The sequence below is a fragment of the Streptomyces sp. NPDC003011 genome (assembly GCF_053591515.1).
In genome coordinates, this window is sequence record NZ_JBSFTY010000006.1 from 1 (window position 1) to 173,249 (window position 173,249).

The 173,249-nt window shown below is 71.4% G+C and carries 155 protein-coding genes, 3 tRNA genes, 2 pseudogenes and 1 riboswitch; of the genes and pseudogenes, 63 read left to right on the top strand and 97 right to left on the bottom strand.

The window, feature by feature from the left end:
• Both ACWD0J_RS04475 and ACWD0J_RS04480 read right to left on the bottom strand, forming a co-directional pair.
• Positions 1-1,054: histidine kinase dimerization/phospho-acceptor domain-containing protein (locus ACWD0J_RS04475; protein WP_451494244.1), on the bottom strand; the 1,054-nt coding region annotated here is incomplete at its 3' end.
• A gap of 160 nt (positions 1,055-1,214) precedes the next feature.
• Positions 1,215-1,892: a response regulator transcription factor gene (locus ACWD0J_RS04480; protein WP_451494245.1), complete on the bottom strand. Its 678-nt coding sequence runs from the start codon at positions 1,890-1,892 to the stop codon at positions 1,215-1,217.
• 322 nt (positions 1,893-2,214) lie between these two features.
• On the opposite strand from ACWD0J_RS04480, the gene ACWD0J_RS04485 reads away from it, so the two are divergent.
• Positions 2,215-3,753 carry a peptide MFS transporter gene (locus ACWD0J_RS04485; RefSeq protein WP_451494246.1) on the top strand — a complete coding sequence of 513 codons (1,539 nt, stop codon included), beginning with the start codon at positions 2,215-2,217 and terminating at the stop codon, positions 3,751-3,753.
• 819 nt (positions 3,754-4,572) lie between these two features.
• Here ACWD0J_RS04485 and ACWD0J_RS04490 read toward each other — a convergent pair.
• The 5 genes from ACWD0J_RS04490 to ACWD0J_RS04510 all read right to left on the bottom strand — a co-directional run bounded on the left by ACWD0J_RS04490 (position 4,573) and on the right by ACWD0J_RS04510 (position 8,031).
• Positions 4,573-4,794, bottom strand: coding sequence for a hypothetical protein (locus ACWD0J_RS04490; protein WP_451494247.1), 222 nt, complete (start codon positions 4,792-4,794; stop codon positions 4,573-4,575).
• Positions 4,791-5,900 carry a hypothetical protein gene (locus ACWD0J_RS04495; protein ID WP_451494248.1) on the bottom strand — a complete coding sequence of 370 codons (1,110 nt, stop codon included), beginning with the start codon at positions 5,898-5,900 and terminating at the stop codon, positions 4,791-4,793. Before ACWD0J_RS04495 ends, ACWD0J_RS04490 begins: the two co-directional genes overlap by 4 nt.
• Before the next feature lie 70 nt (positions 5,901-5,970).
• On the bottom strand, positions 5,971-6,699 hold the full coding sequence (locus ACWD0J_RS04500; RefSeq protein ID WP_451494249.1) for an LPXTG cell wall anchor domain-containing protein: 729 nt from the start codon (positions 6,697-6,699) through the stop codon (positions 5,971-5,973).
• Positions 6,700-6,899: 200 nt separating this feature from the next.
• Complete coding sequence (locus ACWD0J_RS04505; protein WP_451494250.1) at positions 6,900-7,436, bottom strand: ATP-binding protein; 537 nt, start codon at positions 7,434-7,436, stop codon at positions 6,900-6,902.
• Between the two features lie 208 nt (positions 7,437-7,644).
• A complete protein-coding gene (locus ACWD0J_RS04510) occupies positions 7,645-8,031 on the bottom strand; it encodes an STAS domain-containing protein (RefSeq protein WP_451494251.1) in 387 nt (128 codons plus the stop codon).
• Positions 8,032-8,271: 240 nt separating this feature from the next.
• On the opposite strand from ACWD0J_RS04510, the gene ACWD0J_RS04515 reads away from it, so the two are divergent.
• Entirely contained in the window at positions 8,272-9,177 is a 906-nt protein-coding gene (locus ACWD0J_RS04515) for an RNA polymerase sigma factor SigF (protein WP_451494252.1), read from the top strand.
• 243 nt (positions 9,178-9,420) lie between these two features.
• On the opposite strand, the gene hutI is transcribed toward ACWD0J_RS04515, so the two are convergent.
• From hutI to hutU, 4 genes are read right to left on the bottom strand one after another with little or no spacing between them, the layout of a single operon-like run.
• Positions 9,421-10,593 (bottom strand): imidazolonepropionase, encoded by a 1,173-nt coding sequence (hutI, locus tag ACWD0J_RS04520; RefSeq protein ID WP_451494253.1) that lies wholly within the window; start codon positions 10,591-10,593, stop codon positions 9,421-9,423.
• A 35-nt stretch (positions 10,594-10,628) separates the two neighbouring features.
• Positions 10,629-11,975, bottom strand: coding sequence for a formimidoylglutamate deiminase (locus ACWD0J_RS04525; protein ID WP_451494254.1), 1,347 nt, complete (start codon positions 11,973-11,975; stop codon positions 10,629-10,631).
• Positions 11,972-13,189, bottom strand: coding sequence for an allantoate amidohydrolase (locus ACWD0J_RS04530; RefSeq protein WP_451494255.1), 1,218 nt, complete (start codon positions 13,187-13,189; stop codon positions 11,972-11,974). The genes ACWD0J_RS04525 and ACWD0J_RS04530 overlap by 4 nt, the downstream gene beginning before the upstream one ends.
• A complete protein-coding gene (hutU, locus tag ACWD0J_RS04535) occupies positions 13,186-14,850 on the bottom strand; it encodes a urocanate hydratase (RefSeq protein ID WP_451494256.1) in 1,665 nt (554 codons plus the stop codon). The genes ACWD0J_RS04530 and hutU overlap by 4 nt, the downstream gene beginning before the upstream one ends.
• Positions 14,851-14,983: 133 nt before the next feature.
• Here hutU and ACWD0J_RS04540 point away from each other — a divergent pair, with 133 nt between their 5' ends.
• The 5 genes from ACWD0J_RS04540 (at position 14,984) to ACWD0J_RS04560 (ending at position 18,912) form a co-directional block, all read left to right on the top strand.
• The gene (locus ACWD0J_RS04540; protein ID WP_451494390.1) at positions 14,984-16,384 is read left to right on the top strand and encodes a diaminopimelate decarboxylase; all 1,401 of its coding nucleotides are present in this window, start codon (positions 14,984-14,986) and stop codon (positions 16,382-16,384) included.
• Positions 16,385-16,553: 169 nt separating this feature from the next.
• Positions 16,554-16,976, top strand: a complete 423-nt coding sequence (locus tag ACWD0J_RS04545) for a hypothetical protein (protein WP_451494257.1) — start codon at positions 16,554-16,556, stop codon at positions 16,974-16,976.
• Positions 16,973-17,929, top strand: a complete 957-nt coding sequence (locus ACWD0J_RS04550; protein WP_451494258.1) for a hypothetical protein — start codon at positions 16,973-16,975, stop codon at positions 17,927-17,929. Before ACWD0J_RS04545 ends, ACWD0J_RS04550 begins: the two co-directional genes overlap by 4 nt.
• Positions 17,930-17,963: 34 nt before the next feature.
• On the top strand, positions 17,964-18,518 hold the full coding sequence (locus ACWD0J_RS04555; protein WP_451494259.1) for a roadblock/LC7 domain-containing protein: 555 nt from the start codon (positions 17,964-17,966) through the stop codon (positions 18,516-18,518).
• Positions 18,519-18,537: 19 nt separating this feature from the next.
• Positions 18,538-18,912: a hypothetical protein gene (locus tag ACWD0J_RS04560; RefSeq protein WP_451494260.1), complete on the top strand. Its 375-nt coding sequence runs from the start codon at positions 18,538-18,540 to the stop codon at positions 18,910-18,912.
• Here ACWD0J_RS04560 and ACWD0J_RS04565 read toward each other — a convergent pair whose 3' ends face one another.
• Together ACWD0J_RS04565 and ACWD0J_RS04570 are read right to left on the bottom strand one after the other, a co-directional pair.
• A complete protein-coding gene (locus ACWD0J_RS04565; protein WP_451494261.1) occupies positions 18,913-19,506 on the bottom strand; it encodes a hypothetical protein in 594 nt (197 codons plus the stop codon).
• Between the two features lie 129 nt (positions 19,507-19,635).
• A complete protein-coding gene (locus ACWD0J_RS04570) occupies positions 19,636-20,535 on the bottom strand; it encodes a MurR/RpiR family transcriptional regulator (RefSeq protein ID WP_451494262.1) in 900 nt (299 codons plus the stop codon).
• Positions 20,536-20,826: 291 nt separating this feature from the next.
• On the opposite strand from ACWD0J_RS04570, the gene ACWD0J_RS04575 reads away from it, so the two are divergent.
• Entirely contained in the window at positions 20,827-21,258 is a 432-nt protein-coding gene (locus ACWD0J_RS04575; RefSeq protein WP_451494391.1) for a hypothetical protein, read from the top strand.
• Positions 21,259-21,672: 414 nt separating this feature from the next.
• Here ACWD0J_RS04575 and ACWD0J_RS04580 read toward each other — a convergent pair whose 3' ends face one another.
• Entirely contained in the window at positions 21,673-23,061 is a 1,389-nt protein-coding gene (locus tag ACWD0J_RS04580; RefSeq protein ID WP_451494263.1) for a cystathionine beta-synthase, read from the bottom strand.
• 160 nt (positions 23,062-23,221) lie between these two features.
• On the opposite strand from ACWD0J_RS04580, the gene ACWD0J_RS04585 reads away from it, so the two are divergent.
• The 3 genes from ACWD0J_RS04585 (at position 23,222) to ACWD0J_RS04595 (ending at position 26,803) form a co-directional block, all read left to right on the top strand.
• A complete protein-coding gene (locus ACWD0J_RS04585; protein ID WP_451494264.1) occupies positions 23,222-24,253 on the top strand; it encodes an SGNH/GDSL hydrolase family protein in 1,032 nt (343 codons plus the stop codon).
• 265 nt (positions 24,254-24,518) lie between these two features.
• Positions 24,519-25,739: an acetyl-CoA C-acetyltransferase gene (locus ACWD0J_RS04590; RefSeq protein ID WP_451494265.1), complete on the top strand. Its 1,221-nt coding sequence runs from the start codon at positions 24,519-24,521 to the stop codon at positions 25,737-25,739.
• Positions 25,740-26,026: 287 nt separating this feature from the next.
• Positions 26,027-26,803 carry a hypothetical protein gene (locus tag ACWD0J_RS04595; protein ID WP_451494266.1) on the top strand — a complete coding sequence of 259 codons (777 nt, stop codon included), beginning with the start codon at positions 26,027-26,029 and terminating at the stop codon, positions 26,801-26,803.
• A gap of 78 nt (positions 26,804-26,881) precedes the next feature.
• On the opposite strand, the gene ACWD0J_RS04600 is transcribed toward ACWD0J_RS04595, so the two are convergent.
• Positions 26,882-27,193, bottom strand: a complete 312-nt coding sequence (locus ACWD0J_RS04600; RefSeq protein ID WP_451494267.1) for a hypothetical protein — start codon at positions 27,191-27,193, stop codon at positions 26,882-26,884.
• Between the two features lie 104 nt (positions 27,194-27,297).
• Here ACWD0J_RS04600 and ACWD0J_RS04605 point away from each other — a divergent pair, with 104 nt between their 5' ends.
• Complete coding sequence (locus tag ACWD0J_RS04605) at positions 27,298-27,528, top strand: DUF4287 domain-containing protein (protein WP_451494268.1); 231 nt, start codon at positions 27,298-27,300, stop codon at positions 27,526-27,528.
• Between the two features lie 62 nt (positions 27,529-27,590).
• On the opposite strand, the gene ACWD0J_RS04610 is transcribed toward ACWD0J_RS04605, so the two are convergent.
• From ACWD0J_RS04610 to ACWD0J_RS04620, 3 genes are all read right to left on the bottom strand, one after another.
• Entirely contained in the window at positions 27,591-28,487 is an 897-nt protein-coding gene (locus ACWD0J_RS04610; RefSeq protein WP_451494269.1) for a Bax inhibitor-1/YccA family protein, read from the bottom strand.
• 205 nt (positions 28,488-28,692) lie between these two features.
• Positions 28,693-29,868, bottom strand: a complete 1,176-nt coding sequence (locus ACWD0J_RS04615) for a 4-hydroxybenzoate 3-monooxygenase (protein WP_451494270.1) — start codon at positions 29,866-29,868, stop codon at positions 28,693-28,695.
• 158 nt (positions 29,869-30,026) lie between these two features.
• Positions 30,027-30,110 (bottom strand) — tRNA-Leu (locus tag ACWD0J_RS04620).
• Between the two features lie 386 nt (positions 30,111-30,496).
• Here ACWD0J_RS04620 and ACWD0J_RS04625 point away from each other — a divergent pair.
• Both ACWD0J_RS04625 and ACWD0J_RS04630 read left to right on the top strand, forming a co-directional pair.
• Positions 30,497-31,267, top strand: a complete 771-nt coding sequence (locus tag ACWD0J_RS04625) for an ABC transporter ATP-binding protein (protein ID WP_451494271.1) — start codon at positions 30,497-30,499, stop codon at positions 31,265-31,267.
• Positions 31,267-33,795 carry an ABC transporter permease gene (locus tag ACWD0J_RS04630; RefSeq protein WP_451494272.1) on the top strand — a complete coding sequence of 843 codons (2,529 nt, stop codon included), beginning with the start codon at positions 31,267-31,269 and terminating at the stop codon, positions 33,793-33,795. Before ACWD0J_RS04625 ends, ACWD0J_RS04630 begins: the two co-directional genes overlap by 1 nt.
• A gap of 65 nt (positions 33,796-33,860) precedes the next feature.
• Here the strand turns inward: ACWD0J_RS04630 and ACWD0J_RS04635 are convergent, their stop codons facing one another.
• The 23 genes from ACWD0J_RS04635 to ACWD0J_RS04745 form a co-directional block, all read right to left on the bottom strand.
• Positions 33,861-35,162 carry a class I SAM-dependent methyltransferase gene (locus ACWD0J_RS04635; RefSeq protein ID WP_451494273.1) on the bottom strand — a complete coding sequence of 434 codons (1,302 nt, stop codon included), beginning with the start codon at positions 35,160-35,162 and terminating at the stop codon, positions 33,861-33,863.
• Positions 35,163-35,601: 439 nt separating this feature from the next.
• Positions 35,602-36,951 carry a type VII secretion-associated serine protease mycosin gene (gene mycP, locus ACWD0J_RS04640; protein ID WP_451494274.1) on the bottom strand — a complete coding sequence of 450 codons (1,350 nt, stop codon included), beginning with the start codon at positions 36,949-36,951 and terminating at the stop codon, positions 35,602-35,604.
• Positions 36,952-38,579: 1,628 nt separating this feature from the next.
• Positions 38,580-39,008 (bottom strand): hypothetical protein, encoded by a 429-nt coding sequence (locus tag ACWD0J_RS04645; RefSeq protein ID WP_451494275.1) that lies wholly within the window; start codon positions 39,006-39,008, stop codon positions 38,580-38,582.
• 367 nt (positions 39,009-39,375) lie between these two features.
• Positions 39,376-40,776, bottom strand: a complete 1,401-nt coding sequence (locus tag ACWD0J_RS04650) for an NAD(P)/FAD-dependent oxidoreductase (protein ID WP_451494276.1) — start codon at positions 40,774-40,776, stop codon at positions 39,376-39,378.
• Between the two features lie 440 nt (positions 40,777-41,216).
• The gene (locus tag ACWD0J_RS04655) at positions 41,217-42,158 is read right to left on the bottom strand and encodes a Ppx/GppA phosphatase family protein (RefSeq protein ID WP_451494277.1); all 942 of its coding nucleotides are present in this window, start codon (positions 42,156-42,158) and stop codon (positions 41,217-41,219) included.
• The gene (locus ACWD0J_RS04660) at positions 42,155-42,760 is read right to left on the bottom strand and encodes a DUF501 domain-containing protein (RefSeq protein ID WP_451494278.1); all 606 of its coding nucleotides are present in this window, start codon (positions 42,758-42,760) and stop codon (positions 42,155-42,157) included. The genes ACWD0J_RS04655 and ACWD0J_RS04660 overlap by 4 nt, the downstream gene beginning before the upstream one ends.
• Before the next feature lie 22 nt (positions 42,761-42,782).
• Complete coding sequence (locus tag ACWD0J_RS04665; RefSeq protein WP_451494279.1) at positions 42,783-43,259, bottom strand: FtsB family cell division protein; 477 nt, start codon at positions 43,257-43,259, stop codon at positions 42,783-42,785.
• Positions 43,260-43,360: 101 nt separating this feature from the next.
• Positions 43,361-44,647, bottom strand: a complete 1,287-nt coding sequence (gene eno / locus ACWD0J_RS04670; RefSeq protein ID WP_451494280.1) for a phosphopyruvate hydratase — start codon at positions 44,645-44,647, stop codon at positions 43,361-43,363.
• Positions 44,648-44,981: 334 nt separating this feature from the next.
• Entirely contained in the window at positions 44,982-45,704 is a 723-nt protein-coding gene (locus tag ACWD0J_RS04675) for a transglycosylase family protein (RefSeq protein WP_451494281.1), read from the bottom strand.
• Between the two features lie 3 nt (positions 45,705-45,707).
• Positions 45,708-45,876, bottom strand: a riboswitch (cyclic di-AMP (ydaO/yuaA leader).
• A 194-nt stretch (positions 45,877-46,070) separates the two neighbouring features.
• Complete coding sequence (locus tag ACWD0J_RS04680; RefSeq protein ID WP_451494282.1) at positions 46,071-47,102, bottom strand: transglycosylase family protein; 1,032 nt, start codon at positions 47,100-47,102, stop codon at positions 46,071-46,073.
• Positions 47,103-47,252: 150 nt separating this feature from the next.
• Complete coding sequence (locus tag ACWD0J_RS04685) at positions 47,253-48,542, bottom strand: cytochrome P450 family protein (protein ID WP_451494283.1); 1,290 nt, start codon at positions 48,540-48,542, stop codon at positions 47,253-47,255.
• Complete coding sequence (locus ACWD0J_RS04690) at positions 48,539-50,722, bottom strand: hypothetical protein (RefSeq protein ID WP_451494284.1); 2,184 nt, start codon at positions 50,720-50,722, stop codon at positions 48,539-48,541. The genes ACWD0J_RS04685 and ACWD0J_RS04690 overlap by 4 nt, the downstream gene beginning before the upstream one ends.
• A gap of 45 nt (positions 50,723-50,767) precedes the next feature.
• Positions 50,768-51,796, bottom strand: coding sequence for a nucleoside triphosphate pyrophosphohydrolase (locus tag ACWD0J_RS04695; protein ID WP_451494285.1), 1,029 nt, complete (start codon positions 51,794-51,796; stop codon positions 50,768-50,770).
• Between the two features lie 194 nt (positions 51,797-51,990).
• Positions 51,991-52,635, bottom strand: coding sequence for a SurA N-terminal domain-containing protein (locus ACWD0J_RS04700; protein WP_451494286.1), 645 nt, complete (start codon positions 52,633-52,635; stop codon positions 51,991-51,993).
• Positions 52,636-52,874: 239 nt separating this feature from the next.
• Positions 52,875-54,371 carry a protein kinase domain-containing protein gene (locus ACWD0J_RS04705; protein ID WP_451494392.1) on the bottom strand — a complete coding sequence of 499 codons (1,497 nt, stop codon included), beginning with the start codon at positions 54,369-54,371 and terminating at the stop codon, positions 52,875-52,877.
• 38 nt (positions 54,372-54,409) lie between these two features.
• Positions 54,410-55,069, bottom strand: a complete 660-nt coding sequence (locus ACWD0J_RS04710; protein ID WP_451494287.1) for a hypothetical protein — start codon at positions 55,067-55,069, stop codon at positions 54,410-54,412.
• A gap of 306 nt (positions 55,070-55,375) precedes the next feature.
• Positions 55,376-56,404, bottom strand: a complete 1,029-nt coding sequence (gene yjfF / locus ACWD0J_RS04715) for a galactofuranose ABC transporter, permease protein YjfF (RefSeq protein WP_451494288.1) — start codon at positions 56,402-56,404, stop codon at positions 55,376-55,378.
• Positions 56,401-57,492, bottom strand: a complete 1,092-nt coding sequence (locus ACWD0J_RS04720; RefSeq protein ID WP_451494289.1) for an ABC transporter permease — start codon at positions 57,490-57,492, stop codon at positions 56,401-56,403. Before ACWD0J_RS04720 ends, yjfF begins: the two co-directional genes overlap by 4 nt.
• Positions 57,489-59,027 carry a sugar ABC transporter ATP-binding protein gene (locus ACWD0J_RS04725; RefSeq protein ID WP_451494290.1) on the bottom strand — a complete coding sequence of 513 codons (1,539 nt, stop codon included), beginning with the start codon at positions 59,025-59,027 and terminating at the stop codon, positions 57,489-57,491. Before ACWD0J_RS04725 ends, ACWD0J_RS04720 begins: the two co-directional genes overlap by 4 nt.
• Before the next feature lie 129 nt (positions 59,028-59,156).
• Positions 59,157-60,161 carry an ABC transporter substrate-binding protein gene (locus ACWD0J_RS04730; RefSeq protein WP_451494291.1) on the bottom strand — a complete coding sequence of 335 codons (1,005 nt, stop codon included), beginning with the start codon at positions 60,159-60,161 and terminating at the stop codon, positions 59,157-59,159.
• A 133-nt stretch (positions 60,162-60,294) separates the two neighbouring features.
• Positions 60,295-61,368: a LacI family DNA-binding transcriptional regulator gene (locus tag ACWD0J_RS04735; RefSeq protein ID WP_451494292.1), complete on the bottom strand. Its 1,074-nt coding sequence runs from the start codon at positions 61,366-61,368 to the stop codon at positions 60,295-60,297.
• A 700-nt stretch (positions 61,369-62,068) separates the two neighbouring features.
• The gene (locus ACWD0J_RS04740; protein WP_451494293.1) at positions 62,069-65,095 is read right to left on the bottom strand and encodes an MGH1-like glycoside hydrolase domain-containing protein; all 3,027 of its coding nucleotides are present in this window, start codon (positions 65,093-65,095) and stop codon (positions 62,069-62,071) included.
• A gap of 354 nt (positions 65,096-65,449) precedes the next feature.
• A complete protein-coding gene (locus ACWD0J_RS04745) occupies positions 65,450-66,229 on the bottom strand; it encodes an HNH endonuclease family protein (RefSeq protein ID WP_451494294.1) in 780 nt (259 codons plus the stop codon).
• Positions 66,230-66,391: 162 nt separating this feature from the next.
• On the opposite strand from ACWD0J_RS04745, the gene ACWD0J_RS04750 reads away from it, so the two are divergent.
• On the top strand, positions 66,392-66,574 hold the full coding sequence (locus tag ACWD0J_RS04750) for an Rv0909 family putative TA system antitoxin (RefSeq protein ID WP_451494295.1): 183 nt from the start codon (positions 66,392-66,394) through the stop codon (positions 66,572-66,574).
• A gap of 161 nt (positions 66,575-66,735) precedes the next feature.
• Here ACWD0J_RS04750 and ACWD0J_RS04755 read toward each other — a convergent pair whose 3' ends face one another.
• On the bottom strand, positions 66,736-67,677 hold the full coding sequence (locus ACWD0J_RS04755) for an SCO6745 family protein (protein ID WP_451494296.1): 942 nt from the start codon (positions 67,675-67,677) through the stop codon (positions 66,736-66,738).
• Between the two features lie 107 nt (positions 67,678-67,784).
• On the opposite strand from ACWD0J_RS04755, the gene ACWD0J_RS04760 reads away from it, so the two are divergent.
• Entirely contained in the window at positions 67,785-68,369 is a 585-nt protein-coding gene (locus tag ACWD0J_RS04760; RefSeq protein WP_451494297.1) for a TetR/AcrR family transcriptional regulator, read from the top strand.
• A gap of 356 nt (positions 68,370-68,725) precedes the next feature.
• Here the strand turns inward: ACWD0J_RS04760 and mfd are convergent, their stop codons facing one another.
• The 3 genes from mfd to ACWD0J_RS04775 all read right to left on the bottom strand — a co-directional run bounded on the left by mfd (position 68,726) and on the right by ACWD0J_RS04775 (position 76,241).
• Positions 68,726-72,256 (bottom strand): transcription-repair coupling factor, encoded by a 3,531-nt coding sequence (gene mfd / locus ACWD0J_RS04765; RefSeq protein WP_451494298.1) that lies wholly within the window; start codon positions 72,254-72,256, stop codon positions 68,726-68,728.
• A 635-nt stretch (positions 72,257-72,891) separates the two neighbouring features.
• On the bottom strand, positions 72,892-75,456 hold the full coding sequence (locus tag ACWD0J_RS04770) for an ABC transporter permease (protein ID WP_451494299.1): 2,565 nt from the start codon (positions 75,454-75,456) through the stop codon (positions 72,892-72,894).
• The gene (locus ACWD0J_RS04775) at positions 75,453-76,241 is read right to left on the bottom strand and encodes an ABC transporter ATP-binding protein (RefSeq protein ID WP_451494300.1); all 789 of its coding nucleotides are present in this window, start codon (positions 76,239-76,241) and stop codon (positions 75,453-75,455) included. Before ACWD0J_RS04775 ends, ACWD0J_RS04770 begins: the two co-directional genes overlap by 4 nt.
• A 495-nt stretch (positions 76,242-76,736) precedes the next feature.
• On the opposite strand from ACWD0J_RS04775, the gene ACWD0J_RS04780 reads away from it, so the two are divergent.
• Positions 76,737-78,236 (top strand): MFS transporter, encoded by a 1,500-nt coding sequence (locus tag ACWD0J_RS04780; protein ID WP_451494301.1) that lies wholly within the window; start codon positions 76,737-76,739, stop codon positions 78,234-78,236.
• 13 nt (positions 78,237-78,249) lie between these two features.
• Here ACWD0J_RS04780 and ACWD0J_RS04785 read toward each other — a convergent pair whose 3' ends face one another.
• Positions 78,250-78,387: a hypothetical protein gene (locus ACWD0J_RS04785; protein ID WP_451494302.1), complete on the bottom strand. Its 138-nt coding sequence runs from the start codon at positions 78,385-78,387 to the stop codon at positions 78,250-78,252.
• A 154-nt stretch (positions 78,388-78,541) separates the two neighbouring features.
• On the opposite strand from ACWD0J_RS04785, the gene ACWD0J_RS04790 reads away from it, so the two are divergent.
• Complete coding sequence (locus ACWD0J_RS04790) at positions 78,542-79,030, top strand: GNAT family N-acetyltransferase (RefSeq protein ID WP_451494303.1); 489 nt, start codon at positions 78,542-78,544, stop codon at positions 79,028-79,030.
• 56 nt (positions 79,031-79,086) lie between these two features.
• Here the strand turns inward: ACWD0J_RS04790 and ACWD0J_RS04795 are convergent, their stop codons facing one another.
• The 4 genes from ACWD0J_RS04795 to ACWD0J_RS04810 all read right to left on the bottom strand — a co-directional run bounded on the left by ACWD0J_RS04795 (position 79,087) and on the right by ACWD0J_RS04810 (position 85,155).
• Positions 79,087-79,782, bottom strand: a complete 696-nt coding sequence (locus ACWD0J_RS04795) for an NAD(P)-dependent oxidoreductase (RefSeq protein ID WP_451494304.1) — start codon at positions 79,780-79,782, stop codon at positions 79,087-79,089.
• A 164-nt stretch (positions 79,783-79,946) separates the two neighbouring features.
• Positions 79,947-80,834, bottom strand: a complete 888-nt coding sequence (locus tag ACWD0J_RS04800; RefSeq protein ID WP_451494305.1) for a cellulose-binding protein — start codon at positions 80,832-80,834, stop codon at positions 79,947-79,949.
• Positions 80,835-81,028: 194 nt separating this feature from the next.
• Complete coding sequence (locus ACWD0J_RS04805; protein ID WP_451494306.1) at positions 81,029-84,127, bottom strand: SUKH-4 family immunity protein; 3,099 nt, start codon at positions 84,125-84,127, stop codon at positions 81,029-81,031.
• Between the two features lie 8 nt (positions 84,128-84,135).
• Positions 84,136-85,155 carry an SMI1/KNR4 family protein gene (locus ACWD0J_RS04810; protein WP_451494307.1) on the bottom strand — a complete coding sequence of 340 codons (1,020 nt, stop codon included), beginning with the start codon at positions 85,153-85,155 and terminating at the stop codon, positions 84,136-84,138.
• Positions 85,156-85,518: 363 nt separating this feature from the next.
• On the opposite strand from ACWD0J_RS04810, the gene ACWD0J_RS04815 reads away from it, so the two are divergent.
• The gene (locus ACWD0J_RS04815) at positions 85,519-86,106 is read left to right on the top strand and encodes a YwqJ-related putative deaminase (RefSeq protein WP_451494308.1); all 588 of its coding nucleotides are present in this window, start codon (positions 85,519-85,521) and stop codon (positions 86,104-86,106) included.
• Between the two features lie 101 nt (positions 86,107-86,207).
• Positions 86,208-86,702, top strand: coding sequence for an SUKH-3 domain-containing protein (locus tag ACWD0J_RS04820; protein ID WP_451494309.1), 495 nt, complete (start codon positions 86,208-86,210; stop codon positions 86,700-86,702).
• Positions 86,703-86,803: 101 nt separating this feature from the next.
• Here the strand turns inward: ACWD0J_RS04820 and ACWD0J_RS04825 are convergent, their stop codons facing one another.
• On the bottom strand, positions 86,804-88,114 hold the full coding sequence (locus tag ACWD0J_RS04825; RefSeq protein ID WP_451494310.1) for a sensor histidine kinase: 1,311 nt from the start codon (positions 88,112-88,114) through the stop codon (positions 86,804-86,806).
• A gap of 351 nt (positions 88,115-88,465) precedes the next feature.
• Between ACWD0J_RS04825 and ACWD0J_RS04830 the strand changes: the two genes are divergently transcribed.
• From ACWD0J_RS04830 to ACWD0J_RS04860, 7 genes are all read left to right on the top strand, one after another.
• Positions 88,466-88,537 (top strand) — tRNA-Gln (locus tag ACWD0J_RS04830).
• A 123-nt stretch (positions 88,538-88,660) separates the two neighbouring features.
• Complete coding sequence (gene glmU / locus ACWD0J_RS04835; RefSeq protein WP_451494311.1) at positions 88,661-90,109, top strand: bifunctional UDP-N-acetylglucosamine diphosphorylase/glucosamine-1-phosphate N-acetyltransferase GlmU; 1,449 nt, start codon at positions 88,661-88,663, stop codon at positions 90,107-90,109.
• A gap of 133 nt (positions 90,110-90,242) precedes the next feature.
• Positions 90,243-91,223, top strand: coding sequence for a ribose-phosphate diphosphokinase (locus ACWD0J_RS04840; RefSeq protein ID WP_451494312.1), 981 nt, complete (start codon positions 90,243-90,245; stop codon positions 91,221-91,223).
• 198 nt (positions 91,224-91,421) lie between these two features.
• On the top strand, positions 91,422-92,009 hold the full coding sequence (locus tag ACWD0J_RS04845; protein WP_451494313.1) for a 50S ribosomal protein L25/general stress protein Ctc: 588 nt from the start codon (positions 91,422-91,424) through the stop codon (positions 92,007-92,009).
• Positions 92,010-92,084: 75 nt separating this feature from the next.
• Complete coding sequence (pth, locus tag ACWD0J_RS04850; RefSeq protein ID WP_451494314.1) at positions 92,085-92,681, top strand: aminoacyl-tRNA hydrolase; 597 nt, start codon at positions 92,085-92,087, stop codon at positions 92,679-92,681.
• A gap of 52 nt (positions 92,682-92,733) precedes the next feature.
• Positions 92,734-93,234 carry a hypothetical protein gene (locus ACWD0J_RS04855; protein WP_451494315.1) on the top strand — a complete coding sequence of 167 codons (501 nt, stop codon included), beginning with the start codon at positions 92,734-92,736 and terminating at the stop codon, positions 93,232-93,234.
• A 133-nt stretch (positions 93,235-93,367) separates the two neighbouring features.
• Positions 93,368-94,087 carry an LPXTG cell wall anchor domain-containing protein gene (locus ACWD0J_RS04860; RefSeq protein WP_451494316.1) on the top strand — a complete coding sequence of 240 codons (720 nt, stop codon included), beginning with the start codon at positions 93,368-93,370 and terminating at the stop codon, positions 94,085-94,087.
• A gap of 67 nt (positions 94,088-94,154) precedes the next feature.
• Here the strand turns inward: ACWD0J_RS04860 and ppc are convergent, their stop codons facing one another.
• Positions 94,155-96,896 carry a phosphoenolpyruvate carboxylase gene (gene ppc, locus ACWD0J_RS04865; RefSeq protein ID WP_451494317.1) on the bottom strand — a complete coding sequence of 914 codons (2,742 nt, stop codon included), beginning with the start codon at positions 96,894-96,896 and terminating at the stop codon, positions 94,155-94,157.
• A gap of 289 nt (positions 96,897-97,185) precedes the next feature.
• Between ppc and ACWD0J_RS04870 the strand changes: the two genes are divergently transcribed.
• Positions 97,186-98,196, top strand: coding sequence for an acyl-CoA desaturase (locus ACWD0J_RS04870; RefSeq protein WP_451494318.1), 1,011 nt, complete (start codon positions 97,186-97,188; stop codon positions 98,194-98,196).
• Positions 98,193-98,870, top strand: a complete 678-nt coding sequence (locus ACWD0J_RS04875; RefSeq protein ID WP_451494319.1) for a TetR family transcriptional regulator — start codon at positions 98,193-98,195, stop codon at positions 98,868-98,870. The genes ACWD0J_RS04870 and ACWD0J_RS04875 overlap by 4 nt, the downstream gene beginning before the upstream one ends.
• 61 nt (positions 98,871-98,931) lie before the next feature.
• Here ACWD0J_RS04875 and ACWD0J_RS04880 read toward each other — a convergent pair whose 3' ends face one another.
• The gene (locus ACWD0J_RS04880; protein ID WP_451494320.1) at positions 98,932-99,756 is read right to left on the bottom strand and encodes a trans-aconitate 2-methyltransferase; all 825 of its coding nucleotides are present in this window, start codon (positions 99,754-99,756) and stop codon (positions 98,932-98,934) included.
• A gap of 118 nt (positions 99,757-99,874) precedes the next feature.
• Between ACWD0J_RS04880 and tamR the strand changes: the two genes are divergently transcribed.
• A complete protein-coding gene (gene tamR / locus ACWD0J_RS04885) occupies positions 99,875-100,372 on the top strand; it encodes a MarR family transcriptional regulator TamR (protein ID WP_451494321.1) in 498 nt (165 codons plus the stop codon).
• Positions 100,373-100,384: 12 nt separating this feature from the next.
• Here the strand turns inward: tamR and ACWD0J_RS04890 are convergent, their stop codons facing one another.
• On the bottom strand, positions 100,385-101,158 hold the full coding sequence (locus tag ACWD0J_RS04890; RefSeq protein ID WP_451494322.1) for a LuxR C-terminal-related transcriptional regulator: 774 nt from the start codon (positions 101,156-101,158) through the stop codon (positions 100,385-100,387).
• A 252-nt stretch (positions 101,159-101,410) separates the two neighbouring features.
• Here ACWD0J_RS04890 and ACWD0J_RS04895 point away from each other — a divergent pair, with 252 nt between their 5' ends.
• Positions 101,411-101,866: a GNAT family N-acetyltransferase gene (locus ACWD0J_RS04895; RefSeq protein WP_451494393.1), complete on the top strand. Its 456-nt coding sequence runs from the start codon at positions 101,411-101,413 to the stop codon at positions 101,864-101,866.
• 1 nt (position 101,867) lies between these two features.
• On the opposite strand, the gene ACWD0J_RS04900 is transcribed toward ACWD0J_RS04895, so the two are convergent.
• From ACWD0J_RS04900 to galT, 10 genes are all read right to left on the bottom strand, one after another.
• Positions 101,868-102,647, bottom strand: coding sequence for an enoyl-CoA hydratase/isomerase family protein (locus ACWD0J_RS04900; protein WP_451494323.1), 780 nt, complete (start codon positions 102,645-102,647; stop codon positions 101,868-101,870).
• Positions 102,547-103,911 (bottom strand): cytochrome P450, encoded by a 1,365-nt coding sequence (locus ACWD0J_RS04905; RefSeq protein ID WP_451494324.1) that lies wholly within the window; start codon positions 103,909-103,911, stop codon positions 102,547-102,549. The genes ACWD0J_RS04900 and ACWD0J_RS04905 overlap by 101 nt, the downstream gene beginning before the upstream one ends.
• 141 nt (positions 103,912-104,052) lie before the next feature.
• Positions 104,053-105,357 (bottom strand): cytochrome P450, encoded by a 1,305-nt coding sequence (locus ACWD0J_RS04910; RefSeq protein ID WP_451494394.1) that lies wholly within the window; start codon positions 105,355-105,357, stop codon positions 104,053-104,055.
• Between the two features lie 100 nt (positions 105,358-105,457).
• Positions 105,458-106,063 (bottom strand): GTP-binding protein, encoded by a 606-nt coding sequence (locus ACWD0J_RS04915; RefSeq protein ID WP_451494325.1) that lies wholly within the window; start codon positions 106,061-106,063, stop codon positions 105,458-105,460.
• Positions 106,038-106,412 (bottom strand): DUF742 domain-containing protein, encoded by a 375-nt coding sequence (locus ACWD0J_RS04920; protein ID WP_451494326.1) that lies wholly within the window; start codon positions 106,410-106,412, stop codon positions 106,038-106,040. Before ACWD0J_RS04920 ends, ACWD0J_RS04915 begins: the two co-directional genes overlap by 26 nt.
• Positions 106,409-106,810: a roadblock/LC7 domain-containing protein gene (locus ACWD0J_RS04925; RefSeq protein ID WP_451494327.1), complete on the bottom strand. Its 402-nt coding sequence runs from the start codon at positions 106,808-106,810 to the stop codon at positions 106,409-106,411. Before ACWD0J_RS04925 ends, ACWD0J_RS04920 begins: the two co-directional genes overlap by 4 nt.
• Positions 106,807-108,021, bottom strand: a complete 1,215-nt coding sequence (locus ACWD0J_RS04930; protein WP_451494328.1) for an ATP-binding protein — start codon at positions 108,019-108,021, stop codon at positions 106,807-106,809. The genes ACWD0J_RS04925 and ACWD0J_RS04930 overlap by 4 nt, the downstream gene beginning before the upstream one ends.
• A 297-nt stretch (positions 108,022-108,318) precedes the next feature.
• Positions 108,319-109,482, bottom strand: a complete 1,164-nt coding sequence (gene galK, locus ACWD0J_RS04935) for a galactokinase (RefSeq protein WP_451494329.1) — start codon at positions 109,480-109,482, stop codon at positions 108,319-108,321.
• A 37-nt stretch (positions 109,483-109,519) separates the two neighbouring features.
• On the bottom strand, positions 109,520-110,482 hold the full coding sequence (gene galE, locus ACWD0J_RS04940; protein ID WP_451494330.1) for a UDP-glucose 4-epimerase GalE: 963 nt from the start codon (positions 110,480-110,482) through the stop codon (positions 109,520-109,522).
• Positions 110,479-111,564, bottom strand: a complete 1,086-nt coding sequence (gene galT, locus ACWD0J_RS04945; RefSeq protein ID WP_451494331.1) for a galactose-1-phosphate uridylyltransferase — start codon at positions 111,562-111,564, stop codon at positions 110,479-110,481. The genes galE and galT overlap by 4 nt, the downstream gene beginning before the upstream one ends.
• Before the next feature lie 177 nt (positions 111,565-111,741).
• Between galT and ACWD0J_RS04950 the strand changes: the two genes are divergently transcribed.
• Both ACWD0J_RS04950 and ACWD0J_RS04955 read left to right on the top strand, forming a co-directional pair.
• Entirely contained in the window at positions 111,742-113,421 is a 1,680-nt protein-coding gene (locus ACWD0J_RS04950; RefSeq protein WP_451494332.1) for a sodium:solute symporter family protein, read from the top strand.
• A gap of 21 nt (positions 113,422-113,442) precedes the next feature.
• A complete protein-coding gene (locus ACWD0J_RS04955; RefSeq protein ID WP_451494333.1) occupies positions 113,443-113,754 on the top strand; it encodes a hypothetical protein in 312 nt (103 codons plus the stop codon).
• A gap of 151 nt (positions 113,755-113,905) precedes the next feature.
• Here ACWD0J_RS04955 and ACWD0J_RS04960 read toward each other — a convergent pair whose 3' ends face one another.
• From ACWD0J_RS04960 to rsmI, 10 genes are all read right to left on the bottom strand, one after another.
• Positions 113,906-114,601 carry a helix-turn-helix transcriptional regulator gene (locus ACWD0J_RS04960; RefSeq protein ID WP_451494334.1) on the bottom strand — a complete coding sequence of 232 codons (696 nt, stop codon included), beginning with the start codon at positions 114,599-114,601 and terminating at the stop codon, positions 113,906-113,908.
• 353 nt (positions 114,602-114,954) lie between these two features.
• Positions 114,955-116,862 carry an outer membrane protein assembly factor BamB family protein gene (locus tag ACWD0J_RS04965; protein ID WP_451494335.1) on the bottom strand — a complete coding sequence of 636 codons (1,908 nt, stop codon included), beginning with the start codon at positions 116,860-116,862 and terminating at the stop codon, positions 114,955-114,957.
• A gap of 67 nt (positions 116,863-116,929) precedes the next feature.
• Entirely contained in the window at positions 116,930-118,753 is a 1,824-nt protein-coding gene (locus ACWD0J_RS04970; protein ID WP_451494395.1) for an outer membrane protein assembly factor BamB family protein, read from the bottom strand.
• A gap of 193 nt (positions 118,754-118,946) precedes the next feature.
• Positions 118,947-120,755 carry an ABC-F family ATP-binding cassette domain-containing protein gene (locus tag ACWD0J_RS04975; protein ID WP_451494336.1) on the bottom strand — a complete coding sequence of 603 codons (1,809 nt, stop codon included), beginning with the start codon at positions 120,753-120,755 and terminating at the stop codon, positions 118,947-118,949.
• Between the two features lie 206 nt (positions 120,756-120,961).
• Positions 120,962-121,870: a 4-(cytidine 5'-diphospho)-2-C-methyl-D-erythritol kinase gene (locus tag ACWD0J_RS04980; RefSeq protein WP_451494337.1), complete on the bottom strand. Its 909-nt coding sequence runs from the start codon at positions 121,868-121,870 to the stop codon at positions 120,962-120,964.
• Positions 121,867-122,784, bottom strand: a complete 918-nt coding sequence (gene rsmA, locus ACWD0J_RS04985; RefSeq protein WP_451494338.1) for a 16S rRNA (adenine(1518)-N(6)/adenine(1519)-N(6))-dimethyltransferase RsmA — start codon at positions 122,782-122,784, stop codon at positions 121,867-121,869. Before rsmA ends, ACWD0J_RS04980 begins: the two co-directional genes overlap by 4 nt.
• Before the next feature lie 144 nt (positions 122,785-122,928).
• The gene (locus ACWD0J_RS04990) at positions 122,929-124,326 is read right to left on the bottom strand and encodes a ubiquitin-like domain-containing protein (protein ID WP_451494339.1); all 1,398 of its coding nucleotides are present in this window, start codon (positions 124,324-124,326) and stop codon (positions 122,929-122,931) included.
• 141 nt (positions 124,327-124,467) lie between these two features.
• The gene (locus ACWD0J_RS04995; RefSeq protein WP_451494340.1) at positions 124,468-125,349 is read right to left on the bottom strand and encodes a TatD family hydrolase; all 882 of its coding nucleotides are present in this window, start codon (positions 125,347-125,349) and stop codon (positions 124,468-124,470) included.
• 47 nt (positions 125,350-125,396) lie between these two features.
• On the bottom strand, positions 125,397-125,783 hold the full coding sequence (locus tag ACWD0J_RS05000) for a hypothetical protein (RefSeq protein WP_451494341.1): 387 nt from the start codon (positions 125,781-125,783) through the stop codon (positions 125,397-125,399).
• A 209-nt stretch (positions 125,784-125,992) separates the two neighbouring features.
• A complete protein-coding gene (gene rsmI / locus ACWD0J_RS05005) occupies positions 125,993-126,850 on the bottom strand; it encodes a 16S rRNA (cytidine(1402)-2'-O)-methyltransferase (RefSeq protein ID WP_451494342.1) in 858 nt (285 codons plus the stop codon).
• Positions 126,851-127,001: 151 nt separating this feature from the next.
• Between rsmI and ACWD0J_RS05010 the strand changes: the two genes are divergently transcribed.
• The 3 genes from ACWD0J_RS05010 (at position 127,002) to ACWD0J_RS05020 (ending at position 132,256) form a co-directional block, all read left to right on the top strand.
• Positions 127,002-128,744 (top strand): dolichyl-phosphate-mannose--protein mannosyltransferase, encoded by a 1,743-nt coding sequence (locus ACWD0J_RS05010; protein ID WP_451494343.1) that lies wholly within the window; start codon positions 127,002-127,004, stop codon positions 128,742-128,744.
• Between the two features lie 83 nt (positions 128,745-128,827).
• Positions 128,828-130,459, top strand: coding sequence for a penicillin-binding transpeptidase domain-containing protein (locus ACWD0J_RS05015; RefSeq protein ID WP_451494344.1), 1,632 nt, complete (start codon positions 128,828-128,830; stop codon positions 130,457-130,459).
• A 96-nt stretch (positions 130,460-130,555) separates the two neighbouring features.
• On the top strand, positions 130,556-132,256 hold the full coding sequence (locus tag ACWD0J_RS05020; protein ID WP_451494345.1) for a penicillin-binding transpeptidase domain-containing protein: 1,701 nt from the start codon (positions 130,556-130,558) through the stop codon (positions 132,254-132,256).
• A gap of 43 nt (positions 132,257-132,299) precedes the next feature.
• On the opposite strand, the gene ACWD0J_RS05025 is transcribed toward ACWD0J_RS05020, so the two are convergent.
• On the bottom strand, positions 132,300-132,650 hold the full coding sequence (locus ACWD0J_RS05025; protein ID WP_451494346.1) for an SsgA family sporulation/cell division regulator: 351 nt from the start codon (positions 132,648-132,650) through the stop codon (positions 132,300-132,302).
• Positions 132,651-132,864: 214 nt separating this feature from the next.
• On the opposite strand from ACWD0J_RS05025, the gene ACWD0J_RS05030 reads away from it, so the two are divergent.
• The 4 genes from ACWD0J_RS05030 (at position 132,865) to ACWD0J_RS05045 (ending at position 136,706) form a co-directional block, all read left to right on the top strand.
• Positions 132,865-133,908 carry an energy-coupling factor ABC transporter permease gene (locus tag ACWD0J_RS05030; RefSeq protein WP_451494347.1) on the top strand — a complete coding sequence of 348 codons (1,044 nt, stop codon included), beginning with the start codon at positions 132,865-132,867 and terminating at the stop codon, positions 133,906-133,908.
• Between the two features lies 1 nt (position 133,909).
• Entirely contained in the window at positions 133,910-134,671 is a 762-nt protein-coding gene (gene cbiQ / locus ACWD0J_RS05035) for a cobalt ECF transporter T component CbiQ (protein WP_451494348.1), read from the top strand.
• Entirely contained in the window at positions 134,659-135,417 is a 759-nt protein-coding gene (locus ACWD0J_RS05040) for an energy-coupling factor ABC transporter ATP-binding protein (RefSeq protein ID WP_451494349.1), read from the top strand. The genes cbiQ and ACWD0J_RS05040 overlap by 13 nt, the downstream gene beginning before the upstream one ends.
• Positions 135,418-135,515: 98 nt before the next feature.
• On the top strand, positions 135,516-136,706 hold the full coding sequence (locus ACWD0J_RS05045) for a serine hydrolase domain-containing protein (protein WP_451494350.1): 1,191 nt from the start codon (positions 135,516-135,518) through the stop codon (positions 136,704-136,706).
• Here the strand turns inward: ACWD0J_RS05045 and ACWD0J_RS05050 are convergent.
• The 3 genes and pseudogenes from ACWD0J_RS05050 to ACWD0J_RS05060 all read right to left on the bottom strand — a co-directional run.
• Complete coding sequence (locus ACWD0J_RS05050) at positions 136,696-136,971, bottom strand: DUF1876 domain-containing protein (protein ID WP_451494351.1); 276 nt, start codon at positions 136,969-136,971, stop codon at positions 136,696-136,698. The genes ACWD0J_RS05045 and ACWD0J_RS05050 overlap by 11 nt on opposite strands.
• Positions 136,972-137,134: 163 nt before the next feature.
• On the bottom strand, positions 137,135-137,980 hold the full coding sequence (locus ACWD0J_RS05055) for an EamA family transporter (protein ID WP_451494352.1): 846 nt from the start codon (positions 137,978-137,980) through the stop codon (positions 137,135-137,137).
• Positions 137,977-138,087, bottom strand: a pseudogene (locus ACWD0J_RS05060) (YbaK/EbsC family protein); the annotation flags it as partial. The pseudogene ACWD0J_RS05060 and the gene ACWD0J_RS05055, both read right to left, overlap by 4 nt.
• Positions 138,088-138,337: 250 nt before the next feature.
• Here ACWD0J_RS05060 and ACWD0J_RS05065 point away from each other — a divergent pair.
• Both ACWD0J_RS05065 and ACWD0J_RS05070 read left to right on the top strand, forming a co-directional pair.
• A complete protein-coding gene (locus ACWD0J_RS05065; RefSeq protein ID WP_451494353.1) occupies positions 138,338-139,006 on the top strand; it encodes a GNAT family N-acetyltransferase in 669 nt (222 codons plus the stop codon).
• Positions 139,007-139,038: 32 nt separating this feature from the next.
• Positions 139,039-139,521, top strand: coding sequence for a MarR family winged helix-turn-helix transcriptional regulator (locus ACWD0J_RS05070; RefSeq protein ID WP_451494354.1), 483 nt, complete (start codon positions 139,039-139,041; stop codon positions 139,519-139,521).
• 77 nt (positions 139,522-139,598) lie between these two features.
• On the opposite strand, the gene ACWD0J_RS05075 is transcribed toward ACWD0J_RS05070, so the two are convergent.
• Together ACWD0J_RS05075 and ACWD0J_RS05080 are read right to left on the bottom strand one after the other, a co-directional pair.
• The gene (locus tag ACWD0J_RS05075) at positions 139,599-141,854 is read right to left on the bottom strand and encodes an MMPL family transporter (protein ID WP_451494355.1); all 2,256 of its coding nucleotides are present in this window, start codon (positions 141,852-141,854) and stop codon (positions 139,599-139,601) included.
• Positions 141,855-141,955: 101 nt separating this feature from the next.
• Positions 141,956-142,555, bottom strand: a complete 600-nt coding sequence (locus ACWD0J_RS05080; protein ID WP_451494356.1) for a TetR/AcrR family transcriptional regulator — start codon at positions 142,553-142,555, stop codon at positions 141,956-141,958.
• 155 nt (positions 142,556-142,710) lie between these two features.
• On the opposite strand from ACWD0J_RS05080, the gene ACWD0J_RS05085 reads away from it, so the two are divergent.
• Positions 142,711-145,953 carry a S41 family peptidase gene (locus ACWD0J_RS05085; RefSeq protein WP_451494357.1) on the top strand — a complete coding sequence of 1,081 codons (3,243 nt, stop codon included), beginning with the start codon at positions 142,711-142,713 and terminating at the stop codon, positions 145,951-145,953.
• 532 nt (positions 145,954-146,485) lie between these two features.
• Here ACWD0J_RS05085 and ACWD0J_RS05090 read toward each other — a convergent pair.
• From ACWD0J_RS05090 to ACWD0J_RS05105, 4 genes are all read right to left on the bottom strand, one after another.
• Positions 146,486-146,704, bottom strand: coding sequence for a hypothetical protein (locus ACWD0J_RS05090; RefSeq protein ID WP_451494358.1), 219 nt, complete (start codon positions 146,702-146,704; stop codon positions 146,486-146,488).
• Positions 146,705-146,791: 87 nt separating this feature from the next.
• Entirely contained in the window at positions 146,792-147,679 is an 888-nt protein-coding gene (locus tag ACWD0J_RS05095; RefSeq protein WP_451494359.1) for an SDR family oxidoreductase, read from the bottom strand.
• Complete coding sequence (locus ACWD0J_RS05100) at positions 147,676-148,611, bottom strand: alpha/beta fold hydrolase (RefSeq protein ID WP_451494360.1); 936 nt, start codon at positions 148,609-148,611, stop codon at positions 147,676-147,678. Before ACWD0J_RS05100 ends, ACWD0J_RS05095 begins: the two co-directional genes overlap by 4 nt.
• Positions 148,608-150,209, bottom strand: coding sequence for a flavin-containing monooxygenase (locus tag ACWD0J_RS05105; RefSeq protein WP_451494361.1), 1,602 nt, complete (start codon positions 150,207-150,209; stop codon positions 148,608-148,610). The genes ACWD0J_RS05100 and ACWD0J_RS05105 overlap by 4 nt, the downstream gene beginning before the upstream one ends.
• Before the next feature lie 154 nt (positions 150,210-150,363).
• Between ACWD0J_RS05105 and ACWD0J_RS05110 the strand changes: the two genes are divergently transcribed.
• A complete protein-coding gene (locus ACWD0J_RS05110; protein ID WP_451494396.1) occupies positions 150,364-150,990 on the top strand; it encodes a MerR family transcriptional regulator in 627 nt (208 codons plus the stop codon).
• A 59-nt stretch (positions 150,991-151,049) separates the two neighbouring features.
• Here ACWD0J_RS05110 and ACWD0J_RS05115 read toward each other — a convergent pair whose 3' ends face one another.
• Positions 151,050-151,853: an exodeoxyribonuclease III gene (locus tag ACWD0J_RS05115; RefSeq protein ID WP_451494362.1), complete on the bottom strand. Its 804-nt coding sequence runs from the start codon at positions 151,851-151,853 to the stop codon at positions 151,050-151,052.
• Between the two features lie 65 nt (positions 151,854-151,918).
• On the opposite strand from ACWD0J_RS05115, the pseudogene ACWD0J_RS05120 reads away from it, so the two are divergent.
• Positions 151,919-152,392: pseudogene (locus tag ACWD0J_RS05120) on the top strand (GNAT family N-acetyltransferase); the annotation flags it as partial.
• Between the two features lie 176 nt (positions 152,393-152,568).
• On the opposite strand, the gene ACWD0J_RS05125 reads toward ACWD0J_RS05120, so the two are convergent.
• The gene (locus tag ACWD0J_RS05125; protein ID WP_451494363.1) at positions 152,569-153,243 is read right to left on the bottom strand and encodes a response regulator; all 675 of its coding nucleotides are present in this window, start codon (positions 153,241-153,243) and stop codon (positions 152,569-152,571) included.
• Complete coding sequence (locus ACWD0J_RS05130; RefSeq protein ID WP_451494364.1) at positions 153,201-154,481, bottom strand: sensor histidine kinase; 1,281 nt, start codon at positions 154,479-154,481, stop codon at positions 153,201-153,203. Before ACWD0J_RS05130 ends, ACWD0J_RS05125 begins: the two co-directional genes overlap by 43 nt.
• Before the next feature lie 350 nt (positions 154,482-154,831).
• Between ACWD0J_RS05130 and ACWD0J_RS05135 the strand changes: the two genes are divergently transcribed.
• Both ACWD0J_RS05135 and ACWD0J_RS05140 read left to right on the top strand, forming a co-directional pair.
• Complete coding sequence (locus tag ACWD0J_RS05135) at positions 154,832-155,068, top strand: hypothetical protein (RefSeq protein WP_451494398.1); 237 nt, start codon at positions 154,832-154,834, stop codon at positions 155,066-155,068.
• On the top strand, positions 155,014-155,283 hold the full coding sequence (locus ACWD0J_RS05140) for a hypothetical protein (RefSeq protein WP_451494397.1): 270 nt from the start codon (positions 155,014-155,016) through the stop codon (positions 155,281-155,283). The genes ACWD0J_RS05135 and ACWD0J_RS05140 overlap by 55 nt, the downstream gene beginning before the upstream one ends.
• A gap of 1,610 nt (positions 155,284-156,893) precedes the next feature.
• Here ACWD0J_RS05140 and ACWD0J_RS05145 read toward each other — a convergent pair.
• The 3 genes from ACWD0J_RS05145 to ACWD0J_RS05155 all read right to left on the bottom strand — a co-directional run bounded on the left by ACWD0J_RS05145 (position 156,894) and on the right by ACWD0J_RS05155 (position 158,895).
• Positions 156,894-157,307, bottom strand: a complete 414-nt coding sequence (locus ACWD0J_RS05145; protein WP_451494365.1) for a hypothetical protein — start codon at positions 157,305-157,307, stop codon at positions 156,894-156,896.
• Between the two features lie 257 nt (positions 157,308-157,564).
• Positions 157,565-158,098 carry a GNAT family N-acetyltransferase gene (locus ACWD0J_RS05150; RefSeq protein ID WP_451494366.1) on the bottom strand — a complete coding sequence of 178 codons (534 nt, stop codon included), beginning with the start codon at positions 158,096-158,098 and terminating at the stop codon, positions 157,565-157,567.
• 20 nt (positions 158,099-158,118) lie between these two features.
• The gene (locus ACWD0J_RS05155; protein ID WP_451494367.1) at positions 158,119-158,895 is read right to left on the bottom strand and encodes a GntR family transcriptional regulator; all 777 of its coding nucleotides are present in this window, start codon (positions 158,893-158,895) and stop codon (positions 158,119-158,121) included.
• A 164-nt stretch (positions 158,896-159,059) separates the two neighbouring features.
• Here ACWD0J_RS05155 and ACWD0J_RS05160 point away from each other — a divergent pair, with 164 nt between their 5' ends.
• From ACWD0J_RS05160 to ACWD0J_RS05230, 15 genes are all read left to right on the top strand, one after another.
• Positions 159,060-159,407, top strand: coding sequence for an SCO3933 family regulatory protein (locus ACWD0J_RS05160; protein WP_451494368.1), 348 nt, complete (start codon positions 159,060-159,062; stop codon positions 159,405-159,407).
• A 5-nt stretch (positions 159,408-159,412) separates the two neighbouring features.
• The gene (locus ACWD0J_RS05165) at positions 159,413-160,756 is read left to right on the top strand and encodes an FtsK/SpoIIIE domain-containing protein (protein WP_451494369.1); all 1,344 of its coding nucleotides are present in this window, start codon (positions 159,413-159,415) and stop codon (positions 160,754-160,756) included.
• A gap of 84 nt (positions 160,757-160,840) precedes the next feature.
• Positions 160,841-161,047, top strand: coding sequence for a hypothetical protein (locus tag ACWD0J_RS05170; RefSeq protein ID WP_451494370.1), 207 nt, complete (start codon positions 160,841-160,843; stop codon positions 161,045-161,047).
• A gap of 2 nt (positions 161,048-161,049) precedes the next feature.
• Positions 161,050-161,244, top strand: a complete 195-nt coding sequence (locus tag ACWD0J_RS05175) for a hypothetical protein (protein ID WP_451494371.1) — start codon at positions 161,050-161,052, stop codon at positions 161,242-161,244.
• 19 nt (positions 161,245-161,263) lie between these two features.
• Positions 161,264-161,632 (top strand): hypothetical protein, encoded by a 369-nt coding sequence (locus tag ACWD0J_RS05180; protein WP_451494372.1) that lies wholly within the window; start codon positions 161,264-161,266, stop codon positions 161,630-161,632.
• A 73-nt stretch (positions 161,633-161,705) separates the two neighbouring features.
• Positions 161,706-162,368: a DUF2637 domain-containing protein gene (locus ACWD0J_RS05185; protein WP_451494373.1), complete on the top strand. Its 663-nt coding sequence runs from the start codon at positions 161,706-161,708 to the stop codon at positions 162,366-162,368.
• 19 nt (positions 162,369-162,387) lie between these two features.
• A complete protein-coding gene (locus ACWD0J_RS05190) occupies positions 162,388-162,582 on the top strand; it encodes a mobile element transfer protein (protein ID WP_451494374.1) in 195 nt (64 codons plus the stop codon).
• A 24-nt stretch (positions 162,583-162,606) separates the two neighbouring features.
• Complete coding sequence (locus ACWD0J_RS05195; protein ID WP_451494375.1) at positions 162,607-162,762, top strand: hypothetical protein; 156 nt, start codon at positions 162,607-162,609, stop codon at positions 162,760-162,762.
• Positions 162,763-162,775: 13 nt separating this feature from the next.
• Positions 162,776-163,090, top strand: coding sequence for a SpdD-like protein (locus tag ACWD0J_RS05200; RefSeq protein ID WP_451494376.1), 315 nt, complete (start codon positions 162,776-162,778; stop codon positions 163,088-163,090).
• A gap of 94 nt (positions 163,091-163,184) precedes the next feature.
• Positions 163,185-163,367: a hypothetical protein gene (locus ACWD0J_RS05205; protein ID WP_451494377.1), complete on the top strand. Its 183-nt coding sequence runs from the start codon at positions 163,185-163,187 to the stop codon at positions 163,365-163,367.
• Between the two features lie 5 nt (positions 163,368-163,372).
• The gene (locus ACWD0J_RS05210; protein WP_451494378.1) at positions 163,373-163,582 is read left to right on the top strand and encodes a hypothetical protein; all 210 of its coding nucleotides are present in this window, start codon (positions 163,373-163,375) and stop codon (positions 163,580-163,582) included.
• A complete protein-coding gene (locus tag ACWD0J_RS05215) occupies positions 163,579-163,992 on the top strand; it encodes an ASCH domain-containing protein (RefSeq protein WP_451494379.1) in 414 nt (137 codons plus the stop codon). Before ACWD0J_RS05210 ends, ACWD0J_RS05215 begins: the two co-directional genes overlap by 4 nt.
• Positions 163,985-165,376 (top strand): replication initiator protein RepSA, encoded by a 1,392-nt coding sequence (gene repSA / locus ACWD0J_RS05220; protein ID WP_451494380.1) that lies wholly within the window; start codon positions 163,985-163,987, stop codon positions 165,374-165,376. Before ACWD0J_RS05215 ends, repSA begins: the two co-directional genes overlap by 8 nt.
• The gene (locus ACWD0J_RS05225) at positions 165,361-165,570 is read left to right on the top strand and encodes a helix-turn-helix domain-containing protein (protein WP_451494381.1); all 210 of its coding nucleotides are present in this window, start codon (positions 165,361-165,363) and stop codon (positions 165,568-165,570) included. The genes repSA and ACWD0J_RS05225 overlap by 16 nt, the downstream gene beginning before the upstream one ends.
• Complete coding sequence (locus ACWD0J_RS05230; protein WP_451494382.1) at positions 165,558-166,790, top strand: site-specific integrase; 1,233 nt, start codon at positions 165,558-165,560, stop codon at positions 166,788-166,790. The genes ACWD0J_RS05225 and ACWD0J_RS05230 overlap by 13 nt, the downstream gene beginning before the upstream one ends.
• A 73-nt stretch (positions 166,791-166,863) precedes the next feature.
• On the opposite strand, the gene ACWD0J_RS05235 is transcribed toward ACWD0J_RS05230, so the two are convergent.
• The 7 genes from ACWD0J_RS05235 to galU all read right to left on the bottom strand — a co-directional run bounded on the left by ACWD0J_RS05235 (position 166,864) and on the right by galU (position 172,517).
• A tRNA-Ala gene (locus ACWD0J_RS05235) sits at positions 166,864-166,937 on the bottom strand.
• Between the two features lie 75 nt (positions 166,938-167,012).
• Positions 167,013-168,386 (bottom strand): divisome protein SepX/GlpR, encoded by a 1,374-nt coding sequence (gene sepX / locus ACWD0J_RS05240; protein ID WP_451494383.1) that lies wholly within the window; start codon positions 168,384-168,386, stop codon positions 167,013-167,015.
• Between the two features lie 197 nt (positions 168,387-168,583).
• Positions 168,584-169,159, bottom strand: a complete 576-nt coding sequence (locus ACWD0J_RS05245) for a GNAT family N-acetyltransferase (RefSeq protein ID WP_451494384.1) — start codon at positions 169,157-169,159, stop codon at positions 168,584-168,586.
• 59 nt (positions 169,160-169,218) lie between these two features.
• A complete protein-coding gene (locus ACWD0J_RS05250) occupies positions 169,219-169,725 on the bottom strand; it encodes a MogA/MoaB family molybdenum cofactor biosynthesis protein (RefSeq protein ID WP_451494385.1) in 507 nt (168 codons plus the stop codon).
• Entirely contained in the window at positions 169,722-170,201 is a 480-nt protein-coding gene (moaC, locus tag ACWD0J_RS05255) for a cyclic pyranopterin monophosphate synthase MoaC (RefSeq protein ID WP_451494386.1), read from the bottom strand. The genes ACWD0J_RS05250 and moaC overlap by 4 nt, the downstream gene beginning before the upstream one ends.
• An 85-nt stretch (positions 170,202-170,286) precedes the next feature.
• The gene (gene glp, locus ACWD0J_RS05260; protein ID WP_451494387.1) at positions 170,287-171,609 is read right to left on the bottom strand and encodes a molybdotransferase-like divisome protein Glp; all 1,323 of its coding nucleotides are present in this window, start codon (positions 171,607-171,609) and stop codon (positions 170,287-170,289) included.
• 5 nt (positions 171,610-171,614) lie between these two features.
• Positions 171,615-172,517, bottom strand: a complete 903-nt coding sequence (galU, locus tag ACWD0J_RS05265) for a UTP--glucose-1-phosphate uridylyltransferase GalU (protein WP_451494388.1) — start codon at positions 172,515-172,517, stop codon at positions 171,615-171,617.
• A 132-nt stretch (positions 172,518-172,649) separates the two neighbouring features.
• On the opposite strand from galU, the gene ACWD0J_RS05270 reads away from it, so the two are divergent.
• A partial coding sequence (locus ACWD0J_RS05270; protein ID WP_451494389.1) for a 5-formyltetrahydrofolate cyclo-ligase occupies positions 172,650-173,249 on the top strand: 600 nt, incomplete at its 3' end.

Sequence of the window (173,249 nt, forward strand, 5' to 3'; positions counted from 1 at the left end):
CCTCGTCCGTGACCTCGATGACCGCCTGGTTCCCGGTGACCCGGGTGCGCAGCGCGACGGTGCCGCCGCCGTGCATGAGGGAGTTCTCGATCAGCGCGGCCAGCACCTGCGCGACCGCCCCCGGCGTGCCCACCGCCGTCAGGTGCCGCTTGCCGGAGCTGACGATCGCCCGGCCCGCGCTGCGGTAGGCGGGCCGCCACTCGGCGAGCTGCTGCTGGATGACCTCGTCGAGGTCGAAGGTGACGGCGGAGCCGGTGCGCGGATCGCGGGAGTTGGTGAGCAGCCGCTCCACCACGTCCGTGAGGCGCTCCACCTGGGTGAGGGCGACGTTCGCCTCCTCCTTCACCGTGTCCGGGTCGTCGGTCAGGGTGATCTCCTCCAGCCGCATCGACAGCGCGGTCAGCGGCGTACGGAGCTGGTGGGAGGCGTCGGCGGCGAGCCGGCGTTCCGCGGTGAGCATGCGGGCGATGCGCTCGGCGGAGGCGTCGAGGACGTCGGCGACCCGGTCCAGCTCGGGGACGCCGTACCGCTTGTGCCGGGGGCGGGGGTCGCCCGAGCCGAGGCGTTCGGCGGTCTCCGCGAGGTCGGTGAGCGGGGAGGCCAGCCGGTTGGCCTGACGGATCGCGAGGACCACCGCGGCGATCACCGCGAGCAGCGCCACCAGCCCGATGATCAGCAGGGTGCGGCCGACCTCCCGGGTCACCGAGGAACGCGGCTCCTCGACGACGACGGTCTCGCCCTCCTCGCCCTGGGCCCTGCCCTGGATCACGTCACCGGTCGGCCGGGTGCCGACCTCGATGTCGCGGTCCCCCGGGATCTGGATCACGGCGTACCGTTCCGGCGCCACCTGGTCGCGCAGCACCTTCGCGTCGACGGTGTGCGAGATGAGCAGCCGGCTGTCCACGATGCTGGCCAGCCGCTGCGCCTCGGAGTTCACCCGCTCCTGGGCGCTGGTGCTGATGGTCCGGGTCTCGACGATGACGAGGGAGACACCGAAGACGGCGATGACGACGAGCACCACGGCGAGCGTGGACTGGATGAGACGGCGACGCACAGGGCCCTCCGGGCGGTGACTTCACGAGAACGGCGCGGGCCACCCCGCACGGGGCGCGCGGGAACCGCGCGACCGGCCCCGCACACGGCCCGGCGGCCGCGGGACCGCCCACGCCGGGACGGCGCGCCGCGCGCGGCCGGCCCGCTCCCTTCGAAGTCGGCTAACTCTTCTCGAAGCGGAACCCGACGCCCCGCACCGTGGCGATGTACCGGGGATTGGCCGCGTCGTCACCGAGCTTCTTCCGCAGCCATGAGATGTGCATGTCGAGCGTCTTGGTCGAGGACCACCACGTGGTGTCCCACACCTCGCGCATCAGCTGGTCGCGGGTGACGACCCGGCCCGCGTCGCGCACCAGCACCCGCAGCAGGTCGAACTCCTTGGCGGTGAGCTGGAGCTCCTCCTCGCCCATCCACGCCCGGTGCGACTCGACGTCGATCCGCACCCCGTGCGTCGCCGGCGGCTGCTGCGGCTCGGCGGCGCCGCGCCGCAGCAGGGCGCGGACCCGGGCGAGCAGTTCGGCGAGCCGGAAGGGCTTGGTGACGTAGTCGTCGGCGCCCGCGTCGAGACCGACGACGGTGTCCACCTCGTCGGCGCGCGCGGTCAGGATGAGGATCGGGACGGTGAGGCCCTCGGCCCGCAGCCGGCGGGCCACCTCCAGGCCGTCCATACCGGGCAGCCCCAGGTCGAGCACGACCAGGTCGATGCCGCCCTGCGTTCCGGCGTCGAGCGCGGTGGGGCCGTCCTCACGCACCTCGACCTCGTACCCTTCCCGTCGCAGTGCGCGGGCCAGCGGCTCCGAGATGGACGCATCGTCCTCGGCGAGCAGTACACGGGTCATGAGGTGATGGTAGTCCGCGCAGGCCAGGCGCCGGGGTGTGATCGGCAGTCGGCTGTTCTTACCTTGGGGTGTATGGGTACGAACCTGCGTCTGCGAGGTGTGAACCTGGCAGAGACCTTGGATTGGGTGCGTATGGTTCCCTCTGCACCTGTGATTCGCGTCTCAAGTCCTTCCATTTCCCGCATTGTCCTGCCGTATGGTGAATGAACGCCTGTAGCACCGACGGGGACCTTTGGCGAGGATGTGCCGCTGAAGGTCTTTTTTGTGTGCGGGCCGGTCACCCACCGGCCTCGAAAGGAAAGCACCCCAGCAAGGATCGACCATGGCGTCCAGCCTGACGAAGGACTCGGTCACCCCGGGCACCCCCGGCTCCGAGAGGACCTTCTTCGGCCACCCCCGCGGACTGGCCACTCTCTTCATGACCGAGATGTGGGAGCGATTCTCCTACTACGGCATGAAAGCGCTCCTCACCGTCTACCTGCTCTCCGGCGGACCCGATGCCGGCAAGGGCAGCATGGGCGGCGGCCTGGCCATGGACGTGGCCACCACCACGGTGATCGTCGCCGTCTACTCGGCGATGGTGTACCTGCTCGCCATGCCGGGCGGCTGGCTCGGTGACCGCGTCTGGGGCCCGCGCAGGACGGTGGCCATCGCGGCGGTCACGATCATGTGCGGCCACCTCGTGCTGGCGCTGCCCGGCGGCCAGGCCCCGTTCTTCGCGGGTCTGGCGCTGGTGGCGGCCGGTTCCGGTCTGCTCAAGGCCAACATCTCCACGATGGTGGGCCACCTGTACGACGGCCCGGAGGACCCGCGCCGCGACGGCGGCTTCACGATCTTCTACATGGGCATCAACGCGGGCGCCTTCTTCGCCCCGCTGGCCATCGGGACCGTCGGCCAGGAGGTCAGCTGGCACCTCGGCTTCGGCATGGCCGCGGTCGGCATGGCGATCGGTCTCGCCGCGTTCCTGCTCGGCACCCGCGACCTGAGCCCGCTCAGCAGCGTCGTCCCCAAGCCGCTGGCGGCCGAGGAGCGCGCGTCCTGGCTGCGCAAGGGCCTGCTCTGGGTGATCGCCGCGACCGTCTTCTACGGCGTCGTCGGCCTCACCGGCCACTTCACGATCAACTGGGCGATGATCCCGCTCACCGTCATCGGTCTGCTCGTCCCGGCGGGTGTGCTGGTGCGCATCAAGCGGGACAAGGACCTCTCGGCCGCCGAGCAGTCGAAGATGACCGGCTACATCTGGTTCTTCGTCGCGGCCGCCGTGTTCTGGATGATCTACGACCAGGGCGCGTCCACCGTCCAGGCGTTCGGCGAGGGCAAGGCGGCGGGCTCGCTGCTCGGCTTCGACTTCCCGTCCTCCTGGTACCAGTCGCTGAACCCGCTGTTCATCATGGCGCTGGCCCCGGTCTTCGCCTGGGTGTGGCTGTGGCTGAACCGGAGCGGCCGGGAGCCGAGCACCATCGTGAAGTTCGCGATGGCGCTGGTCCTGATCGGTGTGTCGTTCTTCTTCTTCCTGATCCCGCTGGGCATGGCGGCCGGCGGGACCGCGGTCAGCCCGATGTGGCTGGTGGGCATCTACTTCATCCAGACGGTCGGTGAGCTGTGCCTCTCCCCGGTCGGCCTGTCGGTGACCACGAAGATGGCCCCGGCCAAGTACGCCAGCCAGATGATGGGCGTGTGGTTCCTCGCGGTCACCGCGGGCGACTCGGTCACCAGCCTCCTGTCCAACCCGGCCATAGCCGGCGTCGACCTCGGCGGCACCCCCGCGGTGTGCGTCGAGGCCGCGCTGGCCGCGCTGGCCGGCTTCGCGGTGTGGATGTACCGGCGCAAGGTGAAGTCCCTGATGGGCGGCGTCCGCTAGCCTGCCGGCCTGGCTCGCCAAGGGCCGCCGCATCCACGTGGTGCGGCGGCCTTTGGCGCGTTCGGGGGCGGGGCGCGTCGGCGCCGTACGGATGCGCGGGCCCTGGCGCCGTACCGGCGAGCGGACCGGAGCCGATGCTCTGCGCCCGGTGCGGCGAGAGTGCGTGCGCGCAGGGCGTCGCCAGGCAGCCGGGAACGGTGGGACAGGCCCGAGGGCCGGCCAGCCCGCCCCGCGTCCCAGCAGGAACGTGAACAACCGCGCCGCCCAGCAGGACCGCCGCCCCGGCCACCAGGCCCAGACCCTTCAGCGCCCCGTCGTCCGCCACGCCGGTCTCCGGCCAGACCACCGGTGGCCGGGAAGCCCTCCTCGGTCAGACCCAGAGCCTTCGCGCGCCGTCGTCCGCCGCGCCGGCCTCAGCCAGACCGCCGGTGGCCAGGGAGCCCCCGCTCGGTCAGGCCCAGAGCCTTCGCGCGCCGTCGTCCGCCGCGCCGGCCTCGGACCGCGGTGGCCAGGGAGCCCCCCTCCGCGGTCAGACCCAGAGCCTTCAGCGCCCCGCCGTCCGCCGCCCCGGCCTCAACCAGACCACCGGTGGCCGGGAAGCCACCCTCCGCGGTCAGACCCAGAGCCTTCAGCGCCCCGCCGTCCGCCGCCCCGGCCTCAACCAGACCACCGGTGGCCGGGAGCCCTCCGCGGAGTCGGACGTGCCCGGCGTGGCGGAGCCTTCCGACGCGCCGCTCGCGTGTTCCCCGGTGTCCAGGGTGAGGGAGACTGCCGTCCTCGTCGGTGTGCACGTCGTGGTCGGGCCGAGGGCCTCGACCGTCAGCGCGCCCGGGGAGAGGGCCGACGCGCGCTCGCGCCCGGCTTGCAGGTGCCGGTCAGGTCCGGGATCCCGATCGGGTCGCCGGCCGCGATGTCCGCCGCGTTCACCGGGCCCTCCACCCGCACCGTGCCCGCGCCGACCCCGCCGAGCACCAGCGCGAGGGCCGCCGCGCCCGTTCTCCCCCGGCCGCCGGCCGGTGTGCCTCGCCCCCGGTCGTTCACGTGAGTCCCTTCCTGGGGGGAGTCGTCGGGCTCGTCGGGCTCGTCGGGCTGTCGTCGTGCGGTGCGGGGGGCCGACCGGCCGTGCCCGGGTCGGCGTCCGGGGTGAACCACGGCAGGGCGGGGGCGGAGGCGGGCGCCCTGCCGGACCCCTGCGGTGCGGGAGCACCGGAGGCCCGCCCGCCCCGCGGGCGCGGGGCGCGTTCGGGCAGCCGCAGGCCCCGGTGCCGGATCCCGCCTCCCGCGCGGCGCGGCCGGACCCGGTCCACCACCGCCATCCCGGTGCGGAACACCGCCGCCGGCACGACCAGGAGGACCAGGACCCAGAACAGGGTCACGCCCCAGGGCCGGCCCACGTCCCAGGGCTGCTCGGCGAGCACCTTCCCGGCGTACTTCAGCGAGACCGTGTAGTCGCCGTGCGCTCCGCCCGCCAGCTCGACGGGCAGCTCGACGCGCGCCGTCCCGCCGGGCTGGACCGTGCCGCGCCACGGCTGCTCCTGCCACTGGGGCGCGTACACGCCGTGGGAGGTGCCGACGTGGAAGACGGGGTTCTCGACGGCGGACGTGCCGGCGTTGCCGACGGTGAGGACGAGGGTGCGGACGGGCGGTGCGCCGAACCAGGTCAGCAGCCCGCTGGAGCCGTCGAGCCGGGTGTCCGTGAGGACCGACAGCCGGCCGCCGGCCGGTTCGGCGGGCAGCGGCTCGACGGCGTGCCCGGCGACCCGGAAGACCGCGTCGGCCTCGGCCCTCGCCCCGGTCGCCGTCGCCACGTGCACCACGCACGGGCACGGCACCGGCGGCTCGGTCACCGGCAGCTCGCGGCGGAACCGCCCTCCGGTGTCGGTCGTCACGGCCCGGCCGTCCGCGTTGGCGCAGGAATCGGTGCCGCCGGACACCCCCCGCGACGGCACGGCCTGGCCGCAGATCAGGATCGTCAGCAGGGCGCGGGCCCGCCAGCCGTCCCCGGTGACGGTGACCGAACCCCCGGTCCCCGCCTGCGACGCGGACAGCCGCACGCGCGGCTCGTCGGCCGCCGTCGCGCTCCCCGCCAGGGGCAGCAGCAGCGCGAGCACCGTCGCCAGCGCCGCAATCCGCACGTTCCCGCTCACGTCGTCGCTCCCGTCGGCTCGGCTTGCGCACACGGCGGTTTCGGCCACCCGCCGCCGTCGTCCGCACGGCTCAGCGGGGTCCGCGGGCCGCCTGGTTCCTGCGGGTCAGCCACAGCGTGCCCGCCGCCCCCGCGAGCAGCACCGTGCCGCCGAGCGTGCCGAGGGCGAGCGCGGAGCCCTCGGGGCCGGTCTGCGGGAGTCCGGCGCCGAAGTCGCCGTCGCCGTCGCCGTTCTGCGTGCCGCCCGAGGCGCTGCCCCCGCCCGAGGAGCTGCCCCCGCCCGCCGCCGTCACGTCCAGGGTCAGCGACGGGCCCGGACTGTTGGTCGGCGTGCACGTGGTGGTGGTACCGAGCGCCTTGATGGTGAGCACGCCCGCCGTGAAGGTGACCTTGCCGGTCCTCTTCGGCGTGTAGGTGCCCGACAGGTCGTTGATCTTGATGGGGGTGTTGGCGGGGAGCGCCTGCTGGTTGGCGGGGCCGGTGACGGTCATGGTCCCGCTGTCGGCGCCGCCGAGTCTGACGGTGGCGCTCGGGTTCATCGCGCCCCTGCCCAGTTCGACGGGGCTGGAGGAGACGCCCTTCTGCCACGACATGCTGAGCCTGTAGCCGTCGCCGCTCCTGACGCCCTTGATGTCGATGGGCGAGACGGCGCTCTTGTCGCCGATCGGCGTCTTGCACTGGTAGTTGACGTCGACGACCTCGGCGTGGGCCGCGGGGGCGGCCAGCAGCACCGCCGAGCCGGCCAGGGCCGCGGCGGACGCGAGCACGGCGGTCCGTTTCTGGTACGTCCGGTTCGACACGGTCCCCTCATTCCCGAAGGCGTTCCCGCACGCGTTCGTGAGCGCGTTGCCGGACGCGTTCCTGACGGCACATCAGATCGGCCGTCAAGGTACGCCCGGGGTGCAGAGGAAGGAAGACACAGGGAGCGCCGGATCCGTCATGACCCGGCACACGCGGAGTGACGTACGGAGAAAGGTCCGCACCGTGGGTGGTCCCTGGACTAGGCCGGTGCTCCCAGTTCGGCCCAGACGGTCTTGCCCGCGGCTCCCGGGGCGCGCACGACACCCCAGTCCAGACACAGCCGCTGCACGATGAACATGCCGTGGCCGCCGGGGCGGCCGGCGCGGTGCGGGGTGCGCGGGGCCGGCTGGCCGGTGCCCTTGTCGGAGACCTCGACGCGGATCACCTTGTTGTCGCAGGCGATCCACAGCTCGTCCGGCCCCTCGGCGTGCAGGCAGGCGTTGGTGACCAGCTCGGAGACGACCAGCAGCACGTCCTCGGCCGCGGCCCGCTGGTCGGCGGTGGCGGCGGGCAGCCAGTCCCACGCGTACAGCGCCTGGCGGGCGAAGTCGCGGGCGAGCGGCACGACACCGCTCTGGCCCTCGAAGCTCAGTCTGCGGACCTGACGCCCCCCCGACGACCCGGCCGCGCCCCCCTCGGACGCCCCGGTCGTCGGCACGCCCTCCTCGGACACCCCGGAAGCGCCGCTGGGCTCCGGGCCGCGGTCGCCCGGCGGGTAAGGCCGGGTGGTGCTCATCAGCGCTTCACCTCACCGATTCACCAGTCACGATTCACAAGCTCACTACTCAGTCAGTACGACCGGTCGGTCCCGCACAGTCGGTACGGGTGTCTCCTGCCCTACCGGGCCGGGCGAACACCCCCGTATTTCGACACGAAAGGCGTGACGCCCGGAAAGCGCCGATCCCAGGGGGCGAGCGGGGCGACGCCCCGGCCCGCCCGTGGCCTCAGCCGGACTCGCCCGGTTCGCCGGCCAATGCCGCTTGCAGGGTGTCATGGACAGTGAAGACCGCATCCGCCCCCGTGATCTCGAAGACACGCGCGACCACGGGCAGCATCCCTGCCAGATGCACCCCACCCCCGGCCGCCTCCGCCTTCAGTCGCGCGCCCAACAGCACATTGAGCCCGGTGGAGTCGCAGAACTCCAGGCGTGAGCAGTCGACCACCAGTCGACTGAATCCTTTGGCAAGGCACTCGTCGAGGGGCTCGCGCAACAAATCGGCGGTGTGGTGATCCAACTCACCCGCCGGAGTCACGACGGCACTAGAACCCTCTTCTCGCACCTCCACCAGAAGCCGGCCCGACTGTGCGCTGCCGACTGTCCCGCGGTCCATGCCGTCTCTCTCTCCCGACGTCGTGGCTGCTGACTGACGCCCTCGAACACTACGCCTTCTCCACAGCCTCCGACACCCGAACAATCGCACGCAAACGGACATATGCAAACAGAACACACTTGCGGTGAGCTCGGGAAAGCGGGTAGGGCTAGTAGGTACACGCACCCGACACGGCCGGCTTTGGAGGCGCCGCACACCGCAGTGCACGGAACTGGCTTCGGCAGCCATATGCCGAGAACGATGGAGGACATCATGTCACCCCGGCTCGACGCATCGCATACCCATCAGGCGACGTCGACATCCCCCCCGGAACATCTGGATCCCATCGAGCAGGACGACGTACTCGCCTCGCTCCCCGACATCCCCCCGTACGACCAGGTGGGGGCGGTGGACGCACGGGCCCTGTCCAAGACCCTCTTCGCGCGCCTCGAATCGCTGGAAGAGGGCACCCACCAGTACGCGTACGTCCGTAACACGCTCGTCGAACTCAACCTCGCCCTGGTCAAGTTCGCCGCCTCCCGCTTCCGCTCCCGCAGCGAGCCGATGGAGGACATCATCCAGGTCGGCACGATCGGCCTGATCAAGGCGATCGACCGCTTCGAACTCAGCCGGGGTGTGGAGTTCCCCACCTTCGCGATGCCAACCATCGTCGGTGAGATCAAGCGCTTCTTCCGCGACACCTCGTGGTCCGTCCGCGTTCCGCGGCGGCTCCAGGAACTCCGGCTCGACCTGGCCAGGGCCGGTGACGAGCTGGCCCAGAAGCTCGACCGCTCCCCCACGGTGGCGGAGCTCGCCGAGCGCCTGGGCATCTCCAACGACGAGGTCGTCGAGGGCATGGCCGCGTCGAACGCGTACACCGCCTCCTCGCTGGACGCCCAGCCGGAGGACGACGACACCGAGGGTGCCCTCACGGACCGCATCGGCTACGAGGACCACGGGCTCGAAGGCATCGAGTACGTCGAGTCGCTGAAGCCGCTGATCGCCGGCCTCCCCTCCCGGGACCGGACGATCCTCTCCCTGCGCTTCGTCGCGGGCATGACCCAGTCGGAGATCGGCGAGGAACTCGGCATCTCGCAGATGCACGTGTCCCGGCTGCTGTCGCGGACCCTGGTGAAGCTGCGCAAGGCGCTGACGGTCGTGGAGTGAGGGGGCCCGTCCCCGCGGCGGCCGAGTGACCCGGCCCTGGCGCCGGGCCGGGCCGCCGCCGCTCGCGCGGTCGCGGCCGAAGGCCCGCCGTCGCCCGCGGGAGAACCCGCCGCCTCATTGAGGAGGAGAAGTCCGTATGGCCGGACAGCCCGCGGGAGAGCCCCGGCCCGCGGGACCCCCCGGCCGCGCGCGGCGCCGACGTAAGCGCTGCTGCCGGGTTCCGGCGGGGCCCCGGGCCCGGTGTCAGACCTCGCGGACGCCCGCCCGCCACACGCCGGCGACCAGGGGCACGCCCGGGCGGTAGGCGAGGTGGACGTGGCTCGGGGCGTCCAGGAGGGTCAGGTCGGCGCGGGCGCCCGGGGTGAGGCGGCCGATGTCGGTGCGGCGCAGGGCCGCCGCACCGCCCGCCGTGGCCGACCACACCGCCTCGTCCGGGGTCATCCCCATGTCCCGGACGGCGAGCGCGACGCAGAACGGGACGGAGGACGTGAAGGACGAGCCCGGGTTGCAGTCGGTGGACAGCGCGACGGTGACGCCGGCGTCCAGGAGGCGGCGGGCGTCCGGCCACGGGGCGCGGGTGGAGAACTCGGCGCCGGGCAGCAGGGTCGCCACCGTGTCGCCGTCGGCCAGCGCGTCGACGTCCGCGTCGGTCAGGTGCGTGCAGTGGTCGGCGCTGGCCGCGTCCAGTTCGACCGCCAGCCGCACGCCGGGGCCGTAGGAGAGCTGGTTGGCGTGGATGCGGGGGTGCAGGCCCTTCGCCTTGCCGGCCGTGAGGATCGCGCGGGCCTGGTCGCCGTCGAAGGCGCCCTGCTCGCAGAAGACGTCGATCCAGCGGGCGTGCGGGGCGCAGGCGTCGAGCATCTCGCTGGTGACGAGGGCGACGTAGGCGGCGGGGTCGTCGGCGTGTTCGGGGGAGACGATGTGGGCGCCGAGGTAGGTGACCTCGTCGGTGTGGCGGGCGGCCAGGCGCAGGGCGCGGGACTCGTCCTCGACGGTCAGGCCGTAGCCGGACTTGGTCTCCAGGGTGGTGGTGCCCTGCCGGAGGGCCTCGGCGAGGTAGCGGGTGAGGGTGGCCTCCAGCTCGGCGTCGGTCGCGGCGCGGGTGGCGGCGACGGTCGTGCGGATGCCGCCCGCGCTGTAGGCCCGGCCGGACATCCGGGCGTTGAACTCCTCGGTGCGGTCGCCCGCGAAGACCAGGTGGGAGTGGGAGTCGACGAAGCCGGGCAGGACCGCCCGGCCGCTGGCGTCGACCCGGTTGTCAGTGGCGGGTGCTTTGCTTGATTCACCGGTCCACGCGACGCGGTCGCCGTCGATGACGACGGCCGCGTCCTGGATCAGACCGAGGGGAGAACTGTCACCGAGGGAGGGGTCGTTGGTGACCAGCGTGGCGATGTTGGTGATGACGGTGCTGCTCATCGTGTCCTCGTGGGCGTGGGAAGCGTCGGTGGGTGTCAGGCGCGCAGGGCGTCGACGGCCCGGGCCAGTGCCTGCGGCACATCGGGGACGAGCGTGTGCGCCCCGTCGCGTACGACGTGCCGTCCGCCCACGACGGTGTGCCGTACGTCCGCTGCCGTCGCCGCGAATACGGCCGTCTCGGCGCCGAGTCTGGGCACCGGCCCCGCTGTCCTGACCGAGTCGAGCGCGACCGTCGTGAGGTCGGCGAGCGCGCCGGGCTCGATGGTGCCCGCCCCGTCCCAGCCGAGGGCCGCGTGACCGTCGGCGGAGGCGGCCCGCAGCAGGGCGGCGGCGGTCCAGTGGCCGCGGGTGCGGCTGCGCAGGCGCTCGTTCAGCTCCATCGCGCGTGCCTCTTCGAGCAGGTCGATGACGGCGTGGCTGTCGGAGCCGAGGGAGAGCGGGGAGCCTGCCTTCTGCAGGGCGACGGCGGGTCCGATGCCGTCGGCCAGGTCCCGTTCGGTCGTCGGGCACATGCAGGTGCCGGTGCCGGTGCCGCCGATCAGGGCGATGTCCTGGTCGGTGAGGTGGGTGTTGTGGACGCCGGTGGTCCGCCGCCCCAGCACGCCGTGCTCGGCGAGCAGCTGGGTGGGCGTGCGCCCGTGGGCCTCGCGGCAGGCGTCGTTCTCGGCGGTCTGCTCGGACAGGTGGACATGGAGCGGGGCCCCCCGCTCCTCGGCCCACCGCGCCACGGTCGCCAACTGGCCGGCCGGCACGGCCCGTACGGAGTGGATGGCCGCTCCGATCCGCGCGTGATCCCGTTCCTTGAGAACTGAACAGCGTTCGGCCCACGCCTCGGCGTTTCCGTCGGAGAAGCGGAGCTGGTGGGCGTCGGGCGGCCGGCCGAAGCCGGAGGAGAGGTAGGCGGTGTCGAGGAGGGTGATGCGGATGCCGGCGTCGGCGGCGGCCTCGACGAGCGCCTCGCCCATCGCGTTGGGGTCGGCGTAGGGGGTGCCGCCCGGGGCGTGGTGCACGTAGTGGAACTCCCCGACGGCGGTGACGCCGGCCAGTGCCATCTCGGCGTACACGGCCCGGGCGAGGACGCGGTAGGTGTCCGGGGTCAGCCGGTCGGCGACGGAGTACATGACCTCGCGCCAGGTCCAGAACGTGCCGGAGCCGACCTGAACGGTGCCGCGCAAGGCGCGGTGGAAGGCGTGCGAGTGGGCGTTCGCGAGGCCCGGCAGCGTCAGCCCGCGGAGCACCTCGGCCCCGGGAGGCGGGGCGGGGGTGCCGGTGCGGACGGCGGTGACGCGGCCGTCCGCCGTGTCCACGGCCACGCCCGGCTCGACGTGGGTGCCGAGCCAGGCGTGCTCCAGCCAGTACGTCCGTGCGTGGGGGTGGGTCACCTGCAGGCCAGCCCTTCCAGTACGTCAGCGAGTGCGAGGACCCCGGCCACGCAGTCGTCCTCGGCGGCGGACTCGGCCGGGGAGTGCGAGACACCGGTGGGGTTGCGCACGAACAGCATGGCGGTCGGGATGCTCGCGGAGAGGATCCCGGCGTCGTGTCCCGCGCCGGTGCCGAGGACCGGGACCGTCAGGCCGGTGTCCTTGCCGAGGATGCGGGCGAGTTCGTCGCGCAGGGCGTGGTCGAACTCGACGACGGGCGTGCAGGACTCGCGGACCACGTCGAGGTCGACGCCCTGTGCGGCGGCGTATTCGCGGGCGGCCTTCTCGATCCCGTCGACCACGAGGTCCAGGCTCGTCTGGTCGGCGGCACGGGAGTCGAGCCAGCCGCGCACCAGCGAGGGCACGGCGTTGACGCCGTTGGGCTCGACGGCGATCTTGCCGAAGGTGGCGACGGCACCGGCGAGTCGTGCCTGCCTGCGGGCCGCGAGAACCGTCTCGGCGTAGGGCAGCATGGGGTCGCGCCGGTCCACCAGCCGGGTGGTGCCGGCGTGGTTGGCCTCGCCCCGGAAGTCGAACCGCCACCGCCCGTGCGGCCAGATGGCGCTCGCGATGCCGACCCGGTCGCCGCTGAGGTCCAGCGCCCGGCCCTGCTCGACGTGCAGCTCCACGAAGGCACCGATCCGGGAGAGCCGCTCCGGGTCCGGCCCGATGGCGTCCGGGTCGTATCCGGCGGACTCCATCGCCCGCGGCAGCGTGACCCCGTCGCCGTCGGTCAGCCGGTGCGCCTGCTCCACGCCGAGCTGCCCGGCGGCCAGCCGGGACCCGACACAGGCGAGCCCGAACCGGGCGCCCTCCTCGTCCCCGAAGTTGACGATGGCCAGCGGCTTGGCGAACGTGACGTCCCGCGCGCGCAGTTCGTCGAGCGCGGCGAAGGAGGACACCACCCCGAGGGGTCCGTCGAAGGCACCTCCCTCGGGCACGGAGTCGAGATGCGACCCGGTGACGACGGCGTCCCCTGCGGCGGGATCACCCAGCCAGGCCCACTGGTTCCCGTTCCGGTCGAGTTCGTACGTCAGTCCCCGCGCCTCGGCCTGGGCCCTGAACCAGGCCCGGCATTCGGCGTCGGCACCGGTCCAGGCGAAGCGGCGGTAGCCGCCGGAGTCGGTGCTGCGGCCGATCGGCAGCAGCTCCGTCCACATGCTGTGGAAGGTCACGCGCCGTCACCCTCGCGCATCGGGACCCGCACACCCCGCTCGTCGGCGACCGACTCCGCGATGTCGTACCCGGCGTCGACGTGCCGGATGACACCCATGCCGGGGTCGTTGGTCAGGACCCGGCGGATCTTCTCGCCGGCCAGCTTCGTACCGTCGGCCACCGTCACCTGCCCCGCGTGCAGAGACCGGCCCATGCCGACGCCTCCGCCGTGGTGGACGGACACCCACGAGGCACCCGACGCCACGTTCACCATGGCGTTCAGCAGCGGCCAGTCGGCGATCGCGTCGGAGCCGTCGAGCATGGCCTCGGTCTCCCGGTAGGGAGACGCCACCGACCCGCAGTCGAGGTGGTCGCGGCCGATCGCCAGCGGCGCCGCCAGCTCACCGCTCGCGACCATGTCGTTGAACCGCTCGCCGGCCTTGTCCCGCTCGCCGTAGCCGAGCCAGCAGATCCGGGCGGGCAGACCCTGGAAGCGGACCCGCTCGCCGGCCAGCTTGATCCAGCGGGCGAGGGACTCGTTCTCGGGGAACAGGCCGAGGATCGCCTTGTCGGTCTTGGCGATGTCGGCCGGGTCGCCCGACAGGGCCGCCCAGCGGAAGGGACCCCTGCCCTCGCAGAACAGCGGCCGGATGTAGGCGGGGACGAACCCCGGGAAGGCGAACGCCCGGTCGTACCCGGCGAGTCGCGCCTCGCCCCGGATCGAGTTGCCGTAGTCGAAGACCTCCGCGCCGGCGTCCATGAAGCCGACCATCGCCTCGACGTGCCGGGCCATCGACTCACGGGCGCGGGTGGTGAAGCCCGCCGGATCCTTGGCGGCGGCCGAGACCATGTCGTCGAAGTCGACGCCGACCGGCAGGTAGGCCAGCGGGTCGTGCGCCGAGGTCTGGTCGGTGACGATGTCGACGGGGGCGCCCTCGGCGAGCATGCGCGGGAGCAGGTCGGCGGCGTTGCCGAGCAGGCCGATGGAGAGCGGGCGGCGGGCGTCGCGGGCCTCCACCGCGAGCTGGAGGGCGTGTTCCAACGAGTCGGCCCGCATATCGAGGTAGCGGTGCTCGATGCGGCGCTCGATGGCACGCGGGTCGCAGTCGACGCAGATCGCGACGCCGTCGTTCATGGTCACCGCGAGCGGCTGGGCGCCGCCCATGCCGCCGAGGCCGGCGGTCAGGGTGATCGTCCCGGCGAGGGTGCCGCCGAACTTCTTCGCGGCGACGGCGGCGAAGGTCTCGTAGGTGCCCTGGAGGATGCCCTGGGTGCCGATGTAGATCCAGGAGCCGGCGGTCATCTGCCCGTACATGGTCAGCCCCAGCTGCTCCAGGCGCCGGAACTCCTCCCAGTTCGCCCAGTCGCCGACCAGGTTGGAGTTGGCGATCAGCACGCGCGGCGCCCACTCGTGGGTCTGCATGACACCGACGGGGCGGCCGGACTGGACGAGCATCGTCTCGTCCTGCTTCAGGGTCCGCAGCGTGCGGACCATCGCGTCGAAGGAGCGCCAGTCCCGGGCGGCCTTGCCGGTGCCGCCGTAGACGACGAGCTTGTCGGGGTGTTCGGCGACCTCCGGGTCGAGGTTGTTCTGCAGCATCCGCAGGGCGGCTTCCTGCTGCCATCCCAGGGCGCTCAGTTCCGTACCGCGCGGCGCTCGTACGGGGCGGGGTCCTGACATGGTCTGCCTCCCAGCGGATGAGTACTGTCGTTATTCACATCCTTGCTTCCTGAATAGAGCTAGTCAATAGCGGGGGTCGTCGGCAGGTCCGCCCGAGGGATGTTTGGCTGGACGCATGAGAGCGGGCACCGGCATGACGGGGGACGTGGTGAGCGAGGCCGACGAGCGTCACGCGAGCGAGAGCGCCGGGGAGCGGGCCGCCCGCCGGGACGAGGCGGTCCGCGCGGCCGTGGAGCAGGGGCTGCTGGGTCCCGGCTCCCCCCTCGTCGGCCTGCTCGACGTCACCGGGATCCGGGGGTCGGCGGCACGGCTGCGGGCGGCCTTCGACGCGGTCACCGCGCCCGGGACGCCCGTGCTGCACGCCTTCGCGGTGAAGGCGGCCCCGCTGGTGCCGGTGCTGCGGCTGCTGCGGGAGGAGGGGCTCGGGGCGGAGGTGGCGAGCCCGGGCGAGCTGGCGCTGGCGCGGGCGGCGGGAGTGCCGCCGGCCCGGACGGTCCTCGACTCGCCCGCCAAGACACCGGCCGAGCTGCGGGAGGCGCTGGCGCTCGGGATCGCGGTCAACGCCGACAATCGGCAGGAGCTGGACCGCATCGACGCCCTGATACGGTCGGCGCCCAGCCGCTCCCCCCTCGGGATCCGGGTGAACCCGCAGGTCGGCGGCGGATCCATCGAGGCCCTGTCCACCGCCACGGCGACCTCGAAGTTCGGGGTGGCACTGCGGGACGAGGGGGCGCGCGCGTGGCTGGTGCGGGCGTACGCCGAGCGCCCCTGGCTGTCCCGGCTGCACGCGCACACCGGGTCGCAGGGCATCCCCCTGACGCTGATGGCCGAGGGCGTGGCGGAGACGTACCGGCTCGCGGAGGAGATCAACGGGCGGATCGGGCGGCCGCAGATCGACACGATCGACATCGGCGGCGGGCTGCCGGTGAACTTCACGTCGGACCGGACGACACCGACGTACGCGGACTACGCGCGACTGCTGAAGCAGACGGTGCCGGGGCTGTTCGACGGGCGGTACGGGCTGGTGACCGAGTTCGGGCGGTCGCTGCTGGCCGAGCACGGGACGGTGGTGGCCCGGGTCGAGTACGCGAAGAGCGCGGGCGGGCACCCGGTGGCGGTGACGCACGCGGGGGTGCAGGTGGCGACGCGGACGGTGTACGCGCCGGGGTCGTGGCCGCTGCGGATCGCCGCGTACGACGGCAAGGGGCGGCCGAAGGAGGGGCCCGAGGTGGTGCAGGACATCGCCGGGCCGGCGTGCTTCGCGGGAGACCTGCTCGCCCGGGGACACCCGCTGCCGCTGCTGGCGCAGGGCGACTACGCGGCGGCGCTGGACACGGGCGCGTATTACTTCGCCCACCACTACGCGTACAACTCCCTGGCCCGGCCCGGGATCTACGGCTTCGTGCGGGACGGGGCCGGGGGCATCGCCTTCGCGACCGTGCGCGAGGCGCAGACCGTCCAGGAGATCGTGGCCGAATCGGGAGGGGCGCACACGGACGCGCTCACCACCCTCGGCGCACCTCGGAGCCATTGACGCACGCCGGGGGTGCTGCTGATCAACTGGTCTGACAACCAGGCCAGTTGACCTACCTTAGTCAGTCGCCGCATGTTCCACCGGAAAATGCCAGAACCTCCACTCCTCTCCCACACGTTGCGTAGTTTCGGCGTCACTCAGCCGAACCCCAGGCGGGAGGGGAGCCACGGTGCCCGGAATCGACGAGTGCCTGCTGGAAGCCATGCGACTGCCCGGTGCCCGGGGCGCCGCACTGGTCGACTGGACGAGCGGACTGGCCCTGGGCACCGTCGGGGAGTCCCCGGGCGGCGACCAGGAGGCGGCCGCGGTGGAGGCCGCCGAACTGGCCCGGCTGGCCGCCGAGCAGCGCGCCTTCGCACCAGGCCCCGGCGAACACGGCGACGGAGACGGCGCGGGTGACGGCGAGGGTGACGGGCCGCCGGTCGAGGACCTCATCATCAGCAACCGGGACAGCTACCACGTGCTGCGGTTCGTGCCGACGTCGTTCGACAGCAGCGTGTGCCTGCACCTGTGGCTGGCCCGCGCGGACGGCAATCTGGCGCTGGCCCGCATCCGGCTGGGCGAGCTGGCCGGACGGCTGGTGCTGGGATGACCGCCGTGCGCACCACACCACCGCCCCGGCTGCCCGTGCGGGACAAGGTGACGGCCCGGCACCGGGGCTGGGGCGGCGTCTCCCCGATGCTGTCCCGGCTCGCCGCCGAGCGGGCCACCGGCGTCCTGGTCCGCGAGCGGGGCACGCTGCAACTCGCGGAGGGCCGGGTGGTGCACGCCGAGAGCCCGTCCGCCCCCGGCCTCGGCGTCCTGCTCACCGCCCGCGGCACTCTCGACGCCGACACCTGGCGGCAGGCGCTGACCGAGACCGGCGACCGGCACCGCGCCGGCCATCTCCTGGTCGACGGCGGGCACCTCACCCGGGGCGCGCTGGACGTGTGCCGGATCGTGGCGCTGTACGACGCGGCGTACTTCGCGCTCGCGCCCAGCAGCACCCCGGGCCACTTCCGCTACGCCACCGGTGGCGGGCCGGGCTGCCCGTGCCCGGTGCCGGTGGCCGCCCTGGAGCGCGAGACACTGCGCCGCCGCGACGTACTGCACCGCATCTGGCCCGACCCGGCCACCGACGAGGCGCCCCTCGTCCGCGCGCGGCGCCCCGCTCCCCCGCCCCCCAGCACCCGCCAGCACGCGGTCCTGGCCCGCCTGGACGAGGTCCGTACGGCGGCGGACATCGCGCGGGAGCTGGGCCGTCCCGGGTTCCACACGCTGGTGGACCTGCGGCGGCTGGCCGCGGCCGGTGCGGTCTCCCCCCGGCCGGAGCCCTCCGCGGAACCCCCGCCTGAGCTCACCGATCCGCACCCCGCCGGCCCTCACCTCACCGACCCTCACCTCACCGATCCGCATCTCGCCGACCCCCGCCTCAGCGATCCCCACCTCGGCGATCCCCGTGTCTCCGATCCCCGTGCCGCCGATTCCTCCTTCTCGGACCCCCGTCTCGCCGACCCCCACATCACGTTGCTGAAGAGGCTCAGGGATGCGCTGGAAGCCCTTTGAGCGGCAGCGGACCCGCGCCGAGAGGAGAGACCTGATGGCAGCGGAGGCCGACATCCTGGAGGAACTGCGCCGGCTCAGAGCCCGCGTGCCCCAGCTCACCGGCGCCCTGGCGGCCGGATCCGACGGTCTCGTCCTGGCCCAGGACACCCCCGGCGTCGACCCGCGCGCGGTGGCCGCGCTCACCACCACCGCCCTCGACCTCGCCACGCAGCTGACCGACGCGACCGGCCAGGGCGAGGTCCGCGAACTGCTCGTCCGCGGGGTGTACGGCTACGTGGCCACCTACGCGGCGGGCCGTACCGCGCTGCTGACCCTGCTCGCCCAGGACCGCGTCCACGTCGGCCGCCTGCACCTGGAGGGCCGCCGGGCCGGGGCCCGCATCGCGGAGCTGGTCGACACCGCTGCGACGCCCCCGGCCGAGCCGCCCGCGAAGACCCCGGCCAAGCCCGCCGCGCCCCGCGCCAGAGCCGCCCGCGCCTCCCGGGCGAAGCCCGCCGAGGCCCAGGCCCAGGCCCCGGCCGCCGAGCCCCGTACTCCGGCCCCCGAGACGCCCGCCGCACCGACGGCGGCGCGCACCACCGAAAGTTGAGAGGAACCGAGGAACCGTCATGGCCAACACCGAAACCGCGCTGAAAGAGGCACTCGCCTCCATCGAGGGCGCCACCGGCGTCGCGCTCGTCGACTACACCAGCGGCATGGCGCTGGGCACGCTGGGCGGCAGCAAGACCTTCGACCTGAACGTCGCCGCCGCCGGCAACACCGACGTCGTCCGCTCCAAGCTGCGCACCATGGAGCACCTCGGGCTCAAGGGCCAGATCGAGGACATCCTGATCACCCTGTCCGACCAGTACCACCTGATCCGCCTGATGAGCGGCCGGGGCGGCAACGGGCTCTTCCTCTACCTGGTGCTCGACGCCAAGCGTTCCAACCTGGCGATGGCCCGCCACCAGCTGCGCAGGATCGAGGAGGATCTGGAGGTCTGACTAGACGAGTGCCGCGGTGCGGCGGCGGGCCCCGCCCGGGGCCGCGTCGCCGGCCGCGATGCCCGTACTGCGGTAGGCCTTGACCGTCTTCCCGGCGGGACGCCCGCCGTTGGGCGAGAGCCAGTCCACCCGCACCCACAGCAGCGCGTCCCCGGCCTGCTCGCGCCGTCCGAGCCAGGCGGCCTTCCACCGCAGTCCGGCGCCGCACCCGGCGAGCAGCATGCCCCCGGCGGCGGGCACGGCGAACGCGCTGCCCAGCGCGGCGAGGAAGGCGAGCAGCAGCCACCAGCGGTGCCCGCGACGCCAGGCGCGGGCGCTCACCGCACGGTCCTGGAGCACGTCGTGCTTGCTCGCGCGGGCGGCCTGGCGCGCCAGTTCGACGTACCGCTTACGGCGGGCGTACGCCACGACGGCCGCGGCGACGATGAACAGCGCGGCCCCGGCCATCACCCCGATCCGCCGTCCGGTGACGCCCTCCACCGACAGGCCGATCCCCGCCGCGCACACCCCGAGCCACCCCATCGGCGCGGCTCCGGCCCGTACGACGACGGCCACCCGGGCCAGACCCTGCGCTCTGCGATCCCCGCGTGCCACGTTCCGCCTCCTCGTCGCTCCGGCACTCCTGTCCGACAGCATTTTCCGCGTCATTTTCCGCGCCGGACAGACTGTCGGGAAGATTATCGACAGAACGTGAGACGAGTCTGAGAGACGCCGCGGGCGCCGTCACTCCACGAACAGCCCCCGCGCCGCCGCCTTCGTGTCGAACTCCTCCAGCCGGGCCTGCGCGTCCGGCAGGTCGTCGCACATGGCCTCCAGCAGGACCCGGCCGAGCAGCATCGGCGCGCAGGCCGTGTCGAAGGCGAGTCCGGTCCCGACGGCGGCCGGCAGCAGCAGGTCGGACACCTTGGCGACCGGCGCGAAGGCGGAGTCGGCGACGGTGACCACGGTCAGCCCCGCCTGTCCCGCGTAGGTGAGCGTGTCCACGACCTCGCGCGGATGCCGGGGCAGCGCGAAGCACAGCAGGGTGGTGGCACCCGCCCGTACGGCGGCGTCGATCCGGTCGTGGATCATCGTGCCGCCCTCGTCGAGCAGCCGTACGTCCGGGTGGACCTTGGCGGCGAAGTAGGCGAAGCCGTACGCCTGCGAGGCCGCCGCCCGCAGCCCGAGGACGGGCAGCGGGCGGGAGGCCGCGAGCAGCCGCCCCGCCTTCCGCACGGGCCGCGGGTCGGCCAGCGCCTGAGCGAGGTGCCGCAGGTTCTCGATCTCGGCCTCGACGGCCTGCTGGTACTCGTTGAACGACGCCGGGGCCGCCGTCTGTTCGGTGGGCGCGACCTCGCGCAGGTGCCTGCGCAGGGCGGGGTAGCCGTCGAAGCCGAGGGCGACCGCGAAGCGGGTGACGGACGGCTGGCTGACCCCGGCCAGCTCGGCCAGTTCCACGCTGGACAGGAACGGCACGTCGGCGGCGCGCCGCACCATGCTGTGCGCGATGCGCCGCTGGGTCGGCGTCAGCCGGTGCCCCTCGAACAGGGCCTGCAGCCGGGCGGCGGGACTGTCCGGCACACCCGCACCCACACCCGCACCCGTCTCCGTGTCCACCACACCCGTCCCTGTGTCCGCGCTCATGCCTCGCTCCCCCTCCAGATGTCCGTGCACCGGCCGAGCAGTGCGGCCGCCGCCGTCACGAGTTCGGCCGAGGCATGGACAGCCTATTCACCTGCCGAGAACTCTGCATGACGCTATGCAGCCGGGCAAGAGCGAGAAGGACCCGCAGGACGCGGCGGACGCGGCGGACGCGGACGTGAAGCAGCACGGCCTCATGACGTGAGCGGGGTGGGGGCCGTCGGCGCCGGAGAAGGGGGGATATCCCCAGTGCGGTCGGACCGGCCGCTGCCTACCGTGGACCGCATGACCGGAATGGACGCGCGGGACACCGAATTCAAGAAGGAACTCGACGCCACCCTGCAGGCCCGCAGGGAACTGGGCGACGAGTACGAGTCCGCGCTGGTCGACTCGTTCCTGGAGAAGGTCGACCAGCGCATCGACGGCGCCGTGGAGCGCCGGGTGCGCCGGCAGATGGCCGAGCAGCAGATGGTGGTGGCCCGGGGTTCCCGGTCGCCGCAGCCCACGGACTCCTGGGGTGAGCGCTTCGGCTTCGGAATCGTCTCGCTGGTCCTGGCGATCCCGCTGTCCGCGATCGGCGGCGGTGTCGCCCACCTTCCCGGCCTGCTCGTCGCCTGGGCCGGCATCGTGGGAGTCAACGCCTTCCAGGCCGCCCGCACCCACCCGGAACTCTTCCGCGGCCGGCGCCACCGCACGTCCTCGCAGGCCGACACCTGGGAGGACTGACCTCCCAATCCCCGGACAGCGGACGCCGGGTGCTGCCGGGGAGCGGGGCGACGGGCCGCGCGGGCCGGCGACCACCCCGGAAAGGGCTGTGCGCGGGGACCGCCGCACCCCCGTTACCGGGGGGCGGGACGACGGCGGTCCCCGCGAAGGACGCGGGCCGGGTCAGGACCGGGCTTACGCGTCCCAGGCGTCTGTGGAGGTCCGGGAGCCGCTCCGGAGGTCCGTGACGCCGTTTGGGCGCCGGCCGGGGCGGGGAGCCGCTCCCGCCCTGCCGACATCCACCAACGTGCCGGACGCGTGTTAAGCGGGTGCTGCGCGGACGTGACGCGCTCGTACCACTTCTGCGAAGTCCACCGATCGGGCGGAAGGCCGCAAGTTCGCCGTGTCCAGGCGCCGTTCACCGGATGTTTGCCGCTACTTCGCGCCCTTGGCGAGGAAGGCCAGCAGGTCCTGCCGGCTGATCACACCGGTCGGCTTGCCCTCGACGAGGACGATCGCCGCGTCCGCCGTGCCGAGCACGGACATCAGGTCCGCGACCGGCTCGCCGGAGCCGACCTGCGGCAGCGGCGGCGACATGTGCTTCTCCAGCGGGTCCTCCAGCGAGGCCCGCTGGGCGAACAGCGCGTTGAGCAGCTCCCGTTCCACGACCGACCCGACGACCTCCGCCGCCATGACGTCCGGGTGACCGGCGCCCGGCTTGACGATCGGCATCTGCGAGACGCCGTACTCGCGCAGCACCTCGATGGCCTGGCCGACGGTCTCGTCGGGGTGCATGTGGACGAGGGACGGAATGGCCCCGTGCTCCTTGTCGTTCAGCACGTCACCGACGCGGGCGCTGGGCCCCTCGCCCTCCAGGAAGCCGTAGTCGGCCATCCACTCGTCGTTGAAGATCTTGCTGAGGTAGCCGCGGCCGCTGTCGGGGAGCAGGACGACCACGACATCGTCCTCGCCGAGCCGTTCGGCGACCCGGAGCGCGGCCACGACGGCCATCCCGCAGGAGCCGCCCACCAGCAGGCCCTCCTCCTTGGCGAGCCGGCGGGTCATCTGGAAGGAGTCCTTGTCGGACACGGCCACGATCTCGTCGGCGACGGTCCGGTCGTAGGCGGTGGGCCAGAAGTCCTCACCGACGCCCTCGACGAGGTACGGCCGCCCGGAGCCGCCCGAGTACACGGAGCCCTCGGGGTCCGCGCCGACGACCTGCACCTTGCCGTCGCTGGCCTCCTTCAGGTACCGCCCGGTCCCGGAGATGGTGCCTCCGGTGCCCACGCCGGTCACGAAGTGGGTGATCCGCCCCTCGGTCTGCTCCCACAGCTCGGGGCCGGTCGAGTGGTAGTGGGAGAGCGGGTTGTGGGGGTTGGAGTACTGGTCGGGCTTCCACGCGCCGGGCGTCTCCCGGACCAGCCGGTCGGAGACGTTGTAGTAGGAGTCGGGGTGCTCCGGGTCCACGGCGGTCGGGCACACGACCACCTCCGCCCCGTACGCCCGCAGCACGTTGATCTTGTCGGTGCTCACCTTGTCGGGGCACACGAAGATGCACTTGTACCCCTTCTGCTGCGCCACGATGGCGAGCCCGACGCCGGTGTTGCCGCTGGTCGGCTCCACGATCGTGCCGCCGGGCCTGAGCGCGCCGCTCTCCTCGGCCGCCTCGATCATGCGCAGGGCGATGCGGTCCTTCACGGATCCGCCGGGGTTGAAGTACTCCACCTTGGCCAGGACGGTCGCCCGAATGCCCTTGGTCACGTTGTTGAGCCTCACCAGCGGGGTGTTGCCGACGAGGCTGATCATCGAGTCGTGGAATTGCACCGTTGTCTCCGGACGCTTGCAAAAGAAATGGTCGTGGCTGTTCAGCCAGCCTAGGGGTTCCCCGCCGCCCGTGACGGTCGTTCACTCCCCGTTGAGATTGGGCCACGGTCCGTACGGGGCAAGGACTGGTTGTAGGGCTACGAGGAGGTGGCGGCGACGCATGACAAGCATGTCGAGGGCGAGGGTGGCCCGGCGGATCGCGGCCGGTGCCGCGTACGGCGGTGGCGGGATCGGTCTGGCCGGCGCGGCGGCCGTGGGCCTGCTGCTGGCGGAGGTACGGCTGGCGAAGCGACAGGTGGGCAACGGCACGGCGCCGCACGTCCCCCATTCGGAGGGACGGTACGGCCATGCCTACACCGTCCCCGACGAACCGCCCCTGCGTCTGGTGATGCTGGGCGACTCCACGGCCGCGGGCCAGGGCGTCCACCGGGCCGGCCAGACTCCGGGCGCGCTGCTGGCGTCGGGCCTGGCGGCGGTGGCGGAACGCCCGGTGGAGCTGCGTAACGTCGCACTGCCCGGGGCCACCTCCGACGACCTCGACCGCCAGGTGGCCCTGACGCTGTCCGACCCGGTCCGGGTGCCCGACATCTGCGTGATCATGATCGGCGCGAACGACGTGACGCACCGGATGCCGGCGACCCGCTCGGTCCGCCATCTGTCGACGGCGGTACGCCGGCTGCGCACGGCCGGCGCGGAGGTGGTGGTCGGCACCTGTCCCGACCTGGGCACGATCGAGCCGGTGCAGCAGCCGTTGCGCTGGCTGGCCCGCCGGGCGTCCCGCCAGCTGGCGGCCGCCCAGACGATCGGGGCCGTGGAGCAGGGCGGCCGCACGGTGTCGCTGGGCGACCTGCTGGGCCCGGAGTTCGAGGAGAACCCGAGGGAGCTGTTCGGCCCCGACAACTACCACCCCTCCGCGGAGGGCTACGCCACGGCGGCGATGGCGGTGCTGCCGACGGTCTGCGCGGCCCTGGGCCTGTGGCCGGCCGAGGAGGACCGCCCGGACGCCTCCCGTCGCGAGGGCTTCCTGCCGGTGGCCCGCGCCGCGGCGGAGGCGGCGTCGGAGGCCGGTACGGAGGTCGCGGCCGCGATGCCGAGCGGACCGAAGGGACCGTGGGCACTGCTCAAGCGGCGGCGGCGCCGGCGGGTGGCGGTGACCGAGCCGGCCCCGGCCCCGGTCACCCCGTCACCCTGAAGCGCCGCACCCGGGGGCTCCGGCCCCCGGCCGGCTCGGGTCGGGTCGGCTCGGGTCGGGTCGGCTCGGCTCGGGCGGCTCGGCCCGGGCGGCTCGGCCCGGGTGGGCGGGGTGGCTGCGGTGGGCTGGGATGCGGGGGACGATCAGAAAAGCAAGCGCTTAGTAAATTGCGGTCAGCGTCACACCCCGATACCCGTGACCGAGTCCATACGTACGGGTAACTTCCCACACAGCCCCGCCCGATCCCTTGCCCATGGAGCCGTTGATGCCCGAAGCCGTGATCGTCTCGACCGCCCGCTCCCCCATCGGCCGCGCCTTCAAGGGCTCCCTCAAGGATCTGCGCCCTGACGACCTCACCGCCACGATCATCCAGGCCGCCCTCGCCAAGGTCCCCGAGCTGGACCCGAAGGACATCGACGACCTGATGCTCGGCTGCGGCCTGCCCGGCGGCGAGCAGGGCAACAACCTCGGCCGCATCGTCGCCGTGCAGATGGGCATGGACCACCTCCCCGGCTGCACGATCACCCGGTACTGCTCCTCCTCGCTCCAGACCAGCCGCATGGCCCTGCACGCCATCAAGGCCGGCGAGGGCGACGTCTTCCTCTCGGCCGGTGTCGAGATGGTCTCCCGCTTCGTGAAGGGCAACTCCGACAGCCTGCCGGACACGCGCAACCCCTTCTTCGCGGAGGCCGAGGCCCGCACCGCCGCCGTCGCGGAGCAGGAGGGCACCACCTGGCACGACCCGCGTGAGGACGGCCTCGTGCCGGACGCCTACATCGCGATGGGCCAGACCGCCGAGAACCTGGCCCGCCTCAAGGGCGTCACCCGCCAGGAGATGGACGAGTTCGGCGTCCGCTCGCAGAACCTCGCCGAGGAAGCCCTCAAGAACGGCTTCTGGGAGCGCGAGATCACCCCGGTCACCACCCCCGACGGCACGGTCGTCGCCAAGGACGACGGCCCCCGCGCCGGCGTCACCCTGGAGGGCGTCCAGGGCCTCAAGCCGGCCTTCCGCCCCGACGGCATGGTCACCGCCGCCAACTGCTGTCCGCTGAACGACGGCGCCGCCGCGCTCGTGATCATGAGCGACACCAAGGCCCGCGAGCTCGGCCTGACCCCGCTCGCCCGCATCGTGTCGACCGGCGTCTCCGGCCTGTCCCCCGAGATCATGGGCCTCGGCCCGGTGGACGCGTCCCAGCAGGCCCTGCGCCGCGCCGGCCTGACCATCGGCGACATCGACCTGGTCGAGATCAACGAGGCCTTCGCCGCCCAGGTGATCCCCTCCTACCGCGAGCTCGGCATCGACCTCGACAAGCTGAACGTCAACGGCGGCGCCATCGCGGTCGGCCACCCCTTCGGCATGACCGGCGCCCGGATCACCGGCACGCTCATCAACTCCCTCCAGTTCCACGACAAGCAGTTCGGCCTGGAGACGATGTGCGTCGGCGGCGGCCAGGGCATGGCGATGGTCATCGAGCGCCTGAGCTGACCACCCCCGCCACCTCAACTCACCGTAGCCATACGGGAACTCAGCGTCACCGTTCGGCCCGGAACCCGGGAATCACCAAGGTTCCGGGCCGATTTGTGATCCAATCTCCCCCAGGATGTGACCTATCTCCCCCGGGAAGGGATTTACGCAGGTCACCCCCACTTCAGCCAGGTACCCCGGCCTCAAAGTCATGTCCGATTCGTGACGTTACGCACTGACAGCGGGTTAGTCCGCCCTTCAAGCTGATGTAGGAAGTCGGGGGTCGACTTTGAACCGGGAGTACGTCAGTGAGCGTCATGCCGATCGCCTTGCTGGTCACCACGGCCGCCACCGGCGCCGTGGGCGTCGCCGTGCTGCGCACCCTCATGGTGCTGCGACGCCAGGTCGCCGCCCTGCACACCGAGATCGCCAAGGGCAACGCCACGGCGGCGCGAGGCTTCGTGCCCGCCGCCCGCCCCGCCGGCGACGAGATACGGGCCGCCGTGGCCGAGGCGCTCGCCGAGGAGCGTGAGCGCGAGCTCGCCGAGGCGCGGGCGTTCTGGGCCGCCCAGGAGGTTCGTGACGCCTCCGACGCGCCCACGCTGCTGGGACTGCCGGACAGCGAGCTGTTCCTGCCCCGGCAGGCCGATTTCGTGGGCCTGGAGCCGGTCAGCGAGCCCGGCGCGGACGCCGACGAGTTCGCCGGGGACTCCCCGGAACTGGCCGCCGCCCGCCGCCGCCACCCCTCGCACCCGGACTTCGTCCCGGTCGCCTCGCCGGTCGTGGGCGACCACGAGCGCACCGTGGCCACCCTGGAGGAGCTGGCCGCCTCCGGCACCGAACTCGCCGACGTCCGCCCGGGCCCCCTGGGCACCCTCGACGTCTACGTCTTCGCCGACGGCACCACCCTCTGCATGACCCCGGGCCACCGCGAGACGGCGGAACGCCTGGCGGCGGCGCTGCGCGCGGGGCAGACCCCGATACTGCTGGGCGGCTCCGGCATCTCCGGCGCGTACACGCTCACGTTCGCCTGCGGCGAGGAGAACGTCTACATCCTGGCGGACCGGGTCATAGCGAGCCTGTGAGGCGCCGCGGGCTCCGGCTCACCCCCACGGGCGGGTGACCGGGGCCCCGCCCCGGTCGTCCGGCGATCGCGCGGGGCCTCAGACGCCCGCCTTCTTCTGCGCGTCCGCCACCAGGGCCAGCGCGTCCTCGACCTCGGCGTCGGTCGAGATCACCAGCGCCAGATCGTGCACGGCCACGGTGATCTGGTCGGCCGCGGCGAACATCCCCGCGTCCGGCATCTCCCGGGGCTCCGCCTCGGGCGCCTCCACCACCTGCGCCCACCGGGCGAACTCCCTGGCCAGTCCCAGGGCCTCCGCGGCGGCCCCTCGCTGCAGCCGACTCTGCGGAGCGGCCCGCAGACGGTCGGCAAAGTGATCCACCGCTCGGGTCAGACGCGTCGTATCCACCACGCCGTGAGCGTACGCGTCCCACCGCGACTGTTGCCAACGGGCGAACGCTCAGGCACGGTGACCTGAAGGACCGGCTTACATCCCCTTTGCGTCCGGAGGCGCCGATGTCCCACGTCCTCTCCGAGGAGACCCACCGCAACATGCTCGCCCGCATCCCCCACTGCACCGGTCGTGAAGTGTCCGACTGGCTGCGCACCGTCGACGAAGGCCCGGCTCTCTTCCGCTTCGAGGAAAAGGTCAGCTGGCTCCGCCACGAACACAACCTCGCGTACGGCCACGCGAAAGCTCTCATCCACGAGTACGACCTGAGGAGGGCCGCGCGCAAATTCGCCTAGGCGCGCCGACGACGAAGGGCCCCGGGTCAAAACCCGGGGCCCGTTCACGCACGCGGGGCGCGCTAGTCGTTGCTGTTGAGGATCGCGATGATCCTCAGGAACTCCATGTAGATCCACACCAGCGTCAGCGTCAGGCCGAAGGCCGCCAGCCACGCCTCCTCGCGCGGCGCGCCGTACGCGATGCCGTCCTCGACCTGCTTGAAGTCCAGGGCGAGGAAGCAGGCGCCGAGCAGGATGCCGATGACACCGAAGACGATGCCGAGCGGGCCGCTGCGGAAGCCGAGGCCGTCACCGCCGCCGAAGACCGCGAACAGCAGGTTCACCATCATCAGCAGGACGAAGCCGAGCGCGGCCGCCATCACGAAGCCGTAGAACCGGCGGTTGACGCGGATCCAGCCCGCCTTGTACGCGATCAGCACACCGGCGAACACCGCCAGGGTGCCGATCACCGCCTGCATGGCCGCGCCGCTGGCGATGCGGTTGTCGACGACGCTGGAGACGACTCCGAGGAACACGCCCTCGAAGGCGGCGTACGTCAGGATCAGCGCGGGCGAGGCCTTGCGCTTGAAGGACTGGACCAGGGCCAGGACCATGCCGATCAGCGCGGCACCGATGGCGATGCCGTACGACCGGCTGATGTTCGCGTCGTCGACGGGCAGCAGCGCCCAGGCGAGCGCGGCCGTGACGACCAGGACGCCGAGGGTGGTGCCGGTGCGCAGGACGACGTCGTCGATCGTCATCCGGCCGGTGGCGGCCGGGGCCTGCGGCGGTGCGCCGTGCTGAAGGTCCTGCTGGGCGTACGGGTTCTGCGCGTACGGGTTGCCGGCCTGCGGCTGCGCGTACGGGCTGCCCTGCGTGCCTGCAGCTGCGCCCCCGGCCTGCGGCGCGGTGTTGAAGCCCGCGTAGCCGTTGTCGCGGCTGAACCCCCGTCGCGAGAAGACCGGGTTGCTGCTCCTCATTTCACTCCTCCATGGCCACTGTGTGTGGGGCCTTGGGCTCAAGAGTAATAGGTAGGCAAAGGAATGACCCTAGTGCTTGGGGAGGATCTTTCCCTCTTCGTGCTGGGCAACACGCTACGCGCGCCCTTGATTCCCGGCCACGGAGGGGCTCTTTCATGACCAACCCGCGACACGGCCGGGACCGGCCGGAGACCGTCCGCCGCGCTCAGCCGAACGGGAACCCGGTGTACGCCTCCGCCAGGTCGGTCTCGGCGGCGCGGGAGGAGGCGATCCGCTCCAGGCGGGCCAGCTGGAGGCGGTCCTCGAAGGGAGTGGCGTCGGGGGCGCGGTGCAGGAGGCTCGTCATGTCGTAACTGAACCGTTCGGCCTGCCAGACGCGGCGCAGGCAGGTCGCCGCGTACGCGTCGAGCAGCTCCGCCGAGCCCTTCTCCCGCTCGTACACCAGGGCCCGCGCGAAGGTCACGACGTCCCCGACGGCCAGGTTGAGCCCCTTGGCTCCGGTGGGCGGCACGATGTGGGCGGCGTCGCCGGCGAGGAAGAGGCGGCCGTACCGCATGGGCTCGTGGACGTAGGAGCGCATGGGGGTGACCGACTTCTGGGTGATCGGGCCCCGCTCCAGGTGCCAGTCGTCGGCGGTCTCGAAGCGGCGCTCCAGCTCCGCCCAGATGGCGTCGTCGCTCCAGGACCCGGCGTCCGTGCCCTCCGGGACCTGGAGGTAGAGGCGGGAGACGGACGGGGAGCGCATGGACAGCAGGGCGAAGCCGCGGTCGTGGCGGGCGTAGACCAGCTCGTCGTGCGAGGGCGGGACGTCGGCCAGGATGCCGAGCCAGCCGAATGGGTACGTCCGTTCGAAGGTCCGGGACAGGGAGGCCGGGACCGCCTTGCGTGCCACACCCCAGAAGCCGTCGCAGCCGACGACGTAGTCGCACTCCAGGACGTCCTCGCGGCCCTCGTGCCGGAAGCGGACGCGCGGCCGGCCGGTGTCGGCGTCCTCGACGGCGAGCGCCTCCGCCTCGAACAGCAGGGGGCCGCCGTCGGCGAGCTGGAGGGCGATGAGGTCCTTGCAGACCTCGGTCTGGGCGTAGACCATCACGGAGCGGCCGCCGGTGAGGGCGGGGAAGTCGACGCGGTGACGCTGCTTTGCGAACCTCAGTTCGATTCCGTCGTGACGCAGACCCTCCCGGTCCATACGCTCCCCCGCGCCGGCCTCGCGCAGCACGTCGACCGTGCCCTGCTCCAGGATCCCGGCCCGCTGCCGGTGCTCGACATAGGCGCGGTCGCGGCTCTCCAGGACGACCGAGTCGATGCCCGCGTTGTGGAGCAGCCGAGCCAGGAGCAGACCGGCCGGGCCGGCTCCGATGATGCCGACGGTGGTGCGCATCGACCAGCCTCTCTGTTGACCGTGGAACGGGTGCGCAGTGCGCGGTTCGCGTGGTGAAATTCTGTTCACCATCTTCCGGGCATGAGTCTGCGACCGCGTCCGCCCGCTGTCAACGGTCGTGCGGTGAACTCTTCAATGGAGGGTGCATGTGTCGGAAGTGCCCGGAGCCGGACTTGAACCGGCACGCCCGCGAAGGGGCAGCGAGGTTTAAGCTCGCCGTGTCTGCATTCCACCATCCGGGCAGGCCATGGGCTCCGCATCGAGGTTCCGAGCCTATCGGGATACCTCTGGCCACCACCGGCGGGGCGGACCCATGTTGTCTTATTTTATTGGCGCCTGAGGGAGCATCAGCACCTGGAACAGGCCGTCCGCACTTGCCAACAGCCTTGCGCGCACACCCCGGCCGCGCATGCGGAATGACGGAATTTCACCGTCTGAACAAGGGGGCTCCACCTGTTCTTGAAGCGGCCCTCTCGGGGCTGCCCGTCATCCCCAGGTATGACACGGCGGCCCCTGATGCGACCCGAGACTGCCTTCGGAACCGGAACAGCGGCTGACTCCACGGGCGGGAACGGCGACCACGATGGAACACGACCGACAACCGTCGTCCCGTCAGGAGCTCCCACCCGTGACCACCACTCCCATCGCCGGCCGCACCACCGCCGTGGCCGCGCGCGCCACGGATCTGTCGAAGATCTACGGACAGGGCGAGACCCAGGTGGTCGCCCTCGACCGGGTCTCCGTCGGGTTCGGGCAGGCAGAGTTCACCGCGATCATGGGCCCCTCCGGATCCGGCAAGTCCACGCTGATGCACTGTGTGGCCGGTCTGGACACCTTCTCGTCCGGTTCGGTGCGCATCGGCGACACGGAGCTCGGGTCGCTGAAGGACAAACAGCTGACGAAGCTGCGCCGGGACAAGATCGGTTTCATCTTCCAGGCCTTCAACCTGCTCCCGACGCTGACCGCGCTGGAGAACATGACGCTCCCGATGGACATCGCGGGCCGCAAGCCCGACAAGGAGTGGCTGAACTCCGTGATCCGGATGGTGGGTCTGAGCGACCGGCTCAGCCACCGTCCCTCCCAGCTCTCCGGCGGCCAGCAGCAGCGCGTCGCCGTGGCCCGCGCGCTGGCCTCCCGGCCCGAGATCATCTTCGGTGACGAGCCGACCGGGAACCTCGACTCGCGCGCCGGCGCCGAGGTCCTCGGCTTCCTGCGCAACTCCGTGCGGGAGCTCGGGCAGACGGTGGTGATGGTGACCCACGACCCGGTGGCCGCCGCGTACGCGGACCGGGTGGTGTTCCTGGCGGACGGCCGGGTCGTCGACGAGGTGTACGACCCCACGGCGGAGTCCGTCCTCGACTTCATGAAGCGGTTCGACACGAAGGGCCGCACCAGCTGATGTTCCGCACCGCCCTGCGCAACGTACTCGCGCACAAGGCCAGACTGCTCATGACCGTGCTCGCCGTGATGCTCGGCGTGGCCTTCGTGTCGGGCACCCTGGTCTTCACCAACACCATCTCCGAGGCGTTCCAGAAGAGTTCGGCCAAGGGCTTCGGCCAGGTCGACGTGGCCGTGGCGGCCAAGCACCAGGAGAGCGAGGGCGACACCGTAGGCACGACGCCCGAGCTGACCCAGGCGTTGCTCGACCGGAGCACCCGGGTGCCGGGGGCCGCGTCCGCCATCGGCGTGGTCAAGGGATTCACCGCGATCGCCGACAAGGACGGCAAGCTGATCGGCGGCGGTTTCCAGTCGGAGGGCGGGAACTACTGGGACGCCGAGGACCCCCGGTACCCGCTCGTCGACGGTCACGCACCGCGCGGAGCGGACGAGGTCCTCGTCGACTCCGAGACCGCCGAGCGCGCCGGGTACGAGGTCGGTGACACCGTACGAGTCTCGGTCGACGGACCGGTGCTGACCCCGAAGATCACCGGCATCTTCACCACCGACGACGGCAATGTCGCCGCCGGCGGCAGCCTGGCCCTCTTCGACACGGCCACGGCCCAGCGGCTGTTCGGCAAGACGGGCACGTACGACGAGATCGACGTCAAGGCGAAGGCGGGCGTCAGCCAGACGGCGCTGAAGGGCGAGCTGGACCGGGCACTGCCGGAGAACCTGGTCGAGACGACGACGGGCGAGCAACTGGCCGCCGACCAGGCGGAGCTGATCTCCTCCTCGATGTCCGGGCTGAAGCAGGGCCTGCTGGTCTTCGCGGGCATCGCGCTCTTCGTCGGCACGTTCATCATCGCCAACACCTTCACCATGCTGGTCGCCCAGCGCACCAAGGAACTGGCGCTGCTGCGCGCGGTCGGCGCCTCGCGCCGGCAGGTCACGCGGTCGGTGCTGGTGGAGGCGTTCGTGGTCGGCGCGGTCGCCGCGGTGACCGGCCTGGTCGCCGGGATCGGCATCGGGGCCGGGCTGCGGTCGCTGATGGGCTCGCTCGGTGCGACCGTCCCGGACGGACCGCTGATCATCACGCCCGGCACGGTCGGCGCGGCCCTCGCCGTCGGCATCCTCATCACCATGCTGGCCGCCTGGCTGCCGGGCCGCCGGGCCGCGAAGATCCCGCCGGTGGCGGCGATGAGCAGCCTGCACGCGGCGGCGACCACCAAGTCGCTGGTGCTGCGCAACACCCTGGGCGCGCTGTTCTCTGCGGCGGGCATCGCGATCGTCCTCGCGGCGACGACGATGTCCGGCTCGGACGGCCAGGCCCCCATGGGCATCGGCGCGGTCCTGCTGATCATCGGCGTCTTCATCCTGACCCCGCTGCTGTCCCGCCCGCTGATCGCGGCCGCCTCCCCGGCCCTGCGCGTGTTCGGCGTCTCGGGCAAGCTGGCCCGCCAGAACTCGGTGCGCAACCCGCGCCGCACGGCCGCCACCGCCTCCGCGCTCATGATCGGCCTCACCCTCATCACCGGCATGACGGTGATGGCGGGCAGCCTGCAGAAGTCCATCGACAAGATGGCGGCGGCGGCGATCCGCGCGGACTACGTGGTCTCCATGGCCAACGGCAACGGACTCTCCCCGGACGTCGAGAAGAAGCTGAAGCAGCTCGACGACGTCACCGCCACCAGCCCGCTGCGCAACGCGCCCTCCCGCATCGACGGCGAGACCGAGTACCTCACCGGCGTCGACGGCGCCACCATCCGCGAGCTGACCGACCTCACGATCGACAGCGGTTCCTTCACGGTCGGCGGCACGCGGGTCGTCGTGGACGACGACACCGCCACGTCGCACGACTGGACGACCGGTTCACGCTTCACCGTCTCCTACGAGGACGGCAAGAAGCAGGAGCTGAGCGTCGCCGGGATCTACGAGGGCAACCAGATGATCCAGGGCATCATGCTGGACAACGCCACGCTCTCGCCGCACCAGACGGACCCGGCCGACATGCAGGTGATGGTGAAGACGTCCGACGGCTCGTCGGGTGCGACGAAGGACGCACTGGAGAAGGCACTCGGCGCCAACCCGGCCATCAAGGTCCAGGACAAGAAGGACCTCTCCGAGGACATCGCGCAGATGTTCACGCTGATCCTGAACATGGTCTACGGGCTGCTGGCGATGGCGGTGATCGTCGCGGTCCTCGGTGTCATCAACACCCTGGCCATGTCGGTCTTCGAACGCTCCCAGGAGATCGGCATGCTCCGCGCGATCGGCCTGGACCGCAAGGGCATCAAGCGGATGGTCCGCCTGGAGTCCCTGGTCATCTCGCTGTTCGGCGGGGTGCTGGGCATCGGGCTGGGTGTGTTCTTCGGCTGGGCGGCCGGTGAACTCCTCGGCGCGAGCCTGCCGACGTACGAACTCGTCCTGCCCTGGGCGCGGATGGCCGTCTTCCTCCTCCTCGCGGCGGCGGTGGGTGTCCTGGCGGCGCTGTGGCCGGCCCGGCGGGCGGCCCGGCTGAACATGCTGTCGGCGATCAAGTCGGAGTAGCGGCAGGCGTACGGCAGCGGGGCCCCGTTCCTTCGACAGGGACGGGGCCCCGCTGCCGCTCGTGCTCAGTTCCAGGTACGGGACCGCAGGGGCATCCCCGAGTCGCCGGACTCGGGCGTCCTGACGGCGAGGACCTGGTTGACGCCGATGCGGTGGTGCTCGAAGGCGAGCGCGGAGGCGGCCATGTAGAGCCGCCAGACTCGGGCCCGCCCGGGGCTGGTCAGCTCCACGGCCCGGTCCCAGTCGGCCTCCAGGTTGGTGACCCAGCGGCGCAGGGTGAGGGCGTAGTGCTCGCGGATCGACTCGACGTCCCGCACCTCGAAGCCTGCGCGTTCGAGCTGGGTGACGGTGGCGCCGACGGGGGCGAGTTCACCGTCCGGGAAGACGTAGGCGTCGATGAACGCGTCGACGTCGTAGGCGGTTTCGTCGCGATGGGGCCGGCGGGCGATCTGGTGGTTGAGCAGCCGCCCGCCCGGCCTGAGGAGCCCGAAGAGATGCCCGGCGTACTCCAGGTACCGTTCGGCGCCGACGTGTTCGGCCATGCCGATGGACGAGATGGCGTCGTAGGGGCCGTCGGTGACGTCCCGGTAGTCCTGTACGCGGATCTCGACCCGGTCGGTCAGCCCCTCGTCGGCGACGCGCTTACGGGCGTACGCCGCCTGCTCGTGGGAGAGGGTGATGCCGACGACGCTCACGCCGTGCTCGCGGGCGGCGTGGACGGCCATGGAACCCCAGCCGCAGCCGACGTCCAGCAGCCGTTGGCCCGGCCGCAGGGCAAGCTTGCGGGAGACGAGTTCGAGCTTGTCGCGCTGGGCGGTCTCCAGGGTGGCGCCGTCGGCCTCGGGGGCGGGCCAGTAAGCGCAGGAGTACACCATGGACGGCCCGAGGACGATCTCGTAGAAGTCGTTGCCGACGTCGTAGTGGTGGCTGATCGCGCGCCGGTCACTGTGCTTGGTGTGCAGGCGACGGCGGGGTCTGCGGGCCTCCTCGCGGGGCGGGGCCGGAGGCAGCGGCGGCCCGGAGAGGGCGAAGAGTCCGCGGACGGCGGCCCGCACCTCGGGGTCGCGCAGGGCCTGGGCGAGGCTGCGGGCGTCCTCCCCGCGCTGCCACACGAACCCCGACACCAGGTCGAGGGCGGTGTAGAGATCCCCCTCGACGTCCAGGTCACCGGCGACCCAGGCCCGGGCGAGGCCCAGCTCGCCCGGCTTCCACAGGAGACGGCGTACGGCGCGGCGATTGCGGACGACCAGGGTCGGCGCGCCCGGCGGCCCCGCCTGCGAACCGTCCCAGGCGCGGACACGCACCGGCAAAGGGGCTCCCAGCAACTGTTCGACGAGGCTTTTCAGCCGCAGGGCGGCGTCTGGCATGGCGTACACCTCCGTGACGGGGGAACCCGGAATGTCAACACCCACGTAAACACCTGCGGGGCCGGGGCACAGTCCCCCATCCGCGTTACGGCTGAGCAAAAAGATGTAGACGCCACGCGTCGCGGCTGGGCCTGCCAGAGCGCGTCGAGCACGACCGAGGTGACCTCGATGCCGATGCCGTCGGGGGCGTCGGCCTTGGCCGGGTGTCGGTGCGGGTGACGTCACGCCTCTTCGGTGGCAGTTCCGGAGGTGACTCGCTCCCGATCAGGACTGGTCTCGGAGCTTCTCGCCCGAGCCTCAACGTACCAACGGCGGCGAATACCCGAGCGTCGGACGTCACCGCGCATCAGTACTTCACACGTGCCCCGTCTGCATGGCCTCGTTCTCGCACAGCAGCCGGGGGCACGCGTTCCGCACCGCTGATCCCTGGCGTCGGGAACTATGGGCGGGTGCCCGGGTCTTGCTGGGGATACGGGGGCGTCGGACAAGGCGGCTGAACCACCTGGCCCGCGTAGGGATACGGGCCTGCCTGGTGGGGTGGCTGCTGAGTGAGGATCGCCCGCCTCGCCGCGTCCGAACGCTTGCGCATGACGACGAACACGGCCACTGCTCCCGCGACGGCGACGGCGCCGACTGCGCCCAGTACCGCCCAGAGCGCGGTGTCGCTGTCCTCGTCTTCCTCCTTGGCCGAGTCCGCGGCCGAAACGTCCTCCGGCCCTGAAACGGAAGCGGCAGAGGAGGGCGCAGCCGATGCCGCGGCCGCCAGATCCGGGAGCGGGTACTCGTCCGCCGGGCCCGGATCGCCCGGGCTCTGCAGTGCGATGCGGGGGCGGACGATGCCGTAGCCGATGGAGTCGTTGCGCTCGGCGCCGTCCGTGGGGGCGCCGATGGTGTTGAGCATGACCCTGAGGACCTGGTTGTTGGTCCAGGTCGGGTGCTTGGACCAGATCAGGGCGGCGCTGGCGGAGGCGAGGGCGGTGGCGTCGCTGGTGCCGTGGCTTACGCACAGTCCGGTTTCGTCTCCGCACGCGTGGACCATGTCATCACCCGGCGCGGCCATGTCCACCTGCGGGCCGTACTCGGACTCCGCGGTTCTGCGCAGATCCTTCCCTACTGCGGCTACGCCGACCACACCCGGCGTGGCCGCGGGGTACTCGATCCGGTTGGTCTTGTCACCGCTGTTCCCGACGGCCGCGAAGATCAACGAACCTTTCTCCAGGGCGTATCTCACCGCTGCTGACACTGTCGGTGAGCCTTGGGTCTGACCTAGTGAGATATTGATGACCTGCGCGTCTGCGTCCGCTGCGTACCGGATCGCCTTCGGGATCGCCTCGTTGAACTGCCTGATTGCCGCAGCCTCGTTGGGCGCCTTTTCGGCATCGGGCATCCGGATCGGCAGGATCGTGGCGCCAGGAGCGAGACCGAAGGCACCCTTGCCGCCACCGTATGCGCCAGTTCCGGCGATCAGCCCAGCCATGCCCGTGCCATGTCCGTCGTAATCAGTGTGCTCGTCTCCCGACTGGTCCGTCGCGAAGTCCTTGCCGGGCAGAACGCGGCCCTTTAGATCAGGGTTGTTCTGGTTCACCCCGGAGTCGATCACAGCAACTGTGACGCCATCGCCCGTGCTTGTCTGCCACATCTGCTCGGCCTTCATGGCGTCGAGGAACCATTGCTGCTCACGGGTCGACTCCGCATGCGCCGGAGCAGCCGTGGAACCGACCAGCAGCAGGCCGAGCACCGTCGAGGCTGCGCCGTTGCGGCGCCCACGCCGTCTACTGCTGATGAACATGCGATCCCTCTCGCCTTTCCTCTGGCATCAATCGGTGGTGGGGTCCGCGGTACGGCCGCGATCCGGCCGGTCCCCGGTCTCACGGCCAGACCGGGTGCCGGTGCCACCCGAGCCTGACGAGCGTCCCGAGGGTGTCGTACGAGCAGCGGGCCTGTCTCGGCCCGTCCCCGCGCCTCCGGCATGCGGAGTACCGCCCGAGACGCCGTTTCGTACAGCCGCCCCCGGCGTGGAAGGCCCACTGGACCTGTCAGGAACCGGCGGGCGCGGAGCGGCTCGGCCAGTCTGTGGCGAGGCGCCGCCCACGACTCCTCCGCTGGGAGATGCGGCACGTCCGCCGGGAATCTGCCCTCGGCTGCCGGATGAACTTGAGGCAGCGCCACTGCCCGCAGTGGGACTCAGCGGGCCACGAGCGCTCGTCCCCTCCGCGCCCACCACGGTGCCGCGAGGAATCGCCCCTGTAGACCGGCCCGCAGGTGGCGTGGCCGGACGACCGCCCACAATGCCGCCGGTGCTGCCGCCTGGTGGTCGGCCGGGCTGCGACGTCGAGGTTCCTTGGCCAGGCATGAAAGGGGACCGCCCGGCGCCAACCGGCCGCGCATGACCTGTCTGACCGGCTGGCGTTCCCCCCTGTCCGACTGGACCGGTCACCGCTCTGCCCGACACTGGGGCCGGCATCGGCCTGCCTGGCCCTGTCGAGCCCAGGGGGGTTCTCGCCCCACCGAACGCCGGAAGCGCGACTTCAGGTGGCGTTGCCGCCATACCGGGCGCCCGACCGGTAGTGAGCGGTCCCTCGCTCGTACCCAGCAGCGCTGTGTGCGGCTGTCGGGGCAATGCGCGTACCGAGTCAACGTCCATGCGAACCGGCGAGTGCTCAGAAACCTGCGCCGCATGAGCGGGCAGCGTTGGTTGTTGCACATGCTCAGAGGCCAGGAGGCGGGCAGGCTCTTGAGCCAGAGCACCGGGAGCCGGGCCAGCCGACGCGGAAGTCTGGGCCACGCCGTGACCACCAGGACGTGCAATCCCGCGCTCGTCGCCACGCCCACGAGCATCCGGCGGCACGAGAGCCTCCGGCGGCGGCGGAAACCTGGGCCGTTCCAGCGCGTTCATCTGCGTGGCCGACCACGAGTACGACTGCGCCAGCTTCCGCATCTGCGCGGCAGCCTGCTGCCGTACCTCTTCCTTGTGCGCCGCCAGTGCCGCGAGCTCGCTCGCTGACTTGGCCCCGACGGATGCCGCGTCCGGGTCGTTGCGCGCCGACTGAGCCGCGTCAAGATTCGCCTGCGCGCTCCCGGCGTCCCGCGGGATCGACACCTGCGCCTCGGTGATCGCGTCCGACGTCCGGGCCAGCCACTTCGCCGTGTCCTCGCTGAAGTCACCCAGCCGCAGGGTGGAGTTGGCCAGATCCGCACTCCAGGTGCGGAAGGCTTGTGCGCCCTCGCCCTTCCATTCCACCCACTGCGGGCGGACCTTCAGCTCTTCGGCGATCTTGCGGATCTCCTTCGCCGCGGTGACCAGCCGGTCGGCGGCGGCCTGAACCGTGCCCGCGTTCGCCTGGTCCAGCCAGGCCAGCATCTGCTCGTGGCTCATGTCCTCGAAAGAGGTACTGCCACCGGGGCCTTTGGCCGGCATCAGATCGTGCCTCCCACGTCGCCGCCCTCGGGCTTCTGGCCGCCGGTCCCGGCGCTTCTTTGCGGAGCCCCAGGGCCGTAACCGCCCCCGTAGCGCTCCGTCGTCTCCGCGCTGATCGCCGTCATCCGGTCACGGATGTCCAGGTCGATGTTCTCGTAGCCCTTGTGTGACGCCAGGACCGCGATGCCCATGCCCTCCATGGAGTCCGACAGGAGCTTCGACAGGGTCTCCAGCTCGGCGATCACCGTGTGGTACGCCGTGAACAGCCCGGACGCCTCCGCGAAGGATCCCTCCCCGCCGCCGAACCGGTGGCGTGCGAGTGGCTCCTCGCCGACCTTGTCGGGGCCCGCCTCCGAGCTCTTCAGGTCACGGATCAGTTCGTCGACGCGCCTGCGGAACTCCGTGAACGACGACAGTTCGGCGGCCACATCGGCGGTGGCAGCGGCGGCTGCGGCGGCAGTGCCAACCAGGCCGGAGACCCACGACGCGCCCCACGCCGGTCCATCCGGCCCCGACGACACAAGCACCCTCCCCGTACGACATATGACGTGTGACGTATGGCCACGTATGACTACGTACGACCACCGTGGCGAGCCTTGTTCTCCAGCCGCACCGACCACTCTAACTACCAGCAGTGACAGCGCACATCCGTCGTGTCCTGAACACGCTCCCATCCAACACCCGGATGAGGCAGGGCACATGAGCCCCCGTACTCAGGTGAGCCGGGCAAGCCGAAGGGGCCGCCCGCACCACGGATGGCGGGCGGCCCCTTCGAAGGGGTTCGGTGACCGGGCGTCAGGACGCCTTGGCCTTCTCCTCGGTCTTCGGCTTCTCCTCCGCCTTGCCGGCGGCGGCGACCGGCGCGGGCTTCGCGGCCTCGTAGAACTCCTCGCGCGGAGTCTCCAGAGCGCCCAGGGACACGACCTCGCGCTTGAGGAACATGGCGAGCGTCCAGTCGGCGAAGACGCGGATCTTGCGGTTCCACGTCGGCATCGCCAGACCGTGGTAGCCGCGGTGCATGTACCACGCCAGCCGGCCCTTGAGCTTGATCTTCATCTTGCCCATGACGATCATCGCGACGCCCTTGTGGAGGCCGAGGCCCGCCACAGCGCCCTTGTTGGCGTGGCTGTAGTCCTTCTGCGGGAAGCCCCGCATACCGGAGATCACGTTGTCGCCGAGGACCCGCGCCTGCCGCAGCGCGTGCTGCGCGTTCGGCGGGCACCAGGCGTTCTCGTTGCCCGCCTTGCGGCCGACGAGGTCCGGAACCTGGGCGTTGTCACCGGCGGCCCAGATGTAGTCCGTGCCCTTGACCTGGAGCGTCGCCTCGCAGTCGACGTGACCACGGGGGCCCAGGGGAAGGCCGTAGCGGGACAGAGCCGGGTTCGGCTTGACGCCCGCCGTCCACACGATGGTGCTGGAGTCGACCTCAAGGCCGTTCTTCAGCACCACGTGGCCGTCGACGCACGAGTCCATGGAGGTGGAGAGGTAGACCTCGACCCCGCGGGCCTCCAGGTGCTCCTTGCCGTACTGGCCGAGCTTGGGGCCGACCTCGGGGAGGATCCTGTCGGCGGCGTCGACGAGGATGAACCGCATGTCCTCGCGGGAGACGTTGTTGTAGTACTTCGCCGCGTCGCGGGCCATGTCCTCGACCTCGCCGATGGTCTCCGCACCCGCGAAGCCACCGCCGACGAAGACGAAGGTGAGCGCCTTGCGGCGGATCTCCTCGTCGTTCGTGGAGTCGGCCTTGTCCAGCTGTTCGAGGACGTGGTTGCGCAGGCCGATGGCCTCCTCGATGCCCTTCATGCCGATGCCCTGCTCGGCGAGGCCGGGGATCGGGAAGGTGCGGGAGACCGCGCCGAGCGCGACGACCAGGTAGTCGAAGGGCAGCTCGTACGCCTCGCCGACCAGCGGCGAGATCGTGGCGACCTTGCGGTCCTGATCGATGGTGGTGACCCGACCGGTGAGCACCTCCGCCTTGGGCAGCACGCGTCGCAGCGGGACGACGACGTGGCGCGGGGAGATGCTGCCGGCGGCGGTTTCGGGAAGGAAGGGCTGGTAGGTCATGTACGACCGGGGGTCGACGACCGTGACGGTCGCCTCGCCGTAGCGCATCTTCTTGAGAATGCGCCGAGCTGCGTACAGGCCTACGTACCCACCGCCTACTACGAGGATCCTGGGACGCTCCGTGGTGCTCATGCCATCGAGTATCCACCTGCCACTGGAGCGTCGCTCGTGCGCCCCTTCACAAGCTTGTGCCAGGTGTGTGTTATCCTCCGCCGCTCACGTGATCCAGGTCATGGCGCGCACCGGCGACATGTGCACTGGGGATCCCTTGTCAATGCCGCGTGAGCTGCCTCTCCGGGCCGACGGACCCTCTGTGAGCCCCTCGGCGAGGCCCCTCCGGACCCCTTCCCGCCAGCCCTCGCCCACCCCTTCTGAACGCGTTCAAGGGGGCGTCGAACCCCCGGAAGGGTCAACCGGACGCCTTTCCTGCTCCGGTAGGACCAAATTCCTTGTGAAGAACTTCACGAACTTTTCCGACGGCGCGTCATCGAGGGGCCCGGAAGGGTCCCCCGAACGCGCTCATACGTTCTCCGACCTGCTCAGCAGAGGCCGTACGCCTCCCCGGCGGGGGCCTATGCCACCGACCACGCGATGCCGTCGAGGATGTCGTGCTCGCTCACCACGACCTCCTCCGCGCCGATCCGCTCCATGACCGCGAGCAGTACGAGGGCGCCCGCGCCGATCACGTCGACGCGGCCCGGGTGCATGGAGGGGATTGCCGCACGCTCGGCGTGGGTGGAGTGCAGGAGCCTCCCGGTGATCTCGCGGACCCGGTCGTGCGGGACGCGGGAGTGGTGGATGGCCGTCGAGTCGTAGGCCGGCAGGTCCTGCGCGATCGAGGAGACCGTCGTCACCGAGCCGGCCAGGCCCACCAGCGTGCGCGCCTCGCGCAGCGGGACCGTCCGTTCGGCGAGGTCGAGGGCCGCCTCGATGTCGGCCCGCATGGCCGCGATCTGCTCCTCGGACGGCGGGTCGGACACGACGCCGTCCCGGACGAGGTGGCGCTCCGTCATGCGCACACAGCCGATGTCCACCGAGCGGGCCGCGCGCACGTGTTCCCCGCCGACGACGAACTCGGTCGAGCCGCCGCCGATGTCCACGACCAGGAACGGACGGTCCAGGTCGTCGCGGCCCGTCAGTTCCTTCGTGGCACCGGTGAAGGAGAACTCGGCCTCCTGGTCCCCGGTGATGACCTCGGGTTCGACGCCGAGGATGTCCAGCACCCCGCGGACGAACTCGTCCCGGTTCTCGGCGTCCCGGGAAGCGGACGTGGCCACGAAGCGCAGGCGCTCGGCGCCGTGCTTGTCGATGACCTCCGCGTACTCGCGGCAGGCGGCGAACGTCCGCTCCAGCGCCTCGGGGGCGAGCCGGCCGGTCCGGTCGACGCCCTGGCCGAGCCGGACGATGGTCATCCGGCGGTCCAGGTCGACCAGTTCGCCGGTCGCCGGGTCCGCGTCCGCGACGAGGAGCCGGATCGAGTTCGTACCGCAGTCGACGGCGGCGACACGGGTCACCGGGCGTCTCCCTCGACCGGCCCGAAAGCGAAGTGGCCCGTCCCGTCGTCGGACGTCTCCACCTGCCGTCCCCCCTCCGACGGCGGCCCGGAAGGCGTCACGCACGCCCCCTTGCGCCACCACTCCGGCAGCATGGCGAGGGCCTCGTCGCCGAGCGGGTTCACCCCCGGGCCGGCCGCCAGGGAGTGGGCGACCAGGACGTGCAGGCACTTGACCCGGTCGGGCATGCCGCCCGCGCTCGGGAAGCCCTTCAGCTCCTCGATCTCGTCCCGGCGCCGGATGTAGTCCTCGTGCGCGGCACGGTAGGCGGCGGCAAGCTCCGGGTCGTTCTCCAGCCGGGCCGTCATCTCCTTCATCACGCCGTTCGCCTCCAGCGTGCCGATCGCGGAGGACGCCTTCGGGCAGGTCAGGTAGTAGAGCGTCGGGAAGGGCGTGCCGTCGGGGAGCCGGGGGGCCGTCTCGACCACGTCCGGCTGTCCGCACGGGCAGCGGTGCGCGATGGCGCGCAGGCCGCGCGGCGGGCGCCCGAGCTGCTGCTGGAAGGCCTCGACGTCCGCGTCGGTGGGGTCGGTGCGCGGCGTAGGGGGCGGGGGCGTCTGCATGCCTGTCTTTCTATCGGTCAGTTCACTGGTCGGAGGCGTCGGACTTGTCGACGCCGTCCCAGACGTTGGCGTACCAGGGGCGGCCGGCGGCGCCCTGGTCGGCGCGCGAGCGCGTGGCCGCGTCCGGGCCGATGACGATGAAGCCCGTCTCGCCCGGCATGACGTAGTGCAGCCGCTGCCGGATCTGCTGCTCCGCGTACGCGTCGTCCTGCCAGCGTGCCTTGAGGTCGCGCAGCTGCTCGACCCGCTGCCGGGCCTGCTCCTGCCTGCGTTGCAGGTCGGCGATCTCGGCGCGCTGGGAGACGTACTGCCTTATGGGGTAGGCGAGCGCCACCACCAGCGTGCACAGCACGAGGGCGAGCAGCGCGGCGCGGCCGGTCAGCCGGGAGCGGCGGGCCTGCCGTTTGGTCTGGGAACGGTAGACGCGGGCCGCCGTCTGCTCGCCGAGCAACCGGATCCTGGTCGTGGTGGAGAACCGGTCCCGGTCCTTCACGGCCATGTCCCCGCCTCCCGTCTCACACGTGCGTACGTCCCCGCACACGGTACGGGACCGGGTACGGGGACGTACGTACGACTGGCTCAGGCGTGGCCAGGTACGGCTCAGCCCTTGAAGCGGGGGAAGGCCGAGCGGCCGGCGTACACCGCGGCGTCGTCGAGGATCTCCTCGATGCGCAGCAGCTGGTTGTACTTGGCGACGCGCTCCGAGCGGGCCGGGGCACCGGTCTTGATCTGGCCGCAGTTGGTGGCGACGGCCAGGTCGGCGATGGTGACGTCCTCGGTCTCGCCGGAGCGGTGGGACATCATGCACTTGAAGCCGCTGCGCTGGGCCAGCTCGACGGCGTCCAGGGTCTCGGTCAGCGAGCCGATCTGGTTGACCTTGACGAGCAGGGCGTTGGCCGCGCCCTCGTCGATGCCGCGGGCCAGACGCTCCGGGTTGGTGACGAACAGGTCGTCGCCGACGATCTGGACCTTGTCGCCCAGCTTGTCGGTGAGGACCTTCCAGCCGGCCCAGTCGTCCTCGAACAGCGGGTCCTCGACGGAGACGAGCGGGTAGGCCGCGACGAGCTCCTCGTAGTACTCCGTCATCTCGGCGGCGGAGCGGTCCTTGCCCTCGAAGGAGTAGACGCCGTCCTTGTAGAACTCGGAGGCGGCGACGTCGAGGGCGAGGGCGATCTGCTCGCCGGGGGTGTAGCCGGCCTCGTTGATGGCTTCGAGGATGAGGTCGAGGGCCTCGCGGTTGGAGCCGAGGTTCGGGGCGAAGCCGCCCTCGTCGCCGAGGCCGGTGGACAGGCCCTTCCTCTTCAGCACCTTCTTGAGGGTGTGGTAGACCTCGGTGCCCCAGCGCAGGGCCTCGGAGAAGGACTCCGCGCCGATCGGGGCGATCATGAACTCCTGGATGTCCACGTTGGAGTCGGCGTGCGAGCCGCCGTTCAGGATGTTCATCATCGGCACCGGCAGCAGGTGCGCGTTCGGGCCGCCCAGGTAGCGGAAGAGCGGGAGGTCGCTGGCCTCGGAGGCGGCGTGGGCCACGGCGAGGGAGACGCCGAGGATGGCGTTGGCGCCGAGGGAGCCCTTGTTGTCGGTGGCGTCCAGGTCGAACATCGCCTGGTCGATCAGCCGCTGCTCGGTGGCGTCGTAGCCGACCAGCTCCGGGCCGATCTGCTCGATGACGGCCAGGACGGCCTTCTCGACACCCTTGCCCTGGTAGCGGTTCGGGTCGCCGTCGCGGAGCTCGATGGCCTCGAATGCGCCCGTGGAGGCGCCGGACGGGACGGCGGCACGACCGGTGCTGCCGTCGTCGAGGCCGACCTCGACCTCGACCGTGGGGTTGCCTCGGGAGTCCAGGATTTCCCGGGCTACGACGACGTCGATGGACGGCACGAGCATCTCCTTCTTGGATGTGACGTGGGCAGCAGGACCACGGTGGGTCCTGCGAGACCGAGCCTAACCGGCCCGGGGGGATCGGCCAGCCGGTCGCCCACCCCTTGGGCAGAACCGAGAGTAAATTGTTTCCGAACGGAACAAAGAGCGGAGCGGAGAGCGGAACACACAGGGGGCGCAAAGAGGGGCACGAAGAGGGGCACAAAAAAGCCCCGCTCCGGTGCGTACGGGGGAACACGCACCGGAGCGGGGAGCCCGTGGGGACGGGGGGACCCTCACGAGGCCTTCATCATGAAGGACCCGGATGTGGGGTCGCTGTGGTTCAGCTGGGCGCCGCGTACTACTTCAGGTGCAGCTGCTGACCCGGGTAGATGAGGTTGGCGTCCTCGACGATGTCCTTGTTCAGCTCGAACAGCTTCGCCCAGCCGCCCTTGACGCCCTGCTTGTCGGCGATGGAGCTGAGGGTGTCGCCGGAGACGACCTTGTACTCGCCGTCGCCCTTCTTGACCTTCTTGCCGGTCGGGGTGGTGACGGTCTTCTTGGTGGCCGGACGCTCGGCGGAGCGGGAGGCCGGCTGCTCGCTGGTCGAGCGGCTGCTGGTGTCGGTGCTCTGGCCCTGGCTCTGGCTCTGGCTCTGCGAGGAGCTGCTGGAGCCGCTCGACGAGGACTCGGCACCGGCTCCGTTGTAGGCGGCACCGGACAGGCTCACGCCGCAGACCGGCCAGGCACCCTTGCCCTGGCCCGCCAGGACCTTCTCGGCGACGGCGATCTGCTGCGCCTTGGAGGCCTGGTTGGCCTGCGCGGCGTACTGCGTGCCGCCGTACGCGGCCCAGGTGGAGGCCGAGAACTGCAGGCCGCCGTAGTAGCCGTTGCCGGTGTTGATGGACCAGTTGCCGCCGGACTCGCACTGGGCGACGGTGTCCCACTCGGAGGCGGTGGCGGCGGAGGCGCTGCCGGCCGCCATCAGCGGGGCGGCGACGGCGGCACCGGTGACACCGGCGATGGCGATGGCACGGGTGGCCTTGGACGGGCGACGGTGCTTGCCCTTGGCGGAAAACAGCATGGTGGATCCCCTCACCGACGCCTGCGAGGTGAGCTGTCGGGTTCGGGCCGGTTGAGTTGCCCGGCCGCGCCTCTCACGAGGTGCGGCTTCACCCCAAGCCGGTTCCAGCCTCAAGTGCTGGCCCCGGCGCTTACCTTGGGTCCCCCGCTCCTGCCTACGGCGCTTGACGCGACGACTGTTCCCGGACGGCCGCTGGCAGGATTCGGCGTTGCGGCAGCCGGGGCTCGTGTTGGCGAGCGGTCCCGACGGTAGACACGCGATCCACGGAATTTCAAAGACGATCAGGGCTTCTGAGACTCATCCCACACTTTCGCCAAACCGGACATTCAGTGCGAAGCGTGACGTGAACTCCCGTTGGTTTTCGCCCTATTCGACACCAAGTCCAAGGGTCTGACCGGGCACGATACGGCTCGGGTCACCACCGATCGCCTGCTTGTTCTCCTCGTAGAGCGCACGCCATCCGCCGTCGAGCCCAAGGGAGTCGGCGATGGACGCGAGCGTGTCTCCGGGAAGGACGGTGTAGGAGTCGCCCCGGGCGGCGTGACGGCCGCCGGAGGTGGCCGTGTCGGCGGCGGCGAGGGTCGCGTTCTCATCGGCGCTGCCGCCGCGGTGCTTGCCGCCGCTGAGGGCGCCGGTGTCGACGAGGCTCGAAGAACCGCCCACTTGCCAGGAGTTGTCCGAGTCGTCCTGATTCTCCGTGCCGGTGGAGGAGTCGCCGGAATCCTGGGAGTCACGGGAACCCGCGCCGGGATCAACGGATGTGTCGGAGTTGGCCAGGTTGTCCCCGGTGCCCGAAGAGCCCGAAGAGCCCGAAGAGCCCGATGAATCCGGCGAATCCGGCGAATCCGTGGGCGACGAGGCCGACGCGGACGGCGACGCCGTGTCCGACTCCGCGTCCGCGGAGGAACCCGTCGACGGATCCGCGGGGTCGGACAGGCCGGAGGAGGCCGAGCCGCCCGTCCCGCTCGACGTGTCCGGCGTCGCGTCGCCCGCCACACCCGTGTCGACGTCGGCCGCCCGGGAGTCCTTGCTGAGCCCGTTGAGCAGCCCGCAGGTGGACCAGTAGCCGACGCCCTGGTCGGCGAGGATCTTCTCCGCCACGGCGATCTGCTGGGAGCGGCTGGCCTGGTCGGCGCGCGAGGCGTAGTCGAGGCCGCCGTACTGCTCCCAGTCCTCCTGGGCGATGTGCAGTCCGCCGTAGTGCCCGTCGCCGCTGTCCGCGCTCCAGGAACCGTCGGTCTCGCAGTTGGCGACCTGGTCCCAGGTGGTGCCGGTCGCCGCGCTGGCGCCGGTGGCACCGAGCAGCGGGATCGCGATGGCGGAGCCGGTCACTCCGGCCGCGACGAGAAGAGCCGGAGCCTGGCGGGGGCGACGATGACGGCCGTTCCCGGAGAGCATGCGGAGACCTTTCACAAGACAACGGTGACCGGCGCGGCGCGTGGTGCTCGGCGCCGCGCTGATCCGTGAACGTATAGGCACACGATCACTTGTCACAAGTTAATGCCGCGCAGATCACGTGAAGATCACAGAGTTGAGGGCGTGTCACCTTTACCTGCGTGAAGGCGTCCGGCCACGGGGCGTGAACTCGACGGGCAGCGTGCGCAGTCCGCGCATGATGAGCCCCCCGCGCCACCTCAGGTCCGTTGGGTCCACCGCGAGTCGCAGGTCCGGGAGCCGGGTGAGGAGCGTGCCGAGGGCGGTCTGGCCCTCCAGGCGGGCGAGGGGCGCGCCGAGGCAGTAGTGGATGCCGTGGCCGTATCCGAGATGCTGGTTGTCCCGCCGGGAGAGATCGAGCACGTCCGGATCGGCGAACCGCTCCGGATCCCGGTCCGCGGCGGCGAGGACGACGAGCACGGGATCGCCGGCCGCGATGTCCTGCCCGCCGATGCTGAGCGGCCGGGTGGCGAACCGCCAGGTGGCGAGCTCGACGGGGCCGTCGTAGCGCAGGAGTTCCTCGACGCCCGTCTCCAGGAGCCCGCGTTCGCCGGCGGCGAGGGACCGCTGGAGCCGGTCGCGCTGCCCGGGGTGGGTGAGGAGGGCGTAGGTGCCGTTGCCGATGAGGTTGACGGTCGTCTCGAAGCCGGCGAAGAGGAGGATGAAGGCCATCGCGGCGGCCTCGTTCTCGGTGAGGTGCTCGCCATGGTCGGAGGCGCGGATGAGCCCGGAGATGAGGTCCTCGCCGGGGGTGCTCTCGGCGGGGAGCGCCTCGCGCTTGCGGTGGATGAGCTCGGCGAGATAGCCGCGCATCTTCTTCACCGACCGGGCGACACCGCCGCGCGGCCCGCCGCCGTGCCGGATCATCATGCCCGCCCAGTCGCGGAAGTCGTCCTGGTCCTCGCGGGGGACGCCGAGCAGGTCGCAGATCGCGTAGATGGGGAGCGGGAAGGCGAAGTCGTGGATGAGGTCGGCGCTGCCCCGCTCGGCGAACCGGTCGATGAGGTCGTCGGCCAACTCCTGTACCCGGGGCGCGAACTCGGCGACCCGTCGCGGGGTGAACGCCTTGCTGACGAGCTTCCGCAGCCGGGTGTGGTCCGGCGGGTCGATGTTGAGCAGGTGCGTCATCAGCTCGGCCTTGCGCTCACCGGGGATTCCGGTCTTGCCCTTGGCGTGCGCGGGCTCGTCGTGATGCGCCGGGTTCTTCGAGAGCCGCGGGTCGGCGAGGGCCTGCTTGGCATCGGCGTAACGGGTGACCAGCCAGGCCTGCACGCCGCTGGGGAGTTCGGTCCGGTGGACGGGGGCGTGCTCGCGCAGCCAGGCGTACGCGGGATAGGGGTCGGTGGCGAACTCCCAGGTGAAGAGTTCCGGGGCGGGGTCGGCGGGAGGGGGCTGGTGGGTCACGCCCCGACGGTATCGGGCGGCTCGGGAGCCTCGCTCATGGCCTGCTGAGCGCCGGGGTGGCCCATGTCGGCGGCCTTGCGGTACCAGTCGCGTGCCTCGTCGGGCCGGTCCTGCCGGTCGAGCAGGGCGCCCAGACGGTAGGCGGCGTAGGCGTCGCCGGTCGCGTGGCCCTCTTCGTACAGCTTCCGGGCCTCGTCCGCCTGTCCCTGCTCCTCGGCCAGGGTGCCGTGGTGGGCGTAGTCCAGCGGGAAGGCGGAGCTCGGAGCGAAATAGTCCTGCAGGTCATTCACCTCCGGTCCCAGCGCGCTCAGGAGTTCCCCGGCGCTCTCATCGCCTGCCTTCGCCGCACGTGTCAGCCATATCTTCGCCTTCCTCGGCTCGCTCATCAGCAGGTGGTACATGCCCGAGCTGCGGGCGACCGCCGTGTGTCCCGCCTTCTCCGCTTCCAGGTACGAGTCGTGCGCCGCCCCGTAATCGCCCCGCAGGAGCAGCAGGTCCCCGAGCAGGTGCGCCGCCTCGGCGTCCCTCGCCGCCGTCAGCCACTTCTCCGCCAGGCCGAGGTGCAGCCGTCCCGCCTCGCGGGCCGCGCTCGTGCTTCCGCTCTCCGCCGCGGCCTCCAGGTACCGCAGGGCACCCGTCTCGTCCCCCGCGTGCAGCAGACGCGCCGCCCACTCCTCGGCCGCCCGCGGGTGTCCGGCGTCGGCCGCGCGGCGGAGCAGTTCCTCGCGTTCGTCGCCCCCCACGCGATCGGCGAAGGCGTACATCAGGTCCGCGTCGCCCGCTTCGATACGCGCGTGCAGCGCGACCCGTGCCGCGTCGAGCACGGGCCCGCGGTCGACCGGGGCCCCTCCCTCCGCCGCGTCCAGCAGCGTCCACCACACCTCGTCCGGCACCGGCTCCAGATCGGCGCCCGATCTCAACGCCTCCGCGACCAGCGCCCCGTACGCCCGCCAGGTGTCCGCCTCGTCGCCCTGTACCAGCAGCCCAGACACCCCGAACAAGGGTGTCGTCGCCCAGGCGAGCGCGTCCTCGAACGACTCGCGCTCCTCCCTCCCGTACCGCTCCTGCACCGAGGCGAGCAGGCCGACCGGTACCGCTCCCCGTACTCCGCACCGGGCGAGGTCCACCGCCGCCCGGACCAGCAGCTGGCCTCGTGGGTGCTCCAGGTGCGTCCCGACCCGCCGCCACTCGTCGAACAGCAGGTGCCCGATCGCGAAGTAGGAGGCCGCGCCCTCCCGTCCGCTCCACATGTACGCCGGGTAGGCGCGCGGGTCGTCGTGCGCCGCCAGCCGTTCCAGCTCGGCCTCGCTCCACTCGCGGGCCAGCTCCACAGTGCGGGCCGCGGCGACGACCCGGTCACCGGGGGCGGTGCCGGCACGGCGCCGGTAGTACTCGTCGGGGCTCATCGCGCCGAGCACGACCACGCCGAGCGCGCTGAGCCGTCCCAGCAGCCGGGGGTCCAGGCTGCCGGCGCCGACGCCCAGGTGGTCGGTCAGCTCGTCCAGCCAGAGGACGTAGCCGCCGGGCATCCCGCGCAGTGCGGTGAGCAGGGCCCGCAGGTCCTCACCGGGGTCCGGGACGTACAGCCGGTGGTTCTCCAGCGTCCGCACGCCCTGCCACGCCGTGTACGACGTGCCCGCGTACGGCTCCCCCAGGATCAGCACCAGGCTGCTGTGCCCGAGCTTGGCGCGCAGGTCCTCGTCACAGTCGCGCGGCACGTACGGCGGCACGTCGGGCTGTCCGGGCACGTGGCGGGTGGGGCGGACGCCGAACTCCAGGGGCCCCACCTGCTGGACCGGCCGCCAGTCCGCCGGGGCGGGGACGGTGCCGTAGTGGTGGTGCTGGACCCCGATCACCTGGTCGTGGAAGGTGCCGTCGCGGAAGTCGACGTGGTCGGCGGCCGTGTGCACGGCGGGAGCGGCCGCCCTGGGCGGTGCGGCGTGCTCCGCCACGATCGCCTTGAGGTCGGAGAAGGACTGGGCGCGGTCGACGCGCAGGGTCTCCAGCAGGCGCCGCTGGTCCTCGGCCACGAGCATCCCGGGACGGGGGACGAACCACGTCTCGCGCGCCCCGGGGACGCCGGACCGCTGCAGCACCTCCGCGATCCGCTGCGCCGTGACCGGCGAGCTGCGGGCCGCACGCAGTAACGTCTTCCTCAGATACTCCAGTTCCGATGCCACTGTGCCGTCCCCCACGCCTCGCACCCGCCCGTGGACGCCACGGTACTAACCACCGAGCCCTTCAGCAGCCCGTACGGCGTCCCGGTACGCCCGTGCCGCCGCCCGCAGGGCCGCTTCCGGGTCCACACCCTCCGCCTCGGCCCGTGCGGCCAGGGCCAGGAGTTCGTAGCCGACGCCCTCGGCGGTGGGCAGCGGGACCTCCAGGCCCGCCGTGCGGACGCGCGACGTCAGTTTCGCCGCGAGGGCGAGGCCCGGCTGGCCCAGCGGGACGCCGTCCGTCACCGAGGCGCGCTGCTTCTCCGCCGCCTTCGTGCGCAGCCAGTGCTCCTTGACCTCCTCGGGGGTCGTCGCCGTCTCGTCGCCGAAGACGTGGGGGTGGCGGTGGATGAGTTTCGTGACGATGCCGCCGGCCACGTCGTCGATGGAGAAAGGGGTGTCCGGGTCCTCCTGCGCTATCCGGGCGTGGAAGACGACCTGGAGGAGGACGTCGCCGAGTTCCTCGCGGAGTTCGTCGCGGTCGCCCTCCTCGATCGCCTCGACGAGTTCGTACGCCTCCTCGATGCCGTACTTCGCCAGGCCCTTGTGGGTCTGCCGGGACGACCAGGGGCATTCCGCGCGGATGCGGTCCATGACCTGGACGAGGTCGAGGAGGCGGGCGCCCGGCAGGTCGTAGGAGGCGGGGAGCAGCTCCAGCTCCGGCATCGAGACGCGGCCGGAGCCGGCGAGGCGGGCGAGGCCGTCCGTGAGGGCGGGCTCGCCCTCTCCGGTGGCCACCACGACCACCGTTCTGCCTCCGGCGCACGCGTCGACCAGTTCCCCGGCGGTCGGCGCGGCCTCGTCGACCGCCGTACCGGCCTCGCGCAGATAGGGCAGCTGTGGGTGCGCGCCGTCCGCGCACAGCACCCGGTCGGCGGCGCGCAGCGCCTGCCAGGCGGGCCAGGACAGCAGGCCGGGTGCGACGCGGTGACTGGTGGTGAGCAGGATGATGCGGCCGGGGGCGGGCGGCGCGTCCGCCGTGTGGCCGGGGTCCGGGGTCCGGGGGTCCGGGGCGGCTTCGGAGCTGGTTGCGTTCACGATTCGAAGCTAACGCACGCCGGTGACAGGACCGCGAGTTGTCCACAGGGTCGGGAGTCCGCGAGCACGGTTGTCCACAGGGTCGGATGCCGGGTCGGGCGGGGCGTCGTCGTCGGGCGGGGGGGTCGCGTGAGGTGCCGCCGGTTGGTCGGCCACGGGCCGTCGGCCGGCGGGGGCCGCCGTACCGTCGTGCCTCACGCCGTCTGCGGGGTTCCCGCCGTCGTGACCTCCCGGACCCACGGCGTCTTCGCGTCGGCGCGGCTGCTCTTCTGGACGTCCCAGGTGCCGTAGCGCGGGTTGAGGTCCACGTCGAGCTGTCTGGAGGCCTTGGAGAGGGCGTTCCAGAAGGCGGGATCGCCCGTGTCGGTGCCGAGCTCGGCCGCGAGCTTCTGGGCCTCCAGCTGGAGGCGGAGGTTGTCGTCGAGACGCTCGGGGGCGATGCCGTACTCCTGGAGCCAGGCCGTCTCCAGTGCCTTCGCGCCGCCGGTCTGCTGCTCCAGGCCGGCGCGCATCTGCTGGATCTCCTTGCGGCTGACGGTCACGCCCGCGTCCTGGGCGGCGCGCCGCAGCACCCGGTCCAGGACCATGGTGTGCAGGGTGTCCCGGCTCAGGGTGCCCGTCTTGGCGATGACCTGCTGGTACTGCGCCTCGTCCGGCACCGCGGCCCGCTGCGCCCGGCGTACCTCGCTCACCCGGTTCTCCAGCTGGGCGACGGTGATCCGCTGGCCGCCGACGACGGCCGCCGCACCGGGATGCGCCTCGTTCCCGCAGGCGGTGAGGAGGGGAGCCGCGGCGATCACGGCGGAGAGGAGGAGCGCGGTGCGACGGCGGCGGTGCAAGGAGACCTCCCGAGGAGATTGTGCGACGGTGCACAAGGTCTTGCGGTGATCGATGGTAGGCAGTGCGCAAGCTCTGGCCAACCCATTCGACCAACGATTCACCAGGACTTCGGGCACCGCCGCGCCCGAGAGGGGGTGGTCTCGGCCCGTGACGGCCACCGGGGCGTCCGTCGGCGGGCTCGGTCGTGGTGGCCCGGGGTGCCCGTGCGCCGGGCTGCGGCGAGCCGTGGGCGATCGGCCTAGCCGCGTACCTGTCCCAGCCACTGCAGTGTCCGGCGGATCTCCGCCGCGAGCGGGTGGCCGGGGCCGTGGAGCCGTTCGCTGTCGTGCAGGAGGCGGGCCAGGGTGTCGTGGGCGGCGGCGCGGTCGCCCAGGGCGAGCAGCAGGTGGCCGATGCGGCGGCGGACGTCGTGGGCGAGCTCCGGGTCGCCGGACACGTACTGGTTCTCGTAGTACGGCAGCAGCGCGCGGTACTCGGCCAGCGCCGCCGCCGGTTCGCCGAGCTGCTCCAGGCACTGGGCGGTCTCGTAGCGGAAGCGGAGGGACTGCGGGTCGGACGGGCCGGCCTCGGCGGCGCGTTCGTCGGTGAGGCGGCGCAGTTCGGGCAGCGCGCGCCGGTACTGGCCGTCGTCCAGGAGTGTGGCCGCGTACTGCTTGCGCAGGGTGCGCACGACCGGGGAGTGCTCGCCGTGCTGTTCGGCGGCGGCGGGCAGGATCGCGCCCAGGATGTCGACGGCCTGCGTGATGCGGCCCTCGCCGAGGAGGCGCTTGACCTCGTCGACGGCGCGCGCGACGTCGGGCTTCTCGGCCTGTTCGGCGGCGACGGGGGTGGCCGGGGCGGGCTGGGGCGCGGGCGTGCGGGCGCGGTCCGGCCAGGGGGCGTGCGGGCGCACGAAGGGGCGGGTGGGGTCGAGCGGCCCTCCGGTGGGCATGCCGCGCGCGGGCAGCAGCAGCGCCAGGTGCTCGTACACCTCCTGCGCGGAGGCGGGACGGTGCTGCGGGTCCTTGGCGAGCAGGCGCAGCACGAGCGCTTCGAGTGTCTCGGGGACCTCGGGGCGGACCCGGCGCACGGGGAGCGGCGGCTCGTACAGGTGCCGGTGCAGCACACCGAGCGCCGTCGACCCCGCGAACGGCACGTCACCGCTGAGCAGTTCGTGCAGGAGTACGCCGAGTGCGTACAGGTCGGTGTACGGGCCGACCGCGCCGCCCATCGCCTGCTCCGGGGCCATGTAGGCGGGCGAGCCGATGGGGGTGCCGGTGTGCGTGAGGCGGGTGGTGTCCGCGTCCATCACGGAGGCGACGCCGAGGTCGAGGACGGTGACCGTGCCGTCCTGCTTCACCATCACGTTGCGCGGCTTGAGGTCGCGGTGGACGATCGGCACGGCGTGCACGGCGCTCAGCACGGCGCACAGTTGCGCGGCGACCGCCACGGCCCACTGCCACGGGTACGGGTCCTGTTCGGCGAGGTGGTCGGAGAGGTCGGCGCCGTCGACGTACTGCATGACGAGGAACAGCTCCTCGCCCTCGCTGCCCGCGTCGTGCACCGTGACCAGCCCGGGGTGGTCGACCTGCGCGGTCACCCGGCACTCGCGCACGAACCGGCGGCGCAGCTCGTCCGCCTCCTGCCCCGCCACCTTGTCGGGGCGCAGCAGCTTCACCGCCACGCGCCGGTCCAGCCGCTGGTCGTACGCCGTCCAGACCTGGCCCATGCCGCCCTGCCCGATGAGCGTGGACAGTTCATAGCGGCCGGCGACGACACGTCCCGTCGTCACGGTCACCTTCCGCCCTCGTGGGTGCCGTCGGGGCGGCTGCCGTGCTGCCCGTCGTGGTGGCGCAGGTAGTCACTGAGCTCGTCGAGTTCGGCGCGCACCTGGTCGATGCGGGCGGGCGCGGGGCGCTGCGGCGGCGAGCTGGGCGGGGGCGGGGTGTGCGGGATCGGCGTGTGCGGGACCGGGGGCGGCTGGAGGGTGTGCGGCGTCCGCGCTGTCTGCGGCACGGTCGCCGCGGTGTACGGCGACGGGGCCGGTGCCGTGGGCTGCGGGTAGCCGTACGCCGGTGCCGGAGCGGGCCGCGGTGCGTGGGCGCCGTAGCGGAGCTGGTGGAAGTGGCGTACGTCGGCCGAGAGGTAGTACGCGGTAACGGCCACGAGCGTGCCCAGGAGCAGGCCCATCCCCGTCCAGCCGCCCACGGTGTGGACGTCGTCGCCGGACTCCGTGCCGAGCAGCACGAGCGCGAGCAGGTCGGCCACGCAGGCGGCCGCGAACAGGCCCCAGTCGAGCCCCTTGCGCGTGACGATCGCGAGGCGCAGCAGCATCGTCCAGGCCAGGATGCCGATGGTGAGGACGGAGATCGCCACGAACAGCACGCGCAGGAGGACCAGCCATGCCGTCGGGGGCGGCTGCTTCACCGGCTGCGTGTAGCCGTGGCCATGCATGACAGCTCCTGGTGCCTGAGGTGGACGTACGAGCGCGGCCGGCGTCGGGCAACGCCGGTCGCGTGATGGTCGCTTCGAGCGTATAGGCCGACACGGACAACCGGTCCCGGGTTGTACCGAACCGTTGTCATGCTGCTCACATCCCCCGGCCGCGTGTCTCGGCGGAGCGCGTCTTCGGCGCGTCCGTAGGGCGAGGGCGCCTCGGCCGGGCGCTTTCGCCGCGCCGCACCACATGCGCCGGCCACGTGTCCCGCCTCCGCACACGCGGAAGCGGGGCACGTGGCCGGAGCGCCCGGAAGGGGCGGGTCAGGTCTTCTTGCGGGCCGTCATGGCGCGCTGGATCAGGATGAAGGCGCACAGCAGCACACCCGTGGCGATCTTCGTCCACCAGGAGCTGAGGGTGCCCTCGAACTGGATGATGCTCTTGATCAGGCCCAGCACCAGGACGCCGAACAGGGTGCCCAGGACATAGCCGGAGCCGCCCGTCAGCAGCGTGCCGCCGATGACGACCGCGGCGATCGCGTCGAGCTCCATGCCGGTGGCGTGCAGCGGGTCACCGGACTGGATGTACAGGGTGAACAGCAGCCCGGCCAGGGCCGAGCAGAAGCCGCTCACGGTGTACACGGCGATCTTCGTGCCGCCCTGCGGAAGGCCCATCAGCAGGGCCGACTGCTCGTTGCCGCCGATGGCGTACACCCGGCGCCCGAAGCGCGTGTAGTGCAGCACGTAGAACGCCACGGCCAGCACGACCAGCGCGATGATGGCGCCGATCGACAGGAAGGCCCCGCCCAGGGACACCTGCGCCTGGGCCATGCTGCTCACCGAGGAGTCGCCGATGGAGATCGACTCCTTGCTGATGACCAGGCACAGGCCGCGGAAGAGGAAGAGGCCGGCGAGAGTGACGATGAAGGGCTGGATCTCGAAGTTGTGGATCACGTAGCCCATGACGAAACCGCCGAGCGCGCCCACCGCCAGCGCCATGGGGATCACGACCGTGATCGGCAGCCCCTGACGCTCCACCAGCCAGGCCGTGAACATGGTGGTGAAGCCGATCACCGAGCCCACGGACAGGTCGATCCCGCCGGACAGGATGACGAACGTGGCTCCGACGGCGGCGACCAGCAGGTAGCCGTTGTCGATGAACAGGTTCAGGAAGACCTGCGGTTCGCCGAAGCCGTAGTTGGCGTAGCGGCTCAGCCCGCCGGCGTACATCGCCAGGAAGAGCGCGGCCGTCACCAGGACGGGCAGACGCCGGTCGCCGATCAGACGCGCGGCCCTGGACACCGTACGGCTTTCCGGTGCCGGTGCCGGACGGGTCTTGGTGGTCGCGCTCATCGCGACACCTCCATGGTGGGAACGGCCTCGGGCGTCGCGGCGGTGTCCGTCGGAGCCGCGGGCCGGCGGCCCTTGAGGCCCTTCGCGCCGAAGACCTTGGCGCGGAACTTGGGGGACTGCAGCAGGCAGACGACGATGACGACGACGGCCTTGAAGACCAGGTTGGTCTGGGTCGGCACGCCGATGGTGTAGATCGTGGTGGTCAGGGTCTGGATGACGAGGGCCCCGATCACCGTGCCGCCGATGGAGAACCGGCCGCCCAGCAGCGAGGTGCCGCCGATCACCACGGCGAGGATCGCGTCCAGCTCGATCCACAGGCCGGCGTTGTTGCCGTCCGCGGCCGAGGTGTTGGAGCTGATCATGAGGCCCGCGATGCCCGCGCACAGCGCGCAGAACACGTACACCATGATCTTGATGCGCAGGGACCTGATGCCCACCAGGCGGCTGGCCTCGGCGTTGCCGCCGACCGACTCGACCAGCAGGCCGAGGGCCGTGCGGCGGGTCAGGGCGACGGTGACGGCGACGACCGCGGCCACCACGAAGATGGAGAAGGGCAGGGTCAGCCAGTAGCCGCCGCCGATCAGCTTGTACGGCTCGCTGTTGATCGTGATGATCTGGCCGTCGGTGATCAGCTGGGCGACACCGCGCCCGGCGACCATGATGATCAGCGTGGCGATGATCGGCTGGATGCCCATCCGGGCGACCAGGAAGCCGTTCCACAGGCCGCAGACGACCGCGGCCACCAGGCCCAGGCCCATCGCGAGCAGGACCTGGGACAGGGCGCTCTGGTCGGCCTGGTCGCTGATGTACGAGCAGGTCAGTGCCCCGGTGATGGCGACCACGGCGCCGACCGAGAGGTCGATGCCGCCGGTGGCGATGACCAGGGTCATGCCGACCGCCACCAGGATGAGGGGCGATCCGAACAGCACGATCGAGACGAGGCTGCCGTAGAGGTGGCCGTCCGTCATCTTGATCGCGAAGAAGTCGGGGGTGAAGGGAACGTTGACGAGCAGCAGGACGACCAGCACGGCGACCGGCCAGAAAAGGTGATGCTGCGTCAGTGCTCGCCATCGGGGGGTGGTGGTCACTGGTGCTCTCCGCTCGCGATGGTCTCCAGGATCCGGGTGGGGGTGATCTCGGGCCCGTTGGCGATCTGGGCGACCAGCTTGCGGTCGCGCAGCACGCCGATGGTGTGGCTGAGCCGGAGCACCTCCTCCAGCTCGGCCGCGATGTACAGCACGGACATGCCTTCCTCGGAGAGCGAGACCACGAGCTTCTGGATCTCCGCCTTCGCGCCGACGTCGATGCCGCGCGTCGGCTCGTCCAGGATCAGCAGCTTCGGCTGGGTGATGAGCCAGCGGGCGAGCAGCACCTTCTGCTGGTTGCCGCCGCTGAGCTGGCCGACGCGTGCTTCCGGGTTGGCGGGCCGGATGTCCAGCGCCTTGATGTACTTGGCGACGAGTTCGTCGCGCTGGGCGGCCGGGATGGGCCGGGTCCAGCCGCGCGAGGCCTGCAGGGCGAGGATGATGTTCTCCCGCACCGTCAGGTCGGGCACCAGGCCCTCGGCCTTGCGGTTCTCCGAGCAGAACGCGACGCCCGCGCCGATCGCGTCGTTCGGGGCGCTCATCGAGACCTGCTTGCCGCCGATGCTGACCTTGCCGCTGTCGGGCTGGTCGGCGCCGAAGAGCAGCCGGGCGAGTTCGGTGCGGCCGGAGCCGAGCAGGCCGGCCAGTCCGAGGACCTCGCCCTTCTTGATCTCCAGGTCGAAGGGGGCGATCGCGCCGGTCCTGCCGAGGCCGTCCGCCTGGACCAGCGGTTCGCCGACGTCGGCGCGCAGCTGGTGGTCGTGGAGCTCCTCCAGCTGGTCCAGCGCCTTGCCGATCATCAGCTGGACGAGGCCGACCTGGTCGAGGTCGCGGACCATGTGCTCGCCGACGAGGGTGCCGTTGCGCAGGACGGTCATCCGGTCGCAGATCTCGTAGATCTGGTCGAGGAAGTGCGAGACGAACAGGATCGCGACGCCCTCGTCCCTGAGCTGCCGCATCAGGCGGAACAGTTCGAGGACCTCGTCGCGGTCGAGGCTGGACGTCGGCTCGTCCAGGACCAGCACCTTGGTGCCGGCGCCCGCGCCGTCGCTGTCGCCGGTGCCCACCGACCGCACGATCGCGACCAGTTGCTGCACGGCCAGCGGGTACGAGGACAGGGGCGCGGTCACGTCGATGTCGAGGCCGAGCCGGTCGACCAGCTCCGCCGCGTCCTTGCGCATCTTCTTCCACTGGATGCGGCCCGCGCGGGTGGGTTCACGTCCGATGAAGATGTTCTCCGCCACCGACAGGTTGGGGCAGAGGTTCACCTCCTGGTAGACGGTGCTGATCCCGGCCTGCTGCGCCTGCAGCGGGCTGTCGATCCGCACGGGCGCCCCGTCGAGGGTGACCGTGCCGCCGTCCAGCGGGTAGACGCCGGTCAGCACCTTGATGAGGGTGGACTTCCCGGCGCCGTTCTCGCCCATCAGGGCGTGGATCTCGCCGGGGAAGAGCCGGAAGTCGACACCCGACAGAGCCCGTACCCCCGGAAACTCCTTGACTATGCCCGTCATCTCCAGGACGGGATGCGGCTCTGCCATAACTCTCCTAGCGAGGGACCACCGGCTGTGTCCGGTGGGGGAATTCACTTACCTGGTCTGTGTTGTCCACAGGGCCCGGCCGACCGGGATCTCGGTCGGCCGGAGGTTCCTGCCGGTGGGTGCGGTCGGTCAGTACTTGCGAGTGGGGAGCGCGGCCTTGGCCTGGTCCTGCATGAAGTCGCTCTCCTTGGTCTTGATCCAGCGCTCGACCTTCTCGCCGTTCTTGACCTTCTGGACGACCTCCATCAGCTGGGGGCCGAGCAGCGGGTTGCACTCGACGATGGCGTTGATCTTGCCTTCGGACATGGCCACGAAGCCGTCCTTCACGCCGTCGATCGTGACGATCAGGATGTCCTTGCCGGGCTTCTTGCCGGCCGCCTCGATGGCCTGGATGGCGCCGATGCCCATGTCGTCGTTGTGCGCGAAGAGCACGTTGATGTCCGGGTTGGACTGGAGGAAGGCGGCCATGACCTGCTTGCCGCCGGCGCGGGTGAAGTCACCGGTCTGGCTGACGACGATCTTCCAGTCGTCGGCGTGGTCGGCGTCCATGACCTCCTTGAAGCCCTTGGCACGCTCGATCGCGGGGGCGGCACCGGTGGTGCCCTCCAGCTGTGCGATCTTGACGGCGCCCTTGTGGCCGGCCTTCTCGAGGACCTTCTCCAGGATCTTGGCCGCGCGCCGGCCCTCGTCCGTGAAGTCCGAGCCGACGAGCGTGACGTACAGGGACTCGTCGGAGGTCTCGACGGAGCGGTCGGTGAGGACCACGGGGATCTTCTTGGCCTTGGCTTCCTTCAGCACGGCGTCCCAGCCGGTGACGACCACCGGTGAGAAGGCGATGACGTCCACGCCCTGGGTGATGTAGCTGCGGATCGCGGAGATCTGGTTCTCCTGCTTCTGCTGCGCGTCGGAGAACTTGAGCGTGTAGCCCGCGTCCTTGGCGGCCGACTTCACCGAGTCGGTGTTGGCGCTGCGCCAGCCGCTTTCCGAGCCGACCTGGGAGAAGCCCAGGGTGATCGTCTTGCTGCCGCCGGCGGAGGAGGAGCTGGAGGAGTCGTCCTCCTTGGCGCACGCGGCGAGGCCGCCCGCAGCCGCCACGCCGACCGCCGCAGTGAGGAAGTTCCGTCTGTTGAGCATGTTCTTCTCCTTTGAAGAGCCGGTCCGGCTGGACCGTCTGGGACTCGAGGGGACCGGCCGCACTGCGTCCAGCCAGTCGATCATTGTTCGAGATATCGACCACACCGAAGGGTGGGAAACGGTCGACGCAGGGTCAGTGGGGAGCAGCCTCCGGTTGGGGAGCGGCGCTCCGAGCGGTGTGCTGAGCGGGGTGGGGAAAGGTACTGGCGCGGACGACGAGTTGGGGTTCGATGGCGATCCGGGGCGCCGCGGCGTGCGCCCGGCCCTCGATGAGATCCAGGAGCAGGGCGATGCTGCGCCTGCCCACGGCCGCGAAGTCCTGCCGGACCGTGGTGAGCGGCGGCGAGAAGAACTCCGCCTCCGGGATGTCGTCGAAGCCGACCACGGCGACGTCCTCGGGTGTTCGCACACCCGCTTCCCGCAAGGCCCGCAGCACTCCCAGTGCCATCTGGTCGTTGGCGACGAAGACCGCGGTCAGCCCTCGCCCCACCCAGCCCGCCAGTTCCTGGCCGGCACGGTACCCCGACAGCGGGCTCCAGTCTCCGCGCAGCAGCAACGGCGGCTCGATACCGCCCGCTTCGAGGGTCGCCCGCCAGCCGGCCGCCCGGTCGGCGGCCTCCTGCCAGTCGTCGGGCCCGGCGAGGTGCCAGACCTTGCGGTGACCGGCCGCCAGCAGATGACCGGTGGCCAGCCGTGCGCCCAGGTCCTGGTCCACGGTGACGCAGGGGAAGCCCGTGCCGGACCCGCTCCCCACGATCACCACCGGGAACGGATGGCGCAGCCCGGCCAGGGCCTCGACCGCCGATCGCTGGGGGGCGATGGCGACGACTCCCTCCACCCCGCCGTCGCCGAGGTGGTCCAGGGCTTCGGAGAGGGTGTCGACGGTCAGTTTGCGCACGGTGACCGTGGAGACGAGGTACCCCTCGGCCCGTGCCGCCTCCTCGAGCGCGAACAGGGTGCTGGCCGGTCCGAAGAGGGTGGTGTCGGAGGCGACCACGCCCAGGGTACGGGTGCGGCGGGTGGCCAGGGCTCGTGCCGAGGAGTTGCGGCGGTAGCCCATCTCCTCGATCGCGCGCAGCACCTTCGCCCTTGTCTCGTCCCGGACGTTGGGGTGGTCGGCCAGCACCCGGGACACGGTCTGGTGGGACACGCCCGCCGTCCGCGCGACGTCGGCCATGGTGGGCGGCCGAAGCTGCGGTTGAGTCACGGCCGTACCTCCCTGGCGGTCGTCTGGCGGTAAGTCCTGCGATCGGCGCGGATGCTCCCTCGGGGACGGGTTCACGGCGGCTCCTGTGGCAGCCGTGCCGACCGGTGGGCCGGCCGCCGTCCGTGTGGTCGGCCCCTTCCCAGGAGGGCGGGCCGAAGCCTTGCGGTCATGTCGGTCGCACCTCCTTGGTGGTCGCTCGACCGGCCGATGAATGTGGAGGTCATTGTGAGCGCTAACAATTCCTGGCGGTCAAGAGGGTTGCAGCGGGAAGTCGTCACGGTTAAATAACGCGCCATCACGGCGGGGCTCGCAGCGATCACCGGCATCGGCGGAACCGGCCCTCCGCGGCAAACGCCCCGGCCAAAAGGGGTTGACGTGCCCGCGGAGCGACCCTATCTTCAGCAACGAAACTTCGAACCACGTACGAAATATCGAATGTGGGCGGTGTTCATGGGTACCACCGGAGGAACATCCCCGACGCCGCCGGGCCATCGCCGGGCCATCGCCGTTCGCTCCCACACCCCGCGGTCCAGGCCGGCGCCGGCCCGCGCCCCGGCACGCGCGCCGGTGCCCTGACAGGGCGTCAGCCGTACGGGGTGAACCGAACTGATCCGCGCCCTCACAGCTTTCCGGCACCCTGAGCCGGCACCCTGAGCCGGGCCCCGGGAATCCCGGGACCCGGCTCGGTGCTGTGCGTCGGCTAGGAGTTGAACGGTGTGGCGCCGTCGTCGGTGACGAGCCGCCACAGATGGTCGGCGGTGCCGGTGTCGTCCCATTGCAGGACCGCGGCCCCGGACGATGTGGACATCCCGTCGACGCCCAGGACCAGGCCGCTGTTCTTGTTGACGAGCTTGCAGTAGCCACCACCGGCGTCCACCACGGACCACAGATGGTCGGCGGTGAGGGTGTCGCCCCACTGCAGCGCGGTGGCACCGGCCGTCTTGGAGGCGTCCTTGATGCCGAGGACCTGGCCGCTGTTGGTGTTGAAGATCTTGTAGTAGCCGTTCTCCGCGGGGACGACCGTCCATCGGTGGTTGGCCGTGGTGTTGGCCGTCTGCTGCTGGACAGCGCCTCCGGCGGCGATCGAGGAGCCTGCGATGCCGAGTTCCAGGTTGCTGTTCTTGTTGACGATCCGCACCGGCGGTGTCTGCGGGTACCAGGACTCCAGCTCGGTGACGCCCACGAACTTGCCCGCCTGCGGGGTGAAGACGACGCGGAACTGGGAGGTCGTGATCGTCGGGAAGGTCACCTCGTTCGCGTTGTTCGCTCTCGGTGTGGCCGGGCTCTTGACCTGGCTGGGGACGGACGTCCACACGCCGTCCTTGAGGTACTGGACGGTGTAGCTCGCCGGCACGCGGATGTTCGCGCCGTCGTCGTAGGTGTAGAACGTGACCTCGTTGATCTTCCGTGGCGCGCCGAAGTCGACGCCGAGGTGGTCGGTGCCGTTCGGGGAGCCCGAGTTGGTCCACCGGTTGTCGGGGATCTTGTCGTAGCGGATCCAGCCGTCGGTGGCCCGCAGCGGGGCGTCGAAGGTGGTGGGCTTGCAGATCTGGCCGCTGTGGCAGTGCGGCCCGTTGGAGACGGTGTTGGTGTAGGAGGCGAACGCCTTCGGGAAGGGCTGCGTGACCGTGCGGCCGAGCCAGTCCTGCTCGGCGGTCAGCGGGTTGGCCGCCACGTTCATCATCCGCGCGGGCTGCGCCGGGGTGACGGGTGCGGCCACGTTCACCGTGGTGTTGCCTGCCGTCGCGGACTGGTGGATGCGTACGCCGTCCTGGAAGACCTGCAGGCCGGTGCCCTTGCCGTAGTGCGTGCCGTCCCGGTCCCAGCGGATCGAGAGGGTGTGCCCGTGGTAGGGCACGTTCTCCGCCGCGAAGTAGTCCCAGCCGGACGGGATCAGCGGCTTCAGGACCAGCGTGTTGCCCGCCTGGGGCTTGATGCCCAGCAGACCGGAGAGCACCAGGTCGTTGAAGCTGGAGTGGTTGTAGTGCTCGCTGAAGTTGAAGCCGTCGTAGATCCAGTCGCCGGTGTCACCGTTGGCGGCCTCGGCGATGTAGGGCTTGCCGTCCTTGTGCTGGAGCTTGGCGAACTGGCTCAGCATGGACTGGTAGTCCTGCTTGGTGACGTTGTTCTGCGCCGGGTAGTCCTGGAGCAGGTTCGCCATGCCGGTCAGGATCTGGCTCGTCTGGAACGGCCAGCTCGGGCCGTTCCAGTGGCAGCAGTTGGCGTCGTCGCGCTTCTGCTCGGCGGGGATCGCCTGGTAGTTGAAGTAGGGGTTCGTCGCGATCCGGTCCAGCTCGGCGAAGCCCGTGCCCTTGGTGAACTTCAGCGTGTTGGCCCCGGCCTTCATCGGGACCTGCACGGTGACGGACTTCGACTCCGAGAACTGGCCCCAGCTGCCGGTGGGGGCGTAGCTGACGGTGACCGGGTTGGCGGTGTCGCCGTTCACGACGACGTTGTGGGTCGACGTGCCGGCGGTGCCGTTGGCGTAGTGGACCGTGACCGGGTACGTACCGGCGCCGGGCGCGTCCACGGTGAAGGTGACCGCGCTGTCGGCGAAGTCGATCTGCCCGACGTACTTGCCGTTGGAGGCCGTCGACGCGTCGTGGGTGTTCGCGTGGGTGACGGCGGCCTGCTCGGCCTCGAAGTCGTGCACCCGCTCCAGCGTCGTGGGCCCGAACGCCGCCCCGAACCGCTTCGGGTCCGTCAGGTACTTCCACGCCGTGGAGTACTGCGCGTCGGGCAGGTTGAACGCCCAGGGGGCGAAGCCCATCGCCTCACGCCAGGTCGTCCTGGTCTGCTTGAGGGTGCCGTTGGTGTTGTTCGTGTTGTAGACCTGCATGAAGAACTGGCGCTGCGGGTCCCAGAGCGAGTTCTGCACCCCGGCCTTGAGCGACGCGGCCTTGTCGGTGTACTCGGTCGCGGTCGCGGTGTCCCCGGTCATGGTGGCGATCTTGCTGATCGCCTGGGCGGCACCGAACATGTACGCGTTGATCGTGGGCCGGTAACCGGGGCCGCCGCTGAACCAGTTGCTGCTGTGCATCGACGTCTCGGTGTACTCCGTGGCGTCGGACAGCGGGGTCTGGTGGTACAGGTCGCTGGTGGAGGGCGTGCCGTTCACCGTGATGTCGCTGGTGTAGTTGGAGTCCCACCTCTTGTACAGCGCGATGAGCTGCGGGAGTTCGGCCTTGATCTCGGCCGCGTCACCGGTGACCAGGAAGCGCTGGTACGCGGCGCTGGTGATCCACTCGCTGAAGTTCCGCGCGCCCGAGTTGCCCGCCCCGCGCAGCCAGAAGTCCAGGTAGTCACCGGCGTAGTCGCGGTTGTGCAGCCAGCGCCCGTCCAGCAGGTGGTAGCCGGTGGCGTCCGGGAGCGCGGTGTACGGGTTCCCGGCGTAGCCGATCGGCACGTCGTACTCGGTCGACACGTACCCGGTGCCCGGCACGGTGTAGCGCAGCGCGCGCTTGTAGGTGCTCCAGCGGTAGTAGTAGACCTCGTCGATGGTGTTGTCGGGGGTGTCCAGGAACGGGATGTTGTCCTTGTACCACTGCGGCTCGTCGAGCTGCTGGGCCGCGAGGATCGCGTCCTTGTCGAGGGCGACCGCGTTGGGGTCGTCGGCCGCCTGAGCGGTACCCGCCCCGGGCCCTCCGGCCAGCAGGGCCGTCGCCAGGATCGAGCTGGACAGGGCAGCCGCCAAGGGTCTGCCGCGTCTGGGGGATCGGTCGTGCATGGGGGTGTCCTCCGTCGCACACGCCATATTCGATTCGTCCGACATATCGAACGATGTTCGAAATTCTGCGCGACGGTAGTGACACGCCCGGATTGAAGTCAAGGGGACAGACAGAACCAGTTCGCACACCTTCACCCGAAACCGGGCCGGGCGGGCCGGGCGGGCCTGACCGGGGCCGGGCGGAGCCGGAAGGGGCAGGGCGGGGCCAGCGGGGTGAGGAGGGAAGGGGGCCGGCAGGGCCGGCACGGGTCAGCAGTGGATGACAGGGGACGGCGAGGGGATGGGCCGCCGGAGCCGGGGCTCGGCGGCAGCCCACTCACCCCGTCTCGCCGCCCCGGCCCTGTCGCCCTCTCCTCATCCCCCGCACTGCTCCAGCATCATCCGCTGGTCCGGCGCGGTCACCGGCAGTTCGTACTTGGCGGCGACCTGGGCGAAGCGGACCACGTAGGCGCACCGGATCTGCTTGTTCGGCGGGAGCCAGGACGCGGGGCCGGAGTCGCCCTTGGACGAGTTGGCGCGGCCCTCGGCCGGGATGAGGTTCAGGGGGTCGTTGGCCAGTTGCTCGCGCTTGTCCTCCGACCAGCGCGAGGAGCCCATCTGCCAGCTGTAGGAGAGCGGCACCACGTGGTCGATCTGCACCTCGGAGGCATCCTGCTTGCGCCACTGGATGGTCGTACCGGTGTACGGATCGCGCAGCGTCAGGGCGACGACCACGCAGTCGGAGCCGGAGCGGAAGCGCAGGCTCTGGCCGTCGCGCTGGAGGAGGTCGTTGCGGGTGTCGCAGCCGTTGCGTGCCAGCGGGACGTCGTCGGCCGTGTCCATCCAGGCGTAGCCGAACTCGTCCCGGTCGTAGCCCGTCCTGGGCCCGCGACCCTTGGTCCGCAGGCTCTCGATGAGCCCCCGGGCCGTGGCCTCGTCGGTCTCGCTCGTGACGGGCGCGAGGCCCGGCTTCGTGCCGTCCGGATTGTGCAGTGGACTGACGGACCGTCCGTCCGACGCCGGTGCCGCCGCGCCGCTCTCCGGTGCGGAGCCGTTCGCGTCGAGGCCCTCGCAGCCGGCGACCAGCGTCATGGCGGCACATGCGGCCAGCCCGGCCATGACGGCGGAACTCGTCCCGCCCCTCAGACGCATCATGATGCGCCCCTCCCCTCGCCTGCCCTGTTCCGCCTCGGCACGGGCGGTTCTCACTGGACTCACGGTAACCGCCGAGAGGTCCAGACCATACCCGACCTAAACAGGCATTCGTCACCTGTCCGGCGTATTGTCGATGCGAGTCACCTCCGGAAGGAGATCTGGATGGGCATCTTCGACAAGCTCAAGAACCAGGTGAAGGGCAGCAAGGGCAAGGACATGTCCGACACCGCGGAGCGGAAGGCCAACGACCGGACGGGCGGCAGGTACGAGAACCAGGTCGACGACACGCAGCAGCGGACCGAAGGCTCGCTGGGCATGGATCGCGACAGGCCCGACCAGCCGTAAGGCCCCGACCAGCCGTAAGGCCGGAGACTCACTGAGGTCACGGGGTACCTGCCCGGGCCACGCGCCCGGCCGGGCACCCGCCGACCCCTGAAACAGAAGCCGTCCGCGGAGAGCCACCTCCGGCGGGCGGCTTCACCTTCCTCGCGCCGGCTTCACCCTTCTCACGCCTTCCCGATCCCCAGCGTCGTCTCCGACGGCAGCAGCCCCGAGGACAGCACCGCGATCCAGAACTCGCCGAGCAGGTCGGCCAGACGCGCCACCGCTTCCTGGCCGAGGGTTCGCCAGGGTGCGGACGCGAGGCGGTCGGTGTCCAGTTCGACCTGGCGGCGCAGGTCGCGACCCGCCTCCGTGGCCGTACCGTTCTCGTCGATCAGGCCCCGGGCGGACAGGCGCTCCCGGGCGGCCGTCCACTGCGCGGCGCTCCAGCCGCGGCTCTCGAAGCGCTCGACGCTCGCGGCGCCTGTCGCGGCGAAGGACACCAGCGACTCGACCGGATCGAGACCGGCCACGAGCAGGGCCGCGAGGTGGCCGTCGCCTCGGTGCTCGCGCAGGATCGTCGCCGCGTGCCACAGCTGGAGATGAGGAGCCTCGGGCCACTCCAGCTCCGCGTTGGCCGCGGCGAGAGGACGGCCCGCCGTGTTCGCCGCCTCGGCCGCGCGCCGGGCCAGGGCGGCGGCCTCGGCCAGTTCGGGACTGTGGGCGCGGTCGCCGAATATCGCGCGGTACGCCCGGTCGATGCCGCGCGTCCTCGCCGCGAGCACCGCCTCGGGGCTCGCCACCTTCCACGCCGGTTCGACATGCTCGGCGACCATGCGGGGACTGAAGCTGTAGAAGGCGGAGGTCACCCGCTCGGCGCCCACCGCGCCCAACGGCGCGGCCCGGTACGGGAAGTACGCGGGCCAGCGCTCCTCGGTGTCGTACCCGAGGGCCGCGGCTTCCTCGAAGGCCTCCGGCGCGTAGTACAGCACCGCGTGCAGCGGCTCCAGCAGGTGCCAGAGCTGTCGCACACGGGACAGCTCCACGCCGCCGCCGTCCCGGGCGGTGACCCCGCCGGCCTGCCCGCCGCGTTCCCCATGCTCCCCGCGCTCCCCGTATTCCCCCATGACGCACTCCCGTCCGGCAACGATCCGCCCCGCGCAACTTGACACTGACAAGATTGCCCGAGCCGTCCGAACTTGTCAATGCCTAGATCCGGCGTACGCTGCTGACCATGGCCCCCACGGAAACGAAGCACGGCGACCGCGCCTACCACCATGGCGATCTGCGCCGCACCATCCTCACCGCCGCACTCGACGTCATCGCCGCCGACGGTCCCTCCGCGCTGAGCCTGCGCGACCTCGCCCGTCGCGCCGGCGTCTCCCACGCGGCGCCGGCCCACCACTTCAAGGACCGCACCGGACTGCTCACGGCGATCGCGGCCGAGGGCTTCGGGCTGCTCGCCGGCACGGTGCGGGAGGCGGCGGACCTGAAGGACGCGGGCGTGCGCTACGTACGCTTCGCCCGCGATCACCCGGCACACTTCGCGGTGATGTTCGCACCCGGGCTGCTGCGCCCCGACGACCTCGAACTCACCACGGCCCGCGCCCTCGCCACCGACGCCCTGCGCGACGCGGTCTCCGCCGTACGCTCCGCGGATTTCGGTATCGACGCCCGCCTCGCCGGAGTGGCCGCCTGGTCCCTGGCCCACGGCTTCGCCACGCTGCTCCTCGGCCACAACCTGGACGGCGCGGTGGGCGGCCAGGACCCCGAGGAGGTGTTCCGCGGCCTGGCGAACACGCTGTTCCGCACGAGCTGAGCGCCCGCGCACCCGCGCGCACCGCCCCGCCCGCCCGCGCGCACTGTCCACGCGTGCTGTCCTCGCGCTCAGTTCTCGCCCTCAGGCCTCAGGCGGCAGGCGGCAGGCGGCAGGCGGCAGGCCTAAGGTGGCAGCCCGCACGCCGCAGCCCGCAGGCGCGTGACGACGGGCTCCTGACGACGGCCGACCGCCCGCCAGGACGACCCCGGCAGCCCCCAATGCCCCGGTGGCACCGGTGCCGCCCATCCCACCGGTGCTCGCCGGTGCCGCCGGTGCCGCCCCGTCAGGGCCGCCCGTCGCCGGGCGGTCCCTACGACCCCAGGATCGACGTCACCACGACCCCAGGATCGACGTCCCTACGACCCCAGGATCGACGTCAGGAACTCCCCCACCCACCCGAGCAGTGCCCGCCCGACCAGCGGCTTGCCGCCGACCTTCGCGGTCTTCGGGCGCGGGACCAGCACTTGGTGGGCGGACGGCTTGATGACGGTCCCCGGGTACAGCCGCTTGAGCCGCAGCTCCTGCGACTCCCGCAGCTCCACCGGCGCGAAGCGGATGTTGGTGCCCTGCAGGACGATCTCGCCGACGCCGCACGCGCGGGCGAGCATCCGCAGGCCCGCCACCAGGAGCAGGTTCTCCACCGGCTCGGGCAGCTTGCCGTAGCGGTCGACGAGTTCCTCGCGTACGGCCTTGACGTCCTCCTCGGAGTTGACCGAGGCGATCGACCGGTACGCCTGCAGGCGCAGCCGCTCGCCGGGGGCGTAGTCGTGCGGGACGTGCGCGTCGACCGGCAGCTCGATCCTGACCTCCAGCGGCGGCTCCTCCACCACACCGCCTTCCAGGGAGGCGCGGTAGTCCGCGACCGCCTCGCCGACCATGCGCACGTACAGGTCGAAGCCGACGCCCGCGATGTGACCGGACTGCTCGCCGCCGAGGAGGTTTCCGGCGCCGCGGATCTCCAGGTCCTTCATCGCCACGTACATGCCCGCGCCCATCTCCGTGTGCTGGGCGATGGTCGCCAGGCGCTCGTGGGCCGTTTCCGTCAGCGGCTTCTCCGGCGGGTAGAGGAAGTACGCGTAGCCCCGCTCGCGGCCTCGGCCGACCCGGCCGCGCAGCTGGTGCAGCTGGGACAGGCCGAAGTTGTCGCCGCGCTCCACGATCAGGGTGTTCGCGTTGGCGATGTCGATGCCGGACTCGACGATCGTCGTGGAGACCAGGACGTCGAACTTCTTCTCCCAGAAGTCGACGACCACCTGTTCCAGGGCCTGTTCCGACATCTGGCCGTGGGCGATGGCGATCCGCGCCTCGGGGACGATCTCCCGCAGCCGCGCCGCCGCGCGGTCGATGGACTCCACCCGGTTGTGGATGTAGAAGACCTGGCCCTCGCGCAGCAGTTCACGGCGGATGGCCGCACCGATCTGCTTCTCCTCGTACGGCCCGACGAAGGTCAGCACCGGGTGCCGCTCCTCCGGGGGTGTGGTGATCGTGGACATCTCGCGGATGCCGGTGACCGCCATCTCCAGGGTCCTCGGGATCGGGGTCGCGGACATGGTCAGCACGTCCACGTTCGCGCGGAGCTTCTTCAGCTGCTCCTTGTGCTCGACGCCGAAGCGCTGCTCCTCGTCGACGACGACCAGGCCCAGGTCCTTGAACTTGGTCTCCGCGGAGAACAGGCGGTGGGTGCCGATGACGATGTCCACCGAGCCGTCCCGCAGGCCCTCCAGGACCGCCTTCGCCTCCGTCTCCGTCTGGAAGCGCGACAGCGCCCGCACGTTGACCGGGAACTGCGAGTAGCGCTCGGAGAACGTGCCGAAGTGCTGCTGCACCAGCAGGGTGGTGGGCACCAGCACCGCCACCTGCTTGCCGTCCTGGACGGCCTTGAAGGCGGCCCGCACCGCGATCTCCGTCTTGCCGTAGCCGACGTCGCCGCAGACCAGGCGGTCCATCGGGACCGTCTTCTCCATGTCCTCCTTGACCTCGGCGATGGTGGTCAGCTGGTCGGGCGTCTCCACGTACGGGAAGGCGTCCTCCAGCTCGCGCTGCCACGGCGTGTCGGCGCCGAAGGCGTGCCCCGGGGCCGCCATGCGCGCGCTGTACAGCTTGATCAGGTCGGCCGCGATCTCCTTGACGGCCTTCTTCGCGCGGGCCTTCGTCTTCGTCCAGTCGGCGCCGCCCAGGCGGTGCAGCGTGGGCGCCTCGCCGCCGACGTACTTGGTGATCTGCTCCAGCTGGTCGGTGGGGATGTAGAGACGGTCGCCGGGCTGGCCGCGCTTGGCGGGGGCGTACTCCACGACGAGGTACTCGCGGGTCGCGCCCTGCACGGTCCGCTGCACCATCTCGATGTAGCGGCCCACGCCGTGCTGCTCGTGGACGATGAAGTCGCCCGCCTCCAGGGTCAGCGGGTCGATCGTCTTGCGGCGGCGGGCGGGCATGCGGGCGCCGTCCTTGCCGGCCGCCTTCTGCCCGGAGAGGTCGGTCTCCGTCAGGACGGCCAGCCTCAGCGCCGGGTCCACGAAGCCGTAGTCGATCGAGCCGCACGCCACGTGCACGACGGAGGGGGAGATGTCCCCGAGGTCCGCGTCCAGGCGGGCCGCGATGCCCTCGCCGCCGAGCACCTCGACCGTGCGGGCCGCCGGGCCGTGGCCCTCGGTGACGAACACCGTGCGCCAGCCGTCGGCCAGCCAGCCCTTGGTGTCGGCGAGCGCCTTGGCGGTGTCGCCGCGGTAGCTCTCCGGCGCGTGCATGCCCAGTTTGAGCGTGTCCGCGTCCAGTTCGAGGTCCGCCGCGAACGGCGACACCGACCACCACATCATGCCCAGCTCGCGCGCCCGGTCCCGGACGTCCGCGATGGACCACAGGGAGGCCGCGCCGACGTCGATCGGTGCCTCGCCGCCGCCCGCGGTGGCCGCCCAGGACGCCTGCAGGAACTCCTGCGAGGTCGTCACGAGGTCCGCCGCCCGGGTGCGCACCCGCTCCGGATCGCAGACGACGGCCATCGAGCCCTTGGGCAGGACGTCCAGCAGCAGCTCCATGTCGTCGACCAGGACCGGAGCCAGGGACTCCATGCCTTCCACCGCGATGCCCTCGGCGATCTTGCCGAGCAGTTCGCCGAGCTCCGGGTGCTCCTCGGCCAGGGCACGCGCGCGTGCGCGGACGTCCTCGGTCAGCAGGAGTTCGCGGCAGGGCGGGGCCCACAGGCCGTGTGCGGCGACCTCCAGGGAGCGCTGGTCGGCGACCTTGAAGTAGCGGATCTCCTCGACGTCGTCGCCCCAGAACTCGACGCGCAGGGGGTGTTCCTCGGTGGGCGGGAAGACGTCGAGGATGCCTCCGCGGACGGCGAACTCGCCGCGCTTCTCCACGAGCTCCACGCGCGCGTAGGCGGCGGCCGCGAGGGCCTGCACGATCTCGTCCAGGTCGGCGGTCTGTCCGGTGCGCAGTGCCACCGGTTCCAGCTCGCCGAGGCCCTTGACCTGCGGCTGGAGCACCGAGCGGACGGGGGCCACGACGACGGAGACCGGGCCGGTCTCGGGGTCGTCGGGCCGGGGGTGGGCCAGCCGGCGCAGCACGGCGAGGCGGCGGCCGACGGTGTCGCTGCGGGGGCTGAGCCGCTCGTGCGGAAGGGTCTCCCAGGACGGGTACTCCACGACGCCCTCCGAGGGGAGGAGCGAGCGCAGGGCCGCGGCCAGGTCCTCGGCCTCACGGCCCGTCGCCGTCACCGCCAGGACCGGGCGGCCGGACTCGCGGGCCAGGGCGGCGACCGCGAAGGGACGGGCCGCGGGCGGGCCGACCAGGTCGACGTGCAGGCGGTTGCCGTCTGCGGCAGCCTTGATCGCTTCCGCGAGGGCGGTGTCCTTGACGACGGCGTCGAGCAGACCGTGCAGGCTCATTCGGGGGCGGCTTTCGTCGGGGGGTGGGCAACGCGAATCGCCCGACGCGAGGTACGGGCCGGGGGGTCTCCAGCGTACGACGACGCTGTCGCGAACGCCGGGGCCTGTGGACAACGTGCGTACTCCTGTGACCGGCGCGGGCGCGGGGACGCCGATGCCGACGGCGCGCAGGGCGGCGGCGAGCCCGGCCGGGAGGGCGACCCGGGCGCCGATCGGCGCCACCCGGCACCACCCGGCGGCGGGTGCCGCCGGAGTCGCCAGTACCGCCGGTATCGCCGGAGCCGCCAGAGCCGCCGGAGCCGCCGAGCCGCCGAGCCGGGAAGACCACAGCCGCCCGGTACTCGACACCGCGGAAACCGCGGAAGCGGCGGAACCCGCGGAACCCTCAGACCGCGGTGACCGGCCCACGCGAAGGGTGCCGCGTGATGTGGACCATGTCCGCTCCCCAGCCCCCGGCGCCACTCTGAGCCTGAGCATGGCGCCAGGCCGCCAGGCCCGCCTCAGAGCTGGCGCCGGGCCCGCCTCAGAGCACGGCGCCGGGCCCGGTGCCGAAGGCATCAGCCTTCGGCACCGGGCCCGGCATCCCCGTTCCCCCGTTCCCCGTTCCCCCTTCCCCCGTCCCCCGTCCGGGGTGGCTATTCGGTCGCGATCGCGTTCAGTACGTTCATCCGGCCCGCCCGGAACGCCGGGATCAGCGCGGCGAACAGGCCCACGAAGGCCGACCCGATGAAGACGCCGATGATCGTCGGCCAGGGGATGTCGAGGACGTTCAGGCCCTCCAGGGCGAGCAACTTCTGGGCTGTCGCGCCCCACCCCATGCCCAGGCCGAGGCCCAGCAGTGCGCCGAAGAGGGCGATCACCACCGACTCCAGGCGGATCATGCGGCGCAGCTGACGGCGGGAGAGGCCGATCGCCCGCATCAGGCCGATCTCCCTGGTCCGCTCGACCACCGACAGCGCCAGGGTGTTCACCACGCCCAGGACCGCCACGATGATCGCGAGGGCGAGCAGGCCGTAGACCATGTTCAGGAGCTGGCCGATCTGGTCCTTCAGTTCCTGCTTGTAGTCGGTCTGGTCGCGGACCTGGTACGTCGGGTACTTGTCCAGCGCCTTCTTCAGCGCCGCGTACGCCTGCTCCGTCTGGCCTTCCTTCGCCTTGGCGAACATGATCGAGTTCGGCGGGATCTGGTCGGCCGGGACGTACGTCTCCATCGTCTCGGTACTGATGTAGCGCGCACCCTGGTCGAGGGCGCTGTCGTCGTCCGTGATGGCAGCGACCTTCAGCTTCGCCGTCCGGCCGCCCGTGAAGGTGACGCTGATGGTGTCGCCGACGCGCACGCCGTGTGCCTTGGCGTAGTCCGAGCCGACCGACATGGCGTCCTTGCCGTACGCGGCCTTCAGCGTGCCCGCCGTGGTCGCGCGGCGCAGGTCCTCGGCGTACGTGGGATCGGCGGCGGTGACTCCGGAGCTGTCCGTCTTGCCGTCGGGCGAGGTCAGCGTGGCGTCGAGTTCCCGGTAGCTGGTGACGTGGGCGAGCCCGGGGCTCTGCTCCATCGCCTTCTGGGCCTGCGGGACGATCCGCTGGTTGCCCTGGACGATGAAGTCCGCGCCGACCGACTTGTCCAGCTCGCTGGTGGCGGAGGCGACCATCGAGGAGCCGACGACCGACAGACAGGCCACCAGGGCCAGGCCGATCATCAGGGCGGCGCCCGTGGCACCGGTGCGGCGCGGGTTGCGCAGGGCGTTGCGCTCGGCCAGGCGGCCCACCGAGCCGAAGGGCCGCAGCAGCACCGCGCTGAGCGCCCGGACCAGGCCCCCGGTGAGCAACGGACCGATGATGACGAAGCCGATCAGGGACAGCACCACGCCCGCGCCCAGCATCAGCGAACCGTCGCTCGCCTTGTCGGCGCCCGCCGCCGCGAACAGGGCGACCACGCCCGCGCCCGTCAGCACCAGGCCGATCACGCCGCGCACCAGTCCCGCGCGGCCGTCGGCCGGTGTACCGGCGTCGCGCAGTGCGGCCATCGGGGAGACCTTGCCGGCGCGGCGGGCCGGCAGATAGGCGGCGAGGACGGTGACCACGACACCCAGGACCACACCCGCTATCGGGGTGGTCGCCTTCACGGTCAGGTCGTCGGTGGAGAGGTTCATGCCGGCCGACGACATCAGCTTCATCAGGCCGATCGCGATGCCGACGCCGGCGCCCACGCCGAGGATCGAGCCGACGACACCGAGCAGCAGCGCCTCTATCAGCACCGAGCGGTTGACCTGCTTGCGGGAGGAGCCGATCGCCCGCATCAGGCCGATCTCCCGGGTGCGCTGGGCGACCAGCATGGAGAAGGTGTTGATGATCAGGAAGATGCCGACCAGGAACGCGATGCCGGCGAAGCCGAGCATGGCGTACTTGATGACGTTCATGAACTCGCCGACGCTCTTGCGGTTCTCGTCGGCGTTCTCCTTGGCCGTCTGGAGCTTGTAGGTGCCGTCCAGGGCCTGGGAGACGTTCTGCTTGAGCCGCGTGTCGTCCACGCCGGGCGCGGCGTTGACGTAGATCTGGGTGAACCGGCCGGTGGCGCCGAGAAGTTCACGCTGGGCGGTCTCGGTGTCGAAGAAGACGATCGCGGCACCGGGGTTGGTCACCTTGAAGGTGGCGATGCCGACGATCTTCGCCTTGAAGTCACCGGCGACGGAGATCGTGCGCAGTTCCTCGCCGAGCTTCAGGCCGTGCTTGTCGGCGGTGTCGGCGTCGACCATCAGCTCGGTCGGCCCGCGCGGGGCGTGCCCGGTGGTGATCTCCATCGAACGGGCGTCGTTCTTCGTCCAGTTGCCCGCGAACGTCGGGGCGCCGCTGCTGGAGCCCATGTTCTCGTTGTCGCGGTCGACGACGGTCACGGCCGACGAACCGACCGCGCCCTCGGCGGACTTGACGCCCTCGGCCTTCTCCACCTGCGCCAGCGTGGACGCCGGCAGCGACGCGGGCTTGCCGTTCTGCGGGGTGTCGTCGCTCTTGGCCTCCTTCGGGGAGACCGTGACGTCGGACGCGGTCGTCGCGAAGAGCTTGTCGAACGTCGTGTTCATCGTGTCGGTGAAGACGAGTGTCCCGCACACGAAGGCGACCGACAGCAGGACCGCGACCGCCGACAGGGCCATCCGCCCCTTGTGCGCGAAGAAGTTGCGCATCGAGGTCTTCAGGACGGTCATGACGTACGCCCCCGGGCGTCGAAGTCCTTCATGCGGTCCAGGACGGCCTCGGCGGTCGGCTCGTACATCTCGTCGACGATCCGGCCGTCGGCGAGGTACAGCACCCGGTCCGCGTACGAGGCGGCCACCGGGTCGTGGGTGACCATGACGATGGTCTGGCCGAGCTCGTCCACGGACCGGCGCAGGAAGCCCAGCACCTCAGCACCCGCACGGGAGTCGAGGTTCCCGGTCGGCTCGTCGCCGAAGATGATCTGGGGCCGGGCGGCCAGGGCGCGGGCCACGGCGACGCGCTGCTGCTGGCCGCCGGAGAGCTGGGTGGGCCGGTGCTTGAGCCGGTCGGAGAGGCCGACGGTGTCGACGACCCGCCCCAGCCACGCCTTGTCGAGCTTGCGGCCCGCGATGTCCATGGGCAGGGTGATGTTCTCGAGCGCGTTCAGCGTCGGCAGCAGGTTGTACGCCTGGAAGATGAACCCGATGCGGTCCCTGCGCAGTTGGGTGAGCTTCTTGTCCTTCAGGCCGGTGATCTCGGTGTCGTCCAGGTAGATCTGCCCGGAGGTGACGGTGTCGAGACCGGCGAGGCAGTGCATCAGCGTGGACTTGCCGGACCCCGAGGGACCCATGATCGCGGTGAACTGACCGCTGGCGATGTCCACGTCGACGTGGTCGAGGGCGACGACCCGGGTCTCACCGGACCCGTACGCCTTCACGACCTGCCGCGCTCGCGCGGCAACGGCCGTACGCCCTCCAGTGCCCCCGTGCCTGGGAATGGTCACAGCCGATGTCACGGTGTATCTCCTATGTAGGTCAACTGTTGAAGCGAGAGGACGAGGTGGTCTCGTCGCCGTGGTGACGTCGCCGTGGCTACGCGTCGCCGTGGTCATGTCGCGGTGGCTACGCGTCCAGTGGCTACGTCGATGAGTCTGGTGCCCGGGAGGGGTCCGGCGCGCTGGTGCTCAGCGCAGTCTTCTCCTGGGGTAAACCCCACCCCCACCGGTGCGGTGAACCTCCCCGACCACCACACCCCAGCGGCATAAAGCCAGGTTAAGGACGCTCCCGGCCGCTCTCGTCCTCCGTCGGTACGAACCCTCCCCGACCCCTAGTACGGAGGTACCCCTAGGGGATCTCCACCGCTGGGTGGAGTGTTTCTCGGGGTCGGCTCCACCCTCAGGCCCACCCAGGCTCCACCCTTCCGTGACGTGAGGGTCAAGTCCTCCCGCGGGACACGGGTGGAGTGGGAAGCTGTCGTGCGGCGGATAGGTGCAGGGGGAAAGGAACCAGGGGTGGGCGACACGAGACCCGCGATACGCGCAGCAGCGGAGCACACCCCGCCCGACCGGCGCGGTGCCGTGGTCGCCGCCCTGATGCTCGCGATGGCGCTGGCCGCCCTGGACTCCACCATCGTCGCCACGGCCGTACCGCAGATCGTCGGCGACCTCGGCGGCTTCTCGGTGTTCTCCTGGCTGTTCTCCGGGTATCTGCTCGCCGTGACGGTGACCCTGCCGGTGTACGGCAAGCTCTCCGACACCTTCGGCCGCAAGCCCGTACTGGTCGCCGGCGCGGCCCTCTTCCTGCTCGGCTCCCTGCTGTGCGCGCTGGCCTGGAACATGGGCGCGCTGATCGCGTTCCGGGTCGTGCAGGGCCTGGGCGGCGGCGCTCTCCAGGGCACCGTGCAGACCCTGGCCGCGGACCTGTACCCCCTGAAGGACCGCCCGAAGATCCAGTCCAAGCTGTCCACGGTGTGGGCGGTTTCGGCGGTCGCGGGACCGGGCGTGGGCGGGGTGCTGGCCACGTACACGGACTGGCGCTGGATCTTCCTGGTCAACCTGCCGGTCGGGGCCGTCGCGCTGTGGCTGATCGTCCGGTACCTGCACGAACCCGGGCGCGAGCGGCCGGCCGGCCCGCGCGCGCGGGTCGACTGGGCGGGCGCGCTGGCGGTGTTCGCGTGCGGGGGTGTGCTGCTGACGGCCCTGGTGCAGGGCGGGGTGGCCTGGCCGTGGCTGTCGGTGCCCTCGGCGGCGCTGTTCGGTACGGGGCTCGCGCTGGTGGCGGTCGTGGTGCTGGTGGAGCGCCGGGCCGCGGAGCCGATCATCCCCGGATGGGTGTGGCGCCGCCGGACGATCGCCGCGGTCAACCTCGCCCTCGGTGCGCTGGGCCTGCTGATGGTGGCGCCGGCCGTGTTCCTGCCGACGTACGCGCAGTCGGTGCTGGGGCTGGCACCGGTGGCCGCGGGGTTCGTACTGTCCGTGTGGACACTGAGCTGGCCGGTGTCGGCCGCCCTCAGCCAGCACGTGTACCGGCGCATCGGCTTCCGCGACACCGCGATGCTGGGCATCGGCACGGCGGCGCTGATCCTGTTCGCGTTCCCCTTCTTGCCGTATCCCGGCGCCGCCTGGCAGCCGACCCTGCTGATGCTGCTGCTCGGGGCCGCGCTCGGCCTGTTCCAGCTCCCGCTGATCGTCGGCGTCCAGTCGACGGTCGGCTGGGCCGAACGCGGCACGACCACGGCGTCCGTCCTGTTCTGCCGGCAGACCGGCCAGACGGTCGGCGCGGCCGTCTTCGGAGCGATCGCCAACGGGGTGCTGGCCGCGCGGCTCGGCGGCGCGGGCGACCTGGACTCGGTGACGCGCGCCCTGGACGCGGGCACCGCGCCCGAGGCCACCCGCCGGGCCATCGCGGACGCGGTGCACGCCGTCTACCTGGGCGCGTCCTGCGCGGCGGCGGTGGCGTTCCTGGTGCTGCTGTTCCTCGCGCCGCGCAGGTTCCCGGTGCTCAAGGAGTGAACACCCGGACGGGTCAGGGCAGTCGGACCGCGACCTCGGGGTGCGCCGGTGACGGGCCGTCCAGCAGCGGCTGGGCGGTCCCCTTGACCGACAGGGTGGGCGCGAGCCCGGCGGTCGTGGCCGCGGCCCATGAACGGCGTGGTCTGTTCATGCCGAGGACGGTAGGCCGCGGGGCGGGGCCTGACATCAGCCCCGAGTCGCAGGCTCAGGCGGTCCCGTGGGCCACGGAAGCCTGGCCACAGGGAGTTGACCGGACCCGTCCGTCCGGCTCCGACGGCACCCGCACCGTGCGTAACCTGGGACTCATGCCCACCCTGGAGCGCCTGCGGGCCGATCACGCCGACGCGTTGCTCGCCTTCGAGCGGATCAACCGCGCCTGCTTCGCCCGGTCCGTCCCGGATCGCGGAGACGCGTACTTCGCCGAGTTCCCCGCCCGTCACCAGGCGCTCCTCGCCGAACAGGACGCCGGTCTGTGCCACTTCCACGTCGTCCTGGACGAGGAACGCGAGCTGATCGGCCGCGTCAACCTGGTCGACGTCGCGGACGGCCACGCCGAACTCGGGTACCGGATCGGCGAGTCGGCCGCGGGGCGCGGGGTCGCGACGGCGGCCGTGCGGGAGGTGTGCCGGCTGGCCGCGACGGCGTACGGCCTGGTCTCGCTGACCGCGCTGACCACCCTCGACAACCCGGCGTCCCGGACCGTCCTGGAACGCAACGGCTTCACCGCGGCCGGATCCCTCACCCTCGACGGCCGCCCGGGCGTCCGCTACCGGCGCACGTCACTCGGCGACTGACGCGCGCCCGGCGCGGCGACCACCGGTTCCCCTTCCCCTTCCCCGTCACCTCCCCGTCACCTCCCCAGCGCCTCCTTGCGCAGGAGGTCGAGGAGCGTCGGTGTGTTCTGGGTGGTGCGGATGTCGACGTAGGAGCGCACGTGCTCGTCGCCGGCGACGGCCTGGCGCACGAGTTCGCGCGCGAGGTCCGCGCGGGCCGTGTACCGGCCGGGCAACCGGGCCGTCGCGACCTGGTAGTCGCTGACGGCGGGCGCGTCGAACAGGCCACCGGGGCGCAGCACCGTCCAGTCGAGGCCGCCGGCGCCCACGATCTCCTCCATGCGCCGCATGTCCTCGTACACGGTGCGGCCCATGAACCGGGTGAGGGACGGCTCCACCACCTTCCGGAACAGGAAGGTCTCGCCGGGCGCGGGCGTCCCGAACAGCACGGTCGAGGTCACGGCGACGAGCCGGCGTACGCCGTGCCGGGCCATGGCCCGCTGGATGTGCGCGGCGCCGGTGGAGTACACGGTCACCGGCCGGCGGCCGAAGGGAGCGCCGAGCGCGGAGATCACCGCGTCCCGCCCGGCCACGGCACGGTCGACCGCGTCCGGGTCGCGCACATCCGCCTCGACCACCCGTAACCACGGCCCGTGCGGCGGAAAGCCCCCCGGACGGCGCGTGACGGCGGTGACCGTGTGCCCCTCGGCGCCCGCCTGTTCGACGACCAGCCGGCCGGTCGGCCCGTTCGCTCCGAAGACGGCTATGTCCATGAGTCTGCCTCCCGTGCGTTCTGCATCCTGTTGATGCATCGCCGACAAGGATGCCCGGACAACCGGGAGTTGTGCCGTACGACCCCTCACCGCCGTACGCGTCCTGTCCGTGGCAGCAGCCACCCCAGTAACCGCAGCAACCCCAGTCACCCCAGTCACCCCAGTCACTCCAGCGCGGCCCGCCCCGTGAGCGTCGTCAGGCTGTTCTGTACGTGGTCCATCTGCGCCCGCACGTCGTCCCAGCGCTCCCCGTGCTCCCGCAGGACCCCCTCGGTCTCCCGGGCGATCCGTTCCTCGCGCGCCCGCGCCCGCGCGATCACCTCGGCCGCCCGCTCCCGCGCCTCCTCCTGCAACCGCCGCGCCGACACCTCCGCCCCGGCGAACGCCCGCTTCGCCTCCGACAACGCGGCCTCGGCCCGCGTCACCCGCTCCGCGTCGCGCGCGTCCAGCGCGGCGGCCCGCTCCCGCGCCTCCCGCTCGGCCTCGGCCCACCGCTCGGCGTGCTCCTTGGCCTGCTCGGCGAGCATCCCGGTGGTGCGCTGGCGTACGTCACGCAGCGCGGCCAGCGCTTCGCCGCGGCTCTCCTTCACCCCGCGCCGGGCCGCGATCCGGATGTCGTCGGCTTCGGCGCGCGCCGCGAGCAGCCGCTGGCGGGCACGCTCCTCGCCCTCGGCGCGTACGGCGTCGGCGTGCGCCTGCGCGGTCTCGCGCACGCCGTCCGCCTGCGCCCGCGCCTCCTCCACGAGGCGCCGCGCCTCCCCCCGCGCGCTCTCCCGCAGGGCCGCGGCCTCCTTGCGCCCGAGCTCGAAGAGCCGCCGCGCCCCCTCTCCGAGGGTCTCGTACGTCTGCGGGGCGAGCGCCGCCACCGTCTCCCGCAGCCGCGCCGCCTGCGCCTCCATGTCCTTGGCGAGCACGGTCAGCCGGGCGGCGCGCTCCCAGGCGGCGTCCCGGTCCCGGGAGAGGGCATCGGCGTACGCGTCGACCTGTTCGGGACGGTAGGCGCGCCCTCGCCCGCCCACGAACCCCCGTGGCGACACCGATGCGCTGCTCATCCTGGACCCCTCTCCGCCGAACGGATGCGAGATGATGATGTCGCGCACATCTTGATATATCGGATGGAAGTGTGCGTACCACGACACTCCGCGCAGGGGCCATGGGCACGACGCGCACGCGAAAGGGCCGGACCCGATCACACGATCGAGTCCGGCCCTCCGCTCTCGCGGGCCGCGTCAGCAGTGACGACGCGTCACAGCAGCCCGTCCCACATCTGCTCCAGCAGCACCGACCACCAGCTCTCCGGCGAACCGAGCGCCGCCGGGTCGAGGGCGGCCAGCTGGACCTGGAAGTCCACGGTCCACCGGCCCGCCTGCTCCTGGTTCAGCCCGAACCTGAGCCGCCACATCCGCCCGAGCAGCGCCAGGCACCGCTGGAACTCCGGCAGCCCCGTGTTCACGAACTGCGGCGGTACGGGCGCACCGCCGGGCCCCGCCTCCACGGGCACCGCCACGATGTTCGCCGTGCCGTACTGCACGCAGATCGCCTTGCCGAAGTCGCTGCCCATGACGAGGTACGAGCCCGCGTCCGCCGCCGACGGCACTCCGCGCTCGGCCGCCAGCTCCGCCAGCGTCGGCACGGGACGCCCCGGCTGGGCCTGCGCCCAGAAGAACGGGCCCATGTCCATCGGCAGCCCCGCGACCACCAGCGTGTGCGCCACCACCGGCGGCACGCCCTGCCGGGACACCGCGGCCTGCTCGAACCGGAACAGGCCCGGCCCGAACGCCCCCGCCAGCTCCTGCGCCACGCCCTCCGGCGGAACCGGCGGCGCGGGCTGCACCTGCGGAAGAGGCGCGCGGATCGGCGCCGGCCGGGCCGGCCCGTCGGCGACCTGGTGCAACTCACCCTGATGCGCGAGCAGTTGCCGCATGCCCTGCTGCCGGCTCGCATGGTCCGTGCCGTACGGGGCGATGCTCGCGATCCGCGCCTGCGGCCACTGCTCCCGGATCATCCGCGCGCAGTACGCGCCCGGCAGCTCGCACGACTCCAGCTCGGTGTGCAGCTCCAGAACCTGGTCCGGCGGCACGTTCATGGCCCGCAGCTCGTGGAAGATCTGCCACTCCGGGTGCGGCGTCCCCGGCGCCGAACGCCGGATCAGCTGCTGCTCGGAACCGTCCTGCGCGCGGTAGCGCAGCACGGCCTGATAGCCGGGTCCCACGGTCGGCTGCGCCTGCTGCGGATAGCCGTACGACGGCTGCTGCCCGGAGCCGGGAGGCGGGGGCGGCGGCATCGCACCGGGCGGCGGGACGGCACCGGGCGGAGGCATCGCACCAGGCGGCGGCATGGCGCCCGGTGCCATGCCGGGCGCGCCCGGAGCCTGCGGCGGCGGGGGCATGCCGGGACCGCCCGCCGGGGGCGCGGACAGCACGGTCTCCGCGTGGTGCACGGCCCCACGCCCACCTGGAGCACCCGGAGCACCGGGGGTGCCCGGAGCACCGGGCGGCTGAGGCGTGCCGGGCATGCCGGGGGCCCCGGGAGGCTGAGGCGCGCCAGGGGCGGCGGGCATACCCGGGGGGCGCTGGGCACCGGGGGCGCCCGGAGCACCGGGGGGCTGGGGCGCACCTGGGGCGCCGGGCGGCCCCGGAGGCCGCGGCGCACCCGCACCGGGACCCGTGCGCCCAGGATCGGCGAACATCGTGGCCGCATGGTGCACACCGCCCGGAGGCGTACCACCGGGCGTACCACCCGGCGTCCCCGGAACACCGGGCGGGCGGGGCGCGCCAGGCTGACTCGGCGCACCGGGGGTCTGGGACGTGCCCGGAGCCGGAGGAGCCCCCGGTCCGGCGGCGGGCCCTTCGGACCCCTGGGGCCCCTCGGGGCCGAGCGCCGACACGAGCTGCGTCGGCACATACCCGCCCGCCGACGGGGCGGGCGTGCCCGGCGCGCCCGGGGGGCGTGCTCCGGGCGTACCCGGGGCGCCCGGCGGAGGCGGCGGATTCGCGCCGCCGCGCGCACGACGCGGCGGAGGCGCCGCCTTGCTGGTCGCGGCGTCGGCGATGTCCCCGGCGTGGGGCGCGAGCGACCGCTCCGGACCACCGGATCCCGGGGCCGACGGCTGCGGCGCCCCACCGCCGGGCCCTTGCGGGTACCCGTACGACGACACACCCGGCGCGAGCCCCCCGGGAGGCGGAGTCCCGGGCACACCCGCACCCTGCGGATACCCGGAGGAGGACCCACCGGGCCCAGCCGAAGGCGAAGGCGAAGGCGGGTGAGGAGGAGTGACCCCGGCCCCAAGACCACCCGGACCCCCCGGCGGCGGAGGCGGCGGCGTGACCCCCGCCCCAGCACCGCCCGCACCCTGACCCTGACTCTGGCCCTGGCCCTGGCCCTGGCCCTGGCCTTGCGGATACCCGTACGACTGCGCACCCGGCGCGTGCGGAGGCACCGGCCCACCGCCCTGGCCCTGCGGGCCCACCGGACCGCCCGGACCCCCCGGACCGCCCGGCGCGTTCGGGTGGTCCACCGCCGGGGAGACCGCCGTCCGGGGAAGTTGACTGCCGCCCGACATCAGGGCCGTCTTGGCGTCGGGCGGCGCCGTGGGCGGCCGGGCCTCGTCGTCGGAACCGCTCAACGGCGGCGCGAAGACGGTCGCCGGCAACGGCACCGACCGGTCCTCACCGGCATCCGCGTTCGTGTCCGTCCCGGCCCACGGCGTAGCCCCGGACGGCACACCAGGCACACCAGGCATACCCGGCCCGTCCGGCGCACCCGGAGCCCCCGGCGCGGAAGCCGCCGCCCCCGCGCCCCCCGGCATCCCGGCCTGCGTCTCCGGAAGCGCCCCCGCCGCCCCACCGGCCGAAGCCGCGGACGAAACCGGAACCGAGGCCGAGGACGAGGCCGGCCCTCCAGCGGAAGCCGAAGCCGGCCCCGGCCCCGACCCCGGAGCCGGACTCGCGCCCGCCCCCCGCCGGTCCGGGATCCCCAGCTTGTCCGCCGCCTCCTGCAACCACTCCGGCGGACTCAGCAGGAACGACGTCTGGTTCAGGTCGACCCGGGCCGGAGGCGCCGGCACGGCGTCGGCCACCGCGTCCGTGCGGCCGTACTCCTCCTCGTAGCGGCGGATCACCTCGCCCACCGGCAGCGCGGGCCACAGCGTGGCCTCCCCGCTGTCCCGCGCGATCACCAGCCGCTGCGCGCCCCCGTCCGACCGCGGCCCGTCGGCGCGGTCCTCGGCCCACACGACGAACCCGAGCTCGAACTCCCGTACCCGCACCTCCCGGTGCTGGTACGACGGCACATCCCCGTTGATCCATTCTTCGGCGCGCTCCTGCGCCTGCGCGAACGTCACCATCGCCGAGCTCACTCCCCCACGGAAGAGACAGGGACGGACCGCGCGAATCCGCCGTCCACCATCAGATTCGCCACCGTCTCCAGCTCCGGCGGATTGCCCGCCAGCCGCGACAGGAAGGCGTCGAAGTCGTCACCGCACGGCAGCACCAGCCGCTCCACCCGCTCGGGCGGCGACCACGCAGGATCCACGTCCCGGGCGTCGTCGTACGCGCAGAACCACACCGAGCCGATCCGCTCGCCCTTCACCTTCACGGCCAGCAGCCCGCCCTGCACGAACCCGATCCCCAGGTAGTCCTTGGTCAGATGGTCCCGCAGGCACTTGTTGACGTAGACGAGGTCGTTGACCGCCGCCTCGTCCCGCACCGTGAAGAACGGCTGGTCGACCAGCAGGCCCAGCTCCGCGTCCAGCGCCGCACCCACCGGCGCGCACCCGCCCGCCGCCTTCAGGAAGGACCGGTAGGCGCCCGGCAGCCGGTACCCGAGGTCCTCCTCGACCCCCTGCACCTGCGTCTCCGTCACCGCCACGCCCGACTTCGGCAGCCCGACGTGCACGGGACGCGTCTCCTGAAGCGGCCGCGTGCCCCGCTTGTCGTGGTCCACCGGCGTCGTCGCGATCCCGCCGTGATGCCGCAGCAGCGCCTTCACCTCGACCGGAACCAGCTCCAGCCGCCGGCCGCCGGCCACGTGGTGCCAGGTCCAGCCGTGCGGGGTCGCCACCGCCGGCACCGTGTCCCACAACTCGTGCCCGCTCGCCGACATCGCCGCGTTCGCCGACACGTAGTCCGTCAGCCGCAGTTCGTCGACACCGAAACCCTCCGGCGGTTCGGCGATCTCCACCGCCGCACGCGCGTACGCGGAGAAGTCGGGGTAACCGCGCTCGTCCATCCGTACCCCTCTGGGGTGACGGGCCGCCCGGACCGGATCCGGGAAATGCACGATCTGCCCGGCGTAGGCCGCGTTCGGCGGCGCGGCGTGTCCCCCGGCCTGGCGGCCGGGAGGTGCCCCCAGCCCGAGCCGACCTGTCGTCATGGCGGTTGCCCCCTGCGGCACTCTGTACGACCCGTAGTGACCGGCTTCGTGTCACTACGCTCCGTATCGACTGTCTCGTCCGTCACGACGTCCGTCTCGACCCGCGTCTCGACGCCCGTTGCGACTGCTCTCCCCGACTCTCCACGCGTTGACCGCGTGGATCGCGGTGCCGACAGCCTATGCGGTACGACAAGACCGGTCACCGGGCACCGGTCAGCCCCCCTCCGCTTCCGTGACCGGCCGTCACCCCGCGGTGACGACCCACCCCGACACGGGCGTGTCGCACCGCCCCAGCTTCCGCACCAGCCACGCCATTTGGCAGTCTGTGTCCGCCGGGGGGATGCACGGGAGGGGAACACGATCATGAACGCGACACAGACGGGACCACACCCAGGACCACGGCCGGGCACGTCCGGCGACCCCCGGACGGGCACGCACACCGGCCGGCACCCGGGCTCGCAGGCCGGCCCGTCCGGCGATCCACGCGTCGGCTGGAGCAGCACCGACACCCCGCACACCCCCGTCCTGCGCCACCGCCGCGACGGCATACTCCCCACCGTCGCCGCCGCCCTCTCCGTCCGCGGCGCCACCCTCACCGGCACCGCCGCCCGCGGTGACCAGCCCCCCGTCCTGCACCCGCTCGTGCAGGACTTCCTCGACACGCTCCCCAGCGCACAGCGCGACCGCTTCACCGGCCGCTGCGCCGAGGCCATGCTGATATCCCGCCACATCGCCGCCGCCGACGCCGCCCGCAGCAAGCGCGCCGCCCGCAAGCCGATGACCAACGGCGAGGCCCGCAGGGCCCTCAAGCACGCCAAGCTCACCGCCCGCCGCATCCGCGAGGACGGCGACCCCCTGCACGGCAGCTTCGCCGCCCCCTGTCGCGCCTGCGCGGCTCTCAGCGCCCACTTCGGCGTCCGCGTCGTCGACTCCACGGCCACTGACGGCTGAGCACCACACCCGCCCCGCACGTACTTCAACAGGACGCCGAGCCGAGCCGCACCGCACACTCCACGTCCACGAACTCGCCGACCCCGACGAACCAAAGGCAGATGCACCCCGACCGCACCTCCACCACCCGTTTCGCCGTACCCGTCGACGCCGCCCTGCGCGCCGCCGGCTGGCAACCCGGACGCTGGGACATAAAGCAGGCCGAGATCTGGGCCGACGCCCTGCGCGAGCACGCCTCACCCGCCGGACACCGGCACGCCGTCTTCCCCGCCGCCGTCGAGGCCTGGGCCGAATTCGGCGGCCTGCACATCACCCCCACCGGCCCCGGCCGCCAGGTCGCCCCCGCCCGGCTCCACCTGGACCCCCTGCACGGCCTGCACATGGCCCGCACCCTCGGCGACCTCGGCCGCGCCCTCGACACCCAGGTCTGCCCCCTCGGCGCCGAGACCGACACCCGGGCGCTGCTCGCCATCGACACCGAGGGCCGCGTCTACGCCCTCGACCACACCGGCGACTGGTACCTGGGCCCCGACCTGGACCGCGCCCTCACCGGACTCGTCTCAGGCATCGAACCCACACGCCTGACCGCGGGATAGACAACGGACGCCCGCGGGACCGACGCACGACCGCGGGACACAGACACAAGGAGCGCGGGGCACAGACGCAAGGAGCGCGGGGCACGACGGAACGAGCGCCCCTACGACGCCGGAATCACCGCCGACACCCGGAAGCCCCCCGCCTCCGTCGGCCCGGACACGAACACCCCGCCCAGCGCGGCGACCCGCTCCTTCATCCCCACCAGCCCGTTGCCGCCCGACGGCAACCGCGCCGAGGACGCGGCGGACACCTCCCCCGGCGGCTCGTTCTCCACCTGCATCGCGATCTCCGACACCCGATGGGCCAGACGTACGTGCGTCTTGGCACCCGCCGCGTGCTTGTGGACGTTGGTCAACGCCTCCTGCACCACCCGGAACGCCGTCTGCTCGATCTCCGCCGCGTACCCGCGCGGCTCGCCCTCCACCGACAGGTCGACCACCATGCCCGCGGCCGCCGACTGCCCCACCAGCACATCCAGATCCGACAGACACGGCCCGTCCGCCGCGCCCGCCTCGTCGGCGGCCCGCGAGGCCGCCACCGCGGCCGCCACCCCCACCGCCGCGAGCGGCACGCTCTCCCGCCGGGGCACCCCCTCACTGCTGCGCAGGACCCCGAGCATCTCCCGCAGCTCGGTCAACGCCTGCCGCCCCATGTCCCCCACCAGCGCCGCGTTCTTCACCGCCTTCTCGGGATCCTTGCGCGCGACCGCCTGAAGGGCCGCGGCGTGCACCACCATCAGACTCACCCGGTGCGCCACGACGTCGTGCATCTCCCGCGCGATCCGGGTCCGTTCCTCGTTGCGCGCCCACTCGGCCCGCTCCTCGGCCCGCTCCGCCAGCAGCTGGAGCTCCCGCTCCAGACTGTCCGCCCGCTCCCGCAGGCTCTCCATCAGCCGCCGCCGGGCCCCCACATACAGCCCCAGCAGCAGCGGCGGCGCCGTCAGCCCGAGCGAGGTGCTGATCGAGGCGAACGGAACGAACCAGTCCCCCAGCGACAGGTCACCTCGCGCCATGTCCTGGCGCACCCGCACGAACGTCACGATCAGCGTCCCCACCAAGGACATCCCGGCCAGCGATCCGATGATCCGGCGCGGCAGCTCCGAGGCGGCCAGCGTGTACAGGCCGACGATGGCCATCAGAAAGCCCATCTGGGCGGGCGTGATCGCGATCGACACCAGGACGACCGCGATCGGCCACCGGCGCCGCATCACCAGCACCGAGCCGGCCAGCACCCCGAACACGATCCCCGCGGCCGGCGGGATCCCGGCGTCCCGCGCGAACGGGACTCCCTCCACCGCGCACTCCACCGCGGACGCCACCGCCAGCCCCACGTCCAGCACCGCACTGCGCCGTCTCATCCACCACCACGGCCCTCCCCAGGCCGTCGTGCGGTCTTCCCCCGTCGTGGTCATGCCTCCAGCCTACGGTCGCCGGGCGCCCCTTCTCCGGTGAGTTTCCGTGACTGGCCTACACCACATTCCATGACCGAACAAAGACAAAACAGCCCGATATCCCTCGAACTGTTGAATCGCTCACCGTTCGACCCCGGAAGGCCGGATTCCGCCCGGACGGCATGCCCTTGGCACATCCACACGGCACACGCAGACTTCGAGGGACCGCGGAAGCGGGCGATGACCTCCTGCCCGGCCATCTCCGTCACGAGGAGTCCGGACCTGTACCGTCGCACGGAGGGCGCCTGGTACGGCATAGTGTTGGGTGCCAACTCGGCCACCTGACTAAATGTCCGGTTCGGCCGAGTTTGATCCCCCGTGGTGTAATTGGCAGCACTGTGGCTTTTGGTGCCATCTGTCCGGGTTCGAGTCCTGGCGGGGGAGCACATGCTCAGTTCGGGTCCTGGTCGGTGACAGCACCGTCAGGGCCCACACTCATATCCCCCTCGAAACGCCCCGGTATCCTGCGGATGTCACCCTCCCCCTCCACAGCCGAAGGGCAACCCCGTGAGCGCCATTCGCCCGGCAGCCGTCGTCGTTCTCGCAGCGGGTGAGGGCACCCGTATGAAGTCGGCCACACCGAAGGTCCTGCACGAGATCTGCGGCCGTTCCCTCGTGGGCCATGTGCTGGCCGCCGCCCGCGAGTTGCGGCCCGAGCACCTCGTCGTGGTCGTGGGCCACGCCCGCGAGCAGGTCACCGCGCATCTCGCCGGGACCGACACCGACGTACGCACCGCGGTGCAGGAGCGGCAGAACGGCACGGGACACGCCGTGCGGATGGCGCTGGAGGAGCTCGGCGGGCCGGTCGACGGGACCGTCGTGGTCGTGTGCGGGGACACTCCGCTGCTCACCGGCGGGACGCTGGGGCGGCTCGCCGCCACCCACTCCGCCGACGGCAACGCCGTGACCGTGCTGACCGCCGAGGTGCCGGACGCGACCGGGTACGGCCGGATCGTGCGGGACGGCGTCTCCGGGGCCGTGACCGCGATCGTCGAGCACAAGGACGCCTCCGAGGCGCAGCGGGCCGTGCGGGAGATCAACTCCGGGGTGTTCGCGTTCGACGGGCAGCTGCTCGCGGACGCGCTCGGCAAGGTCCGTACGGACAACTCGCAGGGCGAGGAGTACCTGACCGACGTGCTCGGGATCCTGCGGGAGGCCGGGCACCGGGTGGGGGCCTGTGTGGCCGGCGACCACCGTGAGATCGCCGGGATCAACAACCGCGTGCAGTTGTCCGAGGCGCGCCGGATCCTCAACGACCGGCTGCTGGAGCGGGCCATGCTCGCCGGTGTGACCGTCATCGATCCCGCGACCACCTGGATCGACGTCACGGTCACGTTCGAGCAGGACGCGGTGGTGCACCCGGGGACGCAGTTGCACGGTTCCACGCACCTGGGCCGGGGTGCCGAGGTGGGCCCCAACAGCCGCCTCACGCACACCCGGGTGGGCGCGGGGGCCCGGGTGGACAACACCGTCGCCGACAGTGCCGAGGTGGGTCCGGAGGCGACCGTGGGGCCGTACGCCTATCTGCGGCCCGGTACCCGGCTGGGGCTCAGGTCCAAGGTGGGGACGTACGTGGAGACGAAGAACGCGACCATCGGGGAGGGGACCAAGGTTCCGCATCTCTCCTACGTGGGTGACGCGACCATCGGCGAGTACACGAACATCGGCGCGGCCAGTGTGTTCGTGAACTACGACGGGCAGGACAAGCACCACACCACGGTCGGCTCGCACTGCCGGACGGGTTCGGACAACATGTTTGTGGCGCCTGTCACGGTCGGGGACGGCGCGTACACCGCTGCCGGGTCCGTGATCACGAAGGACGTACCGCCCGGTTCGCTGGCCGTGGCCCGCGGTCAGCAGCGGAATATCGAGGGCTGGGTGGCTCGTAAGCGTCCGGGGAGCGCCGCGGCGAAGGCGGCCGAGGCGGCCTCCCGTCAGGGGGACGGCGAGGACTGACCGGAAACGGGCGCGCCTGACACCGCGTACCGTGATAAGTGCACACCCGCACCCCACCAGCCGAGACGGCCCCTCGCAGCCAGCTGAGACGGTCGTCCGGTACCCGCTGAGAAACCTCTGAGGAGACAGTGCTGTGACCGGGATCAAGACGACCGGCGAGAAGAAGATGATGTTCTTCTCCGGCCGCGCCCACCCCGAGCTTGCCGAGGAGGTCGCCCAGCAGTTGGGTGTCGGGGTCGTCCCGACGAAGGCCTTCGACTTCGCGAACGGTGAGATCTATGTGCGTTATGAGGAGTCGGCGCGTGGTGCGGACTGCTTTCTGATCCAGAGCCACACGGCTCCGATCAACAAGTGGATCATGGAGCAGTTGATCATGATCGACGCGCTGAAGCGCGCGTCGGCCCGCTCCATCACCGTCATCGTGCCGTTCTACGGTTACGCGCGCCAGGACAAGAAGCACCGTGGACGTGAACCGATCTCGGCGCGTCTGGTCGCGGACATGATGCAGACGGCCGGCGCGGACCGGCTGCTGACCGTGGACCTGCACACGGACCAGATCCAGGGCTTCTTCGACGGCCCGGTGGACCATCTCTTCGCTCTTCCGCTTCTCGCGGACTACGTGGGCAAGAAGGTCGACAAGAACAAGCTGACGGTCGTCTCGCCGGACGCCGGCCGGGTGCGGGTCGCCGATCGCTGGTGCGACCGGCTCGGTGCGCCGCTGGCCATCGTGCACAAGCGGCGCGACAAGGACGTGGCGAACCAGGTGACCGTCCACGAGGTCGTGGGCGAGGTCAAGGGGCGGGTGTGCGTGCTCGTCGACGACATGATCGACACGGGTGGCACGATCTGTGCCGCCGCGGACGCCCTGTTCGCGCACGGTGCCGAGGACGTCATCGTGACGGCGACGCACGGTGTGCTGTCGGGCCCCGCGGCCGACCGGCTGAAGAACTCGCGGGTGAGCGAGTTCGTGTTCACCAACTCGCTGCCGACGCCGGGTGAGCTGAGCGGCGACCTGGACAAGATCACGGTGCTGTCGATCGCGCCGACGATCGCGAGCGCGGTCCGTGAGGTGTTCGAGGACGGTTCGGTGACGAGCCTGTTCGACGAGCAGTAGGGGTTCCTGTTCCGCTCCTCCTCGCTCGCTGAAGATCCTTTTGGATGCGGCCTCCCCCTCCGAGTAGACTGCCGAAGTTGCTCGGCGAGGGAGGCCGTACCCATGCGGTACGGCTGTCCGTTATCGACGCGCTCTTCGTAGCAGGCCGTTCGTGGCCGGGTGACCATCCGTTTCTCACCACTACGAGGAGTGAAGAGCATGTCCGAGGTAAAGCTCGCCGCCGAGCCCCGCACCGAGTTCGGCAAGGGCGCCGCGCGCCGCATCCGTCGCGAGAACAAGGTCCCGGGTGTCGTGTACGGCCACGGTGCCGAGCCGGTCCACGTCAAGCTGCCCGGTCACGAGCTGCTGCTGGCCCTGCGTACCCCGAACGTCCTGCTGTCCCTGGACATCGAGGGCAAGACCCAGCTGGCCATCCCGAAGGCCGTGCAGCGCGACGCGATCAAGGGCTTCCTCGAGCACGTCGACCTGCTGCTGGTCCGCAGCGGCGAGAAGGTCAACGTCGAGATCTACGTACAGACCGAGGGCGAGCTGGCGCCGGGCGCCTACCTGGTGGAGCACGTGATGAACACGCTGACCGTCGAGGCCGAGGCCACGCACATCCCCGAGTCGGTCACCGTCTCGATCGAGGGCCTGGCGGCCGGCGACTCCATCCTCGCCAAGGACGTCCCGCTGCCGTCCGGCACCACGCTGGCCGTCGATGAGGACGCGGTCGTCCTTCAGGTGCTGTCCGCGCAGGCGGAGGAGGCCTCTGGCGAGGCCGAGGGCGAAGAGTCCGCCGAGGCCTGATCCTCACTGTCATCGGTTCGCCAGCCGCTGTTCCCTTCGGGGGCAGCGGCTGGCGCACATCAAGGAGACACAGACGTGACGACCGACGCGGGTGCCCCCTGGCTGATCGTGGGGCTCGGCAATCCGGGGCCGGAGTACGCCGAGAACCGGCACAACGTGGGGTTCATGGTGGCCGATCTGCTGGCCGAGCGGATCGGGGGCCGGTTCAAGCGGGCGGGCAAGGCGCAGGCGCAGGTCGTCGAGGGGCGGACCGGGCCGCCGGGGCCGGGCAACCGGCGGGTGGTGCTGGCGAAGCCGATGTCGTACATGAACCTGTCGGGCGGGCCGGTGAACGCGCTCCGGGACTTCTACAAGGTGCCGTTGGCGAACGTGGTGGCGGTCCACGACGAGCTGGACATCGACTACGGGACGCTGCGGCTCAAGCTGGGCGGCGGGGACAACGGGCACAACGGGCTGAAGTCGATGACGAAGGCGATGGGCGCGGACTATCACCGGGTGCGGTTCGGGATCGGGCGGCCCCCGGGGCGTATGCAGGTCGCGGACTTCGTGCTGAGGGACTTCTCGTCGGCGGAGCGCAAGGAGCTGGGCTACCTCGTGGACCGGGCCGCCGACGCGGTCGAGGCCCTCGTGATCGAGGGTCTGGAACGGGCGCAAAGCACGTACAACTCCTGACTTGTCCGGCTGTCGGCCCCGGCGGAGTTGACCGGGCGCAGGACCATGGCCAATGATCCCGGCCATGCCTGCCACCGCCTCCTCCCGCCGGACCTCGGCCGTCGCGTTGCGGTTCGGGCGGATCGCGGCGATGGCCACGGTCGCGGCGCTGATCCTGATCGCGGGGGTGTGGGCGTCCTGGGGCACGGCTCAGCACGTGATGCTCACCAAGGGGCGGGAGCGCGGCACGGTCCAGGTGACGCGGTGCGGCGCGGACACCTGTACGGGGCCGTACACGCCCGTGTCGGTCGGGTCGACGGCCAGGGAGAGCGTGGTCGTCGAGCACACGGTCGCCGTGCGCAAGGGGCGGACGTACGACGTGGTCGTCAAGCCCGGCGGTGACGAGGTCGTGCGTTCCGGTCCCGCCGGGGTCCTCTACGCGTGGGTGCCGATGGGCGGGGCGCTGCTGCTGGCGTCGGTGGTGGTGGCGGGCGGGCTGCGGCGGACGCGGGCGGCGTGGGTGCTGGCGGGGTCGGGTATCGCGCTGCTGACGGCGGCGTTCGTGACGGTCTGACGGGTTTCGGCGTTCTTCCTGCTGTGGAGGAACCGAGTGTTGCCTGTTCGTGATTGACCTGCGGTCAGGCGCGGCTGGAAGCTGAGCCGCCCCCTCCACATCTTCCCGTTCACCTCTCGAAGATGGACTGCCCATGCGTACCCTCTCCCGCGCCGGCGCGCTGACCGCCGGCGCCGTCTCGGCGGCCCTGCTCCTGGCGCCCGCCGCGCACGCCACCGCTCCCGGCGACAACGGGACCGTGAAGATCCACGATGCCACCACCGGCGAGGAGCTCCGTAAGAACGAGCCGCACGTCTGCGCCTTCTACCTGGACGCCTTCGGCTTCGACGCGGTCCAGGAGGTCGACTGGCACATCAAGGCCTGGGCCCCGACGGCCGAGGTCAAGGGCGAGACGGTGAAGTCCGGCGAGATCACGCTGGACGCCGCCGGTCACGGCCGTACGGAGGACCTGTCGCTGCCCGACGGGCACTACAAGCTGTTCTGGAACTTCGACGGCGAGAAGGGTTCCGCCAAGCACAAGGTGTTCTGGACGGACTGCGCGGACGACGGGGAGGGCGGCGGTGCGACGCCGTCCGGGCCGGCGTCCGCCTCGCCGAGCTCCTCCGCGGGCGGGTCGGCGGACCCCTCCGCCTCGCCGTCCCCGAGTTCGTCCGCCGACGGGCCGGCTGCTCCGCCGGCGGCCGCGTCCACATCCGCGTCCGCGGCTTCGTCCCCGTCCGCGCAGGGCGGTGGTTCCGGGGGCGATCTGGCCGAGACCGGCAACGGCGCCCCGGTGGGTCTGCTGTCGGGGGCTGCGGCCGTGCTGGTCGCCGCGGGCGGTTACCTGCTGTTCCGGCGCCGCGGCCGGGCCTGACATCCCTTGCGTGACGGTGCCCCCGGACTCGTCCGAGTCCGGGGGCACCGTCGGGTCCGGGTGCCTGTCAGCCGGTGTTGCGCAGGCCCGCCGCCACACCGTTGACGGTGAGCAGCAGGGCCCGTGCCAGCAGCGGGTCGGGCTGCTCGCCGGCGGCCGCCGCGTCCCGCTGGCGCTTGAGCAGGGTGACCTGGAGGTAGGAGATCGGGTCCAGGTAGGCGTCGCGGATGGTGAAGGTCTGCTTGAGGACCGGGGTGGCGTCGAGCAGTTCGTTCTCGCCGGTGACGCGCAGCACCTCGCGCACGGTCAGTTCGTGCTCGGCCCTGATGGTGTCGAAGACGTGCTTGAGCTCGTCGGGGACGAGGGTGTCGACGTAGTGCTGGGCGATCCGCAGGTCCGTCTTGGCGAGGGTCATCTCGACGTTGGAGATGAAGTTGCGGAAGAAGTGCCACTGCTCGTGCATCTCGTCGAGCACGGTGTCCAGGCCGGCCTCGCGCAGGGCCTTCAGGCCGGAGCCGACGCCGAACCAGCCGGGCACGATCTGCCGGGACTGGGTCCAGCCGAAGACCCAGGGGATGGCGCGCAGTCCGTCGAGGGAGACACCCGAGCCGGGGCGGCGGGAGGGCCGTGAGCCGAGGTGCAGGTCGGCGAGCTGGTCCACCGGCGTCGACGCGAGGAAGTACGTCGGCAGGTCCGGGTCCTCGACGAGCCTGCGGTACGCGGCGTGCGCGGCGTCCGACACCACGTCCATGGCCGCGTCCCAGCGGGCGAGCGCCTCGTCGGACTGGCGGGGGGCGGTGTGCAGGGCGGACGCCTGGAGGGTGGCGGCGACCGTGAGCTCCAGGTTCTCCCGGGCCAGGGACGGCACGAGGTACTTGTCGGAGATGACCTCGCCCTGCTCGGTCACCTTGATCTCGCCCTCCAGGGTGCCCCAGGGCTGGGCGAGGATCGCGTCGTGCGAGGGGCCGCCGCCGCGGCCGACGGTGCCGCCGCGGCCGTGGAAGAGGCGCAGCCGCACCCCGTAGCGGTGGGCGACGTCGCGCAGGCGGCGCTGGGCGCGGTGGATCTCCCACTGGCTGGTGGTGATGCCGCCGAACTTGGAGGAGTCGGAGTAGCCGAGCATGACCTCCTGGACGTCGCCGCGCAGCGCGACCAGGCGCCGGTAGGACGGGTCGGAGAGCATGTCCTCCAGGATCGTGTCGGCGGCCTTGAGCTCGTCGGTGGTCTCCAGCAGCGGCACGATGCCGATCTTCGCCCAGCCGGCGTGCAGGTCGAGCAGGCCGGCCTCGCGGGCCAGCACGGCGGCGGCGAACACGTCGTCGGCGCCCTGGCACATGGAGATGATGTACGACTCGATGACCTCGGGTCCGAAGACCTCCAGGGCCCGCTTCACGGTCTGGAACACGCCGAGGGTCTTCTCGCCGGCCGCGTCCACCGGCGCCGGGGTGGGGGCCAGCGGGCGGCGGGAGCGCAGCTCCTTGGCGAGCAGCTTGGTCCGGTAGTCGCGGGGCATGTCGGCGTACCGCCAGGACTCCTCGCCGAGCCGGTCGAAGAGCTGGCCGAGGGCGTGGTGGTGGGCGTCGGCGTGCTCGCGTACGTCCATGGTGGCGAGCTGGAGGCCGAACGCGGAGAGGGTGCGGATCGTCCGGTCCATGCGGCCGTCGGCGAACAGGCCGCCGCGGTGCTCGCGCAGGGAGGTCTGGATCAGGGTGAGGTCGGCGAGCAGCTCGGCCGTGCCGAGGTAGTCGCGGCCCTTCTCGTGCGGGGTGCCCTTGGCCAGGCGCTGCTTGGTGTTCTCCAGCTTCTGCCGGATGCAGGTGGCCTTGAGGCGGTAGGGCTCCTCCGCGTTCAGCCGCTTGTAGCGGGGGCTGATCTCCGGGAGGCGCTCCAGGTCGGTGCCGAGGGAGTCCAGGAGTTCGTCGGTGGCCCCGGTGTAGCGGATGGAGTTGGAGAGGAAGCCGCGCAGTTCGTCGATCATCTCCAGGGCGTCGTTGATCCCGTGCTCGTGCTGGAGGATCAGGACGTCCCAGGTGACCTGGGGGGTGACGTTCGGGTTGCCGTCGCGGTCGCCGCCGATCCAGGTGCCGAAGGTGAGCGGGCGGGTGTGGTCGGGGAGCTTGACGCCGACGCGCTCCAGCTCGGCGGTGAGGTCTTCGAGGACGTCACCGACCGCTCCCGCGTGCAGCTCGTCCAGGTAGTAGATGGCGTTGCGGGCCTCGTCGGCGGGTTCGGGGCGGACCACGCGCAGTTCGTCGGTCTGCCAGACGAGGTCGATGTTCTCGGCCAGACGGGTGTCGTGGCGGCGGCGGTCGGCCTCGATGACCGGGGTCTCCAGGAGCGCGGCGATGCGCCGGAGCTTGTTGAGGACCGAGCGGCGGGCGGCCTCGGTGGGGTGGGCCGTGAACACCGGGCGGACGTTCAGGTTGGCGACCGTCTGGCGCAGGTGCTCGGGGTCGGCGTCCTTGAGGCGGTCGGCCGTACGGGCGAGCAGGCTGCCCTCGGCGGCGCGCCTGGCGCGCAGTTCGCGGCCTCGGTGGACCTGCTCGGTGACGTTGGCCAGGTGGAAGTAGGTGGAGAAGGCGCGGACCAGCTTGGCGGCGGTCTGCAGTTCGGTGCCGCGCAGCAGCTCGGCGGCGGCCTCACCGTCCTCGCGGGTGAGGCGGCGGACCTTCTCGACCAGTTCGAGCAGCTCGGGACCCTCCTGTCGGACGAGGGTCTCGCCGAGGAGGTCACCCAGGCGCCGGATGTCGGCGCGCAGCTCGCTGCTGGTCGACGTGGTGCTCGCAGTCAGGTCGTCGGCACTGCTCACAGGTGCGGCTCCTTGCAGTGTTGAAGCTCGTCTGGGAGGGAACCCGGAGGACGGTCGGGCGGCTGGCGCCGCATGCGGGCCGGGACCTCCGGGCAGAAAAGAGAGCGGACCGCGCTGTCCGACCGACACAAGGATAGGTGTCCGCGTGGACGCGCAGGCTGTCGGCCTCCTGCCGCCGGACATCGCGCCGCCATACTTACGATGCCGTAGGTTACGGGACCGTAGGAAGTACCGCCCGGTTCTCGTCGACCCGGTGTCCGTCTCCATCCAAGACCCCACAGGGACGCGCATGACCACTAGCTCCGACGTGATCGAAGACTCCTCGAAGCCGGCCGGCGGAACTCCCCCGCCCTCCGCCACGCTGGGCGGGGAGCAGAAGCGTTCGATCGAGCAGATCACCCTGCTGCTCTTCATCATCGTCCCCTTCCTCGCGCTGCTGGCCGCGGTGCCGCTGGCGTGGGGCTGGGGCGTGAGCTGGCTCGACCTCGGCCTGCTGGTCTTCTTCTACTTCCTGGCCTGCCACGGCATCACGATCGGCTTCCACCGCTACTTCACCCACGGTTCCTTCAAGGCGAAACGACCGCTGCGGATCGCGCTGGCGATCGCCGGGTCGATGGCGGTCGAGGGGCCGCTGGTGCGGTGGGTGGCCGACCACCGCAAGCACCACAAGTTCTCCGACGCGGAGGGCGACCCGCACTCGCCGTGGCGGTTCGGCGAGACGGTCCCGGCCCTGATGAAGGGCCTGTGGTGGGCGCACATCGGCTGGCTGTTCGACGAGGAGCAGACACCGCAGGACAAGTACGCCCCGGATCTGATCAAGGACAGGGCGATCCGGAACATCTCGCGTCAGTTCGTGCTGTGGACGTTGCTGTCGCTGGCGCTGCCGCCGCTGATCGGCGGGCTGGTGACGATGTCGTGGTGGGGCGCGTTCACCGCGTTCTTCTGGGGCTCGCTGGTCCGGGTGGCCCTGCTGCACCACGTCACGTGGTCGATCAACTCGATCTGCCACGCGGTCGGCAAGCGGCCGTTCAAGTCGCGGGACCGCTCGGGCAACGTGTGGTGGCTGGCGGTGCTGTCCTGCGGCGAGTCCTGGCACAACCTGCACCACGCGGACCCCACGTCGGCGCGGCACGGGGTGGAGCGGGGCCAGGTGGACTCCTCGGCACGCTTCATCCGCATCTTCGAGATGCTCGGCTGGGCCTACGACGTGCGCTGGCCGTCACGCTCGCGTATCGATTCCCGCCGTAACACGGAACAGGACGGCTTCCGGCGCAAGAAGGAGACCGCCGAGGCGGCATGATTGACGCCGTGGCGACCGACTCCAGCAGCACCCCGAGCAATGACAAGCCGCGGCGTGCGCGTCGCACCCGGATGACCGGTGCGGAGCGCCGCCAGCAGCTGCTGGAGATCGGTCGCACCCTCTTCGCGGCGAAAGGTTTCGAGGGCACGTCGGTGGAGGAGATCGCGGCCAAGGCCGGGGTGTCCAAGCCGGTGGTGTACGAGCATTTCGGCGGCAAGGAGGGCCTGTACGCGGTCGTGGTGGACCGCGAGATGCGCCGCCTGCTGGACATGGTGACGAGTTCCCTCACCGCCGGTCACCCGCGTGAGCTGTGCGAGCAGGCGGCGTTCGCGCTCCTGGACTACATCGAGGAGTACACGGACGGTTTCCGCATCCTGGTCCGCGACTCCCCCATCCCCCAGTCGACGGGTACGTTCGCGTCCCTGATCTCGGACATCGCCACGCAGGTGGAGGACATCCTGGGCCGTGAGTTCAAGAGCCGCGGCTTCGACTCCAAACTGGCCCCCCTGTACGCGCAGGCCCTGGTCGGCATGGTCGCCCTGACCGGCCAGTGGTGGCTGGACGTCCGCCGCCCGAAGAAGGCGGAGGTCGCCGCCCATCTGGTGAACCTGGCCTGGCACGGGCTGGACGGGCTGGAGGCGAAGCCGCACCTGATAGGACGCCGCAAGAGCTGACGCCGGCCGTCGTGCCCGGGTCCGCCGTGCGGGCCGGCGGCGGGCGCCGTCATCCTTCCCGTCATCCCTCCTTACGGGCCACCGCGAAGATGCGGCGGAAGGGAAAGAGCGTGCCGTGCGCGCCGGCCGGATACGCCTCGCGCAGGGCGGACCGGTACTCGGCCACGAACTCCTCCCGGGCGGGCGGGTCGTCGGCGAGCGCGGTGAGGACGGGGCGCAGTGCGGTGCCCTTCACCCAGTCCAGCACCGGGTCCTCGCCCGTGAGCGGGTGGACGTACGTCGTCTCCCACACGTCGGCCGCGCAGCCGAGGCCGGCGAGCCGCTCCAGGTAGTCCTGCGGGGCGAGGACGGCGTCGGTGTGCCGGAGGGTGCCGGCGAGGCGGTCCTTCCAGCGGGCGGAGCGGGCGAGGTCGCGCATCAGCACATGGCTCGGGGAGTCGAAGTTCCCCGGTACCTGGAAGGCGAGGGTGCCGCCCGCCGTCAGGCCCGCCACCCAGTCCGCGAACCGCTCCGCGTGCCCGGGGACCCACTGGAGCGTGGCATTGCTGACGATCAGGTCGTACGGCTCCGCGGGCGCCCAGGTCCGTACGTCGGCGTGGGCGAAGTCGATCCGGCCGCCGCCCGGGGTGGGGCCCTCGTGCTCCACGTGCGCCCGGTCGAGCATCTCGGGCGAGTTGTCGTACCCGGTGATGCGGGCCGTGGGCCAGCGGGCGGCGAGCAGGGCGGTCACGTTGCCGGGGCCGCAGCCGAGGTCGGCGATGCGGGGTGTGCCGGCGGGCGGACGCGCGGGGAGGTCGGGGACGCGGGCGAGCAGGTCGGCGAAGGGGCGGGCGCGGTGACCGGCGTGACGCAGGTACTGGGCGGGGTCCCAGGCGGGGGCGGGCATGGAGCCTCCTGGAGGAGAGCCGTACGCGAACGGGTCCCAGCCTCCCGGCAATGTAGCTTGACGTCAAGAGGCTTGATGTCAAGAGACTTCACATCGACAGAACCACTACACTGATCACATGGAGGACGAGGTCGATCGGCTGGTCGCAGCGTGGCGCCGGGAGCGCCCGGACCTCGACGTGGAGCCGCTGGAGGTGCTCAGCCGGGTGAGCAGACTGGCCCGGCACCTGGACCGGGCTCGCCGGCTGGCCTTCGCCGAGCACGCTCTGGAGCCCTGGGAGTTCGACGTGCTGACCGCGCTCAGGCGGGCGGGGACGCCGTATCAGCTCTCGCCGGGGCAGTTGCTGACGCAGACCCTGGTCACCTCGGGCACGATGACGAACCGCATCGACCGGCTCGCGAAGAAGGGCCTGGTGGAGCGGTTGCCCGACCCGAGCGACCGGCGTGGTGTGCTGGTCCGCCTCACCGAGGAGGGCCAGGACCGCGCGGACCAGGCCCTGGCCGGACTGCTGGACCAGGAGCGGGCGATCCTCGCGGAGCTGTCCCGCGCCCAGCGCGGTGAACTGGCGGGACTGCTGCGCCAGTTGACCGCGCCGTTCGACAACATCCCCGGCTGAGGCGGCCGCCGGTCAGGCGCTGCTGCTCTCCTCCACCCCGATCCGGCCGACGGGGCCCAGGTCGGCCGGGCCCACGCCCGCTCGCCGCGCCAGGGCGACGGCGGCCAGGGTGGAGTGCACCCCGAGCTTGCCGAGGACGTTCTGCATGTGCGTCCGGACGGTGTGCGGCGACAGGAACAGCCGCTCGGCGACGGCCTTGCGGCCCAGCCCGGCGACCATGCACCGCAGCACCTCCCGCTCCCTCGGCGTGAGGGACTCCACGAGCCGCTCGCTCTCGGTGCGGTGCTTGCGGGCCGCCGTCAGCTCACGCAGGACGCCGGTGAGCAGGGCGGGCGGCAGATGGGTCTCCTCGCGCAGCACCCCGCGGATGACGGTGAGCAGCCGGGACAGCGAGCAGTCCTTGGCGACCCACCCGCAGGCACCGGCCTGCAGGGCGAGCGCGGCCCGCCGCGGATCGTCCTTCTCGGCGAGCACGACGATCCGTACGCCGGGCTGCGCGGAACGCACCCCGACCACCAGTGAGATGCCGTCGACGAGACCGTCCTCGTTGCCCGCCTGCACGGGCACGGCGGGCCGTACGCCCGGCACGTTGCCGCCCAGGTCGGCGTCGACGAGCAGGACGTCGAAACGGCGCCCCTCGGCCGCCGCGCGTTCCAGACTGCGCAGCGCTGCCGGACCGCTGCCCGCCGCGGAGACGTCCACGTCGGGCTCGGCGGCCAGGGCGGCGGCGAGCGACTCGGCGAAGATGCGATGGTCGTCGACGACCAGCACTCGGATGCGAACCACGAAACCCCCTTCCCCAGGCTCCTGAAGAGCAGGGGATCCTCCGGAGAGCGACGACGGAGCGCGGGTACGACGCCTGGGGATGCCGGCACCGCACGGCCGCCGCCGTGCACAGACCGTTACCCCCGCATCGGGCGTCGTACCCGACTGTCTCGCCCCCTGATCAGCACCGGCCCCCACCGGTGCTGTTCCTCAGAGTACGGCTGGGGGGCAGGAGCGGAAGTCAATTTGCAGAACTGGCTGTCCGACGCGTTTATGGTGAGCCGCATGTTTCGTATCGAGACGGAAGTCGACAAGGAGCGACGCGATCTGCTCCGGACCCGACTGCGGGAGACGAACACCGCCGCCTCCCCCGTCCTGCGCGCGCTGCGCGGCACCCCCGCCGCACGCGAGGTCCCCCTGCACGTGTGGGCGCTGGACGAGGCGGGCGCCCTGGCCGGCGGTCTCGTCGGCCACACCTGGGCGACCTGGCTGCACGTGACCTGGCTGTGGGTCGACGGACGCCACCGCGGCTCGGGGCTCGGCTCGCGGCTGCTGGCCCGGGCGGAACGGGTGGCCCGCGACCAGCGGGACTGTGCGGCCGTACGCCTGGAGACCTGGGACTTCCAGGCGCCGGGGTTCTACCAGCGGCGGGGTTACGAGGTGGTGTGCGTGATCCCCGGCTATCCGCCGGGGATCACGGAGTACACGCTCGTCAAGCGGTGGCGGTGAGTCAGGGGCTCGTGCCTCCCCGGTGGGTCTCGGCCACCACCGCCGCCATCAGCTCGGCTTCGAGGACCGAGGCGTCGGCCAGCAGTGTGGTGGCGTTGTAGGAGTTGAGCAGGGTTTTGGTGACCCTCAGTGCGGCGAGCGGCCGGCGGATGATGGGGTTGGCCCAGGCTGTTATCGCCTCGTCGGTCTTCTCGGCGGGCACGACCTTGTGCAGCAGCGAGAGGGACAGGGCTTCTTGAGCGTCGACGACACGGCCCGTGAGGATGAGTTCCCGGGCGCGCGCGGTGCCTACCTCGTTGATCAGACGGGGCAGGATCCCGGCCCAGGCCGTGGGCAGTCCGAGCGCGAGTTCGGGCAGCCGGAAGCTCGCGTCCTGACTGCCGACGCGCAGGTCGCAGGCGATCGCCAGGCCGAGCCCGGCGCCGACCGCCCGGCCGTGGACCCGGGCGATGGTCACCGCCGGATTGCCGGTGAGGGCCTCGTAGACGCGCCGGGCCTTGATCCCGGAGGCGCGCTGGCTGTGGGCCGCCGGATCCGTCAGCACGAACTCGGCACGGTCACCGCCGAGACAGAAGTCGTCCCCGGCACCGGACAGCACGACGACGCGCACGTCGGGGCCCTGGTGGTCCAGGACGGCCCGCAGGTCGTCCAGCATCGCGTCGGTGACGACGTTGCCCGGTTCAGGGCTGCTGAGTTCGATGGACAGGACAGCCCCCCGCTGGTGGACCCGCAGGGTCTTCAGCGAGAGGTCGGGGCGCGCGGGGGGCGGCAGGGTCGTCATCCGTGGTCACTTTCAACGAGGTCACGCGGCGGAACACCATACGAGGCGCGTAGGTGGGGACGGACACCGGGCGCAGCGTCTCGAAACGATTCAGCAGGGCGGTCAGGAGCGAACGGCCCTCGAGCCGGGCGAGGCCCGCTCCGAGGCAGTAGTGGATGCCCCCGCCGAAGGCCATGTGGCTGCTGTTGCGCAGGATGTCGAAGCGGTACGGGTCCTGGTGGCGCCGCGGGTCGTGGGCGGCCGCGCCGTACATCACGTGGACCATCTGGTCCTTGGCGATCGGGGTGCCGGCCAGGACGGTGTCGGCGGCGGCGATCCGGCTGTTGACGTGGACGGGAGGGTCGTAGCGCAGCGTCTCCTCGACCGCGTCCTCGACGTGTTCGGGGTGTTCGCGCAGCCAGTTCCACGCGGCGCCGCCGTCCCGGGTCAGCAGCCAGACCGCGTTGGTCATCAGGGTCGCCGAGGTCTCCAGGGACGCGACCGCGATGAACATGACCAGGTCGAAGACGGTCTGGTCGGCGGCCGCCCGGTCGCCCGGGAACTGCTCGTCCCAGTACCGGATCCAGTGGGAGATCGGGTCGTCGCCCGGGGCTGCCCGGCGTTCTTGGATGAGAGCGGTGAAGAAGACCCGCATCTCCTCGGTCGCCTGGGCGGAGACGGCCAGTTCGGTCTTCGTGGGCAGGAGTTCCTGCGAATGGACCTGCCGGTGAGTGAAGTCGAGCATGTACGCGTGGTGCCGCGCGGGGATGTCGAGCCACTCGCCGGTGGCGAGGACGGGGAGCTGGTCACCGACGACGGTGACGAAGTCGGCCTCCCCGTCGTCGCGTATTCGGTCGGCCAGCTCGTCCACGATCCGCCGGGCGTGGACCGCGACGCGGGGCGCCAGCGACGCGAGGGTGTTCCGGTCGAAGAGGTTGCCCAGTCCCCGGCGTTGACACGTGTGGTCCGGCGCGTTGAGCCGGAACAGGGTCCGGCTCATCGCCTGGGCGGCGGGCGCCTGCCAGCGCTCGGACGGAGGCTGTCTGGCCTGCCAGGCGAGGTCCGGTACGAGCCAGTTCCTACCGCGCAGGACCTGGTCACAGGCGTCGTATCCGGTGACCAGGTAGCCGCCCCACGGGGCGGGCAGGACGTCGCCCAGGGAACGCATCTGCTCCCACACGGGCCAGGGGTTGCTCTGGCCCTCGGGCGAACGCAGGCGCCGGAGAAGGGAGATGACGGCTCGACGGTCTGTGGTGGTGCCGCTTATGTCGCCAACTGCGGTCACGCGGAGCTCCTTTATGGCCGGGCGTTACCGTTACTGGCGGAATCTACCCTTCCCCTCTCCGGCGTCATGCGCCGCTACGTGTTGCTCCCGTCACATGCCGTGTGGCCGATTCCCGGTTTATCCATGGGAGTTGTCGACACGTCAGACGCGGAAGAGGTCGACCAGGGTGCTCCAGAAGCCCCGCTTGTGCGCCGGCTGCTCCTGCCGTATGGGCTCGGGGGCGGGCATCGTGCCCGGCTGCTCGGGCTGCTGGCGGGGGGCCGCGCTCTGCAGGACCGAGACCATGCGGGTGGCCGGGGTCGGGCTGAACCGCACGGGCAGCGCGGCCAGCGCGTGCTGGAACGGCCCCGGACGCCACTGCAGGTCCTCGTCCGCCACGGCCAGGGTGAGGTCGGGCAGCGCGTTGAGGATCCGCTCGATCGCGGTGATCGTGATGATCAGCGCCGGGTCCTTGGCGGGGCAGGCGTGCGGGCCCGCTCCCCACGCCAGGTGCGCGCCCTTGTTGCGGTTCTCGCGGGCCTCCTTCAGGGCGGGGTCGCTGTTGGCGCCGGCGAAGCTGATGACGACCGGCGAGTTCGCCTCGACGATCACTCCGCCGAGGTCGACGTCCTGCACGGGGTAGTGCGTGGCGTAGTTGGCCAGCGGCGGGTTGTTCCACAGGATGTGGTCGATGGCCTCCTCGACCAGCATGCCGGAGCCGCCCGAGCCCTCCTCGGACAGGAGCAGGTGCAGGGCGTGGCCGATGAGGTTGCGCTGGGGTTCGAAGCCGGCGCCCATCAGCACGACGAGCTCGTCCTTCAGCTCCTCGTCGGTGAGGCCCGCGGAGTGCTGGATCAGCCAGGAGGTCATGTCGTCGCCGGGGCGGCGGCGCTTGACGGAGATCAGCTCCATCAGGCCGGCGGTGAGCTCCTCGTTGGCACGCTGCACGTCGATGCCGTCGAAGAGGGCCGACAGGGAGAGCGTCAGAGTGTCGCCGATGTCGGCCGGGCAGCCGAAGAGCTTGTTGAACAGCAGCAGCGGCAGCATCTTGGCGTAGTCGTTGATCAGGTCGGCGCGGCCGCGCTCGCTGAACTGGTCGATGAGGAAGTCGGCGATCGGCTCGACGTCCCGGCGCAGCCGGGTGGTGTTGAGCCGGTCGAAGCTCGCGGTGATGGCCTGGCGCAGCCTCAGGTGCACGGCACCGTCGGTGAACAGGCAGTTGGGCCGGTAGGCCATCATCGGCAGGATGGGGCTGTCGAGGGGCACGCGGCCCTCGTTCAGCGCCTTCCAGCGGCGGGCGTCGCGCGGGAACAGGGTGGGGTTCTGCAGCACCCTGAGGGCCGTCTCGTGTTCGACGACCAGGGTGGCGTCCACGCCGGGCGCGAGTTCCACGGGTCCGGCGGGGCCGTGGGCCCGCACGTACTCGTAGATCTGCTGGGGGTCGGCGGTGAAGGTGCCGTCGAACATGGGGCATCTGGCGCCGGTGGTGGCGGCCGGCGAGTGGTGAGTGTCCACGGGGGAGTCCTTTGCGGGCCCGGCCTCACGGCCCGGCCGGGGAGGGAGTGGATCAGGCCGCGCGATCGAGCAGGTGGCGGACCAGGGCGATCAGCGCGTTCGCGGACGACCGCTGGTCGCGGGCGTCGCAGTAGACGACGGGGGTGTCGGGCAGCAGGTCGAGGGCCTCACGGATCTCCGCCTCGTCGAAGTGCTGCTGCGCGTTGAAGGTGTTGACGGCGATGGCGTACTCGAGCCCGTACTCGTCGATCAGGTCGATGACGGGGAACGTCTCCTCCAGCCGGGCGGGGTCGACCAGCAGCAGCGCGCCGAGCGCGCCGCGGGCCATGTCCTCCCACAGCTGCATGAAGCGCTGCTGCCCGGGCGTGCCGAACAGGTAGAGCACGAGTTCCTCGGCCAGGGTCAGCCGGCCGAAGTCCAGGGCCACGGTGGTGGTCACCTTGTCCGGTACGCCCCGCAGGTCGTCCACGTGCACGGACGCCTGCGTCATCTTCTCCTCGGTCCGCAGCGGCGTGATCTCCGACAGCGAGCCGATGAAGGTGGTCTTGCCGACCGCGAAATGGCCTACGACCAGGATCTTGGCGGCGGTGGTCACCGCGTCGGAGACGTAGATCGTGCCGTTCGCGGCCGTCTCAGACGATGAGGGTTTCGAGTCCATGCAGAACCTTCTCGAGGGTCTCTCGGTCAGCGAGCTTGGCGCGGGCGGGTTCGGAGCGGCGCAGAAGGTGTCCCTGCTCGGTTAAATCGGTCAGCAGCAGCCGGGCCACGCCCACCGGCAGCCCCAGATGACCGGCCACCTCCGCCACGGACAGGTAGCCGCCCCCGCACAGCTCCCAGATGGCCCGGACCTCGGGGCCCGCGCCGAGCGGCAGTTCCCGGTCGGGGGCCAGGGTGACCAGAGTGTGCAGCGCCAGGTCGTCCGCCGACGGCAGCCGCCGGCCGCCGGTGATGACGTAGGACCGGACGAAGTCGCTGGTGACCGGCGCTTCCTCGCCGGGGCTGGTCATGCGTCGGCACCGGCGTTCAGACGGGGCGCCGCGCTCATCGCCTCGCGCAGCGCGCTCACGGTTTTCTGCATCCTGAAGGACATGGCCTCCATGTCGACGTCCAGAGCCGCCGACACGGCCAGATAGGCCCCGCTGCCCGCGGCGACGAGGAAGATCCAGCCGCCGTCGAACTCGACCAGCGTCTGCTTCCAGGTGCCGTGTCCCCCGCCCACGAAGCCGGCCACGGCGCGGCACAGGGACTGGATGGAACTCATCGCGGCCGCGTTCTTCTCCGCCTCGTCACGGCTGATGTCGTCGGAGCGCTGCATCAGCAGGCCGTCCGCGGAGACGAGGATCGCATGGCGGGCCCCGCGCACCTCGAGCACGCCGTTCAGCACCCACGACAGGTCGGCATTCACTGGTTCTGGGATCCTTCCGTGTTGTTCGTGACCCGGCCGAGGTGCGTTCCGCGGGCGAACGCACCGATACGCGACGCCGTCACTTCACTGGTGTTCTCCCGGTCGGCGGGCACCGGGGCGGGTGCCGCCTGCTCGGGCTGGGGAACCACCGAGACGGCCCGGTTGCGGCGCCGGCGCCGGGGCAGGCCACCGGGCGTCGTGCCGACGACGAGCGTCGGGCCGGTCGCGGGCACCGCGGCACGGCGCCGCGCGGGCTGCTCGTCCTCGGTCTCACGGTCGTCGTAGGAGGCGGTGGGCTGAGGGGCGTCAGTGGTCAAGAGGCCCTCCGGCACACGGATCACGGCGCGCACACCGCCGTAGGGGGACACCGAGTCGACGGACACCGAGAAGCCGTAGCGGGCGGCGAGCATCCCGCAGACCGCGAAGCCGAACTTGGGCGGGTCGCCGAGCCCGGTGATGTCGACGGCCTCCTCGGGCGAGAGCAGGACCGCCGCCCGGGCCTTGGTCTCCTGGCTCATGCCGACACCGGCGTCGTCGACCACCAGGCAGACGCCGGTGGGCACGGCCTGGATGTTGATCTCCACCGGCGACTGGGGCGCGCTGTACTTGGTCGCGTTGTCCAGCAGCTCGGCGAGGACGACGGCGACCGGCTCGACGGCCTTGCCGGTGATGGAGATGTTCACCTGGGCGTTGACCCGGACCCGGTTGAAGTCCTTGATCCGGCCCTGGGCGCTGCGGGCGACGTCGTACACGGAGGCGCTTTCCTCGCGCCGCCCGAGCCACCCGCCGCACAGCACCGAGATGCCCTTGGTGCGGCGGCTGAACTGGCTGCTGGTGTGGTCGATCAGCATCAGATCGGCCAGCACGCCGGAGTCGTCGCCGTACTCCTTCTGCAGGTTGTCCAGGAGCACCTGCTGCTCCTCGGCGAGGGACTGCAGGGTGCCCATCGCCGACTTGAGAACGGACTTGGTGGCCGACTCCGCGTCCGCCCGGACCTCCGCGAGGTCCTCCACATGCCGGTGGGTGAGGGTTTCGTAGCCCGTCTGCACCTGGCGGAGCTGACCCTGTACGGCCACCAGGTTGCTCTGAAGGTTGTCGTTGTTGCGGCGGAGAGCCATGTTGGTTCTCCGTGCGCGCATCACTGCGAAGGTCGCAATGATGACCACGATGAGCAGGATCCACAGCAGCGGATCCCGGATGAATGACGTCATGAGACTCTCTTCAAGTCGCCTCGCGTCGGCGGCCAGAGCAACTGCCACTCCTTCGCGATGGGGCCCTAGAGACTGTCCCCCGTACGCGTTGATGACGCGCCGTCAGCCTACTGAAAAGTGCGATGATCGTATCAGTAGAAACACTGTCAACAGGCGTACCAAGGCGTCCATTTGGTGACTTTCACAAACTGCACCCGGTCGCATTGATCCCCGGACGGACCCGCTCGGCAAAGCGCCCGTAAAGACGTCGGCCCCGCGCTCGGTGGGAGCGCGGGGCCGGCGGTGGCGGTACGCAGGTCAGCTCAGCCGGCGTGCCCCCGCCGAGGGCACCGCCTCGAACACCCGCGGCGCGGTGAAGTCCGCGGCGGCGAAGGCCTCCTGGACCGCCTTGGTGATCGTGTCGACGTCGGCGGCCTCCGCGAGGACGATCGCCGAGCCGCCGAAGCCGCCGCCGGTCATCCGCGCGCCGAGGGCGCCGGCGGCGAGCGCCGTGTCGACGACCAGGTCCAGCTCCGGGCAGGAGATGCGGAAGTCGTCGCGCAGGGAGGCGTGACCCGCCACCAGCACCGGGCCGATCGCCCGGGTGTCGCCGGACTCCAGCAGCGACACGACCCGCTCGACCCGCTCGTCCTCCGTGACGACGTGGCGCACCAGGCGGCGCACCTCCTCCTCGTCCCCGAGCCGGGCCAGCGCCGCGTCCAGCTCGGCGTGGGGGATGTCCCGCAGGGCGTCCACGCCCAGCAGGGCGGCGCCCTTCTCGCAGCCGGCCCGGCGCTTGCCGTACTCGCCGTCGCTGTGGGCGTGCTTGACCTGGGTGTCGACGACCAGCAGGCGCATGCCCTCGGCGGCCAGGTCGAAGGGGATCTGCTTCTGGGACAGGTCGCGGGTGTCGAGGAACAGGGCGTGGCCCGGCTCGCAGCACGCCGACGCGGTCTGGTCCATGATCCCGGTCGGGGCGCCGACGTACACGTTCTCCGCTCGCTGGCACAGGCGGGCCAACTGCCAGCGCTTGAGGCCGAGTTCGTACAGGTCGTTGAGGGCGAGGGCGATCACGACCTCCAGCGCCGCCGACGAGGACAGCCCCGCGCCGGACGGCACGGTCGAGGTCAGGTGGACGTCCGCGCCGGTGACCGGGTGGCCCGCCTCGCGCAGCGCCCAGACCACGCCCGCCGGGTACGCCGTCCAGTTCCGGTCCGACCCCGGGGCCAGGTCGTCCAGCCGCAGCTCGACGACGCCGGCCTCGATGTCCGCCGAGTGCAGCCGCAGCACGCCGTCGTCCCGCCGGGACACCGCCGCGACGGCGATGTGCGGCAGGGCGAACGGCATCACGAAGCCGTCGTTGTAGTCGGTGTGCTCGCCGATGAGGTTGACCCGGCCCGGTGCCGCCCACACCCCCTGCGGACCGGCCCCGTACAGCTTCTCGAACCGCTCGGCGACAGCCCCTGCGCCAGCCTCGCTCATGCCCTGACCCCTGACCTTTCCTACGTGCTCGTCGGTACTACTTGCCCCGCCGCTGCGCGAACTCCCACGCGTCCGCGACGATCCCCGTGAGATCCGCGCGGGACGGGTTCCAGCCCAGCTTCTCGCGGGCGGTGGCGGCCGACGCCACCAGGACCGCCGGGTCGCCGCCCCGGCGGGGGGCCACGACCTCGGGGATCGGGTGGCCGGTGACCTGCCGGACCGTCTCGATGACCTCGCGGACGGAGAAGCCGTTGCCGTTGCCGAGGTTGCAGATGAGGTGCTCGCCGAAGGCCGCGGCCCGCACCGCGAGCAGGTGGGCCTCGGCCAGGTCCGCCACGTGGATGTAGTCGCGCACGCAGGTGCCGTCCGGCGTCGGGTAGTCGTCGCCGTAGACGGAGATCGCGTCCCGCCTGCCCTGCGCGACCTGGAGGACGAGCGGGATGAGGTGCGACTCGGGGTCGTGGCGCTCGCCGTACGCGCCGTACGCGCCGGCCACGTTGAAGTAGCGCAGCGAGACGGCACCGAGCCCGTGGGCCTTCGCCTCACTCGTGATCATGTGGTCGACCGCGAGTTTCGTGGCGCCGTACGGGTTGGTGGGCTGCGTCGGCGCCGACTCGACGATCGGGACCTCGGTGGGCTCGCCGTAGGTGGCGGCCGTGGAGGAGAACACGAGCCTGCGCACGCCCGCCTCGCGCATGGCGCCGAGCAGGGCCATGGAGCCGCCGACGTTGTTCTCCCAGTACTTCTCGGGCTTCACGACCGACTCGCCGACCTGGGAGGAGGCGGCGAAGTGCAGGACGGCGTCGAAGGAGGGGTCCAGCCACTTGGCGGCGTCACGGATGTCGCCCTCCACGAAGGAGGCGCCCGCCGGGACCCCCTCGCGGAAGCCGGTGGAGAGGTCGTCGAGGACGACGACCTCGTGCCCCGCCTCCAGCAGATGCTGGGCGACCACGCTGCCGACGTATCCCGCACCACCCGTGACCAGGTACTTACCGCTCATGAACTGGCTACCTCTCGCAGTCGCTCGGCCGCGGCCTCCGGCCGGATGTCGTTGATGAACACGTTCATCCCGGACTCGGAACCCGCGAGGAACTTCAGCTTGCCGGACGTACGGCGGATGGTGAAAAGCTCCAGGTGCAGCGCGAAGTCGTCACGGCTGACGCCCTCGAACTCCTCCAGCGCGCCGAACGGGGCCTGGTGCCAGGCCGCGATGTACGGCGTCAGAGGCTCCCCCGCCCCTTCCTTCTCTCCACCCGGCCCGTCGAAGATCCGGTCGAAGCGCTTCAAGAGTTCCAGATAGACCTGGGGGAACTCTGTGCGCGCGCCCTCGTCCAGACCGAGCAGGTCCGGCACCCGGCGCCTGGGGTACAGGTGGACCTCGTAGGGCCAGTGCGCGGCGTACGGCACGAAGGCGACCCAGTGTTCACCCTCCAGGACGACCCGCTCGCCGGCCAGCTCCTGCTCCAGGACGGCGTCGAAGAGGTTCTCCCCGCCGGTCGCCTCCTTGTGCGCCGCGACGGAGCGCAGCATCAGCGCGGTGCGCGGCGTGGTGAAGGGGTAGGCGTAGATCTGCCCGTGCGGGTGGCCCAGGGTCACACCGATCTCGGCACCCCGGTTCTCGAAACAGAACACCTGCTCGACTGAGGGCAGATGCGACAGCTCCGACGTCCGGTCGGTCCACGCCTCCAGGACCAGCCGCGCCTGCTCCTCGGTCAGATCGCCGAAGGACGCGTTGTGGTCGGAGGTGAAGCAGACGACCTCGCAGCGGCCGGAGTCCCCGGCCAGCGAGGGGAAACGGTTCTCGAAGACCACGACGTCGTACGACGAGTCCGGGATCTCGCTCAGCCGCTCGCCCTGGGAGGGGCACAGGGGGCACTCGTCGGCCGGCGGGTGATACGTACGCCCCTGCCGGTGCGAGGCGATGGCCACCGCGTCCCCGAGCAGCGGATCCCGCCGGACCTCGGACGTGGTGACGGTCCGCTCCAGCGGGCGGCGGTCGACCGCGTCCCGCACGGTGTCGTCCCGCAGGTCGTAGTAGATGAGCTCGCGGCCGTCCGCCAGCCGGGTGGAGGTCTTCTTCACTGCGGACTCCCTATTCGAGCCACTCAATCATCAAACAGAACCAAACACATCGAAACACAACTCACCACGACCGTCAACATCACAATCACACAAAAAACGTCAACCTGAGTGTTCAATCATCGAACGCGGAGGCATAGGTTCCGCCACGGATCAGTTCACGCAACGAAGCGAGTACTTATGCAGACCCCCACACATCTGGCAGCCGAGCTGCGGCTCCCCACGAACTGGCTCGACTACACGATCCTCGGCATCTACTTCGTCGTCGTCCTCGGCATCGGCTTCGCCGCCCGCCGTTCGGTGAAGACCAGCCTCGACTTCTTCCTCTCCGGCCGCTCTCTGCCCGCCTGGGTCACCGGTCTCGCGTTCATCGCCGCCAACCTGGGCGCCACCGAGATCCTCGGCATGGCGGCCAACAGCGCGCAGTACGGCGTCTACACCACGCACTGGTACTGGATCGGCGCCATCCCCGCCATGGTCTTCCTCGGCCTGGTGATGATGCCGTTCTATTACGGCAGCAAGGTCCGCTCGGTCCCCGAGTTCCTCCTGCTGCGCTTCGACAAGGCAGCACACCTGCTGAGTTCGATCCTGTTCGCCTTCGCCGCCATCCTGATCGCGGGCGTCAACCTCTACGCCCTCGCGATCGTCGTCGAGGCCCTCCTCGGCTGGCCGGAATGGGTCGCGATCGTGGTCGCCGGCGCCTTCGTCCTGGCGTACATCACCCTCGGCGGCCTCTCCTCCGCGATCTACAACGAGGTCCTCCAGTTCTTCGTGATCCTGGCGGCCCTCATCCCGATCACCATCCTCGGCCTGAAGAAGGTCGGCGGCTGGGACGGCCTGTCCGACTCCCTGACCGAGACCCGCGGCGCCGACTTCATGACCTCCTGGGGCGGCACCGGCATCGGCAGCGACAACCCCCTGGGCGCCAACTGGCTCACCATCGTCCTGGGCCTCGGCTTCGTCCTGTCCTTCGGCTACTGGACGACGAACTTCGCCGAGGTGCAGCGGGCCCTGTCCGCGAAGAACCTCTCGGCGGCGCAGCGCACCCCCCTCATCGCCGCGTTCCCGAAGATCTTCATCGTCTTCCTGGTGATGATCCCCGGCCTGGTCGCCGCCGTCCTGGTCCCGAAGATCGGCACGGCCGGCTCGGACCTCCAGTACAACGACGCGATCCCGTACCTGATGGAGTCGCTGCTCCCCAACGGCGTCCTCGGCATCGCGGTCACCGGTCTCCTGGCCGCGTTCATGGCGGGCATGGCGGCCAACATCTCGTCCTTCAACACGGTGTTCACGACGGACATCTGGCAGAAGTACGTGAAGAGGGACCGCGAGGACGAGTACTACGTCCGCTTCGGCCGTCTGATCACGGCGATCGGCGTGCTGGCCTCCATCGGCACCGCGTTCCTCGCCTCGTCCTTCTCGAACATCATGAGCTACCTCCAGACGCTGTTCTCCTTCTTCAACGTCCCGATGTTCGTCGTCTTCATCATCGGCATGTTCTGGAAGCGCGCGTCCATGAAGTCCGGCTTCTGGGGCCTGCTCGCGGGCACCACGGCGGCGATGGTGAACTACTTCTGGATCTACAAGCAGGGCATCATCGACATCCCCTCCGACCAGGGCGCCAACTTCGTCTCCGCGATCGCCGGGTTCGTGGCCGGAGCCGTCGTCATGATCGCCGTCTCGCTCTTCACGGCACCGAAGCCGGCCGGGGATCTCCAGGGCCTCGTCTACGGCACCACGTCCCCCGGCATGTCCGAGCCGCCCGCCGCCGGCGACGACGCCTGGTACCGCAAGCCGGCCCTGCTGGGCTGGGGCGCGGTGATCCTGGCCGCCGCCTGCTACATCCCGTTCTCGTTCTGATCGCGGGAGGATGGAGAAACCATGACCGAGCACTCCGGATACTCCGACAAGAACGTCCAGCAGGAGGTCACCGCACTCCAGAGCGAGTCGGCGACCGCCGCGCGCCTCTTCGACATCCGCCGCATCATCGGGGGCCTGTTCGTCGTCTACGGCGTCATCGTGACGATCGCCGGCCTCACGGACGACGACGCCGCGATCGACAAGGCCCAGGGCGTGAACATCAACCTCTGGACCGGGCTGGCGATGCTCGCCCTGGGCGTGTTCTTCCTGGTCTGGCTGAAGCTCCGCCCGGTGGCCCCGCCGACCCCGGACGAGGAAACCCCGTCCCGGTAAGGGCTCTGGGAGCTCCGCCCCCGCCTCACCCGTCCGGCCCGTCAGGACAGGGAGGCGGGGGTCAGGCACGCCCGGTCGCGACGGGAGCCGTACGCCTTCCCGGCCCGCTCCCGTTTCCGTACCCGGCCCCTGCCCGTTCCCTACGCCCCGCTCACTCCCCCGCCTCCGCCGACGGCAGACGCACCGGGCCTGCCCGGTCCAGCAACCCCGTCCGTGCCGCCAGCGCCGCCGCCTCCAGCCTCGACCCCACCCCCAGCTTCATCAGCACCCGCTGGACGTGCGTACGTGCCGTGGACGGCGCGATCCCCATCCCGGCCGCGATCAGCCGGGTGTCCTCGCCCTCGGCCACCCGGACCAGCACCTCGACCTCCCGAGGCGTCAGCATCCGCAGCAACCGCTGCCCCTCGTCATCCGGCTGGGCCGCGGGATTCAGCAGCTCGCTGAACGCCCCCTGCAACAACTGCGGCGCCACCGCCGCCTCCCCCGCCCGGGCCTTCATGATCGCGCGCTCGACGCCCTCGATCCGCTCGTCGTGCCGCACGTACCCTGACGCCCCCGCCGCGAACGCCGCCGCGATCCCCCGGGGACTCGGCACGGGCCCCAGCACGAGCACCGCGACCTGCGGCCGTTCCCGCTTGATCCTCACCACCGGGTCGAACATCCCGGGCTCGGCCGGCGTGGCCGTCCCCAGCAGGCACACCTCCGGCGACCGGCTGATCACCAGTTCCGCCGCACCCGCGGCAGGCGCCGCCGCGGCGAGCACCCGGTGCCCCCGCAGCTTCAGCGCCGAGGCCAAGGCCTCGGCGAGCAGACGGTGGTCGTCGACCACCATGAGCCGCACTCCCATCGAGCAACCCCCCAGTCCCCCCAATGGAACTCCATCGACATGGACGACGCCCTATGGCTGCCCACTATGGATGCCCACTGGTCCGCACGGACAGAGGCCCTCACCCGGCTCCCCCCGCCCTTCATGCCCCCGGAAGCTACACGCTTGTTCGACGTTGCGCTTCCCCTACTGGTGAGAAGTGCCCCAGATCGCCGAAATTCCTCGTATTCGAGGGTGACGAGCGGTAAGTGCACGGCCCCGCCCCTGAACAGGGACGGGGCCGGGGACGGAGCCGGGGACGGATCAGGGCAGGGCGCACGGACCGCCGGTGCCCGGGCGGCCTCCGCGCGCCCGCGCCCGCGCCGGCGCCCGCGTCACTTCGCGCCGAACCCGATCACCAGGTACTCCTTCTCCCCCGGCGTGCTCCCGAGATCGCTCGCGTACACCTGGGACATGAACAGCCGGCCGTCGTGGTACAGCACCTCGGAGTACTGCGGGGACATCTTCAGCTCCACCTCCCGCACCGACTCCGTGGCCGGGTTCTCCAGCAGCTTGGTCGCCTTGAAGCTGGTGCCGTCGATGCTGACGATCTGGCCGCCCTTGTTGTAGGGCCCACGCTTGTACGCGATCACGTTGGCGCCGTCCATGCGCAGCGGCATGAACGTGTAGTCGTCACCCGCGTCGACCCGCTGGCCGGTCGTCTTCCCGGTGGCCAGGTCGATCGCGACGATCTCGTTGGTGTCGCTGTACTCGGCCGTGCCGTCGTGCTCCTCGGTCGGCAGGTAGAGCCGGTCGTTGCCGACCGCCAGGCTCGAACAGGCCTCGATCTCGGTGATGCCCTCGCAGTCCGCGGCGTACTGGTCGCCCGGCGCGGGGATACGGGTGCGCAGCTCGCCCGTCTTGTTGTCGATGGAGAAGAAGTCCGAGATGCCGCTGGCGTCCTTCGCGGAGTCGCCGACGTCGGCGGCCACGACCAGCGGCTCGCTGGACACCACGCTGGCGTACTCGATGCCCGGGTCCATCTTGTACTCGGAGATCACCTTCCCGGACTTCGGGTCGATGGTCTGGATGTGCAGCTGACGCTGGCCGTACTGACCGCACTTGCGGACGGCCACGAGCTTCTGGCCGCCGCCGTATCCGGCGTCGTAGCAGGTGTCGGACGCCTTCGGGGCCCACAGCTGCTTGCCGGAGGAGAGGTCCCAGGCGGCGCCGCCGCTGGTGCTGCCCGCGGCGGCGGTGGTCGCGCTGACGGTGACGTTGTCGAAGTTGATCGGCTCGTCACCGGATGTGGCCGTCTTCGTCCACAGCTTCTTGCCCGCGTCGAGGTCGATCGCCGCGACCTGGCTGCAGCCCGCGGTGCGGTTCTTCGTCGGCATCTCGGGCTGGTAGAGGACGGCCGTGAGGTTGTCCTCGGTGGCGTGGCGGCTGGCCTGGCACACCGGGCCGGGAAGCTTGATCTTCCACAGCTCGGTGCCCTTGTCGAGGTCGCGGCCGACGATCTCGGCGACGCCGCTCTTGACGTACGCCTTGTCGGTGACCCAGGAGCCGGAGACCGAGATGGTCGTGTCCTTGTCGACCTCGGGCTGCGGAACCTGGAAGAGGACCTGGGAGGCGGGGTCGGCCGGCACCCGTTCCGTGCCCTTGCCCGTGGTGCCGCCGGTGCCGCCGTCGGTGCCGCCCTTCTCGTCCCCGCCGCCGGTGCCGCCGCTGGTGCCGGCGGTGTCGTCCTTCTTGCCGCTGTCGTCACCGGACGAGGACGCGTACCAGACACCGCCGCCGACGATCAGCGCGATCGCCACGACGGCCGCCACGATGATGGCCAGCTGAGCGTTGACCTTCCGCCCGCCACCGCCCCCGGGGTGCCCCGGCTGCGGTTGCAGCGGCATGTTCGCCTGCGGATAGCCGTAACCGGGCTGCTGCCCGTACGGGTTCGGCTGCCCGTACGGCGGGGGCGCCTGCTGGCCGTACGGAGGCGGAGCCTGGCCGGGGTAGCCGTACCCGGGGGGTGCCTGCGGCGGCTGTCCTGGCTGCGGGTAGCCGTACCCGGGAGGTGCCTGCGGCGGCTGGGGCTGCTGGGGATACCCGTAACCGGGCTGCCCCTGCCCGCCGGGCGGCGCCGGCGGAGCGCCCGGAGGCGCCTGCGGCGGCTGTCCTGGCTGCGGGGCCTGCGGGGCCTGCGGAGGCTGCTGCGGCGACTGCGGCTGCTGCGGCTGGTCCTGCGGCGGACCGAACCCCCCTTGCTGCGGAGGCTGGTTGGGCGGCGGAGGGGGCGGCTGGGTCATGGCGTGAGTACCTCGATGGCGGGGACGACGAACAGCGGAAGGGGAAGGGGAAGGGGAAAGCGAAGGGTCACTTGCCGTAGGCCAGCATCAACTTCTCCTTCGATTCGTCGTTGCCGGTCAGCCGCGTGGTCGAGAGGAAGAAGCGGCCGTCGGCCCAGTCGACGTCCTTCGAGAAGAAGCCGCTCTCGATCTGCGCGGTGCTCTGCGGGTTCTGCAGCAGCTTGGCCGGCTTGTGGCTGCCACCGCCCGTCGCGATCGACACGATCCGGCCGCCCGCGGAGTACGAGGGCTCCACGTACGCGATGAGCTTGCCGCCCTCCACCTCGATCGGCAGCATCGAGTCGTCCGTCGGTGACGTGACGCGCCACTTCTCCTTGCCGGTGGCGAGGTCGACCGCGACGATCTCGTTCGGTCCGCTGGTCGCCTGGGTCGGCAGGTACAGCGTGTCGCCGTCGACGGCCACGCCCTCGCAGCCCTGGAGGTCACGCGCGAGGATGGCCAGACCGCAGTCGGGGGCGAAGTCCTCGTCGAAGGCGACCTGGGAACGGAACGTGCCGGTGGCGCTGAACGCGGAGATGTTCCACGCCTTCTTGTCCTCGTTGGTGCTGTAGACGACCAGCGGGTCGACGGAGTAGAGCCGCGCGACCGTCCAGCCCTTGTCGAACTTCTGGGTCCACTTGGCCTTGCCGGTCGCGGGATCCAGTTCCTGCACCTCGTCGTGCTCGTTCGCCCCGGTGGCGTCGCAGGACGAGACGGCGATCAGCCGGGCGCCGCCCGCGAACGCGGTCGGGAAGCAGGCGTCGCCGTACTTCTTCTTGTCGAACAGCTTCTTGCCGGTCCGTACGTCGTACGCCGTGCCGGACTGCGAGCGGCCCACCATCAGGGTGTTGCCGCTGAGGGACAGCTCGATCTGGAGCGTGCTGTCGAACAGCGCGCCGTCCGCGACCTCGCCGGTCCAGCCCTGCTCTCCCGTGTTCAGGTCGATCTGCTGGAGCTGGTTGCACTCGGCACGGTCGCTGGTGCCGCTCATGTACGCGACGACGATCCTGTCGTCGGACGTCCGCTGCGGAGTGACCGCGCAGATCTTCTGCGGGAACGTGACCGGGTCCCAGGCCGGCTTGCCGTCCTCGACGCCGTAGGCGACGAGCTGCTTGTACGCCGCCTTCACCGCCGTCTTGTCGGTGACCCACATGCCGGGGGCGTCGGCACCGTCGGACGGCGCGTCGGGCGCCTCCTTGTACCAGAGGACCTTCGCCTCACCGGCCTGGCGGCCCTCGTTGAGGTTCTCCGGGTCCGCGCCGCCGGCGCCGCTGCCGTCACCGGTGTCGACCGGCGACGAGCCGGAGGCGCTGGGCTTGGGGTCGTCGCTCTTCCCGGCGACCGGCTTCTTGTCGTCGTCACCACCGCCGGCGACCGCGAACACCGTCCCGCCGATGACGAGCAGCGCGGCCACGGCGGCCCCGACGATCATCGCGGTCCTGCTCCTGAAGCGGTTCCCGGAGCCGGGCGGCGGGGTCCCGGGCGCACCCGGGAACTGGGGCTGCGGCGGATAGCCGTACCCCTGCGGCCGGCCATAGGGTCCCGGCTGCGGCTGCCCGTAGGGGCCCGGCTGGCCATAGGGGCCGGGCTGGGGCTGGCCGTACGGCCCCGGCTGGGCGTACGGTCCGGCCTGCGGTGCCCCCGGCTGCGGGGCGGCGGGCGGCTGCTGGGGATAGCCGTAGCCGGGCTGCGGCGCACCCGGCGGCGGACCCTGCGGAGGCGGCGGCGGTGTCTGCGGTGCTCCGAAACCGCCTTGCTGCGGCGGCTGCTGCGGCTGCTGCTGCGGTTGCGGCGGCTGGTCCTGCGGCGCTCCGAAGCCACCCTGCGGCGGCTGGTTGGGCGGCTGTGCCATCAGCGCGTTCCCCCGTTCCATCACTGATTTTTAGCCACGCCCTGAGGCATGTGGTGACCCAGAGTCGTACTCAGAAAGTTCTCAGACGGCTCTTTCTATCACTCGGCACCGACAACGCACCGGGCCGGTTCCGCCCCTGTTCCCAAGGGAGGACCGGCCCGTGACGCCCCCGTTATGCGCCTTCACGCACCCTTCACGCGTCCTCGGCGAGTTCCAGCCACCGCAGCTCCAGCTCGTCCCGCTCACCGGCCAAGTCGCGCAGTTCGGCGTCGAGTTGGGCCACCTTCGCGAAGTCGGTGGCGTTCTCCGCGATCCGGGCGTGCAGCTTGGCCTGCTTCTCCGAGATCTTGTCCAACTGCCGCTCGATCTTCTGGAGTTCCTTCTTGGCGGCGCGCTGGTCCGCCGAGCTCTTCTCCGGTACGGCCTTGTCCGCGGCCGGGACGGGAGCCGACGCGGCGGCCGTCTCCTCCATCCGCCGGCGCCGTTCCAGGTACTCGTCGATGCCGCGCGGCAGCATCCGCAGGGTGGCGTCGCCGAGGAGGGCGAAGACGCGGTCGGTGGTCCGCTCGACGAAGAACCGGTCGTGGGAGATCACGATCATCGAGCCGGGCCAGCCGTCGAGGACGTCCTCCAGCTGGGTCAGCGTCTCGATGTCGAGGTCGTTGGTGGGCTCGTCGAGGAAGAGGACGTTGGGCTCGTCCATGAGCAGACGCAGCAGCTGGAGCCTGCGCCGCTCACCGCCGGACAGGTCGCCGACCGGCGTCCACTGCTTCTCCTTGCTGAACCCGAACGTCTCGCACAGCTGACCGGCGGTCATCTCGCGCCCCTTGCCCAGGTCGACGCGCTCCCGCACCTGCTGGACGGCCTCCAGCACGCGCAGGGCGGGGTCGAGTTCGCCGACCTCCTGGGACAGGTAGGCGAGCTTCACCGTCCGGCCCACGGAGACCCGGCCGCCCACCGGCTGCTTCTCGCCCTGCGTCCACGCGGCCTCGGCCATGGCCCGCAGCAGGGAGGTCTTCCCGGCGCCGTTCACCCCGACCAGACCGATCCGGTCGCCGGGACCGAGCTGCCAGGTCACGTGCTTGAGCAGCACCTTGGGGCCGGCCTGGACGGTCACGTCCTCCAGGTCGAAGACGGTCTTCCCGAGCCGGGACGAGGCGAACTTCATCAGCTCGCTGCTGTCCCGGGGCGGCGGCACGTCCGCGATCAGCTCGTTGGCGGCCTCGACGCGGAAGCGCGGCTTGGACGTACGGGCGGGCGCGCCCCGGCGCAGCCAGGCGAGCTCCTTGCGGACCAGGTTCTGCCGCTTGGTCTCCTCGGTCGCGGCGATCCGCTCCCGCTCGGCGCGCGCGAAGACGTAGTCGGAGTAGCCGCCCTCGTACTCGTGGACGGTGCCGCGCTGGACGTCCCACATGCGGGTGCAGACCTGGTCGAGGAACCACCGGTCGTGGGTCACGCAGACGAGCGCGGAGCGGCGCGCGCGCAGGTGCTGCGCCAGCCAGGCGATGCCTTCCACGTCGAGGTGGTTGGTGGGCTCGTCGAGGACGATGACGTCCTGCTCGTCGATGAGGAGCTTGGCGAGCGCGATACGGCGGCGCTCACCGCCGGAGAGCGGGCCGATGACGGTGTCGAGCCCCTGCGGGAAGCCGGGCAGGTCGAGCCCGCCGAACAGCCCGGTCAGCACGTCCCTGATCTTCGCGTTCCCGGCCCACTCGTGGTCGGCCAGGTCCCGGATGACCTCGTGCCGGACGGTGGCGGCCGGGTCGAGGGAGTCGTGCTGGGTGAGGACGCCGAGGCGCAGGCCGCCGGAGTGCGTGACCCGTCCGGTGTCGGTGTCCTCCAGCTTGGCCAGCATGCGGATCAGGGTGGTCTTGCCGTCGCCGTTGCGGCCGACGACGCCGATCCGGTCGCCCTCGGAGACGCCGAGGGACACGCCGTCGAGGAGGGCACGAGTGCCGTACACCTTGCTGACGTTCTCGACATTGACCAGATTGACGGCCATTACTCTCCTGCCAGGGGGGACGCTCGACCCTCCAGGGTAGTCGGCGGGGCGGGTGGTCATCCGCGGGCCTGTTCTCTCGCGCCCGCCGGGGGCGCCGCCCGTGCTCGCAGCCCGTCCGGCGTCTGCGGGCCAGGCCCCTCCAGGGCCGAAGCGGGGGTCTGGGGGCGGCGGCCCGCAGCGGCCGGCGGGCGGGCGCGGCGCGGACCCTACGGCAGGGGGCCGGACGTGATCGTCGCCCCCGGCGCCGGCCCCGACGCCGTGCGGACGGTTCGGCAGGTGCCCGACGCCCGCAGCGCCTCCGCCACCCGCGTCGCCGACTCGGGATCCCGGGTGAGGAACGCCGTGGTCGGACCGGAGCCCGAGACCAGCGCGGTGAGGGCGCCGGCGGCCCGGCCGGCCGCGAGGGTGTCGGCGAGTTCCGGGAAGAGGGAGAGGGCCGCGGGCTGGAGGTCGTTGGAGACGGCGGCGGCGAGCGCGTCGGGGTCGCCCTTGGCGAGGGCGTCGAGCAGGTCCCGGGAGGCGACGGGCCCGGGGATGTCCCGGCCCTCGGCCAGCCGGTCGAACTCGCGGAACACGGCCGGCGTCGACAGCCCGCGCGCCGCCATCGCGAACACCCAGTGGAAGCTCCCGCCGACCTCCAGGGGCCGCAGCCTCTCGCCGCGTCCGGTCCCGAGCGCCGCCCCGCCCACCAGACTGAACGGCACGTCACTGCCCAGCTCGGCGCAGATGTCGAGGAGTTCCGCGCGGGAGGCGCCCGTCCCCCACAGCGCGTCGCAGGCGAGCAGGGCCCCCGCGCCGTCCGCGCTGCCGCCCGCCATGCCGCCGGCGACGGGGATGTCCTTGGCGATGTGCACGTGCACGGCGGCGTCCAGACCGTGGCGCTCCGCGAGGGCGACGGCCGCCCGCGCCGCCAGATTCGTACCGTCCAGGGGGACCTGGCCGGCGTCCGGTCCGGCGCAGGTGACGCGCAGCTCGGCGGCCGGGGTCACCGTCACCTCGTCGTAGAGGCCGACCGCGAGGAAGACGTTGGCCAGGTCGTGGAACCCGTCCGGGCGGGCGGCGCCCACCGCGAGCTGGACGTTGACCTTGGCGGGGACACGAACGGTCACGCTCACCGGCCGGACTCCTCGGTCCCGCCGACGCGGTTCTCGGTGACACGGTTCTCGGTGACGCGGTTCTCGGCGATCCGCGCGAACTCCTCGACCGTCAGGGCCTCTCCGCGTGCCTGCGGCGACACGCCCGCGGCGACGAGGGCCGCCTCGGCCGCCGCCGCGGATCCCGCCCAGCCGGCGAGCGCGGCCCGCAGGGTCTTGCGGCGCTGGGCGAACGCGGCGTCGACGACGGCGAAGACCTCGCGCCGGGAGGCGGTGGTCTTCAGCGGCTCGGCCCGCCGCACCAGCGCGACGAGCCCGCTGTCGACGTTGGGCGCGGGCCAGAAGACGGTGCGGCCGATCGCCCCGGCCCGCTTGACCTCGGCGTACCAGTTGGCCTTGACCGACGGGACGCCGTACACCTTGGAGCCGGGCGGGGCTGCGAGCCGGTCGGCGACCTCCGCCTGGACCATCACGAGGGTGCGTTCGATGCTCGGGAAGGTGTCGAGCATGTGCAGCAGGACCGGTACGGCCACGTTGTACGGCAGGTTCGCCACCAGCGCGGTCGGGGCCGGGCCCGGCAGCTCGGTCACCCGCATGGCGTCGGAGTGCACCAGCGCGAACCGGTCCGCCCGCTGCGGCATCCGCGCCGCGATCGTCGCGGGCAGCGCCGAGGCGAGGACGTCGTCGATCTCGACGGCGGTGACGCGGTCGGCCGCCTCCAGCAGCCCGAGGGTGAGCGAGCCGAGTCCCGGACCCACCTCGACCACCACGTCGTCGGGGCGGACCTGTGCGGTGCGGACGATACGGCGGACCGTGTTCGCGTCGATCACGAAGTTCTGGCCGCGCTGCTTGGTGGGGCGCACACCGAGGGCGCCCGCGAGTTCACGGACGTCGGCGGGGCCGAGAAGGGCGTCGGGGGCGGGGCTGCTGCTCACGGGACAAGGGTACGGGCACCGTCGGCCGCCTTCGTCCGCGTCCGGCTGCGGGCGGCCGTACCGCTGAGGCGCCTCCCGCCCGGCAGAGGAAGGCACCCCTCACGGAGACCGCAGGACCGCAGGGCCGCAGGACCGAAGGGCCGCTCACCCCCCGCCACGCAACCGCCCGCCGCAGTGCGGCCACGGACTGGCCCCGCGCCGCACGTACAGCTTCTTCGCCCGGAGCGTCTGCTCGGCCGCCGGGGCGTCCTGCGGCCGGCCCGTCCCGCCCAGGCTCTGCCAGGTCCGCGTGTCGAACTGGTACAGCCCGCCGTACGTCCCCGAGGGGTCGACCGCCCCCGGCCGTCCCCCGGACTCGCACGCGGCGAGCCCCTGCCAGTTCAGCCCGTCCGCCCCCCGCACGGACGCGGGCAGCGGCTTCGTCCCCACCTTCACCAGCTGCGCCCGCGGCTCCCGCACCACCTCGGTCCTGATCCGCCGCGGCTTCTGCCTGACGCCGTTGACGATCCGCAGGGAGTACGTGATCCGCCGCAGCCCCGGCTGCCCGGCCCGCTCCACGACCTCGGTCCCCCGGAACACGGAGGCGTCCTCGGTCCGCCGCACGTCGAACGGGATCGGCTCCTCCCGGACCTCCTTCGTGCCGGTGATCCGCAGCACGGTGACGGTCTGTCCGTCGCGCGGGAAGCTGTCCGCCGCCACGGACGTGGTGTCCTGGCCGCGCAGGGTGATCCCGGCCTCCTCGACGGCCTCCCGCACGGTCGCCGCGTTGGTGCGGATGGTGCGGGCCCGGCCGTCCGCCATGACCGTCACCGAGCGCTCGGTGCGCACGTCCAGCGCGAGCCCCTGCCGCCCGATCCGCTGGGAGCGTGAGACGGACAGGTACGCGCCCTCCGCCCGCACCCCCACCTGCCGCAGCGCCCCTGCCACCGTGCGCGCCGTGGTCCACACCTCGCGCCGCTGACCGTCGATCGTGAGCCGTACGGGGCGCCCGTAGTGCACCGCGACCTCGTCACCGCTGACGAGCGCCTCACTGGGAGCGGGCGCGACCACGTCGTGCGCCCCCACGTCCACGCCCTCCTCCGCGAGCAGTTCGGCGACGTCGTCCGCGAAGGTGTGCAGGGTGCGCGGCTTGCCGTCGACGCTCAGCTCGACCGCCTTGTCCTCGGCGACGAACGCGGTGGTGCCGCCGGCGAGGAACGCGACGACCAGCGCCTGCGGGAGCAGCCGGCGCACGGTGCTGTCGGCGCGCTCGGCGGACCGGGCCCGGCGGCGGCGCGCGGCCCGCCCGCTCGCTCCGGCGCCGGGCGCGACGGGCGCGGGCGCGTCCGGCGCCTGGTAAGCGGGCCGGTAGGTGTCCTCGTACTCCGCCGGGGTCACGTGCACGCCGTACGCCAGCGTCTGCGCGGTGTGCAGATCGGCGGGCGGGGCGGCGTGCGCGCCGGTGTGCGCGGCGGCGTACGCCGCCGGCTCGCAGGCGGGTTCCGCGCCGCGGGCCGGGCCGGGGCCGTACGGCTCGAACGTCTGGTACTGCGCGTTGCTCACGCCGACACGCTCCAGGGGCCGGAGGGGTCCAGAGGGGTCCGGATCGGGCCCCCAGAACCTAGCGGAGCGGCCGTCACTCTCCAAAGCGACGCGACTACCGAGCGTCGCGTCCGGGTGGGTCGGTGACGGATCGGCAGCGGGTCAGTAGCCGAACGCGCGTGCGGTGTTGGCCGCGAGTGCCGACGCCAGCGCGTCCTCGTCGGCGCCGCGCACGGCGGCCATCGCGCGCACCGTGACCGGAATGAGATACGGGGCGTTGGGCCGTCCGCGGTACGGCACGGGGGTGAGGAACGGGGCGTCCGTCTCGACCAGGAGCAGTTCGAGGGGGGCGACCGCCACGGCGTCCCGCAGGTTCTGGGCGTTCTTGAAGGTGACGTTGCCGGCGAAGGACATGAAGTATCCGGCGCCGGCGCAGATCTCCGCCATCTCGGCGTCCCCGGAGTAGCAGTGGAAGACGGTCCGCTCCGGGGCGCCCTCCTCCTTCAGCACGCGCAGGACGTCGGCGTGGGCGTCGCGGTCGTGGATGACCAGGGCCTTGCCGTGCCGCTTGGCGATCTCGATGTGGGCGCGGAAGGACCTCTCCTGCGCCTCCTTGCCCTCGGGCCCGGTGCGGAAGTGGTCGAGGCCCGTCTCGCCGACGCCCTTGACCTGGGGCAGCCCGGCCAGCCGGTCGATCTCGGCGAGCGCCTCGTCGAGGCCCGCGTCGCCGCCCGGCTGCCGCGCGCCCTGCCGGGACCAGCCGTCCGGGTCGCCGTGCACGATCCGAGGCGCCTCGTTGGGGTGCAGGGCGACGGTCGCGTGCACGGCGTCGTACCGCGCGGCCGTCTCGGCGGCCCACTGGGAGCCGCGTACGTCGCACCCCACCTGCACGACCGTGGTCACCCCGACCGACGCGGCCTTCGCGAGCCCTTCCTCCACGGTCCCCGCCTGCATGTCGAGGTGGGTGTGGGAGTCGGCGACCGGCACCCGCAGGGGCTTCGGCGGCGGCGGGGCGGCGTTCTTGTCGGTGGCGTTCGCAGGCATGCCCCGATCCTACGAAAGGGGCATGCCGCCGCCGGTCGCGGTGCGGGTCAGCTCGCCCTGCGCTGGAACGGGTGCAGGAGATCGGACAGCTGCCAGTGGTGCACCCCGTGCTCCCCGTGCTCCCCGTGCTGCTCCGCCCCGGCCGTGGGTGCCTGCGCCGGCCCGGCGGACGGCGTGCGGTGCCGCGAGCGCGCCGCGTCGCGGGCCGACGCGACCCGGCCCGGCCGCATGATCCGTACGACGTGGTGGTCGCAGTTCGCGCAGGTGGGCCTGGAGAGCGGAGAGGGCACGACCTGCCCGTCCACCACGTACCGCACGAACTCCCGCCCGTCGCCGTCGACGTGGTGCTCTATCGCGTACGACTGCTCCCAGCCGTGCCCGCAGCGCATGCAGGCGAAGGAATACGACTCGTGAACGACGGCGGTCCCACTCATGCCAGCTCCTCTTGTCCGCCGGAGGCAGGGACGTACGTCCCTGCACCCAGTGGACGCCCGCGCGGGCGTGGAGGCAGCCGACCTGCCGAGTGTTGAAGCCGATTTGGCCTTCCCTTGCCGCAACGCTCCCGGCCAGGGGCGGCGCTTTGCCTTATCGCCGGTGGTCCTTTACCAGGCCGTAGGACACGCGCCCCGCCCCGCTGCCCCGCTCACCCCGCGGAGTGCTTCGCCGCCACCACCGCGTCGAAGACCTGCCGCTTCGGCAGGCCCGCCGCCGCGGCCACCGCGGCGATCGCCTCCTTGCGCCGCTCCCCCGCCTCCTCGCGCACCCGCACCCGCCGCACGAGTTCCCCGGCGTCGAGCTCCTCGGGACCGCGCTCCGCAGCCCCCTCCACGACGACGGTGATCTCTCCCCGTACGCCCTCCGCCGCCCACGCGGCCAGCTCCCCCAGCCCGCCGCGCCTGACCTCCTCGTACGTCTTGGTCAGTTCGCGGCAGACGGCGGCCCGCCGGTCGGCGCCGAACACCTCGGCCATCGCGGCGAGGGTGTCGTCGAGCCGGTGCGGGGCCTCGAAGTAGACGAGCGTGCGGCGCTCGTCGGCGTTCTCCCGCAGCCGGGACAGCCGTTCGCCCGCCTTGCGCGGCAGGAACCCCTCGAAGCAGAACCGGTCGACGGGCAGCCCGGACAGCGCGAGCGCGGTGAGCACCGCGGACGGTCCCGGTACGGCGGTGACCCGGATGCCCTTCTCCACGGCCGCCGCGACCAGCCGGTAGCCGGGGTCCGACACGGACGGCATCCCCGCGTCGGTCACCAGCAGCACCCGGGCGCCGCCCACCAGCTCCTCGACCAGCTCGGGCGTCCGGGCTGCCTCGTTGCCCTCGAAGTACGACACCACGCGTCCCTTGGGCGTCACCCCCAGGGCCTGCGTGAGGCGCCGCAGCCGCCGGGTGTCCTCGGCGGCGACGACGTCGGCACCGGCCAACTCCTCGGCGAGCCGGGGCGGGGCGTCGGAGGTGTCACCGATGGGGGTGCCGGCGAGGACCAGGGTTCCGGGCGTAACTGTCACGCTCCCATCCTCCCAGGGCCCGGGGAACGCGGACGCATCTCCTCCCCGGCAGGCCGGGCCCGCCCCCGCCCGGCCTCCCGGACCGGAACGTATCCGCGCCTCTGCGCCCCATGCGCGGGACGCACACAGCGCGGTTCCCTACGATGGCGCGGTGACCAGTACCGCGTCCTCCACGGACACCCGGCAGGACCAGGCCCCCCAGGACCAGCGGCCGTCGTGGCAGCTGCGGCTGCGCCGCTTCGGATACACGGCGGAGCCCACAAGCGACGTACGCGACCGCCTGGTGCCGCCGTACGTGCGGCCCAGCCCGCGGCTGTGGCAGGTTTTCGGAGTGGCCGAGCCGCTCGCCGGGCGGCTGACCCGGTGGGCCGGCTGGGGCGGTCCGCTGCTGGTGACCCTGTTCGCGGGGGTCCTGCGGTTCTGGAACCTGGGCAGCCCGAAGGCGGTGATATTCGACGAGACGTACTACGCCAAGGACGCGTGGGCGCTCGTCCACCGCGGCTTCGAGGTCAACTGGGACAAGAACGTCAACGACCTGATCCTGTCGGGCAGCGGGAACGTGCCGGTGCCGACGGACGCGGCGTACGTCGTGCACCCGCCGGTCGGCAAGTACGTCATCGGGCTCGGCGAGCTGATGTTCGGGTTCAACCCGTTCGGCTGGCGGTTCATGACCGCGCTGCTCGGCACCCTGTCGATCCTGATGCTGTGCCGGATCGGCCGCCGCCTGTTCCGCTCCACCTTCCTCGGCTGCCTCGCGGGCGCGCTGATGGCGGTGGACGGCCTGGCCTTCGTGATGGCCCGCACCTCGCTGCTCGACGGCGTGCTGATGTTCTTCGTGCTGGCCGCGTTCGGCTGCCTGCTGATCGACCGGGACCGGGCACGGGAGAGACTCGCGGCCGCGCTCCCGGCGGACGCGGACGGCCGGGTCCGCCCCGACGCGCACATCGCCGAGACCACCCGCTTCGGCTGGCGCCCGTGGCGCTGGCTGGCGGGCCTGATGCTGGGCCTGGCGATCGGCACCAAGTGGAACGGCTTCTACGTCCTGGCCGCGTTCTGCGTGCTCGCGGTGGTGTGGGACGTCGGCTCGCGCAGGGTCGCGGGCGCGGGCCGCCCGTACGCGGCGGTGCTCCGCCGGGACCTGGGCCTGGCCTTCGTGGCCACCGTGCCGGTCGCGATCGCCACGTACGTGCTGTCCTGGCTGGGCTGGATCCTGTCCCCGGCGGACGGCAAGGGCGGCTACTACCGCAACTGGGCGGCGACCGACGGCAAGGGCAGCAGCTGGTCGTGGCTCCTCCCGGACTGGTGGCGCAGCCTGTGGCACTACGAGCACGAGGTCTACCAGTTCAACATCAACCTCTCCTCGCCGCACACCTACCAGTCCAACCCGTGGAGCTGGATCGTCACGGGCCGCCCGGTCTCGTACTTCTACGAGTCCCCCGCGCCCGGCAAGGACGGCTGCCCCGTCGACGCGGGCGAGAAGTGCGCCCGCGAGGTGCTGGCGATCGGCACGCCGCTGCTGTGGTGGGTGGGCTGCTTCGCGATCCTGTACGTCCTGTGGCGCTGGTTCTTCCGCCGGGACTGGCGGGCGGGCGCGATCGCGTGCGGCATCGCGGCCGGCTACCTCCCCTGGTTCCTCTACCAGGAGCGCACGATCTTCTTCTTCTACACGATCGTCTTCGTCCCGTTCCTCTGCCTGGCCGTCGCCATGCTCCTCGGCGCGATCATCGGCCCCCCGGGCTCCACCGAGACCCGCCGCGTGGCCGGCGCGACCGGCGCGGGCATCCTGGTCCTCCTGATCGCCTGGAACTTCATCTACTTCTGGCCGATCTTCACCGGCACCGCCATCCCGATAGACGAGTGGCGTTCACGTATGTGGCTGGATACCTGGGTCTGACAATCTGAAAATCCCCGTCCCTCCTGTCACACCTCCCCCGTACAGTGCGAGACACCAACGGGGCAACGGGAGGGGATCGCCTTATGGGCAGGGGGGTGAAGGCCGCCGTCGTCGGCGGTGTGTTCGTCGTGATGGTGGGCGGGGCCGGGTACGGGACGTACAACTTCGTGTCGGCGCTGAACGACGACACGGGCGCGGGGGCGGCCGGACCGGCGCCGGCCAGGACCGGGCCGCCGAGCGCGGACGAGGTCAAGGAGACGACGGCCACCTTCTTCGCGGCCTGGGAGAAGGGGCAGGCGGTCGACGCGGCGGCGTACACGAACAACGCCGAGGCGTCCGAGGCCCTGCTGACGGCGTACGGCACGACCGCCCACATCGGCGACGTGAAGATCACGCCCGATACGGCGTCCGGTGCCACCGTGCCCTTCACGGTGAAGGCGAAGGTGTCCTACGACGGCAAGTCGAAGCCGTTGACGTACAAGAGCGAGCTGACCGTCGTGCGCGGGGTCAGCACCGGGCGGGCGCTGGTCGACTGGCAGCCCTCGGTGGTCCATCCCCAGCTGCGGCGCGACGACACCCTGGTCACCGAGGAGTCGGCGAACCCGCCGGTCGAGGCCGTGGACCGGAACGGGACCGTGCTGACGAAGGAGAAGTACCCGTCGCTCGGTCCGGTCCTGGACGCCCTGCGCGCCAAGTACGGCGAGAAGGCGGGCGGCACCCCCGGGACCGAACTGGTGATCCGGCACGCCGATGAGGGCGCCGCCGACACCCCGCTGGTGACCCTGGCCGAGGGCACGCCGGGCAAGCTGCGGACGACGCTCAGCGCGGGCGCGCAGGCCGCGGCCGAGAAGGCGGTCAAGCAGTACGCCCAGTCGTCGGTGGTCGCCGTCCAGCCCAGCACCGGTGAGGTGCTGGCGGTGGCGAACCACCGCGAGGACGCCTTCAACGCGGCCTTCGAGGGCACGGTCGCGCCCGGCTCCACCATGAAGATCATCACCGCGGCGATGCTCATCGACAACGGCGTGACCTCGATGAACGGTCCGGCGCCCTGTGAGGACAGCGCCGTCTGGCAGAGCCAGACCTTCAAGAACCTCACGGGCATGAAGCCCGACCTCGACGCCACGCTCGCCAACAGCTTCATGCGGTCCTGCAACACCGCCTTCGTCAAGCTGATCGACGAGAAACCGCTCACCGACGAGTCGCTGACCACGGAGGCCCAGACGCGGTTCGGCCTCGGTCTGGACTGGAAGACCGGCATCGTCTCCTTCGACGGCAAGGTCCCCCCGATCAGCGGACCCGACCGCGCGGCCAACGCGATCGGCCAGGGCCAGGTCCAGATGAACCCGCTGAACATGGCCTCCGTGACGGCCACCGCCATCACCGGCGCCTTCCGCCAGCCCTACCTGGTGTCGCCGAAGCTCGACGGCCGCGAGCTGGCCACCGCCAAGGGACTGCCGTACGACACGGCCGCCCAGCTGAAGCAGATGATGCGGCTGACCGCCACCCAGGGCACCGCCGCGCAGGCGATGGCCGGGCTCGGCGGGGACATCGGCGCGAAGACCGGTTCCGCCGAGGTGGACGGGCAGGCCGTGTCCGACAGCTGGTTCACCGGCTTCCGGGGCGATGTCGCGGCGGCGGCCATGACCCAGGAGGGCGGCCACGGCGGCGACGCGGCCGGCCCGATTGTCGCAGCTGTGCTACGAGCCGCCGGCTGAGGTCCTCCGCACAGCACGGGACTCTAGGGTGGTGATCGTCGTTGGCATGATCGAGGGCAACGGTGACCCTGGGGATTTCGCGGAGGAACGAAGGCTGTGGGTAACAGAAGGCGTGTCGCCGGGCGACGGAACACCAGGCCCGCCGTGGTCGGCGGGCTGATCGCCGCGGTCGTCGGCGGCGCCGGTTTCGGCGGCTACGCGCTGTACGGGGGCGGGGCCGCCGCCGACGACCGGCCGCAGACGCCGTCCGCGAGCGCCGGGCAGAAGACGAAGGAGATCCCGAGCGGTCCCCTGTCGGCCGCCGAGGTCACCACCACGGCCCGGACGTTCCTCACGGCCTGGCAGCAGGGCAGGGTCCCCCGGGCCGCCGCCGCCACGGACGACACCGAGGCGGCCGCCGCCCTCCTCACCGGCTACACCAAGGACGCCCGCATCAAGGACGTCACGCTCACCCCGGGCACCCGCACCGGCGCCAAGGTGCCCTTCTCCGTCAGGGCCACGGTGTCGTACAAGGGCACCGAGAAGCCGCTGGCGTACGACAGCGCGCTCACCGTCGTCCGCTCCGAGACCGACGGGAAACCGCGGGTCGACTGGCGCTCCTCCGTCGTGCACCCGGATCTCCGGGACGGCGACACCCTGGTCACCGGAGCGTCCGGGACGCCGCCGATCAAGGCGGTCGACCGGGACGGCGGCGAGCTCACCACCGCCGCCTACCCGTCCCTGGGCACGGTGCTGGACGGGCTGCGCGAGAAGTACGGCAAGACGGCCGGCGGCAAGGCGGGCATCGAGCTGCGCGTGGTCCGCGGCACGTCCGCGAAGTCGTCGAAAGCGTCAAAGGCGTCGAAGGCATCCGACAAGACGCTGCTGGAGCTGAGCAAGGGCACGCCGGGCACGGTGAAGACGACCCTGGACCCGGAGCTCCAGGCGGCGGCGGAGCGGCAGGTCGCCAGGAAGGCCCGGTCCTCGGTGGTGGTGGTGCGTCCGTCGACCGGCGAGATCCTGGCCGCCGCGAACGCCTCGCACGGCTTCAACACCGCCTTCCAGGGCTCCCTCGCCCCGGGCTCCACGATGAAGGTCATCACCTCCTCGCTGCTGATCGAGAAGGGCCTGGCCTCTGCGGACAAGGCGCACCCCTGCCCGAAGTACTTCACGTACGGCGGCTGGAAGTTCCAGAACGACGACAAGTTCGAGATCAAGGGCGGCACCTTCAAGGCGAGCTTCGCCCGCTCCTGCAACACGGCCTTCATCAGCCAGGCGCCCAAGCTGGACGACGACGACCTGACCGAGCAGGCCCAGCAGGTGTTCGGGCTGGGGCTGAACAACTGGGCCATCGGCGTACCGACCTTCGACGGGTCGGTGCCGGTGCAGAGCGCGGCCCAGATGGCGGCCTCGCTGATCGGCCAGGGCGGGGTCCGGATGAACCCGCTGAACATGGCGTCGGTGTCGGCGACCGTCGCGTCGGGCACCTTCAGGCAGCCCTACCTGGTGTCCCCGGCGGTCGACGACCGCAAGCTCGCCACCGCCTCCCGCACGATGTCCGCGGGCACCCTGTCCCAGCTGCGGGAGCTGATGTCGTACACGGCGGCCTCCGGCACGGCGGCCGAGGCGATGTCCGGGGTCACCGGGAACACCGGCGCGAAGACCGGTTCGGCGGAGGTCGACGGCCAGAAGAAGCCGAACGGCTGGTTCACCGCCTACCGCGGCGACCTCGCGGCGGCGGGTGTGGTCCAGCAGGGCGGCCACGGCGGGGAGACGGCGGGCCCGATCGTGGCGGCGCTGCTGAAGCTGGGCGGCTGACCGCCCGCGGGATCCGAGGGCGGTCGCGGCCTCCGAGGCGGGGTCAGGACCCCACGGGGGTGGCGGTGTACGTCCGCCGCAGGAACCGGAGCAGCGTCTTCGTCTCGAACTGCACCACCGACACGCCCTGCGCGGAGTGGAACTCGACCACGGCCTGGACGCGCCCGCACGGCCACACGCGGACCTCACCGCTGCCGGCCGGGGTGCGCAGGCCCTGTTCGAGGAGCGCGCGGGAGAAGGTCCACTCGGGGGAACCGGGCAGCCGGACCCGTACCGAACGCGGGTCGGTGTCGGGGTCGTAGCGCAGGACGACCGGGACGGCCTCGTCCCCTTCTCGTGGGACGTCGGCGTCCGTCACGATGTGAGCTCGCGCGTACTGTTCGACTACGGACATCGTGACGGCCCTCTCACGCAGCGTGACCTGTGTGGAATCTGTGCATCCACTCCCTCTCCAATGTCGCACATTTCCCGGATCGCGCCCCCGGGAGCGGAGATGCTCTTCCTCACGCCCGGATGACGTTTCCCGCGCTCTTCCCGTGGCAGTGCTCTTGCTCTTCCCGTGACAGTGCTCTTGCAAGCCGTTCGCAACAAGCCACTATCATCGAACGGTGCATGTGCCTGACGGATTCATAGACGCCCCCCTCTCCGCCGCGACCGGAGTCGTCGCCGCGGCCGCCGTCGCGGTGAGCCTGCGCGGCGCGCGCCGCGAACTCGACGAACGCACCGCGCCGCTGGCCGGCCTGGTGGCCGCGTTCATCTTCGCGGTGCAGATGCTCAACTTCCCCGTCGCGGCGGGGACCAGCGGACATCTCCTGGGCGGCGCCCTCGCGGCGATTCTCGTCGGCCCCTACACCGGGGTCCTGTGCGTCTCCGTGGTCCTGCTCATGCAGGGCATCCTCTTCGCCGACGGCGGTCTCACCGCGCTCGGCGTGAACATCACGGACATGGCGATCGTCACGACGGTCGTCGCGTACGTCGTCTTCCGCGGGCTGGTGAAGATCCTGCCGCGCGGCAGGCGCTCCGTCACCGTGGCCTCCTTCGTCGCGGCCCTCCTCTCGGTCCCGGCCGCGGCCCTCGCCTTCACCCTGCTGTACGCCGTCGGCGGCACCACCGACGTCGCCATCGGCAAGGTCGCCACCGCGATGATCGGCGTGCACGTCCTGATCGGCGTCGGTGAGGCCGCGATCACCGCGGCCACCGTCGGCGCCGTCATCGCCGTACGCCCGGACCTGGTGTACGGCGCCCGGGGCCTTGAGCAGAAGCTGAAGCTGCGGGTGAACGGCGAGCTGGTGGACGCGCCGGCGGCCGAGCCGGCCCCGGTGGCCGCCCGCTCCCACCGGGGGCTGTGGATCACCGGCCTGGTCACCTCCCTGGTCCTGGCCGGATTCGTCAGCTTCTACGCCTCCGCCGACCCGGACGGCCTGGAGAAGGTCGCCGCCGACAAGGGCATCGACCGCAGGGCCGAGGAGCACGCGGTCTCCGACTCCCCGCTCGCCGACTACGGCGTCAAGGACGTCGAGGACGCCCGGCTGTCCGGCGGTCTCGCGGGCGTGATCGGCGTCGGCGTCACCGTCGTCGCCGGCAGCGCGGTGTTCTGGGCGGTGCGCAGGCGCCGCAGCGGCGACGCCTCCCCCGTGAGCACGGACGTCTGACATGGGCGCCGGGCACGCGCACAGGCTCTACCGGCACGGGCACTCGCCCGTGCACGCCCTGCCCCCGCACACGAAACTCGCGGCGGTCTTCGCCTTCGTGGTGGTCGTGGTGTCGACCCCGCGGGAGGCGATGTGGGCGTTCGGCCTGTACGCCGTGCTGCTGGCCGGCGTCGCGTACGCGGCCCGGGTGCCCGCCGGCTTCCTGCTCAAGCGGCTGCTGATCGAGGTCCCGTTCGTGGCCTTCGCGGTGCTGATGCCGTTCGTCGCGGAGGGCGAGCGGGTCGAGGTGCTGGGTCTGTCGCTGAGCGTGAACGGCCTGTGGGGTGCCTGGAACGTGCTGGCCAAGGGCACCCTGGGGGTCGCCGCCTCGGTCCTCCTCGCCTCCACGACCGAACTGCGCGAACTGCTGCTGGGCCTCCAGCGGCTGAAGCTCCCGCCGCTGCTCGTACAGATCGCGTCCTTCATGATCCGGTACGGCGATGTGATCGCGGACGAGATGCGGCGGATGCGCATCGCGCGGGAGTCGCGGGGCTTCGAGGCGAGCGGCGTCAAGCACTGGGGGGTGCTGGCGAAGTCGGCCGGCGCGCTGTTCATCCGCTCCTACGAGCGCGGGGAGCGGGTGCACCTGGCCATGATCAGCCGGGGGTACGCCGGTTCGATGCCGGTCATCGACGAGGTGACCGCGTCCCGGGCGCAGTGGTCGTACGCCCTCGCCCTGCCGTCCGCCGCCCTCGTCGTCTGCGTGTTGGGATGGGCCCTGTGACTGCTTCCCTCGAGGTCTCGGGCCTCGCCTTCGCCTACCCCGACGGCCACCAGGCGCTGTTCGGCGTCGACTTCCGCGTCGAGCGCGGCGAGCGGGTCGCGCTGCTCGGCCCGAACGGCGCCGGCAAGACGACCCTGGTGCTCCACCTCAACGGCATCCTGAGCGGCGGCACGGGCACGGTGAAGGTCGCCGGGCTGCCCGTCGGCAGGCAGCACATGGCCGAGATCCGGCGCAAGGTCGGCATCGTCTTCCAGGACCCGGACGACCAGCTCTTCATGCCGACCGTGCGGGAGGACGTGGCCTTCGGACCGGCGGCGGCCGGGCTGCGGGGACCGGAGCTGGAGGAACGCGTCGACCGGGCGCTGGAGCGGGTCGGCATGGCGGAGTTCAAGAACCGGCCCCCGCACCACCTCTCCTTCGGCCAGCGGCGCCGGGTGGCGGTGGCGACCGTCCTCGCCATGGAGCCGGAGATCCTCGTCCTGGACGAGCCGTCCTCCAACCTCGACCCCGCCTCCCGCCGCGAACTCGCCGACATCCTGCGCTCGCTGGACGTGACCGTCCTGATGGTCACGCACGACCTGCCGTACGCGCTGGAGCTGTGCCCCCGCGCGCTGATCCTGAGCGAGGGCACCATCGCCGCGGACGGCAGGACGGGCGAGCTGCTCTCCGACGACGCGCTGATGCGGGCCCACCGGCTGGAGTTGCCGTTCGGATTCGACCCGCGGTCCGTGACCATGGGCGCGTGAGGTCCGCCCGTCCTCCGACGCGACCCGCGGGAACATCGACGTGCCGGTTCTGCTTGGCTGAGGCAGACGAACGGCACAGCGGAACGAGGAGCGCGGACGTGGACGTGAACGGCACAGTCGCCGAGGGCTTCGAGCCGGTCAGGGACGCGTTCGCGCGGAACTTCGAGGTGCTCGGGGAGCGGGGCGCGGCGGTTGTCGTGTACCGGGACGGGCGCCGGGTCGTCGACCTGTGGGGCGGGGCCAGGGACGTCGACGGGACCGAGCCCTGGCAGCGCGGCACCGCCCAGGTCATCCGCTCGGCGACCAAGGGCGTCGCCGCCGCCGTACCGCTGATGCTGTACCGGCGCGGGGAGCTGGACCTGGACGCGCCGGTGGGCGAGTACTGGCCGGAGTTCAAGGCGCACGGCAAGGACCGGGTGCTGGTGCGGCACGTGCTGAACCACCGGGCCGGTCTGCCGCTGCTCGACCGCCCGATCACGCCGGAGGAGGCCCTGGACCCGCGCCGGGGCCCCGAGGCGGTCGCCGCCCAGGCCCCCGTGTGGGAACCGGGCACGGACCACGGCTACCACGCCCTGACGTACGGCTGGATGCTCGACGGGCTGGTGCGGCGCGTGACCGGGCAGGGCACCGGCGAGTGGATCGCGGCCGAGATCGCCGGACCGCTGGGCCTGGACCTGTGGCTGGGCCTGCCGGCGGCGGAGGAGGCGGCGGGCCGCACGGGCCGGGTCGGCCGGATCGAGGCACCCGAGCCGGCCACCGGGGCGGGACTGCGCGTCCGCCCGAAGCGCTCGGTCACCGAGGCCTACGACGATCCGGACTCCCTCACCCGCCGGGCCTTCGCCGCGATCACGCCCTTCCCCGACCAGAACGACCCGGCGTACCGCGCGGCGGCCCTGCCCGCGACCAACGGCATCGCGACGGCCGACGCACTGGCCCGCTTCTACGCGGCCCTGACCGGCGAGGTCGACGGCGCGCGGCTGTTCGACCCGGCCACGCTGGCGGCGGCCCGCGCCGAGGAGTCGGCGGGAGCGGACCGCGTCCTGGTGGTCAACACCCGCTTCGGCCTCGGTTACATGCTGCACGGCAGCGCGTCGCCGTTCCTCGGCCCCGGCTCGTTCGGCCACCCGGGCCGCGGCGGCGCCCTCGGCTTCGCCGACCCGGAGACCGGCATCGCCTTCGGGTACGTCACCAACGGCTTCCGCAAGACGGTGACGGCGGATCCGCGGGCGCAGGCCCTGGTCCGAGCGGTGCGGGCGGCGGCGGGAGCGGGAGCGCGGCTCAGACGTTGATCGGGTGGGACGTCCGGCCGGACTCCTCGTCGATCTCCCCGTGCGCCTTCGTCAGCAGCCGCATCGCGAGCTCGTTCAGGGCGCGGGCCGCGGCGATCTCCTCCCCCACCCTCGGCTGGTTCGCGTCGGTGTGGTGGCGGCTGGCGTGCCCGTGCGTCCGTACCTCGGTGCCGTCGGGCAGGCGCACCATCGCGGCCGCCCTCGTACGCTGATCATCCTCCTGGAACTCCAGCTCGATGTGCCATCCCACAACGGTGTGCGTCATGACGACCACCTCCGAACACCGAACACCGGAACACACTGGAACCCCTGCTTCCAGAGTGCTCCCGCGAACCCGCCGACGCACGGCCTCGCCGGGACGGGTGCCGGTGACGGCCGGGGCGGGGACATCCAGGGCGGGGACGGCCGTGGCGGTACGGCCGTGGCGCCTACCCGGCGTGCAGCATCAGCCCGATACCCACCACCAGCAGCCCCGCCGCCGCGATCCGCGGCGCCCCGAAGCGCTCCTTGAAGAACACCGCCCCGATGGCCGCGCCCACGATGACCGACGACTCGCGCAGGGCCGCGACCGGCGCGAGTTCCGCTCTGGTCTGGGCCCACAGGACCAGTCCGTACGCCGAGACGGACAGGGCGGCCCCGAGCAGTCCGAGACCGGCGAACGGCCGGAGGACGGTGAGGAACTGCCCGCGCCAGCGGGTGAGGGCGTACGCCGGGATCGCCACGCCCTCCACCGCCATCAGCCAGGCGATGTAGCCGAGGGAGGACCCGGAGGCGCGTACGCCCAGCCCGTCGACGACGGTGTACGCGGCGATGGTCAGCCCCGTCGCCAGCGCGGCCCCGATCGCCGCCCAGTGGGGCCGTCGTCCGCGCAGCCCCCACAGGGCCACGCCGGTCAGCCCGGCGCAGGACAGGGCGATACCGGCCGCGGCCCGCCCGTCGGGCACCTCGCCCGCGAAGACGGCGGCGAGCAGGGTGACGACCAGGGGCGCGGTGCCGCGCGCGATCGGATACGCCTGCCCGAAGTCGCCGAGCCGGAAGGACCTCATCAGCAGCGCGTAGTAGGCGAGGTGGACGACCGCCGAGACCGCCAGATACGGCCACGCCCCCGCCGCCGGGACCGGCACGAACGGGATCATGGCCAGCCCGATGACCGATCCGCCGCCCGCGATCAGGGTGAACCCGACGAGTTTGTCGGTGATCCGGTGGGCGATGGCGTTCCAGCCGGCGTGCGTGACGGCGGCCAGCAGCACGGCCGCGGTGACCAGCGGGGTCACGGGGTGCGCTCGCGCACGTCCACCACCGTGGCGCCCGCGTGGGCGACGAGCTCCCCCGGTGCCATGGGGAAGACGGTGTGCGGGGTACCGGCGGCGGCCCGCACACCGTCGTGTCCCGGCTCCCGCAGGGCGTCGGCGAATCGGGGGGGTGCTCCGAAGTCCTCGCGGCCGGCGTGCGCGGCGGGTGTCGTCGTCATGGGCGGCACGCTAGCGGTGCGTGTACAGGGCAAGGGGCCGATCGGGGGCACCGGGCCGGGAGTTGACGGCACGCGGCGGGACACGTCCCCGGCTGTACGCCCTTGTGCGCCCTCACCGACGCGGCTTGTCGGAGCACTGCCGACTGGGCAGGATGCGGTGATGACCTCAGCGACCGTCCCGCCCGTCCCGCCCGCCCCGCCCGGCGAACCCGCCGTACGCCCCTACCGTCCCTCCGACCGCCACGCCCTCGACGAGATCTGCGTCCGCACCGCCCACGTCGGCCAGGACAGCCGTCCCGTCTACGCCGACCCCGGCATCTTCCCGGCGATCTTCGCGGCGCCGTACGTCCATCTCGAACCGGACCTCGCCTTCGTCCTGGACGACGGACGGGGACAGGCCGTCGGGTACGTCCTCGGCACCGCGGACACGCCCCGGTTCGTCGAGGACTTCCGGCTGACGTGGCTGCCGCTGGTCGCGAGCCGCCATCCCGAGCCGGGCGGGTCACCGGGCGACCCGAAGACGCCCGACGACGAGATGGTCGCCCTTCTGCACCACCCCGAGCGGATGCTCGTCCCCGAGGTCGCCGCCTATCCCGCGCATCTGCACATCGACCTGCTCCCGCCGTGGCAGGGCCGCGGCTACGGGCGGGCGCTGCTGCTGACGTTCCTCGACGCCCTGCACCGCCGGGGCGTGCCGGCCGTGCACCTCTGCATGGTCACCGCCAACAAGCCGGCCCGGGCCTTCTACGACCGTCTGGGCTTCCACGAGATCGCCGTGCCGGACGCCGACCCGTCGGTCACCTACCTGGGGCGCCCGACGCGCCCCTGACCCCCCGCCAGCAGCCACGTACCGTATGCGGCGTGAGCCACGCATCCGCATCCACACCCCTCGGTCCCACCCCCGGCTACCTGGTCTGGCGGCTGTCCAACAAGTGGCGCACCGCCGTGGACCAGGCCCTGGCGCCCCTGAACCTGACCCACGCCCAGTACGTGCTGCTGGCCTCGCTGTCCGGGATGGAGCGCGGCGGCCGGCCGCCCAGCCAGCGGGAACTCGCCGACCACACGGGACTGGAGGCGCTGTACGTCTCCAAGCTGGCCCGTTCGCTGGAGTCGGCCGGGCTGGTCGGGCGCACCCGGGACACCGAGGACACCCGGGTCGTGCGACTGGCGCTCACCGAGCGGGGGCGGACGGCGGTGCGGCCGGCGATCGACGCCGTACAGGTGCTGCTGGACCAGTTGCTCACCCCGCTGGGCGGGCTGGACAGCGCGCGGACCGAGGAGTTCAAGCGCACCCTGGTCACGCTCCTCGGCACCCCGCTGGGCCCGGCGGGGGAAACGGCCTGACACAGGGAAGAGCCGGTGAGGGCTCCGTCCGCACGGAGCCCTCACCGGCTGGTCCTGCCGTCAGTCGGGCCGGCGCGTCAGGCGCGCACCAGCTCCTTCCTCTCGTCCGGACCCGCGTTCCTGTCGGCCTCGGTGCGCAGGCCCTCGCCCTCGACGTCCACGTTCGGCAGGGCGCGGTCCAGCCACTTCGGCAGCCACCACGCCTTCTCGCCGAGCAGGGCCAGGACGGCCGGGACGATCGCCATGCGGACGACGAACGCGTCGAAGAAGACGGCGATGGCGAGGCCGAAGCCGATCATCTTGATCATCGACTCGCTGGAGCCGATGAAGCCGCCGAAGACGGCCATCATGATCACGGCGGCGGCCGCGACCACCCGGGCGCTGTACCGGAAGCCGGTCACCACGGCCTCGGACGGGGCCTCGCCGTGGACGTACGCCTCCCGCATCCGGGTCACGAGGAACACCTCGTAGTCCATCGCGAGGCCGAAGACCACGCCGACCATGAAGATCGGCATCATCGACATGATCGGGCCGGTCTCCTCGACGCCGATGAGGCCCGCCAGCCAGCCCCACTGGAAGACCGCGACCACGGCGCCGAGCGCGGCCAGCACGCTGAGCAGGAAGCCGAGGGCGGCCTTGAGCGGCACCAGGATCGAGCGGAAGACCACGATCAGCAGGAGGAAGGCGAGGCCCACCACCAGGGCGAGGTACGGGACCAGCGCGTCGTTGAGCTTCTGCGAGAAGTCGATGTTCATCGCGGTGGTGCCGGTGACCAGCACCTGCGCGTCCGTGTCGGCCTTGACGCCGGCGCCCGCGTCCCGGATGGCGTGCACCAGGTCCTCGGTCTGCGTCGAGGACGGCTTCGACTTCGGGATCACGGTGATCATCGCGGTGTCGCCGGCCTTGTTGAACGTCGCCGGGGTCACCGTCACGACGTCCGTGAGGCCCTTGATCTCGTCGGTCACCGCGGTGGCCGCGGCCTGTGGGTCGGCGCTGTCCTTGGCGTCGACCACGACCATCAGGGGGCCGTTGAAGCCGGGCCCGAAGCCCTCCGACAGGGTGTCGTACGCGCGGCGCTGCGTGGTGGACGTCGACTGCGAGCCGTCGTCGGGCAGGCCCAGCTCCAGCTGGGTGGCCGGCAGCGCCATCGCGCCCAGGCCGGCCACGCCGAGCAGCAGCACGGCGACGGGACGGCGGACGACGAAGCGCGCCCAGCGGGTGCCCATGTTGGGCCTGGCGCCGGCGGAAGTCTCGGCCTGGCCCGGGTCCCGGGCCTCGGCGGCCCTGGCCGCGCGGCGCCCGAGCAGCTTGCCCTTCTCGCCGGCCGGCCGGACCTTCCGGCCCGCGTAGCCCAGCAGCGCCGGGATCATGGTGAGGGCGATGAGGACGGCGACGACGACCGTGCCCGCTGCCGCGAGACCCATCTTGGTCAGCATCGGGACGTTGACGACCGCGAGACCGGCCAGCGCGATCACGACGGTCAGCCCGGCGAAGACCACCGCCGAGCCGGCGGTGCCGACGGCCCGGCCGACCGCTTCCTCGCGTTCCCGGCCCTCGGCCAGTTCGGCCCGGTAGCGGGAGACGATGAAGAGCGCGTAGTCGATGCCGACGGCGAGGCCGATCATCAGCGCGAGGGTGGAGGTGTTGTCGCCGAGGTCGAGCGCGTTGGCGAGGGCGGTGATGGTGGAGACACCGATGCCGACGCCGATGATCGCGGTGAGCAGCGGCAGTCCGGCCGCGACCAGCGAACCCAGGGTGAGGACGAGGACGACCGCGGCGATGGCGAGGCCGATGATCTCGCCGGTGGCCGCCTGCTCGGGCTCGGCCTGCAGCGCGTCACCGCCCATCTCGACGGTCAGCCCGGCGTCCTGGGCCTTGTCCGCGGTGGCCTCCAGCGCGTCCCTGGAGGTGTCCTTCAGCTCGACGGCCGACACGTCGTACTTCACCGAGGTGTAGGCGACCGTCCCGTCCTTGCTCACGGCGTTCGAGGTGAACGGGTCGGTGACGGAGACGACCTCGGAGCCGTCCCCCAGCTCCTTGACGGTCTTGGCGACGGTCGCCCTGTTCGCGGCGTCGGTCATCTTCTCGCCCTCGGGCGCCTTGAAGACGACGCGCGCGGTGGCGCCGTCGGCGCTGGAGCCGGGGAAGCGCTGTTCCAGCAGGTCGAAGGCCTTCTGGGCCTCGACGCCGGGAATGGAGAAGGAGGTGGATCCGGCGGCGGGCGCGCTGGCCGCGCCGACGCCCGCGAGCGTCAGCAGGGCCACCCATATCAGGGCGGCGAAGTGCCGTCGCCGGTAGGCGAGCCGGCCGAGTTTGTAGAGGAACGTGGCCACGAGGGCGTACTCCCGGTCAGGTCGTGGGTGTTTCAGGGCAGGGATGATCAGCCCGACGACGTGAGCGGTTACGTCAGGTGGGGGCTAGCTGTGGGGACTTGCTAGGAGACGGGAACGCCGAGGGCGGGGAGGACCACGGCGTCGATGTACGAAAGCAGGAACTCCTGCGTGGGCGGCCGCTCGTCGATGAGCGTCCGGGTGGCGAAGGCACCGACCAGCATGTGCACGATGTACTCCGTCGCCGGGCAGTCGGGCCGGACCTCACCGCGGTCGACCGCGCGCCGCATGACCCGGTGGAACTCGTCCATCTCCGGCTCGACGAGCAGCTCCTTGAGCGCCCGCATGAGGTCCGGGTTGGCGTGCGCCGCCATGGCCAGCGCCCGCATCAGGTCGGAGTTGCGCTCCATGGTGCAGTCGTCCTCGCGGGAGACGAGGGTGTGCAGATCGCCCCGGATGGATCCGGTGTCGACATCGGCGATGCTGCCCGGCTTGTTGTGCCGCATGGCCTTCGCGACCAGCTCGGCCTTGCCGCCCCACTGGCGGTAGAGCGTCGCCTTGCTGGACCGGGTGCGGGCGGCCACGGCGTCCATGGTCAGGGCGTCGTAGCCGACTTCCCGGAGCAGGTCGAGCACGGCCGCGTACAGCTCGGCCTCGCGCTCGGGGGTGATCCGACTGCGACGCACCGTTGCGACCTCAGTCACCGCACTCACCTTCCCACTCCGAACGACACGGTTTCGTACGGGACGAATGTACCGCACTCTCAAGCGAAACGAAACTGTTTCGTTCGTGTTGCGGGGCGCTTCGGACTCGCGTGTCACAAGTTGCTCCGGCCCATCCCCCGGAAAAGCATGGGGAGGTGAGCTATCTGCGCCTGCCGCACCTGAGCGGTGACCTGCTGTGCTTCGTGGCCGAGGACGACCTGTGGCTGGCCCCTCTCGACGAACCGGGCCGCGCCTGGCGGCTCACCGTCGACCGCACCAAGGCCGGTCACCCCCGCTTCTCGCCCGACGGCCGCCACCTCGCGTACACGAGCTGGCGCAGCCTCGTCCCGGAGATCCATCTGGTGCCGGTGGACGGCGGACCGGGCCGGCAGCTCACCCACTGGGGCTCTGCCGACACCCGGGTGTGCGGCTGGACCCCGGACGGGCAGATCCTCGCCGTCGCCTCCCACGGCGAGCCCTTCTCGTACTTCACCTGGGCGTACAAGGTCCACCCGGACGGCGACCCCGGCCGCAAGCTCCCCTGGGGCCCGGTCTCCGACATCCAGGCCGCCGACCTCGACGGCGAGCGCAGGACGCTGCTGCTGACCGGCACCCCGCCGCACGAACCGGCCGCCTGGAAGCGCTACCGGGGCGGCGCGACCGGCCGCCTGTGGGTGCACGGCGAGCGGATCCTCGCCGGCCTGGACGGCCACCTCCACTCCCCCCTGTTCGTCGGCGGCCGGATCGCCTTCCTCTCCGACCACGAGGGCGTCGGCAACCTCTACTCCTGCGCCCACGACGGCTCCGGCCTGCGCCGCCACACCGACCACGACGCCTTCTACGCCCGGCACGCCGCCAGTGACGGCACCCGGGTGGTGTACCAGTGCGCGGGCGACCTGTGGATCGTCGACGACCTGGCCGCCGGCTCGGCGCCCCGCCGGCTCGACGTCCGGCTGAGCGGGCCGCGCGCGGGACGGCGTCCGTACCAGGTCCCGGCGGCCCGGCACGTGGACGGCGTCTCGGTGGACGAGACGGGCCGGGCCAGCGCCGTCGTCGTACGCGGCAGCCTGTACTGGCTCACCCACCGGGACGGACCCGCCCGCACCCTCACCGACACGCCCGGGGTGCGGGTGCGGCTCCCGGAGATGCTCGGCTCGACCGGCCGGGTCGCGTATGTGACGGACGCGGAGGGCGAGGACACGGTGGAGATTGCCCACCTGCCGCGAGCGACCGGCGACCGCGCACCGCGCCGGGTGGCGTCCGGGGAGCTCGGGCGGGTCCTGGAGCTGGTCTGCGACCCGCGGGGCGAGCGGCTGGCCATCGCCTCGCACGACGGACGGCTGCTGCTGATCGATGCGGCCGAGGACTCCGCCGGCGAGGTCACCGAACTGATCCGCTCGGTCAACGGCCCGGTGCGGGACCTCGCCTTCTCCCCGGACGGGGCCTGGTTGACCTGGTCGCACCCGGGGATCGGCCGCTCGCTCCGCCAGATCAAGATGGCGCGCATCTGCGGGGCCGGGAACGGCGGCCCGCTGATCGTCGACGTCACCAACGGCCGCTTCGAGGACGAGAACCCGGTGTTCACCCGGGACGGCCGCTACCTCGCCTTCCTGTCCTGGCGCGGCTTCGACCCGGTGTACGACGTGCACACCGGGGACCTGTCCTTCCCGCTCGGCTGCCGCCCCTACCTGGTCCCCCTGTCCTCGGCCACCCCCTCCCCCTTCGCGCTGAACCCGGAGGGCCGGCCGGCCGCCGGGGGCCTGGACCCGGTGGAGGAGGACGAGGGCGGCGACGGCACGGTGACCGTCGAGGTGGAGGGCCTGGAGAGCCGGGTGACGCCCTTCCCGGTCGCCGCCTCCAAGTACTCGGCGCTGCACCCGGTCGCGGGCGGCGGGCTGGTCTGGCTGCGCTGGCCGATCTCGGGCGCGCTGGGCGAGACGTTCGCCAACCCGGACGACACCACCGGCCGCCCCACGCTGGAGTTCTTCACCATCAGCAAGGCGAAGAAGTCCGAACTGGTCGGCCACCTGGACTGGTTCGCGGTCAGCGGCGACGGCACCCGGCTGGTCGTCATGGACGAGGGCGACCTGCGGGCGGTCCCGTCCCACGAGTCCGGGGACAGTGACACGACCGTCTGGATCGACGCGCGCCGCATCCTGCACCAGGTCGATCCGGCCGCCGAGTGGCGCCAGGCGTACGAGGAGGCGGGGCGGCTCATCCGGGCGTACTTCTGGGAGCCGGGGATGTGCGGCATCGACTGGGACGCGGTGCTCGACCAGTACCGTCCGCTGGTCGAACGGGTCGCGTCCCCCGACGAGTTCGCGGACCTGCTGCGCGAGGTGCTGGGCGAGCTGGGCACCTCCCACGCCTACGTCTCCGCCGCCCGCCGCAACGAGGGGCCGCCGCACTACCAGCGCCGGCAGGGCCTGCTCGGCGCCAACTTCGTCCCGCGGGACGGCCGCTGGACGGTCAAGCGGATCCTGCCCGGCGACTCCTCCGACTCCAAGGCACGGTCACCGCTGGCCGGCACGGGCATCCGGGAGGGCGCGGTGCTCACCCACGTGGACGGCCGTCCGGTGGATCCGGTGACGGGGCCCTCCCCCCTGCTGGCGGGGGCGGGCGGCACGACGGTGGAGCTGACGTTCACGCCGGCACAGGGCGAGGGACGGGCCCGGCGGGTGGCCGTCGTCCCGCTCCTCGACGAGCGGCCCCTGCGCTACCAGGACTGGGTGGCCAAACGCCGGTCCGTCGTACGGGAGTTGAGCGGCGGGCAGTGCGGATACCTGCACATCCCCGACATGGGCGGATCGGGCTGGGCCCAGTTCAACCGGGACCTGCGCATGGAGGTGTCCCGGCCCGCGCTGATCGTGGACGTCCGGGGCAACGCGGGCGGCCACATCAGCGAACTGGTCGTGGAGAAGCTGACCCGCACGATCCTGGGCTGGGACCTGACCCGCGACGCCCAGCCGGTGTCGTACGCCTCGAACGCCCCGCGCGGCCCGGTGGTCGCCCTCGCGGACGAGGCCACCTCGTCCGACGGCGACATGATCGCGGCTGCCTTCAAGCTGCTGAAGCTCGGCCCGGTCGTCGGCCAGCGCACCTGGGGCGGTGTCGTCGGCATGACCGGCCGGCACGAACTGGGGGACGGCACGGTGATCACCGTCCCGATGAACGCGGCCTGGTTCGACGCCTACGGCTGGTCCGTGGAGAACCACGGCGTCGCCCCGGACCTGGAGGTCCTGCGCACCCCCCTGGACTGGGCGGAGGGACGGCACGCCCAACTGGCCGACGCGGTACGGCTGGCATTGGACCTCCTGGAGACCAACCCCCCGGCCACCCCGCCCGACTACAAGCACGTCCCGGACAGATCCCGCCCAAAACTACCCCCACGCACGTAAAAGCGCCCCGCGGGGGCCTCTCCGGGCCCCCCTTCTCGGCTCGGGAACCTCGCTCGGGGACGCTCCTTGGGGGCGCTCCTCGGGGGCCTTGCTCAGGGCCCTGCTCGTGGCTCTCCGCGGGGCCCTGCTCGGGCCCTTGCTCGGGGGCTCTCCTTGGGGCCTTGCTCGGGGCTCTCCGCGGTGCCTTGCTCGGGGCTCTCCGCGGTGCCTTGCTCGAGGGCTGTCCTCGGGGGCCCTGCTCGGGGCCCTTGCTCGGGGCCCGCGCTCGGGGGCACTTCTCAACGCGGGACCACCCCACCCACCCAGGGGCGCGGGGAACTGCGCGACCAGCCCCCACCGGCCCGCACCCGACCACCGACCACCGACCACCGGCCCCTCCCGGCAACGCACCCGACAACGCACCCGACAGCCCACCGCCAACGCACCCGTACCGCACAACAAGAGGTGGGGCACCCCTCGAAGAAGGGCACCCCACGCTCACAGGCCGAAGCCGAAACCGCAGCCGAAACCGCAGCTGAAGCCGACTACGACGTCAGACGTCGTAGTCCTGCTCCAGGCGGTCCCGCTCCTCGCGGTCGAGCCGCATGCGCTCGGTCTCCTCGTCACGCATACGGTCGTCCGGCCGCCCGCGCTCCTCGCCCGGCCGGCCGCCGCCGCGCTCCTGAGCCTTCTCGCGAGCCTGCTGGGCCTTCTGCCTGGCCTGCTCCTGCCACTGCTCGGACTTGTCCTGGAACTGGTCCTTCATACCCATGTGGGTTCACTCCTGTGATGAGTGGGGGGTTGGGCCCCGGTGGGGCCTCGACCAGATTCACACGAGCCGTCACAGTGCGCATGTCGATCAACTACGGTGCGTAGCACGGGCCTCCTCATCCGCGGCCCCACCTGCGCCGACGAGTCCGGAACGCATCCCTTCCAGCCGGTTCCCGAACCGCCGCATCTCCCGCTGGCCGACGGTCCCGATGACGCTGGGCAGGCAGCCGCGCACGCCCTGCATCCCGCGCAGCCACCACTGCCCGTAGACATGGCTGGAGCGACGCTCGATGCCGGCCACGATCCGGTCCACCGCCGGCCCCAGCGGATACGTCTTGTTGGACGGCCACGGCAGCCGCTGCCGCAGCTCCCGCATCACGTCGTCCTGGTCGGCCCCGCGCACCATGTCGGTGTCGGTCCACGACAGGTACCCGACCCCCACCCGCACGCCCCGGTGGCCGACCTCGGCCCGCAGACTGTGCGCGTACGCCTCCACGCCCGACTTGGACGCGCAGTACGCGGTCATCATCGGCGCCGGGGTGATCGCGGCGAGGGAGGCGATCTGGAGCAGATAGCCCCGGCTCTCCGTCAGCGCCGGCAGGAACGCCCGGGCGGTCACCGCCGAGCCGATCAGGTTCACCTCGATGACCCGGCGCCAGGCCACCGGGTCGGAGTCGACGAAGGGGCCTCCGGTGGCGACGCCCGCGTTGGCGACGACGATGTCGACCTTCCCGAACCGCCCCTTGACCTCCTCGGCGACCCGGGCCATCGCCTCGTGGTCGGTGACGTCGGCGTACCAGTGGTCGCTGTCGCCGTGCAGCCGTCCGGCGACCTGCTTGAGCACGTCCGGCTCCAGTCCGACCAGCGCCACCGCCGCCCCGCGCGCGGACAGCTTGCGGGCCAGCAACTCCCCGACGCCCCGCGCGGCTCCGGTGACGACGGCCACCTGTCCTTCCAGGCCGACCCTGCTGCTCATGCGTCCTCCTTGACGTGCCCGACGTGGACGTAGGCGGTGACGAGTTCCCGGATCTTCCCGGTGACCGGCGCGGACGCCTCCACCGGCGTCATGTGGCCGACCCCGGGCAGTTCGGCGATGCCCGCACAGTCGGGCAGCGCGGCGGCCAGCGCGCGGGCCTGCGCCGGCGGGGTGAGCCGGTCGGCGGAGCCCACGACGACGGCCGTCGGCACCCGCAACTCCCGCACGCCGTGGTCGAGATCGAGCAGGCCGAGCACCTCCGACCAGGCGTAGCGCACCTTGCGCGGGCACGCGTGCACGATACGGGCGCACGCCTCGACCATGTCCGGGGCCGAACCGGGGCCCATCGTCCCGTACTTGAGGATCCGGCGGGCGAGCGGCGTGACCGGTCCGAGCGGGGCACGGGAACCGAGCACCCGCTCGGTCAGCCAGGTCCGCAGCCGGCCCGCCCGGATCGGTATCACCAGCGACTCGGCGACCAGCCGGGAGGCGCCCGTGCTGCACAGCAGGACGGCCGCCGCGTGCTCCCGGAACGCGGCGCGCCCGGAGGCGGCCATCACCGTCATCCCGCCCATCGAGTGACCGGCGATCACGGCCCGTTCGCCGGGCGCGAGGGTCGCCTTCAGCACGGCTTCGAGGTCGTCGGCGAGCGCGTCCGTGGTGCAGACGGGGTGCGCCGGGCTGCGCCCGTGACCGCGCTGGTCGTAGGCGACGACCTTGTGGTCGACGGCCAGGTCCCGTATCTGCGCCGCCCAGAAGGCGGTCGAGCAGGCCCAGCCGTGCGCGAGGACCACGACGGGGACGTCCGGGTCGTCGACGGGTCCGTGCAGCTCGACGTGCAGGCGGGCGCCGTCGGCGGAGACGGCGGTCAGCTCGCGGGCGGGTGCGGGCGGGGCGTACCGCCCGGTGGGGACGAGCGCCGGGCGGCTCACGCGGACACCTCCGCGCCGTCGGCCGCGTCCCTGACCGCGTCCTTGACCGTGGCCTCCGGCGTGCCGTCGGCCGTGCCCTCGGACGCGTCCTTGGCCGCGTCCCTGACCGTGCCCTCGGCCGCGGGGACCCGCAGGACCTCGTACTCCGCGAGGTCGACCCGTCGCGTCGCCCGCCGGAACTCGGTCGTGGTGCCCGGCCACACGGTGGTGTTGCGGCCGTTGGCGTCCAGGTACCAGCTGGTGCAGCCGCCGGTGTTCCACACGGTGCGCTTCATGCGCTCGTGCACCCGGTGGCTCCAGGCGCGCACCGCGGACGGGCGGGCGTCGAGGGCGGCCCGGCCGCCCAGCACGTTCAACTGCCGCAGGTAGTCGGCCAGGTAGTTCAGCTGCGACTCGATCATGAGGATCATCGACGAGTTGCCGAGACCGGTGTTGGGCCCGATGACCGTCATCCAGTTGGGGAAGCCCGGCACCGAGGCACCGCGCAGCGCCTCCATCCCGCCGCCGTCCGCCCAGGCCTCGGCGAGCGTCCGTCCGTCCGCGCCCACCACCCGCTCGGCGATCGGCATGTCCGTGACGTGGAAGCCCGTACCGAAGACGATCGCGTCGGCCTCCGTCTCGGTGCCGTCGGCGGCGACCAGGGTCGAGCCGCGGACCTCGCTCAGTCCGCTCGCGACGACGTCCACGTTGGGGCGGGCGAGCGCCGGGTAGTACTCGCTCGACAGCAGGATCCGCTTGCAGCCGATGCGGTAGTCGGGCGTGAGCTTGGCGCGCAGGGCCGGGTCCTTGATGACGCGGCCCATGTGACGCTTGGCCACCTGCTCGACCAGGCCGAGCTGTCCGGAACGCTTGGTGAAGGCCTGGACCTGCAACTCCCGGATGCCCCACAGCAGTCCGCGCCGGGCCAGGGTGGTGAAGGGCAGTGTCCGGTGCAGCGCGCGTTCGGCCGGGCCGATCGCCCGGTCCAGCCGCGGCAGCACCCACGCCGGGGTGCGCTGGAACAGCGTCAGCCGGGAGACCTCGGGCTGGATCGCCGGCACGATCTGGATGGCGGAGGCGCCCGTGCCGACCATGGCGACGCGCTTGCCGCGCAGGTCGTAGCCGTGGTCCCAGCGGGCCGAGTGGAACACCTTCCCGGGGAACGAGTCGAGCCCCGGGATGTCCGGGATCTTCGGGTCGGACAGCGGGCCGGTGGCGGAGACGACGAGGTCCGCGGAGAGCGAGCCGCTGCTGGTCTCGATGTCCCAGCACAGCCGCTCGGTGTTCCAGGCCATCCGCTTGACCTCGGAGTCGAGGCGGATGTGGGGGCGCAGCCCGAAGACGTCCGCCACGTGCTCCAGGTACGCCCGGATGTGTTCCTGTCCGGAGAAGGTGCGCGGCCAGTCGGGGTTGGGCGCGAAGGAGAACGAGTACAGATGGGACGGCACGTCGCAGGCACACCCCGGGTACGTGTTGTCCCGCCAGGTGCCGCCGACGCTGCCGGCCCGTTCCAGTACGACGAAGTCGGTGACGCCCTCGCGCCGCAGCCGCACGGCGGCCCCCAGCCCGCCGAATCCGGACCCGATCACCGCCACCCGCACGTGTTCCTGCTCGGCCATCCCGAAGCCTCCACGCATTCCGTCGACCCTGCCAGTAATCACTGGCGCAATGGGAGAGTAGAACAGCTCCCTACTGAGCGGTAGGGGTCGGGCCGGGAAAGTTACCGGGGGTACGGCATAGGGTGCGGGCGTGGCAGACACGCGTGAGTACCGCATGGAGGAACTGGCCCGGGAGGCCGGGATCACGGTGCGCACCCTGCGCTTCTACCGCGAGCGCAAGCTGATCCACCCGCCCCGCCGCGAGGGCCGGATCGCCTGGTACGACGACGGCCACCTGGCCCGCCTGCGGACCATCTCCGCCCTGCTGGAACGCGGCCACACCCTGAACGGGATCGCGGAACTGGCGGAGGCCCTCGACCACGGCCGCGACGTCGCCGACCTCCTCGGCGTGGACACCCCCACCGAGGAGGAGCCGGTCCACCTCACCCCCGAGGAACTCGCCGACCGCTTCGGCGACCAGGTCACCCCCGACAACCTCGCCGCCGCCCTGGACCTCGGCTACCTCGGCACCGACGGCGACGAGATCGTCCACATCAGCCGCCGCCTCCTGGACGTCTCCTCGGCCCTGGTCCACGAGGGCATCCCCCTCGCGGAGGTCCTGGCGGCCGGCCAGCGCGTCCGCGAACACGTCGACGCCCTCGCCGGACTCTTCGCCGACCTGGTCCTGCGCCACGCCCCCGAGGAAGACCTCCAGCGCCTGCGCCCCCTGGCCCGCAGCGTGGTGGAGGCGGAACTGTCACTGGCCCTGGACCGGCGGATGCGCAAGCACCCGCCCCGGTGAGCCTCGGCGGAGAGCCGGGCGAGGCGCACGGCATTCCGGCCCGCCTCGCCCGGTGCGCGTCACATCCCGAAGACGACGGTCACCGGAGCATGATCCGACCACCGCTCCTCGTGACTGGCCGCCCGTTCCACCACCGCCTTGACCGCCCGTGCCGCGAGCCCGGGGGTCGCCACCGCCAGGTCGATCCTCCACCCCGAGTCGTTGTCGAAGGCCCGCCCCCGGTACGACCACCAGGTGTACGGCCCCTCCCTCTCCGGATGCAGGGCCCGGACGACGTCGACGTAGCCGCCCTCCGTGGCGTCGAAGACCCGGGTCAGCCACTCCCGCTCCTCCGGCAGGAAACCGGCGTTCTTCTGGTTGGCGCGCCAGTTCTTCAGGTCGGCCTGCTGGTGGGCGATGTTCCAGTCGCCGCAGACGAGGACCTCGCGGCCGTCGGCGGCGGCGCGCTCGCGCAGGTCCTTGAGGTGGGCCAGGAACTCGCCCATGAAGCGGATCTTCTCGTCCTGGCGCTCGGTGCCGACCTCGCCGGAGGGGAGGTAGAGGGACGCGACCGTGACACCCGGCAGGTCGGCCTCGACGTAGCGGCCACTGGAGTCGAACTCCGCCGAACCGAAGCCGATCCGGACCCGGTCGGGCTCGCGGCGGGTGTAGAGGGAGACCCCGGCGCGGCCCTTGGCGGCGGCGGGCGCGTGCACGACGTGCCAGCCGTCGGGGGCGCGGACGGGCTCGGGCAGCTGGTGCGGCTCCGCGCGCACCTCCTGGAGACAGAGCACGTCGGCCGAGGTGTCGGCGAGCCACTCCACGAAGCCCTTCTTCGCGGCGGCACGCAACCCGTTCACATTCGCGGAGGTCACAGTGAGCACCCCGGCACGATACCCGCAACCTGGACCAGATCCCGTTCTGGAACCTGTTCACATACGGTACGTGCATGGATATACGCCGGGTCTCCTTCGACCACCCCGACGCCGTGAAGCTCAACGACCAGGTCCAGGCCGAGTACCACATCCGCTACGGCGACGGCGGTGACGCCACCCCCCTCGCCCCGGAGGACTTCGAGCCGCCGGGCGGTGTGTACCTGCTCGCGTACGACGAGACCGGCTCCCCCGTCGCCTCGGGCGGCTGGCGCGCCCAGGACACCAACGGGGAGGGCAACCTGGACGGGGACGCCGAACTCAAGCGGATGTACGTCACCACGCCGATGCGCGGCCGGGGCCTGGCCCGCCGCATGCTGGCCGTCCTGGAGGAGGACGCCCGCGCGGCCGGCCGGACCCGCATGGTGCTGGAGACCGGCACCGAGCAGCCGGAGGCCATCGCCCTCTACACCTCCAGCGGCTACGAGCCGTGCGGGAAGTTCGGCCACTACCGGCATCACGAGTCGAGCCGGTGCTTCGCCAAACCGCTCGGCTCGCCCCGTACCCGGGCCGCCGGGAACGCGCAGGCCCCGGCAGACGCGCCGGTTTCCGAAGGCGCTCAGGCTTCCGTGGATGCTCACGTCTCCCTGGATGCTCACGCTTCCGTAGACGCTCGGGCTTCCGTGGATGCTCACGCTTCCGAGGACACGCAGGCCCGTGAAGACGCTCAGCTCCTGAGGTAGGCCAGCACCGCCAGCACCCGCCGGTGGACGTCGTCCGCCGGCGGCAGGTCCAGCTTGGCCAGGATGGAGCCGACGTGCTTGCCGACTGCCGCGTCCGACACCACGAGCGTCCGCGCGATGGCGCCGTTCGACTTGCCCTCCGCGATCAGCGCCAGCACCTCCCGCTCACGCGGAGTGAGCCGCGCGAGCGGATCCCGGCGCCTGCGCAGCAGTTGTCGTACGACTTCGGGGTCGACCACCGTGCCGCCCGAGGCCACCTCCCTCAGTGCCGCCTCGAACTGCTCGACCTGCCCCACCCGGTCCTTGAGCAGATAGCCGACGCCGCTGCCGTCACCGGAGTCGAGGAGGTCGGCGGCGTACGCCCGCTGCACGTACTGGCTGAGCACCAGCACCGGCAGGCCCGGCCGCTCCGCGCGCAGCCGCACCGCCGCGTGCAGCCCCTCGTCCTGGAAGCCGGGCGGCATGCGGACGTCGGTCACGACGACATCGGGCTCGTGCTCGGCGACCGCCGCGAGGAGCGCTTCCGCGTCGCCGACGGCGGCCGGCACCTCGTGCCCGAAACGGGTGAGCAGCCCGACCAGCCCTTCACGCAGCAGCACGCTGTCCTCGGCGAGGACTACGCGCAGGGGGCGGTCTGTCGTGTCGGGCGAGGCCGGCAAGGAATCTCCACACGCAGCAGGGTCGGTCCGCCCGGCGGGCTGGACACGGAAAGTCTGCCATCGAGCACCGACACCCGGTCGGCGAGACCGGTCAGCCCGGTGCCGCCGGCCGCGTCGGCACCGCCGCATCCGTCGTCCCGCACCCGCAGCACCAACCGCCCGTCCCGGTGTCCGCCGCTGACCTCGGCGCGGCTCGCCCCGCTGTGCCGGGCGACGTTCGCGAGCGCCTCGCACACGACGAAGTAGGCGGCAGATTCGACGGGTTGGGGCAGGCGCTGGGGCAACTCCAGGGCCAGGTCCACGGGGACCGGGCTGCGGTCGGCCGCGTCGGCGACGGCGGCTTCGAGTCCGTAGTCGGCGAGCACCTTGGGGTGGATGCCGTGGATGAGCTCACGCAGTTCCGTGAGGGCCTGCCCGGCTTCCTGGTGGGCCTTGGCGAGCTGGTCGGCGAGCGGTCCGGACGGGACGTCGAGGCGGGCCAGGCCGAGCGTCATCGTCAGGGCGACCAGGCGCTGTTGGGCCCCGTCGTGCAGGTCCCGCTCGATACGCCGCCGCTCCGTCTCGAAGGCGTCCACCAACCGCACCCGGGAGCGCGCGAGTTCGGTGACCCGCTCGCTCTCCTTCGACGTCAGCAGCGCCCGCGCCAGTTCGGCCCGCGCCCCGGCCACCGCCCCCAGGGCGTAGGCGCCGCACGGCAGCAGCGCCAGCCCGAGCGCGGCGGACCCGAACGCCCCCGCCCAGGTGTCGACGGTCCACAGTTTGGCCACCCGCGCCTCACCGTCGGCGGCGACCAGCGCCGGTACGGCGACCATGGCGAGCGGAACCCCGGCCGCGAGGACCAGGGCCAGCGCGTCGAGCGGCCACAGCACCAGCCCGAACAGCACGGCGTACGCCAGCTCCCGCCAGGTCGCCGTCTCCCGCAGCCGCGTCACCAGCCAGGCCCACGGCCCCGGCCCGTCGGGCACCCGATGACCGTCACCGGGGGCGGGCCCCACGCCGGCCAGCCGCAGCCGCCCGCGCTCCACGGCGGCCACCGGGATCCCGGCCAGCGCGGTCAGCACGAGCAGCGGCAGCCCGACGAGTACGACGGCCAGCACGCCGCCGACCACAAGTCCGCCGAGCAGCACGGCCAGGACGACCACACCGAGCAGCGCACCGCTGCCCAGGTAGGCGACCGCCCGCCAGGGCCACGCCGAACTCAGATATCCACGCCCGCCGAGGGCCCGCCACACACTCATGGGGATCACCGTAGAAGCCGGACGGGCACGGGGCCATGGGCCGGGACGGAGCCTCGGGGGTATGCCTGGCCCCACCCCAGGTCTCGTCCCTGCCGCACTGATCCGGGGGCCGGTGGCGCGGGAGCGTGGACCCATCGGAACCGGACCAGTGGGAGCAGGGACGGAGATGACACCCAACGCGATCGAACTGCGCGCCGTGAGCAGGCGGTACGGGACGGGCGGCGGTGTGACCGCGCTCGACGACGTCACACTCGCCTCCCCCGCCGGCACCTTCACCGCCGTCATGGGACCGTCCGGCTCGGGCAAGGCTCGGCGACGGCACGCGCAGGTCCCTGCGCATCGCCGCGGTGATGCCCACCGGCACGGACGACAACGGCGTGTACGTAACCCCGGCGAACGCCCCGCACGCCCCGGTCGACCGGGTGGACGTGACACTCCTGCCCGGCGCCGACGCGGGCGCGGTGGAGGCGGCACTGCGACGGGCGGTACGGCAATCGCCGCTCGCCGGAGACACGAACGGGCGGCGCTACGGCTGGCGGGAGCCACCGGCGGGCAGGTACTGCGGCTGGTCGCGGCGGAGACCGTGACGGTGGTGACGGCCGGCACGCTGCTGGGCCTGCTGGTGACCACGCTGAACCTGCTCGGCATGGGAGCCGCCCTGGGCCTGCTGTCCGCCCCGGCCCCGCCGCACCTGCCCTGGCCGGCCCTCGGCACCGTGACGGCCGCCTGCGCACTGGTCGCCGTACCCACCGTCGTACTCGCCGCCCGCGGCACACACAAAAGATCCCGCCCGATCAACTGACCGGACGGGATCTCTTCAACTCCCCGACTTACCGGGAAAGTTGTCGCGGTGGACCTGTGGGGATTTGAACCCCAGACCCCCTCGATGCGAACTACGGGCGGGGAGGTCGCTGCGGTCTGCTGGGCTGGTCAGCTGGTCGCTAAGTGCTCGCGACGGTCGACCGCGATCGTGCCGGTTGCTGTACTTCACTGCTGTATAGCACCGGTTCAAAACGGCACGCCTAGATCAGCGCGAAACTAGGGGGAGGCACAGGATGGTCAGGCATACGATCTCCCTGATCAGCTGTAGCGCCTCCGCGGCCCGCGCAGTTCGAGACCGGCGAAGCTCTGGGATGGTCGTGGCAGCCTGCGTGCAGAGATGGCGGTCACCGCTATGAGCATTGCATAGCAATGCTTCAACGGGTACTGTGGCCCTATCTTGAGGTTGCTTGAAGTGTGCGCTCGCATTGTGCACTTTTGTCCTCCAGATGATTCGAGTGACCCGTACGGCGTGTCCGCCAAGACACAACGCCATACGGGTCTTCGGCATGCAGTTGGCCAACTTTAGCAGAGCTGTTGCCTCAACTGCCTTTCGGTTGTCCAGATTTGCAGTGGTCGGTCTGTCCATCTGTCGGAGACCGTAGCAGCGCGACAGCAGTATCCCGATCTGGGCAACTTTGCTGCCGCCGACTTCCAGCAACGAAGCGCTTGGCCTAAGTGGTGCGTTAGTAGCGCGTTAGTGATGCGTTAGTAGCGCGTTAGTGCACTGTCGCGCAGAGGTCTAGCCGGCACCCAGATTGGCCGGAATGGTTCCACAGGTCGGTGGAACGACTTTGGCCGGGAGCTGCTTTGGCGCGAGTGATCATGGCCCCGTAAGCTTCCGGCGCGTCGGGCAGTCTGTGGACCTGCCCGTTAAAGCACGACGTTGGGGCCATGATCTTCGAGGCTCGCGCCAAAGTGGCTGGCTAAAGTCGTGGAGCCGACCGCCCCAGCCACGGGGCAACGGCCCCCGGTAGCGAGGTAGCCCGCGGGGAACCGCCGCCGCGATCCGGCCTCTTCGGTAACACAAAGCGTCTTTGGCCTGCTGTGCGGCAATCCCCTGTACCTCATGGCACGGTGCTTGGTTCTTGGCCGCTTGAGGGCGGCGACGGACGGACGGCGACGCGCAGCCGGTGACGGAGGCATGGAGGCGGCGGGGCGGCGGCCGGCCGGCGCCGCCCCGCGTGTGCGGCCCTCGGTCCTTGGATCGATCCCGACTTCGTTGGGCTGCCCGGGTCTCATGGTCTTGATGGGGTGTCTCGTGTCCGTGCGCTGTGCGGCCCTACGGATGCTGAAGGGTTCTCCCCTCCCAGGCCGGATCGCGGCGGCGGTTCCCCGCGGGCGTACCCGCGTAACCGGAGCCAGAGCCCCAGGCAAGGGGCGCTCGGCACCCGCGGCGTGGATGGCCGGCCGCGAGCGCAGCGAGCCTTGATGAAGTAGGGAAACTCTTACCGCGCCTGGGCTCGGAGGACTAGGACCGTGTCCTGCCTGGTGAGGCGGACAGAGGGCCACTACAACGCGAAGGCACCTCCCGTACATGCGTGAGGCGCCTTCGCGGGGTACTGCTCGATAGGGTGGAGCGAGGCTGAGCGTTTACTCCACTGGGCGTTTACCGGGCACCGGTTCAGCTACCGTTCCATGCTTGACCATTCGCGGCGTTCGAGCGTCATCCTTGTTGTCGATGGCTTTCTTGTAGTCGTACAGCAGGGATCCGAATGAGCTGATAACCAATCCCAGTACGATACTGGACAGCGTGTTGAGGTCAGACATTTTCGTGTCGCCGAAGGTGATATCGTCCGCCCATTGCGTCAGCTTAAAGAGGAGAACAATTCCCACTCCTGCGACGCTAGTAAGGACGAGGCTCACCAGGCCGTTCAATCCCTTGTTCCGCTCATCATCGTCGTCAGCAAGCAACACCGATTTCACATACTTGACCAGGTCGACCGACTTGAGGATCAGCGCACCGAGAATGAGTGCGACCGAGATCGTCGGAACTGAGTTATCCACGATTACCCCTGTCTATAGCTTTCCCATCACATCCTTAAACGCTCTCCTGGATGCCGCAAGGCAGGGGGCGCAGGTGGGTGAACGGTTGCCTGCCCCGTGGCTCGCCGCTGTAAGTCTTCGCGCCCGTCGCGGACTTCATTCCCGTGCAGGTCAACTGACCTGCGGAAACCCGCGGTGCGGGAAGACGTGCACTAGCGATCAATTTGGCCCTAGAACCGTGGCAGAATCTGAGCTGCTAAGGGCCGTTCAGGGCTTGGTCAGTCTGTGGGTGCCGCGAAGCACAGCGCGGGAACCTCCTGGCCGGCGCCGTAGCTGTGCACCGTGGTTCCAAGGATCCGGCAGCCGAGGCGCTCATACAGCCGGATCGCGGCGACATCCTTCTTCATGACGTCACCTACGAGAGCGAGCCCATGCCTTCGAGCGTAGTCAGTCGCCTCCTGGACAAGGCGCACGCCGACAGAATGCCCTCGTGCTTCTGGAACAACGAAGAGGCGGGCCATTACCGCAATCTCGTTCCTGCTCCTGTCGCTCTGCTCTAGAAACAGGTCAACAGCCGCTTCGTCCCGCCCCCATGTGATGCAGACATGCCCGACAATGTTGCCTGAAATTTCAGCCACCCATCCCTGGATCAGCCCTTCAGGCATGAGCCATGCTTCTGGCTGATCTACTCCTTCCACGGGGTAACCGTCTACGCCGTGCACCACAACAAGGGCCCTAGCAGTCTCGGGGATATCCCTGACCTCGCGAGCCCTCACCAAGACTTCACCTGCTACGGCTTTTTCCCTGGGCATGGAATCTCCAGTTTTAGCCACTACTCGACCGGAACGTCGTAGACGAGTCCATTCATGTCGGCGCGCATGACGAACCTCGTCACCTCGTACGGCTCACCCTCCTGGTCGATGCTCGTGTGCAGTACCTCGATGACCGGCACGCCACCGCCAGGCAGGCGGAGGTACTCGGCCTCGGCGGGTGTAGGCATACGCGCGGTCACCTCATCGAGAATCCGCGTCATGACGTGCCCTTGTTCCTCGAAGACTCCATGAATTCCGTATTGGTGTGGAACCTCCTTTTGCACAAGCCCCGTGCCATGAGCAATCGCCCACGGAATCCAGGTCGTGACGCGATAGACCGGATCGTCATCGGCGTAGAAGACGTTCTCACGCCGAAGCACCGACTTGCTTTTTGCGGATACCTTGAGCTTGTTGGCCAGATCGCCTTCCGGCTTCACTCGTTCGATGCTCAGGACCTGGAAACGGCCAGTCTTCCCCTGCTTTGCACACTCCAGCAAGAAGGGGGAAAGCCCACTCTCTCGATACTTCGGGGAGTACCTGTCACTTCCTAGTCGGATAAGGGGACGCTTCTCCCGAATAAATACACCACGCCCCCATTCCTTTGTGACTAGGCCCTCTTGAGCCAGGATTTCGATCGCGGCATCGACTGTATTCCTGACTGCCTCGTAGCGCTCCGCGAGTTGGCGACTTGAGGGCAACTTCGCCCCTGGCTCGTACTGGCCACTTTCGATCGCTTCGCGTAGTTCATCCGCGATTTGCCTGCTTCGCGGCTTCTTGTCTCCTGCGGGTTCCGGCATGAACTCTCCTGGTTCTGGCTGGCACCAGCTTAGCGTCTGGCTCAAGCCAGTTCGACTCAAGGGGTTGACGCAACTGGCTCAAGCCAGTTCACTGGTGCATGCCGGGTCAACTGGCTTGAGCCAGTGGCTAGTTGACGATCACTCTCATTCGAGGAGCACGTCTCATGCGTCAGATTCCCGTCGACACGTCCGCGATGACGGTCATGCTGATCCAGGCCCCGGAGAAGAAGGTCAAGAACCGCGAGACCGGTGAGATCGCCATCGACAAGCAGTCGGGCAAGGTCCTCTACAACGTCAACGTCGCCGTGATCGTGGACGGCCGCCCCGACGCCGTAACCATCATGGTCGCCGAAGACGGCATCCAGCCGGACCTGGTACCCGGCATGGCCGTTGAGCTGCCGGGGCTGATGGCCCGCCCGTGGGAGAACGACTTCGGTCACGGCATCTCCTACCGCGCGATCGCGGTCGCAGCGAAGCAGCTCACCCCGGCCGGCTCGAACGGCAAGGGCTGAACGCCATGACCACCATCCTGCTGCTGATCGCGTTAGCGGCCCTGGTCGGGTTGGCGCTGCTGCTGCGGTGGCGCCGCCCCACCTGGTACTGGCTGACCTTCGGCATCGCCCTGGCCATGCTCCGCGTGAGCATGCGCTACGCCTCGGTCATGGAGGCCTGTCGCCTGACCGTGCCGGCCTCCCGAATGCGGCGCGCTATGGCCCGCTGGATGGGCAAGCCGGTCCCGCAACAGCGCGTCCCTCGGCTGCTGTGGATCCGCCCGACTCGCACCGGTCTTCGGTTGCGGATCAGGATGTGGCCCGGTCAGGACGCGTTCGAGTTCGCCGCCGCCTCCGACCGGTTGCGCCACTCCTTCGCCGTCCATCAGGTCACCTCTCGCGAGATCAAGCCGGGCGTCGTCGAGATCGCGTTGACCGGCTATGACGTGCTGCGGCGGGTGCAGATGCCGGCCAAGACCGAGGGTGGCCTGTTGAAGATCCCGATCGCGCTGGTGGAGGACGGCACGGTGCACTACCGCGACTACCGGGAGGTCCCGCACTCGGTCACCGTGGGCGCCACGCATTCCGGCAAGTCCGTCACGCAGCGCACCGTCATCAAGGAACTCGCCTCACAGTCGGTAGCGCTGGTCGGGATCGACTGCAAGAAGATCGAACTCGGTCCGTTCGCCCGCCGCTTCTCCGCCCTGGCCGACAATCCCGATGACGCCATGGAGCTGCTGGAAGCGCTGGTTGCTCGGATGCACGGCATCTACGACACCATCCGTGTTGAGCAGCGGATCAGCGCTGACACCCCGGATGGGGAGATCGCAGCGAACATCTGGGACCTGCCCGAGGGTCTGCGTCCGGTGCCGATCGTGGTCACCATCGACGAGATCGCCGAACTCGCCCTGAGCACGAAGAAGAATGACCCGCGCCGCGATCGGATCGTCAAGGCGCTGGTCCGCCTCGCCCAACTCGGCCGTGCGGCCGGCATCTTCCTCGACCTGTACGGGCAGCGTTTCGGCTCCGAACTCGGCGACGGCATCACCATGCTGCGCGCCCAGCTCACCGGCCGGATGGTCCATCGCGTCAACGACGAATCCACCGCCAAGATGGCGTTTGGCGACATCTCCCCGCACGCCGTGTTCGCCGCCACCCAGATCCCCAACAACCGGCGCGGCATGGCCGTGGTCGGCTACTCCACCGGCGACTGGGTCCGTATCCGCACCCCGCACACGACGATGCGGCAGGCCGTGTCCGCCTGCAACCGGCACGCCCATCTGACGCCGCATCTGCCGGAGTTGGCCCGCTTCCGGCCGCTGGTCGACCTCGCACCCATCGAGGTGCCCGCGGTGGCCGAAGCCGCCTGAATCTCCCTCTCGCTCCACCGGCCGGCGTGACCGTCTCGCGCCAGATCCCTACCCGAGCCATGCCTGAAGGAGGGAGGACCCCTCATGTGCGAGCACTGCGAGGACTTCCACCGCACCGTGATCCTGCTCGGCTCCCTGGCTCTGTACGAGGAGCTGAACGGCGCCGATCGAGTCTTCATCGACACCGTGGGCCCGTGCCTGGCGGCCTCGCTGCCGGAGCCTCCGCCCGGCCTGTTCCCGCCCGGCTACGGCCCGACCGAGGGCCCCGAACACCCCGGCCAGGGGTGGTGACCATGGCCACCACCAAACGGCCGAGCACCCGGCGCAAGTCGCCGAAACCGGAACCCGCGAACTGCCCCGACTGCAACGGCAACGGCGAGATCGCCGAAACCGTCCGGGTCGGCCCCCGCAAGGGACGCGCCACCGACGACCACCAAGCCGCCCTGTGCCTGACCTGCCTAGGCACCGGCGAAGCCCTCACTTCCTGAGTCTCAAGAGGGACCGATCATGACCGCTACCGCCACACCGCAGCCCCACACCGTCTCGCATGGCTATCGAGCGCTGAAGGTCACCGACGTCTGGGGATGGGGCGAAGAACTCTTCGCGATGGAGGTCGACGGCCATGTGGCCGCCAGGGTCGCTCTCGCCGCTGCCAACCGGTACGCCCGACGGGAGTGGGGCTACCTCTCGCTGACCCGCGAGTCCCGCGAACAACTGTGGGGTCTGGGCTACGAAGTGACCGGCTGTCGCCAGCTCTACATCCGCACCCTTGTCTGCCTGACCAAGCACTGCCACTGCGAGGGCTACGGCCACGTGCAGGACGCCACCGCCTCCTTGCCCGGCGCCCGCCCGGTCACCCGCATCGACATCTATTGATCAGCCGCGGCGGGGCGGCCGGACCACGCTCCCCGCCCCGCCCGGCCCCAATCCCCGCGAAGGAGGTGAAGACATGACCCGCTCGATCCGGTTCGATGCCGTTCTCGTACAGGCTGTGATCGCCGGCGCGTTGTCCTTCGCCCACCTGCACGACCTCGCCGAAGCCGCCGGTCAGACCGGTTGGAAAGCCTGGGCCTACCCGATCAGCGTTGACCTGCTGCTGGTGGCCGCGTGGCGCCGACTGCGCGCCCACCACTCCCGGCTGGCTTGGTGCTGGTTCCTGATCGCCCTGGTTGCCTCGCTCGGCGCCAACGTCGCCACCGCAGGCTTTCTCGACCTCGCCCATCCGCCCGCCTGGCTGCGCTTCGGCGTCGCTGGCTGGCCCGCCCTCGCCTTCCTCGGCGGCACCCTCCTCGCCCACGCCCCCGACCGGCCCGCTGACACAGCGGACGATGCCACGTCGCCGCTCCGTCCCGAGGTCTCCGACATCGAACGCGAACCCTCGGCTCCTGCTCCTGCTCCTGCGGTCGAGACGCCCACGGCTCTGCCTGCTGCCGACCCCGCTCCCGATCCTTCTCCTGCTGTCCCGGTGCCGGCCGCGCTGGTCGAACATGCCCGCAAGATCGCCGCTGACCACCACGCCCGTACCGGCACCCCAATCGATACCGACACCCTCCGGGGCCGCCTCAACGTCCCCGCTCCCATGGCTGACGCCATTGCCGCTCAACTCGCCTAGTTCGAAAGGAACTTCACTGATGGGCCTCTACCAGATCTGGAACGAGATGCACCGCGTCGGCACTACTCACATCGGTGGCGGACCGGACCGACGCACCGGCGAGATGAAGTACGTCGCCGCCTGCGAGACCGACGACTGCGGTTGGTCTTCCGCCTACGACACCTATGAAGCCGCCATGGTCGCCGCCCGTGGCCACCGCTGCCCCGTCCGCTGAAACCTGGAAAGGAGAGATCAGCTCATGTCCGTGCCGCTGTGGTTCTTCATCGCCTGCCTGGGCCTGGTCGGCATCAAGCTCATCCGCCCGCCCTGGTGGCTCGTCCTCGTCCTGCTGATCGGCGGCTACCTCCTCGCCGACAGCTTCCTGGCCCCCGCCATCGACACCGCCACGAAGTGAAAGGAGCACCACCATGATCCGGCCCAAAGTCCCGACCAACCCGACGCCGACCGGCTACGCGACACCACCCGTCGTCGTAGAACCCGCCACCGTCATTCCCGGAAGCCCGGTCTCGCAGCCGACACCGGCCGTCCCGGTTTCCTCGCGGCCCGCGGTCCAGCTCACTCCGGGCAGCGTGATCGCCCTCGCCGGGGCCGGTACCGCCGTCGTGCTCGTGGTCGGCGCCGTGCTGGTCTCCATGCTCCTGGCGGTCGCCATCACCGGCGCCTCGGTCGCCGTGTGCGCCGTCGTCATCCGCTCGATCCTCGCCAGCGACAACCGACGCTGAACGGCCCCCGGAGCGGCCTCTACCGCCAAGTTTCGTCCGCTCCGGGCGCCTGGACCCCTACCAGATCCAACGGACCCGAAAGGGAAGACCCATCATGCCCCAGCGCGCCCAGAACACGCCTGCCTGCCGTGACTGCGCCGGCTTCGCCGCCGTCGTCATCACCACCGGCACCCTCCACCACGACGGCACCCGCGTCCTGCTCCGCGTGACGTGCCCCTCCTGCAAGGGGACCGGCCACAGCACCCCCGCCGCCTCCCTTACCCGGACCGGGAGGTGACGGCGGTGGGGCTCCTGAACTGGAACTCCAGCCAGCACTACGACCACGGCAGCGACTGCCCCTGCACCCTGTGCGGCAAGCCCACCCCGCTGCGCTCCCACGCGGGCGAGGCTGTCCACAAGGTGTGCGCCGAAGACTGGAACGACCACAACCCCGGCACGTCCCGCTTCCACTCCGACCCCCCGCGCAAGAACCGCAAGGACGGTGCCCGGTGACCACCGCCAAACCCGTCGAGGTACGGGTACTCACCCTGTGGCAACCCTGGGCCTCCGCCATCGTCTACGGCACCAAGCGCATCGAAAACCGCCGCTGGTCCACCGACTACCGCGGCTGGCTCCTCATCCATGCCGGCATGACGGTCGACCCCGCCGCGAAGTACGCGGTCATGGCCCGCCCCTTCCTCCACCGCCCGCAACCGGCCGGCGCCATTCTCGGCTGGGCCCGCCTGGACAACTGCCACCCGGATGACGGCATGTGCACCCTGTGGTCCGCCCCCAGACAGTGGCACTGGCACCTGACCGACGTACGCCGGCTCGCCCGGCCCGTGTCCTGCCCCGGTGCCCGCGGTCTGTGGACCCCCACCCCCGGCCTGCTGGACCTGGTACGGGAGGCCGCCCGTGCCTGACCTGCTCACCGACCCGTCCACTCTCAACGACCTGCTACGCGTGGCTTCGGCCCCCGACTTCGAGCGCTGGCAACACCAGATCAAACGAACCGGAGGCTGCGCCGACCCCATCCACCTGCGCGGCTGGACCGTGCACAAGGACAAGACCACCGGCGAGACCCTGCACCACTACACCACCGCCGGCGAACCCGGTGGACGGCTCCGAGTTGCCTGCGGTAACCGCCGTGCCTCCCGCTGCCCGTCTTGCGCCTGGACGTATGCGGGCGACACCTACCACCTCATCCGCGCGGGCCTGGCCGGTGACGACCGCCGCGACATCCCCGCCACTGTCCGCGACCACCCCCGCGTCTTCGCCACCCTCACCGCACCCTCGTTCGGACCGGTCCACAACCGACCCGACCACGGACACTGCCGCTGCGGTCGACTCCACCCTGAGGACGATCCCGCGCTCGGCACCGCCCTGGACCCGGAGCGCTACGACTACGCCGGCGCCGTGCTGTTCAACAACCATGCGGGCGAGCTGTGGCAACGCTTCACCAACCGGCTCCGCCGCGAGATCGCCGCCCGCGCCGGTCTCACTCAACGCGAACTCACCGACGCCTGCCGCGTGTCGTACGGCAAGGTTGCCGAGTTCCAGAAGCGCGGCGCCATCCACTTCCACGCCGTGATCCGCCTCGACGGACCCGACGGACTGAACTCGGCACCGCTGCCCTGGGCGAGTACCGACCTGCTCACGAACGCCATCCGCGCCGCGGCCACGCACGCCTACACGACCATTAACCTCCCGTCGGCCGGTGACCAACCCGCCCGCACCCTCCGCTGGGGCCGCGAACTCGACATCCGCCCCGTAAAGGCCTTCGGCGACGGCTCCGACCTCACCGAACAGGCCGTCGCCTCCTACGTCGCCAAGTACGCCACCAAAGCCGCCGAAAACACCGGCACCCTCGACCGCCGCATCGGCGAACTCTCCGAACTCGACCGCCACCACGTACCCGACCACGCCCGCCGCCTGATCACCGCATGCCGCGACCTCGACGCCCTCTACCCCGAGCGCCGGCTCTGGGCCTGGGCCCACATGCTCGGCTTCCGCGGCCACTTCAGCTCCAAGTCCCGCCGCTACTCCACCACCCTCGGCGCCCTCCGCCAGGTACGCGCCGACTACCGCGCCGCCCAAGAACGCGCCGCCCTCGGCCTCGACGACCACGAGCCGGACACCGTCCTCGTCCTCTCCGACTGGCAGTACGCCGGCCACGGCCACACCCCTGGCGAATCCGCCCTCGCCGCCACCATCGCCCACGACCTCCAACTCAACCGCGAAACCGCACGCGAAGCCCTGTACGACCAACGCGCCCTGGAAGGAGCCGCCGCATGGCCACGACAGTGATCGAACGGAAGTGGTACACCACCGCTGAGGTCGCAGAGATGCTCGGCTACGGCCTCTCCAAGACCAAGATGTTGGTCTTGACGGGGGAGATCCGATCCATAAAGGACGGCCGTAACCGTCGCATCCTGCCCCGCTACGTGGATGAGTACGTCGAACGTCGCGCGAAGGAAGCCGAACAGGGGTGGTCGGCATGAGCGGTAAGCGCGGCAACGGTGAAGGTTCGATCTACCCGTACAAGAACGGCTTCGCCGCGTACGCCTGGGTCACGACCCCGGAGGGCAACCGCAAGCGCAAGTACGTCTACGGCAAGACCCGCGAAGAGGTCCACGGCAAGTGGATCAAACTCCACGCTGAGGCCAAGGAAGGGCCGGTAGTCACGTCGACACCGACTCTGTCGCAGTACCTCGCGCGGTGGCTCCGTGAGGTCGTAGAGCCGGACCTGAAGCCCAAGACGGCCGAGACCTACGCGATGCACGTCCGGCTCTACATCGCGCCGGGCCTGGGCTCCAAGCGGCTCGACAAGCTCACCGTTCGCGACGTGCGGAACTGGGTGAACACCCTCCTGGCTCAGTGCCAGTGCTGCGCTCAGGGCCTGGACGCGAAGCGGGACGCGCCTCGTTGTTGCGCTGCCGGCGAGTGCTGTAAGCGCATCCCGTCACGTCGCACCGTGCAGGATGCCCGCGCGGTCCTGCGGTCGGCCCTGACCAACGCCATGACGGAAGAGCTGATCTCGAAGAACGTCGCGGGCCTGGTCAAGGTGCGGTCGGCACGGAAGACGAAGCGGCATCCCTGGTCCGTGGAAGAGGCTCGACAGTTTCTCGAAGCGGCGAGCGCGGCCCATGACCCGCTGTACGCGGCCTATGTGCTCATCCTGGTCTTGGGCTTCCGGCGCGGCGAAGTGCTGGGCCTCACCTGGCAGAACGTGAACCTGGACGCCGGAGAGATCACGGTGCAGATGCAGCTACAGCGCATCAAACGGCGCCTGGTCCATGACGAGACCAAGACTGAGGCGTCCACGGCCACGCTGCCGCTTCCTGAGATCTGCGTCACAGCGCTTCAGCTTCGGAAGCAGGAGCAGGAGTTGGCCAAGCAGGCGGCCGGTGAGCTGTGGACAGAGTCCGACTTCGTGTTCACGACGCGGTACGGCACGCCGTTCGAGCCGCGCAACTTCAACCGTCTGTTCGTCGCCCGGTCGGCCAGGGCCGGCGTGCGCCGCATCCGCCTTCACGACACCCGGCACACGTGCGGCTCGTTGCTCGCCGCCCTCGACGTGCATCCACGCGTCGCGATGCAGATCCTCCGGCACAGCAAGATCGCCGTGACGATGGAGGTCTACACACACGTTCCGTCGGAGTCGACCCGTCGGGCGCTGCGCAAGCTGGGCAAGCACCTTGGGAAGCAAGATCGGAAGTAGTTGCTGTACTTCGCTGCTGTACGGCGCCAAAAAGCCCCAGCCGGATCTCTCCGACTGGGGCTTTGAGCTGCGGTGGACCTGTGGGGATTTGAACCCCAGACCCCCTCGATGCGAACGAGGTGCGCTACCAGACTGCGCCACAGGCCCTTGCAACGAGTGAAACTCTAGCATCCCCGTCAGGGTGCTTGGAAATCCGTTCCCGGCTGGTCAAGCCACCTCGGGTCACTCGTTGGCGGCCCGGGGGCGGTCGCCGTCCTCGTACTGGTCGAAGAGCGGGGTGCGGCCTCGTTCACGGGCGCGGCGGGCGGAGGCGGCACGGCGGGCGTCGCTGCGATCGTCCGCCGTCGCCCTGTCCTCCCCGTCGGGCTGCTCCTCCGCTTCCGCGTCCCGTTCGACGGGGTGCGCCTCCTGTTCGGGCGTGACGGCGCTGGACCGGGCCGAGCTCCACGCGTCCGGGGCTGCCAGGTCCACGTCGGAGGTGGCCCGCGGGGCGACCGGGGCGGTCACGTACGTCGGCAGCGGCACCGGGACCGGGTCCCAGCTGTCACCGTGCCCGGGTCGCTGCTGGCGCTCGCGCTGCTGGTCGACCCATTCGGCGTGGTCGGTCTGCTCGACCAGCGCGCGCCGGTCCGCGGCGAGCGCGGACAGCCCGGGGTCCGTCGCCGGTTCGGGGCCTTCGTCCGGCTCCTCGGTGTCGGCGCCGCCGTCGGCGGCGGACCGCCGGCGCGGCTGGCGGGCGCGCTCACGCAGTCGCTGCGCGGCGGCCTCGGCCATGCGCCGGTCCATCTGGTAGGCGAACCGCCGGCGCTCCTGGGAGCGCAGGTAGGCGATGTACGCGCTGAGCATGACGGCGGGCACGCCGGGCGCCCACAGGAACGCCAGTCCTCCGACCGCGGCGACGATCGCACCCGTCGTGAAGGCGAGGAAGAGCATGACGGTGGTGCGCCGGCGGCGCGCGAGCACCTTCACCCGCCGGGCGCGTGCCGCTGCCGCCTCCGCCGAGGCCGTACGCCGGACAGCCGCCGCGCGCTTGGCCGCCGACGCGGAACCCCACGCGGAACCCGCTCCGGCACCGGACGCGCGCCCGGAACCGACCGATTCCTCGTGCGCGGACTCCCGCGCGTGCTCCCGTACGGACTCCCGCGCAGAGTCACGCGCCGGTTCCCGTACGGACTCGCGCCCCGATTCACGCCCCGTTTCACGCCCCGGCTCGCGTACGGCGTCGCGCGACGGCTCGTACTCCGATTCGTACCCCGCATCACGCGCCGGTGCCGTGCGCTGCCGGCTCGGCGCCTGGACCGCCGCCTGCGCCTGCGGACGGGACGGGGGCATGGCGAAGGCCCGGACGTCCACCGAGTCGGTGACGGCGCCCGGGTCGGCGACGCCGGGCTCCCCCTCCTCGGTGGAGCGCGCCCGCAGGTCCTTGGCGTATCGGCGCTCCATCCCCGCCCTTCCGGACAGCAACCGGATGGCTGTGCTGAAGCGTTCCGTCGGACGGGCCTCGTTCAGCTCGTCCTGCCTACGGAGCCACATCGGCACCAAGTAGGCGGCCCAGGCCCCGACAATGACTGCGTAGATGAGGCCGCTGCTGCTCACGCCTCACACGGTAGAGGGGTTTGCGTGAGGCCATCTGCCAATTGCGCCGGTGTGTCGCACGATCCGGCTGATATTTCGAGCTTTTTTTGTGATCGATCCGATCAACAGGCCGCCGAGGTAGCAAATTCAATGCCCTCGGGCGGTCATCCGTCGTCATTTTCGAACACATATTCAATTCCCCGGGCTCCGGCTCCGGGCTACGCGGGATTGTCGTGCGGCGTGCTCCTGGAGCGTGCCCGCTGCCAGCGCCTGAGCAAACCGTCGGGCACCTCCTCGGCCGTGAGCGCGAACACGAGATGGTCGCGCCAGGCTCCGTCGATGTGGAGATAGCGCGGGCGCATCCCCTCCTCGCGGAATCCGAGTTTCTCCACGACCCGGCGGCTCGGCGCGTTCTCGGGGCGAATGCAGACCTCGACGCGGTGCAGTCCGACGGTCCGGAAACAGTGGTCGGTGACGAGTGCCACGGCGGTCGGCATCACCCCGCGGCCGGCCACCGCCTCGTCCACCCAGTAGCCGACGTGCCCCGAGCACATCGACCCCCAGGTGATGCCCGCGACCGTCAACTGCCCGACCAGCCGCCCCTGGTACTCGATGACGAACGGCAGCATCCGGCCGGCGTTCGCCTCGGCCCGCAGATGGCGGACCATCTGCCGGTAGGTCGGCCGGTGTGTGATCGGCCCGCTCGGCGTGGGCGGCGGAATGGTCGCCTCCCAGGGCCGCAGCCAGTCCCGGTTGCGCCGGTTGACCTCGCGCCAGGCCCGCTGGTCGCGCATCTTTATCGGCCTCAGGACGACATCGCCGTCCGCCAGTACGACAGGCCAGGACGGGCCGTTCAGCTCACACCCCCAGGGCCGGTGCCGGGTCTCGGATGGTCCCCGCCGCGGATCTGGTCGACGGCGTGCGCCAACAGGGGCTCCAGGACGGCCAGACCGTCCTTCACCCCGCCGGAGGAGCCCGGCAGATTGACGATCAGTGTCCGCCCCGCCACTCCCGCCAGGCCTCGGGAGAGCGCCGCCGTCGGCACCTTGTCCCGTCCGAACGCCCGGATGGCCTCGGCGACACCCGGCACCTCGCGGTCGATCACCTCACGGGTCGCCTCGGGGGTCCGGTCGGTGGGCGAGATGCCGGTGCCGCCGGTGGTGACGACCACGTCGTACCCGGCGTCCACGGCGGCCCGCAGGGCGGCCCGCACGGGGTCGCCGTCGGGCACGACCTGCGGCCCGTCGACGGCGAAGCCGAAGCCCTTGAGACCGTCGGCGATCAACGGGCCGCCCTTGTCCTCGTAGACACCGGCGGCGGCCCGGTTGGAGGCGGTGAGCACCAGCGCGCGATACGTCATGCCCGGCTCCAGTCGCCCGACGCGCCGCCCGTCTTCTCCTCGACCCGGACGTCCGTGATGACCGCTGCCTTGTCGACCGCCTTGACCATGTCGATCACGGTGAGCGCGGCGACGCAGACCGCGGTGAGCGCCTCCATCTCGACACCCGTGCGGTCCGTCGTCTTCACCGTGGCCCGGATCTCCACGGCGTCGTCCGCGACCCTCAGGTCCAGTTTCACACCGGACACCGACAACGGGTGGCAGAGCGGGATGAGGTCGGGGGTGCGTTTGGCTCCCATGATGCCCGCGATCCGCGCGGTGGCCAGGGCGTCGCCCTTGGGGACCCCCTCGCCGCGCAGCAGCTCGACCACGCGGGGCGAGACCAGGACGCGCCCACTCGCCCGCGCGGTGCGCGCGGTCACGTCCTTCTCGGATACGTCGACCATGCGGGCGGCGCCCGCCTCGTCGATGTGCGTCAGTCCGTCCTGCGTACTCATACTGTGTGGCGCTCCCGGTCCGGGCCCGCCGCGGTGCGGCGCGCGGGCCTGTTGTGCGCGACACGGTACCGCCAACCAGGAGTACTCAGCCGAGCAGCACGACCTCGACCTCGGTGCCGGGCTCCACGGACTCCACGTCCTCAGGGACGACGATCAGCGCGTCGGCGTGCGCCAGAGCCGCGACCAGGTGCGATCCGGCGCCGCCGACCGGGGTCACCGATCCGTCGGCGTACGTCCCGCGCAGGAACTGCCGGCGGCCCTTCGGCGAGGTCAGCGCCTTGCCGGTCGTGAGGGTCGCCCGGGTGGCCGGCCGGTGGACGTCGTCGAGCCCCATCAGGGCGCGGATCGCGGGGCGGACGAACAGCTCGAAGGAGACGTACGACGACACGGGGTTGCCCGGGAGCGCGAGCAGCGGGGTGTGGTCGGGGCCGATGGTGCCGAAGCCCTGGGGCTTGCCGGGCTGCATGGCCAGCTTGCGGAACTCGATGCCGCTGCCGGCCTCGTCCTCGTCGCCGACGTACGACAGCGCCTCCTTGACGACGTCGTACGCGCCGACGCTCACGCCGCCCGTGGTGACCATGAGGTCGGCGCGGACGAGCTGGTCCTCGATGGTGGACCGGAGCGTCTCGGCGTCGTCGGCGACGGCGCCCACCCGGTAGGCGATGGCTCCGGCGTCCCGGGCGGCGGCGGTGAGGGCGAAGCTGTTGGAGTCGTAGATCTGGCCGCTGCCGAGTTCCTCGCCGGGCTGGACGAGTTCGCTGCCGGTCGACATGACGACCACGCGCGGGCGCGGGCGGACGCGTACGCTGCCGCGCCCGATGGCGGCGAGGAGCGCGATCTGCGGCGGGCCGAGAACCGTGCCCGCCTCCAGGGCGCGGTCTCCGGCCTTCACATCGCTGCCCTTGGCGCGCACGTGCGCGCGGGCCTCGGCCGGCCGGTACACGTGCACCTGGCCCTGGGCGCCCTCGGGGGCCAGGGCGCGGGCGCGCATCTGGGTGACCGGGCCGTCGCCGAGGCCGCCGTCGGTCCACTCGACGGGGACGACGGTCTCGGCGCCGGGCGGCAGCGGGGCGCCGGTCATGATCCGGGCGGCCTGGCCGGGGCCGACGTGGAGCAGGTCGGCCTGGCCCGCCGCGACGTCGCCGACGACCTCCAGGACGGCGGGGTACTGCTCGCTGGCGCCCGCGACGTCCGCGACCCGGACCGCGTACCCGTCCATGGAGCTGTTGTCGAACGGCGGCAGGGACACCGGCACCGTGACGTCCTCGACCAGAACGCAGTCCTGGGCGTCGAGGATCTGCAGCTCGATGGGTTCGAGGGGCCGGACGGTCGCGAGGATGTCCTCCAGGTGCTCGTCCACCGACCACAGGTGGTCAGGGCCGGTGGTGCGGGGCGCGGCGCTGCTCAACGTTGCTACATCTCCTCGGCTACGTAACTGCGAAGCCAGGACCGGAAGTCCGGGCCCAGGTCTTCACGTTCGCACGCGAGTCTGACAATGGCACGCAGGTAGTCGCCGCGGTCGCCGGTGTCATAACGGCGGCCCTTGAAGACGACGCCGTGCACGGGACCGCCGATCTTCTCGTCCTCGGCGAGCTGCTGGAGGGCGTCGGTGAGCTGGATCTCACCGCCGCGACCGGGCTCGGTCGTGCGCAGTATGCCGAAGATGTGCGGGTCGAGGACGTACCGGCCGATCACCGCGTAGTTCGACGGGGCGTCCGCCGCGTCGGGCTTTTCGATCAGGCCGGTGACCTTGACGGTGTCGCTGTCCTCGGTGAGGTCGACGGCGGCGCATCCGTAGAGGTGGATCTGCTCGGGCGCGACCTCCATGAGCGCGATGACGCTGCCGCCGTGCTGCGCCTGGACCTCGACCATCCGCTGGAGCAGCGGGTCGCGCGGGTCGATCAGGTCGTCGCCGAGGAGGACGGCGAAGGGCTCGTGCCCCACGTGCGGGGCGGCGCACAGGACGGCGTGGCCGAGGCCCTTGGGGTCGCCCTGGCGGACGTAGTGCATGGTGGCGAGGTCGCTGGACTCCTGCACCTTCGCGAGCCGGTCGGCGTCGCCCTTTTTCTGGAGAGCCGACTCCAGCTCGTAGTTGCGGTCGAAGTGGTCCTCCAGGGGACGCTTGTTGCGTCCCGTGATCATGAGGACGTCGTCGAGGCCAGCGGACACGGCCTCCTCGACCACGTACTGGATCGCCGGCTTGTCGACGACCGGCAGCATCTCCTTGGGAGTGGCCTTGGTGGCCGGCAGGAACCGGGTGCCGAGGCCTGCTGCGGGGATGACAGCCTTGCTGATCCGAGGGTGCGACTGAGTCATGCCCGCAACCTTATCCGGTGCCTTTGCAGGGAATCTGAGGCTCCGGTTAATTAGCTCTCATATGAGCGTATTGGAAGGGTACGGGTGCAACCTTTGAGTCCCCTCGGACGTCCGGCCGAGCCTGACAAGCGAATGTTGCGGCGAGAGTTCATCGCGGTGAGGAACAGGTTGACGGCCGATGACGTGCGCGAAGCCGCCGCCGCGCTGGCCGGACGAGCGCTGGAGCTGCCCGAGTTGGCGCGGGCGCGCACGGTGGCGGCGTACGTCTCCGTCGGGAGCGAACCCGGCACGCTCACGCTGTTGGACGCGCTGCGCGCGCGGGGCGTGCGCGTCCTGCTGCCCGCGCTGCTGCCCGACAACGACCTGGACTGGGGCGCGTACACCGGAGAGGGCTCTCTCGCGCGCGTCCGGCACGGCTCGAAAATGGCCCTCCTCGAACCGGCCGGCGAGCGCCTGGGCCCGGACGCCGTGACCGCCGCCGACGTGGTGCTGCTGCCCGGGCTGGCGGTCGACGCGCGCGGCATGCGCCTGGGGCGCGGAGGGGGGTCGTACGACCGGGTCCTCGCCCGTCTGGAGCGCGCGGGCGCCCGTCCCGCGCTGGTGGTGCTGCTGTACGACGGGGAGGTCGTCGAGCGGGCACGACAAGATCGTGTCCAACATCCAGGAGATCCGGGCGCGGGGGGCGCGGACGATCGTGATCGCGGAGGAGGGCGACGAGGCGGTGGTGCCGTA

Bases quoted from the DNA above. Each gene is read 5' to 3' on its own strand.
- ACWD0J_RS04480 (WP_451494245.1), bottom strand. From the start codon at position 1,892: ATGACCCGTGTACTGCTCGCCGAGGACGATGCGTCCATCTCGGAGCCG.
- ACWD0J_RS04485 (WP_451494246.1), top strand. From the start codon at position 2,215: ATGGCGTCCAGCCTGACGAAGGACTCGGTCACCCCGGGCACCCCCGGC.
- ACWD0J_RS04505 (WP_451494250.1), bottom strand. From the start codon at position 7,436: ATGAGCACCACCCGGCCTTACCCGCCGGGCGACCGCGGCCCGGAGCCC.
- ACWD0J_RS04510 (WP_451494251.1), bottom strand. From the start codon at position 8,031: ATGGACCGCGGGACAGTCGGCAGCGCACAGTCGGGCCGGCTTCTGGTG.
- ACWD0J_RS04515 (WP_451494252.1), top strand. From the start codon at position 8,272: ATGGAGGACATCATGTCACCCCGGCTCGACGCATCGCATACCCATCAG.
- hutI (WP_451494253.1), bottom strand. From the start codon at position 10,593: ATGAGCAGCACCGTCATCACCAACATCGCCACGCTGGTCACCAACGAC.
- hutU (WP_451494256.1), bottom strand. From the start codon at position 14,850: ATGTCAGGACCCCGCCCCGTACGAGCGCCGCGCGGTACGGAACTGAGC.
- ACWD0J_RS04540 (WP_451494390.1), top strand. From the start codon at position 14,984: ATGACGGGGGACGTGGTGAGCGAGGCCGACGAGCGTCACGCGAGCGAG.
- ACWD0J_RS04550 (WP_451494258.1), top strand. From the start codon at position 16,973: ATGACCGCCGTGCGCACCACACCACCGCCCCGGCTGCCCGTGCGGGAC.
- ACWD0J_RS04555 (WP_451494259.1), top strand. From the start codon at position 17,964: ATGGCAGCGGAGGCCGACATCCTGGAGGAACTGCGCCGGCTCAGAGCC.
- ACWD0J_RS04560 (WP_451494260.1), top strand. From the start codon at position 18,538: ATGGCCAACACCGAAACCGCGCTGAAAGAGGCACTCGCCTCCATCGAG.
- ACWD0J_RS04570 (WP_451494262.1), bottom strand. From the start codon at position 20,535: ATGAGCGCGGACACAGGGACGGGTGTGGTGGACACGGAGACGGGTGCG.
- ACWD0J_RS04575 (WP_451494391.1), top strand. From the start codon at position 20,827: ATGGACGCGCGGGACACCGAATTCAAGAAGGAACTCGACGCCACCCTG.
- ACWD0J_RS04585 (WP_451494264.1), top strand. From the start codon at position 23,222: ATGACAAGCATGTCGAGGGCGAGGGTGGCCCGGCGGATCGCGGCCGGT.
- ACWD0J_RS04590 (WP_451494265.1), top strand. From the start codon at position 24,519: ATGCCCGAAGCCGTGATCGTCTCGACCGCCCGCTCCCCCATCGGCCGC.
- ACWD0J_RS04605 (WP_451494268.1), top strand. From the start codon at position 27,298: ATGTCCCACGTCCTCTCCGAGGAGACCCACCGCAACATGCTCGCCCGC.
- ACWD0J_RS04610 (WP_451494269.1), bottom strand. From the start codon at position 28,487: ATGAGGAGCAGCAACCCGGTCTTCTCGCGACGGGGGTTCAGCCGCGAC.
- ACWD0J_RS04615 (WP_451494270.1), bottom strand. From the start codon at position 29,868: ATGCGCACCACCGTCGGCATCATCGGAGCCGGCCCGGCCGGTCTGCTC.
- ACWD0J_RS04630 (WP_451494272.1), top strand. From the start codon at position 31,267: ATGTTCCGCACCGCCCTGCGCAACGTACTCGCGCACAAGGCCAGACTG.
- ACWD0J_RS04635 (WP_451494273.1), bottom strand. From the start codon at position 35,162: ATGCCAGACGCCGCCCTGCGGCTGAAAAGCCTCGTCGAACAGTTGCTG.
- mycP (WP_451494274.1), bottom strand. From the start codon at position 36,951: ATGTTCATCAGCAGTAGACGGCGTGGGCGCCGCAACGGCGCAGCCTCG.
- ACWD0J_RS04650 (WP_451494276.1), bottom strand. From the start codon at position 40,776: ATGAGCACCACGGAGCGTCCCAGGATCCTCGTAGTAGGCGGTGGGTAC.
- ACWD0J_RS04660 (WP_451494278.1), bottom strand. From the start codon at position 42,760: ATGCAGACGCCCCCGCCCCCTACGCCGCGCACCGACCCCACCGACGCG.
- ACWD0J_RS04665 (WP_451494279.1), bottom strand. From the start codon at position 43,259: ATGGCCGTGAAGGACCGGGACCGGTTCTCCACCACGACCAGGATCCGG.
- eno (WP_451494280.1), bottom strand. From the start codon at position 44,647: ATGCTCGTGCCGTCCATCGACGTCGTCGTAGCCCGGGAAATCCTGGAC.
- ACWD0J_RS04675 (WP_451494281.1), bottom strand. From the start codon at position 45,704: ATGCTGTTTTCCGCCAAGGGCAAGCACCGTCGCCCGTCCAAGGCCACC.
- ACWD0J_RS04680 (WP_451494282.1), bottom strand. From the start codon at position 47,102: ATGCTCTCCGGGAACGGCCGTCATCGTCGCCCCCGCCAGGCTCCGGCT.
- ACWD0J_RS04710 (WP_451494287.1), bottom strand. From the start codon at position 55,069: ATGCATGGCCACGGCTACACGCAGCCGGTGAAGCAGCCGCCCCCGACG.
- yjfF (WP_451494288.1), bottom strand. From the start codon at position 56,404: ATGAGCGCGACCACCAAGACCCGTCCGGCACCGGCACCGGAAAGCCGT.
- ACWD0J_RS04725 (WP_451494290.1), bottom strand. From the start codon at position 59,027: ATGGCAGAGCCGCATCCCGTCCTGGAGATGACGGGCATAGTCAAGGAG.
- ACWD0J_RS04730 (WP_451494291.1), bottom strand. From the start codon at position 60,161: ATGCTCAACAGACGGAACTTCCTCACTGCGGCGGTCGGCGTGGCGGCT.
- ACWD0J_RS04740 (WP_451494293.1), bottom strand. From the start codon at position 65,095: ATGCACGACCGATCCCCCAGACGCGGCAGACCCTTGGCGGCTGCCCTG.
- ACWD0J_RS04745 (WP_451494294.1), bottom strand. From the start codon at position 66,229: ATGATGCGTCTGAGGGGCGGGACGAGTTCCGCCGTCATGGCCGGGCTG.
- ACWD0J_RS04750 (WP_451494295.1), top strand. From the start codon at position 66,392: ATGGGCATCTTCGACAAGCTCAAGAACCAGGTGAAGGGCAGCAAGGGC.
- ACWD0J_RS04755 (WP_451494296.1), bottom strand. From the start codon at position 67,677: ATGGGGGAATACGGGGAGCGCGGGGAGCATGGGGAACGCGGCGGGCAG.
- ACWD0J_RS04760 (WP_451494297.1), top strand. From the start codon at position 67,785: ATGGCCCCCACGGAAACGAAGCACGGCGACCGCGCCTACCACCATGGC.
- mfd (WP_451494298.1), bottom strand. From the start codon at position 72,256: ATGAGCCTGCACGGTCTGCTCGACGCCGTCGTCAAGGACACCGCCCTC.
- ACWD0J_RS04770 (WP_451494299.1), bottom strand. From the start codon at position 75,456: ATGACCGTCCTGAAGACCTCGATGCGCAACTTCTTCGCGCACAAGGGG.
- ACWD0J_RS04785 (WP_451494302.1), bottom strand. From the start codon at position 78,387: ATGAACAGACCACGCCGTTCATGGGCCGCGGCCACGACCGCCGGGCTC.
- ACWD0J_RS04790 (WP_451494303.1), top strand. From the start codon at position 78,542: ATGCCCACCCTGGAGCGCCTGCGGGCCGATCACGCCGACGCGTTGCTC.
- ACWD0J_RS04795 (WP_451494304.1), bottom strand. From the start codon at position 79,782: ATGGACATAGCCGTCTTCGGAGCGAACGGGCCGACCGGCCGGCTGGTC.
- ACWD0J_RS04800 (WP_451494305.1), bottom strand. From the start codon at position 80,834: ATGAGCAGCGCATCGGTGTCGCCACGGGGGTTCGTGGGCGGGCGAGGG.
- ACWD0J_RS04805 (WP_451494306.1), bottom strand. From the start codon at position 84,127: ATGGTGACGTTCGCGCAGGCGCAGGAGCGCGCCGAAGAATGGATCAAC.
- ACWD0J_RS04810 (WP_451494307.1), bottom strand. From the start codon at position 85,155: ATGACGACAGGTCGGCTCGGGCTGGGGGCACCTCCCGGCCGCCAGGCC.
- ACWD0J_RS04815 (WP_451494308.1), top strand. From the start codon at position 85,519: ATGAACGCGACACAGACGGGACCACACCCAGGACCACGGCCGGGCACG.
- ACWD0J_RS04820 (WP_451494309.1), top strand. From the start codon at position 86,208: ATGCACCCCGACCGCACCTCCACCACCCGTTTCGCCGTACCCGTCGAC.
- ACWD0J_RS04825 (WP_451494310.1), bottom strand. From the start codon at position 88,114: ATGACCACGACGGGGGAAGACCGCACGACGGCCTGGGGAGGGCCGTGG.
- ACWD0J_RS04845 (WP_451494313.1), top strand. From the start codon at position 91,422: ATGTCCGAGGTAAAGCTCGCCGCCGAGCCCCGCACCGAGTTCGGCAAG.
- ACWD0J_RS04855 (WP_451494315.1), top strand. From the start codon at position 92,734: ATGATCCCGGCCATGCCTGCCACCGCCTCCTCCCGCCGGACCTCGGCC.
- ACWD0J_RS04860 (WP_451494316.1), top strand. From the start codon at position 93,368: ATGCGTACCCTCTCCCGCGCCGGCGCGCTGACCGCCGGCGCCGTCTCG.
- ACWD0J_RS04870 (WP_451494318.1), top strand. From the start codon at position 97,186: ATGACCACTAGCTCCGACGTGATCGAAGACTCCTCGAAGCCGGCCGGC.
- ACWD0J_RS04875 (WP_451494319.1), top strand. From the start codon at position 98,193: ATGATTGACGCCGTGGCGACCGACTCCAGCAGCACCCCGAGCAATGAC.
- ACWD0J_RS04880 (WP_451494320.1), bottom strand. From the start codon at position 99,756: ATGCCCGCCCCCGCCTGGGACCCCGCCCAGTACCTGCGTCACGCCGGT.
- tamR (WP_451494321.1), top strand. From the start codon at position 99,875: ATGGAGGACGAGGTCGATCGGCTGGTCGCAGCGTGGCGCCGGGAGCGC.
- ACWD0J_RS04895 (WP_451494393.1), top strand. From the start codon at position 101,411: ATGGTGAGCCGCATGTTTCGTATCGAGACGGAAGTCGACAAGGAGCGA.
- ACWD0J_RS04900 (WP_451494323.1), bottom strand. From the start codon at position 102,647: ATGACGACCCTGCCGCCCCCCGCGCGCCCCGACCTCTCGCTGAAGACC.
- ACWD0J_RS04910 (WP_451494394.1), bottom strand. From the start codon at position 105,357: ATGTTCGACGGCACCTTCACCGCCGACCCCCAGCAGATCTACGAGTAC.
- ACWD0J_RS04915 (WP_451494325.1), bottom strand. From the start codon at position 106,063: ATGGACTCGAAACCCTCATCGTCTGAGACGGCCGCGAACGGCACGATC.
- ACWD0J_RS04920 (WP_451494326.1), bottom strand. From the start codon at position 106,412: ATGACCAGCCCCGGCGAGGAAGCGCCGGTCACCAGCGACTTCGTCCGG.
- ACWD0J_RS04930 (WP_451494328.1), bottom strand. From the start codon at position 108,021: ATGACGTCATTCATCCGGGATCCGCTGCTGTGGATCCTGCTCATCGTG.
- galK (WP_451494329.1), bottom strand. From the start codon at position 109,482: ATGAGCGAGGCTGGCGCAGGGGCTGTCGCCGAGCGGTTCGAGAAGCTG.
- galE (WP_451494330.1), bottom strand. From the start codon at position 110,482: ATGAGCGGTAAGTACCTGGTCACGGGTGGTGCGGGATACGTCGGCAGC.
- ACWD0J_RS04950 (WP_451494332.1), top strand. From the start codon at position 111,742: ATGCAGACCCCCACACATCTGGCAGCCGAGCTGCGGCTCCCCACGAAC.
- ACWD0J_RS04955 (WP_451494333.1), top strand. From the start codon at position 113,443: ATGACCGAGCACTCCGGATACTCCGACAAGAACGTCCAGCAGGAGGTC.
- ACWD0J_RS04960 (WP_451494334.1), bottom strand. From the start codon at position 114,601: ATGGGAGTGCGGCTCATGGTGGTCGACGACCACCGTCTGCTCGCCGAG.
- ACWD0J_RS04965 (WP_451494335.1), bottom strand. From the start codon at position 116,862: ATGACCCAGCCGCCCCCTCCGCCGCCCAACCAGCCTCCGCAGCAAGGG.
- ACWD0J_RS04970 (WP_451494395.1), bottom strand. From the start codon at position 118,753: ATGGCACAGCCGCCCAACCAGCCGCCGCAGGGTGGCTTCGGAGCGCCG.
- ACWD0J_RS04975 (WP_451494336.1), bottom strand. From the start codon at position 120,755: ATGGCCGTCAATCTGGTCAATGTCGAGAACGTCAGCAAGGTGTACGGC.
- ACWD0J_RS04995 (WP_451494340.1), bottom strand. From the start codon at position 125,349: ATGCCTGCGAACGCCACCGACAAGAACGCCGCCCCGCCGCCGCCGAAG.
- ACWD0J_RS05000 (WP_451494341.1), bottom strand. From the start codon at position 125,783: ATGAGTGGGACCGCCGTCGTTCACGAGTCGTATTCCTTCGCCTGCATG.
- ACWD0J_RS05015 (WP_451494344.1), top strand. From the start codon at position 128,828: ATGGGCAGGGGGGTGAAGGCCGCCGTCGTCGGCGGTGTGTTCGTCGTG.
- ACWD0J_RS05025 (WP_451494346.1), bottom strand. From the start codon at position 132,650: ATGTCCGTAGTCGAACAGTACGCGCGAGCTCACATCGTGACGGACGCC.
- cbiQ (WP_451494348.1), top strand. From the start codon at position 133,910: ATGGGCGCCGGGCACGCGCACAGGCTCTACCGGCACGGGCACTCGCCC.
- ACWD0J_RS05040 (WP_451494349.1), top strand. From the start codon at position 134,659: ATGGGCCCTGTGACTGCTTCCCTCGAGGTCTCGGGCCTCGCCTTCGCC.
- ACWD0J_RS05050 (WP_451494351.1), bottom strand. From the start codon at position 136,971: ATGACGCACACCGTTGTGGGATGGCACATCGAGCTGGAGTTCCAGGAG.
- ACWD0J_RS05065 (WP_451494353.1), top strand. From the start codon at position 138,338: ATGACCTCAGCGACCGTCCCGCCCGTCCCGCCCGCCCCGCCCGGCGAA.
- ACWD0J_RS05090 (WP_451494358.1), bottom strand. From the start codon at position 146,704: ATGGGTATGAAGGACCAGTTCCAGGACAAGTCCGAGCAGTGGCAGGAG.
- ACWD0J_RS05095 (WP_451494359.1), bottom strand. From the start codon at position 147,679: ATGAGCAGCAGGGTCGGCCTGGAAGGACAGGTGGCCGTCGTCACCGGA.
- ACWD0J_RS05105 (WP_451494361.1), bottom strand. From the start codon at position 150,209: ATGGCCGAGCAGGAACACGTGCGGGTGGCGGTGATCGGGTCCGGATTC.
- ACWD0J_RS05110 (WP_451494396.1), top strand. From the start codon at position 150,364: ATGGAGGAACTGGCCCGGGAGGCCGGGATCACGGTGCGCACCCTGCGC.
- ACWD0J_RS05130 (WP_451494364.1), bottom strand. From the start codon at position 154,481: ATGAGTGTGTGGCGGGCCCTCGGCGGGCGTGGATATCTGAGTTCGGCG.
- ACWD0J_RS05135 (WP_451494398.1), top strand. From the start codon at position 154,832: ATGCCCACCGGCACGGACGACAACGGCGTGTACGTAACCCCGGCGAAC.
- ACWD0J_RS05150 (WP_451494366.1), bottom strand. From the start codon at position 158,098: ATGCCCAGGGAAAAAGCCGTAGCAGGTGAAGTCTTGGTGAGGGCTCGC.
- ACWD0J_RS05155 (WP_451494367.1), bottom strand. From the start codon at position 158,895: ATGCCGGAACCCGCAGGAGACAAGAAGCCGCGAAGCAGGCAAATCGCG.
- ACWD0J_RS05160 (WP_451494368.1), top strand. From the start codon at position 159,060: ATGCGTCAGATTCCCGTCGACACGTCCGCGATGACGGTCATGCTGATC.
- ACWD0J_RS05165 (WP_451494369.1), top strand. From the start codon at position 159,413: ATGACCACCATCCTGCTGCTGATCGCGTTAGCGGCCCTGGTCGGGTTG.
- ACWD0J_RS05170 (WP_451494370.1), top strand. From the start codon at position 160,841: ATGTGCGAGCACTGCGAGGACTTCCACCGCACCGTGATCCTGCTCGGC.
- ACWD0J_RS05175 (WP_451494371.1), top strand. From the start codon at position 161,050: ATGGCCACCACCAAACGGCCGAGCACCCGGCGCAAGTCGCCGAAACCG.
- ACWD0J_RS05180 (WP_451494372.1), top strand. From the start codon at position 161,264: ATGACCGCTACCGCCACACCGCAGCCCCACACCGTCTCGCATGGCTAT.
- ACWD0J_RS05185 (WP_451494373.1), top strand. From the start codon at position 161,706: ATGACCCGCTCGATCCGGTTCGATGCCGTTCTCGTACAGGCTGTGATC.
- ACWD0J_RS05190 (WP_451494374.1), top strand. From the start codon at position 162,388: ATGGGCCTCTACCAGATCTGGAACGAGATGCACCGCGTCGGCACTACT.
- ACWD0J_RS05195 (WP_451494375.1), top strand. From the start codon at position 162,607: ATGTCCGTGCCGCTGTGGTTCTTCATCGCCTGCCTGGGCCTGGTCGGC.
- ACWD0J_RS05200 (WP_451494376.1), top strand. From the start codon at position 162,776: ATGATCCGGCCCAAAGTCCCGACCAACCCGACGCCGACCGGCTACGCG.
- ACWD0J_RS05205 (WP_451494377.1), top strand. From the start codon at position 163,185: ATGCCCCAGCGCGCCCAGAACACGCCTGCCTGCCGTGACTGCGCCGGC.
- ACWD0J_RS05225 (WP_451494381.1), top strand. From the start codon at position 165,361: ATGGCCACGACAGTGATCGAACGGAAGTGGTACACCACCGCTGAGGTC.
- ACWD0J_RS05245 (WP_451494384.1), bottom strand. From the start codon at position 169,159: ATGCGCGACCAGCGGGCCTGGCGCGAGGTCAACCGGCGCAACCGGGAC.
- ACWD0J_RS05250 (WP_451494385.1), bottom strand. From the start codon at position 169,725: ATGACGTATCGCGCGCTGGTGCTCACCGCCTCCAACCGGGCCGCCGCC.
- moaC (WP_451494386.1), bottom strand. From the start codon at position 170,201: ATGAGTACGCAGGACGGACTGACGCACATCGACGAGGCGGGCGCCGCC.
- galU (WP_451494388.1), bottom strand. From the start codon at position 172,517: ATGACTCAGTCGCACCCTCGGATCAGCAAGGCTGTCATCCCCGCAGCA.